226 protein-coding genes, 12 tRNA genes, 1 pseudogene and 1 riboswitch (2 of these 240 cut by a window edge) are annotated in these 230,686 nt (G+C 61.2%); of the genes and pseudogenes, 46 read left to right on the plus strand and 193 right to left on the minus strand.

What is annotated here, in order from left to right:
* The 8 genes from WC509_01265 to WC509_01300 form a co-directional block, all read right to left on the minus strand.
* Positions 1–665: the 5' portion of a LacI family DNA-binding transcriptional regulator gene (locus WC509_01265; GenBank protein MFA5006086.1), read on the minus strand. 343 nt of this gene lie to the left of the window's left edge; 665 of the gene's 1,008 nt are visible here — the first part of the coding sequence; the start codon lies at positions 663–665; its stop codon lies off the left edge, out of view.
* A 145-nt stretch (positions 666–810) separates the two neighbouring features.
* Entirely contained in the window at positions 811–1,161 is a 351-nt protein-coding gene (rplS, locus tag WC509_01270) for a 50S ribosomal protein L19 (GenBank protein ID MFA5006087.1), read from the minus strand.
* 125 nt (positions 1,162–1,286) lie between these two features.
* The gene (trmD, locus tag WC509_01275; GenBank protein ID MFA5006088.1) at positions 1,287–1,961 is read right to left on the minus strand and encodes a tRNA (guanosine(37)-N1)-methyltransferase TrmD; all 675 of its coding nucleotides are present in this window, start codon (positions 1,959–1,961) and stop codon (positions 1,287–1,289) included.
* Positions 1,958–2,461, minus strand: a complete 504-nt coding sequence (gene rimM / locus WC509_01280; protein MFA5006089.1) for a ribosome maturation factor RimM — start codon at positions 2,459–2,461, stop codon at positions 1,958–1,960. The genes trmD and rimM overlap by 4 nt, the downstream gene beginning before the upstream one ends.
* Position 2,462: 1 nt before the next feature.
* Positions 2,463–3,374 carry a hypothetical protein gene (locus tag WC509_01285; GenBank protein MFA5006090.1) on the minus strand — a complete coding sequence of 304 codons (912 nt, stop codon included), beginning with the start codon at positions 3,372–3,374 and terminating at the stop codon, positions 2,463–2,465.
* A gap of 88 nt (positions 3,375–3,462) precedes the next feature.
* A complete protein-coding gene (locus WC509_01290; protein ID MFA5006091.1) occupies positions 3,463–4,689 on the minus strand; it encodes a cation:proton antiporter in 1,227 nt (408 codons plus the stop codon).
* Positions 4,690–4,705: 16 nt separating this feature from the next.
* The gene (locus WC509_01295; GenBank protein MFA5006092.1) at positions 4,706–5,047 is read right to left on the minus strand and encodes a hypothetical protein; all 342 of its coding nucleotides are present in this window, start codon (positions 5,045–5,047) and stop codon (positions 4,706–4,708) included.
* Positions 5,044–5,895 (minus strand): alpha/beta hydrolase-fold protein, encoded by an 852-nt coding sequence (locus WC509_01300; protein ID MFA5006093.1) that lies wholly within the window; start codon positions 5,893–5,895, stop codon positions 5,044–5,046. Before WC509_01300 ends, WC509_01295 begins: the two co-directional genes overlap by 4 nt.
* Before the next feature lie 146 nt (positions 5,896–6,041).
* Between WC509_01300 and WC509_01305 the strand changes: the two genes are divergently transcribed.
* Positions 6,042–7,823, plus strand: coding sequence for a sugar-binding domain-containing protein (locus WC509_01305; protein ID MFA5006094.1), 1,782 nt, complete (start codon positions 6,042–6,044; stop codon positions 7,821–7,823).
* Positions 7,824–7,863: 40 nt separating this feature from the next.
* On the opposite strand, the gene WC509_01310 is transcribed toward WC509_01305, so the two are convergent.
* Positions 7,864–8,583: a lysoplasmalogenase family protein gene (locus WC509_01310; protein MFA5006095.1), complete on the minus strand. Its 720-nt coding sequence runs from the start codon at positions 8,581–8,583 to the stop codon at positions 7,864–7,866.
* A 132-nt stretch (positions 8,584–8,715) separates the two neighbouring features.
* Here WC509_01310 and WC509_01315 point away from each other — a divergent pair, with 132 nt between their 5' ends.
* A complete protein-coding gene (locus tag WC509_01315) occupies positions 8,716–9,828 on the plus strand; it encodes an endonuclease/exonuclease/phosphatase family protein (GenBank protein MFA5006096.1) in 1,113 nt (370 codons plus the stop codon).
* Positions 9,829–9,867: 39 nt separating this feature from the next.
* Here the strand turns inward: WC509_01315 and WC509_01320 are convergent, their stop codons facing one another.
* The 6 genes from WC509_01320 to WC509_01345 all read right to left on the minus strand — a co-directional run bounded on the left by WC509_01320 (position 9,868) and on the right by WC509_01345 (position 15,635).
* Positions 9,868–10,431 (minus strand): manganese efflux pump MntP family protein, encoded by a 564-nt coding sequence (locus tag WC509_01320; protein MFA5006097.1) that lies wholly within the window; start codon positions 10,429–10,431, stop codon positions 9,868–9,870.
* 127 nt (positions 10,432–10,558) lie between these two features.
* Positions 10,559–11,236: a peroxiredoxin gene (locus WC509_01325; GenBank protein ID MFA5006098.1), complete on the minus strand. Its 678-nt coding sequence runs from the start codon at positions 11,234–11,236 to the stop codon at positions 10,559–10,561.
* A 159-nt stretch (positions 11,237–11,395) separates the two neighbouring features.
* Complete coding sequence (locus WC509_01330; GenBank protein MFA5006099.1) at positions 11,396–12,505, minus strand: hypothetical protein; 1,110 nt, start codon at positions 12,503–12,505, stop codon at positions 11,396–11,398.
* Between the two features lie 64 nt (positions 12,506–12,569).
* The gene (locus WC509_01335) at positions 12,570–13,124 is read right to left on the minus strand and encodes a hypothetical protein (GenBank protein ID MFA5006100.1); all 555 of its coding nucleotides are present in this window, start codon (positions 13,122–13,124) and stop codon (positions 12,570–12,572) included.
* A gap of 3 nt (positions 13,125–13,127) precedes the next feature.
* Entirely contained in the window at positions 13,128–13,973 is an 846-nt protein-coding gene (locus tag WC509_01340) for a glycosyltransferase family 8 protein (GenBank protein MFA5006101.1), read from the minus strand.
* 30 nt (positions 13,974–14,003) lie between these two features.
* On the minus strand, positions 14,004–15,635 hold the full coding sequence (locus WC509_01345; GenBank protein MFA5006102.1) for a glycoside-pentoside-hexuronide (GPH):cation symporter: 1,632 nt from the start codon (positions 15,633–15,635) through the stop codon (positions 14,004–14,006).
* Between the two features lie 171 nt (positions 15,636–15,806).
* Between WC509_01345 and WC509_01350 the strand changes: the two genes are divergently transcribed.
* The 3 genes from WC509_01350 (at position 15,807) to WC509_01360 (ending at position 17,562) form a co-directional block, all read left to right on the plus strand.
* Positions 15,807–16,127 carry a thioredoxin family protein gene (locus WC509_01350; protein ID MFA5006103.1) on the plus strand — a complete coding sequence of 107 codons (321 nt, stop codon included), beginning with the start codon at positions 15,807–15,809 and terminating at the stop codon, positions 16,125–16,127.
* 131 nt (positions 16,128–16,258) lie between these two features.
* Positions 16,259–17,116, plus strand: a complete 858-nt coding sequence (locus WC509_01355; protein ID MFA5006104.1) for a DsbA family protein — start codon at positions 16,259–16,261, stop codon at positions 17,114–17,116.
* An 11-nt stretch (positions 17,117–17,127) separates the two neighbouring features.
* On the plus strand, positions 17,128–17,562 hold the full coding sequence (locus WC509_01360; protein MFA5006105.1) for a DNA starvation/stationary phase protection protein: 435 nt from the start codon (positions 17,128–17,130) through the stop codon (positions 17,560–17,562).
* Positions 17,563–17,646: 84 nt separating this feature from the next.
* Here WC509_01360 and WC509_01365 read toward each other — a convergent pair whose 3' ends face one another.
* The 10 genes and pseudogenes from WC509_01365 to WC509_01410 form a co-directional block, all read right to left on the minus strand.
* Complete coding sequence (locus WC509_01365; protein MFA5006106.1) at positions 17,647–18,039, minus strand: OsmC family protein; 393 nt, start codon at positions 18,037–18,039, stop codon at positions 17,647–17,649.
* 143 nt (positions 18,040–18,182) lie between these two features.
* The gene (locus WC509_01370) at positions 18,183–18,707 is read right to left on the minus strand and encodes an LURP-one-related family protein (GenBank protein MFA5006107.1); all 525 of its coding nucleotides are present in this window, start codon (positions 18,705–18,707) and stop codon (positions 18,183–18,185) included.
* 81 nt (positions 18,708–18,788) lie between these two features.
* Positions 18,789–20,390, minus strand: a complete 1,602-nt coding sequence (locus tag WC509_01375) for an NAD(P)/FAD-dependent oxidoreductase (protein MFA5006108.1) — start codon at positions 20,388–20,390, stop codon at positions 18,789–18,791.
* Positions 20,387–22,258 (minus strand): FAD-dependent oxidoreductase, encoded by a 1,872-nt coding sequence (locus WC509_01380; protein ID MFA5006109.1) that lies wholly within the window; start codon positions 22,256–22,258, stop codon positions 20,387–20,389. Before WC509_01380 ends, WC509_01375 begins: the two co-directional genes overlap by 4 nt.
* 164 nt (positions 22,259–22,422) lie before the next feature.
* A complete protein-coding gene (locus WC509_01385; GenBank protein ID MFA5006110.1) occupies positions 22,423–22,902 on the minus strand; it encodes a YbgA family protein in 480 nt (159 codons plus the stop codon).
* Positions 22,899–23,861, minus strand: a complete 963-nt coding sequence (locus WC509_01390) for a hypothetical protein (GenBank protein ID MFA5006111.1) — start codon at positions 23,859–23,861, stop codon at positions 22,899–22,901. Before WC509_01390 ends, WC509_01385 begins: the two co-directional genes overlap by 4 nt.
* 13 nt (positions 23,862–23,874) lie before the next feature.
* Positions 23,875–24,639, minus strand: coding sequence for an EFR1 family ferrodoxin (locus WC509_01395; protein ID MFA5006112.1), 765 nt, complete (start codon positions 24,637–24,639; stop codon positions 23,875–23,877).
* A gap of 15 nt (positions 24,640–24,654) precedes the next feature.
* Positions 24,655–25,509, minus strand: coding sequence for a hypothetical protein (locus WC509_01400; protein ID MFA5006113.1), 855 nt, complete (start codon positions 25,507–25,509; stop codon positions 24,655–24,657).
* 212 nt (positions 25,510–25,721) lie between these two features.
* Positions 25,722–26,180, minus strand: coding sequence for a putative immunity protein (locus WC509_01405; GenBank protein MFA5006114.1), 459 nt, complete (start codon positions 26,178–26,180; stop codon positions 25,722–25,724).
* Positions 26,177–26,743: pseudogene (locus WC509_01410) on the minus strand (AAA family ATPase). The gene WC509_01405 and the pseudogene WC509_01410 overlap by 4 nt, the downstream one beginning before the upstream one ends.
* Before the next feature lie 86 nt (positions 26,744–26,829).
* Between WC509_01410 and WC509_01415 the strand changes: the two are divergent.
* Positions 26,830–27,258: a zinc ribbon domain-containing protein gene (locus WC509_01415; protein MFA5006115.1), complete on the plus strand. Its 429-nt coding sequence runs from the start codon at positions 26,830–26,832 to the stop codon at positions 27,256–27,258.
* 44 nt (positions 27,259–27,302) lie between these two features.
* Here WC509_01415 and WC509_01420 read toward each other — a convergent pair whose 3' ends face one another.
* The 14 genes from WC509_01420 to rlmD (WC509_01485) form a co-directional block, all read right to left on the minus strand.
* A complete protein-coding gene (locus WC509_01420) occupies positions 27,303–27,626 on the minus strand; it encodes a Rieske 2Fe-2S domain-containing protein (protein MFA5006116.1) in 324 nt (107 codons plus the stop codon).
* Between the two features lie 27 nt (positions 27,627–27,653).
* Positions 27,654–28,025, minus strand: coding sequence for a GntR family transcriptional regulator (locus WC509_01425; GenBank protein MFA5006117.1), 372 nt, complete (start codon positions 28,023–28,025; stop codon positions 27,654–27,656).
* Positions 28,026–28,027: 2 nt separating this feature from the next.
* The gene (locus WC509_01430) at positions 28,028–28,675 is read right to left on the minus strand and encodes an ABC-2 transporter permease (protein ID MFA5006118.1); all 648 of its coding nucleotides are present in this window, start codon (positions 28,673–28,675) and stop codon (positions 28,028–28,030) included.
* On the minus strand, positions 28,672–29,517 hold the full coding sequence (locus WC509_01435; protein MFA5006119.1) for an ABC transporter ATP-binding protein: 846 nt from the start codon (positions 29,515–29,517) through the stop codon (positions 28,672–28,674). The genes WC509_01430 and WC509_01435 overlap by 4 nt, the downstream gene beginning before the upstream one ends.
* A 119-nt stretch (positions 29,518–29,636) precedes the next feature.
* Positions 29,637–30,665: a 2-dehydropantoate 2-reductase gene (locus WC509_01440; GenBank protein MFA5006120.1), complete on the minus strand. Its 1,029-nt coding sequence runs from the start codon at positions 30,663–30,665 to the stop codon at positions 29,637–29,639.
* A gap of 25 nt (positions 30,666–30,690) precedes the next feature.
* Complete coding sequence (locus WC509_01445) at positions 30,691–31,005, minus strand: DUF2087 domain-containing protein (protein ID MFA5006121.1); 315 nt, start codon at positions 31,003–31,005, stop codon at positions 30,691–30,693.
* 13 nt (positions 31,006–31,018) lie between these two features.
* Positions 31,019–31,822 (minus strand): GNAT family N-acetyltransferase, encoded by an 804-nt coding sequence (locus WC509_01450; protein MFA5006122.1) that lies wholly within the window; start codon positions 31,820–31,822, stop codon positions 31,019–31,021.
* Positions 31,823–31,855: 33 nt separating this feature from the next.
* Positions 31,856–32,890, minus strand: a complete 1,035-nt coding sequence (locus tag WC509_01455; GenBank protein MFA5006123.1) for a S66 peptidase family protein — start codon at positions 32,888–32,890, stop codon at positions 31,856–31,858.
* Between the two features lie 9 nt (positions 32,891–32,899).
* A complete protein-coding gene (locus WC509_01460; protein MFA5006124.1) occupies positions 32,900–33,661 on the minus strand; it encodes a hypothetical protein in 762 nt (253 codons plus the stop codon).
* Between the two features lie 35 nt (positions 33,662–33,696).
* Positions 33,697–34,284 (minus strand): DUF1801 domain-containing protein, encoded by a 588-nt coding sequence (locus WC509_01465; protein MFA5006125.1) that lies wholly within the window; start codon positions 34,282–34,284, stop codon positions 33,697–33,699.
* 40 nt (positions 34,285–34,324) lie between these two features.
* Positions 34,325–34,699 (minus strand): DUF1801 domain-containing protein, encoded by a 375-nt coding sequence (locus tag WC509_01470; protein ID MFA5006126.1) that lies wholly within the window; start codon positions 34,697–34,699, stop codon positions 34,325–34,327.
* Positions 34,696–36,033 carry a hypothetical protein gene (locus WC509_01475; GenBank protein MFA5006127.1) on the minus strand — a complete coding sequence of 446 codons (1,338 nt, stop codon included), beginning with the start codon at positions 36,031–36,033 and terminating at the stop codon, positions 34,696–34,698. The genes WC509_01470 and WC509_01475 overlap by 4 nt, the downstream gene beginning before the upstream one ends.
* 88 nt (positions 36,034–36,121) lie before the next feature.
* Positions 36,122–36,565 (minus strand): hypothetical protein, encoded by a 444-nt coding sequence (locus WC509_01480; protein ID MFA5006128.1) that lies wholly within the window; start codon positions 36,563–36,565, stop codon positions 36,122–36,124.
* 55 nt (positions 36,566–36,620) lie between these two features.
* The gene (gene rlmD / locus WC509_01485) at positions 36,621–37,946 is read right to left on the minus strand and encodes a 23S rRNA (uracil(1939)-C(5))-methyltransferase RlmD (GenBank protein MFA5006129.1); all 1,326 of its coding nucleotides are present in this window, start codon (positions 37,944–37,946) and stop codon (positions 36,621–36,623) included.
* 96 nt (positions 37,947–38,042) lie between these two features.
* Between rlmD (WC509_01485) and WC509_01490 the strand changes: the two genes are divergently transcribed.
* The gene (locus WC509_01490; GenBank protein ID MFA5006130.1) at positions 38,043–39,617 is read left to right on the plus strand and encodes a hypothetical protein; all 1,575 of its coding nucleotides are present in this window, start codon (positions 38,043–38,045) and stop codon (positions 39,615–39,617) included.
* 45 nt (positions 39,618–39,662) lie between these two features.
* Here WC509_01490 and WC509_01495 read toward each other — a convergent pair whose 3' ends face one another.
* The 23 genes from WC509_01495 to WC509_01605 all read right to left on the minus strand — a co-directional run bounded on the left by WC509_01495 (position 39,663) and on the right by WC509_01605 (position 57,553).
* On the minus strand, positions 39,663–40,466 hold the full coding sequence (locus WC509_01495; protein MFA5006131.1) for an SDR family NAD(P)-dependent oxidoreductase: 804 nt from the start codon (positions 40,464–40,466) through the stop codon (positions 39,663–39,665).
* Positions 40,450–41,673, minus strand: a complete 1,224-nt coding sequence (locus WC509_01500) for an aminotransferase class I/II-fold pyridoxal phosphate-dependent enzyme (GenBank protein MFA5006132.1) — start codon at positions 41,671–41,673, stop codon at positions 40,450–40,452. Before WC509_01500 ends, WC509_01495 begins: the two co-directional genes overlap by 17 nt.
* A gap of 35 nt (positions 41,674–41,708) precedes the next feature.
* Complete coding sequence (locus tag WC509_01505; GenBank protein MFA5006133.1) at positions 41,709–42,431, minus strand: hypothetical protein; 723 nt, start codon at positions 42,429–42,431, stop codon at positions 41,709–41,711.
* 98 nt (positions 42,432–42,529) lie between these two features.
* Positions 42,530–43,741, minus strand: a complete 1,212-nt coding sequence (locus tag WC509_01510; protein ID MFA5006134.1) for an MFS transporter — start codon at positions 43,739–43,741, stop codon at positions 42,530–42,532.
* Positions 43,742–43,822: 81 nt separating this feature from the next.
* Positions 43,823–44,464, minus strand: a complete 642-nt coding sequence (gene fsa / locus WC509_01515) for a fructose-6-phosphate aldolase (protein MFA5006135.1) — start codon at positions 44,462–44,464, stop codon at positions 43,823–43,825.
* Between the two features lie 92 nt (positions 44,465–44,556).
* Positions 44,557–45,186, minus strand: a complete 630-nt coding sequence (locus tag WC509_01520; protein ID MFA5006136.1) for a GNAT family N-acetyltransferase — start codon at positions 45,184–45,186, stop codon at positions 44,557–44,559.
* A 98-nt stretch (positions 45,187–45,284) separates the two neighbouring features.
* A tRNA-Lys gene (locus WC509_01525) sits at positions 45,285–45,360 on the minus strand.
* Between the two features lie 40 nt (positions 45,361–45,400).
* The gene (locus WC509_01530; protein ID MFA5006137.1) at positions 45,401–45,922 is read right to left on the minus strand and encodes a hypothetical protein; all 522 of its coding nucleotides are present in this window, start codon (positions 45,920–45,922) and stop codon (positions 45,401–45,403) included.
* Positions 45,923–46,029: 107 nt separating this feature from the next.
* Entirely contained in the window at positions 46,030–47,031 is a 1,002-nt protein-coding gene (locus WC509_01535) for a hypothetical protein (protein ID MFA5006138.1), read from the minus strand.
* A 137-nt stretch (positions 47,032–47,168) separates the two neighbouring features.
* Positions 47,169–47,477: a (Fe-S)-binding protein gene (locus WC509_01540; protein ID MFA5006139.1), complete on the minus strand. Its 309-nt coding sequence runs from the start codon at positions 47,475–47,477 to the stop codon at positions 47,169–47,171.
* Position 47,478: 1 nt separating this feature from the next.
* Positions 47,479–48,054 (minus strand): Rnf-Nqr domain containing protein, encoded by a 576-nt coding sequence (locus WC509_01545; GenBank protein MFA5006140.1) that lies wholly within the window; start codon positions 48,052–48,054, stop codon positions 47,479–47,481.
* The gene (gene rsxE, locus WC509_01550) at positions 48,051–48,740 is read right to left on the minus strand and encodes an electron transport complex subunit RsxE (GenBank protein MFA5006141.1); all 690 of its coding nucleotides are present in this window, start codon (positions 48,738–48,740) and stop codon (positions 48,051–48,053) included. The genes WC509_01545 and rsxE overlap by 4 nt, the downstream gene beginning before the upstream one ends.
* 1 nt (position 48,741) lies before the next feature.
* Complete coding sequence (locus WC509_01555) at positions 48,742–49,272, minus strand: FMN-binding protein (GenBank protein MFA5006142.1); 531 nt, start codon at positions 49,270–49,272, stop codon at positions 48,742–48,744.
* A 2-nt stretch (positions 49,273–49,274) separates the two neighbouring features.
* Positions 49,275–50,438 (minus strand): FMN-binding protein, encoded by a 1,164-nt coding sequence (locus WC509_01560; protein ID MFA5006143.1) that lies wholly within the window; start codon positions 50,436–50,438, stop codon positions 49,275–49,277.
* A complete protein-coding gene (locus WC509_01565) occupies positions 50,439–51,668 on the minus strand; it encodes an RnfABCDGE type electron transport complex subunit D (protein ID MFA5006144.1) in 1,230 nt (409 codons plus the stop codon). It abuts the gene before it with no gap.
* 4 nt (positions 51,669–51,672) lie between these two features.
* The gene (locus tag WC509_01570) at positions 51,673–52,968 is read right to left on the minus strand and encodes an RnfABCDGE type electron transport complex subunit C (protein ID MFA5006145.1); all 1,296 of its coding nucleotides are present in this window, start codon (positions 52,966–52,968) and stop codon (positions 51,673–51,675) included.
* 98 nt (positions 52,969–53,066) lie between these two features.
* On the minus strand, positions 53,067–53,801 hold the full coding sequence (locus tag WC509_01575; protein MFA5006146.1) for a pseudouridine synthase: 735 nt from the start codon (positions 53,799–53,801) through the stop codon (positions 53,067–53,069).
* Positions 53,798–54,307: an NUDIX domain-containing protein gene (locus WC509_01580; protein MFA5006147.1), complete on the minus strand. Its 510-nt coding sequence runs from the start codon at positions 54,305–54,307 to the stop codon at positions 53,798–53,800. The genes WC509_01575 and WC509_01580 overlap by 4 nt, the downstream gene beginning before the upstream one ends.
* Position 54,308: 1 nt before the next feature.
* Positions 54,309–55,322 (minus strand): low-specificity L-threonine aldolase, encoded by a 1,014-nt coding sequence (gene ltaE, locus WC509_01585; GenBank protein ID MFA5006148.1) that lies wholly within the window; start codon positions 55,320–55,322, stop codon positions 54,309–54,311.
* A complete protein-coding gene (locus tag WC509_01590) occupies positions 55,319–55,597 on the minus strand; it encodes a chorismate mutase (protein ID MFA5006149.1) in 279 nt (92 codons plus the stop codon). The genes ltaE and WC509_01590 overlap by 4 nt, the downstream gene beginning before the upstream one ends.
* A gap of 106 nt (positions 55,598–55,703) precedes the next feature.
* Positions 55,704–56,561, minus strand: a complete 858-nt coding sequence (locus WC509_01595) for an NAD(P)/FAD-dependent oxidoreductase (protein MFA5006150.1) — start codon at positions 56,559–56,561, stop codon at positions 55,704–55,706.
* Between the two features lie 2 nt (positions 56,562–56,563).
* Complete coding sequence (gene trxA / locus WC509_01600; GenBank protein MFA5006151.1) at positions 56,564–56,875, minus strand: thioredoxin; 312 nt, start codon at positions 56,873–56,875, stop codon at positions 56,564–56,566.
* A 90-nt stretch (positions 56,876–56,965) separates the two neighbouring features.
* On the minus strand, positions 56,966–57,553 hold the full coding sequence (locus tag WC509_01605; protein MFA5006152.1) for a hypothetical protein: 588 nt from the start codon (positions 57,551–57,553) through the stop codon (positions 56,966–56,968).
* A gap of 171 nt (positions 57,554–57,724) precedes the next feature.
* Between WC509_01605 and WC509_01610 the strand changes: the two genes are divergently transcribed.
* A complete protein-coding gene (locus WC509_01610) occupies positions 57,725–59,068 on the plus strand; it encodes a potassium transporter TrkG (GenBank protein ID MFA5006153.1) in 1,344 nt (447 codons plus the stop codon).
* A gap of 58 nt (positions 59,069–59,126) precedes the next feature.
* A complete protein-coding gene (locus WC509_01615) occupies positions 59,127–60,032 on the plus strand; it encodes an RluA family pseudouridine synthase (GenBank protein ID MFA5006154.1) in 906 nt (301 codons plus the stop codon).
* A gap of 52 nt (positions 60,033–60,084) precedes the next feature.
* On the opposite strand, the gene nagA is transcribed toward WC509_01615, so the two are convergent.
* Genes nagA through WC509_01630 form a run of 3 tightly spaced genes read right to left on the minus strand, consistent with a single transcriptional unit; the run spans position 60,085 to position 64,197 of the window.
* A complete protein-coding gene (nagA, locus tag WC509_01620; GenBank protein ID MFA5006155.1) occupies positions 60,085–61,242 on the minus strand; it encodes an N-acetylglucosamine-6-phosphate deacetylase in 1,158 nt (385 codons plus the stop codon).
* 13 nt (positions 61,243–61,255) lie between these two features.
* The gene (locus WC509_01625; GenBank protein MFA5006156.1) at positions 61,256–61,942 is read right to left on the minus strand and encodes a DUF6320 domain-containing protein; all 687 of its coding nucleotides are present in this window, start codon (positions 61,940–61,942) and stop codon (positions 61,256–61,258) included.
* Entirely contained in the window at positions 61,939–64,197 is a 2,259-nt protein-coding gene (locus tag WC509_01630; protein ID MFA5006157.1) for an alpha/beta hydrolase fold domain-containing protein, read from the minus strand. The genes WC509_01625 and WC509_01630 overlap by 4 nt, the downstream gene beginning before the upstream one ends.
* Positions 64,198–64,322: 125 nt before the next feature.
* Between WC509_01630 and pepT the strand changes: the two genes are divergently transcribed.
* Positions 64,323–65,549, plus strand: a complete 1,227-nt coding sequence (gene pepT / locus WC509_01635) for a peptidase T (GenBank protein MFA5006158.1) — start codon at positions 64,323–64,325, stop codon at positions 65,547–65,549.
* Positions 65,550–65,599: 50 nt separating this feature from the next.
* Here pepT and rlmH read toward each other — a convergent pair whose 3' ends face one another.
* The 4 genes from rlmH to WC509_01655 form a co-directional block, all read right to left on the minus strand.
* Positions 65,600–66,082 carry a 23S rRNA (pseudouridine(1915)-N(3))-methyltransferase RlmH gene (gene rlmH / locus WC509_01640; GenBank protein ID MFA5006159.1) on the minus strand — a complete coding sequence of 161 codons (483 nt, stop codon included), beginning with the start codon at positions 66,080–66,082 and terminating at the stop codon, positions 65,600–65,602.
* On the minus strand, positions 66,079–66,993 hold the full coding sequence (locus WC509_01645; protein MFA5006160.1) for a tyrosine-type recombinase/integrase: 915 nt from the start codon (positions 66,991–66,993) through the stop codon (positions 66,079–66,081). Before WC509_01645 ends, rlmH begins: the two co-directional genes overlap by 4 nt.
* Positions 66,980–68,293: a methylenetetrahydrofolate--tRNA-(uracil(54)-C(5))-methyltransferase (FADH(2)-oxidizing) TrmFO gene (gene trmFO / locus WC509_01650; GenBank protein ID MFA5006161.1), complete on the minus strand. Its 1,314-nt coding sequence runs from the start codon at positions 68,291–68,293 to the stop codon at positions 66,980–66,982. Before trmFO ends, WC509_01645 begins: the two co-directional genes overlap by 14 nt.
* A gap of 71 nt (positions 68,294–68,364) precedes the next feature.
* A complete protein-coding gene (locus WC509_01655) occupies positions 68,365–69,654 on the minus strand; it encodes an alpha-amylase family glycosyl hydrolase (GenBank protein ID MFA5006162.1) in 1,290 nt (429 codons plus the stop codon).
* A gap of 278 nt (positions 69,655–69,932) precedes the next feature.
* Here WC509_01655 and WC509_01660 point away from each other — a divergent pair, with 278 nt between their 5' ends.
* Positions 69,933–70,901, plus strand: coding sequence for a LacI family DNA-binding transcriptional regulator (locus WC509_01660; protein ID MFA5006163.1), 969 nt, complete (start codon positions 69,933–69,935; stop codon positions 70,899–70,901).
* Positions 70,902–70,933: 32 nt separating this feature from the next.
* Here the strand turns inward: WC509_01660 and WC509_01665 are convergent, their stop codons facing one another.
* From WC509_01665 to WC509_01815, 31 genes are all read right to left on the minus strand, one after another.
* On the minus strand, positions 70,934–71,320 hold the full coding sequence (locus WC509_01665; GenBank protein ID MFA5006164.1) for a metal-dependent transcriptional regulator: 387 nt from the start codon (positions 71,318–71,320) through the stop codon (positions 70,934–70,936).
* Positions 71,321–71,393: 73 nt separating this feature from the next.
* Positions 71,394–73,637, minus strand: a complete 2,244-nt coding sequence (feoB, locus tag WC509_01670; GenBank protein ID MFA5006165.1) for a ferrous iron transport protein B — start codon at positions 73,635–73,637, stop codon at positions 71,394–71,396.
* The gene (locus tag WC509_01675; protein MFA5006166.1) at positions 73,634–73,867 is read right to left on the minus strand and encodes a FeoA family protein; all 234 of its coding nucleotides are present in this window, start codon (positions 73,865–73,867) and stop codon (positions 73,634–73,636) included. Before WC509_01675 ends, feoB begins: the two co-directional genes overlap by 4 nt.
* Positions 73,868–74,005: 138 nt before the next feature.
* Positions 74,006–74,464, minus strand: a complete 459-nt coding sequence (locus WC509_01680; GenBank protein ID MFA5006167.1) for a methylated-DNA--[protein]-cysteine S-methyltransferase — start codon at positions 74,462–74,464, stop codon at positions 74,006–74,008.
* 1 nt (position 74,465) lies between these two features.
* Complete coding sequence (locus WC509_01685) at positions 74,466–74,837, minus strand: DUF1667 domain-containing protein (protein MFA5006168.1); 372 nt, start codon at positions 74,835–74,837, stop codon at positions 74,466–74,468.
* A 5-nt stretch (positions 74,838–74,842) separates the two neighbouring features.
* A complete protein-coding gene (locus WC509_01690; protein MFA5006169.1) occupies positions 74,843–76,111 on the minus strand; it encodes an FAD-dependent oxidoreductase in 1,269 nt (422 codons plus the stop codon).
* A complete protein-coding gene (locus WC509_01695) occupies positions 76,112–77,548 on the minus strand; it encodes an NAD(P)/FAD-dependent oxidoreductase (protein ID MFA5006170.1) in 1,437 nt (478 codons plus the stop codon).
* A gap of 54 nt (positions 77,549–77,602) precedes the next feature.
* Complete coding sequence (locus WC509_01700) at positions 77,603–78,535, minus strand: alpha/beta fold hydrolase (GenBank protein ID MFA5006171.1); 933 nt, start codon at positions 78,533–78,535, stop codon at positions 77,603–77,605.
* Positions 78,536–78,544: 9 nt separating this feature from the next.
* Positions 78,545–79,249 (minus strand): GntR family transcriptional regulator, encoded by a 705-nt coding sequence (locus WC509_01705; protein ID MFA5006172.1) that lies wholly within the window; start codon positions 79,247–79,249, stop codon positions 78,545–78,547.
* Positions 79,250–79,325: 76 nt separating this feature from the next.
* Positions 79,326–80,723, minus strand: a complete 1,398-nt coding sequence (locus tag WC509_01710; GenBank protein ID MFA5006173.1) for an MATE family efflux transporter — start codon at positions 80,721–80,723, stop codon at positions 79,326–79,328.
* 101 nt (positions 80,724–80,824) lie between these two features.
* Positions 80,825–81,418, minus strand: coding sequence for an HD domain-containing protein (locus tag WC509_01715; protein ID MFA5006174.1), 594 nt, complete (start codon positions 81,416–81,418; stop codon positions 80,825–80,827).
* Positions 81,418–81,843 (minus strand): hypothetical protein, encoded by a 426-nt coding sequence (locus WC509_01720; GenBank protein MFA5006175.1) that lies wholly within the window; start codon positions 81,841–81,843, stop codon positions 81,418–81,420. The genes WC509_01715 and WC509_01720 overlap by 1 nt, the downstream gene beginning before the upstream one ends.
* A gap of 11 nt (positions 81,844–81,854) precedes the next feature.
* The gene (locus WC509_01725) at positions 81,855–82,736 is read right to left on the minus strand and encodes a carbohydrate kinase family protein (protein MFA5006176.1); all 882 of its coding nucleotides are present in this window, start codon (positions 82,734–82,736) and stop codon (positions 81,855–81,857) included.
* A 9-nt stretch (positions 82,737–82,745) separates the two neighbouring features.
* Complete coding sequence (locus tag WC509_01730; GenBank protein MFA5006177.1) at positions 82,746–84,413, minus strand: formate--tetrahydrofolate ligase; 1,668 nt, start codon at positions 84,411–84,413, stop codon at positions 82,746–82,748.
* A gap of 48 nt (positions 84,414–84,461) precedes the next feature.
* Positions 84,462–85,838, minus strand: coding sequence for a 23S rRNA (uracil(1939)-C(5))-methyltransferase RlmD (gene rlmD / locus WC509_01735; protein ID MFA5006178.1), 1,377 nt, complete (start codon positions 85,836–85,838; stop codon positions 84,462–84,464).
* Positions 85,839–85,895: 57 nt separating this feature from the next.
* A complete protein-coding gene (locus tag WC509_01740; GenBank protein MFA5006179.1) occupies positions 85,896–87,776 on the minus strand; it encodes a nucleoside-diphosphate sugar epimerase/dehydratase in 1,881 nt (626 codons plus the stop codon).
* A gap of 155 nt (positions 87,777–87,931) precedes the next feature.
* Positions 87,932–89,488, minus strand: a complete 1,557-nt coding sequence (locus WC509_01745; GenBank protein ID MFA5006180.1) for a HAMP domain-containing sensor histidine kinase — start codon at positions 89,486–89,488, stop codon at positions 87,932–87,934.
* Positions 89,472–90,161: a response regulator transcription factor gene (locus tag WC509_01750; GenBank protein ID MFA5006181.1), complete on the minus strand. Its 690-nt coding sequence runs from the start codon at positions 90,159–90,161 to the stop codon at positions 89,472–89,474. The genes WC509_01745 and WC509_01750 overlap by 17 nt, the downstream gene beginning before the upstream one ends.
* Before the next feature lie 277 nt (positions 90,162–90,438).
* Complete coding sequence (locus WC509_01755) at positions 90,439–91,125, minus strand: CpsB/CapC family capsule biosynthesis tyrosine phosphatase (protein ID MFA5006182.1); 687 nt, start codon at positions 91,123–91,125, stop codon at positions 90,439–90,441.
* A gap of 15 nt (positions 91,126–91,140) precedes the next feature.
* Complete coding sequence (locus WC509_01760; GenBank protein ID MFA5006183.1) at positions 91,141–91,845, minus strand: CpsD/CapB family tyrosine-protein kinase; 705 nt, start codon at positions 91,843–91,845, stop codon at positions 91,141–91,143.
* Positions 91,846–92,610: a Wzz/FepE/Etk N-terminal domain-containing protein gene (locus tag WC509_01765; protein MFA5006184.1), complete on the minus strand. Its 765-nt coding sequence runs from the start codon at positions 92,608–92,610 to the stop codon at positions 91,846–91,848.
* 95 nt (positions 92,611–92,705) lie between these two features.
* The gene (locus WC509_01770; protein MFA5006185.1) at positions 92,706–93,569 is read right to left on the minus strand and encodes an undecaprenyl-diphosphate phosphatase; all 864 of its coding nucleotides are present in this window, start codon (positions 93,567–93,569) and stop codon (positions 92,706–92,708) included.
* 32 nt (positions 93,570–93,601) lie between these two features.
* Positions 93,602–94,447 carry an undecaprenyl-diphosphate phosphatase gene (locus WC509_01775; protein ID MFA5006186.1) on the minus strand — a complete coding sequence of 282 codons (846 nt, stop codon included), beginning with the start codon at positions 94,445–94,447 and terminating at the stop codon, positions 93,602–93,604.
* 109 nt (positions 94,448–94,556) lie between these two features.
* On the minus strand, positions 94,557–94,931 hold the full coding sequence (locus tag WC509_01780; protein ID MFA5006187.1) for a desulfoferrodoxin family protein: 375 nt from the start codon (positions 94,929–94,931) through the stop codon (positions 94,557–94,559).
* Between the two features lie 92 nt (positions 94,932–95,023).
* Positions 95,024–95,962 (minus strand): transketolase C-terminal domain-containing protein, encoded by a 939-nt coding sequence (locus WC509_01785; protein ID MFA5006188.1) that lies wholly within the window; start codon positions 95,960–95,962, stop codon positions 95,024–95,026.
* A 10-nt stretch (positions 95,963–95,972) separates the two neighbouring features.
* Positions 95,973–96,779, minus strand: coding sequence for a transketolase (locus tag WC509_01790; GenBank protein MFA5006189.1), 807 nt, complete (start codon positions 96,777–96,779; stop codon positions 95,973–95,975).
* Positions 96,780–96,846: 67 nt separating this feature from the next.
* The gene (locus WC509_01795) at positions 96,847–97,152 is read right to left on the minus strand and encodes a DUF1292 domain-containing protein (protein ID MFA5006190.1); all 306 of its coding nucleotides are present in this window, start codon (positions 97,150–97,152) and stop codon (positions 96,847–96,849) included.
* Positions 97,153–97,163: 11 nt separating this feature from the next.
* Positions 97,164–98,183 carry a DUF2804 domain-containing protein gene (locus WC509_01800; protein ID MFA5006191.1) on the minus strand — a complete coding sequence of 340 codons (1,020 nt, stop codon included), beginning with the start codon at positions 98,181–98,183 and terminating at the stop codon, positions 97,164–97,166.
* A gap of 84 nt (positions 98,184–98,267) precedes the next feature.
* Positions 98,268–99,053, minus strand: coding sequence for a YwaF family protein (locus tag WC509_01805; GenBank protein MFA5006192.1), 786 nt, complete (start codon positions 99,051–99,053; stop codon positions 98,268–98,270).
* Between the two features lie 102 nt (positions 99,054–99,155).
* Complete coding sequence (locus tag WC509_01810) at positions 99,156–100,538, minus strand: hypothetical protein (protein ID MFA5006193.1); 1,383 nt, start codon at positions 100,536–100,538, stop codon at positions 99,156–99,158.
* Position 100,539: 1 nt separating this feature from the next.
* Entirely contained in the window at positions 100,540–101,667 is a 1,128-nt protein-coding gene (locus WC509_01815; protein ID MFA5006194.1) for a 1-acyl-sn-glycerol-3-phosphate acyltransferase, read from the minus strand.
* A 306-nt stretch (positions 101,668–101,973) separates the two neighbouring features.
* Here WC509_01815 and WC509_01820 point away from each other — a divergent pair, with 306 nt between their 5' ends.
* Positions 101,974–102,684: a hypothetical protein gene (locus WC509_01820; GenBank protein MFA5006195.1), complete on the plus strand. Its 711-nt coding sequence runs from the start codon at positions 101,974–101,976 to the stop codon at positions 102,682–102,684.
* 60 nt (positions 102,685–102,744) lie between these two features.
* The gene (locus tag WC509_01825) at positions 102,745–103,617 is read left to right on the plus strand and encodes a VIT1/CCC1 transporter family protein (GenBank protein MFA5006196.1); all 873 of its coding nucleotides are present in this window, start codon (positions 102,745–102,747) and stop codon (positions 103,615–103,617) included.
* A 75-nt stretch (positions 103,618–103,692) separates the two neighbouring features.
* On the opposite strand, the gene WC509_01830 is transcribed toward WC509_01825, so the two are convergent.
* From WC509_01830 to WC509_01860, 7 genes are all read right to left on the minus strand, one after another.
* On the minus strand, positions 103,693–104,487 hold the full coding sequence (locus tag WC509_01830; protein MFA5006197.1) for a TPM domain-containing protein: 795 nt from the start codon (positions 104,485–104,487) through the stop codon (positions 103,693–103,695).
* Positions 104,484–105,071, minus strand: coding sequence for a LemA family protein (locus tag WC509_01835; protein ID MFA5006198.1), 588 nt, complete (start codon positions 105,069–105,071; stop codon positions 104,484–104,486). The genes WC509_01830 and WC509_01835 overlap by 4 nt, the downstream gene beginning before the upstream one ends.
* Positions 105,072–105,241: 170 nt before the next feature.
* Entirely contained in the window at positions 105,242–105,904 is a 663-nt protein-coding gene (locus tag WC509_01840) for an Ig-like domain-containing protein (protein MFA5006199.1), read from the minus strand.
* A 127-nt stretch (positions 105,905–106,031) separates the two neighbouring features.
* Entirely contained in the window at positions 106,032–108,311 is a 2,280-nt protein-coding gene (locus WC509_01845; protein ID MFA5006200.1) for a hypothetical protein, read from the minus strand.
* Positions 108,312–108,320: 9 nt separating this feature from the next.
* On the minus strand, positions 108,321–110,774 hold the full coding sequence (locus WC509_01850) for a hypothetical protein (GenBank protein MFA5006201.1): 2,454 nt from the start codon (positions 110,772–110,774) through the stop codon (positions 108,321–108,323).
* On the minus strand, positions 110,752–111,435 hold the full coding sequence (locus WC509_01855; protein ID MFA5006202.1) for an ABC transporter ATP-binding protein: 684 nt from the start codon (positions 111,433–111,435) through the stop codon (positions 110,752–110,754). Before WC509_01855 ends, WC509_01850 begins: the two co-directional genes overlap by 23 nt.
* Before the next feature lie 189 nt (positions 111,436–111,624).
* Positions 111,625–113,010 (minus strand): tryptophanase, encoded by a 1,386-nt coding sequence (locus WC509_01860; protein ID MFA5006203.1) that lies wholly within the window; start codon positions 113,008–113,010, stop codon positions 111,625–111,627.
* Positions 113,011–113,222: 212 nt separating this feature from the next.
* Here WC509_01860 and WC509_01865 point away from each other — a divergent pair, with 212 nt between their 5' ends.
* On the plus strand, positions 113,223–115,013 hold the full coding sequence (locus tag WC509_01865) for a phosphoenolpyruvate carboxykinase (GTP) (protein ID MFA5006204.1): 1,791 nt from the start codon (positions 113,223–113,225) through the stop codon (positions 115,011–115,013).
* Between the two features lie 188 nt (positions 115,014–115,201).
* A complete protein-coding gene (locus WC509_01870) occupies positions 115,202–116,761 on the plus strand; it encodes a bifunctional UDP-sugar hydrolase/5'-nucleotidase (protein ID MFA5006205.1) in 1,560 nt (519 codons plus the stop codon).
* 49 nt (positions 116,762–116,810) lie between these two features.
* Here WC509_01870 and guaA read toward each other — a convergent pair whose 3' ends face one another.
* The 6 genes from guaA to WC509_01900 all read right to left on the minus strand — a co-directional run bounded on the left by guaA (position 116,811) and on the right by WC509_01900 (position 124,012).
* Positions 116,811–118,346 carry a glutamine-hydrolyzing GMP synthase gene (gene guaA, locus WC509_01875; GenBank protein MFA5006206.1) on the minus strand — a complete coding sequence of 512 codons (1,536 nt, stop codon included), beginning with the start codon at positions 118,344–118,346 and terminating at the stop codon, positions 116,811–116,813.
* A 5-nt stretch (positions 118,347–118,351) separates the two neighbouring features.
* Entirely contained in the window at positions 118,352–119,821 is a 1,470-nt protein-coding gene (guaB, locus tag WC509_01880) for an IMP dehydrogenase (protein ID MFA5006207.1), read from the minus strand.
* A gap of 75 nt (positions 119,822–119,896) precedes the next feature.
* A riboswitch (purine riboswitch) is annotated at positions 119,897–119,997 on the minus strand.
* A gap of 38 nt (positions 119,998–120,035) precedes the next feature.
* Entirely contained in the window at positions 120,036–120,959 is a 924-nt protein-coding gene (locus WC509_01885) for a D-2-hydroxyacid dehydrogenase (GenBank protein MFA5006208.1), read from the minus strand.
* Positions 120,960–121,014: 55 nt separating this feature from the next.
* The gene (locus tag WC509_01890) at positions 121,015–123,183 is read right to left on the minus strand and encodes an HD domain-containing phosphohydrolase (GenBank protein MFA5006209.1); all 2,169 of its coding nucleotides are present in this window, start codon (positions 123,181–123,183) and stop codon (positions 121,015–121,017) included.
* Between the two features lie 93 nt (positions 123,184–123,276).
* The gene (locus tag WC509_01895; protein MFA5006210.1) at positions 123,277–123,714 is read right to left on the minus strand and encodes a flavin reductase; all 438 of its coding nucleotides are present in this window, start codon (positions 123,712–123,714) and stop codon (positions 123,277–123,279) included.
* 25 nt (positions 123,715–123,739) lie between these two features.
* Positions 123,740–124,012 (minus strand): AbrB/MazE/SpoVT family DNA-binding domain-containing protein, encoded by a 273-nt coding sequence (locus tag WC509_01900; protein ID MFA5006211.1) that lies wholly within the window; start codon positions 124,010–124,012, stop codon positions 123,740–123,742.
* Between the two features lie 178 nt (positions 124,013–124,190).
* Here WC509_01900 and WC509_01905 point away from each other — a divergent pair, with 178 nt between their 5' ends.
* From WC509_01905 to rsmH, 3 genes are read left to right on the plus strand one after another with little or no spacing between them, the layout of a single operon-like run.
* Complete coding sequence (locus tag WC509_01905) at positions 124,191–124,652, plus strand: nuclear transport factor 2 family protein (GenBank protein ID MFA5006212.1); 462 nt, start codon at positions 124,191–124,193, stop codon at positions 124,650–124,652.
* Positions 124,653–124,665: 13 nt separating this feature from the next.
* On the plus strand, positions 124,666–125,607 hold the full coding sequence (locus WC509_01910) for an SDR family NAD(P)-dependent oxidoreductase (protein MFA5006213.1): 942 nt from the start codon (positions 124,666–124,668) through the stop codon (positions 125,605–125,607).
* 4 nt (positions 125,608–125,611) lie between these two features.
* The gene (gene rsmH, locus WC509_01915) at positions 125,612–126,661 is read left to right on the plus strand and encodes a 16S rRNA (cytosine(1402)-N(4))-methyltransferase RsmH (GenBank protein ID MFA5006214.1); all 1,050 of its coding nucleotides are present in this window, start codon (positions 125,612–125,614) and stop codon (positions 126,659–126,661) included.
* A 43-nt stretch (positions 126,662–126,704) separates the two neighbouring features.
* Here rsmH and rlmD (WC509_01920) read toward each other — a convergent pair whose 3' ends face one another.
* The 9 genes from rlmD (WC509_01920) to uvrB form a co-directional block, all read right to left on the minus strand.
* Positions 126,705–128,051, minus strand: coding sequence for a 23S rRNA (uracil(1939)-C(5))-methyltransferase RlmD (gene rlmD / locus WC509_01920; protein ID MFA5006215.1), 1,347 nt, complete (start codon positions 128,049–128,051; stop codon positions 126,705–126,707).
* Position 128,052: 1 nt separating this feature from the next.
* Positions 128,053–129,273: an L-serine ammonia-lyase, iron-sulfur-dependent, subunit alpha gene (locus WC509_01925; protein ID MFA5006216.1), complete on the minus strand. Its 1,221-nt coding sequence runs from the start codon at positions 129,271–129,273 to the stop codon at positions 128,053–128,055.
* Positions 129,274–129,407: 134 nt separating this feature from the next.
* Positions 129,408–130,748 (minus strand): MFS transporter, encoded by a 1,341-nt coding sequence (locus WC509_01930; GenBank protein MFA5006217.1) that lies wholly within the window; start codon positions 130,746–130,748, stop codon positions 129,408–129,410.
* A 1-nt stretch (position 130,749) separates the two neighbouring features.
* Complete coding sequence (locus WC509_01935) at positions 130,750–131,139, minus strand: hypothetical protein (protein MFA5006218.1); 390 nt, start codon at positions 131,137–131,139, stop codon at positions 130,750–130,752.
* 28 nt (positions 131,140–131,167) lie between these two features.
* On the minus strand, positions 131,168–131,341 hold the full coding sequence (locus WC509_01940) for a hypothetical protein (GenBank protein MFA5006219.1): 174 nt from the start codon (positions 131,339–131,341) through the stop codon (positions 131,168–131,170).
* Between the two features lie 22 nt (positions 131,342–131,363).
* A complete protein-coding gene (locus WC509_01945; protein MFA5006220.1) occupies positions 131,364–131,840 on the minus strand; it encodes a DUF2089 domain-containing protein in 477 nt (158 codons plus the stop codon).
* A gap of 14 nt (positions 131,841–131,854) precedes the next feature.
* Positions 131,855–132,202, minus strand: coding sequence for a hypothetical protein (locus WC509_01950; GenBank protein ID MFA5006221.1), 348 nt, complete (start codon positions 132,200–132,202; stop codon positions 131,855–131,857).
* A 112-nt stretch (positions 132,203–132,314) separates the two neighbouring features.
* Positions 132,315–132,770 (minus strand): VanZ family protein, encoded by a 456-nt coding sequence (locus tag WC509_01955; GenBank protein ID MFA5006222.1) that lies wholly within the window; start codon positions 132,768–132,770, stop codon positions 132,315–132,317.
* A complete protein-coding gene (gene uvrB / locus WC509_01960; protein MFA5006223.1) occupies positions 132,767–134,722 on the minus strand; it encodes an excinuclease ABC subunit UvrB in 1,956 nt (651 codons plus the stop codon). Before uvrB ends, WC509_01955 begins: the two co-directional genes overlap by 4 nt.
* A 101-nt stretch (positions 134,723–134,823) precedes the next feature.
* On the opposite strand from uvrB, the gene WC509_01965 reads away from it, so the two are divergent.
* Complete coding sequence (locus WC509_01965; GenBank protein MFA5006224.1) at positions 134,824–136,299, plus strand: DUF4080 domain-containing protein; 1,476 nt, start codon at positions 134,824–134,826, stop codon at positions 136,297–136,299.
* 110 nt (positions 136,300–136,409) lie between these two features.
* Here WC509_01965 and WC509_01970 read toward each other — a convergent pair whose 3' ends face one another.
* The 9 genes from WC509_01970 to WC509_02010 all read right to left on the minus strand — a co-directional run bounded on the left by WC509_01970 (position 136,410) and on the right by WC509_02010 (position 149,155).
* Positions 136,410–137,408 carry an ABC transporter permease gene (locus tag WC509_01970; GenBank protein MFA5006225.1) on the minus strand — a complete coding sequence of 333 codons (999 nt, stop codon included), beginning with the start codon at positions 137,406–137,408 and terminating at the stop codon, positions 136,410–136,412.
* Positions 137,405–138,640, minus strand: coding sequence for an ABC transporter permease (locus WC509_01975; GenBank protein ID MFA5006226.1), 1,236 nt, complete (start codon positions 138,638–138,640; stop codon positions 137,405–137,407). Before WC509_01975 ends, WC509_01970 begins: the two co-directional genes overlap by 4 nt.
* Complete coding sequence (locus WC509_01980) at positions 138,627–140,165, minus strand: ABC transporter ATP-binding protein (protein ID MFA5006227.1); 1,539 nt, start codon at positions 140,163–140,165, stop codon at positions 138,627–138,629. Before WC509_01980 ends, WC509_01975 begins: the two co-directional genes overlap by 14 nt.
* A 114-nt stretch (positions 140,166–140,279) precedes the next feature.
* Entirely contained in the window at positions 140,280–141,401 is a 1,122-nt protein-coding gene (locus WC509_01985; protein MFA5006228.1) for a BMP family ABC transporter substrate-binding protein, read from the minus strand.
* 138 nt (positions 141,402–141,539) lie between these two features.
* On the minus strand, positions 141,540–142,490 hold the full coding sequence (gene pfkA, locus WC509_01990; GenBank protein MFA5006229.1) for a 6-phosphofructokinase: 951 nt from the start codon (positions 142,488–142,490) through the stop codon (positions 141,540–141,542).
* 13 nt (positions 142,491–142,503) lie between these two features.
* Positions 142,504–145,566: a DNA polymerase III subunit alpha gene (locus WC509_01995; GenBank protein ID MFA5006230.1), complete on the minus strand. Its 3,063-nt coding sequence runs from the start codon at positions 145,564–145,566 to the stop codon at positions 142,504–142,506.
* 47 nt (positions 145,567–145,613) lie between these two features.
* The gene (locus WC509_02000) at positions 145,614–146,939 is read right to left on the minus strand and encodes a hypothetical protein (protein ID MFA5006231.1); all 1,326 of its coding nucleotides are present in this window, start codon (positions 146,937–146,939) and stop codon (positions 145,614–145,616) included.
* Positions 146,940–146,994: 55 nt separating this feature from the next.
* Positions 146,995–148,188 (minus strand): acetate kinase, encoded by a 1,194-nt coding sequence (locus WC509_02005; protein MFA5006232.1) that lies wholly within the window; start codon positions 148,186–148,188, stop codon positions 146,995–146,997.
* A 34-nt stretch (positions 148,189–148,222) separates the two neighbouring features.
* Positions 148,223–149,155, minus strand: coding sequence for a hypothetical protein (locus WC509_02010; protein ID MFA5006233.1), 933 nt, complete (start codon positions 149,153–149,155; stop codon positions 148,223–148,225).
* Positions 149,156–149,279: 124 nt separating this feature from the next.
* Here WC509_02010 and yidD point away from each other — a divergent pair, with 124 nt between their 5' ends.
* Positions 149,280–149,549 (plus strand): membrane protein insertion efficiency factor YidD, encoded by a 270-nt coding sequence (gene yidD / locus WC509_02015; protein MFA5006234.1) that lies wholly within the window; start codon positions 149,280–149,282, stop codon positions 149,547–149,549.
* 29 nt (positions 149,550–149,578) lie between these two features.
* Here yidD and WC509_02020 read toward each other — a convergent pair whose 3' ends face one another.
* The 11 genes from WC509_02020 to WC509_02070 all read right to left on the minus strand — a co-directional run bounded on the left by WC509_02020 (position 149,579) and on the right by WC509_02070 (position 158,876).
* Positions 149,579–150,232: a V-type ATP synthase subunit D gene (locus tag WC509_02020; GenBank protein MFA5006235.1), complete on the minus strand. Its 654-nt coding sequence runs from the start codon at positions 150,230–150,232 to the stop codon at positions 149,579–149,581.
* A 2-nt stretch (positions 150,233–150,234) separates the two neighbouring features.
* The gene (locus WC509_02025) at positions 150,235–151,350 is read right to left on the minus strand and encodes a V-type ATP synthase subunit B (GenBank protein ID MFA5006236.1); all 1,116 of its coding nucleotides are present in this window, start codon (positions 151,348–151,350) and stop codon (positions 150,235–150,237) included.
* On the minus strand, positions 151,347–151,679 hold the full coding sequence (locus tag WC509_02030; protein MFA5006237.1) for a hypothetical protein: 333 nt from the start codon (positions 151,677–151,679) through the stop codon (positions 151,347–151,349). The genes WC509_02025 and WC509_02030 overlap by 4 nt, the downstream gene beginning before the upstream one ends.
* A gap of 13 nt (positions 151,680–151,692) precedes the next feature.
* Complete coding sequence (locus WC509_02035; GenBank protein MFA5006238.1) at positions 151,693–153,444, minus strand: V-type ATP synthase subunit A; 1,752 nt, start codon at positions 153,442–153,444, stop codon at positions 151,693–151,695.
* Positions 153,445–153,463: 19 nt separating this feature from the next.
* On the minus strand, positions 153,464–154,066 hold the full coding sequence (locus WC509_02040) for a hypothetical protein (protein ID MFA5006239.1): 603 nt from the start codon (positions 154,064–154,066) through the stop codon (positions 153,464–153,466).
* A gap of 11 nt (positions 154,067–154,077) precedes the next feature.
* Positions 154,078–154,386: a V-type ATP synthase subunit F gene (locus WC509_02045; GenBank protein MFA5006240.1), complete on the minus strand. Its 309-nt coding sequence runs from the start codon at positions 154,384–154,386 to the stop codon at positions 154,078–154,080.
* An 8-nt stretch (positions 154,387–154,394) separates the two neighbouring features.
* Positions 154,395–154,835: an ATP synthase subunit C gene (locus WC509_02050; protein MFA5006241.1), complete on the minus strand. Its 441-nt coding sequence runs from the start codon at positions 154,833–154,835 to the stop codon at positions 154,395–154,397.
* Positions 154,836–154,877: 42 nt separating this feature from the next.
* Positions 154,878–156,794, minus strand: a complete 1,917-nt coding sequence (locus WC509_02055; GenBank protein MFA5006242.1) for a V-type ATPase 116kDa subunit family protein — start codon at positions 156,792–156,794, stop codon at positions 154,878–154,880.
* 13 nt (positions 156,795–156,807) lie between these two features.
* Positions 156,808–157,842, minus strand: coding sequence for a V-type ATPase subunit (locus WC509_02060; GenBank protein ID MFA5006243.1), 1,035 nt, complete (start codon positions 157,840–157,842; stop codon positions 156,808–156,810).
* 23 nt (positions 157,843–157,865) lie between these two features.
* On the minus strand, positions 157,866–158,177 hold the full coding sequence (locus WC509_02065; protein MFA5006244.1) for a hypothetical protein: 312 nt from the start codon (positions 158,175–158,177) through the stop codon (positions 157,866–157,868).
* 288 nt (positions 158,178–158,465) lie between these two features.
* On the minus strand, positions 158,466–158,876 hold the full coding sequence (locus WC509_02070; protein ID MFA5006245.1) for a hypothetical protein: 411 nt from the start codon (positions 158,874–158,876) through the stop codon (positions 158,466–158,468).
* 356 nt (positions 158,877–159,232) lie between these two features.
* Here WC509_02070 and WC509_02075 point away from each other — a divergent pair, with 356 nt between their 5' ends.
* The 16 genes from WC509_02075 to WC509_02150 all read left to right on the plus strand — a co-directional run bounded on the left by WC509_02075 (position 159,233) and on the right by WC509_02150 (position 172,582).
* Positions 159,233–159,508 carry a hypothetical protein gene (locus tag WC509_02075; protein ID MFA5006246.1) on the plus strand — a complete coding sequence of 92 codons (276 nt, stop codon included), beginning with the start codon at positions 159,233–159,235 and terminating at the stop codon, positions 159,506–159,508.
* Positions 159,505–159,954, plus strand: a complete 450-nt coding sequence (locus tag WC509_02080; GenBank protein MFA5006247.1) for a hypothetical protein — start codon at positions 159,505–159,507, stop codon at positions 159,952–159,954. The genes WC509_02075 and WC509_02080 overlap by 4 nt, the downstream gene beginning before the upstream one ends.
* Before the next feature lie 322 nt (positions 159,955–160,276).
* Positions 160,277–160,663 carry a hypothetical protein gene (locus WC509_02085; GenBank protein MFA5006248.1) on the plus strand — a complete coding sequence of 129 codons (387 nt, stop codon included), beginning with the start codon at positions 160,277–160,279 and terminating at the stop codon, positions 160,661–160,663.
* Between the two features lie 304 nt (positions 160,664–160,967).
* Positions 160,968–161,378, plus strand: coding sequence for a hypothetical protein (locus WC509_02090; GenBank protein ID MFA5006249.1), 411 nt, complete (start codon positions 160,968–160,970; stop codon positions 161,376–161,378).
* Positions 161,375–161,581, plus strand: coding sequence for a hypothetical protein (locus WC509_02095; GenBank protein ID MFA5006250.1), 207 nt, complete (start codon positions 161,375–161,377; stop codon positions 161,579–161,581). The genes WC509_02090 and WC509_02095 overlap by 4 nt, the downstream gene beginning before the upstream one ends.
* Positions 161,578–161,892 (plus strand): DUF2188 domain-containing protein, encoded by a 315-nt coding sequence (locus WC509_02100; protein ID MFA5006251.1) that lies wholly within the window; start codon positions 161,578–161,580, stop codon positions 161,890–161,892. The genes WC509_02095 and WC509_02100 overlap by 4 nt, the downstream gene beginning before the upstream one ends.
* 29 nt (positions 161,893–161,921) lie before the next feature.
* On the plus strand, positions 161,922–162,878 hold the full coding sequence (locus tag WC509_02105; protein ID MFA5006252.1) for a hypothetical protein: 957 nt from the start codon (positions 161,922–161,924) through the stop codon (positions 162,876–162,878).
* Positions 162,879–163,290: 412 nt separating this feature from the next.
* Positions 163,291–163,692: a hypothetical protein gene (locus WC509_02110; GenBank protein ID MFA5006253.1), complete on the plus strand. Its 402-nt coding sequence runs from the start codon at positions 163,291–163,293 to the stop codon at positions 163,690–163,692.
* Positions 163,689–165,521, plus strand: a complete 1,833-nt coding sequence (locus tag WC509_02115) for a hypothetical protein (protein ID MFA5006254.1) — start codon at positions 163,689–163,691, stop codon at positions 165,519–165,521. Before WC509_02110 ends, WC509_02115 begins: the two co-directional genes overlap by 4 nt.
* Complete coding sequence (locus tag WC509_02120) at positions 165,499–166,254, plus strand: serine protease (protein MFA5006255.1); 756 nt, start codon at positions 165,499–165,501, stop codon at positions 166,252–166,254. Before WC509_02115 ends, WC509_02120 begins: the two co-directional genes overlap by 23 nt.
* Positions 166,255–166,308: 54 nt before the next feature.
* Entirely contained in the window at positions 166,309–166,458 is a 150-nt protein-coding gene (locus WC509_02125) for a hypothetical protein (GenBank protein ID MFA5006256.1), read from the plus strand.
* Positions 166,459–166,460: 2 nt separating this feature from the next.
* Positions 166,461–168,812: a hypothetical protein gene (locus WC509_02130; GenBank protein ID MFA5006257.1), complete on the plus strand. Its 2,352-nt coding sequence runs from the start codon at positions 166,461–166,463 to the stop codon at positions 168,810–168,812.
* Between the two features lie 59 nt (positions 168,813–168,871).
* A complete protein-coding gene (locus WC509_02135; protein ID MFA5006258.1) occupies positions 168,872–170,683 on the plus strand; it encodes a hypothetical protein in 1,812 nt (603 codons plus the stop codon).
* The gene (locus WC509_02140; protein ID MFA5006259.1) at positions 170,664–170,816 is read left to right on the plus strand and encodes a hypothetical protein; all 153 of its coding nucleotides are present in this window, start codon (positions 170,664–170,666) and stop codon (positions 170,814–170,816) included. Before WC509_02135 ends, WC509_02140 begins: the two co-directional genes overlap by 20 nt.
* A gap of 72 nt (positions 170,817–170,888) precedes the next feature.
* Positions 170,889–171,374 carry a hypothetical protein gene (locus WC509_02145; protein MFA5006260.1) on the plus strand — a complete coding sequence of 162 codons (486 nt, stop codon included), beginning with the start codon at positions 170,889–170,891 and terminating at the stop codon, positions 171,372–171,374.
* A 329-nt stretch (positions 171,375–171,703) separates the two neighbouring features.
* Positions 171,704–172,582 (plus strand): tyrosine-type recombinase/integrase, encoded by an 879-nt coding sequence (locus WC509_02150; GenBank protein ID MFA5006261.1) that lies wholly within the window; start codon positions 171,704–171,706, stop codon positions 172,580–172,582.
* A gap of 35 nt (positions 172,583–172,617) precedes the next feature.
* On the opposite strand, the gene WC509_02155 is transcribed toward WC509_02150, so the two are convergent.
* The 24 genes from WC509_02155 to WC509_02270 form a co-directional block, all read right to left on the minus strand.
* Positions 172,618–172,992 carry a helix-turn-helix transcriptional regulator gene (locus tag WC509_02155; protein MFA5006262.1) on the minus strand — a complete coding sequence of 125 codons (375 nt, stop codon included), beginning with the start codon at positions 172,990–172,992 and terminating at the stop codon, positions 172,618–172,620.
* A gap of 30 nt (positions 172,993–173,022) precedes the next feature.
* Positions 173,023–173,107, minus strand: a tRNA-Leu gene (locus WC509_02160).
* 14 nt (positions 173,108–173,121) lie between these two features.
* Positions 173,122–173,197: transfer RNA gene (locus WC509_02165), tRNA-Lys, on the minus strand.
* Positions 173,198–173,200: 3 nt separating this feature from the next.
* Positions 173,201–173,275: transfer RNA gene (locus WC509_02170), tRNA-Gln, on the minus strand.
* Positions 173,276–173,297: 22 nt separating this feature from the next.
* Positions 173,298–173,373, minus strand: a tRNA-His gene (locus tag WC509_02175).
* 129 nt (positions 173,374–173,502) lie between these two features.
* Positions 173,503–174,351, minus strand: a complete 849-nt coding sequence (locus WC509_02180) for a DegV family protein (GenBank protein ID MFA5006263.1) — start codon at positions 174,349–174,351, stop codon at positions 173,503–173,505.
* 144 nt (positions 174,352–174,495) lie between these two features.
* Positions 174,496–176,568 (minus strand): elongation factor G, encoded by a 2,073-nt coding sequence (locus WC509_02185; protein ID MFA5006264.1) that lies wholly within the window; start codon positions 176,566–176,568, stop codon positions 174,496–174,498.
* A 108-nt stretch (positions 176,569–176,676) separates the two neighbouring features.
* Positions 176,677–178,692, minus strand: coding sequence for an ABC transporter ATP-binding protein (locus WC509_02190; GenBank protein ID MFA5006265.1), 2,016 nt, complete (start codon positions 178,690–178,692; stop codon positions 176,677–176,679).
* Between the two features lie 4 nt (positions 178,693–178,696).
* Positions 178,697–180,430 (minus strand): ABC transporter ATP-binding protein, encoded by a 1,734-nt coding sequence (locus WC509_02195; protein MFA5006266.1) that lies wholly within the window; start codon positions 180,428–180,430, stop codon positions 178,697–178,699.
* Positions 180,431–180,443: 13 nt separating this feature from the next.
* Positions 180,444–182,765 (minus strand): U32 family peptidase, encoded by a 2,322-nt coding sequence (locus WC509_02200; protein MFA5006267.1) that lies wholly within the window; start codon positions 182,763–182,765, stop codon positions 180,444–180,446.
* Positions 182,766–182,888: 123 nt separating this feature from the next.
* Complete coding sequence (locus tag WC509_02205) at positions 182,889–183,200, minus strand: hypothetical protein (protein ID MFA5006268.1); 312 nt, start codon at positions 183,198–183,200, stop codon at positions 182,889–182,891.
* A 166-nt stretch (positions 183,201–183,366) separates the two neighbouring features.
* The gene (locus tag WC509_02210; protein MFA5006269.1) at positions 183,367–183,882 is read right to left on the minus strand and encodes a GrpB family protein; all 516 of its coding nucleotides are present in this window, start codon (positions 183,880–183,882) and stop codon (positions 183,367–183,369) included.
* Between the two features lie 2 nt (positions 183,883–183,884).
* On the minus strand, positions 183,885–184,655 hold the full coding sequence (locus WC509_02215; protein ID MFA5006270.1) for a hypothetical protein: 771 nt from the start codon (positions 184,653–184,655) through the stop codon (positions 183,885–183,887).
* A gap of 154 nt (positions 184,656–184,809) precedes the next feature.
* A tRNA-Trp gene (locus WC509_02220) sits at positions 184,810–184,884 on the minus strand.
* Positions 184,885–184,973: 89 nt separating this feature from the next.
* Positions 184,974–185,180: a heavy-metal-associated domain-containing protein gene (locus tag WC509_02225; GenBank protein ID MFA5006271.1), complete on the minus strand. Its 207-nt coding sequence runs from the start codon at positions 185,178–185,180 to the stop codon at positions 184,974–184,976.
* A gap of 45 nt (positions 185,181–185,225) precedes the next feature.
* The gene (locus WC509_02230) at positions 185,226–187,604 is read right to left on the minus strand and encodes a TIM-barrel domain-containing protein (GenBank protein MFA5006272.1); all 2,379 of its coding nucleotides are present in this window, start codon (positions 187,602–187,604) and stop codon (positions 185,226–185,228) included.
* Positions 187,601–188,455 carry a PHP domain-containing protein gene (locus WC509_02235; GenBank protein ID MFA5006273.1) on the minus strand — a complete coding sequence of 285 codons (855 nt, stop codon included), beginning with the start codon at positions 188,453–188,455 and terminating at the stop codon, positions 187,601–187,603. Before WC509_02235 ends, WC509_02230 begins: the two co-directional genes overlap by 4 nt.
* Positions 188,456–188,604: 149 nt before the next feature.
* Positions 188,605–189,897, minus strand: coding sequence for a tetratricopeptide repeat protein (locus tag WC509_02240; GenBank protein ID MFA5006274.1), 1,293 nt, complete (start codon positions 189,895–189,897; stop codon positions 188,605–188,607).
* A 75-nt stretch (positions 189,898–189,972) separates the two neighbouring features.
* A complete protein-coding gene (locus WC509_02245) occupies positions 189,973–190,392 on the minus strand; it encodes a hypothetical protein (GenBank protein MFA5006275.1) in 420 nt (139 codons plus the stop codon).
* A 341-nt stretch (positions 190,393–190,733) separates the two neighbouring features.
* A complete protein-coding gene (locus WC509_02250; protein ID MFA5006276.1) occupies positions 190,734–191,033 on the minus strand; it encodes a hypothetical protein in 300 nt (99 codons plus the stop codon).
* 11 nt (positions 191,034–191,044) lie between these two features.
* On the minus strand, positions 191,045–192,292 hold the full coding sequence (locus WC509_02255; GenBank protein ID MFA5006277.1) for a hypothetical protein: 1,248 nt from the start codon (positions 192,290–192,292) through the stop codon (positions 191,045–191,047).
* Between the two features lie 112 nt (positions 192,293–192,404).
* The gene (locus WC509_02260) at positions 192,405–193,943 is read right to left on the minus strand and encodes a diguanylate cyclase (protein ID MFA5006278.1); all 1,539 of its coding nucleotides are present in this window, start codon (positions 193,941–193,943) and stop codon (positions 192,405–192,407) included.
* Between the two features lie 107 nt (positions 193,944–194,050).
* Positions 194,051–195,634 carry an ATP-binding cassette domain-containing protein gene (locus tag WC509_02265; protein ID MFA5006279.1) on the minus strand — a complete coding sequence of 528 codons (1,584 nt, stop codon included), beginning with the start codon at positions 195,632–195,634 and terminating at the stop codon, positions 194,051–194,053.
* A complete protein-coding gene (locus WC509_02270) occupies positions 195,618–196,847 on the minus strand; it encodes an MFS transporter (protein ID MFA5006280.1) in 1,230 nt (409 codons plus the stop codon). Before WC509_02270 ends, WC509_02265 begins: the two co-directional genes overlap by 17 nt.
* A 900-nt stretch (positions 196,848–197,747) precedes the next feature.
* On the opposite strand from WC509_02270, the gene WC509_02275 reads away from it, so the two are divergent.
* The 3 genes from WC509_02275 (at position 197,748) to WC509_02285 (ending at position 202,572) form a co-directional block, all read left to right on the plus strand.
* Positions 197,748–199,862, plus strand: a complete 2,115-nt coding sequence (locus tag WC509_02275) for a ribonucleoside triphosphate reductase (protein ID MFA5006281.1) — start codon at positions 197,748–197,750, stop codon at positions 199,860–199,862.
* Positions 199,859–200,551 (plus strand): anaerobic ribonucleoside-triphosphate reductase activating protein, encoded by a 693-nt coding sequence (locus WC509_02280; protein MFA5006282.1) that lies wholly within the window; start codon positions 199,859–199,861, stop codon positions 200,549–200,551. The genes WC509_02275 and WC509_02280 overlap by 4 nt, the downstream gene beginning before the upstream one ends.
* A gap of 185 nt (positions 200,552–200,736) precedes the next feature.
* Positions 200,737–202,572, plus strand: coding sequence for a CotH kinase family protein (locus tag WC509_02285; protein ID MFA5006283.1), 1,836 nt, complete (start codon positions 200,737–200,739; stop codon positions 202,570–202,572).
* Positions 202,573–202,718: 146 nt separating this feature from the next.
* On the opposite strand, the gene WC509_02290 is transcribed toward WC509_02285, so the two are convergent.
* Positions 202,719–202,803: transfer RNA gene (locus tag WC509_02290), tRNA-Tyr, on the minus strand.
* A 166-nt stretch (positions 202,804–202,969) separates the two neighbouring features.
* Here WC509_02290 and WC509_02295 point away from each other — a divergent pair.
* The gene (locus WC509_02295; GenBank protein MFA5006284.1) at positions 202,970–203,338 is read left to right on the plus strand and encodes a methylglyoxal synthase; all 369 of its coding nucleotides are present in this window, start codon (positions 202,970–202,972) and stop codon (positions 203,336–203,338) included.
* Positions 203,339–203,381: 43 nt separating this feature from the next.
* Here WC509_02295 and WC509_02300 read toward each other — a convergent pair whose 3' ends face one another.
* The 6 genes from WC509_02300 to WC509_02325 form a co-directional block, all read right to left on the minus strand.
* Positions 203,382–204,497: an alkaline phosphatase family protein gene (locus WC509_02300; GenBank protein ID MFA5006285.1), complete on the minus strand. Its 1,116-nt coding sequence runs from the start codon at positions 204,495–204,497 to the stop codon at positions 203,382–203,384.
* A 23-nt stretch (positions 204,498–204,520) separates the two neighbouring features.
* The gene (locus WC509_02305; GenBank protein ID MFA5006286.1) at positions 204,521–205,948 is read right to left on the minus strand and encodes an MATE family efflux transporter; all 1,428 of its coding nucleotides are present in this window, start codon (positions 205,946–205,948) and stop codon (positions 204,521–204,523) included.
* Between the two features lie 73 nt (positions 205,949–206,021).
* A tRNA-Thr gene (locus WC509_02310) sits at positions 206,022–206,096 on the minus strand.
* A gap of 1 nt (position 206,097) precedes the next feature.
* Positions 206,098–206,173 (minus strand) — tRNA-Val (locus WC509_02315).
* Between the two features lies 1 nt (position 206,174).
* Positions 206,175–206,250, minus strand: a tRNA-Glu gene (locus WC509_02320).
* Between the two features lie 85 nt (positions 206,251–206,335).
* Entirely contained in the window at positions 206,336–206,968 is a 633-nt protein-coding gene (locus WC509_02325; protein ID MFA5006287.1) for a hypothetical protein, read from the minus strand.
* A gap of 417 nt (positions 206,969–207,385) precedes the next feature.
* Here WC509_02325 and WC509_02330 point away from each other — a divergent pair, with 417 nt between their 5' ends.
* Complete coding sequence (locus WC509_02330; GenBank protein ID MFA5006288.1) at positions 207,386–208,156, plus strand: hypothetical protein; 771 nt, start codon at positions 207,386–207,388, stop codon at positions 208,154–208,156.
* Between the two features lie 153 nt (positions 208,157–208,309).
* Positions 208,310–209,062, plus strand: coding sequence for a MerR family transcriptional regulator (locus tag WC509_02335; protein MFA5006289.1), 753 nt, complete (start codon positions 208,310–208,312; stop codon positions 209,060–209,062).
* Between the two features lie 55 nt (positions 209,063–209,117).
* On the opposite strand, the gene WC509_02340 is transcribed toward WC509_02335, so the two are convergent.
* From WC509_02340 to WC509_02380, 9 genes are all read right to left on the minus strand, one after another.
* Entirely contained in the window at positions 209,118–209,786 is a 669-nt protein-coding gene (locus tag WC509_02340; protein MFA5006290.1) for a hypothetical protein, read from the minus strand.
* A gap of 168 nt (positions 209,787–209,954) precedes the next feature.
* Positions 209,955–210,650 carry a GNAT family N-acetyltransferase gene (locus WC509_02345; protein ID MFA5006291.1) on the minus strand — a complete coding sequence of 232 codons (696 nt, stop codon included), beginning with the start codon at positions 210,648–210,650 and terminating at the stop codon, positions 209,955–209,957.
* Between the two features lie 127 nt (positions 210,651–210,777).
* Positions 210,778–212,127, minus strand: coding sequence for a solute carrier family 23 protein (locus WC509_02350; GenBank protein MFA5006292.1), 1,350 nt, complete (start codon positions 212,125–212,127; stop codon positions 210,778–210,780).
* Positions 212,128–212,343: 216 nt separating this feature from the next.
* On the minus strand, positions 212,344–212,865 hold the full coding sequence (locus WC509_02355) for a hypothetical protein (protein ID MFA5006293.1): 522 nt from the start codon (positions 212,863–212,865) through the stop codon (positions 212,344–212,346).
* A complete protein-coding gene (locus WC509_02360; GenBank protein ID MFA5006294.1) occupies positions 212,862–213,236 on the minus strand; it encodes a hypothetical protein in 375 nt (124 codons plus the stop codon). The genes WC509_02355 and WC509_02360 overlap by 4 nt, the downstream gene beginning before the upstream one ends.
* A gap of 1 nt (position 213,237) precedes the next feature.
* Positions 213,238–213,756, minus strand: a complete 519-nt coding sequence (locus WC509_02365) for a sigma-70 family RNA polymerase sigma factor (protein MFA5006295.1) — start codon at positions 213,754–213,756, stop codon at positions 213,238–213,240.
* Positions 213,757–213,854: 98 nt separating this feature from the next.
* Positions 213,855–214,415, minus strand: a complete 561-nt coding sequence (locus tag WC509_02370) for a hypothetical protein (protein MFA5006296.1) — start codon at positions 214,413–214,415, stop codon at positions 213,855–213,857.
* Between the two features lie 20 nt (positions 214,416–214,435).
* Positions 214,436–215,059: a DUF47 family protein gene (locus WC509_02375; protein MFA5006297.1), complete on the minus strand. Its 624-nt coding sequence runs from the start codon at positions 215,057–215,059 to the stop codon at positions 214,436–214,438.
* A 10-nt stretch (positions 215,060–215,069) separates the two neighbouring features.
* The gene (locus tag WC509_02380) at positions 215,070–216,116 is read right to left on the minus strand and encodes an inorganic phosphate transporter (GenBank protein MFA5006298.1); all 1,047 of its coding nucleotides are present in this window, start codon (positions 216,114–216,116) and stop codon (positions 215,070–215,072) included.
* A gap of 353 nt (positions 216,117–216,469) precedes the next feature.
* Between WC509_02380 and WC509_02385 the strand changes: the two genes are divergently transcribed.
* On the plus strand, positions 216,470–217,885 hold the full coding sequence (locus WC509_02385; protein ID MFA5006299.1) for an amidase family protein: 1,416 nt from the start codon (positions 216,470–216,472) through the stop codon (positions 217,883–217,885).
* A 79-nt stretch (positions 217,886–217,964) separates the two neighbouring features.
* Here the strand turns inward: WC509_02385 and trpB are convergent, their stop codons facing one another.
* The 4 genes from trpB to WC509_02405 form a co-directional block, all read right to left on the minus strand.
* Positions 217,965–219,164 carry a tryptophan synthase subunit beta gene (trpB, locus tag WC509_02390; GenBank protein MFA5006300.1) on the minus strand — a complete coding sequence of 400 codons (1,200 nt, stop codon included), beginning with the start codon at positions 219,162–219,164 and terminating at the stop codon, positions 217,965–217,967.
* A 379-nt stretch (positions 219,165–219,543) separates the two neighbouring features.
* A complete protein-coding gene (locus WC509_02395) occupies positions 219,544–220,281 on the minus strand; it encodes a TIGR02206 family membrane protein (protein MFA5006301.1) in 738 nt (245 codons plus the stop codon).
* A 264-nt stretch (positions 220,282–220,545) separates the two neighbouring features.
* Positions 220,546–221,562, minus strand: coding sequence for a hypothetical protein (locus WC509_02400; protein MFA5006302.1), 1,017 nt, complete (start codon positions 221,560–221,562; stop codon positions 220,546–220,548).
* 2 nt (positions 221,563–221,564) lie between these two features.
* Positions 221,565–221,903 (minus strand): PadR family transcriptional regulator, encoded by a 339-nt coding sequence (locus WC509_02405; GenBank protein MFA5006303.1) that lies wholly within the window; start codon positions 221,901–221,903, stop codon positions 221,565–221,567.
* A gap of 211 nt (positions 221,904–222,114) precedes the next feature.
* Here WC509_02405 and WC509_02410 point away from each other — a divergent pair, with 211 nt between their 5' ends.
* Positions 222,115–223,494 carry a glycoside-pentoside-hexuronide (GPH):cation symporter gene (locus tag WC509_02410; GenBank protein ID MFA5006304.1) on the plus strand — a complete coding sequence of 460 codons (1,380 nt, stop codon included), beginning with the start codon at positions 222,115–222,117 and terminating at the stop codon, positions 223,492–223,494.
* A 7-nt stretch (positions 223,495–223,501) separates the two neighbouring features.
* Entirely contained in the window at positions 223,502–224,878 is a 1,377-nt protein-coding gene (locus tag WC509_02415) for an FAD-dependent monooxygenase (GenBank protein MFA5006305.1), read from the plus strand.
* A gap of 87 nt (positions 224,879–224,965) precedes the next feature.
* Here the strand turns inward: WC509_02415 and WC509_02420 are convergent, their stop codons facing one another.
* The 3 genes from WC509_02420 to WC509_02430 form a co-directional block, all read right to left on the minus strand.
* Positions 224,966–225,298, minus strand: coding sequence for a Smr/MutS family protein (locus WC509_02420; GenBank protein MFA5006306.1), 333 nt, complete (start codon positions 225,296–225,298; stop codon positions 224,966–224,968).
* 104 nt (positions 225,299–225,402) lie between these two features.
* A complete protein-coding gene (locus tag WC509_02425; protein MFA5006307.1) occupies positions 225,403–225,990 on the minus strand; it encodes a 3'-5' exonuclease in 588 nt (195 codons plus the stop codon).
* Between the two features lie 209 nt (positions 225,991–226,199).
* Positions 226,200–226,290: transfer RNA gene (locus WC509_02430), tRNA-Ser, on the minus strand.
* A 154-nt stretch (positions 226,291–226,444) separates the two neighbouring features.
* Between WC509_02430 and WC509_02435 the strand changes: the two genes are divergently transcribed.
* Positions 226,445–227,797, plus strand: coding sequence for an ADP-ribosylglycohydrolase family protein (locus tag WC509_02435; protein ID MFA5006308.1), 1,353 nt, complete (start codon positions 226,445–226,447; stop codon positions 227,795–227,797).
* Between the two features lie 53 nt (positions 227,798–227,850).
* Here WC509_02435 and WC509_02440 read toward each other — a convergent pair.
* The 4 genes from WC509_02440 to WC509_02455 all read right to left on the minus strand — a co-directional run.
* A tRNA-Ser gene (locus WC509_02440) sits at positions 227,851–227,940 on the minus strand.
* A gap of 55 nt (positions 227,941–227,995) precedes the next feature.
* Positions 227,996–228,685 carry a hypothetical protein gene (locus WC509_02445; GenBank protein MFA5006309.1) on the minus strand — a complete coding sequence of 230 codons (690 nt, stop codon included), beginning with the start codon at positions 228,683–228,685 and terminating at the stop codon, positions 227,996–227,998.
* Positions 228,686–228,777: 92 nt separating this feature from the next.
* Complete coding sequence (locus tag WC509_02450; protein ID MFA5006310.1) at positions 228,778–230,373, minus strand: diguanylate cyclase; 1,596 nt, start codon at positions 230,371–230,373, stop codon at positions 228,778–228,780.
* Positions 230,374–230,416: 43 nt separating this feature from the next.
* A protein-coding gene (locus WC509_02455) for a Tex family protein (protein ID MFA5006311.1) crosses the window boundary here: on the minus strand, positions 230,417–230,686 show its final stretch. It continues 1,932 nt past the right edge of the window; only the last 270 of its 2,202 coding nucleotides appear in the window; the start codon falls outside the window, past its right edge — the gene reads right to left on this strand; the stop codon is at positions 230,417–230,419.

Below are 230,686 nucleotides of genomic sequence, written 5' to 3' on the forward strand. Positions count from 1 at the left end.
GAGGTGCGGATCACGTTGGGGGTGAGATGCGCCTCCTTGACCGCCTTCAGGTAGCCCTCCTCCTTCAGATCGTTCACCATGTACTTGCGCGCCGTCGTGAGCAGGTAGATGTTCCTGCGGCCTTCCTGGACGAGCCGGCTGGTGATCTCGTAGGCGGCCTTGAAGTAGTCGATGCAGACGGTGACGAGTTTGTTGTCGTACGGATAGAGCGTGTTCGCGAGCACGATCGGAACCTTGTACTCGTCCTGGATCACGTTCAGCATCGCATACTGGGCTTCGTTGATCTCGTCGTTCAGATAGAGGATGCCGTCGACCTGGTTGGCGACGACTTCCTTCAGCATCTCGGCCTCGTCGATCTTCTCGTCCTTCATGACGTAGAGGAGGAGCGAATAGTTGTATTTGCGGGCCTCGACGGCGATGCCGTTCAGCATCTCGGCGACGGAGGCGCGCGACATGTCCGGAACGATCACGGCGACGGTCGTCGACTTCTTCGAGGCCAGTCCCTTGGCGAACGCGTTCGGCTTGTATCCGAGGTCCTTGATCACCTTGAGGACGCGATCGCGGGTTTCCGGTTTCACCTTCTGCGGATTGTTCAGCGTCCGGGAAACGGTGGCGAGCGACACGTTGGCGGCGTAGGCTACGTTGTAGATCGTGGCTTTGTTCATGGAAATGACCAACCTTTCCTCATTTTCGCCCATATTCTATCATTAACCGCAAGCGGTTTCAATGCCTTTGCGTCAAATCATGAAAAAATTTTCATAGTTCTTTCATCGCCAAAAAAAAGACGCCCTCACGGACGTCTTTCTTCGGTTATGAACGCTTTTCCTTGATACGGGCCGCTTTGGCGGAAAGGCCGCGGATGTAGCCGAGATTGGCTCTGCGGACCTGACCCCTGCGGGCGACCTCGATCTTCTCGACCATCGGCGAATGGATCGGGAAGGTCCGTTCGACGCCGATGCCGAAGGACATCTTGCGGACGCAGAAGGTCTCGCTGGTTCCCTGACCCTGACGCTTGATGCAGAGGCCCTCGTACATCTGGATGCGCTCTTTCGAGCCTTCCTTGATCTTGACGTACACCTTGAGGGTGTCTCCCGGACGGAACTCCGGGACATCGGTCTTGAGATACTGTTCGGTGACGCTGTTGATGAATTGCTGCGACATGGGTTTCACTCCTTCGATGTGTGACTTCCGCGGTTCACGGAGGATTCCGGCGGAACGGCGGCGATGCTGGTTCTGGCAGCGTTAGTAATTATATCATAAAGACCCATGCAAATCAACAGATATCGTCAGCGCTTCTTGAGCAGGTCGGGACGGCGTTCCATCGTACGTTTAAGCGACTGTTCGCGGCGCCATCTGTCGATCTCCGCGTGGTTTCCGGAAAGCAGGACGTCGGGGACGCGCATCCCCATGTACTCGACCGGACGGGTATACTGCGGATGCTCGAGCAGGCCGTCGTAGAAGGAATCGTGCGGTGCCGATTCGGGCGAACCGAGCACTCCCGGCAACAGTCGGATGACGCTGTCGGCGATCGCCATCGCGGCGATCTCGCCGCCGGTGAGGACGTAGTCGCCGATCGAGATCTCGAGGTCGACGAGGCTGCGTACGCGTTCGTCGAAGCCTTCGTAATGGCCGCAGATCATCACGAGGTGGTCGGCTTTCGACAGCCGGATCGCCTCGGCCTGGTCGAACGGCCGGCCCTGCGGGGTGAGGAGGATCTTGACGGCCCGTTCGATCCCCGCGATCGACTGGAGGGCGCGGTGGATCGGCTCGACGGACAATACCATCCCGGCGCCGCCGCCGAAGGCGTAGTCGTCGACGTGGCGGTGCTTGTTGGTCGCGAAGTCGCGGAAATCGACGATCTCGATCTCGACGGCGCCCAGTTCCCTGGCGCGTTTCAGGATCGATTCGCCGAAGACGCCGGCGAACATGTCGGGGAACAGGCTGAGAATCGTGATCTTCATAGGAGGCCTTCCATTTCCGCGACGACCACGGTCCGCGTCTCCATGTCGACGGAAGGCACGAGTGCGTGCACAAACGGGACGAGCGCCTTGGTGCCGTCGCTCTTCCTGATCTCGAGGTAGTCGCCTTGGGGATACGTACGGATGCCGTCGACGACGCCGACGGCGACGCCGCCTTGCCGGACCGAAAGGCCGATCAGGTCGGTCGCGCGGAACTCGTTCGTCCCGAGGGCGACCGGAGCGGTCTCCTCGGCGAGCAGGACGAGTCCCTTGTACGGCAGGACCGATTCGATCGTGTCGTGGCCGCGGAAGGTCACGAGGTCGAAGCCGCGATGCGGACGGTAACTCCGGACGACGAGCTCGACGCGCCCGGCGGGGGCGTCGAGGACCACGACGGCTTCCGGGGCGTAACGGTCGGTCGCGAAATCGGTCGACGTCGCGACGCGGACCTCGCCCTTGAGGCCGTGGGTGTTGACGATCCTGCCGATCGGAACGAGCGCCATCTCAGAATCTCCGCGTCTTCTTCGCCATGAAGCCTTTGGGCGTGCGGTCGACGTTGTAGATGCCCCAGTGCTTCTCCGGTTCGATCGGGTCGCCGCCGCCCTTCCAGGGCTCGTCGAAGGCTTCGAAGATGAACATCGTGACCTGGTTCTCGCGGCTCCACTTCTCGACCTGGGCGAGATAGTCGGCCTGCTGCTCCTCGCCGACGTCGTCCTTGTCCATCTGGTCGTTGCAGGAGGTCGCCCAGCCGAACTCGGTGAAGATGATCTGCTTGTCGGGATAGGCGGCCCGGTTTTCCTCGAAGTCGCGGATGTTGACCGCGAGCGCTTCGGGCAGATGCTTGCGGAGCCATAGCGGGTACGAATGGATCGAAAGGAAGTCGACTTCGGCTGCAAGCGGCGCGCAGCGGGTGCGCCACGCATAGGCGCCCTCGCAGAACGTGATCGGCACGTCGGTGAGGGTGCGCAGATAGCGGACATGCGAAGCGAGCGTTTCCGACGCCATCAGGTTCGGATGCCATTCGGACGTGTTCTCGTTGCCGACGGCGATCGCCAGGACGATGTCCTTGTACCGGTTCGCCAGTTCGGCGAGCCGGTCGAGTTGACGGATGTTCTCGATCTTGTTCCGTTCGATCTCCGCGTCGGAGTGGAGTCCGCCCCACGGGCAGTTCGGATTGGAGATCTCGCCTCTCGGTTCGATCCCGATCATCACCTTGAAGGGCAGTTTCTCTTCCTCCACGACGCGCAGAACGGTACGGGCGTATTCGGATACGTCGTACATGCGGAGATAGTCGAAATGCGGTTTCAGGATGGTCAGGTCCTCAAGGACCTGCGCATATGTTGGATAGACGCGCGTAATGGGGCTCTGCCCCTCGCGGTATCCGGAATAGCAAACGCCTCTGCCGAATTTGATCATGGTCATCCCTCCGAGCAATACAAATTGTAACATACACCCCGCGATTATTCAACACACAGAAAAAAGGACGGGATTTCTCCCGTCCGCATCAGCTTTCCTTGGTGATTTCGCCGGCTTTCTTCAAGGTGATCTTGGTGATGAAGGGGCCGACCAGTTCGTAGATCAGGGTCGCGCACAGGATGATCGCGCGAATCATCGCGGCGGTCTCGGCGTCGAGGATCTGGACCGCGACGAGGCTGAGGCCGATCGCGACGCCCGCCTGCGGTACGAGCGCGTAACCGAGCAGTTTCGACACGACCGGCGGCGACTTGCTGATCTTCGCGCCGAACCAGGCTCCGAAGATCTTGCCGGCGACGCGCAGGAGAACGTAGATGACGCCGATGATGCCGATCTGCGAGAGCACCGAGAGGTTGAGGTCGGCGCCGTTCAGGACGAAGAACATGATGAAGATCGGCGGCGTCACGAAATAGATGAGTCCGTTCACGGTCTCGTAGACGGGGCTCAGGTTGGCGAACACGCCTCCCATCGCCATGCATGCGAGCAACGGCGATCCTCCGGCCAGGTCGGCGAGGTAGACCGTCATGAACACCGCCGCGACGACAAGCGAGATGCGGTTGCCGCGTCCGGTGAACCACTTGCATCCGAAGACCACGATGAGACCGATCGCGCCGCCGATGCCGAGCGACATGACGATTTCCCAGATCGGTTCGAGAATCTGCAGGATGATCGGAGTCGACGTGCCGGTGCGCGAAAGGGCGTTCGCGATCGCGACGAAGATGCCGAAGAACATGATCGCCGTGCCGTCGTCGAGCGCGACGACGCTCATCAGCGTTTCGGTGAGCGGGCCTTTGGCCTTGTACTGGCGGACGACCATGAGCGTCGCCGCCGGCGCCGTCGCCGCGGCGATCGCGGCAAGCACGAGCGCAAAGCGCATGTGGAAGTTGTCGAGTTTGCCGGCAATCCAGAAATACAGGACGAGCCCGCCGAGGACGAACAGGATCGCGAACAGCGACTCGAGCGTGGCGATGATGATCGGCCCGGGGCCGACGCGTTTGAAATAGGACACCTTCAACTCGTTGCCGATCGAGAAGGCGATGAACCCGAGCGCCACGTTCGACACGATGCCGAGCGCGTCGATCGCTTCCTGCGAGATCAGTCCGTCCCCGAAGACGAGTCCGAACAGACTCGGTCCGAGGATCAGCCCGCCGACGAGATATCCGGTGACGTTCGGCATCCGGAGCGCCTTCGCGATCTTGCCGAAAAGCAGTCCCACGATCAAAACGATCGCGACGAAAAAGAGTACTTTCAAATCCATGTCACATCACGCTTCCTTACTTCTTGTAGCCTTTGACGGATTCGATAGGCAGAACGAAATAGATGCCCGAATTCGGTTTCGACAGGTCGCCGACGACCTTGTCGATGATAGCATCGACGACGGCGACCTGCTCGTCCTCGAGCGCCATCATGATCACGCGCGACTCGGCGCGAGGGTTGTCGAGGAAGGCGCGCAGGGAGCCGAACAGGTCGAAGCCGAGGTCGTCGTTCTCGGCGAGCTTGCGACCCATGCCGGTGCTGTTCAGGATCGTCGCGCCGCGGATGCCGGACTCCTTCAGGCGATGGAGGAAGGGGTCGAGCTGGTTCGTGTCGTTCATCACATAGATCATCAGTTTCATCGTTGGTCTCCTTGTCGGTTCGACATCTCTTCACGGTTGGTGGTATCGGGAAACGCCCACCGGACGAATCCGGGGAAGCGGTCTTGCCAGAACAGTTCGGTGTGGCGGGCGATCGGGTCATAGACGAAATTGAGCGCGTCCGTCTTCAGCCGTCGCCTCAGCGCGCGCCAAAGCCGGTGCGCCTGCATCGCGATCGCAAGCGATCCGATGCGGCCGGGCTCTTCGCGTCCGCCGACGTCGACGTGGATCCGGACGCCGGCGAGGTCCTCCGTGCGGATCCGCGCGAGGGCGTCTTCGGCGATGATCCAGAACGCCGGCGACATGACGCCGAACACCCCGAAGACATCCGGGTGGGCGAGCGCCGCGAAAAGCGTGATGTTCCCGCCGCAGGAACTGCCGCACATGCCGTTGTGCGCAGAATCCGTCATGGTGCGATAACGCGTGTCGATCGACGGCTTCAGCGTCTTCGCAATCCATTCGACGAACGCCTCTCCCTCGGCGACCGGCGCCTTCTTTCCAAGATACCTGCGAACGCGCCCAAGTCCGCGCGGATCGTAGGCGTGGGTGTACTCGTTGATGCGGTCCTCGCCGCCGTTGTCGATCCCGACGACGATCAGTCCGGCGGTTTCCCCCGCCGCCTGCATGCGGTACAGGGTTCGGCCGACATCCCACGAATAGCCGCTGTATTCCGACGGATCGAAGAGGTTCTGGCCGTCGTGCATGTAGAGGACCGGATAGCGCCGGTCGGGACGTTCGTCGTAGCCTTCGGGAAGCATGACCCGAATCGTACGCGAACGACCGTTGAACTCCGTCACGAAGTTTTCCTGATGCAAGATGATGCCGTCCATGCCATGCACTTCCCATCGACCTCCATTATACACCCGGGAGACATTCGTCGATCCGGGAAAACATTCGGAACGATCACAATTCGCACGGCTCGGAGCGGACCAAACGATGGTATAATCGAAGTACGATGAAGAAGGCAGGTGCGCCGATGAACGACGAACGCATGACCCGATCACGCTATACCGATGCCGTCGATCGGCATCGCCCCCTCGACGTCTATCCGAACCCGATGCTGGAACGCGCTTCATGGATCAACCTGAACGGAATCTATCGTTATGCCATCGTTCCGGAAGGGAGTCCCGAACCGACGGAGTATGAGGGAGACATCCTCGTTCCGTTTTGCGTCGAAAGCCCCCTGTCCGGCGTCGGCCGGCCGCTCGAACCCGGGCAGACGCTCTGGTACCGCCGCACGTTCGATGCTCCTTCGCTCGCGGGGGACGAACGGCTGATCCTCCATTTCGAGGCCGTCGACGATCGTACGGAGGTCCTCCTGAACGGCCGCTCGCTCGGCATCCACGCCGGTGGCTACGAACCGTTCTCGTTCGATGTCACGGATCGTCTCGCGCCCGGCGAAAACGTCCTTGTCGCCGCCGTCTCGGATCCGTCGGACGCCGGCGGTCAGGAGCGCGGAAAACAGGTCCTGAAGCCCGGAGGGATCTGGTACACCGCCACGTCCGGCATCTGGCAGACCGTCTGGATGGAGGTCGTGAACGCCGTCCGCGTCGCGGACCTCGTGATCCGTCCGGACTATGATCATGCCGAAGTCGGCATCCTGCCGAAGCTCTCGTGCGCGTCGGATGCGAGGATCGTCCTCTCGATCCGGGGCGGCGACGGTCCGATCGTCTCGGCAGACCTCGCCGAAGGAGAGTTCACGCACGTCGCCATGCCGGACTTCGTCCCCTGGTCGCCGGAACGGCCGTTCCTCTACGAGATCGAAATCGACGTCGTTTCCGGCGGCCGCGTCCTCGACCACGTCAGAAGCCATTTCGGGATGCGGAAGATCGCCCTCGGACATGACGCCGCGGGACTTCCGCGCATCCTCCTCAACGGACGGCCTTATTTCCAGGCGGGCGTTCTCGACCAGGGTTACTGGCCCGACGGGCTGCTCACGCAACCGACCGACCAAGCGCTCGTCGACGACATCCTCGCGATGAAGGCCCTCGGCTTCAACATGCTTCGCAAGCACATCAAGATCGAGTCGCGGCGCTGGTACTGGCACTGCGACCGGCTCGGGATGCTCGTCTGGCAGGACATGCCGTCGGGCGGCGAAGGAGCCCTCGGCAAATGGCTGGGAGCCATCCGTCCCTACGCCTTTCCGCGGCTTCCGATCAGCGACCGCCGCTACGCGCGCTTCGGGCGTTCGTCCGAATCCTGCCGAACCCGATTCCTGAAAGGCCTCGAGGCGATGGTGGGACGGCTCTCATGCCATCCTTCGATCGTCTGCTGGGTTCCGTTCAACGAAGCCTGGGGTCAGTTCGACGCCCGGAAGACGGCTCTCTACGTCCGCTCCCTCGATCCGACCCGGTTGGTCGACCACGCTTCCGGATGGTATGACCAGAAGGGCGGGGACCTCAAGTCGATCCACCGCTACATCCTCGCGCCCAAGGCGCCACGCCCCGAACCGCGCCGCGCGTTCGTCCTCTCGGAGTTCGGCGGGTACAGCCGCCTCGCGGAAGGTCACGTATGGAATCCCCGGGGATCCTTCGGCTACCGCATGTATCCGACGGCGGCGGCGATCACCGACGCCTACCGGACGCTGCTCGCGGAACAGATCCTGCCGCTCGTCGGATTGGGTCTGTGCGCGACCGTCTATACGCAGCTGTCCGACGTCGAACTCGAAGTCAACGGGCTTCTCACGTACGATCGCGAGGTCGTCAAGCTCGACGCCGAGGTCGTCCGGTTCTGGAACGAAGCGCTGAAGCGGGCATGATGAAAGGAAGGCGGCTCCCCACCGGGAACCGCCTTCGTCGTCATGCCATCATGATGAGCGAGAGCGCGATCAGGATCTGCGCCCCATAATACGTCGTCAGGTTCCAGACGACATAGGGCGCCGTCTCCTTGTCCTTGAAGTAGATCTGCGACAGGATCACGTCGGACACGGCGAACAGGATGCCGCCGACGGCGAGCGCCAGGGTCCAGTCGGCGCCCGACCCCGAATCGATCCAGCCGAACAGCGCCTGCACGCCGAACAGGAAGACGACGAAGGTATACGCCAGGCTTGGGATCCGGAGCGCGCCCCAGTTCATGCGAAGAACCTTGGCGCCCGCGAAAATCGCCCCCGTCAGGAGGATCGCGGCGACGAAGACCCAGACGTTCAGGCCGTAGCGGACGAACAGCGCCGCAAGGTAGAACAGGTGCCCGAGGGCGAACGTGATCGTGCCGCCGAGAATGATCCTTTCGTTCTCTTCCTTCGGTCGCAGGGGCCGGAGTGCCAGATAGAGATCGCCCATGAGTCCGAGGACGAGTCCCGCGAACAGCAGTGCCGCATGCAGCAGATTCCCTTCGGACGGCGAGGCGCCGCGGAAGAGGAGCGACGATGCGGCGAGAAGGATGAAGCCGAAGCTGGCGAACCCCTTGAAGAAGAGCGCTCCGAGATGGCGGCGCTTGACTTCGAGCACGATGAACAAAGCCGGCGCGAGCACGGCGAGCACAAGCAAAACGACGAACAGGAACACGGTCATTTCCGACATCGACATCCCCCCTGTGAAATCCCTTACGTTCATTATATCAGGAATCGGCGGTTTCGACGCATCCGTTTTCGACGGATGCGTCGAAACGCGCGTTGTAGTATAATAGGATTATATGAACGGAGGTCGGTTCCCGTGTTCAAACGCATCCTTCGCATCCTTCTGCTTCTGATCGTGGTCGTGGTCCTCGCCGCGGTCTCCTTCGTCGTCACCCTGCAGGTGACCGAGTTCAATCCACCGGCGGTCGAATCGCTCCTCGTCAGCAACATGCCGACATCGAACGTCGATCCGGTGGAACTTGAAAGCGGCGTCACGATCAAGATCATGACCTGGAACCTCGGGTACGCCTCGCTCTCGCAGACCGAGGACTTCGTGATGGACGGCGGCGTCAAGGGCCGCATGGACTCCCGCGCGGAAGTCGAGGCGAACATCGACGGCATCGGCGACACGCTTGTCGATGCCGCGGCCGACGTCTACTTCCTGCAGGAAGTCGACGAGGGATCCGACCGATCGTACCAGACGATGCAGTACACGACCTACGGCGAACTGCTGTCCCGGCCTTCGGTCTACGGCATCAATTACCGCTGCCTCTTCGTCCCCTTCCCGTTCGACCTCTCGCAGATGATGGGGAAGGTCGAAAGCGGGATCGCCACGTTCTCGCGATTCACGCGCCTGCAGGATGCCGTACGGATCCAGCTCCCCGGTTCCTTCTCGTGGCCGCTGCGGCTCGCCAACCTCAAGCGTTGCATCACCGTGATCCGTACGCCGATCGAAGGATCGGACCAGTTCCTCGTCCTGATCAACGTCCATCTCTCCGCCTATGACGACGGGACGATGCGGGTTCAGGAGATGGCGGCGCTCCGGCAGGTCGTGAGCGACGAGTACGAAGCCGGCAACTACGTGGTCGTCGGCGGCGACTTCAACCAGACGTTCCCCGCCGCCGTGAACGAGGTCGACGGGGAAACCCAGTACCTGTTCGAGCTGCGAGACCCGTCGTACTGGGAGGCGTTCGCGATGGACGGCGCCTGGTTCACCGAGAACGGCTGGCATTACGGGATCGACCTGACCACCCCGACGTGCCGCCTGCTCAACCGGCCGCTCGACCTCGAGGACCCCGCGAACAACCAGTACTACCTGATCGACGGCTTCATCGTCTCCCCGAACGTCGAGATCCTCTCCGTCGAGACCCTCGACCTCGGCTTCCGCAACAGCGACCACAATCCGGTCGTGATGACGTTCCGGTTCTAGATAAAGAATCGTCCGGCCACCCAGGCCGGACGATTCTTTTCATCGGAGGATGCCGAGGTGGACGAGCAGGATCCGAAGACCGATGAAAATCAGGATGGCGCCGCCGATCACGCCGGCGCGCCGGCGGACGAAGGAACCGATCCGCCGTCCGAGCAGAAACCCGGACAACGACAGGACGAAGGTCACGAGGCCGATGATGCCGGCCGCCAGCCACACGTCGACGGCGACGAACGAGAACGACAGTCCGACGGCGAAGGCGTCGATCGACGTCGCGACGCCGAGCGCCAGCAGCTCGCCGAGCCGCAGCGAGAGGTCGCACGCCTGGGTTTCGGGTCTCAGGCTTTCGAGGATCATCTTGACACCGATGACGGAAAGCAGCGCGAAGGCGATCCAGTGGTCGAAGCCGGCGACGACGTCGCTAAACGCGGTGCCGAGATAATACCCGCCGACAGGCATCAGGAACTGGAAGGCGCCGAAGCAGAGTCCGATCGAAAGACCGGTCAGCGCATGATGGGCCTTCATTCCGACACCCTTGCAGACGGCGACCGCGAAGGCATCCATCGAGAGACCGATTGCGATCAGAAGCACTTCCCACCAAGCCATAGGATCCTCCGAGGAAAAGGGACGCGTGCCCAAGGCATGCGTCCCGTCAGGGACCCGGCACCCGGTCCGGCTCCCGTTCGAGACAGGAGCATTCTACCAAACGCCGGGGTGGTCCGTCAATCTTTTTCTACTTCTTCTCGCGCTTGAAGCAGAGGAACCAGTCGAGGCAGTACGTGTCGGCAGATTTCGATTCCATGCGCTCCTTGGCGACGCCGCAGGATCCGGCCGTCGGCACGATCGTGTCCTGGCCGGGACGCCAGTCGGCGGGGGTCGCGACATGGTCGGCGTCGGCCTTCTGGAGGGCGATGACGATGCGCTTGATCTCGTCGAAGTTGCGTCCGGTGGAGAGCGGGTAGTAGAGGATCGTGCGGATCGTCCCCTCGGGGTCGATCACGAACACGGCGCGGACCGCCTGGGTGTTGGACTGGCCGGGCTGGATCATGCCGTACTTGTTGGCGACGTCCATGCGGATGTCCTCGATCAGCGGGAAGGTGACCTCGATGTTCTTGAGGTTCTTCCATTCGAGCTCCTTGATCTTGCGGAGCCAGGCGATGTGGGCGTAGAGCGAGTCGACGGAGAGTCCGACGAGCTCGGTGTTGAGCGCCTTGAAGTCGTTCTGCATGCTGGCGAAGGTCATGAATTCGGTGGTGCATACGGGGGTGAAGTCAGCAGGATGCGAGAACAGGATGACCCATTTCCCCTGGTAGTCATCGGGGAAGTTGATCGGTCCCTGCGTCGTCTTGGCGGTGAACTGGGGGGCCTTGTCGCCGATCAGCGGCATGCGGTTGTACGTGACGTTTTCCATGGTTTCATTCAATCTCCTCTCGTGAAAATTAGTTAGTTTCCGCTAACATCATATCACGAATCGGCAATCGTGAAAAGCGATTTGCAAAAAATAGGCGCCGTTCGACGGGATATCGGTCGAACGGCGCTTCTTCGATGGGGTGAAAGCGGACGAAGACGTTCAGCCCTTCAGCTTCAGGGCCCTTCCCATCTTCCGTAACTGCCGGTCGTTGTTCCGAACCGATAGAATGCGACGGATCGGCGCCTTCGGATCGTGGAGGAACGACGTGCGCAGATACGTTCTGAGCGTACGTCTCAGGTCGCGGGGCGAAACCGGGTGGGCATACTGGATGACGAGGTCGTTGCAGTGTTCCGCACTGATCTCGCGGCGGGTCGTTTCATCGACGTTCGGCACGTAGTAGTCCATGTCGACCTCGAGGAACATGCGGCTGAGCCACCAGGGCTTGTATGCGGCATTTCTTTTCTCGACCTCGGCGAGCAGATACTGGTCTTCCGTACAACGGTCGCGAAGGCACTTCAGCGCGAGCGTGCCCAATCCTTTCGCGCGCGCTTCCTCCTTGAGGAAATGATACAGGATCACGACCGCGTTCCCGATGCTCTGCGTCAGCATCCCGCCGACGACCGCATCGTCGCCGTCGACGATGAAGTCGAACCGATAGGGGTGTTGACCCCGATCGTCGAAGAACCGGCGAAGCTTTTCGAAGGTATCGTTGTTGAAATCGATCTCGAAGCACTTTTCATAGACGCCGTACCAGACGGAAAGATCCTCGACGGTCTTGACTTCGCGCAGTCTTGCCCGGTGTTCGGCCTCGAGATAGAACCTGTCCATGAAGAAGATGAATCCGGCGTCCCAGCCGTACCAGTCCTCCTTCCAGGTCTGGCGGAAGTTCTCGCGGGCGAAGAATGTGCGGATCGTGCGGGTCCAGCCGACGAGCTGGTCCTCGTCGCAATGCTTCCTGTCATCGACATAGAAGATGTAGACGCGTTCGAAGATGTTCAGAAGCGACGCGAAGGCGATCTTCTCCTGTTTCTTTTCCGCTTCGGTCAATTCGACGGGTTGCCGGTCCGGGATGTCGAACACGTCAAGTCTCGGCCGTTCGAGGCACATCTTCATGTAGTCCAGGAACTTGTCGTCGATGTAGTCGAAGGTTTCCTTCTCGCGCATCATGTTCTTCGATTTGAAGAAGAGGACGGTCGAGGACACGGCGCTGATCGCGACGATCATGAAGGTGATGAGTTCGGTGACGAATTTCACTTGATCCCAAGTCATGTTGTTCCTCCTGTGCGGGGATTCGTTCCCGGATTTCCCGATGGACGGTTCCGTTCGGCGCGGTTCATTCGAAGAGCGTTCGCAGAATCGCGTCGCAGTCCCTTACGATGTCGTCGACCTCGATGTAGGGCAGCTCGTAGAGTTCGGTCTCGAGCTTGATGCGTTCGCTTTCGTCGATCATGTAGGCGACCAGCTTCCGCATCTCCTTCGGCGGGTAGGAGAGGAACCAGGCGTTCTCCATCTCCTTCGCGTGCGTCAGGATCTCCCGCATCTTGACGTCCGGATCGGCGGTCCGGTAGCCGAGGAATACGAACCGGATCCGGCCGGGATACTGTTCAAGGAGCTTTGCGGCGAACTCCGGCTGGATGTGGACGCCCTCGACGACCTGGTCGAAGCCGTTCTCGATCATGGTCCCGATCAGACCGACAAGGTAGGGTTCGAGCTGCTTCGACACGACCTTGTCGTCGGCGTCGGGATCGATCCGGCGATGCGGATCGCCCTTGGCGAGCGTCATCATGAGGTAGTCGGTGGAGAACACGGAGATGCTCCGTTCCTTCAGGATCCTGCGGGCGACGAAGGTCTTGCCCGCCTTCGCGACGCCGGCGACGACGTAGATCACTTTTTACTCCCAGCCGGTGAGGTCGAGGCGTTCCAGCGCTTCGCGCCAGAACACGTCGAGCTCGCCGACATAGTCGGGTTTCCACGGCTTGTTGCGGCCGCAGTAGTGGATGATCACGCCGTGCCTACGAACCCAACCGAGGTCCAGCTTCGGTTCCTTGAGCGGACGGCGCAGGTTGTAGAGGCGCATGTAGCGGTCGGACAGGTTGTAGCGGCGCGAATCGACCATCACCGAGCGATCGCCGTAAAGCGCTGAAAGCACGTCCTGGTCGGGCAGAACCAGAACGGCCTTGTTCCTGCGGATGTAGTCATAGATGCGTTCGGGGTCGACGATGGCGCGCAGCACCCGCAGGTTCATGAGCAGGATGCCGCTGTTGACGTATGGCGCCTTGCGGGGCATGCCGAGACGGATCGCGTTGAAGTTCCGCCACCCTTTCGTCACGTGCGAGCAGCCGACGAAGGCATCGTCGCCGAGCGGATGGTCGTACAGTTCGGCGATCGGGTTGATCACGACGATGTCAGGATCGAGGTACAGCACGCGATCGAGATCCGCGGGCAGATAGCGGCTGGCCAGAAGCCGGTAGTAGATCTCCAGCGGATAGCGCTTGGTCGTCGGTGCGCCCGAAAGCGAATCGTCGTCGATCAGGATCGGCAGGAAGCGGACGCGCTTGCCGCCGACGGCGGCGAGGACCTTGTCGAAATGCTCCTGACGGAGCCGCTTGTGCATGATGTAGACGTCGAACGATGCGTCGGGTTCGACGTGAAGAAGCGAACCGAGGAGCGCGGCGAGCTGCTTGAGATAGCCCGCATCGAGCGTCACGAGGATCGCGTAGGTGCGTGAGGATCCCATCGGTCGGCGACCACCTTTCCGGTTTACCGCTCAGGCGGCGTTCTTGGCCGTGATCTCTTCGTAGTACTTCTCGTCGATGATGTATTTCTTCCGAAGCACCACGTAGGATCCGCCGATGAGCGCGGCCGGCAGGATCGTGATCGCGAGACGCAGCACCAGGCGGGCGCGCAGGTTCGCGCTCGCAAGGTCATGGAAGACGCTGTCGGCGGCGGCGTTGATCGACATCGTCCAGATCGCCGCTTCCGCGTCGTAGGTGAAGACCTCGTTGGTGGGATCGGCGATGGCGGCGTAGATGGCGGCCTTTTCGGCGTCTTCGATGTCGATGTTGTCGAGGATCGCGACGCCGTCGTTGGCGTTATCGATGAACGCGACGCGTTCGACGGCCGTCAGGTTGTCGAACGTATTCTTCAGGTTCTCGAGCGCGCTCACGTTCTGACTCATCACGTATACGCCGGAAGCGAGCAGGATGACGACGAACACGACCTGTTCGATCGCGCTGCCGAATTTGGCGACGAACGGCCGGAGTGCGAAGATGACGGCTTCGTTGCGCTTGCCGGTCTTGTGCTGGTTGTACTCGATCGTGTTCGTCATGTTCACGATCAGAACCATGTAGAAGATCGCCTGACCGGCGAACACGAAGGCGCCGAACGCGCAGACGAGCCAGACGTTGATCGGCAGGATGTCGGTCCATCCGAGCAGAAGCAGCATGCCGTATCCGAAGACCGTGGCAATCAGGGAGTAGGTCAACAGCCGGCGCCGACTGAAGCGTCTGGCGAGCGCGGCGTAGAATCCCTGGATCGAGAAGGTCGAGACCGCGAAGGTCACGATGAACGCCATCGTGAGCGAACCGTCGTAGCGGATCTCGAGATAGAAGAAATTGTATCCGAGGGTGACCAGCAGGTTCGAGCCGACGGTGTAGAGGACGAGCGCGAGCGAAGCCCAAAGCAGCTGGTCGTTCTTGAAGATGATCGAGAACATCTGCTTGAGACCGACCTTCTCCGCCTGGACGTCGGCTTCCGCCTCGCGCGGTTCCTTGACGCCGAAGACGGTCAGGCAGGTGCAGGCGAGGAAGATGACGACGAACAGGATCGAGGCGGTGCGGTACCCGGCGACCGCGTTGCCGACGGTCGTGAAGGCGACGAAGGCGTTGGCGATGAAGGCGCCGACGCCGGCGAAGACGACGACCATCGTGGTGATCACGTCGCGATCCTTCTTGTTGCGCGACAGCGCCGGAATGAGCGACCAGTAGGGGATGTCGTTCAGGGTGAACGCCGCTTCCCAGAGCAGGTAGATGATCGCGAAGAACACGACGAATCCCCAGCCGCTCGGGCGGAAGTTGAACATGACGAGGATCACGATGCTGGTCAGTACGCCGCCGATCAGGATCCACGGGCGGAACTTGCCCCAGCGGGTATGGGTATTCTCGACGATCGAGCCCATGAACGGGTCGTTGACCGCGTCCCAGATGCGGCCGATGACGAGCATCACGCCGATCACGCTGAACTGTTCCTTCGTCAAGCCGAGACCCGAGAACTGGATGTAGGTCATCAGGAAGGTGGCGACCAGCTGGTAGATCATGTCGCGGCCGATTCCGCCCAGACTGTAGTTCCACTTGTTTCTACGAAGCAGTTTCTTTTCGACTGTCAAAACATCCGAACCCATACATGTACCTCCGTTTGACTCTCGCGAAGAACGACCCGAGGCCGTCGCCGTCACGTCTTGTTTCTAATTATATCAATTCCGACGCCGAATTCACAGAGTCGATCCGTCGAAAAATCGTGCAACCATGACGCAAACCGCGAAGATGTGATATATTAGAGGGTGGGTGATGCTATGAAAAAAATCCTGTCGCGCGCCGACCTTCTCGAACTGCGGCGCGTCCCCCTCGCGATCGTGATCGCCAAGGGGCACACCTGCCCCGCATGCATTCCGGTCACCGAACGGATCGCTTCGCTCGCCGCCCGCTATCCCGCCGTCGCCGCCTACGAAGTCTGGATCGAGGACGTCCCCCAGTTCCGGGGCGAATACCTGATCTTCAGCGTGCCGACCGTCATCGTGATCCAGGTCGGCAAGGAACTCCTCCGCCAGTCCCGCTACTTCGACTACGAAAAGATCGAATCGCTCCTCGCGTTTTCCACATTCCAAGCCGACTGAGTCCGTCCGTGCATGAGTCCCTGCACGGACGATTTGCTTCTTCGGGGTGAAAAGCGTCGCCGAGCGCATCTTTTGACATGCGTCGATTCCATCGTCTATAATGGGATGAAGCCGAACCTGGAGGTTGTCCGATGGCCACCACGCCGAATCCGACCGAACGCATCAAGATGCTCTACTTCACCGACCCCGTCTGTTCCCACTGCTGGGCGCTCGAGGGGACGATGAACCGCTTCAAGCACGAATACGCCGCGGTTCTCGACGTCGTCACCGTCATGGGCGGGATGTTCGACGACCCGCTCTCGAAATCCGAAGCCGACGACATGGCCGAACACTGGACCGAGGTCGGCCTGTACTACAACATCCCGATCGACGGCCGAATCTGGAAAACGACGGGTGTCGCGACGACCTGGCCGGCGAGCATCGCCTTCCTCGTCCTCGACGGCAAGGATCCCGTACGGGCGGCGCGGTTCCTCCGCATCGTCCGCGAAGCCGTCTTCCTCGAACGCCGGGATATCGGCGACAGGGCGGTCCTGGCCGACCTGCTCCGGAAGGTCGGCGCCGATGCGGACGCCGTCGTCGAGTTCGCGTACTCTCCGCAGGGCCGCGATCTGCTGCTTGCGAACATGAAGCCGATGGTCGAACTCGGGATCGAAGGCTATCCCGCCGTCGTCTTCATGAACGATGCCGGCGAAGCCGTCAAGGTCGTCGGCGCGCGTTCCTTCGAGACCTACCGCAAGGCGATGCTCAAGATGATGAAATCCGGCACCGAGCCGTCCTCCGCCGGCGCAGAGCCGCTCTCCGCCCTCGTCGAGCGGATTCCGACCCTCTTCGACAACGAGGTCGAGAAGATCTACGACGTCCGGAAGGACGCGTTTTCGGCCTTCGTCGCCGCTTCCCTCCCCGCCGGAACCTATGAACTGGGCGAAACCCTCGGCCATCGCTTCGTCCGGCACGTCGGCCGCACGACGCCCTACGGCAACCCCGTATGAAAGGAGCACGAATGAACAACACGACGCAGGCGCTCAACCGCCGGGTCGCCGACTTCGGCGTCCTCTTCGTCAAACTGCACAACTACCACTGGCTCGTCACCGGTCCCCATTTCCACCAGCTCCACGCCCTCTTTGAAACACTCTACGACGAGGTCGCCGAGCGGCTCGACGAAGTCGCCGAGCGGATCCTGCAGCTGGGCGGCGTCCCCTTCGCGACGCTGAAGGAATTCCTCGCCCAAACCTCGATTCCGGAGGCGCGCGGCAACGAGACGCCGACGGAGATGGTCAACCAGACGATCTACGACTTCACGACTGTAAACGAAGCCGTCCGCGAGGCGATCCGAACCGCCCAGACCGACGGCGATGAAGTGACCGCCGACCTCCTGGTCGGCATCTCGAAGAGCTTCGAGAAGCATCTCTGGATGCTCGGTGCGCTCGAGAAGTAGGCACCCGCGACCCCCATTACGAAAAAGGACAGAATCCGGATGCACCGGTTCTGTCCTTTTTGTTCACGGTTTCGTCGCGGAGCGCTATGCGAACACGACTTCCAGACGGATTTCGGCGACCTTCGAGACGGTCGCGTGGATCGAACAGTATTCGGCTCCGAGTTCGGCGCTGCGCCGGATTCCGACCTGATCGGCGGCGCCGGTCACGGTCAGCCGGATCTCGACATGGTCGAGGGTCGGAGGCGTTTCATCGCGTTTGTGACCCGAGATCGTCAGTTCGGCTTTGTCGAATGTCAGGCGCTTCTTCTTCGCGATCGACAGGAACGTCGAGTAGAAGCATGACCCGAGGGCGCCGAAGAGAAGATTGTAGGGCGCGAGCCCGCCTTCGACCTGACCGATCGGGACGGTTCCTCCCGACGCGACGAGCTTGCCCTTGAATCCGTCTTCGAATTCCAGTCTGACCGTTTCCACATCCATGGGGCGTTTCTCCTTTCGCCGCTCCGTGATGCCGAAGCGGTCGTGACGACGTCGCCCGCGGCACGCATGCGGGGCGACGGTTGAAGCGCGAGTGACGCGGATCGTCCGGGAATCTGCCCCGCATCCGCGATGACGGTTGATTCTCAGTGGGAACCGCCGATATGGATCGTCGCTCCCGACTTGCCTTCGTTGTCGTGAAGACAGTCGTCGATCATCACGACGAGGGCGACGAAGAACGCGACGTTCTCCTCCGCGTGCACGGCGATCTCGTACGAATCGCCCCACGAGATCCATTTCTTGCGGAATTCGACGACCGTTCCGGCGGACGAGGAGATCTGGAATTCGTGCGCGAAGAAATCGCCCTCGATCGTGTAGTCCCCGTACCGGCTCTCGATGTCGAGCTTCTGCTTGAGCACGGTGAAGCGTTTCCGCACGGTCGCGACCTCGTTGCCGTCGGGCGCGGTCAGATGGTAGACCGGCAGCAGCGTCAGGAGCTGCCGTTTGATCGTGAACAGGGCCTCGTTCTTCGCGGAATCGTAGAAATCCATCCGGTGGGTGAACGAGAACATCTTGCCTTCGCAATGGAAAACCACGTTCTGGCCGCCGTCGTACACCTTGTATCTGTCGGTCAAGCTGAATACCTTCTGCTTCAGATAGAACGTCTTCATGAAAGCCCTCCGATCATGCCGTCAACGCACCTTGCGTTTGACAGTGCCATTATACCGCACATGCGATCGCCGCGCCATCGCTCAGCGCGATTTTTCCGCATGCGCACGACGCGTTTTCTTCGCACGCTTGAGGACCGCGTCGGCGGCGAGCTTGCCGGTGAGGATCGAAACCGGCAGCCCGGAGGGTGCGAACGTCCACTGACCCGCCTGATAGACGTCCGGAAGCGGCGTCATCACCGTCTTCTGGATGCTGGCGAACCCATGTTCGACGGGCATCGGACGATTCGTGAACGACCACCCGGTGATCGCCCCCTGGTAGCTCCCGACATCGCGCGCGATCGAAAGCGGCGTCGACGAGAAGATCCCGGAGATCCTGCCTTCGAGCATGGGGAACGCACCACCGACGAGCGCGTCGACGGTGAGCCGCTCGCCGCGCTTCTTGAACTCCTCGTACAGGCCTTCCGCCTTGATCCGTTCGACGAGCCGGTAGTCCATCAGGACGGAAACGATCAGACCCGTCCTGCCGGCCGGCGCGAGCGCCGGATCGCGCAGGACCGGAATCGAGATCTCGTAGGTGGTCTTCTGGAAATACTCGGCGAGGCCGACGGGCAGACCGGAGGCGTCGCGGAGCGAAGGATCGATCCGATCCGCGGTCTTTCCGAGAATGCCTTCCGCGACCGGCGAGTAGAACGAATGCGCGCCGCAGACCCGGGCGAATTCGGACGGGTCGGCGTCGACGGAGAGGTACACGGTGAAGATCGAATCGCCGCCGACGAGGCCTTCCAGCGCCTGTTTCCGTGCGCGGACCGCGGGCGAAAGCGACGCTTCGGGGATCGCCCGATACATCGCCTTCATGTCGCCCGCCCAGACGAGGCGGTCGTAGCCGAGGATCTCCCCGCCGGCGGTCGCGACCGTCTTCGCAGCGGGATCGAGGGCGACGATCTCGGTGCCGGTGCGGATCTCGACGCCGTGGTCGCGGGCGTACTTCTCGACCGCCCTGACGAGCGTGCCGGTGCCGCCGCGCGGATAGTTGTAGTCGAGGTAGAGGCTGAAGTAACTGAGCGCGAAGAATGCCGGCGTCTCGCGGAAGAAATGCTGCGTGATCATGCCGATCAGCGCCTTGTTCGTCGTGAAGCGGGATAGATGGTCGTCGATCGGATCGGTCAGTTTCCCGGCCTTCCTGATGTTGCGGTTGTACCGGAACAGCCACGGAAGGAGCGTCTTGAAGACGTACTTCGGATCGTCGATCGCATCGAGGAACAGCGGATTGTCGATGCCGTACAGAACGTCCATGTAGCCCATCACCTTCCTGATCTCGAGGATGATGGAGCGGACTGCATCTGCGTCTTCGGGGAATTGACGGATGAGCATCGCCTCGTAGTCGGCGATGCTCTCTTCGCCGCCGAGGTAGACGAAGTCGCGGCCGATGCCGACGGAAACCGGGCTGCGGACGAGATCGACCTCGATCCCGAGCTGTTTCAGCATCGGCTTGACGATGCCGGAATTCTCGAAGGCGCGGATCCCGCCGTCGAACGTGAAGCCGTCGCGCTCGAACGACACGACGAGACCGCCGAGATGGTCGGCCCGCTCGCAGAGCAAGGTCTTCATTCCGGCGCGTCCGAGGTAGCTGGCGGCGGTGAGGCCGGCGATGCCGCCGCCCACCACGATTGCATCATATCTCATCGTTTCGGTTCTCCTTCCCGCAGGGGGGTCGTCAAATGCAGGGCGATCGGTCCGATCGCGACCGGATCTTCCCCGCCGAGTTTCAGCACGCAGCGCGATTCGCAGGTGCGGAGGAACGCATCCCGCGCGTCCGGATCGACCGGAAGCGCCATGACGAGGCGGCGGGCGCCGGCGAAGTTCCCGACGGCGACGCGCCGGTTCATCCCGCGCACGTCGAAGATGGCGTGGTCGACGCAGGTCGGATGCTCGCAAAAACGGCACCGGGACGCCTGGCGCATGATCGTCCGTTCCGGTTCGGGGACATCGGCGTTCAGCCGGTCTTCGGTGAACGGGTGGGGGACGATGCGGACGACGTTCTTCTGTGCCGGATCGTACCTGAAGACCGGAAGCCCCCGTTTCCGCAGGATCGCGTTGGCGGCCGAGAGCCCCGATGTCGTGACGGCCGGGGTCCCGGTCCCCATCACGGTCGATTCGCCGCAGGCGAAGACGTTCTTCCATTCGGTGCGGATGTGCAGCCGGCGGAACATGTGCTGGCCGAGGCGCTGCTTCGGTCCGGCGACGGCGCCCCCGCGTTTCATCGCGTAGCGCTCGATCGTCGCCGGCGTTCCCACTTCGGCGTGCCGGACGTGTCCGGCGATGCCGGGAAAGCGGCGTTCCAGCACCTCGAGGAGCCGTGCGCGTTCCGCCGTCTTCAGAGCCGCATAGGCCTTGGGGTCGGAGCGGTCCCAGGTCTCGAAGCTCGGTCCGATCGCCATCACGACGTGGGCGTCGGAGGGGCAGAGGGTGCGGTCGTCGATGGACGGCACGTATACGGTGACTTCGGTCTCATCGATGCGGGCGGGATTGCCGACGAGCATCTCGACCGGGAGCGTTCCTTGGGGAATCGCGGCGGCGTCGACGAGCGCGTAGAGCATCACCGACGGATAGGTCGGCTCGAGTCGCTCCGCCCAGGCGATGCGGCGCTTCTTCGCCTCGTGACGAACCAGCCTGCCGTAGAAGTTCCAGACGCTGCCGGCGTGGACGACCTCGTCCGATTCGACGAAGCCGCCGCCGGCGAGTTCGACGCCCGTGGCGCGGCCGCGGTCGAAGGCGATCCTGACCGCCTCGCGTTCGAGCATCATCGTGCCGCCGTGCTCCTCGATCGACTTTTCCAGGCGGCCGACGAGCTGCAGCGTCGACCCCGCGGGATAATAGCTGCCGCCGACGTGGTTGTCGACGAACATGACCGCGGCGAGGATCGCCGGAGTCTCCTTCACCGTCGTATAGCAGTACGTCGAGGTCAGCTTGTCGAAGAAGCGGAAGATCGCAGGGTCCTTGAAATAACGCCGAAGGAGGGTATCGGCGCTCAGGTTGAGATAGCTGAGGAAACGGAAGTAGGAGAGCGGATGACGGAGCAGACTCTTCAGACCTTCCTTGGGATCGGTCTCCTCGGGGGAGGTATAGGTGGGCGTCTCGACCATCACGTGCCGGTAGATCTGCCCCATGTCGGCGTAGAAGCGGAGGATGTTCCGTCTTTCGGACGGGAACACTTCCCCGAGTTCGTCCGCAAAGCGGTCGAGATCGGCCCAGAAGTTGATCCGTCTCCCGTCGTAGACGACGCAGTACAGGAGGTCGTGCTTGATCATCGAGATCGGCTCTTCGAGCGAGTTCATCACGAAGCGGTGCGGATTGAATCCCGACGGGCCCCACCCATAAAGCATCGAGGATCCGTAGTCGAAGGTCGCCCCGTCGCGCTTGAAGACGCCGCAAGATCCTCCCGGCATATAGTTTCTGTCGATGACCGCGACTTTCAATCCCCGTTTCGCGAGCAATGCGGCGGCCGTCAGTCCGGATAGTCCGGCGCCGATCACGCAGACGTCGTATCTCATGGTTTACGCTCCTCCAAGATGTCGAATCTTCACAATGAAATCCCCATTTACACCATTGTAGCAAATCCGGCGCGAAAATGCATCGCGGATGCCGAAAAACGCGTTCGCTTCGGCATCGGGGGATGAAAAAGGCTTCCAGCGGTCCGGAAGCCCTGCATGGCCGATCAACGATCGGCGAAGTAGTCCGACCCGATGAGATAGCCGACACCGTAGGCGACGCTCAGCCGCCACAAAAACCGCTTGACGGATCCGATCTCGGCTTCGCCGTCGAGGTAGGAAGCCATCAGATCCCGGTACTCGCGCTTCTCCGCTTCCGCGGCGACGCGCTTGAAGTAACCCCAGACGTGGGCCGCCGCGTTCGCCCGCATCTGCGGCGCGCACGGCGTCGCCAGGGCAAGGTCGACGAGTCGATAGAATTCCGCGACGGGATAGCCGGTTTTGTCCCGCAGAAGTCCGCGGATCGACTGATAGATCCGCGGCGACCGCTCCAGCACGGCGTACTTGTAAGCCCCCCACTCGCGCTCGAGGAGGGCGATCCGACGGTCGGACCCTTGCGCCGCAAATGCGGCGGCGCGGGCCGCTGAGCGGCTTTCGGCGGTTCTCGGCGTCGGTTCCGGCGCCCGCGTTCCGGTCGTCATATTCATGATCTGCCCGCCCGGCGCATCAGTCGGACGACGAGGAAGGTCAGCCAGTCGGACGGGCGCCCCTTGGCGGAAAACCCGCCGTCGCTCCACGCCTTCCAGTCGGATTCGGGGGCATAGATGCCGTCGGGTCCCGCCTTGGCGGCGATCACCTCGAGCATGTCCGCGAAACGCGCATCAGCGCGCGTGAAGGGATAGCGCGACAGGGTGTCCGCGACCTGCATGATGTCGTACCAGACGAACGGGACCTTCAGCTTGCGGAAATCGGTTCCCATGTAGAACATGTAGGGGTGTTCCGCGCGGCTGCGTTCCCAAAGGCCGAGCAGCGCCTCAACGCCGGCGGCGGCTTCCGGCCGCGCCGCGGTATCTGCGCGTTCGGCCGCCAGGCGGAGCATCGCGAGCGTCGAAAACGGACACGGATCCTGCTTCCTTCCGGGACCGCGCCACGTGCCGATCGACGCCGAGAGCGCGCACGGCCAGCCGTTGTCACGACAACGGTCGAACAGGGCATCGATCCCCTTCCGGAGACCGGGATGGTCCCCGTAGCCGAACGCGACGAGCGCCCGCATCGTAATCGGCGCGTCGCAGAGCGCCCAACCGGCGATCGCGTCCACGCCCACCGCATGCTTCGTCGTCAGGGTCGGGACGCCGTCGCCGTCGAGGGTCGCGAGGATCCGTTCGGCGACGACGCCGATGCCGGGATCGGCGCACGTCAGGCCGACATCGGCCAGAAACGCAAGCTTGTGGTAGGGTTGCGATGAACTCTTGTGGCTGTTCAGCACGCCTTCGGGCCAGGCGGATAGTTCAGTCAGGATCCCGTGGACGAGCGGGTGCGAGAGCGTCGCCTTGCGCGCCGCGACGACCTCGGGATCGTCGATGGCGAACCCGCGCAAATCGATCAGAGTCCGATAGCGGGTCCACGGTTCGGGCGAGTCGGTCAATCTTACGATGTCGGTCGTCATCGGCGCCACCCCATCAACGGAGGTCGGGGTGGACATAGCGGCGTTTCCCGACGGTCCCCTTCCCGTAATCGATCGCCCCCACGGGACAGCGGTTGATGCAGGCGAGGCACTGCGTGCATTTCCTCCCCCAGACGGGAAGCGGGTCGAGGCGGATCGTATGTACCGGACAGACGCGTTCGCACAGGCCGCAGCGGATGCAGGCGTCGGTGACGCGGAACGGCGCCGTAGTGACGGCGAAACGGCTGAAGAGGGGATGGATCAGGGTCGACATCAGCTTCGGCCGGGATCCCGTCAGAAGCATGCGGGCGCCGGGTTCGCGGCGCGTGACCGCATCGGCGATCCGCTCCAGGCGGACGTCGGCCGCCGCGAGGATGCGGTCCCGCTCCTCGGGGGCGTCGAGCTCGTAGCCGAGCAGGTAGTTGTTCGGCATCGCGACCGTGAAGGCGCCGTCGAGGGTGAGGCCCTTCTTCCTGAGCGAACGTTCGAGGACGGCGGCGGTGTCGCCCTCCTCGGCGCCGCAGGTCGAGACGCAGAAGACGTACGAAGGAACGCCTTCGACGCGGAGGTCGCGGATGAAGTCGGAGACGATCCGCGGCATGCCCCAGGCATGGATCGGATAACAGAACCCGAGCCGTTCGCCGGGCGTCGGGCGAAAGACGGGATGGGCGCCCGCGGCGTCGCGTTCGACGGCGATCGGGCGGACGGCGTCGCCGGTGAGACGGGCGACGGCGTGCGCGGCGTGAAGCGAGTTTCCGGTTCCGGAGAAACAGTAGATCATGGTCGATCCTCCCAGTTATTGCGGGTAATGGGTGACTTGCGGCGGCGCGATCAGGGCGAAGGTCGCCGAGTTGATCCGGTAGGTGTTCGAACCGACCGCCTCGATCTGTTCGGGATTGGTGAAGTAGAGGTGCGACACGCCCTTGACCTTGACGCCGAGAAGGCTCGTGACGCAAAGCTGGATCACGATCTTGGAGAACGCGTTCACCTTCTCCGACAGGAAGAAGTCGGTCTCCTTCGGAGTGATCAGGTTGATGATGACGTTGTGGCGCTTGGTGGTCTCGTTGTAGAGAATGAAGACGTCGGTCTCGTCCGCGCCTCCGCACGGACGGAAATCGAAACGGGAGCCGTCGCGCTCGAACGACAGGCGTTCGATCGCGATCCCCGACACGTACTTGCCTTCGAGGACGCGGAAGGGAATCTTCATCGACGTGAAGCGGTATTCCCGCCGGTCTTCGCAGACCGCCGCATCGTCGATGCGGGCGTCGACCATGTGGAATTCCATCGTCCGCGGATCGACGTAGCGTTCCACGTAGCGTTCCGATTCGTCGTAGATGAGCATCCGGTCGATGAACTCGATGATCGAGTAGTTGCTCGAGGCGAAGGTGAGTTCGCGGAAGAGTTCGGCGCGGCGGTTGGTGTCGTCGTTGATCCGGCTCGCGGTCCGGTTGTGGGAATAGATGAGCAGCGAGAACAGCGAACTGGAACAGAACGACGCGAACGCGACGATGAGCATCGCGATCCGGATCCCGATCACGTCGAAGGTATCGGCGAGGAAATCGCCGAACGCGAGCGCGACCACCGACAGCACGAAGACGACGGCGCTGACGACGATGATGATGATTGGGAGATTGAGGTCCTTTCGGTTCATGGAGGATCCTTTCCGCAGTTCGCATGCGTTTCTTTCACTGACTGTGATTATATCATGAACGCCAGTCTTCCGCGATGGGTCGGAGCGCATTTCGAAGTGAAACCGAAGCGTCTCCGGACCGCATCTCGAACCGGTCGCATCGCGAGAGGCGACGATCGCCTTGTTAAAAAAGGCGCCCCATCGCGGCGGCGTCTTTCTCTCTTTGGCAGTTTTCAAGGCATCGGGGCGGACATCGTTCGCGCAAGGTCGAGCTGCCACCGGCGTTCCTCGCGGATCGCCGCTTCGGGATCAACCGAAACCGTCGCGAGCGCCTTCAGGGCGTAGTCGCAGGGACCGATCGCATGCCGCCAGACGTGGGCGGTCGCGGCGGCGTGACCCGCCGCGCGGCAGGCGAAGACGGCGGCGGACGACGCGGCGCGGGCCGCGGCGTGCGCTTCGAGGGCGGCGGCGCGGGCGACGCCGGGACGGATCCTGCCGTCGGCCCAGGCGCGGGCGGCGGCGATCGCCGCGGCCGCCCGGGGATCGTCCGTGAACCGGAGGACCCGTTCGGCGCACAGGGCGGCGTATCGCCCCTGGTCCGGGCGGGACATGCGCTCGATCCGATCGAGGATCCGTTCGCGCATGCCGTCATGGAGGATCAGCGAACCGATCCGACCAAGATCGGACGTCATCGGATCCCGCCTTCCAGCCGGTGGCGGACGAGATCCAGCAGGTCGCGGTAATCCGTCTCCGTGAAGTAGGTGGCGTCGACGAGGACCGCATCCTCGCCATAAAGGGCGGAATCGAACGGCGTGAGGATCGCCGTAAACATCTCCGGCGGGATCGTCCCCGTCGACTTGTGGACCGAATGGCGGCTCTCCTGACGCGCGAGATAGCGCGCGTAAAGAACGTCGGGATCGCCGGTCATGAAGATCGTCAGGACGCGGATCCCGGCATCGGCCGCGTCGCGACGCACGGCCTCGTATTCCGCGCGGCGAAAGTTGCTTTCCAGGACAACCAGGTCGTCCGCCTTGAGAATGTCCGGCATCAGTTTCCGCATCAGCGAAAACGTCGCCGCGGACAATTTCAGGTTCTCTTCGCGGTTGGCGAATCCGATCGTATCCCCGAGGACTTCCTTGAGGTCGTCCTTGTTCAGGCAGACGGCGTTCAGATCCGCCGCCAGACGCTTGGAGACGGTCGTCTTGAGCGCGGCCAGATGGCCGGTGACGATGACGGTTTGTTTCATGGGATCCTCCCTCGGCGGGCATCGGCGCCACTTTTCGAATTCGTCGGATCAAACGGCGGAACGATATTGTATAATAATGGGCGAGGTGGTATGTCATGAAGCAGATCAAGCCCGGGCGCGGAGTCTCCCAGCTCGGTTATCAGGGATCGCTGTTCGCGATCGCCTTCGGCGTCCTCTGGACGATCGTCGCCGCCGCGATCGGCATTTTCGCGTTCGCCGATGCCGGCGGCGTGTTCTCCGTCGTCGGCTTCATCTTTCCGCTCTTCGGAATCCTGTTCATCGCGATGGCGGTGAAGCAGGCGAAGTTCCAGAAGCACAACGCCACCGCGAAGGACCGCCATTCGCTCGTCGACGTCGTCGACTCGACCGAGGAAGGCGACCCGTTCGCGAAGTATGACCGCGCCGAGACGGCGCGCAGAGCCGCCGAAGCGGCGGTCGCCGCCGACGCCTACTGCACGCACTGCGGAACGCCTCTGCAAGCGGAGGACAACTTCTGCCCGAAATGCGGAAACCGCGTCCGATGAGACGACGGACCGTCGACCCGGAAAGGTCGACGGTCCGTTTTCATTTACAGGTCGATCAGGACGCGGCCGTCCGCGACGCGCGCCGGAACGGTTTTCGCCTTCGCCGTCGGCAGCTTCACGAAGAGGATCTTCGCCCGCCCCTCGACTTCGCCGGTGACGACGTCGAAGCGCGCCTTATGGCGCGGACAGGTGATCTTCCCGTCGGCGTACGCGCCCTCGGACAGCGATCCGCCCATGTGCGGGCAGACGTCGGACAGGGCGTAGGGCTTCCCGTCCTTGACGACCACCAGATAGGGTTTTCCGTCGATCTCGGTCCGGATCTTGCCTTCCTTGACGAGCACGTTCCAATCGCATGCGAACTTTTCCATCTCATGACCCTCCTTGGGGGTGAAGAATCATCGTTTCGGATAGGCGGATCGGACGAGTTCGAGATACTCCTCGACGCCGATGCCGAGCTGCACGTAGTATGGGAGTTCGGTCGCGAGCCGTTTGCGCGCGATCTCCTCGCGCCGGTCCGTTTCCGGGCCGGCGTGGCCGCGGACGTAACAGCCCTTCCCCGCCCACGTGACGATGAAACCTTCGTCCTCGAGCCGTTCCCACGCCTTCTTGATGGTGATCACGCTCACGCCCAGTTCGACCGCGACGGCGCGGATCGAAGGCAGCGCGGTATCCGCGGCCAGTTCGCCGTTCACGATCTGCGCGGCGACCTGGTCGTGGAGCTGCTCGTAGATCGGGACTTCGGACTTGACGGCGACGACGAGGTTCATCGCTAGAGGCTGACCTTGTCGAACCGGCGCACCGACATGCGGTAGGAGGCGACCATCCCGACGACGTAGAGAACGATGCCGGCGAGAAGAACCCCCAGCTGCGGGAGCGCATGCGCTGGATCGAGGCCGTCGAGGACGGCGAGTCCGGGGACGACGTGGACGAGCAGTTCGACCGCTGCCACGACCGCGAGGTACGCGGCGAGCCCGAACGCGATCGGCATCCCGACCTTGTATCCGGTCTTGAAATACTTCGTCAGAAACACGACGTTAAAGGCCGCGTAGGCGGCGAGCGTAAAGCCGAAGAAGGCGAAGTTGGCGTCCATCCCGACGACGTTTCCGTTCGGATTGAACCAAAGCGAGGAGACGAGCGCGGCCGGGATCGCGACCAGGATGGTGACGCCTTCGAGGATCAGGACGTGGAGATGCTTCGCGAGCACGATCTGGTCGCGCGGGACCGGCAGGATCGCCGAGAACTCGTGGTCGCGGTTGTCCCGGGCGACGCCGAAATTGATCAGAAACGACATGACGGTATAGCTTACGCCGACGAAGTACGGATACGCGGGAATCAGAAGCAACAGCGCACATGCGCAGAAGAAATAGGTTCCCGGGGTGACGACGAGCTTCAGTTCCTTGTACAGCAGGTTCTTCATTTCGACGCCCCCTTGTCGTAGTAGATCATGATGTCTTCGAGGTTGGGTTTCTCGACCACCGGCACCTCGCCTTCGCGCAGGTTCGCGCGACGGATCAGGCCGGTGAAGCCGAAGGCGTTCTTCCGCACGCCGACGAGGCGGGCGCGCAGGTCGTCGGTGAGGTCGCCGGGCTTGCCCGACACGACCGCGTGCGCGGCGATCAGGTCGTCCTTGGTGGTGTTCGCCACCAGTTCGCCGTCGCGGATGAAGACGACGAAGTCGGCGCACTTGTCGAGGTCGGAAGTGATGTGCGTGGAGAACAGGATCGAGCGTTCGCCGTCGAGCACGAGTTCCCGGAAGAGGTCCAGCAGTTCGGCCCGGGCGGCCGGGTCGAGGCCGCTCGTCGGTTCGTCGAAGATGAAGAGTTCCGCGCCGTGCGAGAGCGCCAGCGTGAGCGCGAACTTGACCTTCATCCCGGACGAGAGTTCCGTCACCTGCTTCTTCTCGTCGAGCCCGAAGCGGTCGAGGTAGCTGCGGTAGGCCGTCTCGTCCCACGTCGGATAGAACCGTTTGAACACCTTCACGATCGCGCCGATCTGCTTGTGCGGATAGAACGTCGTCTCGCCGTACATGAAGCCGATCCGCCGCTTCAGTTCGGTCTCGTTCCCGACGATGTTCTTCCCGAAGATCGTCACCGTTCCCGCATCCGGCTTGACGATGTTCAGGATGGACTTGAGGGTCGTGGTCTTGCCGGCTCCGTTCGCGCCGATGAAGCCCATGATGTATCCCTTCGGCAGTTCGAAGGATACGTCCTTCAGGGTGAAGGACGGGTAGGTCTTGCGGAGATTCTCGATCTTGAGCATGAGGTTCCTCCAACTGTGTATATCGAACATACACAGTATAGAGCCGCCGGCTCCGGATGTCAAGGGGGATTCCGTCGGAAAACGCGAAGCCGCCGATCGATGGGTCGGCGGCTTTGCGTTCATTTCACCTTGCGGAGCGCGGCGAAGCGCGTGAGTTGTTCGCGTCCGGGCTTGCCGTTCCCGGACTCGAGCTCCTTCACGATCGTCACGACGAGGTCGTTGTAGGGCGTGTCGAAGTCGATCTTGTCGCCCTGGGCGGCGACCGCCCCGTTGATCGCGTCGATTTCCGTCCGCTTGCCCTTCTCGAGGTCCTGCAGCATGCTCGGGCGGATCGCGCGGTGCTTCTTGATCGCGAACGGGATGATCATGAAGCCGATCAAGCGCTTGAGGGCATTCTGATAATCGAAGACCTTGACGATGTCCTTACCCTGGATCGGCTCGATCGCGACGCCCGAGCGGCGGGCGACCTCGATGCACTCCTTGATGACCTTCTGCGCCGCGAAGCGCGCCGTCTTGTCGTCGGACACATCCCCGTAGGTGCCGCCGATGCAGGTCCCGAGGCCGCTGAAGGCGGCGTTGACGAGCAGTTTCGCCCAGCGTGCGCCCATGAAGTTGGCCTCGACCCTGACGTCTCCCATCCGGCCGAGGACGGCGGCGATCTCCCGGAGCGTCCCGTCGGTCCTTCCCGACATCGAGCCGAGGCTGAAGGCGAGCGCCTCGCGGGTCGGCGCACTCGTCAGTTCGACGACGCCCGGCTCGCGCAAGGTCGCGCCCCAGCCGACGGCGCAGCCGAAGGTGCGCTCCGGTCCGACGACGTCGGCGACCGAGGGTTCGGGAAGTCCGTTCTGCATCGTGCAGACGACACCGGATTCGCCGAGGAAGGGCAGAAGCCCCTCGACGACGCGGCGGTTGTCGAGCTGTTTCGTCATCAGAAACACGACGTCATAGGTGCCGGTCATCTCTTCGGGCTGGAGGGCGTGGACGGGCACGATGAAATCGACGGTGCCGACGATGCGGGCGCCGTGTTCCTTCATCGCCCGGACGTGGGCGGCGTTGTGGTTGACGAGGTCGACGTCGACGCCCGCCTTCGTCAGGAAGGCGCCGAGGACGGTGCCGATCGAGCCGGCGCCGTAGATCGCGATTCTCATGGATGGTTCCTCCTCAGGTGGTTCTTCAGGCGTTCCGCCAGTAGGTGCGGCCGTCGCGCGACCGCGAAAGCAGGCCGTGGTCGACGAGCGCGCGACGGAAGGACGCGTAGTCTTCGACCGCCGGAATCAGAATAAGGTTCACTTCCTTCTCGGCGTAGGTCCTCCCGAGATCGAAGCATGCCGCGAGAAGGATATAGATCGCGGCCTTGTTTTTTTCCTTTGCCGGCAGGATGGACAGACGCCCCTCCGCGTCGAAGAACTTCCCCTCCGCGGCCGCGAGGTCTTCTTCGGTCAGTTCGAACCGGTCCATCAGGATCATCTCGATGCTCGTACGTTTCATGACGAATCCTCCGTCAGATCGATTTGGATACCGCCATCATCCATCCGTCCACATCTTCGAATCCGAGACGGTGGTAGATCGTCGCGGCGGCGGGGTTGTCGAAGAAGAGGACCGGCATCCTCCCCGATTCCAACAGGTGGCGGCAGAGCGCCGACACGACCTTGCTCGCGCAGCCTTCGCGGCGGCACTCCTTGCGCGTGAAGACGGCGACGACCATCGCCGCGTTCCTGGAATGCGCCGTCGAACTGGCGTGGGCGATGATGTGTCCGTCGCGCTCGAGGACGTAGTGGAGCGAGAATCCGTCGCGAAGCTTCGCCGCCATCCCCACGAGCCGTTCCTCCCGGGGTTCGGTCAGGTTCGAGACGAATTCGGAGATGCCGTAGAGCGCGTCCACGATCGCCGGCACGTCCTCCACGGTCGCCCGCCGGACTTCGGGGTCCGGGGAATCGAGGCGATCGGGGGCAGCCATCCGCGCGATCGTCATCCTCTTGACGTCGAACGAACGCGAGAGCTCGTCCGAAAGGCGCGCGTAGGTGCGGGCGCCGACGTTGATGACCTTGATCGAGTGACGCTCGGCGAGGGCGAGCACCTCCTCCGGATCGAACCGGTTCGTCGTCGAAAAGACCATCATGTTCGCATGATGGCGGAGGACGACCGTCTCGAGGACGCCGTCGCCGTCGACGTAGACGGTCTGGAAGTCCGTCGACAATCCGTAGAATTCGATGTCGCCGATGATGAAGAGGTTGATGAAGGGGTCGCGGTACAGCATCGCGAGCAGTGCTTCGCGTTCATCTTCCCGTACGAGTCGAAATGCCATCGTTCTCCTTTCGGCGGAGGGATTCCGCCATCGTCACCGGACGCCGGCTTCGAGGATCCGAAGGACGCCGCGGTCGGCGTCGACCTCGGCACGAACGCCGTAGGGGATCACGGCCATCGGCTCGTTGTGGCCGAAGCAGAGGTTGTACAGGACCGGCTTGTCTTCCAAGCCGAATTCCCGCATGATCTTGACGATGCTCTTCCGATACGCCTCGAAGTGCACGTTGCCGGACGGCTTCCCGAAGACGAGCGCGTTCGCGGCCTGGAGGACGCCGAGCACACCGTAACTCCGGAGGATGTATTCGACGTTTGCGGGAGAGGGCTGGTCCTCCGAGGTCTCGAAGAAGAGGATCGCTCTCGAGAAGGTCCGCCGTGACGGCCAAAGGCGCGTCCCCTTCGCGAACTCGAGGACCTCGAGACAGCCGCCGAACAGGCGGCCGCGGACGACCCCGCGCCCCTGGAGGACGATGACGCCTTCGTGCGGCTGCATCGCCTTCACCTTGAAACGGTTCTCGTAGGACCAGTGGATCCGCTCTCCGGTCCATGCGGCGGGCGGTGTGACGGCGCCGATCGGCGCGGTCGAGAAGAGCGCGCGGCGGACCCGGTCGAGGGTATAGGGGTACACGCCGTTGTTCTCGCCGAACTCGCTCAGGATCGCCGGACCGTAATAGCTCGTCACCCCGGCCTTGTGGCAGATCAGGTGGGTGATCGTCGAATCGGAGAAACCGAGGAAGGGCTTCGGATTCCGACGGATCACGTCGAAGTCGACGTACGGCAGGATCCGGATCGAATCGTCGCCGCCGATGCAGGAGAAGATCGCCTTGATCGACGGGTCGCGGAACGCGTCCATCAGATCCTGCGCACGGGCTTCGGGATGGTCGTAGACGTACTCCGAACCCGCCAGGGTGTGCGGCATCTCGACGACCTTGAGGCCGAACTCGCGTTCGAGGGCGGCCTTGCCGGCGTCGTAGCGCCAGCGGAGTTCGGGATCACCCGCGCCGCCCCAGGAGGAGCTGACGGTCGCGACGCGGTCGCCCGGCCTGAGGGCGATCGGCTTGATCAGGGGCACGGTTGCGCCTCAGATGATCCCGAGCGGGATCAGGACGAGGAGCAGGACCGCGACCGCGCCCCAGACGGCGAGAAGGAAGCGTTTCTGCGTCTTCGGCGCGGCGTCGTGCATGAGGAACGCCGCCAGGAAGAACGGGATGTAGGTCGTGAGGAAGACGGGCAGAGCGCCCCACCAGGGATAGACCCAGCGGAACGCCGGCGTACCGGCGAGGAAGATCTCGAAAACGGCGAAGAAGGCGGCGTTTCCGATCGCGAAGAGGATGCGGTTGTTCATCCCGAGGATCCGCTTCTTCGGATCGTCGGGGAGCAGTTTCGACATCGCCAGGCCGGCGATCGAGAACATCATCGAGAGTTCCCACGAGACGCCTACGAGCAGGATGAAGGACGTGCTCTCGGGCGACACGGTCCAAAGCGCGTAGCCGGACGCGGAACCGATGACGGCGTTTCCGATCTCGTAGAGCCAGTGCACGCCGTAGAGCGAAAGCGCCGCGACGACGCCCTTGTAGTTCTTGTGCTTCAGCTCGGTCGCGTAGATGTAGACGACGACCGCGAAGAGGGCGATGAAGGTCCAGTCGAACCGGTCCGTCGTCCGGACCGCCGCGAAGGCCGCGGATGCGGCCGCCGCGTTCGCCGCGTCGCCGCGGAAGACGAAGTACGTGCCGTCCGCGCCCAAAAGCGAAAGCAGGATGATGACGACGCAGATCGCGCCGGTGAAGGCCGCGACGGGTGCCGCGTCGAGGATGAAGCGTTTCCAGTCGAATGCTCTTTTCATGTCGTTCTCCTTATGTTCGTCGGCCGGTCTCGTCGTCAGTCGTCGAGGCCCCTGCCGGCGCGAATGGCGGGAAGCGCCTTCTCGATCCGGGACTCGCGGGTCTTTTCCTGTTTGGGGGCGGTGAAATGGAGGAGGTAGGCGCGACGGCGTCCGGGCGTGAGCCGCTCGAACGCGTCCTTCAGGGACGGATCGCCCCGAAAGCGGCGCGCGAGTTCCTCCGGATAGGCCGCATCATCGCCGCTTTTCCGTTCCACCTTCATCCCCGCGCGGACCTGGGCGACCGCTTCGCGGACATAGGCCCCGATCGTCGGCGCGAGGGTGCGGACGCTATCGGCGTCCCGGAAGCGGATCTGACGCGCCGCCTGCACGTTCTCGGTCTGACGGACGAGGATCCCGGCGGGATCCGAAAGCAGCGCCCCGCGGACGAAGAGGAGCGCGCAGTAGTCCTTGAAGCCGTGGATCAGGACGACGTTCTCGTCCTGGACGGTATAGCATGGGACGCCCCACTTGAGCGTCTCCGTCAGTCCGCAGGCGCGGACGGCGGCACGCAGTTCGGCGAATGCTTCACGCCAGCGTTCCTCGCCTGCGAGAAACGCGTCGACGCGCGGATCGGTCTTCTCCATGGTCGGTCTCCTTATCGATGGGTCATGGGCGGCGGGCGTTTCAGCCCTGTCGCCAGAACGTCCTGCAGGTCGCCTTGTCGGCGAGGTTGAAGCGGATGATGCCCTCCAGGAGCGGAAAGTCGACGGGATCGGTCCAGCGGATCCGGAAGAGCATCTCGCTTCGGCCGTAACCGGCGGCGTCGATCTCGGCGCCGAACCGGTCGATCGCGACCTTTTCGGGCGCCACCGAGAAATGGTTCTTCGAGGCGCTGAAGGCGAGGATGAAGGTGCCGTGGTCGGTGAACGTCGGCTGGTTCCAGGCGATGCGTTTGCCAAGCGTCGGGAACGTGACCGCGATGCGCTCGAGCACGTCCCGAAGTTTCGCCCGGTGTTCGGGATCGGGGATGGCGAGCAGAAAGTCGGCGAAATCGTTCATGGTTCGACTCCTTCCTTGGTCCGCCGTCCCGATGGAGACGGCGCCGGATGCGTCCTTTCGCCCTCGGGATCGGTGGTATCAGGAGATTCCAGAATCCGTCCGATCGCGATCCGGAGCGCTTTGATGTTCCTGTCGAGCAGGGCTTGCTGCCAGGATTCGGGTTTCAGTTTCGCGAGCGCCTTCTCCGACTTCGAGAGGAGCGAGGAAAGCGCGGTCGTCGCCATGGTCCGATCCGTGGCTGACGCCTCCGCCGCTTCGTCGGAAAGAAGGCCGAGGGCAAGGGTCAGCGCCGCGATCCGGCGGGACTGAAGGGTGTGCTGGGACGTTCCCGGCGCGAACTGCGCGACGGCGACCGTCGATCTGTCCAGCATCGCCTGAAGGGATCGGCGCGTTTCTTCCGGTGCGCAGGCCGACGTTTCCGTACGGTCATTCGCCATTCCGTAGAATCCGAGGACGTGCAGGGCCAGGACGGTGAGGTGCCTGCTGGGTTGCCCGACTTCTCCGACGGGGAAGTGGACCCTCCCCTCGTGCACGTGCTCGAGGAACCAGACTCCTTCTTGGTTCCGTTTCGCGAGCAGCCAATCGAGCGCCGGTCGCATGCGGTCGTCGTACGAAACGCCCTCGTCGGCGAAATACGACAGGACCCGCAGGAGGTCGTAGCGGTAGCGGAAGGGATAGGACAGCTGTCGGAACCTGCGGTCGTCGGCCCCGACGAACAGTCCGTTCGACAACAAAAACTCGATCGCCTTCGCCTTCGCCTCCGCCAGCCCGGAAAGACCGTGGTCCGGCACCGAGCGCTCGAACTGACCGAGTCCCTCGAGGACGCAGATCGTCGTATGCGGATCGCCATGGTCCGATCGTTCGTCCCACGTGAAACCGCCGTCGTTCTTCCCGGCCGCGACGAGATGACGCGCCAGGTCGGCCACGCGCGAATCGTCCGGCCGAAAATAGGCGACGTAGTTCAGGACCATGCCGTCGACGGCGACATCGCTCGGAAGGTCGGACTTGGCCAGATTCACGCCGCCGCCTTCGGTCATGCACTCGGCAAACGTCCGCGCGACCATCTCCCGGCAGGCGGGCGTCGATTCCGGCATGCCGATGTTCTTCATCTCGAGGAGCGTGTAGTGCGTCGAAGTCCATTTGGGTTGGTAGTAGTGGAGCCCCCAGTGACCGTTTTCGCTTCGGGACGACAAGTATCTTGCACCGTCGCCTTCGGTCGGGATCCTGCCCCGCAACCGTTCGATCACGGCCGGATCGGAGTGGAGGATCAGCCGATGCGTCATCGCCTGCACCGACACGTCGCCGTCCAGCAGCCATCGGATCGTCTTGTCCATGGTGTTCTCCTTCCGACGGTTCGGGTCGTCCGCGGGATGTCGATCGGTCTTGCGAAACGATCCGCATCGGTGATCCATGACGTTCGTCCTACAGATCCAGGACTCCCGTATAGATCAGGCCGGCGATGACCGCCATCGCGACCGCGTAGTAGTGATACCATTTCTTGTTCATCACGCATAGCAGGAAGGCGGCCGTTTCCGCCGCCAGGATGTCGAGCAGGAGGGCGACGATCGGCGTTTCGTACAGCTGGACGCCGATTCCCGTCATGAAGGCGGTCAGCGCCCCGGCCAATATGCCGGCCTTGAACCACTCCGCGATCCGCGTGCGGTAGATCAGAAAGCACGCGAGGATCCAGGCGATTCCATGGCCGATCCGGATCCACGAAACGAATCCGTAGGTCCCGCCGCGGTCGAAGAACGCCTCGAACAGCGCGAAGAGCAGGTAATACAAGAGGAAGGCCGCCGCCATCGTCGAAAGACCGATGACGGTCACGAGCAGTCCGTCCTTCCAAGGACCCTTCTTCATTTCCATATCGTATCCCCCTTCAAGCCGCATCCGCGTGAGCAGCGGCGAAAATGACAGGAACTCAGGATTTCGACAGCAGGGCGACCGTCTCGACGTGCGCCGTCTGGCAGAACATGTCGACCGGCTGGATTCTTTTCAGGAGGTATCCGTTTCCGACGAACGCCTTCAGGTCGCGTGCGAGCGTGGACGGGTCGCACGAGATGTAGACGATCTTCGGGGGTTTCACTTCGTTCAGGGCGGTCACAAACGCGGGATCGAGCCCCTGTCGCGGCGGATCGACGACGACGATGTCGGGCGTCGTCCCGGAGGCGGCGATCTCGCGCACGAACGCGACCGCGTCGCCTTCGTGGAACTCGGCGTTCCGGACCCCGTTCAGCCAGGCGTTCTGCTTCGCCGCCTTGACCGAGGCGGCGTTGATCTCGACGCCGTACACCCTGGAAACCAGTCCGGCCATCACGATCGCGATCGTGCCGACGCCGGAATAGGCGTCGACGACGATGTCGGTCGCCTTCGGCTTGGCGAACTCGATCGCCTTCTTGTACAGCGTTTCGGTCTGTCTCGGATTGACTTGGAAGAAGGTCTTCGCACCGATGCGGAACCTCTTTCCCATCAGTTCCTCTTCGATGAACCCCTTTCCGTAGACGATCCGCTCGCGCTCGCCGAGGACGATCGGCGTCGTCCGCGGATTGACGTTCTGGACGATCGAGGTGATCTCGGGATGGGCGGCGCGCAAATCGGTGACGAGATTGTTTCGTCCGGGGAAGGCCTCCGCGACCGTCACGAAGACGACGAGGATCTGGCCGGTGCCGGCCGCGACGCGGACGAGGACGTGCCGGACGAGGCCGGTGCCCTTGTCCTCGCGGTAGGGTTCGATGCGATGCTTGGCGAAGAGCTGCTTGCACGTGTGGACGATTGCGTTGCCGGTCTTGTCCTGGATGTCGCAGTCGTCGGCGTTCACGACCTTGCGGGTGTTCTCCTCGTAGAAGCCGGCGAGGATCCTTTTCCCTTTCTCGGAGATCGCCATCTGGAGTTTTCCGCGGTAGTTCCACGGCTCCTTCATCCCGATGCACGGGATCAGCGTCTCGGCAACGAGCCCGGCGGCGTCGAGGCATTCCCTGACGTAGGCGGTCTTGACCGCAAGCTGCTCCCCGTACGCCAGATGCTGGAGCGTGCAGCCGCCGCAGAGGGCGTACTGGGGGCACCGCGGCCGGACGCGCACGGACGACGAATCGTAGCGCTTCAGGACGTTCCCGTTCGCACCGGCGACCTCGATGTCCGCCGTCTCGCCGGGCAGAAGCCCTTCCACGTAATATGTCTTCGCGCCCGCGGCGACGACTCCGTCGCCGTTCACGTCGACGCGTCCGCAGCGGATTTTCTCAAGCACCATGGAAACCACCATCTCTCGTGAATATGATAACATAACGTCCCTTGATTTCGTCCGGCCTTATGATATGATATAATGTTACCCATACGGAGGTCATCCATGAAAAGACGCATCGCCATCCTGAGCATCCTGATCCTGACCGCAACCCTGACGGCGTGCGGCCTGTTTCCCACCTTCACCGTTCCCACGACGAACGTGACGACGGCGTCGACGTCGCCGCTGTCGACGTCCGCGCCGACGACCGGGATTTCATCGTCGGCGACGACTGCCGCGACGACCACGACGGAGGGGACCCTGTCCACTCTGCCGACCACGACGCAGACGACCTCCGCGCCGACGACGACCGTGATGACGACCACCACGCAAACGACGACCCAGACGACCACCACGCAAACCACGACGACGCAGACGACCACGACGACGCAGACCGGCGCGCAGCCGTTCGTCCCGACCGGCTATTCGCTCCTTCAGGACGAACTGGACTATGTCGGAATCCCGGCGACGGGGAACGTCAAGCTGCTCGTCTTCGTGATCGATTTCACCGACGCCCGGCTGGCTTCTTCCGGCGTCACCCTCGCCGACGTCGACAAGGCTTTCAACGGCGCGTCCGCGGACACCGCGTGGGAATCGCTCGCGTCCTTCTATGCCAAGAGTTCGTACGGACAACTGTCGCTTGACGCCGACATCTTCTCCTACCATGCGTCCGAAACCGTCGCCTACTACGAGGAAGACTGGCTCGACTACTATACCGAATCGGACCTCATCTACGAGATGATGACCTATTACGACGGCCAGATCGACTATTCCGACTACGACGCAAACGCCGACGGCTACCTCGACGGCGTCTACGTCCTCTACACCGCGCCCGTCTCGTATAAGTCCGGATCGGATCTCTGGTGGGCCTATCAGGATTACTACTACTACGTGGGCGAGGACTATTTCGACGGCGTCACACCCAACTACTTCTGCTGGTCGGGCACCGACTTCCTGCTCGAGGCGGGATCGGCCGGCGTCGACGCGCACACCCTGATCCACGAGACCGGCCACATGCTCGGCCTCGACGACTACTACGACTACGACGATTCCGACGCGTACAACGCGGGCGGCGTCGGCGGCGCCGACATGATGGACTACGCCGTTGGCGACCACAGCGCGATCTCGAAGATCCTGCTCGGCTGGATCACGCCGCTCGTCGTCACCTCCTCGATGACCGTCGACATCGCCCCGTTCGTCGCCGCGGGCGAGACGATCCTGGTGATCGACGAATGGCGCGGCACGATCTTCGACGAGTACCTCCTGATCTCCTACTACACCCCGACGGGACTGAACGCCTACGACAACTACTACCTCTTCACGATCCCGGGCGTCCTGATCCACCACGTCGACGCCCGCATCGGGCAGGGATACATCGAGGATTCCGCGTATTGGACGATCTTCAACTACAACAACTCCGACACGGCGCACAAGTTCCTCAAGATCATCGAGGCGGACGAGAACGACCGCATCCCGTACGATGCATGGTGCGAGGACGGCGACCTCTTCCAGGCAGGAGACGTCTTCCGTCAGACGATCGAACCCGTCTACCGGTGGTACCAGACGTCGCGCACGATGAACTTCACGGTCGCGATCGTGTCCGTCGGGGACACCGCGGTTTTGACCTTCACCTTCAACTGATCGACGCATGAAAACATAAGGGATCGGCCCGCGGGCCGATCCCTTTCATTTTCCGTACATGCCGTAGACGACCGCTTCGACGAGCCGCTTCGGCAGGATCCTCTTCAGGAACAGGAACAGTTTGTACTGGAATCCCACCGCGACCTGCGGCGGCATCCTCCGCCGGTCCAGAACCCGGCCGACGACCCTGGCGACGGCTTCGGGAGGCATCCCGTGCCGTTCGTCGGTCTCCATCTTCGCCACCGAACGGGCGATCCGCGCGTCATAGACGCCGGTCGATCCGGCACGTTTCTCGCGGCTGTCCGTGAAGCCGGTCGCGGTATCGCCGGGAAGGACCGCGGCGACCTGCACGCCGAGCGGCCGGAGTTCGAGCCGGAGGGTGTCGTTGAAGGCGTTCAGCGCCGCCTTCGACATCGAGTAGAAGGCCTGGAAGGGGATCGCCAGCTCGGCGGCGACGGACGAGACGTTCACGATCCGTCCCTGCGATGCGCGGAGGGCGGGAAGGAGCGCCTTCGTGATCGCAAAGGCGCCGAAGAGGTTGACGTCGAACTGGCGCTTCGCGTCCGCAAGGAGCGTCTCCTCGATCGCGCCGGAGATCCCCATCCCGGCGCAGTTGACGAGGGCGTCGATGCGGGGATGCTTCACAAGGATGCCGTCCTTGACCGCGTGGAGGACGTCGTCCTCGCGGGTCAGGTCGGCGGTGACGTAGTCGAAGGCGTAGGGCTTCTTCGGCAGCGTGCGGGAGAGCCCGACGACGGTCCAGCCGGCCGCGGCGAGATGCGATGCGATCGCGTAGCCGATGCCGCTCGAGGCACCGGTGACGACGACCGTCCTATTCATGGCGGGCATGAAGCAGCGCGAGCAGGTCCTCGTCCTTCTCCGGCAGGCTCCGGAGCACGTCGGCGATGATCTGGACCGCTTCGTCCATGAGCGCTTTGGTATGGGTGGCGGTGTAGCTGGTGCGGATCAGGCATTCCCCTTCGGGGGTCGCCGGGGGAAGGACCGGGTTCACGTAGACGCCGCGCTCGAAGAGCACCTTGCAGGCGACGAGCGTGCGGAGCACGGAGTAGGTGTAGATCGGGATGATCGGGACGATCGAGTTTTCGATGATCTTGACGCCGCGGGTCTTGAGCCCCTCGCGGACGTAGGCGGCGATGTCGAGCAGCGCCTTCGGGCGCTCCGGCTCGTCCTTCAGGATGTGCAGGGCTTCGAGCGCGCAGGCGGCGTTCGCCGGCGTGATCGCCGCGCAGAAGATGAACGGGCGCGACTTGTGCTTCACGAACTCGACGATCTTGCGGTCGGCGGCCATGTATCCGCCGAGCGAGGCGAGCGACTTGGAGAAGGTTCCCATGATGATGTCGACGTCCTGCTCGAGCCCGAAATGCTCGGCCGTGCCGCGGCCGTGGGCGCCGAGGACGCCGAAGCCGTGGGCGTCATCGACCATCACGCGGGCGCCGTACTGCTTCGCGAGACGGACGATCCCGGGCAGGTCGCAGATGTCGCCGGACATCGAGAAGACGCCGTCGGTGACGATCAGGAAACCCTTCGACGGATCGGCCTCGGACAGACACCTCTCGAGGTCGGCCATGTCGTTGTGCTTGTAACGGACGAGGGTCGCGTACGAAAGCTTCACGCCGTCGTAGATCGAGGCGTGGTTCTCGCGGTCGCTGAAGACGAGGTCGTTGCGGCCGGCGATCGCGGAGATGATTCCCAGGTTGGACTGGAAGCCGGTCGAAAACGTGACGACCGCATCTTTGTGGAGGAACTCCGCGAGTTCCTTCTCGAGTCTGACGTGGGTCGTCAGGGTGCCGTTCAGGAAGCGGGAACCGGAGACGCCGGAGCCGAATTCGGCGAGCGCATCGATGCCGGCCCTGATCACGCGCGGATCGCCCGTGAGGCCGAGGTAGTTGTTCGAGCCGATCATGATCTTGCGCTCGCCCTCCATCACGACCTCGATGTCCTGCTTCGTTTCGAGAGCGTGGAAATAGGGGTAGACGCCGAGCGCCTTGTATTCGTCCACCATCGTGAACTCATCGCATTTCTTGAACAGGTCCATAGTCAGTTCTCCTTGTCTTCGTTCCGGGATGCCGGTCAGTCTTCGGTGGCGACGATGTTGCCGTGGTACACCGCGAGTTCCTCGCCTTCGAACTCGACGCGGCGCATGTTCTCGTCGAGGAAGCGCTTCTCGTCCTCGAGGTCGGCGAGGATGCCGTAGAAGGTCTCGTCCATGACGAGCGGGTCGAACTGGCCGTCGTTGGCGCGTTCGGCGAGCCGAAGCGCGAGTTCCCGTCCGTCGTAGGCGACATCGTAGCCGCTCTGCGGTTCGCCGATCGTGACGGCGTCCGGATCGGGCAGTTCGTCGTCGGCGATCGTCTCCTGGAAGGCGGCGAGGCCGATGCCCGCCTCGATCTGCGGATAGCCGTGCTCGGCGAGCGCGAGGTTGTAGGTCTCGAGCATCGTGTTGATGTCGACGGCGTCGTCGAACAGTTCGACCGCGCTGTCGCCGTCCGGCGTATACGCCGTCGCCTTGACGTAGTCGTCGCCCGATTCGACGAGCATCACCTCGGGATCGGACTTGCAGACGACGAGGCTTTCGAGGATGAACGATTCGAGCAGGCGGGCCGCCTTCGGTTCCGAGTTGGGTCCGTAGAAGTCGTCGACGTTCTTGACGAGCAGGTAGAGGTCCGCGTAGAATTCGCTCGGTTCGAAGTCGTCGTCGGGGAAATACGTATCCGCGCGGCGCGACGGTTCCTGGCTGTAGCGGGGTTCGTCCTCGGCGAGGATCGACCGGATTTTGGTTAGGATGTCTCTCATGGATTGGGTCTCCTTGCGCACATAGTCGGTATTATATCATACTTCAAAGTGTTTGGATAGGGTTTCCGAAGGAATGAAAGGCCGCCGTAGGCGGCGGGTCATGCCGGATCCCGTTTCGGGCGGACCGACATGACGACGAGCGATGCGGCCGCGGACGCGACGCCGAGCGCCGCCCCGAGCAAGAACGGGGCGTATGGTCCGAGACCGTCCCAGAGCAGGCCGGCGATGATCGAGGCGAAGAGATAGCCGATCCCCTGGGCCGTGCCGTAGAGCCCGAGTACGGTGCCGCGCACATTCTTCGGCGCGTACTCCGAGAGGAACGCCTTCTCCGCTCCGTTCACCATCGCCGTGAAGAGACCGTAGACGACGAAGAGGCCGTAGAACATCCACGCCCGGTCCGCGAAGGCGAAGCCGAGGTAGACGAAGCCGAAGAGCAGGTACGCGGGGACGACGAGCTTCCGCCGGCCGATGCGATCCGAAAGTTTGCCGAGCGGATACGACAAAAGCGATCCGGACACGTAGTAGATGAAGTAGAGGAAGAGCATCGACGCCGTGTCGAACCCGGCATCGCCCGCCCGCAGGATCAAAAAGGCGTCGGACGGATAGCCGATCGCGAACGCGAACACGATCAGCAGGTAACCGGAGACGCGGCGGTCGAGCCGGAGTCCCTTGAGCGTGAACTTCTCTCCCGACGGGCGCGCGTCCTTCTTTTCGACGACGAACGCAAGCGCGATCAGCCCGAGGAGGGTCGGCACGATCGAAATCAGGAAGATCGACTTGAAGGCCTGGACGTCGACGAGCGTCCCGCTTTCGCTCACGAGCAGGCGGTAGAGCAGGATCGAGACGAGCACGCCGGATCCGGCCCCGAACATGTCGAAGGTCTTGTGCAGCCCGAAGGCGCGGCCGAGCTCCTTTCCCCCCGAGGCGGCGACGAGCGCGTCGCGCGGCGCGGTGCGGATGCCCTTGCCGATGCGGTCGACGAGGCGTGCGAACAGGATGCCCACCCAGCTGAACGAGAAGAACAGCAGGATCTTGTAGAGCAGGGCGCTCGCATAGCCCATGAACGCGAGCCGCTTCTTGTTCTGATATTTGTCGCCGACGAACCCGGAGTAGACCTTGAGGAGCGAAGCCGTCGCTTCGGCGACACCTTCGATGACGCCGACGACGGCGATCGTCGTGAACGTCGAAAGGTAGATGGTCACGAGCGGGTAGACCATCTCCGTGGACAGGTCGATGAACATCGACACCAGTCCGATCAGCAGGACGTTCCGGATTCCCTGCTTGACCGTGAATTTCCGTTCCTCTTCCATGATGCGCCCTTCCTTCAGCCGGGAAAAACCGGCGATCGATGTCCAAACGAAGAAAAGACGGCCGTCGCCGGCCGTCCGGTGTCACTTGCCCGCGTTTCGGAAGATTTCCAGGCCCTTGGTCGTGAGCGGGTGCTCCAGCATCTGCAGGAACACCTTGTAGGGGATCGTGGCGACGTCGGCGCCGGCTAGGGCGGCCTGCTCGACGTGCTTCGGATGGCGGATCGAGGCGGCGATGATCGCCGTTTCGATCCCGTAGTTGTCGAAGGCGACGCGGATGTCCTCGAGCAGCCGGTAACCCGCCTCGGGATCGTTCGTGAAATCGTCGAGACGCCCCATGAAGGGCGAGACGTAGGTCGCTCCGGCCTTCGCCGCGGCGATCGCCTGCGGGACGCTGAAGACGAGCGTCACGTTCGTCTTGATGCCGAGCTTGGAGAGGCGGGCCGTGGCCTTGATGCCCTCGAGGGTCATCGGCAACTTGATCACGATGTTCGGATGGAGACGGGCGTAGCCGAAGGCTTCCTCGACCATCGCGTCGGCGAGCCCTTCCTTGACCTCGGCGCTGATCGGTCCGTCGATCAGGGTCGTGATCTCGCGGATCACGGAAAGCAGGTCCTTGCCCGCCTTGGCGATGAGCGAGGGGTTGGTGGTGACGCCGGCGACGATGCCCCAGGTCGCAGCGGTCTGAATTTCTTCGATGATGGCGGTGTCGATGAACAGGTTCATGTGGTACCTCCCTTGGGTTGACAGGACGAGACGGACCCCGTTCGCGAGGACCGGGACGGATTCGTCGTCCGGAAAAGTCTTTATATATTATATCACAACTTGCGCGCGTTTGGTCGGGACAGATGCGATTCCGGCGCTTCGCAGAGCATCATGATCGCGTCGTGACGATCGCCGTCCGCCGTCCCGGCGTGGCGCACCGACGCCCTGAACCCGAGCGCCTCGTAGAACGCGATCGCCGCGACGTTCCTGCCGCTCACGTGCAGGGCGAGGGGCGTCGTTCCCAGACCGAGTTCCTCGAGGATGACGCGGCCGATCCCCTTCCGCCTGAATTCTTCCGCCACGCAGAGATAGACGACGTAGGTCGCCTCCCGCGGCATCGTTCCCCGCAGGATTGCGCCGAGGCGCAGAAGCGTCGGCAGGCGCTTCAGGAATCCGAATCCCCCGAAAGTCGCCATGAAGGCGGCGCCGGCGGCTCGTCCGAGACGACGGCGGTCGCGGACCGGATGGCTGGAGACGACGCCGACGACGTCTCCGTCCAGCACGGCGCACCGGAGATGGGGCGCGGCGAAGTAGGACGTTCCCCGGTCCAGCAGCGCGCGGAGGACTTTCGTTCCCTCTTCGCCCGGCCCGTAGACCAGGGCGTTGAATTCCGGATCGGAGCGCCACAAAAGCGATGCGACGCGGTCGGAATCGTGTTTCCGAGGATCGAACGGTTCGAGCAACTCCCTCACCCCCGATGCGATTGTACCATGATCGGGCGGTCGGCGGAATCGGAGGAATGAAAAAAGGCAGAGATTTCCATCTCTGCCCGATCATGCGCTGGTGCGCCATCAGGGACTCGAACCCGGGACCCAATGATTAAGAGTCATTTGCTCTACCAACTGAGCTAATGGCGCGTGCATTGAATATGATAATCCAAAGCGTTCGATTTGTCCACTACTTTTGATCGACGATTTTCAAAAAGGCCTTCAGCCGGTCGAACGGGACGAAATGGACGCCTTCGACCGCCTTCTCCGGGCGGACCAGCTCGACGTCGGATTCGTTCAGATAGCGCGTCACGTTATGCGCCGTCGGATAGAGGAGGGCGATCCTGACGATCCGCTTCGCGGTGTTCGGGGTCTCCTCGAGAAACGCCGCGACGCCCTTCACGAGCGTCGGCTTCGTCGACCGCTTCCAGTTCCCCGGATCGTCGTTCTCGCACCAGTAGAGGCGATTGGTGAGGATCAGTTCGGATCCGAAGCGGAGGGGGACGACCTTGACGGCATAGAACGCGCCGTCGGTCTCGACGTCGCACCGGTTGCCGGAAAAGGTCACGACCGCGTTTTCGGCGATAGTGCGGAAGGCGGCGGCGATCGCCGCACGGCGACGCTTCTCCGCCAGTCGGGAAGCCACCCTCGGGACGCCGAGAAGGACGATGGCGGAAGTGACGGCGATGATGGCGATCAGGATCGGTTCCATGGACGTCCTCCTTTCCGACGGGTCACGCCCATTATAGCATAACGCACGGCTCGTGGAAACAAAAAAGCCGCCCCCGACGGGCGGCTTCGATGCATGAGGATGGATCCTTACTTGATTTCGCCTTCGGCAACGGCTCCGAAGAGGTCTCCGAGGACTTGGAAATAGGTCGCGGTGGAAATCGAGACGCCGGCGCAGGCCGCAAGCGGCGTGGTCCCGTCGAGCGAGACGCCGTCGCCCTCGATCGGCTGCAGGTTGGCGTTCCAGCCGTTCGCGAGGATGTAGTCGGTGATCAGGTTGGCCTGCTGGAACCATTCGAGCTTGTCGTTCGCGGCGAGCCAGGTTTCATATTCCGCGTCGGACGGGGTTTCGTCGGTCGCGGCGTATGTGCTGTAATGGAGATGGTAGGCGAATCCGAGCTGCTGCTTGGTGGAATCCTTCCAGACGAAGGTGCCGGCGCTGGTGCTCTTGGTAGCCTGGAGCGTATCGAGCTTGAGTTCGCTGACGACGCCCTTCTCGCTTACGATCATCGACGCGCTGTAGAGGTCGGTGCCGGAGCAGGCGATCGCCTGGAACTTGCCGAGCTTGGCGTTCGCGACGGCTTCGGCGGCGAGGGCGACATAGTCGGAGTCGGAGATCGAAACGCCGACTTCGGCCGGGAATTCGCCTTCGACCGGAACGATCGAGTCGACGCCGTTGGCGAGCCAGTAGGCTTCGATGACTTCGGCCTGTTCGAACCACTCGAGCTTGTCGTTCGCGCCGAGCCAGGTGATGTATTCGGCTTCGGTCGGGGTTTCATCGGTGGCTTGGTAGGTGCTGTAGAACATGTGGTAGCCGTAGCCGAGTTCCTTCTTCGTCTGTGCGTTCCAGGCCCAGCTGTAGACGGCCGGATCGCCCGTCGAGGTTCTGGTGCCCTGGCGGACGTCGATGTCGTAGCCGACGATTTCGCCGTCTTCGATGGTCACGGTCACCATGGTGACCTGAGGCTTGTTGCTGGAAACCTGTGCCCTGTACGCGGTGAATTCTCCGTCGACTTTGAATTCACTGGTGTTGCAGCCGAGAAGCGACACGGCTCCGAGTAAAACAAAAAGCACTAAAAGCAGTTTCTTCATGTCTATTCCTCCTATGTATTGAAAATCCATCGCATATTATACTCTAAATCGTCAGCGATTGCAATGGTCTTTCGACCGCCCGCCGCTGCAACAATCCTGTAAGAAAACAGAGGCGAACAAATATTCGCCTCTGCTGGTCACTTCGTGCCCGCCGGGACCGGCGTACCGGTCTTGAGGGCTTCGAGATACTGGTTCAGGATCTCGATCTCTTCCTTCTTGATAGGCTTGCATTGCGCCGGGACCGCCTTGCCGGCGATGATGGCTTCCGCCATCCCCTTGCATCCGGGGTAGCCGCAGGCGCCGCAGTTGTAGTTCGGCAGGAGATGCTCGACGTCCTGGATGCGATGGTCCTCCTCGACGCCGAACTTCTGGGCGACGAAATAGATCATCAGTCCGAGGATCATGCCGAGGCCGCCCAGGACGAGCGGCGGAATCAGGATGCCCATGTCAGATCAGCCCTCCGAATCTCGAGAAGATGATGGCGAGGATCGCCGCGAGGATCATCGCGATCGGTACGCCGCGGAACGCCTTGGGAATCGGATTGAGCTCGAGTTTCTCGCGGATGATCGCGTAGATGTACATCACGAACAGGTAGCCGAGCGGGATCGCCGCCGAGTAGACGAGCATCTCCGCAAAGGAATAGTCGCGGGTGACGTTCGTGATCGCGACGCCGAGGACGGCGCAGTTGGTGGTGATCAGCGGCAGGTAGATGCCGAGCGCCTTGTAGAGGGCCGGCGAGAACTTCTTGATGATCGTCTCCATCATCTGGACGAGGGCGGCGATCACGAGGATGAACACGATCGTCCTCATGTAGCCGATCTCGAGCGGTTCCATCACGTAGCGGTAGATCGCCCACGTGGACATGCCGGCGAGGAGGATGACGACGACGACGGCCATGCCCATGCCGAGCGAGGAGCTCCGCTTCTTGCCGACGCCGATGAACGAGCAGATGCCGAGGAACTGGTTGAGGAGGACGTTTTCGATGAAGAACGCGGTGAACGCGATCGTAAGCAGATTGGTCATTTCTTCACCCCTGCGGCGGCTTTCGCCTTGTCCGCCTTCGCGTTGGAGACCGCGGCGATGACGGCGAGAATGAGCCCGAACGTCACGAATGCGCCGACCGGTTTCTGGAACATGTCGATCGGGGTGATGCCGAGGAAATCGTAGATGAAGCGAAGATCGAGCAAGACGTTGGCGTCGCCCTGGGTCCAGATCGTCAGCGTTCCGGATCCGAGCAGTTCGCGGAAGAAGCTCATGACCACGATCGCCATCGTGAAGCCGAGCGCCATGCCGGCGCCGTCGATCATCGACTCGACCGGCTTGTGGTCGCTCGCGTACGCTTCGGCGCGGCCGAAGATGATGCAGTTGACGACGATCAGCGGGATGAACACGCCGAGGGTCACGTACAGCGGCTGCAGGAACGCCTCCATGAGCATCTCGGTGATGACGACGAGGGTCGCGATCAGGACGATGTAGACGGGAATGCGGACCGGCATCACGAGCGCGCGCAGTTTCGGCTTGAAGGTGACGAGCGAGACGAGCAGGTTGGAGAGGATGAGGACGAAGAAGAGCGCGATGCCCATCCCGATCGCGTTCTCGACCTTGGTCGTGATCGCGAGCGCGGGGCAGGTTCCGAGGATCGTGACGAAGAGCGGATTCTCCTTCACGAAACCCTTGAAGAAGTTGTCCCTGGCTTCCTTGAACGTCATCTCACTCACCTCCCAGATCGACCGCATAGCGGGCGGCCACCGCCTGGAAGCAGGAAAGCACGCCGCCGCTCGTGACCGAGGCGCCGGCGATCGCGTCGAAGGCGGTCGCATCCGTCACCTGCGCGCCGGTCATCCCGAAGTCGGACGACGCGAGGTCGAGGCCGAGGCCTTCGGTGCCGCCGTTGCCGATGAAGGCGTAGCCCTGGACGGATCCGTCGGCGTTGACCGCGATCAGCATCGCCACGTTCGACTTGTAGCCGGCCTTGGAGACGCTGTAGACGGCGGCCACGGGAGTCCCGGACGTCTTGTCTTTCAGAAGGTAGATCGTGTCGATGTCGCCGTCGAGGGCGATCTCGGTGACGTCGTAGGCGGTCTGGATGTCGGGATAGAAGACGGTCAGCGCCTCGAGTTTCGCAGCCAGTTCGTTGGCGGCGATGATCGGCGCCGTGATCGCATTGACGACGCCGAGCAGAAGGCCGGCGACGAGGCCGAGGACGAGCAGGACGAGTCCTGACGTGAGTCCTTTTTTCATGATCAGTCACCTCCGCCGTTCGCGGCGAGGAAGGTATCGAGCAGCGCGATCAGCTTCTGCATCGCCGCCGACGTGATCGACGCGCCGGCGACGCCGTCGATGACGGGTTCGTCCGCTTGATACTGGTCGATCATGTTCTCCTCGACGTAGGGCGCTTCGCCCAGGTCATGGTTGTAAAGCTCGTTGTATTCCTCGTGGTAGGATTCGTTGGAGTCGACCTCGTAGGAGACGATGCCGTCGAGGGTCGCGTTCAGGACGAACTTGACTTCGATCGAATTCGCGGAATAGCCGCGCGACTCGATCACGAGTTCACGCGAATCGACGTCGAATTCCACGAAGCGGACGTTCGCGCTCACCGTTCCGGCGTTCGCGGCGTACGACTTGATCGCGGCCTTGACGTCCGCTTCCGGCTCGACGCCGGAGACGAGGCCGGCGTAGGCGAAGGTCTCGTCGAGGTAGACGACGACGTTCGTGTCTTCCTCGCCGTAGGTCGCGTCGGCGATGAACGGCATCGCGTCCCAGGTGGCGGGGTCGGTGTTGTAGACGACGGAATTCAGGGTCATGACGACCGACGGAATCACGAAGCCGAAGTCGGCGGCGTATTGTTCGCGGGCGCAGAGGAGCGCGATCTCGAAGGACTTGCTCGAGTAGGTCGCGCCGGCGACGGCGTCGACCCCGAGGGCGATGTCGTCAAGCGCCATGCCGTCGAACTGGGCGAAGAACGCCGTGCCGAGGGTGCCGTAGTAGGAAGGCGTCTCTGCTTGGGCGATGACGCGGACCGATGCGACCGTATCGGTCGCGAGGTCGAACGCGTAGGCGATCCGCACGCCGGGGAACTTCCCGTGCGATTCGACGACGTAGATGACGCCGATGGCGGTGTCCACGTCACCCGCGTAAAGTTTGTACGCGGCGACGATCGTCGGCGTGAAATCGCCGCGTCCGCCCGCAAGGGCGTAGGTTTTCTGGAAGATGTCGGCGATGATGAACTCCTCGGCGCGGTTCGCGCCGGGAAACATCGCGAGCCATTCGGCGTTCGCGCCTTCGTTGGCGCGCGCTTCGATCTGTGCGGTCATGAAGCGGCTGTAGACGCCGCCGAACGCGAAGACGAGGACGAGGAGCGAGACAACCGCCGCAAGCAGACCGTGCCGGGCAATGATCTTCTTCATTTAGAACAACCTCCCCGAAAACGGCAGGATCGAAGCGGAGAACATCCCGCCCGCCTTGAGGGCGCCGTAGAGTCCGATGAGGACGATCAGGACGACGAGAACGACGAGTTTGACGACGTACTTCGGAATCGGCTTCTTGACCTTCGGGGCGCCCTTCACGAAGACGGACTTCGATCCGAACTCGGAGCGGATGACCGCGGTCCAGTTGTCGATCGGCATCGTGAAGATGTTCATGAAGACGATCGCCGTGGCGACGCCCTCGGGCAGGTCGCCGACGAACCGGAAGAGAATCGTGAAGACGCCGAGGAAGAGCGCGAAGACGATCTTGCCGAGCGGGTTGCGCGGCGTCGTCACCGGTTCGGTCGCCATGAACACGGCGCCGAACATGAGACCGCCGGAAAGGATGCTGTAGAGCGGGAACCAGAGTCCTTCCGCGCCGGCGATTGCGCCGATGATCCAGGAGAGCAGGAAGACGGTGCCGACATATACGGCGGGAACGTACCACTTGATCACCCGGCGGACGACGAGCCAGGCGTAAGCGGCCAGGATCGCGATCGTGCCGGTCTCGGCGATGGCGCCGGGAATCGTTCCGAGGAAGAAGTTCCAGAGGTTGCCGTAGGGGGCGACGAGGGTCGCGTAGGAGAGTCCCTCGCCTTCGACGAGCGCCCCGAGCGGGGTCGCGCCGCCGGCGGCGTCGAGGATGACTTCGGAGGCGTTGAGCGCGCCGCCGGCGTCCTGGATGACGCCGTAGAGCGTGAACGCGACCGCCAGATAGCCGATCAGGGCGGGGTTGAAGACGTTGTAGCCGAAGCCGCCGAAGAGCATCTTGCCGACGAGGGTCGCGGCGACGCAGCCGAAGAGCAGGACCCAGATCGGGGTGTACAGCGGCAGAATCATCGCGAGCAGGAGGCCGGGGATGGCGGCGTAGGAGACGGAGAGCTTCGCGCCGAGCGCCTTCATGTTCCGGACCGACTTGTCGGTGACGATGAAGAAGAGCGCTTCAAGCAGCGTCGACGTGAATCCGCCGAGGAGGATGAAGACGAGCGGGTAGAACATCTCGAGCAGCGTGACGTTGCCGTCGAGATAGACCTGGACGCCGTTCTTGTAGAAGGCGAACAGGATCACCGGCAGGAGCGCGATCATGAAGTCGCGCTGGATCGTGCCGGTGCCGTATTTCCGGTCATCGGTCAGGCGCAGATACGGTGCCTTGACGTTGGCGAATCGGGCCATGGGTTCACTTCCTCAGAAGCTCTTTCGCCTTGAAGACGAAATCGCTGATCTCGATGTGCGAGGGGCAGACGTAGGAACAGAGCCCGCACTGCATGCATCGGCTGGCGTTGAGCGCCCGCACGGCGTCCTTGTCGTTCATCTCGAACGCGCGCTGGATCTCCGTCGGCGCGAGCTTGACCGGACAGACGTCGGCGCAGCGGCCGCAGCCGAGGCAGGCGGGATGGTTCCGTTCCTCCGGCAGCGGCTTGACGATGACGGAGCCGAGCGTATCGTTCACGACGAGCTCGTCGATCATGATCGCCCGTCCGGTCATCGGACCGCCGGCGATGTAGACGGATTTCGCCGGATCGAGGCCGTCGACGTAGCCGCCGCAGAGGGCGACGAGTTCCTTGACCGGGGTGCCGATTGGAACGACGAAGTTGCGCGGGTTCCTGATTCCTTCTCCGGTGATCGTGATCGGGCGGGAGATGAGCGGGATGTTCTTCTCGACGACGTCGGCGTAGACGATCGCGGTCGAGGAGTTGTCGACGATCGCGCCGGCTTCGGCGGGCAGGTTCGGATAGCTCTTGCCGGTCACCTGCTGCACGAGGTATTTCTCCCAGCCGGCGGGATAGATGTCCTTGACCGGGTGGAGTTCGATCTCGGGATAGTTCGCAAGGAACGGCTGGAGCGACTCGACGATGCCGAGGTTGTAGGCCTTGAAGCAGACGACGCCGCGCGGCGCGCCGGCGGCGCGCATCAGGTACTTGAGTCCCTTCAGGAGTTTCTCCGGATGCGCCTCGATCATCATGTAATCGCAGGTGATGTACGGTTCGCACTCCACCGCGTTGCAGATCACGACGTCGATCGGGGTCTTCGCCTGGTACTTGACGTAGGTCGGGAACCCGGCTCCGCCGAGTCCGGAAAGACCGGCGTCCTGCATCTTCTTGACGAGTTCCTCCCGCGTGAAGCGGTCCGTATCCGCCTCGGGCCGGATCGACTCGTCGACGGCGTTCTGGTGGTCGTTCTCGATCTCGATCGCATCGGCCATCCGGCCGGACGCGTGCCACGCCTTCTTCACGGCGGTCACCTTGCCGCTGACCGAAGCGTGGATCGGCATCGCGCCGAACCCTTCCCGAAGCGCCACCGTCTGTCCGATCCTGACGTAGTCCCCGACTTCGACGACCCGCTTGAGCGGGGCGTTCTGCTGGAGAAGCGGGATGTAGACGAAGCGCGGATCGAGGAATTCATGCAAAGGCATCGTCTTCGACATTTGCTTCATGCATTCGATCTGGATGCCGCCTGCCCTGTTCAGAATCATCGCATTTCCTCCTGTATGAAAACGAGCGTCGGCCCGTTCTCCTGTTGTCTCAAAAAAGCCAGAAGATATTATATCACAGACGCTTGCGTGCGCGACAACTATTTTCGCTTCGACCCGGCGTCGGACGACGCAAGCATTTTCATCAGACCGGCCGTCTCCGCCGCCGTCAGGTTCCGCCAGACGCCGACGGGAAGGCCGCCGAGCGTGACGTTCATCACGCGGATCCGGACCAGTTCCTCGACGTGGCGGCCGAGCGCTTCGCACATCCGACGGATCTGCAGGTTGAGGCCCTGGGTGATCACGATCCGGAACGTCGTCCCATCGACGGGAACGATCCTGCAAGGGAGCGTCGTCGTCTTCTCGTGACGGACCGGATTGTAGATCTCGACCCCCGCCTCCATCGCCTTCACGAACGCCTCGTCGATCGGGGCGTCGACGACGACGACGTACTCCTTCTCGTGGGCGTTCTCGGCCCGAAGGATGCGGTTGACGATCTGGCCGTCGTTGGTGAGCAGGATCAGGCCGGTGGTATCCTTGTCGAGACGGCCGATCGGAAAGATCCGTTCCTTGTGGCGGATGAAGGAGACGATGTTGTCCTTCTTCGCCGTATCGGTGGTGCACTCGATGCCGGCCGGCTTGTGGAAGGCGATGTAGACCGTCGGCCGATCATGGACGACGGGCTTTCCGTCGACGGTGACACGGTCGCCGTCGGCGACGTCCATGCCGATTGCGGCGCGGATGCCGTTCACCATGACGCGTCCCGCCTCCACAAGGCGGTCCGCCTCGCGCCGCGAACAATGTCCGGTCGAGGAGATGAAGACGTTGATTCTCATGTGATTTTCCTCCCAAGGAGCAGTTTCAGGACTTCCGTCTCGCGTCGCTTCCACGCGATCGCCGGATCGTCGGGAACCGCCTCGTTCTCCACGATCGCCCGATCGAGTGCGATCCAGACCGGTTCGAAGCCGTACTCGACCTCGTATTCGGAGAGCCGCTGCGGTCCGGGTTCGGGATGCACGGAACAGAAATAGTAGTGCGATTCGTTCACGAAGACGGTGGTTCCGTCGTTCGCAAGACCGTATTCGCGCACGATTCCGAAGGGACGGATGCGCGACTTGATCCGATAGCCGGTCTCTTCGGCCGTCTCCCGCGCCAGCGCGGCGAACGCGTATTCGCCGGGTTCGGCGCCACCGCCCGGGAACTTGAGTTCGCCGTGAAGGCGATCTCTCACGAGCAGGATGCGATCGCCGTCGACGACCACGGCGCGATAGGCGCGACGCACGATCCGGGATCCGCCGAGGTCGAGCCCCGGTACCTTGACGATCGTGAAGAGCAGATCCATCCTAGGCGAAGAAGGAACGCACCAGGTCAGCGACGCGGTCGATGTCGGCGCGGTCGACGTCCAGATGGGTGACGAAGCGGAAGGAATGCTCGTAGGGCAGAATCTTGACGCCGTGGGCGAGGAGGAAGTCGAGCAGACCGTACTTGCGTTCGTCGGCGATGTCCCAGAACACCATGTTGATGTCGCGCTCGGAGCGGTCGACGACGATTCCCTCGATTGCCGAGAGACGCTCGTCGAGATACGCGGCGTTGGCGTGGTCGACGGAAAGCCGCTTCGGCATCTTCGTCAGCGCGACGATGCCTGCGGCGGCGAGGAATCCCGCCTGGCGCATTCCGCCGCCCATGAGCTTGCGGCGGTCCTTGGCGCGCTCGCAGAATTCGTGCGTCCCGACGAGAACGGTGCCGACGGGGGCGGCGAGCCCCTTGGAGAGGCAGACGGAGACCGAGTCGGCGTCGCGCACGATGTCCCTGACGTCGCAGCCGAGGGCGGCCGCCGCGTTGAAGATGCGGGCGCCGTCGAGATGGATCTTGAGGCCGTGCCGGCGGGCGATGGCGGCGACCTTCGCGATGTAGTCGAGGGCGATCGCGTGGCCGTTGAAGGCGTTCTCGAGGCAGACGAGACGGGTTCCCGGCGTGAAGCGGGACTTCTCCTTGATCGCGGCTTCGTACTTGGCGAGGTTCCAGACGCCGCCAACGCCGTCCATCGTGAACAGCTGGACGCCGGAGATGATCGCCGAGGCGCCCGATTCGTGCAGCACGATGTGCGCGTTCTTGTCGAGGATGACCTCGTCGCCGCGGTTGCAGTGGGTGAAGAGGGCGAGCTGGTTGGAGAATGTTCCCGAAGGAACGAACACGCCGTCCTCCTTGCCGAACGCGGCGGCCGCGAGCCGTTCGAGCTCGTTCACCGTCGGGTCGTCCTGGAAGACGTCGTCGCCGACCTCGGCGCGATACATCGCGTCGCGCATCTCCTGCGTCTGCTGGGTGACGGTGTCGCTGCGCAGATCGATCCATTTCATAGGTTGTCCCTCACGATCGATTTCTGATAGTCCTTCGAGAGCTGCATGACGTTTTCTAGAAAACGCCTGTAGTAGTCGGCATAGGGCGATTCCTCGATCCGCGCCATGTTCGCTTCCATGACCTGACGTTCGCGGTCGCGGTCGTAGACGGTCATGTCGTTCTTCAGTTTGACGTCCGCGATCGCGCGAACGGTCTCCATCCGGTCGATGAAGAGCCTTTGCAGTTCGATGTCGATCTCGTCGATCTTGCGCCTGAGGGCGTTGATTGCTTCCATGTCGCATCCTCCAATACATCCATGATTTCGCTCATTCCCCATTATAGCACAAGAAACCGGCCTTTGGGCCGGCTTCCTGAACGTGATGAAAAAAGTCCCGACCGCGTCAGGACTTGATCGATTTGAGATGCTTGTGGATGGCGATGCCGGCATGGGCTCCGTCCGAGACGGCCTTCGCGATCTGGGACAACCCGCCGATGCAGTCCCCCGCGGCGAAGAGCCCGGGGATGTTCGTCATGAAGTCGGCGTCGACGACGATCCGATTGTTCTCCATGAGCGCGCCGATGCGAAGCGCGAAATCGGCCGCCGAAGCGGTACCGACCGCAACGAAGAGGACGTCGAGCGGATACTCCGTACCCGCCGTGGCGACGCCGCCGAGACGGTCCGTCCCCCGGATCTCGACGAGCGGATCTTCCACGATCCGGACGCCTTCGGGACGATGTACCAGGGATTCGCCGTTCGTGAAGACGGTGATGTCCTTGGAGAAATTGCGCAGGACGTCGAGTTCCTCGAGCATGAATTCGCCGCTCCCGACGATGCCGATCCGCTTCTGACGGTAAAGGAACCCGTCGCAGACGGCGCAGTACGAGATGCCGAGGCCGACGAACTCGTTGAAGCGGCGGACCTTCAGGTTGGCGCGGCTCATGCCCGTCGCCATCAGGACCGCCTTGGCGGGATGGACGCCGCTCGCGGTCTTGACCGAAAAACCGTCGCCGGCTTCGATTCCGAGAACCTCCTCGCGCAGCACCCTGACCCCGAGGCGTTCCGCCTGGGCGATGCCGCGGGCGATCAGGTCGGGACCGGAGATCGGCTCGACGATGCCGTAGTAGTTCTCGATCGCGTCGGACTTGCCGAGCGCTCCCTGGTCTTTCATGAGCACGAGGACGTCGCGTTTGAACCGCTGCAGGTAGATGGCCGCGGAGATCCCCGCGGGACCGCCGCCGACAACGATGACGTCTGCCATGCTTACAGTCCCAGGCGCTTCAGCAGGTTTTCCTTGCTCATCAGGCCGACGACCTGGGAAACGGCCTTGCCGCCCTTGAAGAGCATCACGGTCGGGATCGAGGAGATCCGGTAGGTGTTGGCGAGCGCCGGCTCGTCGTCGACGTTGACCTTGCCGACCTTGACCTTGCCTTCTAGGTCGACGGCGATCTGTTCGATGGTCGGGCCGAGGGCTTTGCACGGGCCGCACCAGATCGCCCAGAAATCGACGATGACGGGCAGTTCGGACTGCAGGACTTCTTTTTGGAAATTGCCGTTGGTGAGTTGGATGGACATTTGGTTATTCTCCTTTTGGACTTATCTACGAATTCCGAGCCTATTGTATCAAATGGGAAGCGAAAACGAAACCGTAATGCTCAAACGCGCTCAAAAGCCCTCTTCCTCGGGGAAAAGTTGCATCTGTTCGAAGGGATTTTGCTTTTTCGCAAGCAGGAACTTGTAGTTCCCGTAGATCATGTCGGCGATGTCGGAAGCCGACATGTTCGTCGTGTCAATCACCATGTCGAGAGATCCGATGCTGGAGATGTCGAAACGTTCGCGGTCGGAAGCGAGCCGACGTTCGGCCTCTTCCTTCGTGTCGCCGCGATAGCGCATCCGCTCGTAGCGGACGGATTCCTCGGTCTGCAGGTAGATCGCGACGATGGTGCACACCTTCAGTTGAAGGAACGAGGCGAGTCCGCGCGGCTCGAGGATGATCAGCTTGTCATCGCGAAGCTGGTTCAGCGGCGTCCCGTAGCGGAAGCCGTTGTAGGTCGCGGTCTCGGCGAAATACTGCTCGCCGATCAATCTGTCGAACTCGGCTTCGTCGACGAACTGGTAGTCGAAGCCGTCGATCTCGTTTACCCGCTTCGGGCGCGTCGTGCAAGTCACGACGCGGGAGATCGGATAACGGTTCAACATGATTTTCGCCGATTCGGTTTTGCCCGATGCGCTCGGGCCGAGCAGGATGAGCATGGATCGACCGCCTCCAGTCTTACAATGACCATTATATCCCATCCCCGCGTCGAGCGGAATCCCGGAATGCGAAAATCGTCTGAAACCTTTCCGCGGCGGTGCCGTTTGCATCCACCGCCCAAACGTAGTATAATACTTTCGTCGATCCGTCCGCGAAAGGAGGCGAGGCCCATGGTCCATGGAGATCATCCCGTCCATAAAAAAAAGAAACTGCCGCCGCTTCTGATCGTCATCGTCAGTTTCCTCGCGATCATCCTCTTCGGCTCGATCGTGCTTGCGCTGCCGATTTCCGTCCAGGACGGCCGTCTTCCCTACGTCGACGCGCTGTTCCTGTCGGCATCCGCGGTCTGCGTCACCGGACTGACGACGATCGCCGACCTCGGCGCCACGCTGTCGGTCTTCGGAAAGTTCTTCCTCGCCCTTCTGATCCAGATCGGCGGCCTCGGCATCGTCACGATCGCGATCTACGTCCTCGTCCTCCTCGGCATCCGCATCGGCGTGATGGAGCGCGTCGTCGTCCGCGAGGCGCTCAACCAGAATTCGCTTCAGGGCATGGTTCGGCTCGTGAAGGCGATCGTCCTGACTTCGCTCGCCTTCGAGTTCGTCGGGATGTGGCTCAACCTCATCGTCTTCAGCCGCGACTATCCGTTCTGGACGGCGCTCGGCTACAGCGCCTTCCACGCCGTTTCGTCCTTCAACAACGCCGGCTTCGACCTTCTCGGCGCCACCAGCCTGATTCCTTACGCCGACGACCTCCTCCTGAACCTCAACACCGCCTTCCTCGTGATCGTCGGCGGCATCGGCTTCATCGTCATCTTCGATCTCCTCAAGAAACGCTCCTGGAAGGGGCTCACGAACTACTCCAAGATCGTCCTCAGGACGACGGGCTTCCTGCTCGTCGCCGGTACCCTGCTTCTCAAGCTCGCCGTCGGTTCCGAGATCACCTGGCTGCAGGCGTTCTTCCAGAGTTTCACCGCCCGCACCTCCGGCTTCGCCACCGTCGACCTTTCCCGATTCGGCATCGCCGGGCTGTCCCTGATGATCCTCCTCATGTTCATCGGTGCTTCGCCGAACTCGACCGGCGGCGGCATCAAGACCACCACCGCATATACGATCTATCGTTCGACGATCGCCTTCCTCACCGGCAAGTCCCCGATCATCAAGAACCGCCGCATCGACGACGAGACGCGGATCAAGGCGCTCACGCTTGCGTTCCTTGCGGTCGTCGTCGTCTTCGTCGGGTTCCTCGCCCTCGTCGGTTTCGAACAGGATAACATCATGTTCGCATCAACGCCCGAATCGCTGCTCTTCGAGGCCGTCTCGGCCTTCGGCACCGTCGGCCTATCCACCGGCGTCACCCCGTTCCTCTCGACCGCATCCAAGCTCGTCGTCGTCGTGGTGATGTTCATCGGCCGTCTCGGACCGATCACGATCTTCGGCTTCTTCAACCGGAACTGGGGGCATCCGTACGCCTCGGCTACCGAGTACCCCGCTGAAAAGGTCCTCATCGGATGACCGTTCCCGAATCCCGGACCGACGTCCGGGATTTTTCATTTCGCCGAAAGGAGACCCCATGCGCACCCACGTCGTCGGCTCGAACGAACACCATCTGACATTCGAATCATGGTTCCGCCGGCGCCTCGCGGCGACCGTTCCGGGAACCGCGGCCGCGGCCGTCGCGGCCGGGCGGTTCAGTCTCAACGGCGTCCCCCTCTCCGACCCGCATGCGATCCTGTCGGCGGGCGACGCGATCGTCGACCGCGACGGCGCCGATCGGATCGTGCGTCCCGCCGCGTCGCTTTCGGTCGTCTTCGAGGACCCCGACCTGCTTGTCGTCGACAAGCCCGCCGGCATGCTTTCGCATCCGGAACGGGGGATGCGGGAGCCCGACATCCTTTCCGCGCTCGCGTCGTTCCGCGACGCCGCCGGCTGCGCCCCCGGCAACCGCCTCGACTTCAACACCGGTGGTCTTTTGATCGTGACGCGGTCGTCCGTCGCCGCCGGGATGCTCGCGGCCGCGATGCGCGAGAATCGGATCGTTAAGAAATATCTCGCCGTCGTCTCCGGATACATGGTCGAACCGGAGGCGGTCCTCTCGGCCTGGCTGCTCAAGGACGACGTTGCGTCGGTCGTCCGCGTCGCCGATGTGCCGATCCCGGGATCGAAGCCGATCAAGACCGCCTACCGCGTGCTTGAGGAACGACAGGGGCTTTCGCTTCTGGAGATCGAACCGATCACCGGCCGCACCCATCAGATCCGCGCCCATTTCGCATTCGTCGGCCATCCCGTCGTTGGCGATGCGCTCTACGGCCATCCCGGGGTGAACCGCCGCTACGGCATGAAGCGCCAGGCGCTGTGTTCGCGTTCGCTTTCGTTCTCCTTTCCCGAGCCCGACCACCCGTGGCACCGGCTCGACGGCCGCATCCTCGTCAAGAAGGACGTCGACTTCCTCGACCCGCTCGGTTTCGGGACGAAATGACAAAGAACGGATGGATTCCGACTCCCGGATCCATCCGTTCTTTGATTCATGTTCAGAGGATGACGTTTCCCCGGCAGACGACGTGGCGGACGATGCCGGCGGCGTCGAAGAGGACGAGGTCCGCGGCCATGCCGGGTTCGAGCGACCCGATCTCGGAATCGATTCCGAGCATCGCGGCGGGGGTCTTCGTGAGCATCCAGACGGCGTCGGGAAGCGGGACGCCGATCGAGACCATGTTGCGGAGGAGGACGTCGGTGGTCGCGACCGATCCGGCCAGTTTCGTGGTGCCGGCGAGGTAGGCGGCGTCGCGGACCTCGACGGGCGTCCCGCTCACGGGATCGCCGAGGCGATACGAGCCCGACGGCGCGCCGGCCGGCGCGAGGCAGTCGGAGACGAGCAGGAGCCGTTCCCTGCCCTTCGCCTTGTACGCGAGCTTCAGGAGTTCGGCGGGAACGTGGCGCAGGTCGGCGATGATCTCGGCGTAGAGCCGGTCGTCGTAGAGCGCCGCCTCGGCGACGCCACCCTGCTTGCGACCGCCGCGTTCGGCGACCGAGGACATGGCGTTGTAGAGGTGGGTCACGCTCCGATAGCCGTGGTTGCAGGCTTCGAACACGGTTTCGGCGGTCGCGTCGGAATGACCGACGGACACGCGGATCCCGCGTGCCGCGAGGTCGTCCCCGAGCCGGAATGCGCCCGGCAGTTCGGGCGCCGCGGTCATCCGCCGGAAGCACGGATGGCGGCCGGCGAGGGGGATGTATTCGGCGGGATCGGGATCGCGCAGGACCTGCGGGTCATGCGCGCCTGCCTTGACCTTCGACAGGTAGGGACCCTCGAGGTGCGCGCCGCCGAGGCGGGCGCGGATCCTTCCCGAGGCTTCGGCGCGTTCGTAACCCATCAGGAAACGCTCGAGGTCGGCGGGAGCGGCGGAGACGGCGGTCGGGACGATCGTCGTCGTGCCGTGCAGAAGATGGTATTCGGTCGCGGCGACGTACGCTTCGACGGATGCCTCCATGAAGTCGCGGCCGCCGCCGCCGTGGACATGGACGTCGATGAAGCCGGGGGCGACGAACAGACCCGTCGCGTCGATCGCGACGTCCGCCTCCGCATCCGTCTTGGTTACGGACGCGATCCGACCGTCCTCGAGGACGACGTCGGCTTCGACGATGTCGGTGCCGCGGACGCAACGGCCGTTTGCGACGATGATGCGCATCGGACTCCCCTCCTTACAGATGGAACCTTTTCTTGATCTCTTCCCTGATCGATTTGGGGAAGAAGAAGACGATGACGAGCAGGATGAACATCGCCGCGCCGAACGAAGCGATCGCCGGCCACGAGACGGCGGCGGGGATGACCCCGACCCACACGAGCACGAGCGGAACGAGCGAGAAGAACAGGATCGTAAGAAGATAAATGATGTAGTCGCGATGGTTCATGCGTTTGACGAGGATGATCCCGGAGATCGCGAAGTTGCAGGCGAGGAGGGCGAGCGGCGTGACGTAGTCGAGCGCCCATCCCTGGGTGCCGTCGACGAAACTGTCGATGCCGTTCAGGATCAGGATCAGGACCGTCGTCAAAAACGCCAGCCTGAAGGCGACGTTCTGGTTCGTCAGGATGCCGTAGCGGAGGACCAGCCAGAAATAGAGGATCGCACCGATCGGAATCAGGCTCCACCACGGATCGCCGGGCTGGCGCGTGAACAGGTTCACGAGCAGGAGCGTGGCGATCGAGACGGTGGTGACGAAGAGCAGGATCCGCTTCGTGATCGGCAGCACCTCGCGGCGCGAGGGGATGCATTCGGGATAGATCTCGCCGATGGCCGGATCGTCGTCGCCCGAAAGCACCTGGTGGCAGAGCGGACAGTACTTGAAGTTGGTCCGGACGTCGACGTTGCACTTGTCGCAATGCTTCATAGGTATTCCTCCACGAAGTTGCTTTCGAGTTCGACCTCGATGCCGCGCGCGGTGAAGTGGCGGAAGAACTCGCGTTCGACGTTGGTTTCGAGGATCGAGCGCGTGAAGGTGATCTTGAACTTGTCGCGGATCGACATGATCCCGAGATTGAGGGTGTTGTACTTGCCGGAATAGACCGCGCAGGAGGCGCTTTCGATGTAGGGTTCCATCGACGGCGGGACTTCGAACCGGCCCATGTTCGACAGGCTCAGGGTATTGAGCGAGAGCCCCATGATCGCATATCCGATCTTGAGGGCGAAGCGCTTCAGGAAGTAGGGGGTCGCCCGCAGGAACGGGTTCTTCTCGAAATGGTAGTTCTCCGACATCTTGCGTTGCAGTTCCGATTTCGTCATCCCCGCCGCGAACTGCTTCTTCACGAGCTCGAGGATCTCGTCGAAGGTGATGTCCGAGCGATCCATCCGCATGTCGGACTTCACGAAGATCGAGAAGTTGCGGAGCGTCTGCGAGGGGAAGTGCTTGCGCAGGTTCACCGGCACGAAGATCTTGACCGGCTTCTGGTTCTCCTTCAGATGCTCGCGGTACTGGATCTGGGTGACGTAGATGACGTGCATCATCAGCGCCGACAGGTATTCCGTGACGGTCGCCTGACGCGACCGCGCGAGCGAAAGCACCTTGTCGGTCGGAAGCGTCCCGGCGATCAGGCCGGTGAAGCCGTCGGGGATCGGCGTGCCCTTGATGAAGAACGCCTTCTCTTCCTTCACGTGCCCGTGGTTCTTGGGATCGTAATAGGTCGCCTGGCTGTCCTCATACTCGGCCTTCGTCGGTTTCGAATCGCGCGTCAGGATGATGTTGTCGGGGGTGATCCGCTTGCCCGTCATCGTCAGATACTCGTAGACGATCGACTTCATGAACATGATCGCTCCGGATCCGTCCGCGAGCGAATGGAACATCTCGAGGACGATCATCTGGCCGCGGTGGTAGATCTGGAAGAGATAGCCGTTGTGCTCCTTCGGGCTGAGGCTTCCGCAGACGCCGTGGGGCAGCGGCTGGACCGTGAAGGGCGCCTCGTTGTAGTCGAAGTACTTCCAGAAGAAGCCGTTCTTGAGACGGACCTTGAAGAGCGGATAGCGTTCGAGGGCGGCGTCCACCGCCTGCTGCAGGATCGCCGGATCGACGGGGTCCGTCAAAACGATCTGGACGCGAAACGTGTTGGTCTCCTTCTTGGTGGAGACGGCCGGGAAGATCTTCGCGGCGTTGTCGAGCTTGAACCAGTCCTTCGATTTCATCATGTCCCTGCGCGTCGCCTTCCCGTTGAGCGCAGCCGAAGGCGCGCCGATTTTCGACCGGATGAAGTCGCCGGTCGCCGACCATGCCCGCTTCGCCTCGGGAACGAGGCCGAAGCCGAGCTGGAATCCATGGAACATGCCCTCGTAGACCATCGTTGCGACCTCGGCTCCGGCCTTGTCCGCCTTGTCGGCGACGGCCGTCGTGTCCGAGAGGATGACCTCGAACCCGCCCACGTGGAGAAGCAGCGGCGGAAACGCCTCGAAGGTTCCGAACAGGGGCGAGACGAGCGGGTGGTCGAGCGGCAGCGGTCCGGCGTAGAGTTCCGGATGGAGCGGCTCCGAACCGGTGCCGAACATCGGATCGCGACCGGCGTTCTCGACCATCGATGCGCCGCTCATCGTGAGGTCGGTCCACGCCGAGAAGGCGACGACCGCGGCGGGAAGCGCGACATGCAGTTCGCGCAGGCGCATCACGAGCGACAGGCAGAGGCCGCCGCCGGCGGAATCGCCGACGACGGCGATGCGGCCGCCGGGAACGCCGTCGGAGAGGATCCGCCGGTACGCCGCGACGGCGTCGTCGAGCGCGGCCGGGAACGGGTAGGCCGGAGCCAGCCGGTAATCGAGCGAATAGACCGTGAGGCCGGTGCGGTCGAAGAGTTCGAGCGCGGCCTTGCGGTAGGTGTCGTTGTATCCGGAGGTGTACGCACCGCCGTGGAGATGGAGCACGGCGCCCGCGGCGAGGACGCCGTCGGTCCGGCGCAGGACCTCGACCCGCGCGGCCTTCAGGTCGATCCAGGAGGCTTCGACGCGTGTCGGAAAGGAGTAGCGCGCCGACAGCGTCGAGCGGTAGATCCGCCCCAACGCCACGCGGTCGCGCCGGCGTACCGCCGGAATCTTCTGACCGAGCCGCACGATCCGGCGGGCGAGGTTCCCGCGGCGGGTCGCCGCAATCGTGATTTCGTTCTTCATCCGCAACCCTCCTTGGTCCGTTTCGTGTATTGTTATTATATCACATCTCGGGGGATGCAAGCGTGTCGCCGTAAATCACGCGATCTTTGGTATAATGTTCATATGGCAACATTTCGGAGGCGACCATGAAAGCATACGAGCGTCTGCTCGACTACGTCCGGTTCGATACCCGATCGGACCACCATTCCACGACCTATCCTTCCACCTCGAAACAGCTGGTCCTGCTCGAGAAGCTCCGTGCGGACCTTTCCGCCTTCGGGCTCGAAGCCCGGATCGACGAATACGGCTACGTCGTCGGCACCCTGCCCGGCAACGTCGGACCCGGCGTTCCGACGGTCGCGCTCATCGCCCACGTGGACACCTCGCCGGACGCATCCGGCGAAAACGTCCGTCCGCGAATCATTAGAAAATACGACGGCACCCCGATCGTGCTCGACGAAACGAAGAACGTGGTGCTCGACCCGGCCGTCTTCCCCTGGCTCGGGGACAACGTCGGCCAGGATCTGATCGTCACCGACGGATCCACCCTCCTCGGCGCCGACGACAAGGCCGGCGTCGCCGAGATCATGACCGTCGTCGAGCGCCTGCTCGCCACCCCGTCGATCAGACACGGCGACGTCAAGATCGTCTTCACTCCCGACGAAGAGGTCGGAAACGGCACCGAACATCTCGACGTCGCGTCGATCGGCGCCGAGTTCGGCTACACCCTCGACGGTTCCCGCGTCGGCGAGATCGCCTACGAGAACTTCAACGCCGCCGGCGTCGTCGCCACCTTCCGGGGCGTCTCGGTCCATCCCGGCGCGGCCAAGAACAAGATGGTGAATTCGATCCGCCTCGCCGCCGAGTTCGACGCCCTCCTGCCCGTCGCCGCCCGTCCCGAACTGACCGAGAAGTACGAAGGGTTCAACCATCCGACGGAGATCGCCGGAACATGCGAGAAGACGGTCGCGACCTACATCGTCCGCAACCACGACGCGGCCCGCTTCGAGCGCCAGAAACAGGATTTCCGCGACGCCGCCGCGTTCATCGACCGCAAGTACGGTGCCGGGACCTGCGTCCTCGACATCCGCGCGCAGTACCAGAACATGCGTTCGATCCTCGAGAAACGGATGGAGATCGTCGATCTCGCCCTCGCCGCAATCGTCAAGAACGGTCTTCAACCGATCGTCGAGCCGATCCGCGGCGGTACCGACGGCGCCCGCCTGACGTACATGGGACTGCCCTGCCCGAACCTCGGAACCGGGGGTTACAACTTCCACGGTCCGTACGAATACGCCTCGATCGACGAGATGGACAAGGCCGTCGACATCGTCCTCACCCTTCTGTCCGACATCGCCGCGACGAAGCGCTGAAGAACAGAACGCAAGAAAGGACGAAGCCACCGAAACGGCTTCGTCCTTTTCTATTTGTGGTAGGTCTGGCGGTTCAGGATCGTGAACGCCCGATAGAGCTGCTCGACGAAGAGGAGCCGCATCAGCTGGTGGGGGAACGTCATCGGCGAGAACGACAGGAGACGGTCCGCGCGTCCCTTGACCGCGGCCGACAGGCCGAGCGAGCCGCCGATCACGAAACAGATCCTGGAGGCGCCGCGGCCGATCGTCTCGTCGATCTGCGCCGCGAATCCCGAACTCGTCGTCATCCCGCCCTCGATCGCGAGGGCGACGACATGGGCGTTCTTCGGCAGACGCGAAAGCAGCGCTTCCCCCTCGGCCGCGAGCACCTTCTCGATCTCGGCTGGCGAGGGCTCGTCCGGAATCTTCGCGTCCGCTACCTCGATCGTCTCGAAGGTGCAGAAACGGGACAGCCGCTTGGCGTATTCGGCGACGCCGTCGCGCAGAAACGCTTCCTTCAGCCTGCCGACGCACAGGAGCGTGACGGCGATCATCGGTCGGCCTTCTTCGCGCGCGGATGGGCCTTGACATAGGCGTCCCGCATCCGCTCGGCGGAGACCCTGGTATAGATCTGCGTCGTCGAGATGGTGGCGTGGCCGAGCAGTTCCTGGACCGTGCGAAGGTCGACGCCATGGTCGACGAGATGGGTCGCGAACGAATGGCGGAACGCGTGCGGCGTCATCGCGAGCGTCGACGCCTGGCGTTCCAGCTCCCGATCGAGGATGTCTCGCACCCCCCGATCGGTCAGCGGACCGCCCTTGAAGTTGAGGAAGAGGGCCTTGTCGTCGGGAGCCTTCGTCCGCGCCCGAAAGACGGGACGCACCAGCACCAGATAGTCCTTGAGCCGCTCGATCGAGGCGTCGTGCATCGGCACATAGCGGTCCTTCGATCCCTTGCCGTGGACGAGAGCGACCCTGTTCCCGAAGTCGAGGTCCGACGTCTTCAGACCGACCAGTTCGCCGACGCGGATCCCCGAGCCGTAGAGCAGTTCGAACAGGGCGCGGTCGCGCCGACCTTTGAGCGTCGTCGCATCGATCGCGTCGAGGAAGCCGCCGATCTCGTTCTCGTAGGCGAAATGCGGAAGCGGCTTGTCGGCCTTCGGCAACCTCGCCCCGGTGAACGGGTTGGTCGGCGTGGCTCCGTCTTCGTAGAGCAGGCGGTAGAGCGTCTTGACCGAGGAGACCTTCCGCCGGATGGAACCCGGGGAGTAGGCGCCCCCCAGAAAGGCGACGTAGAACTTCGCGATCCGTTCGGTGACGTCCTCGAGCCGCCCGAGGTCCTCCTGTTCGAGGAAGGCGGCGAGGGTCCCGACATCGTCAAGATACGCCGTCACGGTGTGCGGCGAATAGTGCCTCTGGTCTTCGAGGTAGTGACGGTAGAAATCGACGATCTCATGGTTGGTCAAGGGTTCCGTCTCCGATCATCGCGCGGATCGCCGCGATCGCGCGGGCCGCATAGATATGCTTTCTCTCCTGTCTCATCTGTCTCGTCTCGAGAGGAGGAAAAAGACCGAAATTGGCGTTCATCGGCTGAAAATCAGATGGCGTCGCAGTCGCGAGGTAGCGGGCGTGGGCGCCGAGGACGCTGTCGTCCGGAAAGGCGATCGGCGCGAGGCCGCCGACGATCCGCGCCATGTTCACGGACGCGACCATCGCCGATCCGACGCTTTCGACGTAACCCTCGACGCCGGACAGCTGGCCGGCGACGAAGACGCGCGGATCGGCCTTCAGGCGGTAATGCCGGTCAAGCACCCGGGGAGCGTTCAGGAAGGTGTTCCGGTGCATCACGCCGTAGCGGGCGAACCGGGCGTTCTCGAGTCCGGGGATCATGCGGATGAGGCGGCGCTGTTCGGGAAAGGTGAGGTGGGTCTGGAAGCCGACGATGTTGTAGAGCGTCGCCGCGGCGTCGTCCTGGCGGAGCTGGACGACGGCGTAGGGTCGCTTCTCGCCCTTCTTCTCGAGACCGACGGGCTTCATCGGTCCGTAGACGAGCGTCTGGCGACCGCGTCGGGCCATCTCTTCGAACGGCATGCACCCCTCGAAGACCTTGAGCTCGAAATCCTTCGTCGCGACGCACTCCGCCTTGACGAGCTCGTCGTACCACGAGTCATACTCGGCGAGCGTCATCGGACAGTTCACGTAGGTCGCATCGCCCTTGTCGTAGCGGCTCTTGAAGTACGCCTTCGTCATGTCGATCGAATCGAACTCGACGATCGGCGCAGCGGCGTCGAAGAAATGGAGCGCATCCGCTCCGGTCTTCTCCTTGAGGGCGGCGAACATCGCGTCGCTCGTGAGCGGACCGGTGGCGATGATCGCGTAGCCGTCGGGAATCGCGGTCGCCTCGGCGTCGACGACCTCGATCAGCGGATGGCTCCGGATCGCGTCCGTCAGGCGCTCGGAAAACCCGACGCGGTCGACGGCGAGGGCGCTGCCGGCGGGAACGCGGGTCTCGTCGGCGACGCGCATGACGAGCGAGCCGAGCAGACGGAGTTCCGCCTTGAGGACGCCGTTCGCGGTATCGAGGGAATCGTTTCCGAGGGAGTTGGAACAGACCAGTTCGGCGAATCCGTCGGAGACGTGGGCGGGGCTCTTGCGGATCCGCTTCATCTCCACGAGCCGGACGGGGATGCCCCGGCGGGCGAGCTGATAGGCCGCCTCGACGCCGGCGAGACCGGCGCCGACGACGGTCACGGTGGTTGGAATCATGGTTTCACCTGCTTCGCTCCCATTATATCAAATCGGACGACGTTTCAGACGAAAAGCGGTCGACCGGTCTGCTACTTCGCGATGCGGACGGCGACGGGATCGTGGCCGAGGACGACGGCGCCGCCCTCGACCCTGAAGGGACGGCCGCCGAGGAGGTCGCGGTATCGGCCGTCCGCGATCGGTACGGCCACGGATCCCTCAACCTGACCGAGGTTGAAGATCCCGACGATCTTCTCCTTGGCGTCTTCGAAGGTCGTGATCGCGACGCCGTCGACGGCGGGAGCGACGACGTCGAAGACGCCGTTCGCGAAGATCGGACGCTTCTTCAGCTTCGCAAGCGTCCGGATCAGTCCGGAGATGTCATCCTTGCGCACGATGGGATCCTTCTCGAAAAGGTCGGAGCGGACGTCGGAGGAATATTCGGCCCCGGCGTAGACCATCGCCGATCCCTTCAGGAAGAACGTGAAGGCATGCCAGTTCCGGATCTTGGCGGGATCGTTACCGACGAGGGCGGCGATGCGCGGGTTGTCGTGGTTCTCGACGTTGTGCATCTTGACGTAGTCGCGCGGATAGATCTCCTCCTGGCGCCGCAGCGCCTCGAGGTATTCGCGGAGCGGGCGGGCGCCCTTGAGATACTGTTCCATGAAGGGTTGGACGTCGTAGTCGTAGGCCATGTCGAACGCCTGGAAGACTTCCGCTTCGGACCAGGCGTCGAAGCCACGGTCGCGGATGTACTTGACGAACCCTCCGTGAACCGATTCGGAGAGCCAGACGACACGCGGGTTGACCTTGGCGACGATTTTCCGCGCATAGGTCCAGAAGGCCACCGGCACGAGGCTCGCGACGTCGCAGCGGAATCCGTCGACCCCCATTTGCGCGTAGAAGCGGAGCGTATCGGCGAGTTCGACCCAGAGCGCCTTGTCCTTGCGAAAATCGAAGTCGGTGACGTCCCACCACTCGCCGACGCGATTGGCGAAATCGCCCTTCTCGTTCCGATAGAACCATTCGGGATGTTCCATCAGCAGCCGCGAGTCGCGCGACGTGTGGTTGAAGACGACGTCAATCATCAGTTTCATCCCATGGGCGTGGACGTCGTCGACGAGCGTCTGGAAGTCGGCCATCGTTCCGTATTCGGGGTTGATCTCGCGGTAATCGCGGATCGAGTAGGGGCTGCCGAGCGAGCCCTTGCGATTCTTGACCCCGATCGGATGGATCGGCAGGAGGTAGACGAAGTCGACGCCCAGATCCCGGATCCGGTCGAGGTCGTGACGCAGTCCCGCGAAGTCGCCCTCGGGCGTGTGGTTGCGTACGAACACCTGGTAGATGGTGAGGTTTCTCAATTTCGGAGAGGTTCTTTTCATCATGGGTCCTTTCTGCCGAATCGGCCTTACAGATGAAAGTATACACCATGCGCGAGACGATGTCATCCCCGAGGTCCGTGGCCGACGATGAAATGGGTTGCATCTTCCGAAGGTTGACGCCGTGCGCCCCGGCAGCGATGTGTAAACTTCGTTACACACGAAGAGGCCGGTGATGGTACTTGTGTAATATTTACTGTTTCAACTTGCATAACCGCTTTCATTTCGTATGAAAACGGAGTATAATGAAACCACCGACTCCAAGCGAAGGATGTGAAGAAATGGCGACGATCAAGGATGTCGCGAAGATCGCCCACGTGAGCGTGGCGACCGTTTCGCGCGTCATCAACAAGAAAGGCTACGTCAACGAGACCACCAAGGAGCTCGTGCTCGACGCGATCAAGGAACTGCAGTACGTTCCGAACGAACTGGCGCGTTCCCTCTTCAAGAAACAGTCGCGGATCATCGGCATCATCGTGCCGCACCTCACGTCGTATTACTTCGCCGAGCTGCTCGAAGTGATCGAGGACATCACCGTCAACCACAACTACCGTCTGATGGTCTGCAACTCGCAGGACAACAAGGAACGCGAGACGCGGTACCTGCAGGTGTTCCAGCAGTACAACATCGACGGCATCATCCTGATCTCCAACACCACCCGCATCCAGGATTACAAGAGTCTGAACATCCCGATCATCGCGATCGACCACAAGCTCACCGAGGACGTTCCCTCGGTGACCTCGAACAACGTCATGGGCGGGCGGCTCGCCGCCCAGAAGCTCGTCACCTGCGGTTGCAAGAAGATCATCCACTTCCGCGGGCCGTCGGTCCTGATGCCGGTTCAGGACCGAACCGCCGGCTTCAAGTCCGTGCTCGAGAAGAACAAGATCTACAACTTCAGTTTCGACCTCGACTTCAAGAATCCGTCGCAGGAAGACATCCAGAACGTCGTCAACTCCAACCTCGACTGCGACGGCATCTTCTGCGACTCCGATATCATCGCGCTGAACGTGATCCAGTGTCTGAAGAAGGCCGGGCGCAGCGTTCCCGAAGACGTCCAGGTGATCGGCTTCGACAACATCGAACTCTCCCGCATCTTCTCCCCGAAGCTGACGACGATCGCGCAGTCGTCCGAGAAGATCGGCCACTATGCCGTCGAGACCCTCGTCAAGCTCATGAACGGCGAACCGATTGAGAAGTTCCACCAGCAGATCGACGTCACCCTGATCGAACGCGAAACCACGAAATGAATGCGGCCCGCCGGAATCCGGCGGGCCGTCTTTCATCTCGTAGTCTTCTCGAGGAGCAGCTTCTCGAACCGCGACAGGGTGTCGTCGGAGATGTTGTGCTCGATCCCGCACGCTTCGTTCTCGGCGATCCGTTCCTCGACGCCGAGGACCTCGACGAGCAGCCGCTTGATCACGAGATGCTTGCGCAACACCTTCTCCGACGTCTCGATGCCCATGTCGGTCAGGCTGATGTCGCCGTACGGCGCCTTCACCACGAGACCGTTCTGCATCAGGGTGTTGACGGCGCGGTTCACGGACGCCTTCGAGACGCCGAGTTTGGTCGCGATGTCGACGCTGCGGACGTTCTTTCCGCCGAGCATCTCGATCGCCTCGAGATAGTCTTCCAGGGATTCGCTGAAACGCGGACAGACGTCGTTCATGGGGCTCTCCTTCGGTTCCGGGATACAGTCATTATATAACGTGGCGGCGGCGGATACAAGCCGAAGCCTTTTTTTATCGTTTTTTCCCGGTCGTGCAGTTTTCCGCGTCGGAACATCCGGCACAGCCGGCGCACGTCCCCCTGCGGCGGATCGCGCCGCGGATCGTGGACAGCACGACGGCGACCGCAAGCACGAGCACGACGGCCGTGGCGATGCCGCCGACGCCGAGCGATCCGAGCTGATAGATCGCCAGTGCGACGAGATAGGCGACGACCATCTCGTAGGCGACCGAGAAGAGGAACCACCGGCTGGATCCCAGTTCGCGCCGCATCGCCGCGAGCGCGGCCACGCAGGGAGCCGAAAGCAGGGCGAAGGCCATGAAGGCATACGCCTGAAGCGGAGTGAAGGCGGCGCGGATCGCCGGATAGAGGAGGGTACCGTCGGCGATGGCGTCGCCGGCCACGCCGTAGAGGATCCCGAGCGTCCCGACGACCGACTCCTTCGCGACCAGCCCGGTCAGGATCGCGACCGACGCCTTCCAATCGGAGAATCCGATCGGCCGGAAGATCGGCAGGATCGCCTTTCCGATCGAACCCATCAGGCTGTACTCGATCTCGCTTTGCGAAAGCAGGCGGAAGGTTCCGTCGACGATGCCGAAGTAGGAGAGAAACCAGATCACGATGAAGGCGCCGAGCAGGACGGTCCCGGCCTTGACGACGAACCCCTTGACCCTTTCCCAGGTGTGCAGGGCGGTGTTCTTCGCCGTCGGCATGCGGTATTCCGGAAGTTCCATCAGATAGTTCGCGGACGCGCCCCGGAGGACCGTCTTCTTGAACAGGACGGCGGAGAACAGGGCGACGACGATTCCGAGCACGTACATCGAGAAGACCACGTAATAGGCGGAGGCGGCGAAGAGCGCGCCGGCGATGACGCCGTAGATCGGCGCCTTCGCTCCGCACGAGACGAACGGGATGATCATCGTCGTCACCTTGCGGTCCTCGGGCTTGTCGAGGGTGCGCGTCGCGGCCATCGCCGGAACGCTGCAGCCGAAGCCGAGGAGCATCGGGATGAACGATTTGCCGGACAGTCCGAAGCGGCGCAGGACGCGGTCCATGATGAAGGCGGCACGCGCCATGTACCCGCTGTCCTCGAGGATCGAGAGGAAGAAGAACAGGATCGCCAGCTGCGGCAGGAATCCGAGTACCGCGGCGAGACCGCCGAAGACGGCGTTGTTCACGAGGCTTTCGACCCACGCGGCCATCCCGAGCGCCTCGACGCCGCCGGCGACGAGTTCGAAAAGCAGATCGATCAGCGCGACGAAGCCGTCGGTCACGAACGTTCCGACCGGGCCGAAGGCGAGCCAGAAGACGAAGAACATGATGCCGAGAAAGAGCGGAATCCCGAAGACGCGGTGCGTCAGCACGCGGTCGATCCGGTCGGTGGCGCCTTCGATCGCCGCGGCTCCCTTCGTCATCGTCGCGCCGACGATCTCGAGGATCCGGTCGTAGCGATCGTTGGGGAGAACCATGTCGAAATCGATCGGCGCGGCCTTGCGCGCCGCTTCGAGCATGCGGCGCAGGTCGTCCTTCGCCTCGTCCGGCAGGCGGGTCGCGGCGATCGCCTTTTCGCCGTCCTCGAGACACCGGACGGCCGTGAAGCGGTCTTTCGTCACATCCGCAAAGCGTTCGACGAGTCCTTCGACGGAAGGAGAATAACGCGGACGCAGGCGCATCGAGGACGCGTCGTACGCGCCGATCCGCCGGACCAGTTCGTCGAGTCCGGAACGGGTCGAGGCGGTGATCGGGACGACCGGAACGCCGAGCAGGCGTTCGAGTTTCGCGACATCGAGAGCCTCCTTGCGTTTGGCGACGATGTCCATGCAGTTGAGCGCGACGATCATCGGCAGACCCGAATCGAGCAGCTGGAACGTGAGGAAGAGGTTGCGCTCGAGACTGGACGCGTCGACGATGTCGACGATCAGGTTCGCCTTGCGGCTGGCGATGAAATCGACGGTGATCTCCTCTTCGGGCGACAGCGTCGACAGCGAATACAGGCCCGGAAGGTCGGTGACTTCGGCGTCGATGTCGCCGAGGGAGATTTTGCCACCCTTCTTCTCGATGGTCACTCCCGGCCAGTTCCCGACGTACTGGTTCGAACCGGTCAAGCCGTTGAAGAGCGTCGTCTTCCCGCTGTTCGGATTTCCGACGAGCGCGATCTGGAGGGGTGCGCGACCGTCGGCCGCGACGAAACGGCGTCTTCCGCGGCCGTGTCCTTTTCCCGTTCCGAAACCGCGTCCCCGGCCGAACCCGCGGTTCACGGGCGCGCCTCCGCGAACGCGACGTCGATGTGCCTGGCTTCGGTCTTGCGGATCGTGAGCAGATAGCCGCGGACGATGATCTCCATCGGATCGCCGAGCGGCGCGAGACGCTTGACGCGGACCGCGGTTCCCGTCGTCAACCCCATGTCGATGATCCGCTTGCGCAGGTTGTCGCAGCGGATGTTCAAAATGGTGCATTCCTGTCCCGGTTTCATGTCTTGCAGCGTCATGATGATCCTCCATAAAGTTAGCCGAAACTAACTACGTTTTCAAAAAATAAGGACTACTGTTAGTCTACGCTAACATTATAGTCCTTTTACTTGCGGCCGTCAACCGCGTCCGGGCGGAATCGTCTCGAAAACGGTTTCTCAGCGTCCGCGCCGTTCCGCCTCGAAGGCGATCAGCGACGCCTTGAACGATTCACCGCCGCCGTACAGACCGGTGGCGCCGCCGCTTTTCACGACGCGGTGGCACGGGACGAGGATGTGGAACTCGTTTCTCGCCATCACCGAACCCACCGCGCGGTAGGCGTTCGGATGTCCGGCGGCGCGTGCAACCTCGGCGTACGAACGCGTCTCGCCGTAGGGGATTCGGGTGACGGCGATCACCACGCGCTTCTCGAATTCGGTGCCGTCGATCGTGAACGGGAGCTCGAGTTTCCGCCGGGTTCCCGCATAGAACTCGTCGATCTGGCGGGCGGCTTCGGCCGCGAGCGGATCGGGTCCGTCCGTCGGACGATCGTCGCCGACGCGGATCGCGGTGATCTCACGACCGTCGGTCTCGATGCCGATCGGACCGCGGACGCTGTCGTGTCGAAGGTGTCCCATCTCATATCCTCCTGGCGACCGCACGGGTCGCGATGACGGCGATGCCGGTGCCGCAGAGGTTCTCCACGATCACCTGTCCGGCTTCGACGGGCGCATCCACGCGCAACGTCTTCAGGCAGTCCATGCACGCGCGGATCAGCGGCTTTGGAATGTCGGAGGCCGTCTTCACCGGCACCATTCCGATCTCGCCGCCGTCGACGGGAAGAATCGTCGTGACGATCCGGCGCGGATCGACGACTTCCTTGGCGGCGTACGCCTCGCCCTTCCTGCAGGCGAAGCCGACGATCTTCTTCACGGCTCCGTCCTCGAGTTCCACTTCCATCTGGCATCCCATGGGGCAGCCGATGCAGGTCAGTTCCTTCTTCTCGACCATCGGAATCACTCCCTCTCGACCGCGACGGTGATCGTCCGGAGTCCCGGACGCGCGGCGAACCACTTCGCGGGGAGGAGGACTTCCTCCATCTCGCCGGGCGTGAGGATCCGCTTCTTCAGATGCTGGACCCGTTCGCCGTCCAGAAGGACCGTGACGAAGGCGTCCCGATACACGTTGTCCGTCCGGAAACGGATCGTCGTGATCGTCCCGACGGCGGACGGATGGATCGCCGACGGAACCGTATAGCGGACGCCGAAGCCGGTCGTGACCGCGATCGCAACCGCGTCCTTCTTCACGCCGCGCGCATGACGGACGGCGTTGACGCCGGCGATCGCGGCCTCAGACGAAACATGGTCGACGAGGTCGTGGACATGCAGGACGTTGCCGGCGGCGAACACGCCGGGGATGTTCGTCTCGAGACTCTCGTCGACGATCGCGCCCTGGGTTTTCGGATTGATCGCAACGCCCGCCTTGCGCGAAAGTTCGTTCTCGGGGATCAGTCCGACCGACAGAAGCAGCGTGTCGCAGGCGACGTATTCCTCGGTTCCCGGGATCGGCTGGCGATTCTCGTCGACGGCGGCGACCGTCACGCCCTCGACGCGCTCCTTCCCGTGGATGCGGGTGACGGTGTGCGAGAGCCGAAGCGGGATGCCGTAGTCGTCGAGGCACTGGACGATGTTGCGCTTGAGTCCCCCGGAATAGGGCATGATCTCGCAGACCATCTTGACATGGGCCCCCTCGAGCGTGAGCCGGCGCGCCATGATGAGACCGATGTCGCCCGATCCGAGGATCACGACGGTCTTTCCCGGCATGTACCCCTCGATGTTGACGAACCGCTGGGCGGTACCAGCCGAAAAGATGCCGGCCGGGCGCGAACCGGGGATGTTCAGGGCGCCGCGCGGGCGTTCGCGACAGCCCATCGCGAGCACGATCGCCTTCGCCTCGATCCGGAGGAGACCGTCGCGCTCGCTGATCGTGGTCACGACCCGTTCGCGGGAGACGTCGATGACCATCGTGTCGAGCATCGTCTCGATGCCGCGCGTAGCGAGTTGTTCGATGTAGCGCGCCGCATATTCGGGACCGGTCAGTTCCTCCTTGAAGGTATGGAGTCCGAAACCGTTGTGGATGCACTGGTTGAGGATTCCGCCGAGGACGGAATCGCGTTCGATGACGAGGATGTCGCGACAGCCCTCGTCGTAGGCGGCGACCGCCGCGGCGAGACCCGCGGGTCCGCCGCCGATGATGACGACTTCACGTGTCCGCATAGCGTCCATCTAGAGGTCCTCCTTGTCGAACCCGACCAGAATCGTCGAGCGGCGGTCGAACTTGACGATGTCGCGCGGATCGAGGCCGGTCTCCTCGGCGAGGATGCGCATCACCCGCGGCGAACAGAACCCGCCCTGGCAGCGGCCCGAGCCGGCCCTTGTGCGGCGCTTGATGCCATCGACGGTCGTCGCGCCGAGCGGACGGCGGATGGCGTCGAGGATTTCGGCCGCGGTCACGAGTTCGCAGCGGCAGACGATCCTGCCGAAGGCCGGATCGCGGCGGATCGCCGCGGCTTTCTCTTCCAGCGAGAGCGATTCGAAGCGAACCGGGGTCGGCCGATCGAGCGGTTCGGACGGTTTTCGAACGAGCGAAAGCGCCTCGGCGATCATGTGCGCGAGGTCGTCGCCGATCGCCGGGGCGGAGGTGAGTCCCGGCGATTCGATCCCCGCCGCATTGAAGAACCCCTTCGCGTCGGGAGCTTCGCCGATGACGAAATCCCCTCCCTTTTCCGTCGCGCGAAGGCCGGCGAAGGCCGTGATCACGAAACCGGTTGGAACCGATAAAACGCTCCGTTTCGCCTTTTTCACGACTTCCGCAAGGCCCTCTGGAGTCGTTGAGAAATCATCCTTGTCGCCGACGTCAACGGCCGTCGGACCGATCAGCAGGTTGCCTTCGGCGGTCGGCGTGACGAGCACTCCCTTGCCGAGTCGGGTGGGAAGCTGGAAGAGCGTATGGCCGACGAGGGATCCGACCTCCTTGTCGAACAGACAGTATTCGCCCTTGCGCGGCGTGATCGACAGCTTCCGGGCGGAGACGAGGTTGTTCATCTCGTCGGCACGGACGCCGGCGCAGTTGACGACCGCGCGGGCTTCGTGGACGCCGCGATCGGTCGCGACCGCATAACCGCCGGGGACCGCACGGATTCCGACGACGAGGGTGTCGAAGAGAAACTTCACGCCGTTCACCGCGGCGACCTCGGCCTGGGCGATCGTCAGTTCGAAGGGATCGACGATGGCTCCGGTGGGGGCCAGCAACGCGCCTCTGACGTCGACGCCGAGATTCGGCTCGAGCGTCCGCGCTTCCTCGACGGTCAGCACTCGAAGGCCTTCGACGCCGTTCTCCTCGCCTTGCGCACGTAATTCCTCGAGTCTCGGGAGTTCCTCCTCGGAAAAGGCGAGGACCATCGAGCCGTTGTTCCGATAGGGAATGCGGTGGCGGGCGCAGAAGGCTTCCATCATCCTGCTTCCGGCCAGGTTGTATTTGGCTTTCAAAGATCCCGGATGGGCGTCATAGCCGGCATGGACGATGCCAGAATTCGCCTTCGAGGTCTCCTCGCAGACGTCATGGTTCTTCTCGATGACGACGATGTCCGCCGCATAGGCGGACAGCGCCCTCGCGACCGAGGCGCCGATCACGCCGGCGCCGATGATCAGAATGTCATGCATATGATGCTCCTTCGGACGGACGATGTCCGCCGTCGCCGCGCTGCGCGGCGATCGTCAGTGATGCGCTTGCTCCGCCAGAAACCGGCGGACGGTCGCGACGTACTCGTCGCGGTTCTTGCGGAAGGACTCGGCGTGGCGGGCGCCGTTGCCCGCGATCCAGAGGACGGATGGCGAGGCACAGGCCGCGGAAAGCCGCGAGGCCGACGCCGGCGGGATGTAGCGGTCACCCTCGCCGTGGACGAAGAGGATCGGTGCCTTCGCCCGCGCGACGGCGTCGAGGGGACGGACTCCGCGGGGGTCGACACCCGTCGTCTTGCGGAAAATCCATTCGCCGATCGGAAGACACGGCCAAACCGGAATCAGGGGATGGCGTTTCACGAGATGGCGGAACTGGTCGTGCAGGTCCGCGAACGCGCAGTCGGAGACGACGAAGCGGACCCGCGGATCGTCGGCCTGTTCGAGGAGTGCGGCGACCGCTCCCATCGATTCGCCGCAGAGGCCGAGGAAGATGTCCGAGCCGAAGCGCCCGCAGACGGCGTCGATGACGGCCCGCAGATCGTCCTTCTCGCGTCCGCCGAGCGTGCAGTTCGGACCGCCCGACTCGCCATGGTACCGTTCGTCGTAGAACACGACGTGATAGCCGAGGTCCTTGAAGACGGATGCGTACTTGATCGAACCGTGATGGGTGTAGGTGAACCCGTGCGCAACGACGACGAAGCGGCGCGGGCTTCCCGGCGCGTCGTCGGCGGGGACATAATAGGCCTTGAGGTCGTAGCCTTCGGGAGAACGCACCAAGAAGGACGTCTTCTCCCAGGCATCGTAGTCCTGAAGCAGGTCGGGCGTGCGTTCCGTTTCCAGGGCGCGCGTTTCCAGAAGCGAGAATCGCCGCGGATGCATCGCCCCGAACGCGATGCGGATTCCGAGGGCGACCAGGACGATCAGGAGGAGCAGGACGGCGGCCGATGCCGCGATCGCGTACCAGGGCATGGCCTCGCCTCACGCATAGAAGCGGAGCGCTTCGTTCGCGCCCGCCGAGAGCATCTCGCGGGCGATGGCGACGGCCGCCTTCTCGTCATGGTCGCGCAGCGCCGACAGGAGCTGCTGGTGTTTTTCGATCAGGTAGGTGATGAGGTCGAGGTTGTGGAAGAACATGACGATCAGGCCGTCGGCGATGTAGCGGTAGTTGCGGTACAGGAGACGATAGGCGTAGTTGTCGCCGAGGGACACGAGCGTCTCGTTGAAGGCCTGGTCGAACTTCCAGAACTTGGCGTAGTCCTTGATCGGATGCGCGAGCCACTGCTGTTCGCGCTCGAGAATCCGGACGAGAGGCTGGAGGGAAGTGCGCGCGCTGTTCGCGATCGTCTTCACCGCATCGATCGTGAGGACCATGCGGAGCGACAGGGAGTCCTGCGTCAGCTTGCGCTTCAGCGCGTGATTCTCGGACCGGATCACGTCGCCGACGATTCCGAGCGTCCCGGACGTCAGGAAATCGGCGACTTCGACGTGGTGCCGCGGGACGATCCGGACGTATCCCTGCGCGGCGAGCGAACTGATCGCGGCGTTGACGACGCTGCGGGAGACGCCGTGCGCCTCCGCGAGTTCCCGGAGCGGCAACAGTTTCTCGCCGGCTTTCAACTTTCCCATGATGACGTCGTTCTTGATCGTCGAGACGAGTCTCGCGGTCATGTTCTCGGTCTTCAACGGAATCACCCCTTCATCGGAATGCGAACGTCGGCGCCGGGCGTCGACCAAGCGAATAGCGGTACCGGCACCCGGCTCAGGCCGCCGTCGCGGCGGTTGCGGGATCCACCCTGCGCTTCTCTCTTCGTGCGTGGACGCTTTCGAGCCGGAAGATCAGGATGACTCCGGCGAAGAGCAGGACGGTGCCCTTCAGGGCATCCGAGATGTCGAGCGCCCACCAGACGCCGAGCTGCGCCATCGTGGGAATGAGCAGTTGCACGAGCGGGATGCGCGCGAAATTCCCGACGATCCCCGACACCGACGGGATCTTCGACAGGCCGACCCCGTGGAACAGACCCGATCCGATCGACTCGAGCATCATGAACGGCTGCGCGAAACTGATGATCGCGAGATACTCGGTGGATCGGATCACGGTGACGGGGTCGTCGACGAACAGGCGCACGAGCGTCTCAGCCTTGAGCGCGAACACGATTGCGACCGCGATCGCATAGGTCATCAGGATGGCCGTCAGGCCGGCCGCGCCACGGCGGATCCGGGAGAACTGGCCGGCGCCGAAATTCTGTCCGACGAAGACCGTGATCGCCGTCTGGAAGCCGCCGCCGATCATCCATGTGAACTGCTCGATCTGCGATCCGACGCGCGACGCGGCCATCGCGTCGGTTCCGAAGTTGAGAAGGATCATGCGTGCGACGACGATCGAGATGGACGTGAAGAACATGCTCTGAAGACCGGCGGGGAATCCGATCCGGACGATCGCACGGACCGTGCTCCCTTCGATCGGAAACGGCCGGATCCGCACGTGCCTGCGCGTTTTCGCGAGATAGAGGACGATGTACGTCGTCAGGGTGCATCCCTGCGCGATCACCGTCGCGATCGCGGCGCCGGCGACGCCCATGCGGAACACGAGGATGAGGATGGGATCGAGGATGATGTTCATCACGAGTCCGACGGCCATCACCGCGAGGTTGGTCGAGGTCTTGCCCAGACCCTCGTAGACGGCCGCGAATCCGGCGGAGACGAACTGGAACACCAGGAGTCCGCCGCAGATCGAGACGTAGGTCGACGCGTAGGCGGCGGCGACGGGATCGGGGATCGCGAACAGGCCGACGATCCGGGCCCGGAACAGGAAGACCAGCAGCGAGACGGCGATTCCGAGCATGAGCGCGAGCGCCAGTCCGGCGCCGGCGTGGCGTTCGACGTCCGCGAGGTTCTTCGCGCCGGTCGCATGCGACACCTTGACGCTCGTGCCGATCTTCGCCACGAGGATCATGCCGAAGGCGAACCAGGTCACGTAGCCGCCGGTGCCGACGCCGGTGATCGCGGCCTGTTCGGACAGGCCGATCAGATCGACGCGTCCGATCCAGAACATGTCCGTCAGGTTGTACGCCATCTGCGCGATCGACGAAAGGAGCACCGGCAGCGCCACGAGGACGATCTTCTTCAGGATCGACCCTTTCGTCAGGTCGTTCGCCATCATCGCCATCCGCCTCCCCCTCTGCATCGATCACGACCATTATATCACGCGCGCGCCGGAGCGGAACGCAAAAAAAGGAAACCCCGAAGGGTTTCCCGCGCCTATTGGCGCGCTTCGAGGAAAAAGGTCGCCTCGAGGTCGGCGATCGAGAGCGCGAGCGAAAGCGGAAACTGTTCGAACGCCTGCGAGACGTTCGATTTCTCGCCTTCGGCGGAGAACCCCATGTGGTAGCGGATCGCGAACGCCTCCTCGCGGGTCAGACGCATGAACCCGGAGATGATGTAGACCGATTTCTCGCCGTGACCGTAGGGAAGCGGGTCGCTGTACTCATAGGATGGCACGGACTGCCAGTTGCCGTTCTTGTCCTTGACGTTCCTCGTCGACTTCTGATAGACGTTCACCTTGCAGAGGTCGTGGAGCAGACCGACGATCGCGATCGTCTCGTCGGAAAACGACAGTCCGTACTCGCTCTTGACGCGACCGCGGGCCGCATAGTCCCGAAGGCAGGCGTAGACGTTGAGCGAATGCTCCACGAGTCCCCCCTCGCTGGCGAGATGGTAGCGCGTCGAGGCCGGCGCGGTGAAGAAGTCGCTTGCCGGCGACGTCAGGTACTCGAGCAGCTTGTCGGCCCCCTCGCGATGGACGAACTGGTTGAAAAGACCGATGAACTCGGTCTTGCGGTCGGAAGCCGCCATCAGAGCATCCGGCACTGGACGGCCGTCGCCGGGACGTCGTGCGTCTGGTCCTTGTAGGTGACGCCGATCGCGACCGCGACGACGTTGACGATCACGTACTCGGCACCGTCGGCCAGGTCCTTCACGATCTGTCCCGCTTCGAGGCCGTTGCGTTCCGGATCGCCGTAGAAGACGAAGAGGTCGTCCTCGTCGTAGCGCTTGGCGTTGCGCGCGATCCACCCCGAAAGCGGACTCGGCTTCGCGTTCGGATCCCGCACTTCGAAGCGATAGGGATTCTCGAGATTGAAGCGGCGATGGAGTTCGTCCTCGAGGATCGTGCTCTCGATGCCCTTGCGCGTGTCGCTCACGCCCTTCTCGATCGTCTTCACGACCTTGAGTCCGAGCGAACGCAGTTTTCCCGTCAAATCCTTGATCGTTGTGGCCATGATATCCTCCGTCAGTAATTGTTCCGGACCATCGTCTCGATGTAGTCCGGTGAAAGTTCATCCGCAACCAGTTCGCGCGATCCGACGGTCACGCCGCCCGCCACCGTTCCGTAGCAGAGGCAGCGGCTGACCGGCTCGCCCTTGAGATGGGCATAGAGGAATCCGGCGAAGAAGGCGTCGCCGGCGCCGTTGCTGTCGACGAGCTGGTACGTCTGGATGATCGGTTCGTACAGCAGGCCGTCGTCCTTCGTCTTCGCTGCCGCCCCGTTCTTCCCGTGGGTGACGACCACGAGCCGCTTCCCGGCCGCGAGCCAGTCGTCCATCAGCCGCAGATGGTCGGCGGTCCGGTCCGAGGAGAGGAAGATGACGTCGGCCGCCTCGATGAAGGGATCGTAGTAGGGGTTCCCGGGGACGTAGTCGTGAAGGTCCGTCCAGATCTCCTTCCCGTGCGCCCTGATCATCGGAATCAGCCGCTTCGTGTAGGGGATGATGTTGAGGACGACGAGGTCGTGGGCGTCGACGAGACGCTCGATCCGCTCCATATCGATGGCGGCGGGGTCGGAATCCGGCACCGTGAAGATCGAGAGCCGGTTCCCTTCTCCGTCCATGAGGTTGACGTGGTGGTCCGTGACGGGGACTTCGTCGTAGACCGCACGGACCCCCTGGCGGTCGAGATAGTCGCGGACCGCGCGCCCGTCCGGATCGTTTCCGACGGTCGCGTGCAGCGTGTTCGGGACACCCAGTTTCGTGAGGTTCAGGGCCTTGCCGGCGCCGGTCGATCCGACCGCGCGCCAGCCGTTTCCGAACACGGTCTGGCTTTTCGGATCCGGCAGCCGCTCGAGACGCACGATCTCGTCGTACGAGGCGCCGCCGAGTACGAGAACCCGCTTCACGGCGGTCTCCTAGAACAGGCCGACGATGCGGCCTTCGACGACGTCCATCTCTTCGTAGGCGCCTTGTTTCGGAAGCCCCGGCATCGTCATCACCTCGCCGGTGAGGGCGACCAGGAAGCCGGCCCCGACCGAAGGCTTGAATTCGCGGATCGTGATCGTGAAATCCTTCGGACGGCCGAAGACCTTGGGATCGTCGGTGATCGAAAGCGGGGTCTTCGCCATGCAGACGGCCAGATGCTCCCATCCGCGTTCGGCGAACTTCTCGAGCTGCTTCTCGGCCTTCTCGGCATAGACGACGTTGCCGGCACCGTACACCCTCGTCGCGATCGTCGCGATCTTCCGTCTGATCGGATCATCGAGCGGATACAGCGGCGCGGACAGCGGATCCGCGGGAGCGTCGGCGACCGCGAGCACGCGCTTCGCCAGATCCTCCCCGCCTTCCCCGCCGCGCGCGAACACGTCGGAGATCGCAAGCGACACGCCGCGGGCCGCCGCCCATTCGTTCATGACGGCGAGTTCCTCGGAGGTATCCGTACCGAAGCGGTTCAGGGCCACGACGGCCGGAACGCGGAACGCCGCGACCGTCTCGAGATGCCGTTCGAGGTTGGGGAGTCCGGCGCGCAGCGCCTTCGGATCGGGTTTGGCCAGGTCGTTCTTGCCGGCGCCGCCGTGATGCTTGAGGGCGCGGATGCTGGCGACGACGACGACCGCGGACGGCATCCTGCCGAGGACGCGGGTCTTGATGTCCATGAACTTCTCCATGCCGAGATCGGCGCCGAAGCCGGACTCGGTGACGACATAGTCGGCGGCGCGGCTCGCAAACGAGGTCGCGATCACGGAGTTGCAGCCGTGGGCGATGTTGGCGAAGGGGCCGCCGTGGATGATCGCCGGATTGCCCTCGAGGGTCTGGACGAGATTCGGCTTGATCGCGTCGCGCACGAGCATCGTCACCGCGCCGGCGGCCCTGAGGGCGCCGACGGTGACGGGATTGCCCCTGACGTCGTCGGCGACGACGATCCGGGAGACCCGTTCCTTGAAGTCGGACAGATCCTTCGACAGGCAGAGGACCGCCATGATCTCCGAGGCGACGGTGATCTCGAACCCGTCGTCGCGCGGCGTTTCCTTCGCCGAGGAGAGACCGACGCGGATCTGGCGCAGGGCGCGGTCGTTCATGTCCATGGCGCGCTTCCACGTGATCGTCGCGGGATCGATCCCGAGGGCGTTTCCCTGGAACAGATGGTTGTCGATGACGGCGGCGATCAGGTTGTTCGCGGCGCCGACGGCGTGGATGTCGCCGGTGAAGTGCAGGTTGATGTCCTCCATCGGCAGCACCTGGGCGCGGCCGCCGCCGGTGGCGCCGCCCTTGACGCCCATGACCGGTCCGAGCGATGGTTCGCGGAGACAGACGATCGCCTTGCGGCCGAGTCGGTTGATCGCATCGGAAAGACCGATCGTGGTGGTCGTCTTGCCTTCGCCCGCGGGCGTCGGGGTGATCGCGGTCACGAGGATGATCTTGCCCCGGCGGTCGAAGCGGGGTGATTCGATCGCGTCGAAGGAGATCTTGGCCTTGGTACGACCGTAGGATTCCAGATCGGACGGTTTCAGCCCGATCTTGGCGGCGATCGTGGCGATGTTCTTCAGTTTGGCCTTCTGGGCGAGTTCAAGATCGGTCTTCATGATGTTCCTCCTTGGTGGGATGGGGCGTGTTCTTGCGGACGAGACGTCCTAGGCGTTCTTTCTTAACAGAAGCGTGAGCGATTCGACGCCCGCCGTATGCGGGAACATGTCGATCGGCTGGATGTAGGAGATGTCGTAGTAGGGTTCGAGGTCGTGGAGGTTCTTGGCGAGGGTGGACGGGTTGCATGAGACGTAGACGAGACGAGGCGCCTTCGCCTTGACGACCTCCGCGATCACGGCGTCGTCGATGCCGGTCCGCGGCGGATCGAAGACGATCACGTCGGGCACGCCCTTCTTCGCAAGCAGGAGCGGAAGCGCGCGTTCGACCCGATCCTGGACGAACGAGACGTTCTTGACGCGATTCAGCTGGGCGTTCTGCTTGGCGTCGCGCACGGACGATTCCGCGTAGTCGACCCCGATGACCTGGGCGGCGGACGCCGCAAGCATGATCGTCGTGATGCCGATGCCAGAATAGCAGTCCAGGACCGTTTCCTTACCGGTCAGGGCCGCGGCCTTGCGGATCTCTTCGTAAAGCACGAGCATCTGCGTCGTGTTGAGCTGGTGGAACGCGTCGGGAGAGAGTTTGAAGACGAGGTCGCCGATCCGCTCCTCGATCTGGGGAACGCCCTGGAGGAGTTCGATCGTGTGTCCGAACATCGATGGGTTCTTCGCGGCGTTGACCGAAAGGAACACCGACTTGACCTCGGGCAGACCGTTCATGATCCGTGCGGCGACGGCGGATATCCCCTCCGGCTTCTCGGTCACCACGATCGCGACCTGGACCGCTCCGGTCGAGGCCATGTGGCGGGTGACGAGGTTGAGGAGGATGCCTTCCTTGTTCATGTGGTCGTGGGCGACGTACTTCGCCTCGGCCAGGATCTCGAGCACGGCGCGGTTCACGTGGTTGACGACGGGATCCTGGACGATGCACTCGTCGACCTGGACGAAATGGTTCGTGTTGGCTTCATACAGGCCGAGCGACAGGCCGAAATTGGTGTTCGAGAACGGCATCTGCGACTTGTTCCGATAGCCGAAGGGATCCTTCATCCCGATCGTCTTCCGGATGTCGATCCGGTCGGGATCGAGGGTCGTGTAACGTTTCAGCGACTGACGCAGAAGATGGCGCTTGCTCTTCAGCTGCTCCTGATATTGGAGATGCTGCGTCTGGCAGCCCCCGCACTTCTCGTAGTATGGGCATGGCGGAACCACCCGTCGCGGCGAGGGTTTGACGATGGTCGCGAGCCGGCCGATCGCGAATCCCGGCTTCGTCGCCACGATCTCGGCGTCGACGAGTTCCTGCGCGAGCGCGCCGGGCACGAACACGGCGAGCTGTTCGTGATAGCCGATGCCTTCGCCGTTGATGCCTTGCTTCTTGATCTCGAGCCGGATGGTTTCGCCGACTTTGAGGATATTGGCTTTCTCCATGGTCTCACCCTTCTTCATTATATCAAATCGAGTCAAAAAAAACACGCCGACGGCGTGTTAATCCTTGATGGTATAGGTGGGAACGAACCGATGGACCATCTCCTTGATCTCGAGGTTGTCGAGACCCTCGAACGCCGAACGGATGAATTCGATGTCCGCATCGATGTCCTCGGGATCCTGGGCGCGTTCGATGAAGATCTTCCGATTCGCCGTCGAGATGTGGTCCTTCGACTTGTCCACGAGGAGTTCTTCGAAGAGCTTCTCGCCCGGGCGAAGACCGGTGATCTTGATGTCGATGTCGATGTAGGGTCGTCTTCCCGAAAGCATGATCATCTTCTCGGCGAGGTCGATGATCCGGACCGGTTCGCCCATGTCGAGGATGAAGATCTCGCCGCCGTTCGCGTAGGTGGCGGACTGGAGGATGAGGCCGACGGCCTCGGGGATCGTCATGAAGTAGCGGATGATGTTGCGGTCGGTTACGGTGACGGGACCGCCGGCCTCGATCTGGCGCTTGAAGAGCGGCACCACCGATCCGTTGGAACCGAGCACGTTTCCGAACCGGACGGCGGAGTATTTCGTCGTCGACTTCTCTCCCCAGTGCTGCAGGACCATCTCGGCGAAGCGCTTGGTCGCGCCCATCACGTTCGTCGGCCGGACGGCCTTGTCGGAGGAGACGAGAACCATCTTGCGGACCTTGAACTCGTGGCACAGACGGGCGACGTTGAAGGTGCCGAGGACGTTCGTGCGGACCGCCTCGACGGCGGAGTCCTCCATCAACGGGACATGCTTGTAGGCGGCCGCGTGGAAGACGAGCTCCGGTCGGAAGCGTCCGAAGATCGCCTTCATGCGATCGTAGTTGTAGACCGAAGCGATCAGGACGGAACGCTTGACGGGGACCACGCCCTCTTCGGCGAAATGGCGGTTGAGTTCCATCTGGAGATCGTAGACGCCGTTCTCATAGATGTCGACGAGCATGATCTCGGCCGGTTCGTACGCGACGATCTGGCGCACCAGTTCGGAGCCGATCGATCCGCCGGCGCCGGTGACCATGACCCGCTTGCCTTGGATGAATTCGCGGATGCCGGGGGCGTCGAGATCGATCACGTCGCGCGAGAGGAGGTCCTCGACGTTGACTTCGAGGAGCGTCTTCGGCGACTCTTTCTTCAGTTCCTTGAACTTCGGGAGGCGCTTGATCTTGACGGGACGTTCGGCGATGATCTTGATGATCTCCTGGAAACGTTCCGAATCGATGTTGGCGATCGAGATGATGACCTCTTCGATCTTCAGTTCGTCGATCAGTTCGGGGACCTTCGCGACGGGACCGTACACCGGCAGGCCGGACATGATCTTGCCGATCTTCATCGGGTCGTCGTCGACGAACGCGATCGGATAGTTGGAGAGGGTGTCGTTGTTGCGCAACTCGTCGCAGACGAGCTTGCCGCCGGCCCCTGCGCCGACGAGCAGGGTGCGGCGTCCCCCGTGCGGCTTCTGCTTGTAGGCGAGATAGCGCAGAATCCGTTTGAGCATGCGCGTTCCCGAAAGCAGGATCGCCTCGAACACGGCGGTGAAGATGAAGAGGAGGTCGGGGATGAAGAAGAAGTTCCGGATGGCGAAGAAGAACAGGAAGATCGCCAGGTCGGTGACGATCACGGCGATGAAGATCCGGAAGATCTCGTCGAGCCCGACGTTCTCGAGCACGAGCTTGTAGAGATCGGCGAAATAATAGATCACGAGCTTGAAGACGACGATGATCGGAAGGACGATGAGCGAGGTCCGGACCTGGTCGGGACCGATGCCGGCGGAGAACGGCGGCAGGATCATGGCGACGATCGCGAGCGCGTATGTGAAGGCGACGGAGACCGCGTCGGCCACCATGAACTGGACGATCCGGATGTTCTTCATGTATTCGCCGATCGGGATCGATTTGCCTTTCTTCACGCGGGACCGCCTCCTTCCGATGACTCCATTACCGATAGATTTTATCATAGGCGGGATGCAAATACAAGGAGACCCGCCGACCTTTGTCGATGAAACGGACTGCTTTCATCGGAAACGGGAAAAAACGAAACCGCGCCCGGGGTGGGCGCGGCGGATCATTGTTCGGAGGGAGCGGGCGGCAGGTCGAACCAGAACAGCACGCCGTCGTCCCGATTCTCGACGCCGTATGCGGAATGCAGGTTCTCGAGCAGGATGCGGACGATCGAGAGCCCCAGACCCTGCCCGCCATAGGCGCGGGTCCTTGCCTTGTCGACCTTGTAGAAGCTTTCCCAGATGCGCGTCATGGACTCTTCGGGAATGCCCTTGCCGGTGTTGAACACCTCGACGCGGATCCTTCCGGCGGGATCCGGCTTGACGGAAACGCGGATCCGCTTGGCGCCGTCGACGTGGTTCAGGGCGTTGGACAGGTAATTTCCGAAGACCGTCTGGATCGCATCGTAGTCGGAGACGGCCTCGAGGTCGTCGCAGTCGACTTCGACGGTCGCGCCCTTCTCGGCGAACTTGATCGAGAACGGCTTGAGGGTCTCCTCGACCAGCCCCCGGACGGCGAACGGTTCGACGCTGTACTGCTGGAATCCGCTCTCGAGCTGGCTGATCTTGAGAAGCGACATCACCAGCTTGTTCATCTTGTTGGACTCGTCGATGATGATGTCGAGGTACTCTTCGATGGTGAGCTGGTCGAGACCCGGCAGCTTGAGCGCCTCCGAATATCCGAGGATGAGCGAGATCGGCGTCTTCAGTTCGTGCGATGCGTTGGCGATGAACTCCTTGCGCATCGTGTCGATGCGCGTCTTCAGTTCGATGTCGTCGGCGAGCTGCTGGTTGGCGCGCTTGAGGTCGCGGATCGACGTCTCGAGCTGCTCTGACATCTTGTTGATCGAGACCCCGAGATCGCCGAGTTCGTCCTTCGTCGACAGCGCGACCTTCTTCGAGAAGTCCTGCGCGGCGAGGTCCTGGGTGACCGCGTTCATCTGCAGGATCGGCTGGGTGAAGCGTTTGCTGAAGACGGCGACGGCGACACCGGAAGCCACCATGAAGACCGCGGCGATGATGACGGTGAAGGTGTTGAAGATGCCGATCGAGTCCTGGATCGACTGGATCGTCACGGTCAGGATGTAATAGACGTAGCGGCCGTCGTTCTGGAGTTGGCCGACGCAGAGCGCGAGCAGGCGGGGATTTTCCGGTGCGTCGCCGGCGAACGCCATCACGATCTCGGTCATGTAGGCGACGTACGATACGTCGTCGGAGACGGTCACGGATTCGAATCCGCTTTCTTCCGCATCGTTGAACTGGCGCATGATGGCGGCGATGACGCCGTCGCGGATCGCGTACGAGTCGCCGTAGATGCGGTCGTACATGGCGGACAGCGGCAGACCGGACTCGCCCGGCGTGCCCGGGTCGACGCCGGTCTGCTTCAGAATCTGGACCCCGATGTTGTAGGAACTCTCGATTTCCCTCACGGTCGCGACAAGACCCGTTTCCGTCAGCGAGACCGCCTGCAGTTCGGAGAACGCGGCGATCAGGGTCCGCTGCCGGCTGCTCGTGTAGAAACCTTCGAGAAAGACCGTGTTGAGCAGGATGAGGCCGGCGATGAACGCCAGCACGATCCCGTAGATGATGAGGAAGAGGCGGCTTCTAATCGAGGTTCTCATTCTCGATGTCCAAGCGGTAGCCGATGCTCCGGACCGTCGAGATGTAGGACGCGGCGGTGCCGAGTTTGGCGCGCAGCTGCTTGATGTGCGTGTCGACGGTCCTCAGGTCGCCGAAGTAGTCGTAGTTCCAGACGGCGTTCAGGATCTTGTCGCGGGAAAGCGCGATGCCCTTGTTGTCGATGAAGAACTTGAGCAGTTCGAACTCCTTCGGCGTCAGTTCGATCTTGCCGCCATGCACGAAGACCTCGCGCGATGCGAGCGACATCCGGATCGCGCCGAACTTGAGTTCGTCGACCTCGACCTTCTCGCGACGGATCAGCTTGTTGATCCGGGCCATCAGGACCGACGGCGAAAAGGGCTTCGTGACGTAATCGTCCGCGCCCAGCTTGAATCCCTTGAGCTGGTCGTATTCGTCGCTCCGCGCGGTGAGCATCACGACCGGAACGGTCGAGAACTCGCGGATCCGCTCGAGCACGAACCAGCCGTCGTATTTCGGCATCATCACGTCGAGGATCACCAGGTCGATCTTCGACTTGGCGTTGAAGACCTGGTCGATGGCCTGTTCGCCATCCTCCGCTTCGATCACGCGATACCCCTCGCGAACCAGGAATTCGGCCAGCAGTTTCCGGATGCGGAACTCATCGTCCGCAACTAAAACATTCATGTTTTTCATCTATTCATCACACATCCTTCGAAAATAAAAGACTTGAACAAGTCCTGGGGGCGTGGAGGGCGCGCGGTCCGGCGCATCCGAAACGTCGGACCGCCGCGCGATGATCTGGGATCTCGGGATCGATTTGGATTTCATCGATAGGGGGAGTATGGAGAAAGGACGATCCCGACTCCACGCTTTCATTATATCCGTCCACTATGTGTTTTTTGTGATTTTTGCGACGGAATTATTCGGATTCCGACGGTTTTCATGAAAAATCCCGCCGCAGCGGGACGTTTCAAACGAGAACGCGGGTATTTGCGAAGACGCGGTCCGCAACCGTCTGACCGAGTTTCTTCAAGACGAGGGCGTACGCTTCCGCCAGGTCATGCTTGCGGAACTTGTGGATGTCGGAGGCGACGAAATCGACGAGTCCGAGCTTCAGGAGTCGGAAACAGAATTTCTGGATCGTGGTCCCGTACTTGCCGAGGAGGGAGGCGGCGTTCAACTGGATCAGCCCGCCCATCCGTCGGATGATCTCGAAATCGGAGACTTCGCCGAGGTAGGGATAGCGCTCCGGGTGGGCGACGATCGGGACGTACCCGATCGACTTGAGATTGTGGATCGCCTCGGCGATGTCCTCCTCTTCCTTGGCCATCGAGAATTCGACGAGCACGTGACGAGAGGTCCCGAGCGGGATCACGGTCCCGTTTCGGAGATCGCGGAGGGTTTCGATCGTATAGTAGATCTCGTTGCCGAGGATCAGCCGGACGCCGATGCCTTCGGCGGCCTTGACGAAATCCGCGAAGACGGCACGGTTGTCCGCGGCGGTACGGACATACCCGCGGAACGGATAGTAGTGAGGCGTCAGAAACTGCACGGTCACGCCCTGCGACGCCTGTTCCCGAAGCATCGCGAGCGACGATTCGACGTCGGGCGAGCCGTCGTCGACGAACGGGAGAACATGCGCGTGGACGTCGATCATGCCGGTCACGCTCCTTTACTTGCCCGTCTTCTTGTCGTCGGAGCCGTAGTAATAGTAGCCGTGATAGCCGTAGTGCTTGGTCTTCCGGACGTCGATGTTGGCGAGGACGCCGCCGATCACGTTGATGTTGTTCGATCGGAGAATGCGGAGACCTTCGCGCGAATCGTCCTTCCGGGTCTTGTTGTAGGCGGCGACGTAGACGACGCCGTCGACCAGTCTGGCGACGATGACGGGATCGGTGACGGACAGGACCGGCGGAGTGTCGATCACGATGTAGTCGTATTCGGTGCGCAGCGATTCGATCAGCTGCGAGGTCCGGGCCGAGGACAGCGCGATGTGGGGGAAGGAGATGTGCTTGCCCGAGAGGAGCACGTCGATCTTCGATTCGTCGTGCACGATCAGGTCGTGGTAGTCGGCATTCTCCATCACGTAGTCGTAGAAGCCGCGGTCGTTGGGCTGATGGAAGGCTCGGTGGATCTTCGGACGGCGCAGGTCGAAGTCGAGGATGATGACCTTCTTGCCCTTCTCGGCGTAGACGGCGGCGAGGTTGATCGAGGTCGTGGTCTTCCCGTCTTCGGGGGTGGCGGAGGTGCACTGGATCACCTGGATGCGGTGGTCGAGGCCGGCGAGGGCGATGTTCAGTTCAAGCTTGCGGTACGCCTCGGCCTCGGAGGAATTCGGATTCTCGATGACGACGTTCTTGTATTCGAAGAATTCCATCTAGTCCACCAGCTTCCGTTCCTTGATCGAGCCGGGGACGGCGGCGATCACGTTGATGTTCAGGTAGCGTTCCATATCCTGCGTGCTCTGGAACTTGTTGTTGAAGAGTTCCTTGACGAAGATGATGCCGAGCGACAGGATGCCGCCGACGAGGAAGGAGATGACGACGTTCAGGACCTTGTTCGGCGAGGAGGCGGCCGTCGGAACGATGGCGACATCGAGCGTGCGGAGCTTGTTCGCCAACAGCGTATATGCGGGTTCGAGGTTGCCGGTGCCGTCGTCGACGAGTTCATTGGCGATCGCGATCGAATTGTCCACCAGCTGGTTGGCGATCCGGGACGCGAGTTCGGGATTCTCGTTCACGACCTCGATATAGATGATCAGGACCGATGTCGTGGTGCTGACCGAAATGGATTCCTTCAAGCTCCCGGGACTGACCCCTTCGAGTTCGGGGATGTCCGCGATGACGGTATTGAGGACCTTGTCGGAGACGACGAACGCCTTGTACGTGGCGATCAGGTTCTGCGCGATGGTGATGGCGGACTGCTCGCTCGTGACGGTCGCAGAAATGTCGACCTGGACCATCAGCGTGGTCTCGGCCGTGTATTTCGGATTGACGATGACGAACGTGTAGACGATGCCGATGACGGTCACCCAGAGCGTGGTCAGGAAGACGATCGTGATGTTGTTCCACACGATCCGGACCAGTTCCGCGAGCGTGATTCCCTCTTCGACGGGGGCTTCGACTTGCTTGAATTCATCCATGTTGGGGTTTCTCCTTTGGGTTGCGCATGTTGACCTTGGGTGTTTTCATTATACGCCGGGATCGGCGAAAAGGCAACGAATCGCGATTTCTCCGCTCAGAAGGTCATCAGGCCGGCGATGAACGCGACCATGCCGAGCACGAAGGTGTAGACGCTGAAATAGACGAGCTTCCCGGCGCGGAAGAGCCGGAAGATGAACTTGAGTGAGAAACGCGTCGCGATCAGACTGGCGGCGAGCGCGACCGCATAATACAGATACTGATGCACGTCGCCGGGATCGAACCCGAGGGTCGTCGGATCGGCGGCGATCTCGAGTCCGTAATACAGCGACGATCCGATGGACGCGGGAATGTAGATCATGAACGAGAAGATCAGCGCCGTCTCCATCGACAGCTTTCGTCCGAGGGCCGACGAGGTCGTGCTGCCGCTGCGGGACAGACCCGGGAGTATCGCGAACATCTGCGCGAGACCGATGTAGGTCGCATCCCGGTACGTCACTTCCTGTCGTCCGTTATGGTAGGAGGCGTTGCGGACGAGGTACAGCGCGGTCGCAGTCGCGAGCAGGCCGAGACCGACGATGATCATCGGGAATTCGGCGTAGACCGTTTCGATCCGCGATTTCAGGGTGAGACCGATGAGTCCGAGCGGAATCGAAGCGAGCGCGATCTTCATGCAATAGTGGAATTCCGAGGCATAGAGCGCGCGATCAGCCGGCCGGATGACGTACCTGACGAAGCCGACGATCAGCCGGCCGATGGTCTTCCGGAAATGGATCACGATCGCGACGAGCGAGCCGACGTTGACGACGATCAGGAACAGCATGCCCTGGTCGGTGTCGATCGAAAACAACGTCTGGGCGATCGCCACATGTCCCGAGGAAGAGATCGGCAGGACTTCGGTGATTCCCTGGACGATGCCGAGGAGGATGTATTTGAGCAGGTCGAGAACGCTGAAGTCCATGGTTGTCGACTCCTTTCAAGGGGTCAGGAACACTAGCGGTGGATGATGAACAGGAGCAGGGACAGGGCGCCGGCGGCGAAGCACCACGTGCTGAAGAGGCGGAGTCGTCCCGATTTGAAGGCGTTGAAGACGAGGCGGTAGGCGATGAACGTCGCGACGGCCGCGGCGGCGCAGGCGACGACATAGCTCGAGATCGTCAGGGCGTCAGGCATGGATTCCGGCGTTTCGAGAAAATCGAGAACGGCGAACAGGAGCGATCCGACGGAGACCGGAATGTACATCATGAAACTGAAGCGGAGGGCCGTCTCCAGACCGATGCCGCGCCGGATGGCGGTCGCGGTGGTGGTGCCGGAACGCGATATGCCGGGGATCAGCGCGAAGGCCTGGGCCGTCCCGATCAGGGCGGCGTCGACGAACGAGAAGCCGGTGCGTCCGCGTCGGATCCGGAACGACGAAGTCATAAGCAAAATGGTCGCGGTCAGAAGCAGGCCGATGCCCGAAAGCAGCGTCCCGTAGGTCCCGAGCGCCGCGTCGATCGCATCCTTCAGGAGGAAACCGACGAGAGCGGCGGGAATCGAGGCGATGACGAGCTTCGCGGTGAACAGGAAGCCTTCACGCGCATCCTCGCGGCGCGAGGGAACGAAGACGAACTCGACCGTGTCGACGACCAGTCGCACGATGTCCTTCGCGAAGATGGCGAGGAAGGCGAGGAGCGAACCGGTGTTGATGACGATCTGGAACAGCAGGTTCTCGTCGATGTCGATGCCGAGCAGGGATACGAACAGTTCGACGTGCCCGCTCGAGGAGACCGGAAGGACTTCGGTGAATCCCTGGACGATGCCCAGGAAAACGTATTTGAGAAAATCGATCAATGCCATTGGCTCCCACACCTCTCATGCATCCGGGCGTCGCAGCCCGGACCGTCTTGCATCTGAAAAGCGGCGGTTCAACGCGAACCGTCGCTGCCTTCGCTTTCGTCGATCCCGATCATTTCAGCTCCGTGACCCAGAGCCCGTGCAGGTTGCAGAACTCGAAGACCTTGACTTCCTTGCCGGGTTCGACGGCGAAAGTTTTCGCCGGATGCTCTCCCGGTTCGAAGGTCTTGATCTGGAACGCATGGTCCTGGGCGACGAAGATCCACTGGATGTAGTGTTCGGGAGTCATCGGATGAAGGACGCTGCCGACCGTGACCTTGATCTGGTCCGGCGACAGCCGCTCCACGACGGGGAGATGCTTCTCGTTTCCCAGATCGGTGGTCTTCGGTTGAAGCAGGGTCATCTCTTCGCCGCAGCAGGTCAGGGTCCCGCCACCATAGTACGTATAGACGATGCGCTTGCAGTGCTTGCAATAGAAGATGTTCATGGATTCTCTCCTTTGTCGTCTTTTCTCGGATTCCATCGACTATCATAACACAAAATCGGAGTCGGGGATACATCCCGTCGCGATTTTGACTTCTATTTGCGCGAAATCGCGCGTCGCGCGGCAGCCGCGATGTCGGCTTCCGTCATCCCGTATTCGGGGACGAGATAGGCGAGCTTCCCGACCTGCCCGAACCGGTCCTGGATGCCGATGGCCTCCATCGGCACGGGGCATTCGGCGACGATCGCCTCGGCGAGCGCCGAATACAGGCCGCCGACGACGTTGTGGTTCTCCGCGGAGACGGCGCAACGGGTCTTGCGGACCGATTTCACGACCGTCTCGCGATCGATCGGCTTGATCGTGTGGACGTTGACGACCTCCGCATCGATTCCTTCGGCGGCGAGGATCGCGCGCGCCTTGAGGGACTTGTCGACCATCATTCCCGAACAGAAGATCGTGACGTCGGAACCCTCCCTGACGACGTCCGCCTTGAACAGGTCGAAGACGTAGTCGTCCCTGAAGACGTCGGGGGTGACCTTCCGCCACATGCGGATGTAGACGACGCCGCGATGGGCGATGATCTGCGGGAGCGCCTTGACCAGCTGGGTGTTGTCGACGGGTTCGAAGATCACCACTTCGGGGATGCTCCGGACGACGCCGATGTCCTCGACCGACATGTGCGTTCCGCCGTTGAATTCGGCCGACAGCCCGGGGTCGGATCCGATGATCTTGACGTTCTGCTTGGCGTAGGCGCAGCTGATCGCGATCTGATCGCAGACGCGCCGGGTCGCGAACGGGGTGAACGACGACGCGAACGGGATCATCCCATAGGACGAGAGGCCGGCGCAGACGCCGATCATGTTGGCCTCGGCGACGCCGACGTTGAAGGCGCGGTCGGGATACTTCTTGTGCAGCGGGGCGCGGCCGTTGGCCTTGGAGAGGTCGGCATCGACGACGCAGATGCGCTTGTCGGCGGCCATGTACTTGTCGAGTTCCAGGGCGAAGGCCTGGCGCATTTCCATGTTCTCGTACATTCCGATCACCCTACTCCAGTTCCTTGAGAGCGGCCGCGACCTGCTCTTTGGAAATGTTGAAATTGTGGTTCGGGTAGCCCATCGCCTCGATGAACGAGACGCCCTTGCCCTTGATCGTATGGAGGATGATCATCGTCGGGCGCTTGCGCGAACGCTTCGCCATGACGACGGCGCGGTCGATCGCGTCGACGTCGTGGCCGTCCTTCACGTCGATCACGTTCCAGCCGAAGGCAGCCCATTTGTCGACTAGAGGTTCGACGCGATTGATCGCGTCGGTGTCCCCGTCGATCTGGCAGCGGTTGTCGTCGGTGAAGGCGATCAGGTTGTTAAGACCGGCGTTCGCGGCGAACATCCCGGCTTCCCAGACCTGGCCTTCCTGCGACTCGCCGTCGCCGATGATGGTGTAGATCCGCGCTCCGTCGCCGACGATCTTCGACGCCTTGGCGGCGCCGACGGCGGCCGAAAAGCCCTGCGCGAGCGACCCCGTGGTCATGTCGACGCCGGGCGTCAGGTTCATGTCGCAATGGCTCGGCAGCTTCGTTCCCGGCTGATTCAGCGTCAAGAGCAGCGCCTTGTCGAAATAACCCTTGTCGGCGAGTACGGCGTAGAGTGCCGGCCCGCTGTGGCCTTTGGAGATGATGCAACGATCGCGGCCCTCGAGTTTGGGATTCCGCGGATCGATCCGCATGTGCTTGTAGTAGAGGACGACGAGCGCGTCGACGATCGAGAGCGATCCGCCGATATGCCCGACGCCGAGGTGGCCGATCATATTTATGATCGACCTTCTGATTTCCTTCGCCTTTTCCTTGAAATCCATGGATGTCCCCGCTTTCCTGTATGATGGTTCCGTTCTGGCATGCCCCCCTCTTCATGGGGGCGTCTCCTCATTCTTCGGGCAGCGCGTTGAATGCCTCGAGGACCTCGTCGAAGAGGTCGTCGTCTTCGACCGTGGAGACATAGACCTCGCCGTCGTCGTCGCAGTCGAGTTCGAGCATGACCAGCCCGGCTTCCTCTTCGGTGACGTCCCTGCCGTCGATCTTGAGCAGTTCGAGGATGCCGTAGACGACGTCGTGCATCGGCATCGTGCCGAGCTGCGCCATTTCGAAGACGCGGCCGTCGTCGTCGGTCATGAGGATGTTGGCGACGTTGTCGTCGTCGAGGATCGCTTCGTAGATTTCCCTGTCGTTCATGGTGAACCTCCTCAGTAATGATTCGTGATCTTTTCGGCAAAGCCGAGCAGATCCTTCACTTCGAGGCGCGAGCCGTCGTCGAGCACGACCCAGCCCGAATACCGGCCGAACACCTGATGGCCAAGATTCTTGATGATGACGAAATTGATGTCGTCCTGCCGGTCGAGGATCGGCGTCATCGTCAGTTCGAAGCGGCCGTCGTTGGACGTGAAGGTCCACGGTTTCGTGACGTCCGTCTCGTCCAGGCGGAACGTCACCTGGTCGAGCTTGTGGGCCTTCCCGTCGAAGAACATCATGTTCTCGGACGCCTTCGACGTGTCGCCGAAACCGTAGCCGATGTTGAAGCCGAAGCGCATGCCCGCCGCCAGGCCGGAGGCGCTTCCCCAATACCAGGTGTTCTTGTAGGTCCAGGCGCCACGGCCCCAGTCGAGGACGCCCCAGGAGGCGCCGGCAGGATAGGTGCGCACGGTATCGCCGATCTTCACGGTTCCCGTCGCCGGCATGCAGTTGATCTTCTGGTTCAGGTAGAACCGCGGCTTCTTCGTCTGCCACGGGGTTGCGATCACCATCGAGTCGTCGTCGGGGGCTTCGAGGCGGATGTCGGCCTCGAGGTCGCCCTCGGCGGAGAAGGACCGGATCAGGCAGTGAAGCCTTCGTCCGCGTTCGTCGCGGACGAAGTCGAAATCGAACTGCTTGTCGTGATAGCCGACGCTGCCGGCCGCGGACGAGGCGGGGAGTCCGAGCTTTCCGAAGGTGAACCATCCGATCTTGCTCTTGGCGAGATATGCGCCGGTCCTGAAGTCGAAGAAGTTCGCGCTCACGAGCGAACTGTAGCTCAAGTCGGCGATCGTGCAGGAGAATCCGAAGTCGTCCGTCAGGACGGCGTAATAATCCCATTCCTTGATGCGCCACGAGGACGCCTTCACGTCCTTCCGGGCATACTCGAACATCATCCGCTTTGCGAATCCGGGATTCGCTAGGTGCCCGGACGCGTCGAACAGCGGAACTCTCTCCTTGATTTCGTTCTGCATCGTCTCATCCTCCGTCGGCTTGTCGTGCCGCTTTCATTATAACCCGAAACCGTGGCGGCGGATAAAAAAATCAGTCCCGAAGGACTAATCTTTGGCGGTTGCTTTCGTTTGGACTCTGCCGGCGGCGAACGCCTTGCGGATCAGCGACGGCAAAAACGGGAACAGGAGCAGGATGGCGGCGATCGCGAACATGAAGACCATGTACACGCCTCTGCCCATGTCGGTCAGAATGAACTGGAACGGACTGCCGTTCCCGGTGTTCAGGAACATCATGTCGGTGTCGAACATGGCGTTCGTGACGATCGCCATCAGCCCGAAACTGATCAGCGTGCCGTAGGCGATCGGATAGTCTTTCGCTTCCGGCTGGTACTCGCGGGAGAACAGCAGGTAAAGCGAGAAGAAGATCATCGTGCCATGATAGGCGAAGCTGATGTAGGGCAGGATGTTCTCGGTGATCATCTCCCAGCCATATGGGCCTCCGAGTACGGTCGCGGGATAGGCGAGCGTAATCAATCCGGCGAGCAGACTGACGGCGAAGGTCGTCGGCAGGAAGAACCGACGGACCGTTCCCTTCGAAAAAGCGATGATCGGCATCAGATACAGCGAAAAGCTGCACAGCTGCATCGGAATGAAGTGGAGCGGGAAATACCCGTAGACGACGAAGGCATAGGTGTACTTGCAGGCTTCCAGGAACAGAAGGAAGATCGCGGTGATCTTCAGCACCCGACCGTGATCGTGTTTCCGGAAGACGGTGAAGAGCAGGACGAGAAGCGCGGCGATGACGGCGAAGGCGACGAGCATGCCGGTGATGTGTTTCGGTCCGAAGACCTCGGGCGAGGCGTTCTCAAGCCCCAAAAAGTCGAAAACCATGACGATCCTCCAAGATTGAAATACATGCAACCGCCATTATACCGCCAACCGTCCGCAAAAACAACCCTCAAAAAAAGAGTCGGGCGCATGGCCCGACTCGGTTCATTGGTTCTTATAGGCGACTTTCTTGCGCGAACGGATCATCAGGATGACGAACACCACGAGCGAATAGCCAAGACAGCCGAGCAGCGTGATCCAGTTGTAGAGCACTTCGTTCGCGGTACCGTACCCCATCTGCGGCACCATCAGGATCGCGAACAGCGGGAGGGCGATCGTGATCGCGGTCCCTGATCCGAGCACGAGCTCCTCGGCGACCGGGGTCTCGAGGTTTCGGTCGAGGCCCTTCAGCAGGGCGATGCCGGTCGACGCGACGCCCGTCAGCATCCCGTACAGGGCGATGAAGTACTCGTCCTTGTGCTGGGTGTAGACGCGGTTCGTGATGAACCGGGTGTAGAAGAACGTGGTGATGCCGCCGATCGTCGTGACGACGAGTAAAAGCCAGCCGTACTCGGAGAGGAAGCTCGCGGTGATCGTGAGCACCGATCCGGCGATCATGTAGTTGAAGCAGGTGGAGCTGATGTTGGAAAGCAGATAGTTGTTCGTGATCAGATCGACCTGCGGACGCTTCTTCTGGACCGCCTTGAGGATCAGGCGGTACAGGACCGCATAGCCGATGCCGATGATGAAGTTGAAGCCCTCCATCAGGTTGTAGACGGTTCTGCCGATGCCGCCCAGTTCGGGTTTCAGGATCAGGTTGAACACGTACAGGGTGAGCCAGACGAGACCGTAGATGATCGAGATGATGACGATCTGCACGGTCAGGCCGTCGAGAGTGCTGACTTCCTTCACGGTATCGATCTCGATCGTCGTCTTCTGGACCGACCTGTCGTCATATTGGGTGGGTTTGACGAACCCTTTTCTGCGGGCGAGGAGATTGATCGCGACGACGCCGACGATGCCGCCCCAGAGGAAGCCGAGGAAGGCGTACGAGGCGCCGAGCGAGGCGCCGTTGCCGCCGAGGAAGTCGTTCCACATGTTGCCGAAGCTGATCGCGAGTCCGGGTCCCTGGCCGAAGCCGAGGGCGAGAAGGATGCCGGAGCCGATGAACTTGTCCCCCCAGAAGAGCATCACCAGAAGCACGCCGAGGAATCCCTGAAGGGCGTAGGTGCTGGTGATGATCATGCCCGTCGACCAGAGCTTGCGCTTCTGCTCGTTCTTCTTGTCGGGTTTTTTGAGCGAGAGCGAGATGAAGCCGAGCGCGAGGGCGTGATACACGATCGCCTCCATCACGTCGGTGTTGATCAGATTGACCGACGGCCAGATCGCGTTCACGATGAGCGAGACCGCGAGGCCGATGATGCCGCCCATGAGGGCCGTCGGAAGGACGATCTTGTTGATGACGGGAACCTTCGTCTTGACGATCTTGCCGACGAAAAGCAGAATGCCGATCAGAATCAGGTAAATCAGAACGTTCCATTTGTCCATGTCACGCGGCTCCTTTGAGTAGATTGATGGCGTCGAGGAAAAGCATCGGATCCTTGAACTTGAAGAAGTAGGTCTTCTCGCCGACGTCGAAGGACAGTTCGTCCTTTCGGGTCAGGACCAGTCCGGCGATCTCGGCGAGCGGGATGTCGTAGCGGCGGCGCTTGTTCCAGATGCGGAGGATGTTGTTCCAAAGCGAAACCGACATCCTGCCGAGCGACTTCTTCCGGTAGGTGGCCGTATCCACGTCGTACATCTCTCCCGAAGAGCGAAGCTGGGTCTTGACGATCTCGGGAAGCTTCGTTTTCTGAAGACGGTCCCAGTCGACGAGATTGTCGAACGGCAGCCCTTCGATCAGGCTGTACTCGTTGAAGCGGGCGATTTCGCCGCATTTGGCGCAATGGATGGCGGAGCCGCGTCCGGAAAGCGTCTGCCACCCGCCGCATTTCGGGCAGACGTAGACGAACCGTTCGACGCCGACGGCGCGATGCTTGCCGACATAGCGATGGCGCTGCTCGCGATTCCAGTCGAAATCGTTAAAGCGCATCTCCTCGGCGAGCCGGACGTCGATCTCCTCGACGGTCATCGTCTCGAGCTGGTCGGAGGTGAAGAGCGTATAGTAATGGACGTCGAACAGCCCATTCGGAATCCCCTTGTCCGACCATCGCGGGCGACTCAGATAGCCGCCCTGCGTCTTGCAGAAGACGACGTCCTTCTTCATCTTCTTCAGAAATTTCGCAGTGCCCGGCATGATCGGGCTCTCTTTCCCGAAATAGGACGAATTCCCTTCCGGAAAGATCATGACGCCGCGGCCGTTCTTGAGCGTCTCCATGATCGCCCGAATGGTCGTGACGTCCATCTGTCCCTTCCGTTTCGGAATCGATGTAATCAGTTTCCTCAACACGAAGTTCATGAACCCGTTCGAGAAGACGAACGAATTGATGACGGGATACGGGTACTTGTCGAGCGGCATGCTGTGAAACTGCCCATCGAGCAGACAGGTGTGGTTCCCTACAAGGATGTACGGATCCTGACGCTTGGGATCGAAATCGGTGAACCTGTATTGGAATCGATAGCGGGGGCGGTAATACGCCGCGAGCAGTTGATGCAGGATCCGTTCTTTGAATGTCATCGTTCGACCCGTCCTTGTCTGTGCAGATTATATCATACGAATTCACCGATTGACTTGGTTCGAAGTTCAAATCGTCATTTTTCACATTTTCTCCGCAAAATGGGTCAGCGGATCGGAAGTGAAATTGACGAATCGGATGAAAGCGTTATACATAATATATAACTTGGGTGTGATGTTTTCAACAGGATTCACCGCAAGGATGGGTTCTTCGGTCGGGATTATGGCCTATAATGGCATTGACATTCACCGGCGTTTACTCTATGATGGAATCATGCTTAATCGAGGTTCCCTCATGGAGGCCGACTCATGGACATCACGTACAACGACGCAACTTTGAAACAGGAAGCCCGACAGCCGTTGCTTGGCGGCGGCGTCATGACATTCGGAATCGCAACCTGGATTCTCCACATCGTCGTCTATCTCGTCTCGACGATCGTCACCCTGGCGATGCCGCGGACGAATCCGTCGTACGTCCTGATCCTGATCCTCTCCGTCATGTCGATCCTGTCCTTCGTCTCCATCCTGCTCGCGGTCATCCGTACGGTCTGGATCGCCGTCGATCTGGGACGGACGGGGGACATCCCGCGATACGCGATCATCCTTTTCGTCGTCCTGTCGATCCTGCCGACGGCATTCGGCCTGACTTCCTCGATCGCGTCGATCCTCCACTATTCGCTCAATGTCGGATCGGATGCCTGGTACCCCCCGTTCTCGTCGGCGATCAGTACCATGACGCTCGTCACCACGATCCTCCTCCCGGCGGGGGTCGGAGCGTACCTGCTCGCGCGCTCGATCAAGGGCGGGAGGCGCGAACTCGCGATCGCCGCGATCGTCATCGTTCAAAGACTCCTCCACGCGATTCTCGTCGAACGGTTCCCCGTGACAGTATACAATCCCGTCATCAACCTTCTGGCCTTCGTCTTCGCGGCCGTCGCCGCGGCGATCCACATTTCGATTCTGTCCGATCTCGCGAAATCCGACTGGAGAAGGGCCCGCAAATCATCCGCGGCCGTTTGATTTCAAAAGACGTCGTGATATAATGATGCCGTCAATCGATTCGTCACGAGGGAGGAAACCATGAACCAGATGCCCGACAACGTCAGAAAGACCCTGAAGTTCTTCCAGAAGGGTGAAATCACCGAACACCACGTCTACATGAACATCGCCAACCGGATGAAGGATCCCCACAACAAGGAAGTCCTCTTGAACATCGCCGCTCAGGAAAAGGCGCATTACGAGATCTGGACGAAGGTTCTGGGGGAACCAGCCGTTCCGAACAAACGCCGCGTCCGCTGGTACACCTTTCTGGCCCGGACGCTCGGCTACACGTTCGCCCTGAAGATGATGGAAAAGGGCGAAGGAAGGGCGAAAGTCGCCTACGACGAGATCGCCAGGTACGTCCCCGAGGCCGCCCACATCGCGCAAGAGGAGGACGCCCACGAGAACGACCTCATCAACATGCTCGACGAAGAACGGCTCAACTACGTCGGCTCGATGGTCCTCGGCCTCAACGACGCGCTCGTCGAATTGACCGGCGCCCTCGCCGGCCTGACGCTCGCGCTTTCGAGCCAGCCGCAGCTGATCAGCCTTTCCGGACTCGTCACCGGCATCGCGGCGAGCTTCTCGATGGCAGCCAGCGAATACCTCTCCTCGAAGGCCGACAACCAGCCGAACGCGCTCAAGTCGGCGATCTATACCGGCGTCGCCTACATCATCACCGTCGCGATCCTGATCACGCCGTACCTGCTGCTCAGCCCGTTCCTCGCGCTCGGCGTGATGCTCCTGTCCGCGGTTCTGATCATCTTCGCATTCAATTTCTACATCTCCGTCGCGAAGGACTACAACTTCAAGCAGCGTTTCTTCTCGATGGCCGCGATCTCGCTCGGCGTCGCCGCGTTCTCCTTCTTCGTCGGGTATCTCGTCAAGATGGTGCTCGGCATCGACGCCTGATCCGACGAGACGCAAAGACCCCGCCGCCCGATCCTCACGGATCGATGCGACAGGGTCTTTTTTCATGGATGCGGATCAGCGCCGCCGGCGGAAACCGAAGCCGCCCGACGATCCGCCGCCGCCGATGTTCTTGACGAAGCCGCCCAGCAGTCCGAAGCAGATGACCGCGACGGCGATCGAACCGATCGTCGATCCCCAGTCGAGATAGGGCGAGAACAGGTAGGCGATGATGCTCATCGGGAGCGAGGAATCCACGGTTTCGTAGGAAAAGTAGACTTCGTAATCGACGTCGTAGTCGTCGAGATCCCAGATCAATTCGGTGTCGTAGACGTCGCGATACAGCCCTTCGAGGACGCTGAAGTAGACCTGCATGATCCGCTTCTCGGTCTCGAAGGCGCCGATCTCCTCCTCGAACAGGTCCGCGGCGTCGAGGTAGTCGTTCAGGTCGTAGGCGAACGGATAAGCCTCGACGTGATAGCCCGCCTCGATCTGGGCGTCGACGAGGACCGGAGAAAGATCCCCCTCCTCATAGAGGAGCAGGATCAGGATGCCCATGTCGTTCTTGCCGATCTTCCACTGGCGCAGGATCTCGGTCCGATCGTAGTCGGCGGCCGATTGTCCCTCCTCGAGAAGGAAGGTCGCGACGACGATCTGGGCGCCGCCGTCGGTGAGGTCGAGCGTGTCTTCGTAGAGGTCCTCGCCTTCGTTCACGATGTAGAGTTCGGCGGCTCCGGAAAGGGCGTCGGCGTAATCGTTCAGATAATAGGCCGCCGTCGGCCGGGGATACTCGTCCTTCGAGCATGATCCGACCAGGTAGACGATCCCGACGGCGATCAGGACGAGAAAGACGACGCTCTTGATTCGATTCATTCGAAGTCGACGACGGGAATCTCATCCGCGCCGCCGTTCATCTTCCAGTATTCGTAGGATCCCGCGAATCCGAACATCGACGCGTACAGCACCTTCGGGAATTTCCGCACGTCGACGTTGTAGGCGAGGACGGATTGGTTGTAGTCGTACCGCGCTACCGCCAGCATGCCTTCGGTGAGCTCGATCGCATCCATCAGTTCGTAATAGGCATCGTCGACCGTGAGTTCGGGATTGTCCTCGACGACGACATAGGCGAGGAAGTCGGAAAGGGCCTGGGCTTCGGCGGCGTCGGCGGCGATCACGGCGTCGGGATCGCCCGACTCGACGGCGTTGTCGTAGAGCCCGCGGGCGGAGACGATCGCGTCGTAGATCGCCTGCTCGTGTTCCTGCAGGCCGCCGACGGCGGCGATCAGCTGACCGAGCATGTCGTGGCGCTCCTGCAGCCGGATCTCGATCTGCGACTCATTCGCGTGGATCTTGGCCTCGCTCTCCACGAGTCCGTTGTAGCCGGTGATCAGGGTGATCGCGACGGTGACGACGAGGATGCCGAGGACGGCGACGACGATTGCTAAGATCTTTTTCATGGATTCTCCCCCTCGCCGCGATCGGAATGTCGCGGCGCATGTTTTCATAGAACTATTATTATCATAAACGGCCCGTTCGCGCAAGGCGTCCCGACGACATTCCCGCGCACCCTTCCCCCGATCGTAAAAAAACCGCGCGATAATCATCGCGCGGTGATTCGGGTTCAGGTTCATTCGACGGCTTCGACGCTCACCGTGACGCGACCGCGGTCGTTCGCCCCGACGGGATCCTCGATGTCGTAGGTGAAGGAATCGGAACCGACAAAATCGGGATCGGGAGTATAGACGATATGGTTGTCCTCGTCGATCCGGACGGTTCCGTGATCCGGATGGGTGAAGCCGGCGACGACAAGATCGTCGCCGTCCTGGTCGGTATCGTTGGCGGCGACGTCGATGACGATCGAACCGTTCTGGTCGCAGGCAACGTAGTCGTTGTATGCCCTCGGATCGTCGTTCGTCGCCGTGACGGTGACGGTGACGGTCGTCGTACTCGTGTCGCCGGCCGGATTCTGGATCGTATAACTGAAGCTGTCGGTTCCGAAGAAGTTGGTGTAGGGGGTATAGCGGAGTCCCTGCGCATATTTGATCACATAGCCGTGCTCGGGCTGGGTGAACGTGGAGATCGTGATGTCCGCCGGATCCGCACCGAGGTCGTTGGCCAGGACGGTGACGTTGGTCGCGGTATCCTCGGCGGTGGTGACGGTATCTGCGACCGCTTCGAAATCGACTTTTTCGGGCAGGAAGGTGATCAGAAGCATCGTCGCCGTGAAGAGGACGGCCATTGAGCCGAAGATGATGAGCATGACCAGTTTGCGGGGTAGTGTTCTACGCATGGTGAACCTCCGGTGATTCGTTCACCGATGAGTATATCATCTTCGCGGCTGAAAGTCAAAAGCATCCGACTTCCGGCGTTCAAGGAAAACGCCGCCCCCGGAGGGACGGCGTCGGTTGCGGGTGAATTCATTTGGCCGGTTCGCCCAGCGCGTTCTGGATGATGGCGATGAAATCCTGGATCTCGGTCTTCTGGTCGGCGGTCAGCGCGCTCTCGTTGTAGTCGGCGATCACGGCGGCCTGGGCGACCAGGTCGTCGATCATCGCGACGATCGCGGCCTCCATGTCGTTCACTTCGTCGATCGTCTTTCCGCTCAACGCGAGGAAGTCCGCGGTCGACATGACGTCGAAGGCTTCCGCGACGATCCCGTCGATCTGGGTCGCGATGGTCGGCGTCATCCAGGCATCGAGATGATGGGCGATGAGGATGATCGTGGCGTATGTTCCGTAGCTTTCGTCGAACTCGTAGTTGTCCATGTAGTCGGCCCCGAAGTCGATGACGTTCTGGTTGTGGACCCGCGTCACGAGTGCGCCGTAGGCGCCGAAGACGTCGTTGTCGTTCACATAGCCGATCAGGCTCGAGAGCACGGCGATGGCGTTCTGGTCCTGGTCGCCGAGCGAGGTGTCGACCGTGGCCACGAGGTTCTCGACGACGGTGACCGCGACGTCCGCCTGGGCGGCGAGGGTCTCCTCCGGGATCATCGACAGGACGAGGTCGGCGAGGGCGGCGAATTCCGCTTCCGTCAGCGTGCCGACGGTGGCGTCGAACATCGCGAACACGGCGTCAAGCAGGTCCGCCTGGTTCAACTGACGGGCGTAGCGATAGTCGGTGTAGGTCGCATACTCTTCGCCTGTGTAGTAGTTGACGTAGACGAATTCCCAGGTTTCATAGTCCAGATCCTCGCGGAAGTTCGATTGGATGGCGGCAGCGCGGATCAGTTCACCATCGGTGGCGACGAGATGGTCGAGGAGTTTCTCCGCCATCGAGTCGAAGACGGTGGCGCCGGCATCGGCGAGCGCATAGGTCAGATCGAGGATCACGTCCTCGACGACATCGACCGCTTCCTGCGGAGCGCCTTGGGCGAGCATCAGTTCGCCGAAGGAGGCGAGCATCGACTCGAAGGCCGCCTGCTTCTGGGCGGCGGTGAAGACGCCGTCGAGATTGTCGAGCAGCGCCTGGTTGGCGTCCTTGAAGGAGGCGAAGGCGAGGAGGAACAGGATCTCGCGTTCGGTCGAGGCCTCGACTTCGGTGATGGTGGCTTCATCGAGCGCCATCATGTCGTCGATGAAGGCCGCATCGAGCGACTGGATGAAGCGGATCACGATCTCGAACATGATGTGGACCTCGTTCGCGTACTCGTTTGCGTATCCGGCCGTCATCGAGGTCTCGTCGCCGTTCATCGCGTCCTCGAGGACCGCGAGCAGGTCGAACACGAGCGTCAGGTCGTCCACGCTCGGCAGGTTGTCGAGCAGGAGCGACGCGACCTCGTTCTTGACGAGGACGATCTCGGCGCTGGTCGGGTTTTCGTTCCCCATGAGCGCCTCGATCTCGGCGACGAGCGTCCCGCTGATCTGGCCCTGCACGTCGATCAGGTAGTCCGCGACCGCCTTGACGGTGACGACGATGTCGTCGGCGTTCTCGACGACCATCGTCTTGAGCGCGTTCAGCCGATCGATTTCGGCGTTCAGTTCATCGACTTGTTGGAGATAGTCCTCGTCGTCGGGATAGATGTCGAGCATGGATTCGTAATACAGGAGATCCTCGTCGAGAACGGCGATCTCTTCGTCGATCAGGTCGGGGACGACGACGAGGAAGGCGCTGATGTACGCCTCGATGTTGTCGACCTCGTCGATCAGGGTCGAGAGCGCGAGATTCATCGCCTCCATGTCGCCTTCGGAGGACTGCATGGCGGTTTGAAACGCCTGGATCGCGTCCACGTCGCCCTGGAAGATCGGTCCGGTGATGCCCTTCGCGGTCAGTTCGGCGGCGACCCCGTCCGGCAGTTCCATGCCTTCGGCGTCGGCGACGTTGTTGATCGCCGCGATCACGGCCGCGGGATCGGCGACATAGGCGATGCTCACCGACGGCACCGAATCGTCGTAGCCGCTCGGTCCGACCGCGACGACGGTGAAGACCAGGCTGTCGCCGGTCAGACCCGAGAAGTCGTACGTCGTCCGGTTCATGACGGTGGCGGTCTCGACGCCGCCGACGTAGACCTTGTAGATCGTGACGCCGGGAACGGCGCTCCAGGAAAGGACCTTCCCGGTGGCGCTCAGGGAAAGATTGGCGGGGGCGTCGACGCGTTCGGTCGCGTCGACGACGGTCGTGACGGTGGTCGTCTCCCTGCAGGCCACGAGTCCGAAGACGGCGAGCAGCATGACGAACGAAAGCATAATCCTTCTTTTCATATGAACCTCCTAATATCGTTTGATTTCGTCGATGATCCGCATGCGTCTCACCTTGACGAAATATGTTCCGTATCCAATCAGAAACACGAGAATGCCGGCTCCGATCGAGAACGCGGCCTGCGTGGGGTCGAACGGAATGACCTTGTAGTTGTTCACAAGAAGCATGAGTTCCGGCATGATCGGAAAGAAGAAGGCGGCGAGCGTCCATGATCCGATCGCCGCGATCGTCGCGAGGATCGCGGCCTCTCCCGCGAACAGTCGAAGGAGGATCGAACGGCCTGCGCCAAGGGTCATCAGACGGGCGTAATCCGCCTTCGTCGCATCGAAGACGAGGATGGCGTTGTTCAGGAGCACGATCGCGAAACAAAGGACGACGGCCCACCCGATCAGCGTGAGATAGTCCGTGACGTCGAAGAACAGGTCGGCGGTCTCGGTGAAGACCTCCCGGACGTCGATCAGGAAATACATCCTGCTCGCGTATGTCCGGATCATCGCCGCTGCCGCCACGTCGTCATCCTCGACATTGAGGAGAAGCGCGTTGATCGGCGCGACCTCCGCGTATGCCGGCACGGAGACGATGTTCAGAATTGCGATGCCGTCGTAATAGGTGTCGATGAATCCGGCGACGACGGCCGTCGCCGCGGGCAGATCCTTGCTGATTGCGAGCGTGACCTCATCTCCTTCCCGCAATTGATAGACTTTCCCAAGCGATACGGGAAGCAGAACCTGCAGGCGCGTCGTATCCGAAAAACGGATGCGGGCGGCTTCCTCGATATCGAAGTCGAGATAATCGTCGAGAGCGGCGCCGTCCATCGAGAGGATGTATCGGAACCGTTTCTCTCCCTCGCCGGTATGGAGGACGACTCCGGAATAGAATACCGCCTCCGAAATCGTCTCCGGCTGATATTCGCGAACGATCTCTTCCTTCAGCGACGGATCGTAATCGAAAACGTTCGCAAGGATGTAGTCCGCCTTGATCTGCTCGCCGACGGTATCCGTCGCGATCATGACGAACAGATTCAGCATGCTGGTGATGGCGATCGCCATGATGACCATGATCGCGACCTTGAGCGAATTGTGGGCGACACGGTCGGAGGCCAGATGGCGGGCGGTGAACAGTCCGAACGCGCTCGGACGATGGCGGAACCCGGCGGATACGACTTTCAGCAACAGCCCGGATCCGCTGAAGACGATCCCGATCATACATGCGGTTTCGGCGAGTCGTCCCCATGGGGACTGATGCCAGCCGAAGGCGTGAAGAAGCACGATGACCGTCAGTGCCGCGACGAACGGGATGACGACCGCGGATTCGCGTTCGGCGCGCGCGTCATGGCTGAGGGAAACCGACGAACGTCGACGCAGGACGACGAACCGGATCGACAATTCGATCACGACGAACATCACGATGGCCGCGATCGCCGCGGCGGTCAATCCGGGATTCAGGGCGATGTTCCCATCGACGCCGGCGATCGGGGCGGCGATGCTGAACGCGTACCAGGCGAGTAGGGCTCCCGTCGGGCAGGCACCCAGGAGAAGGATCGCGAACTGCCATATCCAGACGCGGAAGGCGAAGCGGCTGCTGCCCCCCAGGATCCTGACAACGCCGAACTGTTGGGTGAAGTCGCGAAACAGGATCGGAAAGACGGAACGGAGGACGAGCGCGAGTGCGACGAGCGCCATCGCTCCGACGCCGATGAAGATCGACGAGTTGAACGCGGCTCCCCGCGCAATGTCCGCTTCATCCATCACGACGGTGAATTCGAAGGAAGCGTACTCGGGGTTTGCGGCCAGAAGCGCGATCGCGGCGTCCGCGTCGATTCCCGGTTTGAGCGCGAAGTACATGGTGTTCCCCAGGTTGCCGAGATTGGCGATGCCGTAGATCGCCTCGAGCAGGGCGGCCTTTTCGACGAAGACGGCGTCACCCTTGAGGATCCCGACGTCGTCGACGACTGCGACGACACGATGCGGCACGGCCGTGCCGCCGACGAAGAGGTCGATGGACGAACCCTGCGTGAGTCCTTCGCCTTCCGCGAAGCTGCGCGACACGATCGCCTCGCCGACCCCGATCGACGGCAGATCGGTCTCGATCACGCGTTCCATCTCGGGGATCGAGGACGAGTAGATCTGGGCATATGACATCTTTCCCGCAATCTCGACGCCGGCGTTCAGATTGAAGAACGATGCCTGGAAGACGAACAGATCGGCGTAATTTTCGGCGATGGTGCGACGATTGATGATGCGCGTCGTCGAATTCGCGTCGTATGTCATCACGATATCGACGTCGTGATACTTCTCAAGACGTTCCATCGTGAAGATCTGGCGGAACGTGTCGTCGATGGTGAAGCCGGCGATCATCAGGGCCGAGATGAGCGTCATCGTGAACAGAATGACCACGGAGCGGCCGAGGTTGCGGGTCAGGTTCCGCCATGCGACCCGAAGTTCAAACCCGATCGAGGCGAACATCCCTGACGACCTTTCCGTCGGCGAGACGGACGTTGCGGGTACAGTACTTGAGGAATTCCTCCCCATGGGTCACGAGTACGATCGTCTTTCCGTGGTCGCGGTGAAGGTCCCTGAGGATCGCCATCACCTCGGCAGCGCTGACGGAATCGAGATTGCCGGTCGGTTCGTCGGCGAAGATGACGTCCGGGTCGTTCACCAGGGCGCGCGCGATCGCGACCCGCTGCTGCATTCCCCCGGACAGTTCGTTCGGATAGCCGTTCTTGCGATCGAGCATCCCGACCATGTCGAGGACCGCGTCGATCCGGGCGGCATTGCGGTTGCCCGCGAGGACGGCCGCGAGTTCCACGTTCTCGCGCACCTTCAGGTTCGGGATCAGGTTGTAGAACTGGAAGACGAATCCGATCTTTCGCTGCCGCAGGCCGACAAGTTCGCCGTCCGTGTACTCGACGGTGTCTTTTCCGAAGAGCCTGACGGTCCCCGAAGTCGGGCGTTCGAGTCCCGACAGGACGTAGAGAAGCGTCGTCTTGCCGGATCCGGACGGACCGGTGATGCCGACGAACTCGGCTTCGTCGATGGTCAGGTCGATGGCGCGGAGGACGTTGACGGTCACTTTCCCGTTTTCATAGTTCTTGACGACGCCTTCGCACGCGATCCGATTCATGTCCTTCACCACCGGGAGTCGACTTCGAACACGGAACGATGCCGATCGCGGCATGTCTCCGTACTTGCAGTATAACATCATCCGGGTTTCATTTCAATGCGCCCGCTCCACATTCGGAACCCCCAAGAAACGAAAAAGCCGTCGCTTCCGCGGGCGGCTTCGATTCTGGGTTCTGGCGATCGGACGGAATCACACCACCGGACGGAACCGGGAGGTGAAATGACGCAGTACGGGGGATTCGTAGGTGAACGCGACGCCTTTGAGGGAGGAAGCCCGTTTCGCAACCTCGATCAGGCAGTCGGCCACGTAATCGAGATGCTGGAACGTATAGGTCCGGCGGGGAATCGTGAGTCGCATCAGCTCGAGCTCCGCCCGGCGGTTCTTCCCGGAATCGGGATCGCGCCCGAGCAGGAGCGACCCGATCTCGACGGCGCGGACGCCGCCTTCGAGATAGAGTTCGTTGGTGACCGCGAGCGCCGGATACTCTTCGAACGGGATCTGCGGACAGAGTTTTCCGCAGTCGACGAACACGGCGTGTCCGCCGGTCGGCACCTGGATCGGCACGCCGGCCGCAAGCAGCCGGTCGCCGAGATAGCGGACCTCGTCGATCCGATAGCGGAGATAATCCTCCTCGAGGGCTTCGTTCAGGCCGACGGCGAGGGCGTCCATGTCGCGTCCGGCGAGACCGCCGTACGTCGGGAATCCTTCCATCGGCACGATCCGCGTCTGGCAGCGGCGGAAGAGATCCGCGTCGTCCTTGATCGCGATGAGGCCGCCGATGTTGACGAGTCCGTCCTTCTTCGAACTCATCAGGAAGACATCGGCGCAGTCGAACATTTCGCGCGCGATCGTCCGGATCGGGACGTTCTCGTAGCCGGGTTCGCGGGTCTTGATGAAATAGGCGTTCTCCGCATAGCGGGCGCCGTCGATGATCGTGCGGATGCCGTGCCGCCGGCAGAGGTCGCAGACGGCGCGCATGTTCTCGAGCGAGACCGGTTGACCCCCGACGGCGTTGTTCGTGACCGTCATGATGACGCCGGCGACGTTCTTCGCGCCATGCGCGAGGATCTCCGCCTCCAGTTTCACGAGGTCGAAGTTTCCCTTGAACGGATGATAGCGGGCCGTATCGAAACAGGCGTCGAGGGCGGTGTCGATCGCCCTCGCTCCGGCGATCTCGACATGGGCCCGGGTCGTATCGAAGTGCGTGTTCGAGAGGAAGACCATCCCGGGGTGGGCGATCATTTCGGGAATCGCGACCTGCTCGGCACCGCGTCCCTGGTGGGCCGGCATGACGTATCGGTACCCGGTGATCTCGCGGACGACGGCTTCGAGCCGGAAGAAACTCGCGGATCCGGCATAGGCCTCGTCGCCGATCATCAGGGCCGCCCATTGGAAATGGCTCATCGCGCCGGTTCCGGAATCGGTGAGAAGGTCGATGAAGACGTCCTCGCTTCGCAGCTGGAACACGTTGTATCCCGCTTCCGCCAACTTGCGGACCCGTTCTTCACGCGTCGTTTGGCGGATCGGTTCGATCATCTTGATGCGATAGGGGGGAAGCGCATATCTGCTGTCCATCGGTTCGTTCCTTCTTTCGGGTGCTACCTCATTATATATCACAAACCGGCCGGAAAGAAAGCGTTTTCTGACCTCACGAGATGAAACCGGAGGTCAGCCGTCCGGCAAATCGGACGATTGTCGTGGTTTTCATCGGGCTGTTTCGGGAAATCGGCACGCATGCGTTTCGTTCCGTGCTATGATACTATCGACATCCTCGAAAGGAGCAAGCCATGACGAACCATGCGATTCTGAACGAATGGATCAGGCACAACGTCGACCACTGCCAGCCCGATGCGGTGGTCCTCTGGCGCGGTACCCGCTCCCAGTACGATGAAACGCTCTCGATGATGGTAAGAAGCGGCGCGGCGATTGCCCTCGATCCGGTCAAACGGCCGGGCTGCTACCTCTTCCGCAGCCACCCGTCCGATGTCGCCCGCGTCGAGAACCGGACGTTCATCGCTTCCCGACGTCTCGAAGACGCCGGTCCGACGAACAACTGGATCGAACCGGATCGACTCAAACGGATCATGTCCGGACTCTACGAGGGATCGATGCGCGGACGGACCATGTACGTGATCCCGTACTCGATGGGACCGATCGGTTCGCCGTTCGCGAAGATCGGCGTCCTCCTCACCGACAGTCCCTATGTCGCCGTGAACATGCAGATCATGACGCGGACCGGCGACGCCGTGCTCGCGGCGCTCGGAAGCAACGGCGATTTCGTCCGCTGTCTCCATTCGGTCGGCTACCCGCTCTCCAAGGGCGAAACGGATCCGGCCTGGCCGTGCGCCCCGATCGACCAGAAGTTCATCAGCCATTTCCCCGAGGATCGCCAGATCTGGTCCTACGGATCGGGTTATGGCGGAAACGCCCTCCTCGGCAAGAAGTGCTTCGCGCTCCGGATCGCTTCGGTCCAGGCGCGCGACGAGGGCTGGCTCGCCGAACACATGCTGATCCTGAAACTGACGAATCCCGAAGGCAAGGTACGCTACGTCACGGGCGCATTCCCCTCGGCCTGCGGGAAGACCAATCTCGCGATGCTCGTCCCCACCATCCCCGGATGGAAGGTCGAGACGGTCGGCGACGACATCGCCTGGATGCGGTTCGGCCGCGACGGCAGGCTCTATGCCGTCAACCCCGAGGCCGGCTTCTTCGGTGTCGCTCCCGGGACTTCGACGAAGACGAACCCCAACGCGATGGCGACGATCGCCCGCGACACGATCTTCACCAACGTCGCTCTGACCGACGACGGCGACGTCTGGTGGGAAGGCATCGGCTCCGCCGCGCCCGCTCACCTGATCGACTGGCAGGGACGCGACTGGGCGCCGGGATCGAAGGATCCGGCCGCCCACCCGAACGCGCGCTTCACCGCTCCGGCTTCGCAATGTCCCGCGATCGCTCCCGAGTGGGAGAACCCCGAGGGCGTGCCCATCAGCGCGATCCTGATCGGCGGACGCCGTCCCACGACCGTCCCGCTCGTTCACGAGAGCCTGAGTTGGAGCCATGGAATTTTCATGGGCTCGATCATGGGTTCGGAGATCACGGCCGCGACGATTTCCGACCAGATCGGCCAGGTTCGCCGCGACCCGTTCGCGATGCTTCCGTTCATCGGTTATCATGCGGGCGACTACCTCGCCCACTGGCTCGAGGTCGGCGCGGCGCATCCCGCGGCGGTCCTGCCGAGGATCTACTACGTCAACTGGTTCCGCAAGGACGACGGCGGGCGTTTCATGTGGCCCGGCTACGGCGAGAACAGCCGCATCCTGAAATGGATCTTCGAACGTGCCGAAGGCACCGCCGGGGCCGTCGAGACGCCGATCGGTCGGATGCCCCTTCCCGGCGACCTCGATCTGACGGGACTCGACGTATCCGCCGAAACGATGACGGCGCTGTTGTCCGTGGACGTCCCCGCCTGGCGCAGGGAGGCGGACGCCGTCGAGAAGTACTACGAGATCTACGGCGACCGGCTGCCGCCGGGGTTGCGCGCGGAACTCCTCGCCCTGAAGCGTCGTCTCGGGTGATCCGGATCGAGCGACGTCGGCTTCCATCGGCCTCACGCAGGGACCGGCTCCGCCACGCGCGGAACCGGTCCCGTTTTCCATTCGGTGCGCGAATGAAGGGGGAAAATGCGCTTTTCAACCCGAAAACGCGACGAATCGATGGAAAACCGCATGCGGATTCCGTATAATGATGAAAGGAGATGACCGCGATGGAGACAGCACGGATCCACATCGTTTTCACGACCGACGTCCACGGACAGCTGACGCCGGTCAATTTCGCGACCCGCGGGCGGTCGTCCAAAGGGCTTTCGCGGTTGAAGAACTTCCTCGACGGCCTCGAGGGGGAACGGATCCTGATCGACGGCGGCGACATCCTCCAGGGATCTCCGCTGATCGACCACTGGATCGGGAAGACCGACCGCGGTCCGTGTCCCGTGGCGACGGTGCTCAATCGCCTCGGATACGATTACGTCACGATCGGAAACCACGAATTCAACTACGGGATGGACGTCCTGTCCGCATACACGTCGGATCTCTCGGCGCAGGTCGTCTGCGGAAACGTCCGCGTTCATGGGAAGCAGTTGTATCCGGGGCACGCCGTGCGGACGTTTGCAAACGGCGTCAGGATCGGGTTCGTCGGCGCCGTGACGCAAGCGGTTCCCTCCTGGGAGAAGCCGTCCAACATCCGGGGCGTCGCCTTCGAGGATGCCTATGCGATGATCAGGCGCGAGGTCGCCGAGATCCGCGACGGCGTCGACTGCGTCGTCGCGATCTACCACGGCGGCATCGAGAAGGATATCCCGACCGGATTGCCGATCGGTCCGCGGACGTCGGAGAACGAGGGATTCAAGATCGCCAAGCATGCCGGTGCGGACGTCATCCTCACCGGTCACCAGCACCGCAACGTCATCGACCGCGTCGACGGACGCTGCATCGTCCAGGTCACCGACCAGGCGTCCGCGTTCGCGCTTCTGACCCTGACCTTCGCCAAAGAGGACGGAGGCTGGCGCTTTGACGGATGCGAAGCCGAGACCCGTTCGCTCTCGGACTTCGAATCCGATCCGGACATCGAGGACCTGCTGTCGGATCTGACGAAGGAGACCGACGTCGTCCTCGACCGCGTGCTGCTCCATCTCCGCGGCACCGGTCTCGTCGTGCGCGACCCGTTCACGGCCCGGCGCGACAACCATCCGCTCTTCCGCCTCCTGAACCAGGCGCAACTGTGGCGTTCGGGCGCGATGCTGTCGTCGGCGTCCCTGCCCAACGCCGTGCCCGGACTCAAGGCGAAGGTCACGATGCGCGACATCGCCGCGACCTTCATCTACCCCAATTCGCTCATGGTCCTCGAGATCGACGGCCGGCGGCTGAAAGCCGCGCTCGAGAAGACCGCGGAGTACTTCGCCCTCGGAACGGACGGCGACGTCGTCATCAATCCCGCGCACTTCCGTCCGAAGATCGAGCACTACAACTACGACGTCTTCGCGGGCATCGCGTACACGATCGACGTCTCCCGCCCGCAGGGATCGCGCATCTCCGAACTCCGGTACCGGCGCCGTCCGGTGCGCGACGACGACGTCTTCACGATCGCCCTGAACAACTACCGCGCCGGCGGGGGCGGGCAATACGCGATGTTCAAGGATGCGAAGCTGCTGAAGGAGATCACGAGTTCGACCGCGGACATCGTCGTCGAATACCTCGTCGCCCATCCCGACTTCCGCAGCCGCAGATCCTATTACCCCATCATCAGAACGGGCACACGCCGGGATTGACCGGGTGTGCCCGTTTTTCATCGTGGACCGGGATCGTTTCCCGGTTCTTTCATTCGTATTCGATCGTTGCCGGCGGCTTCGAGGTGATGTCGTAGAACACGCGGTTGACGCCTCCGACCTCGTTCACGATCCGACGGCTGACCAGTTCGAGAACCTCGTAGGGAATCCTCGCCCAGTCGGCAGTCATCCCGTCCGCGCTCGTCACGGCGCGGATCGCGACGGCATCGGAATAGGTCCGCTGGTCGCCCATGACACCGACGGAGCGGACCCCGGGAAGGGCGGTGAAATACTGCCAGACGGACGCGTCGAGTCCGGCGTTCCGGAATTCTTCGCGGAGGATCGCGTCGCTGTCGCGCACGATCCGGAGCTTTTCCGGGGTGATTGCGCCGACGATCCGGATCGCGAGTCCCGGACCGGGGAACGGCTGGCGGGCGACGATCTTCTCGGCGATTCCGAGCTCGCGTCCGAGCGCCCGGACCTCGTCCTTGAAGAGCCGGTCGAGCGGCTCGAGCAGCATAAACTTCATGCCTTCCGGCAATCCGCCCACGTTATGGTGCGACTTGATCGTCTGGGCCGTCTTCGTTCCCGATTCGATCACGTCGGTGTAGAGGGTTCCCTGGCCGAGGAAGGCGAAGTCACCCGCCGCCGCGGCCGCGGCTTCGAAGACGCGCACGAACTCGGCGCCGATGATCTTGCGTTTCCGCTCGGGATCGACGACGCCGGCGAGCTTCTCGAGGAAGCGGTCGGATGCGTCGACGCGGACGACGTCGATGCCGTAGGAGTCGCGGAAAGTGGACATGACCTCGTCGCTCTCGCCCTTGCGGAGGAGGCCGTGATCGACGAAGACGCAGGTGAGCGAGGAACCGATCGCGCGATGGATCAGGACCGCCGCCACCGAGGAATCGACCCCTCCCGAAATGCCCATGAGAACCCGTTCGCCGGCCGTCTTGAGACGGATCGCGGCGATCGATTCGGCGGCGAAGGCCGCCATCGTCCATCCGGCTTCCGCGCGGCAGACGCCGAAGACGAAGTTCCGCAGGACGGCCATCCCATGGTCGGTATGCCGGACCTCGGGATGAAACTGGACGCCATAGACGTTTCGTGCTTCATCGGAGACGGCGGCCGGGGTTCCCGATTCGGAGACGGCGTCGAGCGCGAACCCGGGAGGCAAGGCGGCGACCTCGTCGCCATGGCTCATCCAGACGCTCTGGCGTTCCGGAAGGCCGACGAACAGCGCGCCCTTGCGCAGGACGCGGAGTTCCTTCCGTCCGTACTCCTTCGCTCCCGAGGGGTGGACCCGACCGCCGAAGACGTCGGCGATCAGCTGCATCCCGTAACAGATGCCCAGGACGGGCACGCCGAGGGTGAAGAGATCCGGATCGCAGCGAAACGCGTTTTGCTCGTAGACCGATCGCGGCCCGCCCGAAAGCACGATCCCCTTCAACCCAGGCATCGCCTTCAGAGCCGCGGCGGGGACGTCGTACGGATGGAGTTCGGCGTAGACGCCGAGTTCGCGGATGCGGCGGACGATCAGCTGGTTGTACTGGCTCCCGAAATCGAGCACGACGAGGCGGTCATGTCCCATGTCGTTCACTGGCGCGAGTAGTTCGGCGCTTCCTGGGTGATCTCGACGTCGTGGGGGTGGCTTTCCTGCAGGCCGGCGCTCGTGATCCGGATGAATTTCGCATCCGTCTGGAGACTGGCGATCGACGGCGTGCCGCAATAGCCCATGCCGGAACGCAAGCCGCCGCACAACTGGTAGATCGTGTCGGCGAGATCGCCCTTGTAGGCGACGCGTCCCTCGATGCCTTCCGGGACGAGTTTCTTGGCTTCCGATACCTTTTCCTGGAAATAGCGGTCGGACGAACCGCGACGCATGGCTGCGAGCGACCCCATCCCGACGTAGACCTTGAAGCGGCGACCCTGATAGATGACTTCCTCGCCCGGAGATTCCCTGCATCCGGCGAGCAGCGATCCGAGCATGACGGTGTCGGCGCCGGCCGCGATCGCCTTGACGATGTCGCCGGAAAACTTGATTCCGCCGTCGGCGATCAGCGGCACGCCGCGCGGACGGCAGTAGGCGGCGACATCCTGGATCGCGGTGATCTGCGGAACGCCGACGCCGGCGACGACGCGCGTCGTGCAGATGGATCCGGGCCCGATGCCGACCTTGACGCAGTCGACGCCCGCCTCGACGAGCGCCTGCGCGCCCTCGGCGGTGACGACGTTGCCGGCGATCAGGGAGAGCGTGGGATAGGCCACGCGGATCTTCCGGACGAGCCCGACGACGTTCGCCGAGTGTCCGTGGGCGGAATCGACGGTGATCGCGTCGACCCCGGCGGCGACGAGCAGGTCGACGCGCGCCATCACGTCGCCGGACACGCCGACGGCGGCACCGACGCGGAGCCGTCCCTTCTCGTCCTTGCAGGCGTTGGGATAGTTGATGACGTTGTCGATGTCCTTCGACGTGATGAGGCCCATGAGACGGAAGCGGTCGTCGACGATCGGCAGTTTCTCGATGCGATGCTTCCAGAGAATCGCCTTCGCCTCTTCGAGGCTGGTTCCGACCTTCGCCGTCACCAGTTTCTCCTTGGTCATGATTTCAGCGACCGGCGTGTCGTCGACCTTGAGGTACTTGAGGTCGCGGTTCGTGACGATCCCGAGCAGAATCCCGTTTTCGTCGACGACGGGCAGGCCGCCGATCTTGTAGTTGCGGAGCATCGCTTCCGCCTCGCGCGTCGTCTTGTCCGGGGAGAGGGTGATGGGGTCGATGATCATGCCGGACTCCGATCGTTTGACGAGGTCCACCTGACGGGCCTGCTCCTTGGCGGACATGTTCTTGTGGATGAACCCGAGCCCGCCCTCGCGTGCCATCGCGATCGCCATCTCGTATTCCGTGACGGTATCCATCGCCGCCGACAGGATCGGGATGTTGAGCGCGATCCGGTTCGTCAGCCTGGTCTTGAGCGAGACGTCGGCGGGAAGAACTTCGGATTTCTGCGGGATCAGCAGGATGTCGTCGAAGGTCAGTCCGGTGCGTACTTCGGATGTCTGGATCATGTCGTTTCCCCCTTGGATGAATCTTGGATAAAAAGAAAGGCATGCGTCGGCGCGACGCATGCCGGGGGTGCGGAAAGGATTCCGTCCGGATGCCGTAGTGCCTGCATTTGCGGTGAGGCGTAGAGACGTCCGGCCCTTATCGCCGGACTTATACGGTTTGATGGTATTCTATCGCAAATCGGCGGTTTTGTAAATCGAATTCGGATGAAGGCGTTCAGGCGTCGATCTCGTTTTGAAGCGGCTCGCCATCGAGGCGCCGGCGGATGTTCGTATGCAGGATCGCAACGATGCGCGACCAGATGAAGGGACTCGAGGAAGCGTTGTGCGGGGTGATGAAGACGTTCGGCAGACGCCAGAGCGGATGATCCGGCGGGAGCGGTTCGGGAGTCGTGACGTCGAGCGCGGCTCCGCGGATGCGACGATCGCGAAGCGTTTTGAAGAGCGCATCCTGATCGATCGTTTCACCGCGTCCCACGTTCACGAAGAGCGCATCGGGCTTCATCAGGGCGAACTCGCCCGTTCCGATCAGTCCCGCCGTCCGCTCGTTCAACGGCAGGGCGGCGATGACATAATCACTTTCCTGAAGCAGACGTTCGAATCCGAGCCGATCATGGACGATCTCATCGAAACCGCTCGCCGGCGCGCTTTTCCGGCGATAGCCGATGACCGTTGCGCCGAATGCCTTCATGCGCGTCGCGATCGCCGAGCCGATCGATCCGGCCCCGACAATCCCGACTGCCGAACCATGGATTTCGGGCAGGTGCCGCACGGGTTCCCATCGTCCTTCCCGCATCGCCTCGAGGTCGTGGCGGACGCCGCGGTTGAACAGGAGGATCTTGGCGAAGATGTCCTCGGCGATCGAGACATGGAAGACGTCCTTCAGATTCGTGACGACGACCCCCCGGCGATGAAGGTACGCTATGTCGGCGGCGTCGTATCCCGCCATCAGGATCTGGACCCACGAGAGCGAGCGATAGCGTTCGAGACGGGATGGAACGGCGAATCCGGGGTGGCAGAAGACCGCGTCGACGTCCGAAACCGCATCGGGATCTTCGACGAAAAGGACGTCCGGAAAGGCTTCCCGAAGGTCGTCGGCGTGTTTCTGGGTGACCATGCGGGGATCGAGCAGGATCGTCATCCTTGTCCTCCTGGAATGGAATCGGTCTCTCCCCGAAAGGGGAAGAGGTGATCGGTCAGGACTTTTCCGGCGCAAGGCGCGGGACGACGTCGGCGACGAAGGCGCGCACGACGTCGAAGTCGAACTGGGTTCCGGCATTCTTCTTGAGTTCCTTGACCGCATCGGCGAAGGGGCGGGCGGCGCGCCACGGCTGGACGCGGATCATGGCGTCGAACGCCTCGGCGACGGCGATGATGCGCGCCTTGATGGGGATCTCGTTCTGCTTCAGCCCCTGCGGGTAGCCGGTTCCGTCGATCCGTTCATGATGATGAAGGATCGCCTTTCCGACGCCTGAGAAGATCTCGACGGTGTCGAGGATGCGATAGCCGATCTCGGCATGTCGCGCGATCTCCTCGCGCTCGACGGGAAGCAGCCCTTCGGGTTTTGTCAGCAGGGAGGAGTCGATCCCGATCTTCCCGATGTCGTGGAGCGCGCCAGCCAGTTCGAGTTCCTCGACGTCGAGCGGACTCATGCCGAGCGCGGTGCCGGTCAGGCGGCACAGGCGCGCGACGGCATCGGAGTGGTCCCGCTCCCCGGGAATCGCCGCGAACAGGTCGTGCTTGATCCGATAGAGGAGATCCGATTTGAACCGCTGGCGGTCGAAGACCTTCTGCCGGTACATCATGTCCTCGGCGAACTTGTAGATTTCGTCGAACTTGTCGTCGATCCGGGTCTTCGTCTTCATCCCGAGCGATACCGAGAGCAGGCCGTGGTTTGACGACGTGGCCGAGATGCGCGACTCGAGTTCCGCGATCCACGCGCGTCCGCGATTCTCATCGGTGTTCGCGAGGATCATGATGAATTCGTCGCCGCCCACGCGGGCGAGCATGTCGTGACTGCGGATCGTCCTTTTCAGGATGTCGGCGAAGGTGATCAGGAGCCGGTCGCCGGCCGCGTGGCCGAAGACGTCGTTCGTGAACTTGAGGCCGTTCACGTCGGCGAAGACCATCGTCACCGGGAGGTTTTCGGGACGGTTGAACGTCTCGTAGTTCTCGACGAAGTAGCGGCGGTTGTTCAAGCCGGTGAGCTGGTCGTTGTAGCTCAGATAGAGGATCTCGGCCTCGGCCTTCTTGCGGTTGTCGATGTTGCGGCTGACGCCGACCATCTCGATCTCGCCGATCTCGTTGTGGCGCAGGCGCGTCGACATCTCGATCCAGACGGTGCTTCCGTCCTTGCAGAGCTGCTTGGCCTCGGTGATCACGCTCTCGTCGGATCCGTTCTCGCGGAAGGACCGGATGTCGGCGAACAGCGTCTTGCGGACGCTTTCGACGTCGTCGGGGCTGATCGTTTCGAAGAACGACTGCGTCATCGCCTCTTCGGACGAATACCCGCGGAGGCGCGTGACGGCGGGCGACGTGTAGGTGATGCGGTCCTGGGTGACGTTGTAGACCCAGACGACGTCGGAGTTGAACTCCGTGAGCATGCGGTATTTCTCCTCGCTCTTGCGGACGAGATCGTCGGCGTTCTTCTGGCGGGTGATGTCGTTGATCGCGAGCATCGTCGCCGGCACGTTCTCGAAGTCGATCGAGGAAGCGGAGACGAGCGACCAGAAGGGATTCCCGTCGCTGTCGATCAAACCGATCTCGTAATTGGAGACGAACCCCTGCTTCTCCAGTTTGTCCAGGAGGTTGATGCGATCCTCCCGCCGCTGGTACATGTGGATCAGCGGCGTGCCGATCAGGCGCTTGGACATGAAGCGATAATGGGTCATCGCCGCCCGATTCGCATAGCGGATCATGCCGTCGCTCTTGCGGACGATCAGGACCGGCATCGGCGCCTTCTCGATCATCTCGCGATAGACGCGCTCGCTTTTCGCGAGCGTCAGGAGGGTCGCGTCGATGTCGGAGACGTCACGGATGACGGCGGTCACTTCCTCCTTGCCCTCGATCGGATTCAGACGCGCCTCGTAATGGCGCATCCCGTACGGCAACTCGAGATCGTACTCGACCCGCGTGCGTTTGTGCGACGCAAGACATTCGCAAACGCCGTTCATGATGGCTTCGGCGGTCGCGACGGGCAGGATCGATCGGATATTGGTGCCGACGCGCGCCTGGTCGTCATAGACGGGTGCGCCCGGCTCATACCTCATGTCGAGGACGGTCCCGTCAACGGATATGATGAAATAGAGGTCGGGCACCGAGTAGAGATATTGCTGAAGCAACGCGTATTCGGCTTTCTTCTCCATGGAACGCACCTCGATTCTTGGGAAAACGGTCGTTTCTCCAGAAGCATTGTATCACGATCAGTGAATGTTGACAACACGAAATAGAATGATGTATCAATCGAAATAGGCGGACAGGAAGGTGACGCGCTGGTCCTGTTCATACGTGCGAACCTTCATGACCGCGAATCGGTCAGCCTCGATTCCCGGAAGACGCATCACGTCGACGACTTCGCACACCATCCGGACCCGGGCGCCGCGGATCAGAATCGCGGTGCCGGTGCGGTCGATCGCGACGCCCCGATACTTCTCGGTCGCCCCGCTATGCCCTTCGCCGAGGCGACGGGCGACGTCTTCCTGCCCTTCCGCAAGCGCGCTGACGCCGACGACGTCGCCGACGGCGAGCGCCGCGCCGGTCCGGCTCTGCGCTCCAAGAAGCATCGAGATGCGGTCGTAGTCGAGCATCTGCGCCCAGGCGCAGCACATGCCGTAGTCGATTCCGTCCTTGCGGAATCCGACGATGTTGCACCCGGCATTGAACGCATGCAGGCTCATCGGGAGTCCCTCCCCAGACACGGAGTCATTTGCGGATGTCATGGGTCGCGTCGATCATCGTCTCGTCCTCGCCCGGATCGGAAGGGCCCTCGGCGTACTTGTCGGGCATTCCCGACCGGACGGGAAGGTCGCGCTCAAGCGCGATCGCATGCGCCCTGCGATAGACGGTGACCGGTTCGATCACGATCGCGCCGTCGACGAGCCTGACGTCGAGGGTATCTCCCTCGGCGAGGCCGAGACCGACGACGATCTCCTTCGGAATGGTGATCTGCGCCTTTTTTCTAAGTTCGATGATCATGGTCTTCACCCCGGTGGGAAATTCATACTTTCCAACCGCATTATAGCATCTGGAAGCGATGCGGGCAAGGCATCCGTCGAAAAAATCGGATGGCTTGTCTCGAATGCGTCGATGTGATATAGTAGGGGGCGACGCATCCGCATGTGGATAAGAGGGTGCGGGAGAGGATGTGCACGCCATGCCGAACCCCGAATCGACCGATCGGCCGCTGCCGCTCACGAAGGAGATCGTCCTGGTCCAGTGGGCGAAGACATACAACCCCGAAGGGAAGCCGGACTGGTCCCACATCTTTCCCTATTACCATCCGGAGATCGTGTTCCGGGATTCGATCCAGCGCATCGAAGGCATCGATGCCTTCCGGGCGATGTGCGATCGCCTGACCCGCCGATGCCGGCAGCTCCGCATGGATCTGCATCACGTCACGCAAGAAAAGGACGTCATCCTCTTCGACTGGACGATGACGATGGTCTTCCGCCGTTCCCCGAGCACGCCCATCCACGGCTGCACCCGACTCACGCTTCATCCCGACGGCCGCATCGCCGAACAGCGCGACTACTACGACCTCTGGGGCGACATCTACGACGGCATCCCCGGATGGCGCCGCTTCTACCGCTGGTTCATGCGCAAGGTCTTCGGATGAGGAGAAACCCGACATGCGACTTCCCGACGAACTGATGTTCCTCGCCAACCGCAAGGCGACCCAGAAGACGACCGACGCCTCGATGGCCGGCAAGACCTGCGTCATCACCGGCGCGACCTCCGGCGTCGGCCTCGCCGCCGCGACGCGGCTCGCGCAAGGCGGAGCCCGACTGGTCGTCGTCGCCCGCAACGCCGACAAGGCGAACCGTCTCCGTGCGGATCTGTCCGTCAGGTTCGGCGTTTCCGTGGAACTGGTGATTGCCGATTTCGCGGTTCTCCGCGAAGTCCGCAGGGCGGCCACCGAGGTTCTTTCCATCGCTCCCCGGATCGATGTGTTGATCAACAGCGCCGGACTGCATTCGACCACCCGGATCTTCACCCGCGAAGGTTTCGAGACGGTCTTCTGCGTCAACCATCTGGCTTCGTTCCTGTTTACCGTCCTGCTCCTCGACCGGATGCGAAAGAGTGCGCCTTCGCGCATCATCCAGGTGAACTCCGAAGGACACCGGTTCGACGGCCTCGATCCCGACGACCTCGGATGGACGCGCCGCCGCTACACCGGACTCAAGGGGTACGGGGCCTCGAAGACGGCCCAGCTGATGACCGTCTGGGAACTCGACGAACTGCTCCGCGGCAGCGGCGTGACGATCAACGCGATGCATCCCGGCGACGTCCTGACCAACATCGGTCAGAACAACGGACCGCTCTACCGTTTCTTCTTCAGACACTTCACTTCGCGTTTCCTGAAGGATCCCAGGATCTCGGGTGAAGCGCTCTATTATCTGTCCGCCGCTCCCGAGATGGAACGCGAGAGCGGGTTGTTCTATCACCTGACGATCGTCGAGAAGCCCGCGAAACACGCCCTCGACCGCGTCGTCGGACACCGCGTCTTCGCACAGTGCATGGCACTCGCAGGACTTCCGGAGTCCGCCCGAGCGAGCCTGCGAAAGGAGTGATCCGATGGAAGACGCCGACCGCAAGCACGAGCGACGCGTCCGCTACCGCGGTACGCATCCCCGCGCCTTCACCGAAAAATACAAGGAACGGGATCCCGAGAAGTATCCCGACACCGTCGCCCGCGTCATCGCCAAGGGCAGCACCCCGGCCGGGACGCACCGGCCGATCATGGTCGCGGAGATCCTCGTCTTCCTTCGGCCGGAACCCGGGCAGACCGGGCTCGACGCCACCCTCGGCTACGGCGGACACGCCGCCGAACTATTGCAGGCGATCGGCGAGACGGGACGGCTTTTCGCCGTCGACGCCGACCCGATCGAACTGCCGAAGACGGTCGATCGCCTGGGACGACTCGGTTTCAATCCGCCGCGGCTCACGGCGGCCCACATGAACTTCGCCGACGTCGACCGACTCCTGCCGCCTGCGGGCGGATTCGACTTCGTCCTCGCCGACCTCGGCGTCTCGTCGATGCAGATCGACGATCCGGCGCGCGGCTTCTCGTTCAAGGTCGACGGTCCGCTCGACCTCCGGATGAATCCCGAACAGGGTCTCTCCGCGGCGCATCGCCTCAAGTCGATGTCGGCGGCGGAGATCGAGGGGATGCTCGTCGAGAACGCCGACGAGCCTCACGCGGAACGGATCGCGCAGGCGATCGTCGCGGCGCGGAAGGCCGGGCGTCCGATCGGGACGACGTCGCAGTTGTCCGCCGTCATCGGCGAAGCGCTGGTGTTCCTGCCTCCTTCGACCCGCGAGGAAGAGACGAAGAAATCCTGCCAGCGCGCGTTCCAGGCGCTTCGAATCGACGTCAACCGCGAATACGACGCGCTCTACGCCTTTCTCGAAAAACTGCCGGACGTCCTGAAACCGGGCGGACGGGTGGCGATCCTCTCGTTCCACTCGGGCGAGGACCGGCTCGTCAAGAAATCCTTCCAGGCGCTCTTCCGCGACGGCGTCTACCGCGAGATCGCACCCGGACCGATCCGGCCCTCCTTCGAGGAACAGAACGCCAATCCCCGCGCCCGATCGGCGAAACTCCGGTGGGCGATCCGCGCATAGATATAAAAAACGGCTATCGCTAGCCGTTTTTTTCATTCGTCATTTACTTGATGGTGAGCAGCGTCACGCTCTCGACGTGCGCCGTCTGCGGGAACATGTCGAAGGGCGTGATCTCGACGACCTTGTATCCGCCGTCGGCGAGGGTCCTGAGGTCGCGCACGAGCGTCGCCTGGTCGCAGGAGACGTATACGACGCGCGGAATCCGCATCTCGATGATCGCCGCGAGCAGTGCCTCGTCGCAGCCCTTGCGGGGCGGATCGACGAAGATCACATCGAACTTGAACTTGCGCCACTTCTGGATGACCGTCTCGGCCTCGCCGACTTCGAAGAAGGCGTTCTTGATGTCGTTCATCTCGGCGTTCCTGCGGGCGTCCTGGATCGCCGCCTTGACGACTTCGATGCCGAAGACCTTGAAGGCGCGGTTCGCTACGAACAGGCCGATCGAGCCGATGCCGCAATAGGCGTCGATGACCTTCTCCTTGCCGGTCAGTTCGGCGTAGTCGGCCGCCTGGTGGTAGAGTTTCTCGGTCTGGATCGCGTTGGTTTGGAAGAAGGAGCGGTGGCCGATGAAGAAGTCGAGTTCGCCGATCGAGTCGACGAGCCCCTCGGCGCCGTGGAGGATGCGGACCGGATCGGTCGAGAGCGTCGACTCGTCGTTGGTCGTCGAAATTGCGATCGAGGCGACCTCGGGGATCTTCGCGACGATCTTCTTCACGAACAGTTCGCACTGCGGCAGGTCCTCGACCGCGAGGTGGAGCAGGATCGCGAGCTGGCGGGTCTTGGTCGATTCGCGGATGACCGCGGACTTCAGTTCGCCGGTTTTCGTCTGGGGATCGTAGGCCCGGATGCCGAGTTCGTTCGAGATGTTCTTCACGAGCGTCACGAGGTCGAACGCGCGCTTGGGCATGATGTGGCATTCCTCGAGGTTGACGAGGTCGTGCGACTTGGCCCGGAAGAACCCGGCCTCGACGCCCTTTTCGCCGTTCTGGAACTTGACCTCGATCTTGTTCCGGTAGTTGTAGGGGTTGATCATCCCGACGATGTCGTTGACCTTGACGTTCTCGAACCCGGCGCGCTTCAGCGTCGTCTCGATCCGATACTTCTTGAAAGAGAGCTGGACGTCGTAGTCCATGTGCATCAGGTCGCAGCCGCCGCAGACGTCATAATGGCGGCACTTCGGCTGGACGCGATAGGGACTCTTCTCGACCATTTCGACGATTTTCCCGAAGCCGAAGTTCTTGCGGCGTTCGGTGATGTCGATGTCGGCGCGTTCGCCCTTGAGGAGGCCTTCCACGAAGACCGTGTAGCCGTCTTCGAGCTTGCAGACGCCGAGGGCGTCGTGGGTGAGATCGATGGCTTCCACGATCAGATGCTGCCGTTCGTTCTCCATGTCATTCGCCCTCCTTTCCGCCGGTCCTGAACCGTTTCGCGTATTCTTCCGCGAGTCCGCCGATGGCGGTCTCGCGATACTTGTGATGGATGTCCCTGCCGGTCCGGTACATCGTCTCGATCGCCATGTCGAGCGTGATCCGGTGCGTCGGCGCGAGGAAGTACGCCAATCCGCAGGCGTCGATCGCACGAAGCGCGCCGACGGCGTTGCGTTCGATGCAGGGGATCTGGACATAGCCGAGCACGGGATCGCAGGTGAGTCCCAGATGATGCTCGAGCGAAACCTCGGCGGCGTAGTCGATCGCGTTGATCGGCAGTCCGTCGATCTCCGCGGCCATCGCCGCGGCCATCGCGACGGCGGCGCCGACTTCCGCCTGACAGCCGGCGATCGCGCCGCTGATCGAGGCGTTGTGCTTGATCAGATTGCCTACGAGGGCGGCGGTCGCGAGTCCCTCGAGGCATCTCCGGACTGTCAGTCGCCGGCGGTTCTTGAGATAGCGCATGACCGCGGGCACGACACCGCTCGAGCCGCAGGTCGGTGCCGTGACGACGAGATGGCCGCTTGCGTTCTCCTCGGAGACGGCATAGGCATAGGCGGAGACGGTGCGGCTTTCGACGATGTCCTGAGGTTCGTGGGGTAGGGCGCTCTGAAGGAGCATCTTCGCCTTGCGGCTGATCCCGAGTTCTCCGGGAAGCGTTCCCTCGGCCTTGAGGCCGCGCGCGATCGCATCGTTCATCGTCTGGTAGACGGCACGGAGGAAATCCCAGATGGCCGGGCCCTCGAAGCGCTCGACGTACTCGTAGAGGCGGATGCCTTCGGTCTCGCAATAGGCGCGGATCGCTTCGAAGGACGAATGCGGATAGACGTCGGGGGTCACGTCCTCGTCGTCGCCCTCGATCCTAATCGAACCGCCGCCGACGCTGTAGACGCGCCAGCGGTACTCGCCGCCGTCAGCGGCATGGCCGACGATGTCGAGCGTGTTCGGGTGGGCGAGGACATAGGTCGGATCGAAGACGATCTCGACGTCCTTGAGCGTCTCCCGGATCACGACGTCGGTCAGATGTCCCTTGCCGGTGAGGGCGAGGGACCCGTAGAGCGTGACCTTGAAGCGGACGGCGTCCGGATGGGCGCGGCGGAAGAGGGCGCAGGCCTTCTGAGGCCCCATCGTATGGGAACTCGAAGGACCGTATCCGATTTTGTAGAGTTCCCTGATCGATTTCATGTTCCTCCGCCTTGAAACGCCACACTATGAAAATTATACCATGTTTTCATTCAAAACGCACGCCTTCCCGGGTTGAAATTTCATCGAATAAAAAAGGGTCCGCGGCGTAACCGAGGACCCGAACGGCGAATGGTTCAGATCTGATTCGATGCCTTGTTGGGGAGAAACCAGGCCGACACGGCGATCATGCCGAGGGCGGCGGCGATGAAGAAGACCTGGTTTCCGGCTCTCGCGATCACGAAGCCGGCGAGCAGGGAGGCGATCGGGATGAGCGCCTGCGAGAGCGTCGACGTGACCGCCGAGACTTTTCCGAGCATGTCCTTCCGGACCTTTCGCTGCATCACCAGTCCGAGCGGCACGTTGAACGCCACCAGTCCGAGGCCGGAGACGAACATCAGGATCAGTACGGCGACGAGGACGAAATCGATCGGAACGACGTCGTAGTAGTAGAGGGCGATCGTGGCGCAGATTCCCGACATTGCGACGACGAACCCCATGAACGCGGTCTTGAGCGGCTTCGCATAGCTCTGACGCGTCGGCTTCCGCGAAAGGATGAACGACATCGCGATCGAGGCGATGGAAAGCGCGATCGAGAAGGCGCCGAACCAGGTTGTCGGATCCCAGACGTTCGAAAGCAGGTATCCGGATTCCTGGGCGAAACGGAAGTAGACGAAGTTCTGCATCCCGTTGGAAAAGATCGGCGAGATGAAGAAGTTGATCATCAGCGCCATCACCAGGATCGCGACGATCGCCTTTTCGGAGGCGATGTAGCGGATGCCGGCGCCGATGTCCCTGACGACGTCGCGCATCGTGATCGCATCGGTTTCGGCGCGATGGTGCTCGTAGCGGATGAACATCTCGGAGACGGCGGAAAGGACATAGGCGACTCCGTTCATCACGAAGATCCAGCCGATGCCGAGGCGCGAATAGAGCGCGGCGGCGAACACGAGCCCGATGATCGACTGGAAGCTGTTCGACATCTGCAGGTACGAGGCGCCGGGCTGGAGTTCCTCGTCGCTCACGATGAACCGGAGGAGCGATCCTGACGCCGGTCCGAAGATCGCGGCGTTCGACGCGAGGACGACCTCCATCGCGAACAGGACGACGAGCTTGACGAGGTTCGAGTCGACGAGGAAGACGACGGCGCCGGAAACGAGGATCGTGATCCCGCGGACGAAATCGGTCACGACCATGATCCTCGCCTTGTTCCAGCGGTCGGCGAGGACGCCGCCGATCGGCGAGAGGATGACGAGGAGGATCCCGGCGAGGGCGATGTAAACCGCCTTCAGGATCTCCGCATCGGCCGCTCCGACGAGCGGAATGGTAACCTCGTAGATGTAGAATCCGATCGCGAAGTTGAAGAAGACGTGGGCGATGTTGGAGACGAAGATACCCCAGAATAAAAGGGCGAAGTTCCGGTTTTGGAAGACCCGGACCTTCGCCCCTGCGTTTTCAGGCCGAATGTCGGCGTCCATGTCACTCGATGACGATGCGGACGATGTCGCCGTCGGCGGACTTGATGTTGACGATCTCGCCGAGCGCGCCGGCATTGACCATCTGGATGATCGCGTCGATGTCCACGTCGACGTCCTCGAGGGTGTCGAGGTTGAACTTGCCAGATTTGAGCAGCTTCGCGAACTCGACCGGCAGCTCGATCTTGACGACGTCGCCGTCGGCGGAGTCGATGTAGACCTTGAGCATCCGGAACGGGGCTTTCTTGTCCGGGACGATGACGGTCGGGGATTCCGATTCGTTCCGGTCGCCGATCGCGGAGAGCAGGCGTTCCGCGTCTTCGGCGGTGATCGTGCCCTTTGTGAGCATGTCGAGGATCTTCATTCTTTCCTGTTTCATTTCGTCTTTGGCCATGATGGGTTCCTCCTGTATGGCGTATCTCTCAGTGGATTCTCTGAAGCATGTCCGACGCTTCGTTCGGACTGATCTTGCCCTGCTGCATCCGTTCCAGGATGAGCGCGGTCAAGATGATCTCGGCTTGCTCGAAGGTGATGTCGCCCTTGAGGATGAGTTGATGTACGCGTTTCTGTTCACGATCGAGGAAGTTGTTCGACATGATTCTTCTCCTTTTTGGATCCCTAGCGGATCTTCTTCAGCTGTTCCGCCGCTTCGAGGGCGCTGATTTCTCCCTTGCCGAGCTTGTCGAGGATTTCGATCCTCGTCATCTTCGGCGTTTCATCCTTCGCGGGGGCGGCGGTTTCCTCCATCGCGGGGGCGGCGTCCGGGGTGTAGCCGAGGACGGTGATGACGTCGTCGAGCATCTTCTTGACCGTGGGGTAGCTGACGTTCATTTCCTTTTCGAGCGCCTTGATGTTGCCTCGGTTCTTGACGAAGATCTCGATGAAGTAGAGCTTTTCGGTGTCGAGGTAGTTGAACTTCGAGAGCGTGAACGCGCCGGAGACGGCGGTGTTGCAGTGCTCGCAACGGAGTTCGGTGACGACGAGGTCGTGGTGGCAGACGGGGCACTGGGACAGCACCGGGTACTTGGCCTTCGACCCGACGGCGTCGGAGAGGATCGTGCGGATGCCGTCTTTCTTGAACGTTTTGAATTCCATGGTGGTTCCTCCTGTCAGAGCGTTTTGATGAAGATGTGGACGCCGTCGGTCGACCTGACGTCGACTTTCAAGCCGCGGACGGCGATGAGACGCATGAGTTCGTTCTTGCTGAAGGGGACGTCTTCCTTGTCGAACTTCACGAACCCGAGGACGACGCGGACGAGGAAGAGCGGGGTCGGAAGCAGGAAGAGGAAGCCGAGGAAGGCGGTGACGCCTTTCGATTCGGGGATGCGGAAGCGGAGTCTGACGAAATGCGCCCTTTTCGGCTGACGGATCTTCTCCGGCTTCGGATAGAGTTCCCGGTAGGCCTGCCTTTTTCCGATCTCTTTGTGTTCCAGGCGAACCAGAGTTTGATTTTTCATCGTTTTTTGCTCCGTCAAATTGATTTTTTTAACTTGCACCTTAATTATATTAATTTTCTTTCGACATTGCAAGGGTTTTTTACACTTTTTTTGAAGAAAATGAAAACGTCTCTTACGAGACGTTGTTTTCCGACCGCCGTTTGACGACTCCGGCGGCGACGGTGAAGGTCGTCAGGGCGCCGAGCAGAAAGCCGGGCAGATCGAAGCAGAGGGCGTCGAGGGGATCGGGACCGCGGTTCGGAACAAATCCCTGGAGCGACTCGTCGCAGAACGCGACCGCCACGCCCGCGATGACGACCGCCCACAGCGGGATCCGCCAGGCGCGCGCCGTGAGCGCATACGCGATGCCGAGCGCGAGATACTCGGCGACATGCGCGCCCTTGCGCACGAGGGCGTGAAGCGTTTCGGGATCAATGTCGATCCGGGGCAGGATCGTTTCGAGGATGCGACCGAGCGCGAGGGCAAGCGGCGAGGACATCGCACCCGAGACCTCGCCCGGCTGAAGCGACATCGCGAAGATGAAGGCCGTGAGCACGAGGCTCGCCGCGAGGAGGACGTGCCTTCTCACAGATGACCCCGCATCTCGATGATCACGTCGCGGAGTTCGGCGGCCCGTTCGAAATCGAGGTCCTTCGCGGCCTGACGCATCTGCATCTCCAGGATCTCGATCGACTTCTGGATTTCCTTCTTCGAGATCTTCCTGTAGTCGACCTCGCCGGTCTTCCTGTCGACCTTGATCGAGATCGAGTCTCGGACCGCCTTGAGGATCGTCTTCGGGACGATTCCGTGGACCTCGTTGTATCGCGTCTGGATCGAGCGGCGGCGTGCCGTCTCGTCGATCGCGTACTTCATCGACGACGTCACCTGGTCGGCGTACATGACGACCTTGCCGTGTTCGTTGCGCGCGGCGCGTCCGATGATCTGGACGAGCGAGCGGTCGCTCCGCAGGAACCCTTCCTTGTCGGCGTCGAGGATCGCGATCAGCGACACCTCCGGCAGGTCGATGCCTTCGCGGAGGAGGTTGATTCCGACGATGATGTCGTAGACGCCGAGACGAAGTTTGCGGATGATTTCCATCCGCTCGAGCGTCTTGACCTCGGAATGGAGGTAGGCGACCTTGTATCCGAGACTCTGCAGGTAGGCGGTGAGATCTTCGCTCATCTTGATCGTGAGGGTCGTGACGAGCACGCGCTCCTTGCGGGCTAGAACATCCTCGATCTCGCCGATGAGATCGTCGATCTGGCCTTCGGTCCTGCGGACGAAGACGTTCGGATCAAGCAGGCCGGTCGGGCGGATGATCTGCTCGACCACCGCTCCGGCGCGCGCCAGTTCGTAGTCGCCGGGCGTGGCGGAAACATAGACGACCTGATTGATCTTGGCGTTGAATTCGGCGTAGTCGAGCGGCCGGTTGTCGAGCGCGGAGGGCAGGCGGAACCCGTAGTCGACGAGCGTCGTCTTGCGCGAGCGGTCGCCGTTGAACATGCCCCGCACCTGAGGGAGGGTGACGTGCGACTCGTCGACGATCAGGATGAAGTCCTTCGGGAAGAAGTCGATCAGCACCGACGGAGTCTCCCCGGCGCCGCGGAGCGAGAGGTGTCGCGAATAGTTCTCGACGCCGTTGCAGGTTCCCATCTCCGAGAGCATCTCGAGGTCGTACATCGTCCTTTGCCAGATCCGCTCGGCCTCGAGCGGACGGTTCTCGGCCTTGAACTTCGCGACCTGGTCGAGCAGCTCGGCCTTGATCCGGGCAAGCGCCTCCTCGAGCTTCCCGCGGTCCGTGAGGAAGTGCGAGGCCGGGAAAAGCGAGACGACTTCGCGCTCCTCGAACGCCTCGCCGGTGACGACGTTGAAGAGACGGATCCGGGCGATCCGGTCGTAGTCGTAGGAAATCCGGATGCCGGACGTCTTCTCGTAGGTCGGCAGGATCTCGAGCGTATCGCCCTTGACGCGGAAACAGCCGCGGTTGAAGTCGATGTCGTTGCGCTCGTAAAGGATTGCGACCAACTTGCGGATCAGGACGTCGCGTCCCTCCTCGTCGCCGACGCGGACGGTCACGATCCCCTTGCGGTATTCCTCCGGATCGCCGATGCCGTAGATGCACGACACCGAGGCGACGATGATCGTGTCGCGCCGTTCGAGCAGAGAGCTGGTCGCGGCGTGGCGCATCTGGTCGATCTCGTCGTTGATCATCGCGTCCTTCTCGATGTAGAGGTCGCGGCCGGGGATGTAGGCCTCCGGTTGGTAATAGTCGTAATAGGAGATGAAGTATTCGACCCGGTTTTCGGGGAAGAAGTTCTTGAATTCGGTGTAGAGCTGGCCCGCGAGGGTCTTGTTGTGCGCGAGCACGAGGACCGGTCGGTCGAGGCGCTCGATCACGTTGGAGACCGTGTAGGTCTTGCCGGTGCCGGTGGCGCCGAGCAGGACCTGCTCCTTCATCCCCGCACGCAGATTCGCCGTCAGCCGGTCGATCGCTTCCGGCTGGTCGCCGGTCGGTTTGTAATCGGATACGAGTTTGAACATGCCCATCGACATCACCTTGAATACAGTATATCATAAGGCCTCGCTTGTCGACACCGATTTCACAATCACCCCGCCTGTGCTACAATGGAGACGGTGATGCCATGAAGATCGTCCTCTGCGCCATCGACGCGAAATACATCCATCCCAACCTCGCGCTCCGCCTGATCCGCGCTTCCTGCCCTTACCCCTGCCGGCTCCTGGAGTTCACCGTCAAGACGGATCCGGACGCGATCGCCGAAGCCATCCTCGCCGAAGACCCCGACGTCGTCGGCTTCTCCGTCTACCTCTGGAACGTCAAGGCCGTGAAGCGGATCGCCGCCGTCCTCCGCGGTCGCTCCCGGGCGCGCCTCGTCGCAGGCGGCCCCGAGGTCGCCTACGACGCCGAACGCCACCTTTTCGAAGGAACCTTCGACTTCATCGCGTCGGGCGAGGGCGAGCGCACCTTCGCGGCGCTCTGCAAGGCGCTCGCGGACGAATCCCCGTGGCGCGAAATCCCCGGTCTCGCATGGCGGGATTCCACTGGAATCCACGTGAATCCCGCCGTTCCGATCGCCAACCTCAGAGCGCTTCCGAGTCCGTACCGCGATCCGGATGACCTCCCGGGACTGGCCCATCGGATCCAGTATCTCGAGTGGTCGCGCGGCTGTCCCTTCGCCTGTACCTACTGCGTGGCGCCGCTCGAAGGCGGGGTGCGCCGCTTCCCGATCGAACGCGTCGAGGCGGAGATCGATTTCCTCCTGGACCGCGGGGCGCGCACGTTCAAGTTCCTCGACCGCTCCTTCAACGTCCGGCCAGCGGAGGCTTCGGCGCTGTTCGATTTCGTCATCGCCTGCCATCGACCCGGCGTCGTCTTCCAGTTCGAGATCGTCGGCGATCTCCTGAAGCCGGACATGATCCGTCGCCTGAACGAGGACGCGCCGATCGGACTGATCCGCTTCGAGATCGGCGTCCAGTCGACGAACGCGGCCGCAAATGCGGCCGTTGCGCGCGTCCAGGACAACGCGCGTCTCTTCGAAAACGTCCGTGCGCTCGTTGCGGGGGGAAGGGTCGTCGTCCACCTCGACCTGATCGCGGGTCTTCCGGGCGAGGACCTCGCATCGTTCCGCCGGACCTTCGATGAGACGTTCTCGCTCTTCGCCCCGGAACTCCAGCTCGGTTTCCTGAAGATGCTTCCGGGCACGCCGCTCCGCCGCGACGCCGGGCGGCTCGGCTACGACTACGACCCTGAGCCCCCCTACCGCATCCGAAAAAGCCCCGTCCTGTCGGCCGACGACCTCGCGCGCATCGAACGCGTCGAGCGCGTGCTCGAACATTTCTGGAACCGCGGCTACGCGCAGGCGGCGCTCACGACGATCCATGACGCCGTGCCGTCGATGTTTTCCTTCATGGAGTCGTTCCACGACTTTCTCGACGACCGCGACTTCTCGTTTCTCGACCATCAGCTCCACGACCTCTACGTCCAGCTCGATGCGTTCGCTTCACGGACGGTTCCCGCCGTGCGCGACGCCGTGCGCGCCGCGCTCGTCGACGCCTACCTGCATCGCGCGACGGTTCGGCCGATCCGCTGGTGGATATGAAAAAGACCAGGAGAGGTTTCTCCTAGTCTCAGTATACGAAAGGACCGACGGGGCGTCCGTCGGTCCGAAGATGCGAATCCGCCGTCCGGCGAACCGGACGGCGGATTTTGTCATCTTGTGCCTTGGTCGTAGATCTTGCCCGCGGCCTTCGGGGCGTGCGACGATTTCGAGGTGGCGATCAGGACGAAGAGCGTGGCCACGTACGGAATCATCTTGTAGAGGTTGGTGTTGATGTTGAGGGCGGAAAGGAACGGGATCGCCGAGTAGGAGATCGCGACCGTCTTCATGAGACCGAAGAAGAATGCCGCGAAGAGGACGCGGAACGGTCGCCAGTTGCCGAAGATGAGGACGGCGATGGCGAGGAAGCCGAAGCCGGAAACGGTCCCTTCGAACGACTTGCCCATCGAGACGGCGAAGACGAAGCCGCCGAGGCCGCCGAGGAACCCGGAGGTGAGGACGGCGCCATAGCGGATCTTGTAGATGTTGACGCCGAGCGAGTCCGCGGCATGCGGATTCTCGCCGCAGGCCATCAGCCGGAGTCCCGTCTTCGTCTTGTAGAGGAAGACGTACGCGAGAAGAAGGATGACAATGCCGAGGTAGAAGCCGACGTTCACGTTCTTGAAGAAGAGGTCGCCGATGACGGGGATGTCGGCGAAGGAGCCGACCTCCGCCATCTTGAAGGTCGTCTTGTATTCGATGTGGCGGCCGCCGATGACGGATCGGGCGACGAAGATCGCGATCGCCGGGGCGACCAGGTTGAGAGCCGTCGCGGAGATCGTCTGGTCGGCCTTCATCGAGATCGACGCGTAGGCGTGGAGCCACGAGAAGAGCAGGCCGGCGATGCCGCCGATGAGCGCGCCTCCGAGGAACAGGACGCTCTTCTCCCAGTTCGTCTGCTGCGCGGCGAGGACGAGTGTTTCCGGCTCGACGATCTTGACGAACCAGCAGCCGACGAACGCGCCGAAAATCATGATGCCCTCGAGGGCGATGTTGGTGACGCCGGACTTCTCGCAGATCATCGCGCCGATGGCGACGATCAGAAGCGGGATCATCGTTTCCAGAGTGGACGTGAAGAGGTCGTACGCGAGCGCTCCGGTGATCGGGATCATCGCTCGTCACCTCCGTTCGCCGCAGCCGCATCGACGGCTTTCTTCTTCTTGCGTTTCTGGATGAACTGGTAGAGCGCGACCGAGAGGGCGCTGAAGTAGATGATGACCGAAGTGATCACATCGGCGAGTTCCTTCATGTAGTTGGCGATGTCGAGGTAGTCGCCGCCGATCCGGATGTAGGCGAGGAAGAGGCCGGCGAGGCCGACGCCGATCGGTTCGGAGAGGCCGAGCAGGGCGATCGAGATGCCGTCGAAGCCGATCGACATGAACTCCGAGGACATCGTCGCCTGGTCGGTGAACATCTTCTTGTCGGGAACCATGATGATGATCGCACCGGCGAGGCCGGCGAGCAATCCGGAGATCGCCATCGAAATCATGATGTCGCGCTTCGTGTTCATGCCGGCGTACTTGGAGGCGTCGCGGTTGAAGCCGGCGGCCTTCAGCTGGTAGCCGAGCGTGGTCCTGTTCAGGACGACGTACATGACGGCGACCGCGGCGAGCGCGATCAGGATGCCGATGTTGATGGTATAGCCGCCGAAGATCTCGGACAATCCGCGCGGAAGCCAGGCCGTCTGGGCGAGCGTCGCGGTATACGGCGCAAGCGAAATCGCGCCTGAAATGGAATCTACGAATCGAAGCCGCAGGTCGAACGCGTCGAGCGCCCAGAAGGCGAAGTACATCGCGATGTAGTTCATCATGATCGAGGCGACGACCTCGTGGACGTTGAAGACCGACTTGAGGAAGCCGACGATGAACCCCCAGAGGGATCCCGCCGCCATCCCGCCGACGAGGCAGAGCATCCAGTGCCACGGCGCCGGCATCGACAGCTTGAGCCCGATGACGATCGCCGCAAGGGCGCCGAAGACGAGCTGTCCCGGGGCGCCGATGTTGAAGAGACCGGTCTTGAAGGCGAAGCCGACCGCGAGACCGGTGAGGATCAGCGGTGCGGCGCGATACAGCATGTAGCCGATGCTGTTCATGCCGTTGTTGAAGCCTCCGGCGAGGAGTTTGCCGATCCCCCGGAGAAGCTGCGGGTCGTTCACGACGTGGAAGACGTTGAGTTTGACGAGCAGCCAGATCAGGAACATCGTGAAGATGCCGAAGACGAGGCCGGCGCCGATCGCCAGGAACGAAGGAATCGCGCGCTTGAAGGACGGACCGGCGAAGAACCGCGCGAATGCGGCGGCGACGCGTCGGAAGAATCGGGCGATGCGAGAATCATGCCGCGACATCGGTCTTCACCTCCGGCTTCGATCCGGACATGTAGAGTCCGATCTCGTGGAATGACGTCTTGACGGGGTCGAGTTCGGCGACGATCCTGCCTTCGAAGATGACGAGGATGCGGTCGGAAAGGTTCATGACCTCGTCGAGTTCGAGGCTGACGAGCAGAATCGCCTTTCCCGAGTCGCGTTCCTTCAGAAGCTGGTCGTGGATGTACTCGATCGCGCCGACGTCGAGGCCACGCGTCGGCTGGACTGCGACGAGCAGGTCGGGATCGCGTGAGATCTCGCGCGAGATGATCGCCTTCTGCTGGTTGCCGCCCGACATCGAACGGACGACCGAATCGGGACCTGCGGCGGAACGGATGTCGAAACGGCCGATCAGGTCCTTCGCGTTCTCCATGACGGCGTCGAAGCGGATGAAGCCGCGGTTCTGGAAGCGGGGGAGATAGTAGGATTCGAGCACGAGGTTCTCGGCGAGGTTGAAATCGAGCACCAGCCCGTGCTTGTGGCGGTCTTCGGGAATGTGACCCATGCCGCCCTCGAGTCGCTCGCGGATCGGCGCTTCGGTCATGTCCTTCCCCTGCAGGAAGAACCGTCCGGACGTCTGGCGTCGCAATCCGGTGATGACGTTCACGAGTTCCGTCTGACCGTTGCCCTCGATCCCGGCGATGCCGAGGATCTCGCCGCCGTGGATGGCGAAGCTGACGTCGTCGACCATCATCCGGTTCTTCTCCTTGCTGAAGAAGGAAACGTTCTCGGCCCGGAAGATCTCGTCCTTGAGAACCTGCGGATTCTTGTCGACGGTGAAGCTGACCTTGCGTCCGACCATCATTTCCGCGAGAATGGCGACGGTCGTGTCCTTGACGTCGACGGTGCCGATGCATTTCCCCTTGCGGAGCACCGTGCAGCGGTCGGCGACGGCCATGACCTCGTTCAGTTTATGCGTGATGATGACGATCGACTTGCCTTCCTTCGCGAAGTTTCGGATGGTGATCATCAGTTCGTCGATCTCCTGCGGAGTGAGGACCGCGGTGGGCTCGTCGAAGATGAGGATGTCGGCGTCGCGGTAGAGCATCTTCAGGATCTCGACGCGCTGCTGCATGCCGACGGATATATCCTTGATCAGCGCGTCGGGGTCGACGGTCAGCTTGTACCGTTCGCTCAGCGCGACGATTTTCTGGCGGGCTTCTTTTTTGGTGAGAAAACCGAATTGCGTATCTTCGTTGCCGAGGATGATGTTTTCCGTGACGGTGAAAACATCCACCAGTTTGAAGTGCTGGTGGACCATCCCGATGCGAAGACGGTTGGCATCGTTGGGATTCTTGATCTCGACCCGATCGCCTTTGTAACGGATCTCGCCGCCGTCAGCGGCGTAGAGGCCGAAGAGGATCGACATGAGCGTGCTCTTGCCGGCGCCGTTCTCGCCCACGAGGGCGTGGACTTCCCCGGATCGGAGCTGGAAGGTCACGTGGTCGTTCGCCTTGAGCGTGCCGAAGTTCTTGCAGACCTCGAGCATTTCGATGACATAGGACATGGATTCACCTCATCGATACGATGGTAAGATGCCGTCCGTCTTGGAAAAGAAGGAAGGATGTGTGAAAAATCCTTCCTTCTTCCAAGCGTGACTGTAGGTGCGATTGCGAATTGCTTATTCGGCTGCGTCGCAGATCGCGGTGACCTGGGCGGCATCGACGCCGAGGTTGGTCAGGAACGCCGCGAGGCTGGCGGCGTCGTTCGTCGGAACGACGACGGTGCCGGCGACGACGAGGTCGAAGAGGCTGTCATACGCAGCGGCGACGGCCGTTGCCGAAGTGCCGAATCTGGAGAAGTCCGAGGGGAGCGCGACGCCGCCTTCGGCCGAGCCGAGGGAGATCGTTCTGCCACCGACGAAGGTTCCGCCGTAGTAGTCTTCAAGCGCCTGGTAGGCCGCTTCGCCGACGCCCTTGAGGGCGGAGGTGACGACGGTCAGCGATTCGGTGGACTGATCCTTGTCGACGCCGATCGTGTACTTGCCGGTGACTTCCTCGGCCGCGAGCATCGCGGACGATCCGGCGCCGCCGGCGGCGGCGAAGATCACGTCGACACCCGCGTTGAACCACGTGCGGGCGAGGTTCTTGGCGTCATCCGACGGAGCGAACGAGCCAAGATAATGATAATGGGTGGCGTCGAAGGTGATGGCGACGTCGAGTTCATCGGCCGCGTAGTAGGCACCGGCGACATAGCCGACTCCGAAGCGGACGACGGCCGGGACGGCCATTCCGCCGAAGAAGCCGAGGTTGTCGAGTCCGCCCTGGACGGCGGCGTATCCGGCGTAGAAGCCGGCTTCATTCTCGTCGAACAGGATGCAGAGGGTGTTGGACTTGGTTTCATAGATCGGGTCGTAGGCCTCGGTATCCGGGTTGTCGGCGGTGTGCGGTTCGCCGTCGATGAGGACGAACTTCACTTCGGGGTAAAGCGTCTGGGCGTCGTTGATGGAAGTTTCGAAGAGGTAACCGGGGGTGATGACGATCTTGGCTCCGCCGTCGACGGCGAGCTTGATCGCGGCGAGGTAGGCGGCGTCGGAGACTTCGGCCGGCTTGTAGTACTTGTACGTCTTGTCGTTCTCTTCGGCATAACGGATGATGCCTTCCCAGGTTCCCTGGTTGAACGACTTGTCATCGATTCCACCGGAGTCGGTGACCATGGCGATTTCGTAGGTCGTTTCGCCGCAAGCGACGAGCGTGAACACCGAAATCAGGGCCAATGCAAGTGCGAGTAGTGCCTTTCTCATTTCTTTCCCTCCATTTTTTTGAATATTGTAAATATTCTGTAATTAATTATAACCCCATCGCCGGACGATGTAAACCATTTTCGGCCGTTCGGGACCGCCGGAAAGCGGACGATCGACGCGAAAATGAATACCGGAAATTCAACTTATCTTTTCGAGATAATCGTACAGGTCGGTCCGTTTCCGGGTCGTCGCGAGCGCGGTCCGGAAGTCGAGCGAAAAGAGTTCGATGCCGCGGCCGCAGACGGCCTTGCCGTAAGCACCCTCCCGGACCAGTTCGACGGCGTAACTGCCCATCTTGGAGGCGAGGATGCGGTCGAAGGCCGCAGGGGTGCCGCCGCGCTGGACGTAGCCGAGCACGGTCGCGCGGGTCTCGTAACCGGTGTATTCCTCGATGTCCTTGGCGAGCGCGAAGACGTCGAGCATGTGCTCGGCGACGATCACGATCATGTGGCGTTTCCGCATCAGCTTGGCCTTGCGGATCGTCTCGAGTACCGCCTTGCGGTCGAAGCCGGTCTCCTCCGTGATCACGATTTCCGAACCGGAAGCGACACCGGCGAAGATCGAGAGGTCGCCGCAGTGGCGTCCCATCAGTTCGACGACCGTGCAGCGCTGGTGCGAGAAGGACGTGTCGCGGAGCTTGTCGATGCAGTCGATCGCGGTATTGAGCGCCGTGAAGAAGCCGATCGTGTATTCCGTGCAGGCGAGGTCGTTGTCGATCGTCCCGGGCAGGCCGATGCAGTTCACGCCCATGTCGCAGAGGTCGGCCGCGCCGCGGTAGGTGCCGTCGCCGCCGATCGTCACGAGCGCGTCGATCCCGAAGGCCTTGAGGTTGTCGACCGCCTTCTGCCGGACTTCCAGCTGACGGAACTCGTCGAGCCGCGCGGATCCCAGGATCGTGCCGCCGCGATTGAGGACCATCCCCACGTCGTTGCGCTGGAGCTGGCGGATGTCGCCCTCGACGAGACCGCGGTAGCCGTTGTACACGCCGTAGGCCTCCATGCCGTAATGCAGCGCCGTCCGGACGACGGCGCGGATCGCGGCGTTCATTCCGGGAGCGTCGCCGCCGGAAGTCAAGACCGCTATCTTCATGATGTCCTCCTTCTCATCCGACGTCTTTGACGTCGTCGATGACGAACTGCTTCTTGTCGTTCTTCGTCTCCAGCCGTCCGGTGAAGATCAGGACGGCTCCTTTCTCGAGTTTCGCCTGGGCGCGGGCGAAGGTCCGCGGGAACAGGACGCCTTCGGCGGACGTCAGCTGGTCCTCGATCTCGACGAAGGCCATCGCCTCGCCGCCCTTGGTCTTGATCCGATTGATGCGGGCGACCATGCCGGCGAACCGCGCCGGCCCGCCGGCGGCGTGAAGGGCGTCGGAAACCGTCCCAATCCCCAGCGCCTCCAGCCGTTCCTGATGGCGGTTGAGCGGATGGTGCGTCAGGTTGATGCCGAGCAGCTCCTTCTCCTTTTCCTGGAGAGTGGCGTAATCGTACTCGGGGGCGTCGATGTAGACGAAGCGGGTCGTGTCGGAATATTCGCCGAAGGACATGTAGTTGGCGATCTGCTTCTGGTTCGCCGCGAGCGTGGCGCGGTTCTTCCCGAAGGCGTCGAAGGCGCCCACCATGATCAGGCTTTCCACCGCCTTGGCGTTGACGTCGCCGGCACGGCGCATGAAGTCGATGAAGTCGGCGAACGGTTCGTCGCCGCGGACCTCCTCGATCTTCTTCGCGATCACCGGGCCGATGCCGCGGATGCCCTGGAAGGGGAGGCGGAGACCTTCCTTCTCGATCCGGAAGCGGGCCCCGGAGCGGTTGATGTCCGGAGGCAGGACGCGGATGCCGAGTTTCCGACATTCCCGCACGTAGTCGTGCGTCGCCGCGGCCGAGCCGACGGCGGCGTCGAGCAGGACCGCCATGAATTCGAACGGATGGTTCGCCTTCAGGTACGCCATCCAGTAGGCGACGAGGGCATAGGCGACGGAATGGGATTTGTTGAAGCCGTAGTCGGCGAACCTGACGATGTAGTCGTAGATGCCGTCCGCGACCGCGGGGGCGTGATTCCGCTCGACGCACTTGCGGACGAACTTCTCGCGCTCGCGGACGAGCACGTCTTCCTTCTTCTTCGAAACCGCGCGGCGCAGCACGTCGGCCTCGCCGAGCGAGTAGCCGGCGTACTGGTTCGCGATCTGCATGATCTGTTCCTGGTAGACGATGATCCCATAGGTATCTTTAAGAATGTCCTCGAGGAGCGGGTCGGGATAGGTCACCTTCGCCTTCCCGCCGCGGCGCTCGAGGTAGGTCGGGATGTTCGCCATCGGCCCCGGACGGAAGAGCGCGATCGCCGCCGAGATGTCGTCGAAGTTTTTCACCTGCATCTGTCGGAGGAGGTTCATCATGCCGTCGGATTCGAGTTGGAAGACGCCGAGGACGGAGACGTCCTGAAGCAGCCGGAAGGTCTTCGGATCATCCATCGGGATGCGGTAGATGTCGGGCTTCGTCCCGGTCTCGGCCTCGACGAGCCGGAGCACGCGGTCGATCGAAGTCAGATTCGAGATGCCGAGGAAGTCGATCTTGAGGAGACCGATCGCCTCGAGGTCGGAAGCTTCGTACTGCGTCTGGTTCATGTCGAGGAGACCCGCTCGGACGGGCGCGAAGTCGGTGATCGGCTCGTCCGTGATCACGATCCCGGCCGCGTGGGTCGACAGGTGCTTCGGCAGGTCGACCAGCTTCTCGGCGGTCGACAGGAGGTCGGACACGATCGGATTGGCGGACAGGTAGCGGTATTTCTCGGGTTCCTTCGCCTTGAACTCGGCGATCGAGTTGGCGGTCTCGCTCACCGATCCGGCGAGTTCGCCGACGACCGCCTCGGGCGTCTTCAGGATCCGCGCGACCTCGCGGATCGCGCTCTTTCCTTGAAAGGTGCCGAACGCGACGATGTTGGCGACGTGTTCCTTGCCGTACTTGTCGGCGACGTAGCGGATCACCTCGTCGCGACGGTCGTCCGGAAAGTCCATGTCGATGTCGGGCATCGTGATGCGTTCCGGGTTGAGGAAACGTTCGAAGAACAGGTTGTGCAGGAGCGGATCGACGTCGACGATGCCGAGCACGTAACTTGTGAGCGACCCTGCGGCCGAGCCGCGGCCGGGGCCGACCAGGATGCCTTTCTTCTTGGCGTGGAGGACGAAGTCCCAGACGACCAGGAAATAATCCGAATACCCCATCGTCTCGATCGTCGCGAGTTCCCAGTCGAGGCGCTTGCGATATTCCTCGGCGGAATGGCGGAGCCGGTCCGGGGGCGTCGTCGCCAAGCGGCGGGCGAGTCCCTTCTCCGCCATCCTGCGAAGCTCGCCGGCCGCGGTCAGTCCCGGACCGAGCGGATAGCGCGGAAGCCGGCGGCTCCTGAAATCGATGGAAAGCTCGACGGAATCGATCAGCCCGACCGCGTTTTCGACGGCGGCCGGGTAGTCGGCGAAGAGCCGCTCGAGCCGTTCTGGCGTCTTGAAGTCGTAGACCGCGTCTTCCGACAGGAACAAGCCCTCGTTCAGGACCTTCTGATCGGAAAGGATCGCCTGGAGGATGCGGCTGGCGGGAATGTCGTCCCGATCCATGTAGCGGACGCGGTTGAACGCGACCGGACGACCGACTTCGCCGAGTGCCGGAGCGATCTTCAGTTCGCTCTGGAAATCGTTCAGGTCGAGACCGAGCCAGGCGTCGGGAAGCGTCCGGACGACCGTGCGCCAAAGGTCGATCGCCTGCGGGAGATCGCCCTGCGCGATCAGATCCGAAAGCGCGCCGTGGGCCGTCGGCGACACGAAGAAGAGTCCGGACGCATGCTGCGCGAGGACCTCCAGTCCGAGGTTCTTCTCCCCGGTTCCCAATCGTGAAGCCAGGCGGATCAGATTCCGATAACCCTCGGCGTTTTTCGCGAACGCCGAAAAGGGGAGTTCCGTCCCCTCGCCGGCGATCGTCGGAAACGCCATTCCGATGATCGGCTTGATGCCGGAATCCACGCACTTCCGGTAAAATTTGAGCGCCGCGAACATGTTTCTGTCGTCGGCGATCCCGAGCGCGGTGAATCCCGCCCCTTTCGCCCGTTCGACGAGTCGGTCGACGTCGACCAGCGAGCCGTTGAACGAGTATCCGGTCTGGATGAAAAGATCGAATGCGTGCATCGTTACCACCGGCTCGATTATAACATACGGAAGCGCGTTCCGCTCATTCACTTCTTGCGGAAGATCAAAAAGAGACCGACGACCGCCAGGATTCCGGAAACCGTCTCGAGCCACGGAAAGGTCTGCCACCAGCGCACGGGATCGAGCGCGGCGGTCACTGCGAACGCATACGTCGCGTACGGCTCGCCGTCGAAGTAGAGGACCAGTTCGTAGGTCCCCGGTTCGTCGATTCTGACCGTTCCCGTCACCGTCAGGCCGGCAAGGACGGCCGTGCCGTTGATCTCGATCTCGACGCCGCCTTCGTAGACTCCCCCCGACAGGACGCCCGCCGCCGACGGCAGGATCGAGAAACCGATCGTGCGGACGTAGCCGTTGGCGGCGGAAACCGTCAGGGCATGCTTCCCGGGAATGCGGTACAGTTCTCCCTGGACATAGGGTTCGCCGTCGACCAGAAGCGCATCGGCGTTGGAAAAGACGCGGACTCCCGCCGCCGTCGCGAACCCTTCGGCGACGTTGGCGACGTACGGATGGATCACGAACGCGATCTGCTTCTCGTAACCGTTGTCGCCGGCGATCGTCAACACGTGGTTGCCGGGGCGGTCGAACGACCCCCCCGATTCGAAGGAGTGTCCGTCGATTGACAGCTCGCCGGACGACGTCACCGTCACCACCCCTTCGTACTCGCCCTGATCGACGATTCCGCCGACGATCGGTTCGACGACGACCCGAAACCGATAGGTATACCAACCGTCGCTCACTTCGACGTCGTGGATCCCCGGTCGGTCGATCGCGATCGCTTCGACGGGTTCGCCGTCGACCGTGGCGAAAGCGCGGTACGGATACCGGAACGAACCGACGGCGACCACCTCGTCGGGTAGGACGACGGGCGCCAAATCCGCATCGAAGACGTAATCGGGAGCGTACGATTCGTCGGTCGACAGGACCAGATATCCGCCGTGGTTGTTGTAGGCCGTCATCGATCCCCGAAGCCAAGCCCGTCCGCGTGGTTCGCCATCTGCGGAATACGTGAGGATCTCGGTCTTCAGGAGCGACGATCCGCCGCTCCCGGGAATCCCGCGGGTCTCGGTGACGAGGGCGAAGACGTCGTCGCCGAGCACGGCGAAATAGATGAAGGCCTCGTCGTTGCCGCCGTCGTAGACGGTTTCGTGCAGGAGCGCCCCCGTCGCAGCGTCGCGGATCGTGAACCAGGCGTCCCCGTCGAACGGTTCCTCGCACTTGGCGACCCTGCCATATTCGTAGAGACGGTCGTTCCAGAAGACGCCGCCCGGTGCGGCGTCGATGGCGGGCGAAGCGACGGCGGGGGGCGACAGGGCGAAGACGGCGGACAGAAAGACCAAAAGCATGATCGACATGGAAAAGACCTCCTCGCGAACATGATACGGAGGAGGTCTTCGTTGTCTTTATTTTCTACTTGGAATGGATCAGGCGCATGGTGTCGCGGGCGATCATGACTTCCTCGTTCGTCGGGACGACCCAGACCTGGATCCGGGAATCCGGCGTGGAGATGAGGCGTTCGACGCCGCGGCAGTCGTTCTGCTTGTCGTCGATCCTGACGCCGAGGGCGGAAAGCCGGCGACAGATGTTGGCGCGGGTCGTCGGCGCGTTCTCGCCGATGCCGGCGGTGAACACGATCGCGTCGGCGCCGCCGACGTAGCAGTGGTAGCTGGCGACGTAATCGGCGATCCGCTTCGCCTGGATGTCGATCGCGAGCTGGGCGCGATGGTTGCCGCGCGAAGCCGCGTCGTTCAGGTCGCGCGAGTCGGAGGAGACGCCGGAGACGCCGAGGTATCCCGACTGCTTGTTCAGGATGGAAGTGATCTCCCTGGCCGACTTGCCCTTCTTCAGCATCATGTATTCGATGATCGCCGGATCGACGTTGCCGGAGCGGGTACCCATCGGGATGCCCTCGAGCGGCGTGAAGCCCATCGAGGTGTCGACCGAGACGCCGCCCTTGACGGCGCAGATCGAGGCGCCGTTGCCGAGGTGGCAGACGACGACGTTCACGTCCTTCGGTTCCTTGCCCATGAGCGCGGCGACGCGCTCGGACACGTACTTGTGCGAGGTGCCGTGGAAACCGTACTTGCGGACCGCATGACGCTCGTACCAGTCGTACGGGGTGGCGTACAGGAAGGATTCCTCGGGCATCGTCGAATGGAACGCGGTGTCGAAGACGGCGACCTGCCGCACGTTCGGCAGGATCTCCTTGAAGGCCTTGATGCCGGTCAGGTTCGGAATCAGGTGGAGCGGCGCGAGGTCGACGAGTTCCTCGAGGATCGCGATCTCCTTGTCGGTGATCAGGACCGATTCGGTGAGGACGTCAGCACCGTGGACGACGCGATGGCCGACGCCTTCGATCTCGTCGTAGGACGCGATGACGTTCAGTTCGGTGAGCTTGTCGAGCACGAGCTTGACCGCGAGGCTGTGGTTTTCGATGTCGAGCACCTGCTGGATCTTCGCGCCGTTCACCTTGATGGTGAAGACGGAATCCTTCATGCCGATGCGTTCGACGATGCCGCCGGTGATGACCGTTTCCTCGGGCATGCCGATGAGTTGGAACTTGAGGGAGGAGCTGCCGGCGTTGACCGCCATGATTTTTGCCATTGTCGTATTCGTTCTCCTATGTGATTTCTATCGATCAGCGATGTTCGGTAAACCAGATATCGATGCCGCGGATCGCGCGGGCGGCCGCTTCCTCGTCCTCGAAGGACGGGATGTCGGCGAGCAGGACCTTGGCCGGCGCGATAGCGCCGCCGGAGGCGTTCTGCAGGATCAGGATGCTTTTGCCCATCCCCTTGAACATCGAATCCGGCAATTTGATGAAGCCGACGACGTTCCAGGATCCGGCGATCAAGGTGCGGAACGCGTCCGCCCCCGGAATCGAGAAGAAGTCGTTTGAGACGACGCCGAGCAGGAATCCGTCCGGTTTCAGGTTCCTGCGGTGATGGCGGATCGCCTCGTAGGGAAGATAGCCGCCGTCGTCCGCGACCGCCGCGAGGGGAAAGTCGGTCAGGATCACGTCCGCGGCGAGGCCTTCGAACGTGAAGGTGTCCTGCAGGTAGAGATCGTCGCCGCGGTCGGTCATCGCGAACATCGCCTCGGCGAGTTTGTAGCTCGTCATGTCGCGTTCGACGCCGTAGAGCGCCGCGGGGCGGTCGAGATGGTTCGCGGCCGTCACGATCAGGTTGCCGGTGCCGACGAACGGATCGAAAAGCACCAGTGGGTCCGTTCCCGGAAGCAGTTTCGCAATCAGATGGGCGGCGAGGATGCCGATCGTGTCGGGGGTCGTGTCGGCGTTCGGACGGCGGGCGTGCTTGAAACCCTTCAGGATCAGGAGCTGGAGCGCCTTGCGGATCTCTTCCTTCTGGAAATCGACGCCCATCGCTCGGCCGATCGCGAGCGCGGCCGCACGTCTGGCCGCTTCGGGCATCTCCGGACCGACGTCGCCGGCGTGAATCGCGTCGCAGGCTTCGACGACGCCCTGCAGATACGGCGTCTTCAGATGTTCGTAGAGCAGTCCCGCATATCCGTCGATCGCGTCATAAATGATTTCTATATTTTTCTTGTTCAACATAGATTCACCTTCAATATTGTATCATACGAATGCGCGATTAACAAGCGCAGTCGAGTCGGGCCTTGTCGCAAAATGACGCGTTCGTGATACAATGGAGTCGGTGATCCCGATGCGAACCTTCATGATCAAACTGATCCGGAAATACCAGACGGCGTTCGCCGGACGGCCGCCGCGCTGCCGGTACCATCCGACCTGCTCGAACTACGCGATCGACGCATACAAGAACTACAACTTCTTCTACGCCACGATCCTCACGGTCTGGCGCATTCTCCGATGCAATCCGCTGTTCAAGGGCGGTTACGACCCGATCCCGAAGTACAAGAAGATCCTGCGCGAGGAACTGCGGCGGGAACGCGAGGGGAATCCGCAACCGGATCACGGAAACGAATAAGACGCGGTCGAAGCCGCGTCTTTTCTTTTTTATTCCGTGGCGCCGGAGCGTTCCTTCGCCCGAGCGGAAGCGCCGGCGAGGTTGCGCTTGATGACCTTCTTGCGCGAGAATTCCTCGCGATCCTTTTCCTCGAGGGCGTCGGTGATGAACTTGACGTTCTCGCGAAGTTCGGGAATCACGATGTTGTCGAGCGCATTCGCGCGCTTCTGCGTCTTGCGGATCGCGTTGGCGAGGCGATAGGCGCCGTTGTCGACCTCGGCGAGTTTGATCGTCAGGTCGCGCACCTTTTGGAATCGCGTGTACGCATAGTCGAACTTGGTGTTGGTGCTGCCGATGCCGTAGGACAGAGAGACCTCGTGCCTCTCGTAGAGGACGACCGGGATGTCGACGCCCATCACACTGTGGAACGTGAGGCCGAGGCCGTCGTCGATCGGGATCGCCTTCGCGATCTCGTCGACGATGCCGAGGGTGATGTTGGCCTCCTGCATCGCGAGATACGCCTGGTGGTAGGCGGTCGTGAGTTCGTCGCGCAGCTGCTTGACGTTCTTGATCGTCTCCATCAGTTCGCGGATCAGGACGTTGCGCTTGCGGTCCATGAGGTCGTAGCCGAGTTTGGCGAGGGCGAGGGACTTCTTCTGGGCCATCAGGTTCCCCTTGGTGGGGATCGGCTGCTTCCGCGCCATCGTCACTCACCCGACGCGCGCGTCAGATTCTGGATGATCGATCGCTCGACGATGTTGAAGTAGGTGACGGCGCGGTCGTTGTCGTAGTGTTCCTCGAGCAGCACCGGATCGATGCGGTCGAGTTCGCCCTTCGGGAGGATCGACAGCAGCTGCCAGCCGAGGTCGAGGGTCTCGAAGATCGAGCGGTTCTCGCTCTTCCCCTGGTTCAGGAAGTGCTTTTCGAAGAGCGCGCCGAACTCGATGTACTTGCGGTCGACCGGACTCAGCTCGTCCTCGCCGATGACGGAGGCGAGGTTGCGGGCGTCCTGGACCTTCGAATAGGCTGCGAAGAGCTGGTTGGCCACGGCCGAATGGTCCTTGCGGGTATAGCCGTCGCCGATGCCGTCCTTCATCAGGCGGGAGAGCGAGGGCAACACGCCGATCGGCGGGAAGACGCCTTTCTGATGCAGTTCGCGGTCGAGCACGATCTGACCTTCGGTGATGTAACCGGTGAGGTCGGGGACCGGATGGGTGATGTCGTCGTTGGGCATCGACAGGATCGGTACCTGGGTGACCGATCCGGCGCGTCCCTTGGCGATCCCCGCGCGCTCGTAAAGCGACGCGAGGTCGGAATACAGGTATCCGGGGAATCCCTTGCGGCCGGGGATCTCGCCCCGGCTCGAGGAGAATTCGCGGAGCGCCTCGCAGTAGGCGGTGACGTCCGTCAGGATGACGAGGACGTGCATCCCCTTCGTGTAGGCGAGGTATTCCGCCGCGGCGAGGGCGCAGCGCGGCGTCAGGATGCGCTCGATGATCGGGTCGTTGGAGAGGTTGACGTACATGACGACGCGTTCGCGGACGTCCGCCTCGTCGAAGGACTGGATGAAGTAGCGCGCGACCTCGTTCTTCACGCCCATCGCGGCGAAGACGACGCAGAAGTTGTTGCCTTCCTCGTCGGCGATCTTCGCCTGGCGGACGATCTGCACGGCAAGTTCGTTGTGCGGCAGGCCGGCGCCGGTGAAGATCGGCAGCTTCTGGCCGCGGATCAGGGTCGTGAGCGCGTCGATCGAGGAGATGCCGGTGGCGATGTAATCGCGCGGGTAGACGCGCGATACGGGGTTGAGCGGCAGACCGTTCACGTCGCGGTACTCGTCGACGTAACGTCGCCGAGACCGTCGATCGGCTTGCCCGTGCCGTTGAAGACGCGGCCGAGAATCTCGCGGGACATCGGCAGGGTCATCGGATGGCCGAGGAAGCGGGTCTTGGTGTTGACGAGCGAGACGCCCGCAGTCCCTTCGAAGACCTGGACGACGACGCGTTCGCCCTCGATGGCGACGACGCGTCCCTGACGGAGCGAACCGTCGGAAAGGCGGATCTCGACCATCTCCTCGAAGAAGACGTCCTTGACGCCGTCGAGGAAGACGAGCGAACCGTTGATTTCATGCAAACCGAGATACTGCAGGTTCATCGCGATCCTCCCCTCAGACGATCTTGCGGATCGTACGGTCGATCATCGAGACGTATCGATCGAGCGCGGCCGCATCGTCGTTCTTGATTTCATACTTCATCCGGGTGACCTTTTCGAAGAGATCGGTCTTGAGGAGCAGGCTCAGGGCCTTGCCCGAAGCGATGAATTCGACGGCCCGCTTGTGGAGATGGAGGATGATCTGCATCATCAGCATCTGCTTGGCGAGCGGTACGAAGGTATCGTCCTTGTGAAAGGCGTTCTGCTGGAGGAAGCCGACGCGGATCACGCGGCCGATCTCGATCACCAGCTTCTGGTCGTCGGGAAGGACGTCGCTGCCGATCAGCTTGACGATCTCCATCAGCTTGTTCTCCTCGGCGAGGAGCGTGACGATGCGCTGACGCTCGCCCCAGAAGCGGACGTCGACGTTCTTCTTGTACCAGTCGTTGAGGTCCGGAAGATATTCGGAATAGCTCGTCGTCCAGTTGATGGCGGCGTAATGGCGGATGTAGGCGAGCTGCTTGTCGAGCGCCCAGAAACAGCGCACGAAACGCTTCGTGTTCTGCGTCACCGGCTCGGAGAAGTCCGCGCCTTGCGGCGAGACGGCGCCGACGATCGTGATCGAGCCCTTTTCGCCGGACAGCGTCTCGACGGCGCCGGCGCGTTCGTAGAACTGGGAGATGCGGCTCGGCAGGTAGGCGGGGAAGCCTTCCTCGGCGGGCATCTCCTCGAGGCGGCCCGAGATCTCGCGGAGCGCTTCCGCCCAGCGGGAGGTCGAGTCGGCCATCATCGCGACGTGGTATCCCATGTCGCGGTAGTATTCGGCGATCGTGATGCCGGTGTAGATCGAGGCTTCGCGGGCGGCGACCGGCATGTTCGAGGTGTTGGCGATCAGGATCGTGCGGTCGGTCAGTGGACGCTGCGTGCGCGGGTCGATGAGTTCAGAGAACTCCTCGAGCACCTGCGTCATCTCGTTGCCGCGCTCGCCGCAGCCGACGTAGACGATGATGTCGGCGTCGCACCACTTGGCGATCTGGTGCTGCATCATCGTCTTGCCGGTGCCGAAGCCGCCGGGAACGGCGGCGGCGCCGCCCTTGGCGATCGGGAACATGACGTCGATGATGCGCTGTCCCGTGACGAGCGGCTCGACGAGCGGCAGACGGGTGCGGACGGGCCGCTCCGTCTTGATCGGCCAGCGGACCGCGAGGGTCAGGTCGTGTTCGCGGCCGAATTCGTCGCGGGTGCGCACGATCACGTCGTCGCGGCGGTACGCCCCGTCCTTCGCGACGAAGACGACGGTTCCGGTGGCTTCCTTCGTTACCATCAGACGGTGTTCGACGACGGCGGTTTCGGGCGTGGTTGCGTAGACGTCGCCCTGGGTCAGGACGGCGCCCTCCTGGCAGCGGACGTGGATGTTCCAGACGCGTTCGGGATCAAGCGCGTCGACGGCGCTGCCGACGGGAATGAAGATCCCCCGTTCCGCCGCGATCTTGTTCAGAGGGCGTTCGATGCCGTCGAAGATTCCCGACATGAGGCCGGGGCCGAGGAGCACCGAAACGGGTTCGCCGGTCGGGAAGACGGGTTCGTTCGGACGAAGACCGACGGTCGATTCGTAGACCTGGATGACGGTCTCGTCGTCGTTGATCGAAATGACCTCGCCCATCAGCCTGCTGTCGCCGACGAGCACCATCTCGAGCATCCGGAAATCGGTCGAATGACGGACGGTCACGACCGGTCCGTTGATGGAATGGATCAGATTCTGGTTCAAGATCTCACCTCGGGATGGTTCAGTTTCGGACGAAAAGCTGGGAATGCGCGTAGAACCATTCGCGATTGCGCGCGAGGCGGTTGTCGAAGGTCTCGTCGATCTCGAGTCCGGTGCGGGGATTGACGGCGCGGAATCCGCCGAGACGGATCGTGGCGTCGAACTCGTGCTTCGCGGCGGGGATGACCCCTTCGATGGCGGCCTGTCCGACGGCGTCGGCGGGGGCGAGATGGAAGACAAGGCCTTCGTCGCCGATGTGCTTCGCCACCGTTTCGGCCTTCTCGGCCATGTGCGTCCGGTAGGCGGGAGAACCGACGTAGGCGACGAGCTTCGCCTCGACTGCCGCGAAGATGCTCTGGGCGATCTCGTTGCGACGGGCGGAGAGCTTCTGGTTCCGATCGGCGATCAGCCGGTTGATCTCGGCGCGCTGGGCGTCCCTGATCTCCTTCAGCCGCACGCCCTGCGAGAGCGCGACCTGCTGCTTGACCTCGAGTTCGATCTTCGCGAGCTCCTTGCTCTTGATGGCGACGACTTCGCGGAGGATCGCTTCGATCTCCTTCGCGGAAGTCTCGGTGATCTCCTGTTCAAAATACCGGATGAGCGATTCGGAATGATGGTATTCCATGGCGGTTCACCTCACAGTTTGATGCCGATCGCCTGACCGACGTAGGCGTCGATCGACTCGCCGACGCGGCCGGTGTCGTGGCGGTCGGGGATTTCGACGATCAGCTTGTTGCTTTGCCTGAGTTTGAGTTCGAAGATGATCTCGGGCGCCAGGCCGATCAGCTTGGTCGTGATTAAAATGATGCAGTGTTCGGAATCCTGCATCACTTTGTCGAGGGCCGTCAGAAACTCGCCGCGCTCGTGGACGACGACACCTTCGATCCCCACCAGGCGCATGCCGACCTGGGTATCGACGTTGTCGGAAAACAGGTAGAAACGCATCGTTTCCCCTAGAGCTTGTTGATAATCACGATCGAGATCAGAAGACCGTAGATCGCGACGCCTTCGCCGAGCGCGACGAAGATGAGGGATTTGCCGAAGTTCTTCTCGTTCTCGGAGAACGCGCCGATCGCGGCGGGCGCCGCGGCGGCGACGGCGATGCCGGCGCCGATGGCCGAGAATCCGGTCGAGAGGGCGGCGGACAGGAAGCCGAGGCCCTGCGCGAGCGTGCCGGTGATCGTCACGACTTCGCCTTCCGCGAAGACGCGCGGTCCGCCGATGAGGATGAACAGGGCGAAGCCGGTGACGGTTCCGAAGAACATGAAGACGTGCGTGACGAGGCGCCTCTTCGCGGACTGCGCGGAGACCTTGCCGCGGAAGACGTCGACGAGCGGGACGGAGATGGCGATGATGAACAGAAGCGGGAGAAGCAGTTCGAACAGATTCAGCATGATATTTCCTCCATGGGTCGTTCTATGATCGGCGGGGCCGGATTACTTGATCGGCTGGAAGGCGATGCCGTTGCCTTCGTAATAGCGGGAGAACATTTCGTAGAATTCGAGACGCAGGACCTGGATGCCGACGATGAGGCCTTCCAGCCCCATCACGAAGATGTTGCCGAAGACGGCGACCGCCCAGCTGCCGCTCGCCACCATCGACATCAGGCTGGAGACGACCAGCATCATGCCGGCGTGCGACAGGATGAAGCCGCCGACACGCATGAACGACATCGTGTTGGTGATGTAGGAGAGCAGGACGTCGAAGAGTTCGAAGAACCCTTCCACGAAGAAGCCGCCGAACCCGTTCGGAAACATCTTCTTGCCTTCCATCCGGCGTTCAATCGGCTCCTTCAGGAAGATGAGCACGAGCGGGATGCCGAGAAACGGGATCATCAGCGCGGGAACGAGCAGGTTGGCGATGCCGGCGACCGACAGCGCAAGCCCCGCGAGCAGGTAGCCGTAGAAGACCAGGCCGGCGAGGCCGTTGCTCGAGAAGAAGGCGGTCGCATAATGTTTCCGGCGGAGATTCGTGTACACGCCCATCGCCATCGAGAGGATGATGAGGACGGCGCCGATCCCGACGGCCGCGATCAGAAGCGTCATCGTGAAGGCCGAATCCATCACCTCGATCGGCTTTTTGGCGAGGCCGAGGACGTCGGTGAAGAGCGGCGTGAGGAGTTCCTCGTTGCCGAAGAAGGATCCGTAGAGCAGTCCGAAGAAGGCCGAGGAGATGCCGATGCGGATCGCGATCTCGCCGAGCTTCATGTGCTTGAACTTCGCGAGTAAAAATCCGAGGAGCGCCAGGACGAGACCTTGTCCGAGATCTCCGAACATGACGCCGAAGAGGATCGAGTAGGTGATCGCGAAGAACGGCGTGGGGTCGACTTCGCCATAGGAGGGGACGCCGTACATCTCGACGAACATCCCGAACGGCTTGGAGAACCAGCCGTTGTGAAGTTTGGTCGGCGGCGTGATCCGCTTGTCGCTCGTCGGCGGCCGGAACTCGAGTTCGACGTCGGGAATGTCGGCGAACTGCCGCTTCACATGGTCGATGTTCGATTCCTCGGTGAAGCCGGAGATCGTGAAGCGGTCGCCGAGGCCGACGACGTACTTCTTCGCTTCGAAGATCTGGTTCAGGAACATCAGTTCGCTCTTGGTCGAGGCGAGCTCGTGGCTGTAGGTGTCGGAGAGCGCCGTCATCTCGGCCTTGAGGGTGCCGATCTGACCCTCGAGGTCGCGGATCTCCTTCTCAAGCGTCTCCGCCGCCTTTTCGGGCGTTCCGTGAACGAAGTCCGGAATGTGGATGCGTTCGAAGAAGAGCGAGGAGAAGATGTTGTCGACCTCGCGTTCATACTCGGGCGAGGTCAGATAGAGGCACCAGCTCGAATCCTCGTCCTGGGAGAAGGACTTGAAGACGAACGGGCGGTTCCGGTAATACTTGAGCTTCTCGACGCTGTCGATGGGCAGTCGGCCAAGCCGGGCGTACAGGTACTTGCATTCGAACAGGTCGTCGAACGAGACGTCCATCGAGGCGATGTTGTGGACCTGCTTGAGCGCATCCTCGTACTTGCGGATCTGTTCCGTCAGGTCGCGGATGCGGTCGTTGTGACGCTTCATCTCCTCGTGGTCTTCTGTGATCGACTTGCGCATCGCCTCGAAATCGTAGTCGAGGCTGCGGATCTCCGAAGTCGGGATGATCATCCCGAACTCCTTTTCGAACTGGTTGAGTTCGGCGAGGACGCCGGCGCAGAAGTTGTCCGGCTGGAAGGAGGTGAGGCCGTGGACGGAGTCGACGATGCCGCTCGCCGGCACGGGATGGAATTTCTCGAGGTCGATGAAGCGCATCAGGATCCGATCGAGGCTGCTCAGGTTGGATGTGATCGTCACCAGTTTGATTTTCGCAATGGCCATGGAGGATCCCCTTTCAGTAGATGAGCATCCGCTTGATCTCGGCTTCGCTGAGCTGGTATCGGATGCCTTCGATGATGTTGACGAGGTTGGCCGTTTCGATCTCGTTCAGAAGCTCGAATGCGGCGAAGACCTTTGGGACGGCGGCGGAGAAGTACATGAACCGCTTGGCGAGGTTGTACTTGATCCGTTCGGCATAGTATTCGACGTAGACGTATTCCTTCTCGTCGAGAAAACGCTGGTATTCGGATTTGTCGAGGTACTGGAGTATCAGGTTCGGGTCCGGCAGGGCGATGATCTCGTCGAACTTCCGCTCGCTGATGCGCGAGTATTTGTGGATCAGGGTCGACTTGATCGTCCCCGGGGTGGCCTTGTAGAATTTCTTGAGGCGATAGATCTTCGTGATGTTCTCGAGTTCGATCTTCGTGAGGTAGATCGTCTCGAGATCCTTCCGGAGCGTGCCGCGGTAGTTCTTCGCGATCTCGGCGAAGGTGCGGTCGTAGTAGTGGAGTTCGAGCGCGTGCTCCACCATCACGTAGTCGAGATCCTTGTCTTCGGTCGGCGCATACGGTTTCAGGACCGCATGGTAGGGCGTCCTGGCGACGACCTGGAGGAGCTCCTCGAAGGTCTTGGACTGGGATGCGCGGTAGATGTCGAACGAGGAATGTTTCTTCATGAAGGACGGGACGTCCGATACCTCGGTCTCCATCGACTCGGAAATCATCGCGCGTATGATTTCGAGAAGGATCGCGATCTCGCGCTTGACGATGTTCAGCTGGTAGAAACCGCAGTCCTTGACGTCGACGAACTTGATGAGCCGCAGGACGTGGTCGAACTCGTTCTTCTTGATCAGCGCTTCGAGTCGGCCGCGGTGGATCGAATCGGCCGGGATGTCCTTCAGCGTGTCGGTGAAATGCGGGTGGACGCGAAGATACGACGCGATTTCGGGAACGGACTTTTTCTTGAGGAGCGCTTCATAGTCGTCGGCGGACAGCGAACGTCCGTAGACGGCCTTGGCTTTCGCGATGATGGCGTTACCGGCGAAGTTCATCTGTCGGTCTCCCTACCGGACGGTCATTCAAGGCAGGCCTTGAAAAGCGCCTCGACCCATTCGTCGCGGCGTTCGGCGTAACGCGCCTCGATGTCCTTCAGGGTCGCTTCGAAATCGTCCTTCAGTTCCGCGGCTTTCGCGACCTTGTCCCGTTCCCCCAGTTCGAGGGCTTCGCGGATCGCCGCCTGGGTCTTCGCGGTCTCGTCCTTCAGAAGGGCGCGGCGGGCGGACTTGAGGAAGTCCTCGAGTTCGTCCTTCTCCTTCTGGGCGCTCTCCACCTTCTGGCGTGCGAACTTGTCAAGTTCGATGAGCTTCTTGATCATCTGTTCGGGCATGGACGGAACCTCCTCGAGGGGCTTGCGTCGTCGGAATCGATTCCGGCGGACATCCTCTTTCCATTATAACCGATGAACCCGCGGGAATCCCTCGAAATCATGCGAACGACGGGGAAAGCGGTCCATGGGGGATGGAAACAAGTGATATTATAATCACTTCACGGAATATAATCAACAAGAATGAAGCGAAACCGCAAACGTGCTCCGAAGAAAGAAAAAACGCATTGGGCACAATGCATTTTTCGTCATGAGACCGCCCCCCCGGGTGAGGACGGGCGGCGCCGCTCCTTATGGCGAGATCGTGAGCAGGCCGGCGTCGAAGAGGGCGCAGACCACGTCCATCTGACCCTGATGCTCGAGCGTCGGATGGACGAGCGGCCACAGTTCCGTCGGCGTCCGGCACAGTTCGGGATGACCGCGGAGGATTTCGACCGCCTTCTCCGCATAGCCGGCGTTCTCCTTGATCCGGCTGCTGTCGAAGAGCGACCGGCGCACGCCGGGGACGAACCCGAGGTTGCACAGGGCGATGAAGGTGTTCCGCGGACCGGCCTTTTCGGTGACCGGGCGGGTGACGCCGGAATCTAGACCGTAATACGCATCCGCGAACTTCTTCCACGCGTCGCTCGGTTTCGTTCCGTTCTTCTGACAGTCCACGGCCGCGATGACGGCGATGGCTCCGTAGGCGTTCATCATGATCAAGCCCCACTTCCTTGAATAATCATAGTATCTCAATCTCCGCCGGGATGCAAGGCGGGGATGCGTTTTCGGCCTGAAAATCATCGGATTCGGATCGATTCCGGCCCTGATCGATTGAAAAGGCACCGGACGGAAGTCCGATGCCTGTCCTATGCTGCCGTGCGATGGAAGGTGGTGCGGATGACAGGGTTCGAACCTGCATGCCTCGCGGCAATAGATCCTAAGTGCCTATCCTCGAAATAAAAAATCAACTCGAGGGCCGACATGTACACACTACGATACCAGATGAAAACGAGCACCAGCTACTGACGGCCACGCCGTCATGAATGCTGGTGCTTTTTTACTCCAAGGAGGGTATGATGAAACGAATCGAAATGCAAGACATCCGAGAGTATCTGAAAAGCACCGCGACGGCGCTGCAGATCTACCGGGATCCCCGGCGTGAGCCGGACATGTCGCTCCTGGTCATGAAACGTCATGACAGCTTGTGCGCGACAGCACAATTCGGATCCACCAGCTTCCGCTTCACGTCGCCGGAGATCTCGGCTGAATGGATCTATGCACTGGTGATCGCCCTGGTCGACTATCAGTTCGTCGTCGAAGCCTCGGATCATGAACAGGTGAGCCGGCCATGAGGGGTTTCATCGCCTGCAGTAACGGCAAGGACTACATCATCAACCTGGAAGACAAGTCGCGGACGATCTCGCAGCTGGATCTGTCTACCCGGAGGACCTTCACCTTCATCTTCAATTCACCGAAGGAAGCTGCGAACCAGTTCGATCTTTGGATCCAACGCTCGGAACTCCGGCTTCCCCTCGTCTTCTTCGTCCGGCTGAACGCCACGCCAAACCTCATGAAGGCGGCCGTGGAGCGCCTCGGCTACCCCTTCCCAGCCGTTCATGAGATCAAGCGCTTCGTGCAGTACAAACGCTTCGAGGACGGTGATGGAGTCATCATGAAGCCGATGGATGACATCGACAAGGTCAACATCCCCGAGATCACGCTCGATTTCCTGGATCGTATCATCCACGGACCGGTCATGATTCGGAAGACGCCGCAGCTCGTCGGTGGGATGCTATGAAGCAGGTAGGATCTCACAAGCCAAGCAAGGCCACGAACGTGGACTGCTTCGCCTACGACGGCGGCCGTTGCAACGCGACGAAGGCGGCGGTGTGCTCCGGCTGCCCCTTCTACAAAAGCCGCAAGGACAGGCGAAACAACGTGCTGATGGAGACTTACAACAAAACGTGCCAAGCGAAATATGAACCCATGGGCCGGACCTGATCCGGCTCCTGATCGAAGCCCTTCACAACCTGGGAACCCCCTCCGCCCCGGCGTGGTAGTGTGCTGTGGTGGTCACACTGCCGCCGTGAAAGGCTTCGATCAGGAAGGAGATCTTCACCATGGCCAATGTAGTGAAATCAAGAGACGCGGCCGCCATGGCGATCTCCAAGGCTGCCGCCCAGGCTGCACAAGCCCGGAAGCGAACAACGTCTGCCAAGGAGCGCTTCGACATCAAGGAGCGATATTTCCACCGGGCAGGGTACTCACGCGCAGCAATCGCTACCTGGGAACGCATCGTCGATGGATCCTTCGTGCCTGATCCGACAACACGAAGGTACAACGAGAAGCGGATCGATGTGATCCGGTCCGATGGAAAGGTCGTCACCTACCAATCCCAGCGCGAAGCTGCAGCGGCGCTGCATGTGTCGCCGGCGTTGATCACACTCTACCTGCAGGAGAAGATCCGGAACCCGATGTTCATCGTGCGGCGTGCTGGCGCGATTTAGTAAATCGACTCCGCGCCGAGAAGATCTCCGGCCGTCGACGACGTCGACGTCGCCCATGCCCCCCGGGGACACCAGCGCCGGCCGGGGACACCCGGCGACCGGATGGCGGTTCGAACCGCCTGATCGGCGGTTCTGTTCTCCGGGTGCGTTGCACTTTGGCTTTTCAGCCAAAGAAGGTATTCTTACGTTTTTGTTAGTTTTTGGGGATGTAATGTGACCGCCGCCGCTCCGCTTCCGGCGCGACAAGGGCACCTTCGTCCACGGCTCGGCCGGGTTCATCGACAGCACCATTCAGGAGGATCGCATGACATCACAAGAAGCCAGGGATCTCATGATCCGGAACAAAATCACCTATCTCGACATCGACGCGAAGGCACTCGTGCGTCTGGGCGACTGCCTGGTCGCGGAGTTCGCCGCGTTCCATGGCATCAAAATGGATCTCCTGCCACTTCGGTACCGGGTGAACTCGGACGAGGGGATCGCGTATGCCTTCTATGAGGTTCGGGGGTCATACTTCGATTGCAGGCCGGCAATCTCCTTCGAGAAGACCGGGTTCGTGAGCTTCGCGCCATGGGCTGACGATCAAACGATCGTCCCGATCATGGCCGCGTTCGAAAGGTGGATCACCTGGATGTCTACCAGGTCGAGATCAAGCGCGACGTCGACGAGGAAGCGCGAGTTCGAAAGCCCGGTTCCGGCGATGGTGAACACATGATGCTGCTCGTTGACACCAAAAACCACGAAATCATCAACCGAACCGACGCCGGCGACGAAATCGTCACCGACATCGTACTGCAAACGGTCGGCCTGTTCATGTGGGAAAAATCCATGGTCAGCAGAAGCGCGGCGACGGAGACCATCAAGATCCAAGGATTCGGTGATCTGATCTTCGTTCCGCGATCGGAGTTCCAAGCATGAGCTCCACATCCTCCGTCCATGTGATCCCACGCACCCAGGGATGGGCGGTGACGCTCAAGGGAGCTGATCGCGCCCTCAAGATCCACGCCACCAAGGATGCGGCGGTCCGTCACGCGCTCGAGTACGCAACCAGGCACTCGGTCAACCTGTTCATCCATATGAAGTCCGGAGCGATCGTTGCGTCGTTCGCGATCGACACGCTCAAGCTCGCATCGGCGTTGGTTCAATGCATCGACATGCTTCACCAGGACGGCGAGAACACCAAAAAGGCCGTCCGGGAGACACTACAGAACATTCTCGGAATCGACTGACAAGCAGCAAGAGAGAGGAGGGAACCTGGATGAAACAGCAACGTTTCGAGGAGTACATGAACGAGATCACGAGATCGCGCGATATGTCCGGGTTCCCGGCCGATCTCCTGCAACTGTGCCACCGAGCGTATGATCTCGGCCTGGGCGTCAAGCAGATTCTCGACGGTACGATCGCTCCGGTGAAGGCTGCAGCGTGGATCAACTCACAACTGCAGAAGAACTACAAGATCCAGCTGCACGGCGTCGGCAAGAATCCCTTCCAGCGTTTTTATGCCCGGGAGGATCACAACGTATGGCTCAAGCTCGAGCATTATCTGATCGTTCACCTGTACTCGATCCGCAAGGACCATTCCTACATACAGAACCGGACGATCGCCGAGAAACTCGGCTGGCTCGCCACCAACGAGCGCGACCTGGATACGATCGCACGCGCCGAGCGCAAGGTCGCAGACGCGCTGCAGATCCTCAAGCAGGACCGGAAGACGTTCACCGTCGAACAGATCCACACACATGGCAAGACCGGATCCGCGCATCGGATCACGGCAAATTGGCTTAACATCATCCCCCTGTACTCGCTCTACGATCCGGATCGCGCCATCAGCATCCGGATGCGCAAGGGCGTGCGGTACAGGATCTTCTCATTGGTCAAGCAAGCGGTAAAAACATTCACCGAGGGCCTCAAGCATTTACTGAAAGCGCAGCGCCGGAAATACCTCGCGGATCTGATCACGATGGACGAGATTGAGTTCAAGGACGCGAAGGACATCTGGAAGGCGGTGATCCAGGACTGCGAACTGGAGCATGACGAGCTCGACGACCTGGATCAGATCATTCCGGAATACACGGCCGAGTGCCGGCTGGCACTTCGCTGCAAGACGAAGCGCGCCTACCGGAACCTGTATATGATCGAAAAGAAGCTGCAACGCTCCATGAAGTCCCTCTTCAATCGCGACCTCGTCCTCGTCGCGTCATACATCCTCGAATGAGCCGCGGAGATCCTCCGGGGCTTTTCCCCTTCATCCAAATCGAACGAAATCCGGATCCGCCGTCATGGGGATCCGGATTTTTGTTTAATTCGTCTATTTTTCGTATATGGTCCTCCGGGATCCGGGAAGTGGTTTATAAAAGTCGTATGTCATTATTTGTTCTTTGTAATTGATTTTTCAATGGTCTAAAGACCATTGGAAGTAGATACCGTCGCGGACGGTTCACCGACGTAAAGAATCGTTTACAAGTTTGTGGAATGATTCCTCAATGACCATGGCTTGTCATGGTGCCGGCCGATGTGCTATGATTGAGTCACCACAGCACACTACAACCACGCCCGGGGCATCGGATTCTTTTCGATGCCTTTTTTGCTTTATTTCTCAAAACCGAAAGAAAGGAGTGCAGCGTAATATGATCGACAACAGCATCATCGCCCTTCTGACGAAGCGGCAGCTCGGCGTCTTCGTGTGGATCTACCAGGAGATCCTGAACGCCAAGGTCCTCACGAAGTCGAACGAGGAGATCTCCAGGGCGACCGGCGTGCCGGTGAGCACGCTCGAGAAGTTCCTGAAGCGGTTCGAGGATCTGCAGCTGATCGTCCGGAAGTCGGATCGGTCGGTGAATGCGTCCACCTACCAGTGGGAGACGATCTCGCGTGAGATCACCCTGGATCCGCGGACGTTCGATCCCGGACTCCTGGCACAGCTCCGGACCACCGGCATCAAGGCGATCCTCGACCAGATCTCGCAGACGGATCTCACCAGCGCGGCCGTGAAAGAACTGCAGGCGAAACGCGCGACGGCCCCCGGATGATCCTCGGGATCGGCCGCAAGCTTCGCGGTCTCTATGTCCGGATCTACGAGGGACAGAAGACGATCAGGACCATCATGATCGTCGTCGGCGTCCTGGTATCGCTCTACCATCTGATCAACTCGTTCCTGAACTACGATCTGCGGCACTTCATCATCGAAGAATTGAAAGTCGCCGGCGTGTTCGCGGCTGTGATCCTGGTCGCGAGGATCTACCACGGTCTGTTCGGGAAGTGGTACGTCCATGAAATCAGATCCGAGCTGACGGCCGACTTCGTCCGGGTGAAGTTCCCCCGGAGCGTCAAGTACTCCGGATTCCGCGGCGCCGGCAAGGACTCGACGGCGAACGCGATCATCCGGATCCTCCGCGAGGACCTGGTCCGGCACAACATCGAAGAAATGGACGAGATCCGGATCATCTGCTTCCCCTATGACTTCGACGCCCTCGACGACGAGCTGCAGGAAAACCACGAGGCCCTCATGACCAACTCGAAGACCGAGTTCTTCGGGAAGTTCATCGAGATCATGAAGGCGAACGACTGCTTCCTTAAGCCGACATACCGGAAAGAGATCGACCCGGAAGCGCACCTCCAGGAGCTCTACACCATGAGGAAGCAACCGGCGAAGGACGTCGTCGAAAAGATCGCCATGAAGTACGACGACGGCATCCAGAAGCAGCACTTCATCGCGCTACTGATCAAGTACTCGCTCCTCTACGTCCGCGTGAACTACCTGCCGGAATATGTGATCACGAACCAGCCATACATCGAGGACCGCGAGACCGGGATGATGGCGAAAGTCTTCTCGACGAACTACACAGCGATCCAGCAGGACACCGCGAAATGGGCCTGGCCGATCGTCGGCGGCGTCATCATCGACGAGACCGAGGCAGACGCCTTCTATCCGAACATCGGGAAGAAGGGATCCGCGATCAAGTCCGGTACACGGAACTTCAAGGCATTCTTCCGTCATTTGCTCGGCGAGTCGTCAGTGTGGTTCCAGGTCGGTCAAAAGAGCGAGCGCACCGAGAAGTCGATCCGCGAGCTCGACACCGCGTTCGTGACCGTGCTCGAGCAGACAAAGATCCTCGGTGGCGAGAAGCGCATCTTCTTCGTGAACCTGTGGCTCCGATGGGTCGAGTACTGGGTGGAGAAGTCGATCCGGAAGAAATCCAAAGAGCGGCAGATCCGGAGACGCGCCAAGGCGATTATGGCGATCCGCAGGCTGCAGAACCGCGGCGGCTACATCTACGTCGACATGATCGTCTCAAGGTCCGAACAAGCCAGCAGCGTGAACGAGCTGTCGCTCCGCGAGGCCCTCGCCTACGACAAGCCGATCCGGATCAACTACCTCATCAAGCTGTGCTTCCCGATCACCCAGTGCTACGGCGGTTACAACACCCACTACCTGGAAGCCCTGGCCGAGATCCTCGCCAGGAAGTCGAAGGAACGCTGGCAGGACATTCCCTCATGGGATCCGGACATGACGCTCAAGATGAAGAATATCGAGCACATGAACTACCCGGTCCTAAACGAGATCGCCGGGATCAAGCCGAAGAAGATCGTGAACATGGACCAGCCGGCACCGCCGAAGAAAGCCCCAAAAACGGCCGCAGACGCATCGAAGCCGGAACCGTCAGCGGAACCCGAGAAACCCACCGAAACGATCATGGCCGCGATCGCCGGCGCGATCGACGCGGTCATGAAAGCAGCACCAGCCGAAGAGCCGGCAGCGACTCCGGAAAACCCCATGGCGGCGTCCATGGACGTTCCGGATGACGAGCTCGAGGACGACGTCGAGGAGGACGATGATGACATCCAGGAAGAAGAGTAACCACCGTTTCATGCGCACCATGATCGTCGTCCTGGCGATCACCGGAGCGTTCGCGCTGGGCGCCAGCGTCGCCGGCGAGGATTCCCCGGCTTTGATCACGACCACGACCGCAACGACCGAGACGACGAACCTGGAGGCCATCATGCACGCAACCATCGACAAGATCACCAAGGCGAACGTCTACATCCGGATCCGCACCCTGGAGGACGAGATCCGCGCCGGATCGGCGGCGGTCATCTACCAGGATGATGACAGTTACTACGCGATCACGAACTTCCACGTCGTTACCGACGTCGGATCCGCGATCGAGGCGACGGTCATGACGTCGGACGGCGTCGTCTCCAGCTTCGAGATCCTCGATTCGTCGATCGGCGAAGAACTCGCGCTGATCGCGTTCCCCAAGGCCGACAGATCCGCGATCGAACCGCTCCGGATCGGCACCGAATCCTTCTTCGACGTTGACGACACCGTGATCGCAATCGGGAACCCCCTCGGGGCGATCGGATCGATCACCGTGGGCAAGATCACCGACTTCGTCCTGATCCGGCAACTCGAGCTGGAGTATGATACGATCGCCCATGATGCGGCGATCGCGGCCGGCTCCTCGGGCGGCGCCCTGGTGGATCTCCATGGAAATCTCCTGGGGATCAACACCTGGAGCCTCGACGGCGTGATGTACGCGATCCGCTTCGAGTCGATCCAAAGCTTCATCGCGCATCATGAACTACAGTAAATTGAACGAAGATCTTCGTTTAGTTTAAAAATCAAAACAGAGAAGGAGACCATCATGGCAACGAAGAAGACCGCATCCCCCAAGGCGAAGACACCGGTCAAGAAGCCGGCGATCGCCGTGGCGAAGCGCACCGCCCCCAAGGCCGCTCCGAAAGCGGCACCGCGCAAGAAGCCGGCAGCACCGGCCAAGAAAGGATCCAAATGACCATGAAGAAGATCATCAGCATCCTCCTGATCATGACGGCCGTCGTGGCGATGGCGTTCATGACGAAGATCCCGACCGTCGACGCGGAATCGACGAACGTGTTCGACGCCACGAAGATCCAGACGTCGGCCGTCCACATCTTCAGCTACAACGATCCCAGCCTTCCGACCGGATTCTACACGATCTCGATCACGAACAGCACGCTCGACGAGCAGCACCGCGAAATGGCGTACTGGAAGGACTACTCCACCATCACGAACGACGAGGACGGCACCTTCCCGGTCGCGGAGTGGATCAGCGGCGGCGCGGTGACCTATCCGATCACCGTCACCGAGTCCGGGACGACCATCGTGATCCATGACCTCTATGTGACTGATGGGCATTTCGTGATCGAGTTCCTCGAGGACCAGGGCGAGTGGAACTATGGCCTCATCCGCTCCGAACTGACCGCTGCGAACGTGTCGATCACCTTCACGGAGATCGACGACGTCGAGCCGGAGTTCACTTACTCGAACCTGCAGGTCGATGCGAAGTACTACGATCTGCCGACCGCGGCCGAGATCCAGGCCGAGCTCTCCGCAACCGACGACCAGGACGGCGACGTCACGAGCCGCATCGAGATCTACCAGGATTCCTACACCGGCACCGACCAGGAAGTCGGCGGCGACTACTTCATCATGTTCCGGGTGAGCGACCTGTCCGGGAACTACGCCTATCTCCGCGTCGACGTCGAGATCATCGACGACCGCGCGCCGTACATCGTCTACGACGGAACGACCTATCAGTCCAGCGCGACGATCGTCCTGGATCCCTGGTACAACGACGATGACGAAACCGAGCAGATCACGCTCGATGAACTGGCCGAGCTGTTCGACATCATCGACGAGTACTACGGTCCGAACACCTATGACGAGGAATCGGGCTGGAAGTACAACATCACGCCGAACGTCTACATGTACGGCACCTGGGATCCGTACATGGGCGAGTATGAGTTCTACACCAATCCCGGACACTACACGCTGCACCTCGAGATCCAGGATGCTTCCGGCAATGTCTGCGACATCTACTTCGACGTCACGGTCCTTGCGAACGACGCACCGGAGATCTCCGGACCCGCGTCCCTGACGATCGAGATCACGAACTTCACAATCGCCGGGATCCTCGCGCAGTACTCGGCCACCGACACCGAAGACGGCACGGCCGCGGTCGTCGTCGACGCCTCGAACACCTGGAACTACGGCACCCCGACGCTCGGATCGAACTTCGCCCTGACGCTGTCCGCGACCGACTCGCTCGGGAAGACGACGCTCATGACGATCCCTGTCACGGTGCGCGATACCACGCTGCCGGTCTTCAAGATCAACAACATTGCCGTCACCACCTACGCCCACACGGTGCTCATGAGTGCGACGGAATCGCTCCAAGCGCTGATCGACTCGATCGTCGTCACGGACGCCTACTACGGCACGCTCACGGCCTCGAAGGTCGTTCCGGCGTTCCCGAGTTTCACGACCCCCGGCGTCACCGTGCTCACGATCACCTGCACGGACGCCTCCGGCAACGTCGGCAGCCTGGCGATCACCGTCACGGTGTCCGACGACGTTCTGCCGGTCGTTTCCGGCCCGATCAAGGTCGTCAAGGGCAAGACGGCTACCATGACCCTCTCCGAGATCACGGCGCGCCTGTCGGCCGTCGACAACGTCTCTGGATCCCTGTCGATCGTCCTGGTGTCGGACGGCTACACCGGCCATGCGACCGAGATCGGATCCTACCTGGTGCGATACAAGGCTACCGACGCGGCCGGGAACATCAAGTACCACGACGTCCGCGTCTGGGTCGTCGACAACGTCGCCCCGGTGTGGGTGATCGACGACTACTTCATCAACCTCGGCATGAACGAATCCATGACACGCACCGAGCTCGTCGCGCTCCTCCAGGCGTCCGGGATGCTCGCGACGGACCTGTCGTACACCGTCACGTTCATCACCGACGAGTACACCGGATCCGAGGACATCGCCGGCGCGCACAGCGTCGTGATCCGCGTCACCTACGAGGACGGCTCCGAAGACGAGATCAGCCTCCAGCTGACCGTTCCGGAGGACGAGGACGACGACATTATCGTCGTCACCCCCGACGAGCCGACGACCGGCCTGCAGCGCGCATGGCGCTGGCTGACCGGCTTCGTGGCCGACACCTGGGACGTCGTGGTGGGCGCCTGGAACTGGGTCAAGGGCGCCGCGGTGTGGACCAAGGACCACATCATCATCCCGGTCTGGAACTTCCTCTTCGTGAAGGACGTCACCACGACGATCCCCCCGGTCGAGGAGATCACGACCACGACCGCAAGCGCCTGAACACCATCCCGATGGCGGCCGCCAGCTGACGGCCGCCATCCTCTACGGAGGCATCTAGCATGAAGAAACTCCTGATCATCCTCGCCATGGCGCTTGCGCTGCCGCTCCTGGGGCTGTCGCTCGTCCAGGCAGATGAAACCCTGATCACAAGCGAGACCCGCAACTTCGTCCCCGGGAACGGCGTCATGACGATCAATGGGGTGGACCCCAACGCAACGAACTACAACTCGACTGGCTATGTCGCGCTCACCATGGGCGCCGGGAACAGTTTCACCTTCGACGTCGACGCCCTCCTCGAGGATCTCGACTACTACGATCCCGAAAACGTCTCGGACGCCTACATCCTGGTCTACCTGGGTACCTACTACACCAGCGCCCCGGCCGGGTTCTGGAACTACACGAACAGCCGCGTAACGACGGAGACGAACGGACGGCTCCGCTATCAGCTGGATCCGGAAAACCTCTCCGCAGCGGCTTCCATGACGGTGTGGTGGGCGAACCAGGAGACGTCGGGTGGTGCGCCCTACAGCGACACCGGTGGCCTGCGCTTCTACTCGGCCACCCTGGTGATCGAGTACGCGACGGCGATCGACACCCTGGTCGACGTCGGCACCGACTACGCGGCCCTTCCGGACTCGATCAATGACTTCATCCGGATCGGGACCGCGGAGATCTACGAAGTCGCATCGAACTCCTGGACGCTCACGATGATCGACACGGACGAAACCGGCGAGGGGACGACCTACGCCTTCGACGTCGCGATCCCGGCCGGCTTCGACATATCCTCGATCCGCTTCCCCGACTCGACGCAGTTGAACATCAGCTACACGACCACCGAGGAAGGCGATCGCGTGCTGTACTTCCAGCCGGATCTATCGCTTCCCCCGGTGCCGTCGATCGCGGCCGGGACCGTCGAGGATCCTGCGGATCTCCTGGCCGGCTTCATGGCCATGAACCTCACCACGCTCGAGTACACGACCGTCGAGCGCCTGAAACTGAACGGCATCGTCGCGAAGGAGGCGAACGACAACGCCTACCTGTACTGCTTCTTCCCTCTTCAGGTCGAGGATCTCCTGTCGATCTCGACGTCGTTCCGGTACCGCGTCAACGGCATCCTGGGCGAAGGCGAGTGGACCACGACCAACAACATCTACAGCGCCGACGAGGATGCGGAAGTCCAGCCGCCCCTCTGGCTGTGGTGGCTGTCGATCCAGCTGCTCATGCCGGCGATCCCCGGCCTCGTGGATCTGTTCGACTGGTACAACGTCGACCAGCTGGCCGCGATCGACGTCGCGGATCTTCCGTCCGATGTCCTCGCGGACTACGTGGATCTCCTCGAGGGCGACGTCGCGGATCTCGATGATCTGAACCTGTACAGGATCCACCTCGGCCAGTTCCGCGAGTTCCTCTCGATGGGCTACGACATCTCCAACGTCGTGATCACGAACATCACCTACGTCTACCAGGGCGTCGTCTACGAGGCCGCGGCCGAGGTGATCGACCAGGAGATCCTCACGCCCCCCGAGGAGGGCGCCTGGTGGACGCAGCTGTGGACCTGGCTCCAGGAGAACTGGCAGATCGTCATCGGCGTCATCGTCGCCGTGGTCGCCCTGGTGCTCCTGTCCCACGCCCTCGCGGCCGTCAAGGTCGTGCTCGAGATGATCGCCATGATCCTGAAGGCGGTGATCCAGGGCGTCGGCTTCGTGATCAAGTGGATCTTCGTGATCCTCTACCACGTCCTCCGGTTCCTGTTCGTCCTGGTCCCGGTCGGCGTCGGCAAGTTCCTCTACTATCTCGTCACCCCAGCAAGCAAAAGGCGGCAAAGCGCCGCCAGGAAGGACATGACATACTATGCTCGTAGATCTGTTTAGAGGTCTTGCGATCGTCCTCAAGTTCCTGTTCTGGGACCTCTGGGTCGCGATCTTCAACTTCCTCTTTCGAAAGCAGAACCCCAAGCTGAAGGACACCTACTACCGCCGCGTCGCTTCGAAGAGACGCATGTGATCAAAAAAACGCTCGCCGGCAACGACGAGCGTTCTGATATTTCAGTAAATCCTACATGATGGAGGTCATGACATGAAGAATAGAAAGTATGACAAAGTCGGCAAGATCATCGCAACAAAACAGAAGGCGCTCGGGAGAGCATCGAAGGATGACGGACCGAAGGCATCGGTCGAACTCAAGAAAGCGCGATCGCTTAAAGCCCCGGGGACGATGTTGTTCATCGACGACGGCCACTTCTTCGAGAAACCGCATCGCGGTGGTCACTTATACCTGGTCGACGAGTACAGCGGCGAAAAGGTGGCCGTGAACAGGCTCTCGCATTCGAAGGGAGATCACAACAAGGCCAGCCTGGCATCGATGCCGAGATCTGAAGACGGCACCCCCACGTTTGCACAACTGGATGTGATCTACACCGGCAAGAAGGGAAAACCGATCAAGCTAAAGGAGACGAAGCTGCCGGGGAAGACCGTCACCAGGCCGAGTGAATCTGATCTCGAGATGGTTTCCGCTCTCGCTTATAGGGATTCGGTCCAGCGCGAGAAGTGGCGAAAGAAATAAAAAATGGGCCGCATCTTTCAGCGGCCTCGTCCCTGTTAACCCCTTGAATCAATGGCCCTTCCACTGCAGCCGGCGAGGAGACAAGCGCGTCAAGTTACCGGTGCACAACGTCATCCGGCCCAAGCTCGACAGCGTAAAAAAGTCAGGGAACGTCTTCATCATACCATACCAAACTACGCGAGGCAAGGATTTACTGTACATTTGCGGAATAATTGCTAATTGTACATCGAATAGTCATTTTTAGTAGATCGATTTTGCGTTCTATATTGTATCATTGAAATGTCGCTATTCACATTTCGCTACCGCAGGACCTCTACCAGGAGGGTATTATGAATGTAATCCAATGTATCGAGAATTACCAATCAGCATCCGCAATCACGAAGGCACCTGACACCGTCCGGTTCCAACGCTATACGGCACTGTCCCTGATTAAGTACTTTTCCGAATCCGGCATCGTCGACACCGATCAGATCGACGATGCGACGATCGACAGCTTCGTCGCATACTCCAGGAAGACCTGTCGAAACATTACTGTGAACAAGCGCATCATGCTCCTAAAGTTGATCTACAGACACGCCGGCATATCCTTCCCCTACCTGGAAGGGTTTATGAAGCTTCGCCAGGATGTCATCCACTACGACATGATCAGCGATGACGACACCAAGCGGATACTGAAGTATGTAAAACGCCTGGACGATGATAACCCGATGGAACTGACTGTCAAGGTCATCATCCTGCTTCTGCTCGACTCATTGGTGAGGCAGTCAGAACTGCGCAACATCGAGATCCGGAACATCGACATCAAATCCGGACGGATCAGACTAACGTCGACGAAAACGAAGCGGCAGCGGTTCGCATACTTTACAGATCTGACTCGAGAGCCGATGCAAAAGCTTATGCGCCTCGCTCCGAAGCGAAAGTATCTGCTATTCAACTACCGAACCTATAGCGATTTCACCTATGGCCATCTGAGATCCGTTTTCGAGCGAATCAAGAGGGATCTGCAGATCCAACGGCTGCATCCGCACATGATGCGTCATACTGGTGCGACAGTTATGCTCGAGATGGGGGCGGATCTGATTACGGTCCAGCACACCCTTGGCCATGAAAACATCTCGACAACCGAGATGTACATCCACATGACGACGAAAAAGACTCAAGCTGGGCACGACAAATATGGAATACTGAACAACATCGATATAGATTAAATACAATAGCCGGGGATCGGTTCCCCGGCTATTCATTACTCTTCATCGTCTTCGTACAGTTTCAGGAAGTACTCTGCTTTGAGATCAAGCGCTTTGATGATCTTCTTGATCACGGCATCACTCATAGCACGACCCTGTTCGTATCGAGATATTTGTGATGCATCGATACCGACAAGTCTCGCGAGCTGATGCTGACTAAGATGACGTTCTTCTCGCACTTCCTTGATTCTGGTCTCGGGTGTTTTTTTCGCAGTCGCCATGGCATCTCCTTTCCGTAAAGCAAAAAATGCAAAATGTTGTTGCTTTTTGCCATTACGTGATTTATCATTGTAGATGACGGTGATGCCAATCGCCATCAACATCAAGACATGGTGCGCTCCCGATCGTGCGCCATGTTGACAGAGGTTCATGGAAGGTACTTATCTTGATCGATCGCAATGTGGTGCGGATGACAGGGCTTGAACCTGCACGCCTTGCGGCAATAGATCCTAAGTCTATCGCGTCTGCCAATTTCGCCACACCCGCGCCGAGATTTTCAGTGGTGACCCGCAGGCGATTTGAACGCCTGACCCTTTGATTAAAAGTCAAATGCTCTACCGGCTGAGCTAGCGGGTCGGTTGGCTGGGCTAGCTAGAGTTGAACTAGCGGTCTCGGAGTCAAAGTCCGATGCCTTAACCACTTGGCTATAGCCCATCATGCGCGCGTTAAACAAAAGTGGGGCGAATGATGGGAATCGAACCCACGAGTGTCGGAGCCACAATCCGATGCGTTAACCACTTCGCCACATTCGCCATGCCTATTTTTGTTTTTTCGCACCTATAAGCATACTAAATCGGGCATGAAAAGTCAAGCGGCAAATCGCAAACGCGCCTTTTCGCCGCGTTTGTCGAGGAACACCCTCCGTCCGTTCCGAAACGGGCTTACTCGCCGACCATCGCGATCCCGAACCCCTGGTCGCCCAGATGGATGAAGAAGACGGGAGAGAGCGTGTTCGTGACATGGATGTCCACATCCGGCATTTCCGCATGGATCGAGTCCGTTAGCTTCTGCGCCCACTCCGCACGGTTCAGCTGGATCACGTCGACGGCGACGCGTTCGTGAATCTTCCGGTATGCGCGCACGGCGTCGAGGAAATACTCGTAGCAGGCGTGGTTGGTCCGTTCGCGTCGTGTCAGCTGAAGCTTTCCTTCGATCATCTCGATCACCGGCTTGATCCGAAGGATCGTGCCGATGAGCGCGCTCACGCGGTTCAGCCTGCCGCCGCGGAAGAGGTTCATCAGGTCGGCCAGGGTGAACATGACGCGGGCGTCGGCGAAGACCGAGCGGCATCGGTCGACGACCTCGGCGAAGGGCTTGCCCGCCTCGATGTCGGCGATCAGCGGCATCGCCCCGAGCGCGACGCCGAACGAGGCGACGCGGGTGGGCTGGACCTCGACCTCGAGCGGGACGTCCAGCATCCCCTTCGCGAGGAGCGCGGACTGCGCCGTCCCCGAGATCTTGTCGGACAGCGTGACGACGAGGACGTGCGTGAACCCTTCGCGATGGAACTCCTCGTAGACGCGCAGGAAGTCGCCGGGAGCAGGCTGCGAGGTGGTCATCTTCTTCGCGGTGCGGAGATGGCCGAGCATCGTTTCCTCGGAGACGTCCGTCTCCCTGGAGTCGATGCCGTCGACCGTGATGCCGAGCGATGCGACCTTGACGAACGGGCGGGTCGCGATGTCGGGACGGGTGATTGCGGTGCTGTCGAGCAGCAGGCCGATCTTCTGCATGGTATCATCCTTTTCTGCCGAGACGGCTGAATGCGCCGAGTACTCTGTCACACATAATACATTATCAAATGCACGGCGCGCTTGTCAAGACGGACGCTGTGGCCGTTTTGTAAAAAAAAGACAGCCGCGCTGGGCGGCTGTCGGTCAGGCTTGCTGTTTCTTGTGCTCTTCGACGATCTTCGGGATCAGGTTGCCCGGGACTTCCTCGTAGCGTAGGAACTCGCGGGTGAAGGTGCCGGATCCCTGGGTCATGGCCTTGAGGTCGATCGTATACTTGACGATCTCGACCTCGGGGACTTCGGCGACGACCTTCTGGTAGCCCTGTTCGGCGGGTTCCATCCCGAGGACGCGGCCGCGGCGCTTGTTCACGTCGCCGAGCACGTCGCCGAGGTATTCATCCTTGATCGTGACGACGATCTTGTGGATCGGTTCGAGGATCGTCGGCTTGGCCTTGGGGGTGGCTTCCTTGAAGGCGAGCGAGGCGGCCATCTTGAAGGCGAGTTCGTTCGAGTCGACCGGATGGTACTTGCCATCGGTGAGAATGCCCTTGACGCCGATCACCGGGAAGCCGGCGAGCGGACCGTGTTCGAGGGTTTCCTGGAGACCCTTGTCGACGGCCGGGAAGAAGTTGCGCGGAACGACGCCGCCGAAGACTTCCTCGGCGAACTCGTAGTCCTTGTCGGGCAGCGGCTCGAAGCGCATCACGACGACGCCGTAGTAGCCCGATCCGCCCGACTGCTTGACGTAGCGGCCTTCGGCGGTCGCGGTCTGCTTGATCGTTTCGCGATAGACGACCTGCTGGTCTTCGGTCTCGACGTCGACCTTGTAGGCGTTCCTCATCTTGTCGATGATGTAGCCGATGTGGATGATCCCCTGGCCGCCGATGAGCAGCTGGGCGGTCTCCTTGTTGCGTCGGATCTCGAAGGTGCCGTCCTCGAGGACGATCTTGGCGAGGGCGTTGGAGAGCTTGTCCTCGTCGGCTTTGTTCTTCGGCTTGATCGCGACGTACATCGTCGGGTTCGGCGTCACCGTGCGCGGGTAGCCGATCGGGGCCTTGCGGTCCGAGATCGTCGCGTCGGTGGTGACCTTGCTCATCTTCGTGACGGCGCAGATGTCGCCGGCGTGGACGACTTCGAGCGGAATCTGGGTCTTGCCGACGAGGGCGAAGACGGGACCGGCCTTCTCGAGCTCGCCCGTGGGCGAGACGACGACTTCCTGGTCCTTTCGGAGCATTCCGGACTTGATCTGGATGATGTTGATGACGCCGACGAACGGGTCGACCAGGGTCTTGAAGACGTAGGCCGAGAAGGGTTCGTCGTCGCTCATGGCGCGTGAAACGGTCTCTTCGGTTCCGGGCTTCACGCCTTCGGACGGAGCGTTTTCGGAGACGGCCGGGAAGTATTCGCGGATCATGTGCAGCAGCGTGAGCGGGCCGATGTTCTTGGTGGCCGAACCGACCATGACGGGAACGGCTTCGCCGGAGGACACGGCGAGGCGGAGTCCGTGCTTGATCTCGTCGATCGTGAGTTCTTCGCCGTTGAAATACTTCTCGAGGAGCGCTTCGTCGGCGCCGGCGACGGTCTCGACGAGTTCTTGCCGGAGCGCCTTGACCTTGTCGAGCTTGTCCGGATAGATGTCGCCGTCGATGCAGGCCGCGCCATCATAGATGCGGGCCTTCAGCTCGACGATGTCGGCGAAGCCGTTGAAATCGTTCTGCTTGCCGATCGGCAGGCAGAAGGGGACGGCCTGCTTGCCGAGCTTGGACTTGATCAGGCTGAGGACCTCGTCGAACTTGACGTTTTCCTTGTCCATCTTGTTGACATAGATGATCGCCGGCAGGTTGTGTTTGCGGATCTCCATCCACATCTTCTCCGCGCCGACTTCGACGCCCTTGGTCGCGTCGAGGACGAGCACTGCGCCGTTGGCGACGCGCATCGCATGCCCGATGTCGCCGATGAACTCGTCGGCGCCGGGGCAATCGAGAAAGTTGATCTTGGTGTTCTTGAATTCGACGGGAACGACGGCCGTCGAGAGCGAGGTGAGGCGCGCCTGCTCTTCCGGGGTATAGTCGGAGACGGTGTTCTTCTTCTCGACCTCGCCCTTCTTTTCGACGCCTCCGGCGGTGTAGATGAGCGACTCCGCCAAAGACGTCTTTCCGGATCCGAGATGTCCCAGGATGATGACGTTCTTGATGCTTGAAGCAAGATATTCTTTCATACTTTCTTCTGGCTCCTTCCAAAAACGCTTTCAGTCTAGACTATTATATCATATCCGCTTTGAAAAGAAAGAATCCAAAAAAGTATTTGCTGCAGGAAAAACCGTGGCTCATCCTTGCGGATCGGCCACGGTTTTGATCTGGGAGCGGTAGATGTTGGCGTACACGCCGTTCTTGGCGAGCAGGTCGCGATGCCTGCCTTCCTCGACCTTGACGCCGTTTTCCAGGACGACGATCCGATCGGCGTTCTTGATCGTGGAAAGACGATGGGCGATGACGATCATCGTCCGTCCCTTGGCGACGGTCTCGAGCGCCTGCTGGATCATCTCCTCGGTCTCGGTGTCGATGTTGGCGGTCGCTTCGTCCATGACGAGGATCGCCGGGTCGTGGACGACCGCCCTGGCAAACGAGATGATCTGCTTCTCGCCGACGGAGAAGTTGCCGCCGCCGCGGGCGACCGCGGTGCGGACGCCTTCGGGAAGCTTGTCGAGGATCTTCTTCCCGCCGATGCGGACGAGGGTCGCCTCGACTTCTTCGTCGGTGAGCCCTTCGACGCCGAAGCGGACGTTGTCGGCGAGCGTGCCCTTGAAGAGGACCGGATCCTGGAGGACGATGCCGACGTGCTTGCGGAACGACCGTTTCGAATGCGTGGTGATGTCCTCGCCGTCGATCCTGATCGAACCCATGTCGCAGTCCTTGAAGTCGTAGAAGCGGAGCAGGAGGCTCATCAGCGACGACTTGCCCGATCCGGTATGGCCGACGAGACCGACCATCTCGCCGGGATTCACGTGCAGGTCGATGCCCTTCAGGACGGGGTGCCCCTCCTGATAGGAGAACCAGACGTTGTCGAAGTCGATCCGGCCGCGCGGACGCGGAATCGCTTCGAACGATCCGTCTTCCTGTTCGCCGTCGATGATCCGGAAGATGCGATCGGTCTTGACGATCGCGTGCTCGAGATTGCCGATTTCGCGGAAGAGCGTGCCGACCGGTTCGATCAGACGGCCGAGGTAATCGTTGTAGGCGTACACGATGCCGGCCGTGACGACGAACCCGGAAATCGTCAGATAGCCGTTGCCGAAATAGAAGACGATCGCGGCGGTGACGAGCGCGCCGACAAGCCGGATCATGTTCCAGCCGATCGACAGGTGGAGGCGCTGTTCCTTCATCTTCTCGTTCATGAAGTCGAGCGAGAGTTCGTCGAAATCCTTCGTCGTCTGCGACTGGAAGTTGAAGATCTGGAGGATCGAGATGCCGTTGATGATCTCGTTCAGCCGCGCCGTGATCATCGACGCCTGCTCGTTGACCTTGACGGCGATCGTGTTGAGGCGCTTCACGAAGAAGCGGAGCCAGGCGTAGACGATCGGGAAGACGACGAAGGTGATGAGGGCGAGCCGCGCGTCGAGATAGAACATGCCGATGTAGGCGAACACGATCGACAGGGTGGCGTTGACGAGCAGGTTCATGATCGTCGAGAACAGGTTCATCATGCCGCCGACGTCGGAGATCACGCGGTTGGCGATCTTTCCGGCCGGCTCGGTCTCGAAGTACTCCATCGGCATCCGCTGGAGGCTCGCGATCGCATCCTTGCGGGCGTCGCGGACCATGTTCACGTTGATCATCGACGTGGTGATGCGCTGGATGTAGGTGAAGACGATCTGCAGGATGAAGCGAACCAGCAGGAGCACGATGAGGATGACGAGGGGTTGGACGAAGGGCCCGTAGAAGGCGAGCACGTCGTCGTGCGAGAGTTTCGCCGCCGTGAAGACGAAGATCCCGCCTTCGGGCGTGGTGACCGTGAGCGTGTCGCCGTCGAGCGCCTTTGCGCCGGCGGGAACGTCGGCCTCGACGAAGTAGTAGCCGCCCTGATAGATGACGATCGAGACCGGATCGACGCCGATCGGCTTCTGGGCATAGTATGTGCCGTCGTAGAGGACGCTTCGTTCGGTCGGTCCCTCGACCGCGTACCAGGAGTTCTCGATGCCGATGAGCTGGTTGTCGAGGATTTCCTTGACGAGGAGCGGTGCCGCCAGGCCGAGCGCCTGGACGACGAGCATCGCGAGAAAGGTGATCACGAGCAGTTTTCTGTTTCTGGCGATGTAGCGCCAGACCTTCTTCATCGCTTTCATCGCGTCACCTCATCGTGATCTGCTGGATGTACTGGTCTTTGTACCAGCCGCCTTGCCTGAGCAGATCCTCGTGTTTGCCGCGCTGCGTGATCTTCCCGCCCTCGAGGACGAGGATGAGATCCGCATCGCGAATCGCGCTGAAGCGATGCGATATGATGATGTTCGTCTTCCCGCCGCGCGTTTCCTTGAGGCGTTCGATGATGTTCTCCTCCGTCTTCGCGTCGACCGCCGAAAGCGAGTCGTCCAGAATCAGGATTTCCGGATCCTTGATCAGCGCCCGGGCGATCGAAAGGCGCTGCTTCTGGCCGCCCGAAAGCGTCGATCCGGCCTCGCCGACCTGGGTGTGCAGACCCTCGGTGAGGTACATGACGTCCTTCTCGAAGTCGGCGTTCTTGACCGCCTTGTCGAGGTCTTCGAGACGAGCGCGGGGATTGCCGATCATGATGTTCTCGTCGACGCCCTTCTTGAAGAGCATGTGCGCCTGGGGGACGTACCCGACGAGGGCGCGGACGTCGTGGATCCGATATTCGCCGATCGGGACATCGTCGATCGTGATCGCGCCGTCGGTCACGTTGAATTCGCGCAGGAGCTGACGGATCAGCGTCGACTTGCCGGCGCCGGTCGGCCCGACGATACCGATCGTCTGACCCTTCTCGATCGTGATGTCGATGTTCTTGATGACCGGCGACTTGTCGAAGGGATACTTGAACGTGACGTTCCTGAAATCGATCCGGCCGAACGTGAGGATCGGTTTGGACGCGGGTTCGTCCTTCACCTCCGGCACGGTCCGCATGATCTCGTCGAAACGGTCGACCGAGACCTGCGCGTTGTTGAGCTGGGTGAAGAAACCGGCGATCGAGACGATCGGTCCGTAGAGCGTCCCGACGTAGGACAGGAAGGTGACGAGCTGGCCGACGGTGATCTTCTGGTCGATCACCAGCCAGGCACCGTACGAGAACGCGAGGAAATAGGCGATGCCGTAGACGATTTCGAACAGCGGATTGAACCAGTTCTCGTAGCGGACGATGTAGCGCCAGGATTCGATGTCCCTGTCGATCGCCTCGTACTGGCTCTTCAGGTCGTTCTCCTCCTGGACGTAGGCGCGGATGACCTTCTGGCCTTCGACCGATTCGAGGATCTTGTCGGTGAATGCCGCATAGATCTCGCGATGTCTCTTGATGTACTTGCGCTTGCGGTTGCGGATCACGTTCAGGATGGTGAGCGCGATCGGCATGATCGTGACCGAAACCGCGGTCAGTTCCCAACTGATCGTGAATCCCATCATCACGATCGCGAGCACGATCACCGAGGAGTTGAAGATCAACCCTTCGAGCATCGAGGTCGCGGCGGTGGTAATGCCGTCCAGGTCGTTGGTGACGCGTGCGATCAGATCGCCCTTCGGATACGCTTCATAGAACTTCGAATCCATCTCGAAAAGATGGTCGAGGTATCTGCGGCGCAACTTGAAGGCGAGTTTCTGGGATTCCTTGTTGATGATGTAGTTGTAGGCGAACGAAAGCAGGTAGCGTCCGACCGGGAGCGCGACGAGCGCGGCGACCAGCCAGACGAGCGTCGAGGCGGTCAGCCCGCCCGAGACGATCGCATCGATCGAAAGACCGAGAACCTTCGCCGGCAGAAGCAGGATGAAGGAGATCGACATCAAAAGGAAGAGCATCAGAAGATACGTCTTCCACTCTTCCTTGATGAACCATTTGAGTTTTGCGTAGATGTTCTTCATGACGGACTCCGACTCATTTCACGAAGCGTCCGTACGTCGACTTGCGACGGTCGACGACGTACGCCTGCTTTTTGAACGCCTTCTGGAAGGCGGCGATCACGCCTCTGGTCTCGTCGCCGTCCTCGATCGTGAAGTCGAGGCGCGCGGCGGCGATGCCGACGGATTGGATGAACCCGACAAAATCGATCAGGTTGAGCGAACGGGAGTTGAGCACGCGGATGTTGCAGTTGCCGTCGTTAACGAGCGGAAACTCGTACCCCATGCGATCCCTGAGCGAATACCGGTTGCGTTCGCAGAGCGTGCATCCCGCCTTGGTCTTGAATGTCTTGGCGATCGGACAGAACTTCGAAATCATCAGATCCTGGAATCCGTATGCAACGATTTCGAGCGCCGGTTTTTCGCCGTATTCGGCGATATAACCATCGATCAGCGCCTTGACTCTCTCTTGCGACATCTCCGCCGAAAGGGTCACCGCTCGGGCGCCGTGACGGCCGAGGAAGTTGACCGCGCGGCGATTCGTGACGTTCATGAACATATCGGCGACGAAGGGGTTGTCGAGCGCCGAAAGCTCGCTCGCGTACGCTTCGCGCGTAAGATCGAACGATGCCCCAGCGGGCCGGATGCGAAGGCGCTGGGGGATGTAGCGGACGCCTGGATAGGCAGTGGGATCGACGGAAAGGATCTCCTCGTGGACGATCGTGGTGACACCCATCGCCCATGCGGCCTGCAGCTGTTCTTCGGTCCTCACCTTGGCGATGATCGAAAAAGGCGACGGCTCGAAGCCCGCCGGACGCCGTTCGGCGGCGACGATCTTCGGTTCCCGGCGCGGCGCGACGCGTCGTTCGCTCAGCCGTTCGATCGCGAGGCGTCGGGTTTCGTTGAGCGCCTTGACGGGAATGAATCCGATGCCGTCGGTCTCGATCGACAGCGACCGCCAGAAGAACGGCGTGTTTCCGAGTTTGGCGATCTGTTCCTCGATTTCCGGCCTGCCCATCGGACGCGTAGCGGCCGCGGCGATCGCGAAGGGGGTCTCGACGACGACGGATCGTCCCTCGACGTCGCGAACCTCAAGCGTAAGCGGTGATCCGACGAACGCCTTCACGACACCGTCGAGCCCGACCTTCTTGAAGGCTTCGTCGGCATACGCCGCGAGTTCGTTCTCGAGGGCGTGGTCGAGCGTCTTCATCACCGTCGCGCCGACGACGATTTCTTCGGCGCTGTCAAGCTGGATCGTCTCGCCGGCGAAGGCGCGGGTGACCATCTTGTCGCCTGCGAGGATGCGCGAAACGACGTTGCCGGAGTCGGTCGGTCCGAGGAAGCGGATGCCGTCGTTGACCTCCAGCATATCGGAAAGCCGGACCGTCGCCTTCCCGCGGGCGAAGGCCGTGACGGTGCCGACCTCGACGCCCATGTGGTTCGGGCGATAGGGATTGTTGATGTCGTTCGGAAGCGTGTTGAAAAGATACCCGGGCGTGTACTCGCGGTTGAAGACGCGCTTCAGTTTCGCGATCTCGGACTGGAAGTCGACGGGTTCGCCGCCGGCCAGGGTGTCGAGCGCGTGTCGGTAGCTCGATACCGTCTGCGCAACGTATTCGGGCTTGCGCATGCGGCCTTCGATCTTGTAGGAGGCGATGCCGAGGGCGGCGAGGTCTGCGAGCCGCTCGAGCGTCATCAGGTCCTTGGGGCTCATCAGATAGGCTTCGTCGGAGACGGGCGTCCCGTCCTTGAGGAGCGTGTAGGGCAGACGGCAGAGCTGGGCGCATTCGCCGCGGTTGCCGGAGCGGCCGCCGACGAGCGAGCTGAAGAGACAGTTGCCGGAATAGGAGACGCAGATCGCGCCGTGGACGAACACCTCGAGTTCGACGTCCGTCAGGCTGCGGATCGCGCGGATCGTGTCGACCGATGTCTCGCGGGCGAGGATGATCCGGCTCACGCCGAGATCGGCGAGTTTCTTCGCCTGCTCCGGGAGATGCACGTTCATCTGCGTCGAGGCGTGAATCGGCGTGTTCGGATAACGATGGATAAAGACGTCCAGGACGCCGAGATCCTGGACGATGAGGGCGTCCACGTCACGCGCGACAAGTGCGTCGGCGTAGGCGACCAGGTCGTCGAACTCGTCGTCGTAGACGAGCGTATTGATGGTCACGTAGACCGAGGCGCCGCGCAGATGGGCGTAGCGGATCAAATCGCCGATGTCGTCGTTTCCGAAGTTTTCGGCGAACGCGCGGGCGCCGAAACGTTTCCCGCCAAGATAGACCGCGTTCGCGCCGGCGTTGATCGCGGCGATGGCCGCGGCCTTGCTGCCGGCAGGGGCCAGAAGTTCTCCGATTCGCATGATTCCGCCTCCTTTCCAGACCACAACCATTATATCACCTTTGTCCCCCGGACGCGCACCGACGCAATCGAAAACGCTTCAAATGAAAAGGCCGTCCGGGACGGCCTTGAGGAGCGGATTCGATCACTTGGCGCTGGCGCTCTTGTAGATGTCGGGGAGGTTCTCCCGCTGGTCTTTCAGAATTCCCTCGATCGCATCGAAGATCTCGCGCTTCTTCATCGGGAAGCAGTCGTCGCAGAAGTTCGGTCGGTCGCAGTTGGCGCAATAGACGCTGGTCATGTCCTTGTATTCGTTGACGATCGCCAGCGTCGCATCGATGGTCGCGATCTCGTCCTGGCGGCGAAGGAAGTAATAGGCTTCCAGCACTTCTTCGACGACTTTGTCCTGCAGCTCGTTCACGCCGCGCAAAGCCTTGATCCGGTGACTCGTCTTCATGGCATGTCCCCCTTCTCTTCCGTCCGATCTGCCGCCGCCGCGTCGGTGACGCGAGGACACGCTCGCGGAAGATGCTTGAATCTATTTCCATTATACACGAAGACGGAAAAGTCAACAGCGAGTCCGGAAAAATAGTCCGAATAATTCACATGTGAGAATCAAGCGCTTACAAATTGCCGCATTCGGCGAGAATCCGGGCGATGATTTCGCCCTTTTCGGCGATATAGGCGTCGATGTCGTGCGGATGGCGGGCGGCGGCCGCCCGTTTCACCGCACCGTATGAATCGCGGTCGGCGGAATCGTTCCGAAGGTGATCGCGGAAGGCGAGATGACGACGCAATTCCGCGTTCCCGGAAACGCAGACATAGAGGTGGTGACACATCAGGTGCGGCTTGTCGTCGTACTTGAAGGCTTCCCGACCGGCGATGCCGAGATCGCCCTCGTGACGATACCCGGCCGCTTCGAGTCGAGCGCGGACGAACGGGAAGCGTGCTGCCGTGTCGATCACGACGTCGATGTCGACGATCGGTTTGGCGCAGAGGCCGGGAACCGCGGTCGAACCGACGTGCTCGATGGCGAGACAGGCGTCCTCGAGCACCATCGCGAGTTCTTCGCGGATGGCGTCGAACGCCGCCGGCCATGCGAGGTCGTACGGCACGACCACGACGTCTTTGGTCTTCACCGTCAGCCTCGCGACTTCAGGATGCGGCGCTTGAAGAAGTTCATCCCGATGTCATAGGTCCGGAATTTCGACTTCCCGCCGTCAAGGAAGCAGAACGACTGCTTGGTTTCGTCGTAGAGGATGGGCACAACGACGTCCGTGAACGCCTGGGGCGATGTCTTCTGCAGCGCCATCTGCTGCGATGCGAAGAGACGGGCAGTCTCGGCGGCTTCCGGCGTGATCGATCCCATGTAGGCGAACAGAAAGAGGATGTTGTTCCGTCTGCGACGTTTTCCGTCGTCGGTCACCAGTTCGCAGAAGCGATCGACGGTCCGCTTGATGCATGCTTCGACGTCCTCGGTCCGCTCGATCACGACCGTGACGACGTACGCATCGATCGCAAGCGAGAAGAAGCGACGGCGCAAGGCGTTTTTCGTCGGCGCAAAGCGCTCGGCGAGGAAGGCGGCTCGCATCGTCTCGGGACTCGAAAAAAGCGATAGCGACGATCCTGATGCACGCTCCGCCTGCTCGAGGTTCTTCATCAGTTCGTCGGTGACGTTGTTCTTATAGAAAGCGATCGCGACAACGGCGGAAGCGACGATCGCGGCGAGTCCCGCGATGACAAGGATCGGCGTGATCGCCGATCCGTCCTCCCGTCGCTGGAATACCGCCGCCGCGACGATCAGGCCGATTCCGACCAAGAGCAGCGAGACGCATGCGACCGCACTGCCGAAGTAGCTTTTCCCGGACAGCTTGGCGTCCGAACGTTCGTTCTTCTCGAGTTCCCGATCCATGGCGATCCCCCGTGTCGGCCGTGAGTGGAATCCGATGCGGCCGATCTAATCAAAGTATACAACAATTCACCCGCAAAGGGTATGTTCGTCCACATTTTGCGTGAAGGCGCAGATAAAAAAACCGTCGCACGGATGCGACGGTTCATGGATTCGGTGGCAGGGGCGACAGGATTTGAACCCGTTCAAACAGTTTTGGAGACTGCTGTGCTACCGTTGACACCACGCCCCTAAAGTCTATTAACATTATCCAACAACCACGTCGAATAGTCAAGGAATTTCCACAGGCGCGCCGGCGGAATCCGCGACGCGCCCGTGCCTTCATTGCTTCTCGATCGATACGAGCCGATAGCCCTCGTCGGCCAGCGACGCGGCAATGACGTCCTTCGAGACGAATCCCTCGAACGTGGCATAGCCGTCCGTCAGAAAGACGCGGACGTCGGTGATCCCGTAGATGCCTTCCAGCACCTTCTTGACGTCCCGTGCGCATCCTTCGCAGCACATTCCTTCGATGATCGCCCTTTTCATCCGTTTCGCCCCCCGCCTTCATTATACTTGACGCGGGGATTCTAGTCAATTTTCCCCGCGAAACGGGAAGAGCCGGGCGAAGTCCTCGAGCATCGCCCTGATGTGGGGCGGAATCCGCTTGAACGACTTTTCGACCATTTCCGCCGATTTCGCCTCCTGGAAGGCGTTCCAGACCGCGGTCTTCAGATCCGGGTTGAGGATGACGTCGACGAGCATCCGGTCGAGGACGGAAAGCGCCGCTGCGCGTCCCGCCGTGCGGACGGACGCGTCGACGACGATCTCGACCTTCTGGTAGGAGGACACCTCGCCGGTGCGGACGACCAGACGGGATCCTTCCCGGGCGTGATCGAATCCCGCCACGTCGCCGGTCAGGTTCACGAACGAGACGACATAGCTGCGACGCGGCGGAATGTAGCTCCGTTCGGTCTTGTCGGGCATGATCCGTAGGATCGTGCGCCCGCCTTCGCGGACGAGTGCGAAACGGGTCTCGTGACAATCGCCCTCGCGATACGCGGAGGAGTCGCCGTCGTCTTCGTAGAGCGTGAACAGGTTGTCGGCGCCGGGATAGACGCGAACATCGAACGCCGACGGGTTTTGACCGGCGGGCGCCATCGGATCGGCCGCGAGGACGACGATCCCGCCTTCCCTGACGAAGGCGTTCTGATGTTCCAGCGCCGTGTGGATCCGCACGGACTTTCCGCCGGGGACGATCTCATCGGTGAAGAAATGGGTCCAGACGCCCTTGGGGAGGTAGAACTCGACGGACGCGCGCGTCGTGCGCGGGTCGATGGGTTCGGTGACCGGCGCGACGACCATCTCGCTGCCGAAGGAGTAGACGCCGTCCGCCTCGTACGCCTTCTCCTGTTCCGGTTCCGCGTAATAGAGCGGCCGGATCATCGGACGTCCGAGCGACGAATCGATCCTTGCGGCGGTATAGAGATACGGCACGAGACGATGGCGCAGCCGCAAAAACTCGCCGACGACCGCACGGATTCCCGGTGCGTGGCGCCACGGCTCGCGGGTGGCGAAGCGATTCGACGTCGAATGCATCCGCATGATCGGCGAAAAGACGCCGAACTCGACCCAGCGAGCGTAGAGTTCGGGATCTTCCTTCCCGCCGTAATGGCCGCCGATGTCGTGGCTCCACAACCCGAACCCGATATTGGCCGCGGTCGCGGTAAAGGTCGGCTGATACCTGAGGCTGTCCCACGTGATGATGGCATCGCCGGAGAAACCGATCGGATAGCGCTGCGCCCCGTATCCGCACCAGCGTGAAAAGGTGAACGGCCGTTTCTTCGGGTCGCGTGCCGAATCGTAGTGATGGAGGTGGTTGAGCATCCAGAGCGGGTCGAGTCCTTCGACCCTGGTCCGCGACCCCTGTTGCCAGTCGACCCACCAGAAATCGACGCCCATGTCCTCGTATGGATGAAGCAGGATCTCGAAATAGGCGGCCATCGCCTTGGGCGAGGCGGCATCGAACGGCACGACCGCCTTCGTCGCCGGATCGATTCCCATGCGCGCGGCCATCGCTTCGTACTGGATCTCGTAGGATTTCACGCCGTTGGCGGGATGCAGATTGACGGAGGTGCGCACGCCGCGGGCATGGAGTTCGGCGATGAACCCCGGAAAGTCTGGGAAGTACTTCCTGTTCACGGTGTAGCCGGTCCAGCCGCCCCAATAGTCCTGAACGCCGTCGATCGCGGTGATGTGCCAGTCCATGTCGACGATGCAGATGGAAAGCGGGACGCCTTCGGCCCGGAACCGGTCGACGATTCCGAGCAGTTCCCGATCGGTGTACGCCCAGTACTTGCTCCACCAGTTTCCGAGGATGTAGCGCGGGATCAGCGGCGCGTGTCCGGAGATCGCGACATATGCCTGCACGGCCGCCTCGTAGTCGTGGCCGTAGCCGAAGAAATAGATGTCGGTTCCGTTGCTCCGGCGCGTCTTCGGCCAGCCGTACTGGTCGAGAAGGAGCGACTTCGAATCGTCGAGGACGGCAAAGCCGCTCTTGCCGACGACGCCGTCGCCGAGCTTCATCTTGCCGTCGACGCCGTCAAGCGTACGGGCGGTTCCTCCGAGGTTCTCGCCGTCGGATCCGAACTGCCAGACCGCCTTGGTCGATTTCACCAGGATGCGCATCGCATCGGCGATGAGAAGTTCACCGTCCGAGACGGTGATGCGGAGGGCCGCGGTCTCGATCGACAGCGCGACCGTCGACATCTTCTTCTCGAACGCGACCGGTGCCGCGTCGCGATGCCAGATCGACTGCGACGGCTCATCGACGAAATCGTTGGTGGCCGAAAATTCGATGCGGACCAACCGGTCCGCAAGGAGCGTGAATCGATAGTGCTTGAAGCGGACGACGTTGCCCGGATTCGCGACGCCGTTCGCGTCGAGTCTCATCGGATACGGGTGATCGTTCATCGGACTCGCTTCCTTTCGGCCGCCAGATCGAGATACGGCAGTACGTTCAGTTTGAAACGCTCCGCGAAGGCGACCGTCTCGTCGATCACGGAATCGTAGAGTTCGGGCGGATTGTGGGTATCGCAGCCGATCACGACCTGCGCTTCGGGATACTCTTCGACGATACGCCAGAAGGCGGTCCGGGGGTAGAGCCAGTCCATCCCGTCCTGCGACCGATGGCGGCCGCGCCGTGGCCCGCCGCCGTTGATCTCGAGCTTGACGCCATGGCGGATGGCCGCTTCGACGATCCGTCGCGAGACGCGCTCGGCGGTCTCGTCGAAGATCAGGACGCCATCGTCGTCCGCATAGGTCATGAGGAACAGGTCGGGATGCGTGACGATCGTGAAAAAGCCCGTCGCGAACGCTCGCTCGGCAAGCGCGGCGTATTCGGGGAGGCGTTCCTTCGTCATCCGGTCGTAGACGTTGAAGAGGCCGCCGACGGAGGGAAAATAGTGGATGCCGAGCGAGAGATACTCGACCTTCGTGAGCAGCCACCCATAGTAATCGTCGTGGCCGGGAACATACTCGATCTCCAGTCCCGAACGGATCGAGATGAGGTGGCCGTATTCATGCCTCGCCCGTTCGATGTCCGGCAGGTAGACATGTTCGAAGAGATGGACATCCATCTGTCGCTGGAGCCAGTTGTCGGAATATTCCTTGGTCGTCATGAAGTCGCGCGGAATCGGTCCGTGGTCGGACATGCCGAGTTCGGTGAATCCTTTCGCGATCGCTTCGCGGACATAATCCGCGGTCATTCCCGCGGCGTGTCCGCAGAGGGCGGTATGGGTATGGTAGTTGGTTTTCAGTCTCATTGTCGATTCCTCGTTTTCCACTTCTATATTCTATCACCGAACACCGCGAAACTCATCCGGATCGCGATAAAAAACCGCGGCCCTCGAACAGGAGCCGCGGTTGGACGCATGGGATGTGAAACGACTGACGCAAATGCGCCCGAAGCGCCTCACATGAGGTAATCTTCTGAAGAAACCTGTTTTACCGGTTTCGTCGCCTTTTTTGTGATCAGTTCGTCATGAAGCTCTTTGGCAACGTCCTGGATGAAATAACCGCGGAACCGATAGTCGGGCATATACTTCTCCGCATTCTTGTACGCGTTGTCGATCTCCTCGATCGAGGCGTGTTCGTAGAAGGCGCGGAAGAAGAGCACGAGCGACAGATATTCGTCGGGGTAAACCTGCATGCGACGGGCTTCGAGCAGATTGTCAATATACTTGGACGCCCGCTCAAACTGGCCTAGGCGGTACATGCAATAGGTCGCCATCAGCGACTCGTACTCGGGCTTCTTCGTGCACTCGTTCTCGATCTTCAGATAGTAGTCCAGGGCTTCCTTGTGGTTGCCGTTCTGAAGCATGCAGTCGGCATAGCTGATGTAGGTGACGCGATTCAGGCGCTGGATATCGTTGAAGCGCAGGTAAATCAGATTCTTCTTAAGAATCCGCAGAGCCTCATCCACGTTTCCAAGCTTCTTATAATAGGTGGCGATGTTCATGCGGCAGAAGATGGCTTTGTTATAATTCAACTGCTCCTCGAGTTTCGGCAACGCCTTGTTCGCATAGATCAGGCCGTTGATGTAATCTCCGACCATCGAATAGGCAAACGACACGTGATAATTCGATGTGGGTTCGAAATCGGGATAATTGGCACTCATGTAGATGGTCAGTCGAGCGTAGTGGACGACTTTCTCGGGATCCTTCTTGATACCCGCATACGCGGTCATGTATTCGTAATAGAGGAAGCGGTGCTCGTTCGACATCTTGTCAACGAAATCCTTCAGGACGTTGACGGCCTCCTCGATTTTCGCATGGTTGATTTTGTTGGTATAATTGACTTCGCTGACATAATAGATGAGTTGGGCTAGATATGCTGGAATCATCAGGATGGAAGCCCGGTTCTGATCGAATATCGCCATCAGCTTCTCGTAATACGGTATCGCGTGGTCGAATTTGGAAAAACAGATGCATGTATAGAATTGGCTAAAATGGTCGTCGAAAGCGACGACCGTTTCGGGTTCCACCGGCGATTTGATACCGAAGAAATCCACCATCTTCTGCAGCATGTCCTCGTAACCAGAGAACCCTTTCTGCTGAGCACGCCGAAAATTGGATTTTGGAATATCCGCTTTTTCGTTGATTTCCTTTTGGGTGATGCCCTTGGTCGCCTTGTAATGATCGATCAAGACAATCGCATCAAAACGATCCTTGAAATAGTAATTGCACGAAAAATCGTACAGCGTCATGGTGAATCATCCTTTTATGCAAGTCGTCATGGTCTATGTCAAGTCATATCCCATGACGCTGACGACCCTGATGAATCAGAGTTTGATCAGGCTGAGGGGATAGACGAAATCCGGCTCGGGATCATCCGCAAGGGTGATGACTTTGCCGGGGTACACGAAATCGGGTTCGGGATCGTCCGCGAGGGTGATGACCCTGCTGGGGTACACGAAGTCGGGTTCGGGATCGTCCGCGAGGATGATGACCTTGCCAGGGTATACGAAGTCGGGTTCGGGATCGTCCGCGAGGATGATGACCTTGCCGGGGTACACGAAGTCAGGTTCGGGATCGTCTGCGACCGAGATGACCTTGCCGGGATACACGAAATCGGGTTCGGGATCATCCGCGAGGGTCGTGACGCGATTATCGATCTCATCGATGGTGCCAATGACGATGGGGGCGGCAAGCAGAAGGGCGAACAGAACGACGAGCAACGACTTGAGAATGGATTTTTTCATGATATGCTCCTTGGGTGTTGATTTGTTGACGATGATGCCATGTACGATCGGTGTCAGAAGATTCGTGCAATCTCGCTTGACAGCAACAATATAACACAGCACCCAAGGATTGTAAATATTCCCCTTTATGAATATTTTACTATTTGTATTATAACACATTTGCGGATTTGCAATATACAAGATTCTGATTTATGAACCTTTTCTTGGTTTGACCCCCATTCGGTGAAGACGCGTTTCACGTATTAGCCATAACAAATAAATCGCGCGGACTGCGATTCGTGTTCTTTCTCGTTCCCTTCATTCGCTTTTTGGGTTTCGCCAAGAAAAAACGGCTTGATTGCTCAAACCGTCTTCGCATCTCGATTCCTGTCGATGCGGATGTTCCGCCATAGCATCAGACAGTAGATCGAAACGATCGTGAAGTTCAAAACGTAGAACCCGAGAACGTAGTTGACGGATCCGTTGACCAGCTTGTTGACGATCCCCATCGAGTATCCGACGAGGATCAGGATCGCCGAAGTCAGACTCGCTCCCTTCGCCGTCCTGGCGCGATATGCGCGGACGACGGCCACGGGCCATGAGGCGCCGAAGAGGAGCAGCATCGCGATTTCGAAGAACTGCATGTAGAAGGCGGGTCCCATCGTCGCCCTCCTCAGACGCGCCTTGATGCGGCGTTGACGTGCTTGTACATCTCTTCGGCCGCAAAATGCAGCTTGGTGACGACATTCATCCGATGCAGCGGATAGATGTAGTAGGTATCCTCGAGCGTCGATAGGGAGATGCAGTCGGCGCCCTTCCCGAGATAATCGAGTTCGATGTGGATCGAATATGTCGACAAAGGTTCCTTCACGAGCGAGAAGGGTTCTCCATCGAAGACTCCTTCGAGGCGGAACCCGTTCGCGTCATGGACGAGTTTGCCCTCGCCGAGCGGCACGAACCCCTTTGCGTTGGGAAGCGAATCGACGCGGACTTCATCCTCGAACCGATAGCCGCCGTTCTCGATTTCCTTCCTGACGTTGCCGCGCTCCCATTCATACCAGTCGGGAATGCGTGTGAAGACGCCGTCGCCGTCGATGCCGCGCAGGCGGCCGTAGACATCCATCTCGTAGGTCTTCCCGCATTTGGCGCACCAGAGGGCGCTGCCGTCCGATTCCATCTCGTGCTCCGTCAGACAGTGCGGGCACTGGTAGAGGATGCGATGGAGTCCCTTCGCGCGATTCCGATACTTGATCGCCTGCTTGGTTTCGAGCTGATAGCGATACTCGTCGTATTCGAAGGCCTTCGCGATGCGGGCGTTGATCTCCTGGGTCGAGATCGACGGGATTTCCTCGGCGGTGACGATCTGGGTCATATCGGCCGCGAGCCGCACCTTGCGCTTGGCAAGGTTCCAGACGGGCGAAGACAGGTAGTTGCCATGCATGTTGAGAACGACGACCGGCACGCGCATGACCTTGCACATCTTGCCGAGCGAATCCGGCAGGATCGCGGTCGTTCCGGAGAGCGAGTAGCGGGCTTCCGGATACACGGCGGCGATCGTCTTGTTGACCTTGAGGGAGTGCTCGATCTGCCGAACGAGCAGGATGTCGTTCGTGAATTTGCGCTTGCAGATGCAGCCGACGTTGCGAAGCAGCTGCTCGCGGTTGATGAATCCGTCGATCGCGACCACGTAGTTCGCCCCGCGCGGCCAGATCGCCGCGGTCGTCACCGAGAAGTCGATGAACGCGTGATGCGTGCAGAGCAGGATGTACGGCGGCTTGAGACCCTTCATGTTCACCTTGTTGACCCTCAAGCCGTGCATCCAGGCGTTCGGCAAGGCGATGATCCACGACAGGAGTGTCAGGTACCACGCCTGCTTCTTCGGTTTAGCTAGCATGTCGTAACGGACGATGTTCTTCTGCATGTCTGTGATCCCCCCGGATAAAAAACACAGCGAACGCTGGGATCGCTGTGTCCTAATAGTAGCACGCTGACGGTGAATGGTCAACCCCGATCGACGACGTGCCGTGCAACCGTCAAAGGACGGTGGTGACGATGTTCTTGTTCGATCGTTTCGAGATGTACAGGGCTTCGTCGGCGCCCTTGATCGCTTCCTTCAGGGTACCGCTGCCGACGCGTCCGCCCTTGACGCCGATCGAAACCGTGATGTGGATTCCGAGATCGCCGATGGCGATGCAGGTCTGTTCGACGGCGACGCGAATCCGTTCGGCGACGGCGCGGGCTTCTTCCGGCCGCTCGTCGCCGATGAAGGCGACGAACTCTTCGCCGCCGTAACGCGCGAGGATGGCGTTCTCGTCAAGCGCCGTCCGGATGATGTGCGCCAGTTCTTCGAGCACCAGGTCGCCGATCGGATGACCGTGGGTGTCGTTGACATCTTTGAAGTCGTCGATGTCGATCATCATCACCGCATACTCGCCGTTCAGGTGCGTCGGATCATCGAGGTGCGCCGTTGCGGCCTCGAAGAAGGCGCGGCGATTGAAGATGTTCGTGAGTGCGTCGTGGGACGCCTCGTAATCCAGTTTCTCGATACGCTCGAGATAGCTGGTCATGTCGTTGAAGCGGATGATGTATCCGTTCAGCTGACCGTGCTTCGCCGTGAGCGGGAAGGTTTCGGCGATGTACCGCTTGCCGTGATGCTCGAAGGGGACGGTTTCGTTCCCCTTGAACGCCTCGACGATGTCTTCCGGCAGAAACGACTTGGCGAGCGGCATCCCGAACCTGACGATATCCTTTCCGAAATCGTCGAACGCCGCGTTCCAGGAGATGACGTCGTAGTGTTCGTCGAGGACGAGGATCGGGTCGAGCGCCTTCTCGAACGTCGCCTGGTGCGCCGACGGGGTCAGGATGAACAGCTCGAACCGGAACATGAAGTAGAGCACGACGAAACTGATGATCGAGATCGCATAGAGGACATAGTCGAGGCCGAAGGTCGTGTCGTTGAAGAGGGTGGTGGAGATGAAGATCGACGCGGCGAAACCGAACGAAGACAGGATCCACGACTGGTACCGCTTGATGCCGGTGGATTTGAGGGCGCTGCGGATGTACATCGCGCCGACAAGCGCGAGTACGAGCAGGTTATGGAGCGCCTGGATGTAATAGAGCCAGCCCTTGCCGAGGATGAGCACGTCGATTCCCAGCGTGGCGGACGTGCCGTCCATCATTTCGGCGAACGTGTAGTACCAGTCGAGCGGGGTATAGTAGGTGAACTGGACGACGACGGTCACGAACGTCGGGATGATCAGGGGAATCAGTTCCTGCCACCATTTCGGCCGACGATCGCGAAAAGCGAAGCGCATCGCGAGCAAGAGCCAGAACGGCGCCAGGATGGGTACGGCCAAATACTGGATATGGTTGAAGAGGATCTTCGTCTCGACCGTCGTCGCCGCCAGTTCGAGCGCATACGCCGTCGCATAGACCCCCTCGAGGAAGAACATGAGCGCAAGCTGCCAGAACCCGTGCGCGCGGCGGAGATTGGTCGCGATGGCGATGGCGATCCCGATAGAGATGATGCCGATGGCGAACGTGAAGCCGATGAGGATGATGTCGAAACGCATGGTGATCATCTCCTTAGCAATAAATTATATCACGCGGTGTCGATAAATGCTTTTTCGATTCCGTCTTTTTTTCCCTTTTGGGAAAGAAAAAGCCATCGAATCGGCCGTCAAGCGGCCTTTTCGATGGCATCAAGGTAATCTTCGTAGTTGCAGGGCTTGTCGAAGGTGACCTTCCCGTCGATCGCGATGATGCGGTTGGCGACGGTGTCGATCAGCTCCTGGTCGTGGCTGGTGAACAGCATCACGCCGCGGTACCGCTGCATGCCTTCGTTGAGCGAGGTGATCGATTCGAGGTCGAGGTGGTTGGTCGGATCATCGAACACGAGCGCGTTGGCACCCGACAGCATCAGCTTGATCAGCATCATCCGGACCTTCTCGCCGCCCGACAGCACCCGGCTCGACTTGAGGCTTTCGTCACCGCCGAAGAGCATCCGTCCGAGCCAGCCGCGGATATAGGTCTCCGCCTGCTCGACGCCCGTGTACTGACGGACCCAGTCGATGAGGTTGACGTCCTTGTTGAAATACTTCTGATTGTCCTGGGGAAAGAAGGCGGTCGTGATCGTGATGCCCCACTTGAACGTTCCGGTAAAGTCCTCGTCCTCGCCGGCGAGGATCTTGAAGAGTGCCGTGACGACCGTCGTGTCGGCGGTGATGAAGGCGATCTTGTCGTCGCGGCGGACCGAGAAGGACACATTTTCGAACAGGCCCTTCTTGGTGAGGCTCTCGACGAAGAGAATCTCGTTCCCGACTTCCCGGTTCGGCTGGAACTCGATGAACGGATATCTGCGGAGCGATGGCTTGATGTCGTTCAGGACGATCTTGTCGAGCGCCTTCTTGCGGGAGGTCGCCTGCTTCGCCTTGGACTTGTTGGCGCTGAAACGGCGGATGAAGTCCTCCAGTTCCTTGATCTTCGTCTCCATCTTCTTGTTCTGGTCCTTGGCTTGCCTGAGCGCGAGCTGGCTGGATTCGTACCAGAAATCATAGTTGCCCGGATAGAGGGTGATCCTGCCGTATTCGACGTCGCAGATCCTTGTGCAGACATCATTCAGGAAATGGCGGTCGTGGCTTACGACGAGGACGCAATTCTCATAATTCATCAGGAAGTTTTCGAGCCAGCGGACCGACAGCGGATCGAGATTGTTGGTCGGTTCGTCGAGAAGAAGCACTTCGGGATTTCCGAACAGCGCCTGCGCGAGAAGGACCTTGACCTTCTTCTTGGCATCGTACGATTTCATCGGCTTCTGATAGTCTTCGGCCGAAATGCCGAGGCCGTCGAGCAGGATTTCGGCATTGCTCTCGGCGTTCCAGCCGTCGAGTTCGGCGAATTCGGCCTCGAGATGAGCGAGGCGCATCCCGATCTCCTCGGTGAATTCCGCCGTTTCGTACAGCGCGTTCTTCTCGGCGATGACGTCGACCAGACGCTTGTGTCCCATCAAAACGGTCTCCAGGACCGTGTACCGGTCAAAGGCGTTCTGATTCTGCGCCAGGATCGACATCCGGCAATCGGGATCCAGCCAGACTTCTCCGGACGTGGTCTCGATTTCCTTCGTCAAAATCTTCAGGAACGTGGTCTTTCCGGCGCCGTTCGCGCCGATGATGCCATAGCAGTTCCCTTTGGTGAATTCCAGATTGACTTCGGAGAACAGTTTCCTTCCCCCGAACATCAGTTCGACATTACTTACTCTCAGCATGTTGAGTGATCTGAACCTCTCCGGCCGCGGTCGGCCTAATCTTCGGGGTGAAGACGATGAAAACCAGCAACCCGGTGAAAATCAGCACAGCGTTGACAAGATAGAACGTCGGAAAGCCGTGCTTTGCGATGAACATACCGGACAGGAAGTTGCCCAGACCGGTGAAGATCGAGAACAGGAGCGTCACGATGAGGATCGCCGCAGTCACGTTTTCGACGCGGACGATCTTGATCAGGAATTTGATGTGGGCATAGAGGATGATGCCCCATGATGCGCCGCGGAGCAGGGTGACCGCGAACATCACCGGAAGGGGCGGTTCGATCGTGTAGACCAGGAAGCGGAACACGAACATCGCGCCGGCAAGAATGAAGAGGAGTCTGTCGGAAATCTGCGAACCCTTGGTCATCATGATCCGCATCGACAGGACCTCGACCGTGACGAAGGCGGCATACAGCCACCCATAGTCGATCGATGAGATCTCGAACTTCTCCGTCAGGTAGATTCCGAGGAAGGAGTCGCCGATCCTGACCGAGCCGATCACGAGCGTGTAGAACACCAGGTATTTATAGAACTCGACATTGCCGAGCAACGCCTTCAGGTTGCGTTTCGACTTCCTCGACCCATCCGGGGCTTTTTCGAGCGACTTGATCGAATCGCCCGTATTCTTCTCAAGCGGTTTGATCCATACGGCCAGGAGGGCGGTTGCGGCGAAGAGAATGCCCGAGAGCAGGAAGAGCAGGTCATAACCGAGATAGACGCCAAGATATCCGCCGATCAGCGTCGCGACGACATACGATACGGAAGCCCAGATGCGGATCGACGAATACTCGCATTTGTTGTTGTTCGCGAAGGTCGCCGCAAACCCGTCCTGAATCGAAACGTACGGCGAACAGAGGGCGGCGATCATGCCGATGATGATCGCATACGCTTCGAGGGTGTCGACTTGCGTAATCGAGAAGATGAGAACCCCTTCGACGACCGTCATCGTCTGAAGGATGATCCGGCTGATCTTCATGTCCTTCACGAAATACGTCCAGATCGGATTGACGACGATCGTCATGATCGGCGTGATCGCCAAGAGAAGCCCAAGCTGGGAATCGGAGTTCTCGCCGAGCTTGTCGAGAAAGTAGAGGGACATGAACGGATAGAAGAACGCGTCGGCAAAGTAACGAACGAAGTAGAAGATCTTGAATTTCAAATTTTCGTTTTCCATTTGATCGCCCCCTCCTTCCTTCAAACGAGATAATATTATACATTCATTAGAAGGGAAATGCAATCATCCGATAATAGAAAACGGTTGTTCTCGCCTTGTGGTGTTTGGTCGGATTCGCTTGCATTGGGGGGGTTCTCCGCAAGCTGAGCGAACGAGATGAGGTGCGATCGGGTACAAGATCGTAAATCATCGTTGTTCATTATGGAAGAAGCCCTCAAGAACACGATCGGACGCCAAATAGGTCGAATATTTAACGCGATGTTTACATGATGTTTATGTGATCGTGATACCTATGCAAAAGCGATATTGACAATGGGAAATCGAGATATTCGCCTATGCCTTCGGCAGAGATGAAATGTCACGATGCCTTGCCTGAAGAAGTATTTGCGCGTATGTGCGTTCGCGCGCGATATGATCATACAAAGGGGCAAGTCGGTCGTCGATTGCAACCGAAGTCAGTTCCGATTCAAAATATGATTAAGTGTAAATCGCTCATTTTGGTCATTTGTCAGATGTTGTCAAAGTACTCTTGAACACGCGTTTCTCCCCGCCGGTCATGCGGCAGTTCGACGATAGCGGTGGGTCAGTCATCCCGATTTCGACCGAACGACCGATCATCTCGCAATGAAAACGCATCCGATTGAGGAACGAGAGTGGTGTGCCATTCGTCTTTATGAAGGATCGTCGTTTTCCTCCGCCGTCAATGAAAATTTGTTCTCATTAATATAATTATATTTGCTCGATTCCTCGTTATACGGCAAGTCCCCATCTTCCGCAATAACCCCCCCCCCACGTGAAAATTCGATGCTCATTTATTTTTAAAAAGCCTGTTGACAAACGATTTTTAGTCCTTTATTATCTATTTCGCACCCTTGAAACAAATACTGGAGGAATCTTCTCATGCCGAAGCAGATCGTCAAACGCGATGGATCGGTCGTACCGTTCCGAAAAGAAAAAATCGTCCTCGCCATCTTCAAGGCGGCTACCTCGGTTGGGGGAACCGATTTTTCACGTTCCGAGTTTCTCGCCGAACAGGTTTGCGCCATGGCGGACGAGAAGTATCCGAACGGCATCGCAGAAGTCGAGGGTGTTCAGGACATCGTCGAGAAGGTCCTTATCGAGAACGGTCATGCGAAAACGGCCAAGGCCTATATCCTATATCGCGAGAAGCGGCGTTCTGCACGCGAGTCAAGTGCGCTGATCGGTGCGACCATCGACATGTTCACCGAATATCTGAACGACCGGGACTGGCAGATCAACGAGAATGCGAACACCTCGAAATCGATCAATGGCCTCAACAATTACGTTCGCGAGAACTTCACGAAGAACTACTGGCTTCACGAAATCTATCCCGACGACGTCCGCAACGCCCATTTGAACGGCGACTTTCATATCCACGACCTCGGCTTCTTCGGCCCTTATTGCGCCGGTTGGGATCTTCGTCAGATCTTGATGAACGGTTTCGGGGGCGTGACCGGCAAGATCGAATCCAATCCGGCGAAACACCTCCGTGCATTTCTGGGTCAGGTGGTCAACTCGACGTTCACGACGCAGGGCGAGACCGCCGGCGCCCAGGCATGGTCTTCGTTCGACACTTATATCGCACCATTCGTCCGTTACGATCATCTCGATTATAAGAGCGTCAAGCAGGCATTGCAGGAGTTTATCTTCAATCTCAACGTGCCGACCCGCGTCGGTTTCCAGTGCCCCTTCTCCAATCTTACCTTCGATATCAAGCCCCCGCGTACCCTCCGCGACCAGAACGTCATCATCGGCGGTAAGCTGATGCCGGAGACCTATGGCGAATTCCAAGCCGAAATGGACGTCATCAACTCCGCCTTCTGCGACGTCATGATGGAGGGGGACGCGAAGGGACGCGTCTTCACCTTCCCGATCCCGACGATCAACGTCACGAAGGACTTCGATTGGGACAGTCCCGTGATCGAAAAGTTCATGGAGATCACCGCCAAGTACGGCATCCCCTATTTCTCGAACTACATCAACTCCGACCTGAGCCCCGAAGACGCGCTGTCGATGTGCTGCCGCCTGCGGCTCAACACGTCCGAGCTTCGCAAGCGCGGCGGCGGCCTCTTCGGTTCGAATCCGCTGACGGGTTCGATCGGCGTCGTCACCATCAATCTGCCGCGGCTCGCCTATCTCTCCCAGTCGGAGTCGGAATTCTACACGCGTCTGTGGGAAACCATGTACATCGCCAAGAAGTCGCTCGAAATCAAGCGCAAGGTCGTCGAGGAACAGACCGCCCACAGCCTCTATCCGTACAGTGCCTACTACCTCAAGGACGTCAAGGCGAAAAGCGGTTCATATTGGTTCAACCATTTCAACACCATCGGACTCATCGGCATGAACGAGGCCGCCCAGAACCTCTACGGTGCGGAGTATGATCTGACGACCGAGAAGGGGCAGCAGTTCGCGATCAAGACGCTCAACTACATGCGCGACCTGATCCGCGACATCCAGGAAGAAACGGGCCACAACTACAACCTGGAGGCGACGCCGGCCGAAGGGACGAGCTATCGACTTGCCAAGGCCGACAAGGCACGCTATCCCGACATCATCACCGCCGGTCGCGATGTACCGTACTATACCAATTCGACCCAATTGCCGGTCGGATTCACCGACGACATCTTCGAAACCCTCGAACTGCAGGACGAACTGCAGTCGCTCTATACGGGCGGTACCGTCCTTCACCTCTATCTCGGTGAACGCGTGAAGGACACCCAGACCTGCAAGACCCTGATCCGGAAGGTCTTCACGAAGTACAAGCTGCCCTACATCTCGATCACTCCCACCTTCTCCGTCTGTCCGGAACACGGCTACATCTCCGGGGAGCATTTCCAGTGCCCGACATGCGGCCGCGAATCCGAAGTCTACACCCGTGTCGTCGGATACCTGCGTCCCGTTCAGAATTTCAACAAAGGCAAGAAGGCCGAGTACGACGACCGCGTCAAGTACGTGATCGAGGACGAGATCGGGTCCGAGGCGCCGCACGCATGATCTTCGCGGGGATGGTCAAGTCCTCCCTGATCGACTATCCGGGAAAAATCGCCACCGTCCTCTTCGCTCCCGGCTGCAACTTCAACTGCTTCTACTGCCATAACCGCGCGATCATCGAGGACATCGATACTCTGCTCGATCCGGCCGAAGTCGACGACTTTCTGGTTCGCCGTCAGGGTCTGGTCGACGCCGTCGTCGTCTCCGGCGGGGAACCGACGCTCAACCGGGATCTTGTCGCGATCTTCCGACGGGCCAAGGAACTCGGCTATCTCACCAAACTCGACACCAACGGCTCGAATCCCGACGCGGTCAAGCGTCTGATCGACGAAGGCCTCGTCGACTACATCGCAATCGACTACAAGGCGCCGGTGTGGCGCTATGCAGAGATCTGCGGCCCCGAAGCCGACGGCAACCTCGTACTCGAGACGATCGTCATGCTCCTGTGGGCGGGCGTCGACTTCGAGACGAGGACCACCGTCATCCCCCAGCTTTCCGAAAAGGACCTGATCCGGATGGCGAAGGAGATGCCGCCGGTGCCGCGCTACGTCCTCAACCCCTATCGCAAGCCCAAGCTGTTCCGCCCCGAAGACGCGGCACGGATCGAAGTCCCCCCCTATCCCGAGAAGACGATCGCGAGAATGGCGGAAGTGGTGAAACTGTATCAGCCGAACGTCGTCCTGATGTTCTGATCGAAGCGAGCACGCGATTTGCGTGCTCTTTTCTTTTCCTGCGTCAGCGGGCGTATCCTGTCGTTTCGACCCGCCGAACGAAAGACGGCGGGGAGGAGATTCGTGCATCACGGCATAAAACCGTTTTCCCATCGACCTTTTTGTGCTACAATGGTTGTTGATGTCTTCGAACACGGGGTATTGCCATGAAAAGAGCGATGATGATCTTCCTGATCCTACTGCTGTCGGCCGCTTTCGTCGGATGCGATCTTTTCTCGACGGTCGCGACCACCGCGCCGGAGGATCCCCGGACGGAAGTCATCCTCGCGGAATTCGACTTGATCGAAGAATCGATCCCCTCCGCCATCATCGCCGACGTCACTCTTCCGGCCGCGACCAACCCCGCATTGACGGTATCCTATGCCGTCGACGGCACCGCGATCGGAACGACGCTCGCATACGATTCTCCCGAACTCGACAAGTTCGTGACCCTCGAAGTGACCCTGACCTACGGCGATCTCGCGATCTCGCGCGAGTACGAAGTTTTCGTGGTCCGCGATCTGGCCGCATACGAACGATACATGACCAATCTCGGCCTTGACGAAATCGAGGACCTGATCGAAGCGGGGATTCCCGACGCGATCGAATGCGACCTGGCGTTGCCCGTGATTTCCTACGATACCGCGACCGTCTCGTATGCCACGGAGGTCTCGCGCATCTATCGCGGTCGCTTCATCTTCACCTTTCCGCAGCACGACACGCCGATCACCATCACGGCGACGATCCGATACAAGGGCGTCACGCGCGCGGTTGAATACGTCACGGTGATGAAGGGTTTCGAAGTCCTCGAACGGATCCCCGAACTCCGCATCTGGACCGACGGAAGCCAGGAGATCGTATCCAAGGACGATTACGTCGACGCCGTCGCGACGCTGACGACATACGACGAGGCCAATGTCGGCACGAACGTGTTCACCCGCCGCGGACTTCAGATCCGCGGGCGCGGCAATTCCACGTGGTGGATGCCGAAGAAGCCGTATCGGATCAAGTTCGACGACAAGACGGCGATGTTCACCGACTACGAAGCCAAGGACTGGGTCCTGCTCGCGAACTTCACGGACCAGACCCTGATCCGCAACTACCTCGCCTACAAGCTCGCGGCTACGATCGGGATGCCCTATACGCCTTCCGCGACATTCGTCGATGTCTTCATCAACGACGAATACGTCGGAAACTACACCCTCAGCGATCAGATCGAGGTCTCTCCGGTCCGGGTCGACGTCGAGGAAGGATCGAGCGCGGTCGACACCGGATACCTGATCGAGTTCGACTACAAGGTCTATGAAGACTGGTCCGCCGTGGAAGGCGTGGACTACTTCCACGCCCATGGCTACCCCTATTCGATCAAGTCGCCACAACCCGACAGCGTCAATTTCAACACCGCCCAGGTCGCCTACATCAAGGACTACGTCGATTCGATCTACGAGGCGTTGAGCAACCGTCGGAGCTATACGGAACTGATCGACGAGGCGTCGTTCATCGATTGGTTTCTCGTCCAGGAAGTCTTCAAGAACGTCGACTCGGGATATTCATCCGTCTACATGTACAAGGCGAAGGGCGGCGTCCTGAAGATGGGTCCCGTCTGGGACTTCGACCTGTCGTCGTCCAATCCGGGCCACCTCGACTATGAAAACCGCATGCCGCCGGGATGGTACACCTCGCTGCAGTACAAGAACATCTGGTTCTACTACCTGATGAAATACGATACGTTCCGACTTCACTTGCAGGCCCGGTGGAACGAAATCTACGTCGAAGTGACCGAGATGCTCGCTTCCGTCTACCCCGTCGCCGATTCCATCGCCCGTTCGCGTTACCTCAACTTCATCCGTTGGGACGTCATGGGCAAGAACTGGGAATGGTACACGTCGCCGGAAGTCTACGAAGCGGACACGTACGAAGAACAGCTCGAGGTCCTTTACGACTGGCTGGACGAGCGGATCGCCTGGATGAATACGACGATCAACGATCCCGATTTCGTCTGAGTTCGGCGATCGGCGCGATGACTTTCCGGCCATCCCGACCCGTCGCTTCCTTCACGCAGATATCATGAACGACGAAACGCCCGGAGAAATCCGGGTTTTTCTTTCGAAAACAAAAAAAGCGGACCGAAGTCCGCTTTGCGTACACGTGGTGGAGAGGAGTGGTTTCGAACCACCGAACCCATAGGGAGCAGATTTACAGTCTGCCGCGTTTAGCCTCTTCGCTACCTCTCCAAGGGCCGATTTCAATTCGGCTATTACATTATAACAAATACGTTATTGAATTGCAACAGGAAAAAACCCGATCTCCGCCACCCGCCGCGATCTCCGCATTTCGGCTATCCCGGGCGCTTGGGAAGTGGTATAATGGGAATGGGCCAGCCGCCCACGGAGGAATCCCATGCGCATCGCATTGATCGCCCACGACAAGAACAAACAGGAAATGATCGATTTCGCCAGGAAGTATGCCGCCGTCCTCGCACGCCACCAGTTGTTCGCCACCGGAACGACCGGACAACGAATCATCGAAGCGACCGGCCTGCCGGTCCATCGCTTCCGCTCGGGACCGCTCGGCGGCGATCAGGAGATCGGCGCCAGGATCGCCAATGGCGAGATCGACCTCATCTTCTTCTTCCGCGATCCGCTGACCGCGCAGCCGCACGAACCCGACGTCTCGGCGCTGCTTCGCCTGTCCGACGTCTACAAGATCCCGCTCGCCACGAACGTCTCGACCGGCGAACTGATCGTCCATGCGCTCATGGAAGAATGAATGAAACGAATAGAAAAAAGCGTCGGTCCCGCGGGATCGACGCTCATTTTTTCGTCTTGTCGGCGATCACGAGCGGAACCACCATCTCGTCCTTCAGGATGCCGGCGTGCTGCCCCCGGAAATACGTGGGGAAGCGGCGGAAGGCGAAGAAGTAGTGCTCGATGGCGACGGCGATGAAGTCGCCGGTGAACGAATCGAACGCGGGATGCATGACGCCATCGCCGAACACGCCGTTCTTCTTGAGTTCCGCGGGCGTGTAGAGCGTGAAATAGTCGCGAAAACGCCGATTGAACAGAGCCTTGAAGTCGGCTTTCCTGCCTTCCTTCACGAAGAAGGCGGCGGCACGCGTCTCGATCGAGGGAAGATGTTCGCACATCTCCAGGAGTTCGGGATAATCGTCGAGCACGATCGGACAGACGTCGACCTGACCGTGGTCGGCGATCAGGATCACGACCGTATCCTCGATCGCATCGACGAAGGCGCCATATGCGCGGTCGATGTCCTGCACCATCGCATGGACTTCGACGGATCCGGGACCGAATTCATGCGACAGCGAATCGATCTTGTCCCAGTAGGCGTAGATGAAATGTCTGCCGGGGGTATCGCAGACGGCTTTAGCCGCCGCAAGGAGTTTCTCGAACGTATCGTTCTCCGGCGTACGGAACGCCGGGAAGATCTCCGCGGTACCGACTTCGGGAGACGCCTTCCGGATCTGGTCGTAGATCGTTTCGAAAGGGATCACGGTTCCGGCGACGGCGTGTCCGATCTTGGAATCGTCGTAGAAGTCGGTGTCCGTGAACGTGATGACGGTGCGTCCTTCCGACTCGAACCACTGTGCCCATCCGAGCCAGCCGGTCTCGAGCGGACTCTTGCCCGACATGACCGACGTCGTCGCGGCGACGGTGGTCGAGGGAAAGACGGACGTGATCGTTCCGACGCGCGCTGCCGCGAGTCGCGCATCCGGGCCGAGTTGACGCCGCAGCGTCGAATCTCCCAGGGCGTCGACGAGCACCAGAACCACGTTGCGGGGATTGTTCGCGAGGACGGCATCGACTTCGGGAAGGGTTGCTTTCTCGGTCTTCGCGCCGTAATGTCTGAGAATCGAAGCGGAGACGTTCATGATCGAACGTTCGTAGTCGGGAAAACGGATCGGTTTCATGATGTCGCCTCCTTTGATGTAGATTATACCAGATTTTCTTCCGCTTCCGCAGGGATCCTGCGTATTTTGGGGAGATATTTGACCTTGCGGTAAAGGTATGTGCCGACGAACACCGAAAGGAAGTTCGAAACCAGCATCATCCACCACACGCCGAGCGTGCCGAGATCTGTCAGGAGGGTCATCAGATAGACGAGCGGAAGACGGATCACCCACAGGCGGATCATCGACAGCCAGAAGCCGTATCGCGTCTCGCCGCTGCCCTGGAACGTCGACAGGAACGTCTGGTAGACCCCCATGAACGGGAGTCCGAGATGGAGGAAGAGCATGTATCGATCCGCCTCTGCGAGCGTCTGCGGATCGGAATTCATGATCTCCACGAGCGGGATGCGGAAGGGAATGATGAGAGCGGCACCGATCGTCATCATCGCGACCGCGATCGTCATGCCGGTCCTGAACGAGGCGCGCGCGCGTTTGACGTTGCCGGCGCCGACATTCTGGGCGATGTAGATCGCAAGAATCGCCGAAACCGAGGACACGGGGAACATCACGATCGAATTGATCCTGTTTCCGATCGCATAGGCGGTCGAAGCGAACGTTCCGTACGACAGCACGACGCCGTTCAGAATCACGAATCCGAGGGCTTGGACGGCCTGCCCGACGGAAGCGGGAACGGCGATCTCGATCAGATGCCTGATGATCGAGAAATCGAGGAAGCGCGTACGGAAATCGAGTTTCAGTCCCGTTCGGGAAAACATCAGGATCATGACGAACACCGGCAACCCGACCCAGTTCGCAATCAGGGTGGAGAGTCCGGCGCCGACGACGCCCATGCCGAGGACGGACACCATCCACCACGTCAGGAAGATGTTCAGGAGGATCTGGAAGGTCGAGACGAGGACGGGGGTGGTCGTGTCGCCGGTGGATTGGCGGATCGACTGGAAGGCGTAGGAGAAGAACAGGATCGGAAGCTCGAAACTGCGGATTCGAAGATAAGTCACGGCATATTCGAAGTCGGCGCCGGTCGCCCCGATCCACGTCATCACGAGCGGTGCGATCATGTAGAGCAGAAGGTTGAAGACCAGTCCGAATCCGAGCGAGATCATGATCAGGTTGCCGGCATACCGCTTCGCGTTCATCGCGTCCCCGCGACCGACGTACTGGCCGATGAGCGACGTTCCCGCGACCGCGAGCCCCATCCCGAGGCTGATGAAGATGAAGAAGAGCGACCACGTGAGCCCGACGCCGTTCTGCATGTGCGTCGCGTTGGCGATCCCGTCGATCGGATCGAACCCGGGAACGCGTCCGAGGAAGAAGGTGTCGACAAGGTCGTGTAGGGTCTTGAGGATGTTCACGAAAAAGATCGGAACCGCCAGCGACAGCATGCCTTTCCAGATCGGCGTGCCACGCAGAATCGTCTCGGTTTTCCGAAGGCTTCTCGCCTGTCTGTCCATGCGTCTCACATCCTCATCTCGGAAAAGAAAAACGCACCCAGAGTGCGTTCTTCGAGGGCAAGTTTGATCTCGATGGTGCCGAAAACAGGACTTGAACCTGCAACCTACTGATTACAAATCAGTTGCTCTGCCATTGAGCTATTTCGGCGTGGTGGAGACTGCCGGGCTTGAACCGACGACCCCCTGGCTGTGATCCAGGTGCTCTGCCAACTGAGCTAAGCCTCCGTGGTGACTTGTACGGGATTCGAACCCGTGAATGCATGCGTGAAAGGCATGTGAGTTAACCGTTTCTCCAACAAGCCGAGATTGTGCCCTCCGGCTGTAAGCCGGTACTACAATTCTACTATCAACGGACGGTTCGTGTCAAGAAAAAGCGATGATTTCGCGTCAGCGCTCGACGCCCCGTGCGAGTTCGTCGGCGATTGCCAGATAGTAGAGCGATGCGACCGTTCCGTAGGGCGAATAGAGTCTGCGAAGCCGTTCGTGCCGCTCCTTCGAATAGGATGTATATCCGTGGACCTGCATCACCGCGCGCTGATAGGCGGCATCCCCGAACATGAAGACGTCAAGGCGGCCTTCGCTGAAGATCGCCACGGTTTCGGCGGCGCCATGGCTGACGCCTTTGATCGAACTGAAGAATCCGACATAGCCCTCGTCGTCGTAGTGATAGGTATCGACGAGATCGAGGCGACCGGATACCACGTCGCGGACGATTGCGGCGATCGTCTCCGCCTTGGTGAGTGACAATCCCAACTCACGCATCGAATCAACATCCGCCTTGATGAGATCAGATACCGTTAATCCGCCATATTTGGCCGTCATCCGCTGCTCGATTGCGGATGCGTTGCCGATTGAAAGACCGTCGGATACGATTGCCCAAACCAACACCGAAAACACGTCCGGGTCCCGCTTCGCATTGACGCGGCCGTACTTCTCGATATAGGGAGAAAGCGCCTTGTCGGCGAGCATCAGGTGCTGCAGGGCGTCGATGCCGTAGTGGATGTCGAGATAGGCTTTCATCACGATCACCGTCCTTGATGTCGATGTTCCGTTTTCATTGTATCACGAAACGGGATGTTTTCACGCATCAATTCATCTCTGCCGGACGATGCCGCAGGAAAAGAAACGACGGGCGAGATTCTGAGATGGTTTGGTGTTGATGCAGAAATGCGCACCCCGTGTCGCGTCAGCGCATCTGCGAGAAGAAAACCTTCTTCCCGCACTCGTCTGCGACGTGAACATGCCGTTTCTTGAAGTCGTCGCATACGAATCTTGACGGCCGAACCGGATCCTCCATCATCGTGCACAAGGCGGAATCGGTGCGGTTTGGAGCGAAATCGCGAAAACTTCACGTCTTTTTCCATTCCGTGTTGGCAATTCGTCGTTTTCGTGATACATTTTATTTAGATGTTCAAAACATTCATAGGGAGGCATGCAATGGCAAAGATCAAAACGCTGTTCAACGATTTTTACACCGATCGACCCCGCTTCTTCCTGACTTGCTTCAAGTTCTTTCTCATGTTCCTGTTCTGGATCGCCTTCTACATCGCCGCGTTCACGGCGAGAACCGTCACCGAACCGAACCGCTTCAATGTCGCCGACCTCGCCGGCGTCGGCAGCACGTTCGTCCTGATCTGGTGGATCCTCACGCTTGGATTCCTTGCTCTGACGCTATTAAAAAACGACAAGGGACTCAAGATCGTGGGCATCCTGCAGATCGCCCTCGCCGTCATCTATCTGGGCATGATCATGCTCATCTACGCGAACGTCGCCAAGGAACTCGCCGGCAACCCCGATGTGACACTGTCCTATTCGTTCGGATTCTGGCTCATGCTCATCCTGCTCGCGGCGTTCGTCGTGTCGACCTTCTTCGGTCAGTTGCTCGAGAAGCTGCTTGTTCGCGTCCTTCCTGCGACACTGCTCAATCCGGTTCCTGCCGAAGCTCCCGCTCCGATCGCCGAACCGGAGCCGGAACCGATGAAGGAAGCCGTGAAGGAACCAGTGCCGGACGTCCCTCCGCCCGCACCGGTCGCTCCTGAGCCCGAACCGGAACCCGAACCCGTCGTCGAACCGATTGAAGCCCCGGCATCGGAGCCGGAATCGGAACCCGCCCCCGTGGTCGAACCGACCGAAGTATCCGCACCTGCCGAACCCGAGCCGGAAGAGCAGCCTGCGCAACCGGTCGAACCGCCGAAACCGGAATCCTGACGCAACGGCCGCACTCGCAGAAGACCAGGAGGAACGCTTCCTGGTCTTTTCTCATTGGGCTGACATCGGAACGAAAATGTGATATATTGAAAACGATTCTTGACATTGACGTAGCGTCAAGGTGTATCATGGTCTCGACGGGAGGGATGTCCCTTGGAATACACGATTACGGACCTTGCCCGACTGTCGGGCGTCAGCACGCGAACGCTCCGCTATTACGACGCAATCGGTCTACTAAAACCATGGAAGACCGGATCCGGCGGCATCCGTCTCTACGGCGATGCGGAGACCGACCGGCTTCGCCAGATCCTCTTCTACCGGGAACTCGACGTTCCGCTCGCGGATATCCGCCGTATCGTCGCGGCGAAAGGATTCGATCCCGTGACCGCACTGGCCGGACATCGCCGCGCGCTCTTGTCGCGCCGAGATCGGCTCGACGCCCTGATCACCACCATCGATGCGGAGCTTGACGCCCGCGGAAAAGGAGAATCCATGAAGAACGACGAGAAGTTCGCCGCATTGAAGAAGCGGCAGATTGCGGAAAACGAGAAGGCGTACGGATCCGAAGTCCGCGCCGCGTTCGGCAGCGCGACGATCGACGAAGCCAACGCCCGGTACGAGGGGATGGATCGCGACACCTACGCGAAGATGGACGCGATGTCGGCGGACGTCATCCGGCTGCTGCTTGCGGCGATGGACGACGGCGACGTCCGTTCGGATGCCGCCCGACGGCTCGTGCGGCTCCATCGGGACTGGCTCATGCTGTTTTGGACCTCATACAGTCCGGAAGCCCACAAGGGACTGGCGGACGCCTACGTCGACGATCCGCGCTTCGCAGCGTACTACGACCGTCATCGACCCGGCGCGGCCGTGTTCCTGCGCGACGCGATCAAAGCGAACGTCTGAATACGAAAACCTCCCGCGGTTCGAAACCGCGGGAGGTTTATATTCATTTGATGCGTCAGGCGTTGGGGCAGACGCCGGCGTATCCGCCGTTGCTGCCGTTGCCGCCGTTCTTCGAACCGACGCCGAACTTCGAACCGTTACCCTTGTTACCCTTGCCGAAGACGTTGCGGATGCGATTCATGACGTCCGAACCGACGAAGTTGTAGCGATCCCTCGTGAAGGCCTTCAGGTGGTTCGTGGACGCGTTCCGGAGATAGGTGAAGACCGTCGCGACGTCCTCGGGGAGATCTTCGACGGCGAGGAAGGCGTCGTACATGGCGATGTTCGCCGTCTCGGCGTCCACACCGGTCGAGAGGGCCGCCGTGATCGACTCGGGGAGGACGACGGATGCGGCCGCTTCATTCGCGGGAACTTCGATGCCGTACGCTTCGAAGAGCGGGAGAAGCAGGTCGATGTGCGTCTGTTCGGCGGCGATGATGTTCGTGAAGGGACGAATCTCGCCATAGGCAGCGATGATCGCGGCGTAGGTCGCTTGGGCGAGGTACTCGTCCTGGATCGCGGCCGTCAGCATCTCTTCGACGGTATATCCGTCCTGGGCGAGTTCGACGTACGAGGCGTCGGTGGAAAACGTGGAGTCGGCATTTACGGTGGCGATGGCGACGGTGGTGCCGCCGAGGGCGATGACGCCGGCGACGATGAGCGACTTGATCAGATTCCTTTTCATGTGGGAAAACCTCCTTGTCGGTTTTTCTGCAACATATACGGATCGCGGACCGGGCTTATTGGAGGGATCGCGAAACTTCACAGAAGGCTCATCTTCCGCTTACGACTTTGCCGCAAAACGAGAAAAAAAGGCCCTCGCTCGACGCGGAGGCCTTGACGGTGTTTCGGATCACTCTTCGACGATGATGTCGGTGCCGACGACGGCGACTTCGAATCCAAGCGAAAGCGCCAGCTTGACGGAAGCGATGTTGTCGTCGTCGCAGCGGTAGATCGGCGTTCTCCCGAGTGCGAGCGAGCGGTTGCAGATTTCGGCGACGACGGATCTGCCGACGCCGTCGTTGCGGTAGTTCGGCCCCGTGATGACGCCGATGTCGGCGAGATCGTCCCCCCAGAACCAGAGCGACGCGACGCCGACGAGGACATCGTCCTTGAACATCCCGACGACGAGGTCGTCGTCGATCGCGACCTGGCCGTGCGCCAGTTCGGGTTCGGAACACGTGGTCTTCAACAGTTCGAGCGCCTTCTTGTCCTTGCGCGTGAGGATGCGTACGGACGCGTGTTCGCAGCACGGAGGCTGCTGGACCGGCTGTTCGGTGAAGGTGATGACGCCACGATAGAGGGCAAAGCGTTCGTTGCCGAGGACGCGTTTGGCGATTTCGCGGTCGGACAGTTCGGGCGTGATGTTGGCGCCCTTGACCTTCTCGACCAGTTCCGGGGCGACGTCGAGGACGATCCGGTCGTCGGAACGCCAAAGCGCGACGGGATCGATGTTCCCCATCGTTTCGTTCGGATTGATCAGGACCGGCTTGGCGAAATCCCACTCCCGGTACCTGTAGAAGCTTTCGATGAATGACTGTTTGCTCATGAAGCGTTTCCCCCATATGCCGAATTGAATCTCTTTCATTTCATTGAAACACAAAACGCCCTTTTTTTCCACCCCCTGACGATTTTTCGGAGGGATGAAAGGGCGTTTTCATGAATGGTCCGGAAGTCTACCTCTTGGTGGTCAGACGTTCGACGAGCGAGAGGAACAGATTGAGCAGGATGCCGGCGATCGACGCCGTGGCGATTGCGGGCAGTTTCGCGCCGAAGACGTCGATCATCCCGCCGGCGAAACCATATGATCCGCCGATGCCGATGACGAGGATGACGGCGATCACGCCGAGGTTTTTGGCGCTGAAGAGGTTGACCTTCTTCTCGATCATGATCGCGATGCCCTGGGCGCCGATGACGCCGAACAGGTAGACCGAGGCGCCGCCCATGACGGCCGAAGGGATCGTGCCGATCAGGTTGGCGAGCGGCGTGAGGAAGGAGAGCGCCATCGTGATCACGGCGGCGGCGCCGAGCACCCAGATCGAGAAGTTCCTGGTGATCGCCATCGTCGAGATGTTCTCGCCGTAGTTCGTGCCGGCAGGGCCGCCGACGAGCGCGGAGACCATGTCGCCGACGCCGTCGCCGATCAGGTTGATGCCGAGTTTGTCGGCGATCGGGTATTCCTTGGCGCCCTTTTCGCGGGCGAGGTTGTTCACGTAGAGGTCGAGCTGATAGAGATGGGCGGTCGATTCCGGAATCGTGGCGAGCGCGATCGGCATGATCGCGAGCACCGCCGCCCAGGACGGGATCGGGAGCGTGAAGTGCGGTACGCGGACGAATCCTTCGGAAAAGACCGACGAGAAGTTGACGAGGTCGGTACCGGCGATCAGGTCGGCGGCGAGCGCGACGACGTATCCGACGAGGATGCCGAAGAGGATCGGGAGCTGGCTCGCCACGCCCTTCTTGAGCGCGACGGTGAAGACGAGGATCGCGATCAGTGTGATCAGCGCGACGATCCAGGAGGCGGAGGAGGAGATGCCGCCGGAGAGGCCGGCCGCCTGGGTGAGCGCGGTGCCGGCGAGCGAGAAGCCGATGATCATCGCGATCGGTCCGGTGACGACCGGGGGCAGGACCCGGTCGATGACCTTCGATCCCCATTTCGCGATCACGAGGCCGGCGGCGATCGAGACGAGGCCGGAGAGGATGATGCCGAACTGCGCCTGACCGATCAGGTTGTCGGCGGCCGGCGTGCCATAGGTCGCGCCGGTGATGCCGACGATCGCGGCGATGTAGGAGAAGCTGGAGCCGTAGTAGAGCGGGATCTTGCCCTTGGTGATGAGGATGAAGCAGAGGGTCGCGAAGCCGGATGCGAAGATGGTGGTCGAGATGTGGAAGCCGGTGAGAAGCGCGACGAGGACCGTTGCCGGAAACATGACGAGGATCTGCTGGAACGCGAAGAGGACCAGACGTCCCCAGGAGGGACGTTCGTCCGGGAGGTACCCGACGACTTGCTTCTTGATGTTTTCCATGCTTTCTTCTCCTTTTGTCTCTTTTTTAGTCTCGGCCCCGCAAAAAAAGAAAGGACACCTGCGTGTCCTTCGGAGGGTATGTGGAAATGACGAACCCTTGCGGCGCTCACGGGCGCCCCTTAAAGGACCTAAACTACAACCATTATAACAGTTGATCGGGAAAATGCAACCGCCTTTCGCATGAAAGATGATGAAAGTGCGAAGCTCGTCGATCGATCAGGGCCGGTGGATTTCGACGCCGACGACATCTGCGTCGCGATAGAACTCGAGGGCGACCGCATAGCTCCGCATGTCCTCGGTCATGCCGTCGAGCGGCCACAGTTCCTCGATCAGGATGTGGAGGATCCCGTCGTCCGTCAGATACGTGCGCCAGACGTCGGGGACGATCGATCCCGACGGCAGCCACAGGGTGGCGAAGGCGAGCCCCTGGTTGTCGAAGAAGTTGTCTTCGTACGCTGCGTACGCATCGGCGAACACGACGCTCTCGGTCTCCGTCAGCTCGCCGATCTTCGCCGCATACCAGATGGAAAAATCGTCGTACGAGTCGAATGCGGCGGTTTGCGCGGTCCAATCGTCGTTCGGTTCGATCGGGATGAACGGCAGGTCGACGACATGGAATCCGACGCGATCCGCGCGCGAATAAGGGCAGTCGGGACGATATCGGACCATGCCGAGCGGAACGCAGGCGGTCATCGCGACGAACGCCGCGATCAGAAGCGCGGTCGTGAACCGCCTCATCGCTGTTCACCCCGTCTGCGTGCCACGTAGCGCCAGATGAAGACCGCGTCGATCGCCAGCAGCACGATCCCGATGACGAAGAGCGCGATCCCGAGGCGCAGATCCCGGGTGTCGTATCGCAGGATGCCGAGCATCGCCGGAATGACGAGAGGGAAGAACTCCCTGCTTGCGCCGTCGATCAGCGCACCCCCCAGGAGGACGAGAAAGGATCCGAGGAACGCCTGCAGCGAGGTCAGTGCGACAAGCAGCGCTCGCCCCCGTCGCGGCGACTGCGATGAAAACGCAAGGCGGCTCTTGATGTCGTCGAGCAGATACGGCGTCGGACACGCCGCGGCGTATCCGTCGCGGAAACGTTTGGTCCAGCGAACCATGTCAGAGTCCCTCCTTTCGATATTGTCGTTTCAGTTTCCGGACGGCTTCATAGTAAGCCTTCGTGACGACGCTCATCGTCTTTCCGGTGATCGCGGCGATCTCGCGGAACTTCATGCGATGGACGATCTTGAGGTTCACCACGTGGATTTCGAACGGAAGCAGTATCCCATTGAAGTCGAATCGCTCGGGAATGTAATCCGGATGGTCGGCGACGACCTCGTCGATCAGGTCGTCTGCGAAGTGCGCCGGATCGTGCTTTGCCTTGCGGAGATGGTCGAGCGCAATTCGTTCGGCGATCGCGACGAACCATGCCTGGAACCGCTTCGGGTCAGAGAGACGGTCGACGTTCTCGTACATGCGGACGAACGCCTCCTGGACCAGGTCGTCCGCGTCGTCATGGTTCTTGACCAGCGTATAGATGAGATAGTGGATCAGCCGCACGTAGGCGTAATAGGTCTCGTTGAACGCCGCTTCGTCCTTGAGGACGAGTCGTCTGACGACATCCTGCGATATGTTCATGTCCTCGACTCCTTCCACTTGATATGACGCGTGCGGTACGTGCTTTTTTGCGGAAAATCGAAAAAAGACCGATCCGCGGAACCGGATCGGTCGATGTCTCATTTCAGAAGCGCACGGATCTCGTCGGCCTTTTCCGGGCCGATGTTCATGAGCGCGATCAGCTGGTCGATCCGACCGGGGTTCGTCGGACCGGTCTTCCGGAACTGGTCCGCGATCAGCTTCGCCTTCCAGAGTTTTCCCGGCATCAGGTAATAGAGCACGAGCCAGTCGTCGAGCGACATGAACGGGACGGCGACGCCGCCGATCTCGCGGACCTCGAGCGGGGTCGAGGCGTCGAAGGGATACAGATAGGGGGTCCGGTCGCGGATGATCTTGAGCCCGGCCATGAGGTCGACCTCGATGGCGCCGACGATCAGTTCGGTGAAGGAATAGCTCTGGTAGTGGTAGGAGGGATCCGAGGCGTGCTTCGCGCCGAGCGACTCGAACACCTCGAGGGCCTCTTCGGTGTCGCGTGCCTCGAAGATGACGTCGAGGTCGTTCGGCTCGACCGCGAAGCCGTTCGCCTGCAACAGGACCGATCCGCCGATCGCCCAGCGGATCTTCGATTCATTCAATGCCTTTCCGACCTTTTCGATCGTGTTGATCATGACAGCGTTCATGGGTATGATTTCCTTTCTCCCTATAGATTCTTGAACATTGCGGTTTCGATTTCCTTGGAGACGTGGCCGCATGCGTCGCAGCAGTTCTCCAGCCGGAGGAAGAGGTCCTCCCAGATGAAGAGCTTGATCGGATCCTTCTCGTGCACGAAGAGTTTGCGAACGTTCTCGGAGTAGATGACGTCGCAGTCCTCCTCGAGCCGGAGGACGTCGAAGATGAGGTCCTTCATCTTGGCCGACTTCTTGAAATGGGCGAATTCCTCCAGGAGCGCCTTCAGCGAGACGGTGCTCCTCCGGATGATGTCGGTGAAGAGGCCGACCTCGGGGCGGAGTTCCTCGACGTTGTACATGTACATCCGGAGGATGACCTCCTCGATCGCATCGGTCACGTCGTCGATCGCGCGCAGGATGGCGAGGATGTCCTCACGCTCGATCGGCGTGATGAACTCCTTGAAGAGGTTGGAGACGACCTTGTGGCGCTCGAGGTCGGCGGTGTGCTCGATGTGGTGCATCGCGCGCTTGTTCTCGAGCAGTCCGGAAGGTTTGAAGTCCTCGACCACCTCGCAGAGGTATTCCGCAGCCTTGACGCAGAAGACGGAAAGGTCGACGAACGACGTGAAATAGTAGTTTTCCTTGAGTTTGTCCATGGATGCTCCTTCAGAAGAGATGGATGAACAGCTTTGCCATGAGGAAGCCGATGAGCCCACATCCCGGGAAGGTCAGCACCCAGGTGAGGGCGAGGTCGCGGACGACGGTCCACTTGACGTTCGACAGCCGCTTGGCGGCGCCGACGCCCATGATCGCGGTCGTCTTCATGTGGGTGGTGCTCACGGGAATCCCGAAGAGCGACGACAGAAGCAGTCCGCCCGCCGCCGACATGTCGGAGGCGAACCCCTCGTATTCCTTCAGCTTGACCATGTCCATCCCGACCGTCTTGATGATCCGATATCCGCCCACGGAGGTGCCGAGGCCCATCACCAGGGAGGCGAGGATCATCAGCCAGAGCGGAACCGCGAAGCTGGTCGTGCCCGTCGACCCCTGCGCGAGGGCGACGCCGAGGAGGAAGACGCCCATGAACTTCTGTCCGTCCTGGGCACCGTGCATGAACGCCATCGACATGCCTCCGGCCACCTGCGCCTTGCGGAAGAAGGCGGTCGTCTTGCGGCGGTTCATCCGCCGGCAGATGACTTCGATGAGTTTGACGAAGATCCAGCCGGTCCCGAACCCGAGGAGCGTCGACAATCCCAGTCCATACAGGACCTTCACCCATTCGGCGCCGTTGATGCCGGCGATCCCGCCCTGGAGGGCGATCGCCGCGCCGGAGATGCCGGCGATGAGCGCGTGCGATTCGGAGGTGGGGATTCCGAAATACCATGCGGCCGTCGCCCAGATCAGGATCCCGACGAGGGCGGCGCACAAGGCGGCGAGGGCATCGGCGGGATTCGGTCCGAAATCGACGATCTTGTAGAGCGTCGCGGCGACCGAGGCGTTCACGGTGGTCATCACGAGTACGCCGATGAAGTTGAATACGGCCGCCATCAGGACGGCGGTCCGGGGCGTCATCGCCTTGGTCGATACGACCGTGGCGATCGCGTTCGGCGCGTCGGTCCAGCCGTTGATCATGATGACGAGCAGAACGAGTATGACGGTGACGACCAGGATCCAGTTGCCTTGGAGCGCTTCCAGGAATTCGGTGAAAGCCATCATGACCTCATGCCTTGTATGACGTCGTTTCTTCGACGGGGCGAAGCGGAGCGCCTCGGATCGGACCGTCGTCGCATGCCGCGCCGAGGCGTCGGCGAGCGACCCGAGCCAACATCATTATAAACCATCCATCCGTCAATGTCTATTTCAATTTCCGTACTCGATCGGCCGATCGATCACGGATATCGATGGACATGCATGATCTCCATCTCACCCTCATGGGTGAGTCGGGATTGCGAAAGACGCATTCGGAACCCGAAGGCGAAACGATGGGGAAAGACGGGCTTCGTTGATGCGTTTCCGACGAAACCCGTTATAATGGGGGGGACGTCATCGAAAGGAAGGACCACCGGATGAAGGAATACACACTGGATCAGTTGCGACTTCGGCTTCGACGCGGAACCGTCAGTTCGCAGGACCTCGTCGTCGCGTATCAGAATCGGATCGCCCGCTACGATCGGAACGGCCCGAGGCTCAACAGCGTCGCCTGCCTCAACCCCGACGCCATGAAGGACGCCGCCCGCCTCGATCGCGAACGCGCCCGCGGAAAAATCCGCGGACCGCTCCATGGCATCCCGATCCTGCTCAAGGACAACATCGGCACGAAGGGAGCCATGCCGACGACGGCCTCGTCGTTCGCCCTCGCCGACCTCTTCACCGGCGAGGACGCCTTCCTCGTCAGGAAGCTGCGCCGCGCCGGCGCGATCATCCTCGGAAAGACGAACCTGTCCGAATGGGCCTACTTCATGTCGATCGACAAAATGCCGTCCGGCTACGGCTCCCTCAACGGCCAGGTGAAGCATCCCTATTCCGAAAAAATCGATCCGCTCGGCTCCTCGACCGGATCCGCGGTCGCCGTGGCGGCGAACCTGATTCCGATCGCCGTCGGCACCGAGACCAACGGTTCGCTGACGGCCCCCGCCAAGCAGAACCTGATCGCGACGATCAAGCCCACGCTCGGCCTCGTCTCCCGAAGGGGCGTCATCCCGATCACGCACCTGCAGGATACCGCCGGTCCGCTCTGTCGGACCGTGAGGGACTGCGCCCTTCTGCTCGAGGCGATGGCCGGAACCGACCCGGGCGATCCCGCGACCAAGTCCGCCTCGCGCCATCGGGAACGCTACTCGGATGCCTGCGGCCGTCCGCTCGCAGGGATGCGCATCGGGTTGCTCTCGTTTTCCAACTATCCGGACGACGCGGTCGAAAAGGAGATCCTCGCGGAAGCGCGAAGACTTTTCGAACAGACTGGCGCGGTCGTCGTCGAACTGTCGATCGAAGCGGTCCGGATGGACAACTACCGCACGATGGTCCACGAGTTCAAGCAGGATCTGAACGCCTATCTGAAGACGGTCGAAGGCAAGACCCCGATCCGTTCTCTTTCCGACGTCATCGCCTTCAACGAGGCGCACGCGGAATGCTGCCTCAAGCACGGTCAGACCATCCTCGTGGAAGCCGAGAAGACGATCGGCGATTTGTCCGAACCCGACTATCCCGCCTGGCGGAAGGAATTGCTCGAACAGGCGGACGCGCCCTTCGCCCTCATGCGCGAACACCGTCTCGACGTGATCGTCTCCGCCAAGCGGACCGGATACGCGCCGATCGCCGGACATCCGTGCATGTCGGTGCCGGCACGCCCGCTCGCCGACGACGAGCCGCGGAGCCTGAACCTCCTCGGCCGCAAATGGGGCGAGTCCGACCTGATCCGGGTCGCGGACTTCTACGAAAAATCGGGGATCCGGCGGCTTCCTCCCGATCTGCGTCATCGATGAAAACAGCCGATTTCGCAACGGTCGCGAAATCGGCTTTTTCATGGGAGCGGGAACCGGAGGAGGCGAACCAGCAAGATCGTCATTCCCCGAATCCGACCGGGTCCGGCTTGCGCTTCAGGTAGTCCGTGATCTGCTCGACGTCCTTGTCGCCGCGACCGGAGAGGTTGACGACGACGACCTGGTCCTTCCGCATCGTTCGTGCGGCCTTCATCGCGCCCGCGACCGCATGCGCCGACTCGATCGCCGGGATGATTCCCTCCGTACGCGACAGGTAACGGAACGCCGCGACGGCCTCGTCGTCGGTGATCGCGACGTATACGGCCCTGCCGGTCGTCGCGAGCTGCACGTGTTCTGGACCGACTCCCGGATAGTCGAGTCCGGGCGACAGCGAGTAGACCGGCAGCGCCTCTCCGCGGTCGTCCTGGACGAAGCGGGTGTACATGCCGTGGAAGACGCCGTCCCTACCGAGCGTGAGCGTCGCCGCGTGGTAGGGCGTGTCGAGACCCCTGCCGGCGGCCTCGCAGCCGAGCAGGCGCACGTCCGGTTCCTTCAGGAAATCGTAGAAGGCGCCGATGGCGTTCGATCCGCCGCCGACGCAGGCGACGACGAGGTTGGGAAGCTTCCCCTCGTCGGCGAGGATCTGCGATCTGATCTCCTCGCCGATGACCTTCTGGAAGTCGCGCACCATCGTCGGGTAGGGATGCGGACCGACCGCCGAACCGATCAGGTAATAGGTCGTTTCGAGATGGGTCGCAAAATCCATGAAGGCCGCGTCGACCGCGTCCTTGAGCGTCTTCGTGCCGGTCGTCACGGGATGGACCCTCGCGCCGAGAAATTCCATCCGGGCGACGTTGAGCGCCTGCCGGACGGTGTCCTCTTCGCCCATGTAGATCTCACAGTCGAGACCGAAGAGGGCGCACGCCGTCGCCGTCGCGACGCCGTGCTGGCCGGCGCCGGTCTCCGCGATGACGCGCTTCTTGCCCATCCGCTTCGCGAGCAGGGCCTGACCGAGGACGTTGTTGATCTTGTGGGCGCCGGTGTGGTTCAGGTCTTCGCGCTTCAGATAGATCTTCGCGCCGCCGAGGTCGGCGGTCATGTTCTTCGCGAAATAGAGAAGCGAGGGCCGGTTGGCGTAGTTTGCGAGGAGGTCGCGGAATTCCTTCAGGAAGGCCGGATCGTTCTTGTATGTGTCGTATGCGCGTTCCACTTCCCGGACCGCGGCGAGGATGTCGGCGGGCAGATACTGGCCGCCGTAGATGCCGAATTCATGGTTATGCATGTCGTTTCTTCTCCTTTGCATTTGTAGTCCTGTAGGTTCTCGAAGCCGATCGATGCCCGATTCCTTCACGTCGGATGCATGTCATCCCCTCCTTTCCGGAAAATGAAAAAGAGCCATCGTCTTGGGACGATGACTCGTGGTGCCACCCAAATTCGAAGACCAGAAACGTCTTCCTTCTCGGCGTCGCATGAACGCCATGCCCTGTAACGGGAGTTCCCGGAGCCGGCTACATGTCGCCGCCCATCTCGCAAGGCCATTCGTCGCCATCCATGCGTCGGGATCCCACCGTCCCCGACTCTCTTCGCCATGGCGGAAGCGAGTACTCTTCTTGCTCGTCGATGTTATGTTGCGAGCATTATAGTACGGCCGTCCGATTCCGTCAAGCGGAAATGCGATCTTTTCCGCCGCGTTTCCCGCGCTCGAGCGCCGGCAGCCCCCAGAGTCCCATGACGATCGCCGCCGTGAGGATCACGCCCGGTATGTAGAACGCCTCCCCCGTGAGCGGCAACAGGAGTTCGAACGGCGTGCCGGCCGGATCGAGCAGGAAGAGGAAGTTCGCTCCCGTCAGCAGATCGATCGGATAGACGACGAAGAGGGTGATTCCGAGCAGGATCAGGGCGCTCTTCGCGAATGAACGGAGCGTCGGACGATAGCCGTGCACGAACAGCATGTACATGAACATGAGGAAGAACGAGAGATGTCCGATCAGGTATTCGTAGAAACGGAACCGGTCGGGTCCGTACGGAATGTCCGGGAACAGGATCGAGGCGACGCCGCCGATCGCCCAGAAGTACGCGATCTCGAAGACGGGACGGGACTTCGTGAACATCACGAAGACGCCGAGGGCGAGGCTGAAGAAACAGACCGCGATCGGCGCGCTGTCGGCGAAGGTCCAGATGCCGTTCATGATCTGCCACAGATGGAGCGAGACCTCGGAGGCGATCCCGACGCAGCCGAGGACGATGCGGAAGATGCGCTCGCGCGGCGATCGACGCAGTCGTTCGCGCGCCAGGTAGAGACCAAGGACCGAAACGGCGACGATGGCGAGCACGATCAGATGATAGATGCCGAAAGCCTCGAACGGGATTCCCGTCGTTGCCGAAAAGAAGTCGCGCATGCCATGCCTCCCTGCTCCATCCGCGATGGAGCGCCATGAATCTTTACGGAAGATTATATCACAATCGCGTGATGGAAGAAAGTCGTCTCGTGCCGGTGTCTGCCGGTCATCCGATGCGACCCACGCGGGCATGGACATCTTGGAGGCGGGCCCGTTGCGCTTCGCATGCGGTGAAGCGTAAAGAAAGGATGCCGACGGGACGATTCTCGCGTCCGTCGGCATCTTCCTGTTTCGGATTCGGTTCCATTCGATGCTCTGCGGCGATTACTTGCCCAGACGACGCGCCGGCTTGAAGGCCTTGATCCAGGTCGAGATCAGGTCGATCGCGACGAAGATCGAGATCAGCGTGACGATGCCGGTGGCGCCCTTCGTGATGCCGTCCTCGAGGACGGCGACGGAAGGCGATTCGAAGAAGGCGGCCGCTTCCGTAAGGAACGCGGGGTTGAGGAGGTTCGGCGTGTTGACGAACACGATCATCACGACGATCGAGACGAGATGTTCGACCGTATGCGAGATCGCCGTCGCGAGGTTCCAGTGGCCGACCTTGAGTTTCACCGCGTGGTCGGCGATCGTGATGACGACGGAGACGACGTAGATGGGCAGGAAGGTGCGGATGACGGCGTCGGTGAAGAGCGGGATGCCTTCACCGGCCTGCCAGCCGGCTTCGTCGAACCAGGCGATGTAGAGCTGGTTGTTCATGAGCAGGTAGGCGAAGATCGATCCGAAGATGGCCGCCATCATCATCCCGATGATCGATTCGGTCTTGGAAATCCTGCGGACGTTGTCCTTCGGCAGCTCGGGCAGTTTCTTCGGGCTCCACGGATCGGGATCGCACTTGGCGCCGTAGCGGTCGATCGCGACGAAGACGAGGGTGACCAGGGCGAAGCTGCGGAAGAGGCTCCCGAGCACCTCGGATAGGGTCTTCCCGAAGGCTTCGCCGATGATCCCGATGAGGGTCGTCGCTTCCGGTGCCGTCAGCGTCTCGATGAGAGTGAACACGAGCGAGATCGCGGCGAAGACGATCATGACGATCTTGAGGACCATCAGGTACTCGTCCATCCATTTCGGGGAGATCAGGTACCTTTGGGTGGTGCGGTAGCCGGCGGCGAGTTCGCGCGGTTCACCGAGTTTCCGAAGGACGGCGACGATGTCCTCTTCGGTCGGGTTTTCCGGCAGCATGTCCGCGATGTTCGCGTTCAGTTCCTTCGCGACTTCCTCGCGGGTGTTCTCCGGAAGCCTCCGGGTGACGTCGTACACGTATCTGGCAATCAGGTCCTTCATGTTCATTTCGCTCCTTCGAGAAGACCGCCAATTTCCTTGACGATCGCGTTCCATTCGTCTTTCAACAGTTCGTACATCTCGGTTCCCGCATCCGACAGAAGGTAGTATTTGCGCGGGCGGCTTTCGGTCGTATCCCATTCGCTTTTCAGAAGACCCTGGGATTCGAGCCTTCTGAGCAGGGGATAGAGGGTCCCCGCCTCGATCGATACGCCCTTCTCCTCGAGCCGCTGGAGAAGCGAGTATCCGTACTGGTCGGCCGCGAGCTGCGAGAGGACCGCGAGGGTCTGGGTGCCCCTGCGCAGTTCGGCCTTCATGTTTTCGAGCAACGACTTATCGATCATGTTTCCACCTCGATCACCATTATACTGTACGCCATACACTATTGTCAACATATTATTATAATTTTTTCATCATCATCGTGTGCCGTCCATTTCCATACCCCGCCTTTTTCGTAGCCGAATGCTTTGGATGCGCTTTCATCATCCGCGCGCATATCGTATAATAGAGAAAACGACCGGGCGCACGACGCCTGTCGCACCCAAGGAGATAAGCATGGCAACCAGCGGAAAACTCTCACTCGGCAAGAAGGTCCGTTTCGGCGTCGGCGATTTCGGCATGTCGATCGTCATCGCCTCGCTCCAGTTCTACATGCTCTTTTATTATACGGACGTCGTCGGCATCGACTCCGCCGTCGCCGGCACGGCGATGCTCGTCGGGAAGCTCACCTGGGACATGGTGAACGACGGCCTCTTCGGCTTCATCATCGACAAGACGAAGACGAAGTGGGGTCGTCAGCGTCCCTATCTGATGTTCGGGGCGATTCCGCTCGCCCTCTCCTTCTGGCTCGTCTATTCGTTGCCGGAGGGCATGTCGAACGTCGCCGCCTTCTTCGCGATCCTCGGCACCTTCGTCATCTTCGACACCTTCCAGACGTTCGTGAACATCGCCTATTCGACGATGACCGCATCGCTTTCCACGGACTACGACGAGCGCACCGGCCTCGCTACGGTCCGGATGGGTTTCAACGTCGTCGGCTACATCCTCGGCGCGGGCATCACCACGATGATCGCGGGAATCGTCGGAAACGTCGCCGGCGTGAGTCCCCGCGTCGCCTGGAGCGCCGTCGGCCTCGTGTTCGGACTGCTCGCGGCGGCGACGATCCTCATTCCCGCGTTCTCGAAGGATCTGAAACCCGTCGTCGACGACACGCCGTCGAAGTTCCCGCCTTTGTCTTCGCTCGCATCCACGTTCAAGAACAAGCCGTTCCGACGCTTCATGCTCATCTCCGGCATCATGAGCGTGGCCTTCATGCTCGTGACGACGATGATGGCCTATTACATCAAGTACCAGATCGCGATGGAATCCTCGACGTCCCTGATCATGCTTCTGATGCTCGGGACGCTCGCCCTCTGCCTCGTCCCCTGCAAGATGGTCGCGGACCGGATCGGCAAGGCGAAGACCTATGCCCTCGGCATCGGCATCGCCTCGGTCGCGCTGCTCATCGCCTTCTTCCTGCCCCCGGTCGCCTCGATGATCATCTACGCGATCGCCGTCGTCGCCGGTCTCGGCTTCTCCGCCCAATGGGTCTGTCCGCACTCGATGATGCCCGACGTCATCGAATACGATGAACTGATGACCGGCGAACGCCGCGAAGGCGTCTACTACGGCGTCTGGGGAATGGTCGGCAAGATCACCGGGGCGCTCGGCGCAGCCATCTGTGGTTGGGGTCTCAAGATCTTCGGCTACGTCGACAACGTCGCCCAGACGGAGACGTCCCTGCTCGGCATCCGCCTGATGTTCTCGGTGATGCCGGCGATCCTGCTCCTCGTCTGCATCCCCCTTCTGATCCGCTATCCGATCGACCGCAAGACGCACGCCAGGCTGGTCGAAGACCTCGCCGTCCAGCGCGCCGCCCGCGCCTCGGGAAAGTAGGGCGGAGATGGAACGGGATTGCGACGTCCTCGTCGTCGGCGGCGCCACCACGGGCAGCTATGTCGCCCGCAAGCTCGCCGAACGGGGACACCGGGTCGTCGTTGTCGAGATCCAGCCCGAGGATCGGGTCGGATCGAAGTACGACATCTTCCACATCGCCGAACCCGACTTCAGACGCTTCGGACTTCCGGAGCCCGTCGCCGGCGAGGATCTGGCGTTCCGCTTCACCGGCAGCCGCGCCCTGTCCGCCTTCGGAAACCATCCGAAGGAAGGTTTCGGCACGGTGGTCGGGATGCATATGCACGGCTACACCCTCAGGATGAACCGCTGGGCGAAGGAAGCCGGGGCGGAATTCCTGTACGAAACCCGCTTCGTCGACTTCGCCTACGCCGACGGCCGGATCGCCGGCGCCCGCATCGCGGATGCCGGCGGCGAACGGACGATCACCGCGAATCTCGTCGCCGACTGTTCCGGGATACCCTCGATCGCCCGCGGGAAGCTGCCGGCGGAAGCGGGCGTCGAGACGTTCGCGATCGGTCCGAAGGACATGTTCTACGTGATCCTCCGCTACGTGACCTACCTCGACGAGAAGGACTTCGTCAAGTCGAGCCGCTCCTGGACCTTCTACAAGACATGGGAGGCGCCCCAGGCCGACCCCCGCGGCGCGATCCTCGGCGTCGGTGCCAACTTCAGCTTCGAGTACGCCGACAGGATCTACCACCGCTTCGAGGCGGCGATCGAACTGCCCCGCCGCACGCTCGACCATGTCGAACGCGGAACGACCCCGTATCGTCGCCCCCCGTACTCGTTCGTCGCCGACGGCTTCGTCGCGATGGGTGACGCCGCCTGCCTCACCAAGCCGCACGCCGGTGAGGGCGTCACCTCGTCGATGGTGCAGGCGGACATCGTCGTCGACGTCGTCGATCGACTTCTGCGCGAGGGCGGTCCGCTGACCAGGGACCGTCTCTGGCCGATCAACAGGCGCTACTACGCCGGTCAGGGGAAAATATATGCGGGGATGCTGGCGACGCTCGTGGGCGCCGTCTCGACCACGCCGAAGGAGAACGAGTTCTTCTTCAGACACGACGTCGTCTTCAGCGCCAAGTCCTTCGCGGCGATGGGAGAGGACAAGCCGCTATCGTTCTCCGGCGCGGAGATGGTCAGGATGGCGCTTTGGTTGCTCTGGGGAATTCTGAGTTTCCGGATCCGCGTCGGAACCGTCGCCTCGCTCCTGCGGGCGATGAAGAACGGCGACGTCATCACGAACCTCTACGGCGATTATCCCGAAAGCGCCGACGGCTTCGACGCCTGGAAGACGCGCGCCGAGACTGTCTGGGCGAAGACGCCCGGGATGGCGGACGTCGTCGATCCCGCAAAGGACTGAAGCAAAACAATGGACCGTCCCATCGACCCTCGAGGGTCGGATGGAGCGGTCCTTTTCGTTCGTTGACTTGATGTGAATCGGCGTCGCTTACGGAAGCATGACGTAGGTGACCCCGTCGTTGCCCTGACGGAAATCGGGATCGCCGGAGAGCAGAATCCGGTAACGCCGGATCTCATCGTCGAACCCCATCGGCACGCTCACCGCCTCGCCCGGAACATATGCCACGATCTTGCCTTCCGCGAGCATGGCGTCCAGCTCCTTGCGAGCCGCGTCCCGGATCGCACCTCCGACGCCGTGGGAGCCGTACCCGTGGATGATCTTGACGATCTTCTCCGGTTTCGCGTAGCGGATCGCGTTCCTTAGCCGCAGGACCGCCACGGCGGTCGAGGGCATTCCTTCCTTGAGGTTGAACGTCTTCATCGCGCGATCCCCCTGGCTCCCGCGACCGCATGGAATCGCGCCGATGTCGCGACGATGCGTTTCGTCAGAATGGGCACATGTCGGTCATTCATGGGGAAAGCGCCTCAGTCGCGTTCGACGGCGCCGCGGCATCGTACCATGATGTCGTAGGTCGTCAGACAGTCGTCCGTGGCGCGGTGCGAACCGCGCGCGATCCCGAAATGCCGCTTGATCGTTTCGAGTTTATGATTCTCGACGGTCCCGTAAGGCAACGCGCGACGCGCGAGCGCCAGGACGTCGATTCGTCGCGACAGGTCGATCGAGAGTCCGAGACGCTCGAACGACGCCGTCAGGAAACGGATATCGAAATCGACGTTGTAGCCGACGATCGTGACGCCGTCGATCCGTTCCCTGATGTCGAAGGCGACCTCGTGGAACGCCGGCTGCCCGATCAGCATGTCGTCGGTGATGCCGTTCACCGCCGTCGCCTGCGGCGGCATCATCCGCTCGGGATGGATCAGGATCCCGTAGGTGTCGGCCAAGGCGCCGTTCGCGTACGTCAGGATCGCGATCTCGACGATGCGGTCCCTGACCGGGTCGATGCCGGTCGTCTCGGTGTCGAGGACGACGAAGCGCGACGGCAGCGGCGTCGGGCCGGACGGGGTCTTGCGTTCTTGGGGTCTGGAGCCGTAGCGATAGAACGGATAGGGCATGGGATTCCTCCGGGATCGATCTGAGAGTGGTTTTTCATGGTCGACGCATCGCGAGCCGTCGGTCGGAAGCGGAACTTTCCGGCTCGCAAGGACGACATGGTCGAGACCATCATACCATCGGACGCGCGAAAAGGAAAGGTCGCGGACGTCGAGTCCAATGAATTCAAGAAAAAACGCCGGCCTTTTCAGGGCGGGCGTCCGATTTCTGATGGCGGAGAAGGGGGGATTCGAACCCCCGCACCGTTTTACCGATCTACTAGCTTTCCAAGCCAGCCCCTTCAGCCACTTGGGTACTTCTCCGTGGGGACGGTTCCGTCGAATCGTCCTTAACCATTATATCAACACATCCCCTTTCAAGCAACAAAATTCGCTTGACCGGTGAATGCAAAAATATACTGTTGATTTTTATCGATGGATGGTATAATGAAGGCAGGTCATCCTGGAGGCGATCCGCATGCCCGGTTGGGAACCCATCGGCCAGATCCTGAAGAAGGAACTGCGACAGCTGTACGAAGAAGGTCTCGACGTCCGCGTCGAAGACGCTTCTCTGTATCTAGAAACCATGCCCGCGGACAAGCTCGGGATGGTCGTCGACCTGCTTCGCCGTTCGAAGCGGCGCCGCGACTATCCCTACGTCGAACCCGACGATCCGACCGGTCTGCCGGCGGAGACGAAGGACGTCCTCCCGCGGACGAAAAGGCCCTCATCCGACGCGTTCCTCGGCGCCGTCCTCGGACGGATGGCCGGATGCGTGCTCGGAAAGCCGCTCGAAACAGGTCCGTACTTCTGGGAATCGACGAAGGAACGTCCGGGATGGAAGAACGTGAAGCGCTGGTTCGAAGGCGCCGGACAGTATCCGATCCGCGACTACGTGCCCGCATCCTCCGACGCTTCGGACCTTCACGTCGTCTGTCCGAAGAGCCAGAAGGAACATCTCGCCTTCGTCGAGACCGACGACGACGTCCGCTACACCCTCCTCGCCCTCGAACGGCTCGAACGCCACGGCTTCGCGTTTTCGGATCGCGACGTCGGAGCACTCTGGCACGAACTGCTCGGCTATCGCGACGTCTGCACCGCCGAAACGCAGGCATATCTCAATTTCGCCCAGGTGTCGACCCATCTCGGCGGCGATGTCGGCCCGCTTTCCGAGGCCGACGCCTCCTACGTGCGCATGCACATGAATCCCTATCGCGAATGGATCGGCGCGACGATCCGGATCGACGGCTACGCCTACGCCGCCGCCGGCGATCCCCTCCTCGCCGCTTCGCTCGCGGCCCGTGAGGCGCGTTTCTCCCATGTCAAGAACGGCGTCTACGCACCGATGTTCTTCGCCGCCCTGATCGCTTCGGCGTTCGTCACGGACGACATCGACGCGTGCGTCGCGCAGGCGCTCGACGTGATTCCCGCAACCTCGCGCCTGCATGAGGCGCTCGTGCGCACGATCGCGATCGTGCAGGCGGAAACGGACACCGAGACGATGGTCGGGAGGGTCTGGGAACGGCTGCTCGACTACGATCCCGCCCACGCCGTGAACAACGCCTGCGTCTGCCTCGCCGCCATCCTCCACGGCGGCCGCGACTATTCGAAGGCGATCGGCACCGCCGCCCTCTTCGGCCTCGATACCGATTGCAACGCGGCGACGGTCGGGTCGTTCGTCGGCGCCCTCGTCGGCGCCTCCGCCATCCCCGACCACTGGAAGGAACCGCTTCACGACACGATCCGTTCCGGCATCCGCGGATACGATCCGATCGCGATCACCGAGGTCGCGAGACGTTTCGAGGCCCTGTACCGGGCGAACGCCAGATAGCTTCCGGACAATCAAAAAGACGCAGAGTTCGCTCTGCGTCTTTTTTCGCTTCATGGCGGAGTAAGAGAGATTTGAACTCTCGCGCCGGTTTCCCGACCTACGCCCTTAGCAGGGGCGCCTCTTCACCACTTGAGTATTACTCCGTAAAAAACAGTCGGCCCTCTTATGATACCTTAAATCGGGTCGACTGTCAACGAATCAGTTGATGTAGGTTTCCTTCGGCGCTTCCTCGGGCTGAGGCTGCGGCTTGGGGACTTCCTTCTCGACGGGAGCCTTCTTGGCCTTTTGTTCCTGGAGCGATTTGGAGTTCTGGCGGTAGATCCGATAGCCGCCGCCGCCATTGTATCCGTCATACGCAAGGTACAAACCACCGATGACCGAGATGATCAGGAGGACCCATGTGATGACGCCAAGAATGCCGGCATCGTTCAAAATCTCGAGGACGAGAATCGCGGGAGCGAGTGTCATGCAGATGAGATGAGCCCAGAATTTCGCGGGTTCGCTCTTCTCTCCGAAGAAATACATCGATATGAAATAGATGAAGGCGCGAAGATACAGGAACCCGGCTACGAAGTACCCATAGCTTTCATACCAGAAGTTCCCTGATTCCGCTCCCGGAGCCGGCCACCACAGTGCAACAGCCAAAATCATGAGGATTCCCATGATGGTGTCGAACACGATTTCGAAGAGGTTGATCGTCCGCAGGACTTCCTTCTTCAGGGTCTTCATCAAAGGATATACCCGGAAGAGAGAGAAGATCGTAATCGCGATGCCGGTGATGATATAGACGATTTGCGATTGGAACATGACCAGAATTCCGACGGCGATCAGAATCGCCGCGAGAATCCATTTCAGCAGCCAACCATATGCGAATTTCTTCTTGTCCATCTTATAGCCCCCTTTTCATTAAGGAAGGACCCGGAAGTCCGTTCTTGTCTTTATTATATATCATTTGAATGCGAAAACAAGACGGGAGAGCCCTATTTGAGGTCCGCCGAATAGCTGACCGCGTTCTTGCCGACGCTCTTGGAGACGTACATCGCGTCGTCCGCCTCCTTGATGTAGCGTTCGAGCGGCTTGTTCACCGTCCCGCGCGATCCGGCGACGCCGAACGATCCGGTCACCCGGATCATGCGCCGCTGGTAGGTGAAGGCGTGGGTGGAGACGGCGTCGCAAATCCGCCGGTCGAGTTCCTTCGCCTCGGTCTCGTCGACGTTCCTGCGGAAGATCACGAACTCCTCTCCGCCGTACCGTGCGAAGATGTCGTCCGGTCCGAGCAGGCCGGTGACCACCTTGGCGAGCTGCGCGAGGATCGAATCGCCCGCCTGATGACCGTAGATGTCGTTCACTTCCTTGAAGTCGTCGAGGTCGAACATCATCAGCCGCACGTTCGCGCGCGAGGCGACGGCCTGGTCGAAGGCTTCCGTCGCCTTCCGGAAGAAATAGCGGCGGTTGTAGATCTTGGTGAGGTCGTCGTAGGCGGCCATCTGTTCCATCCGGCGCATCTCGTCCTTGTGGGAAGTGACGTCCTGATAGACGACGAAGGATCCCGTGGGCCGCTTCCGGGATCGACCGAGGAGCGTGAGCGACGCGCGGTAATGCCGCGGCTTGCCTTCGACCGATACCGACAGTTCCGCATCCCTCCCGGCGACGAGTTCCCGCGCCGCGGCGTCGCCGCCGTGCAGCGCGACCAGGTCGAGGCGGCCGGATTCGCCGTTCTTGCGCTTTCCGAAGGCGCGTTCCGCGGCCGCGTTGAGCGCGACCACGGCGTGGGATCCGTCGAGGATGACGATCGGATACTCGGATTTCCGGTAGATCTCGTAGTAGGCGGCCGGAATCAGGTCGAACATCTCGTACTTGAAGAGGGCGAGGAAGGCGGAGAAGGCGATCGCGTCGGTGAAGAAGGCGGAGAAGTCGACGAGCACCGTATCCCGGCTCACCGTCGTGAGCACCAGAAGTGGAAGCGCGACGAGCGCCATCGCGAACATGAACTGCGCCCGCCGCCGCGCGATGCCCTCGCGCCGGCGGATCATCGCGTGGAAGTTGATGCAGGAGAGCGACGCCACCAGGATGGTGAAGGCGACGAGCGCGTAATAGAGGATTCCCTTCGCGAAATGGATTCCGATGAATCCGCTCCAGCCCTCGCCGGCAAGCGTGGCGACATCGTGACCGGTGAAGAAGAGCGTCCGGATCCACGAGGTGTCGGCGGTCACGGCGTCGGGGTAGAGCATCATCGCAAGCGTCGCCAGGACGGGAACGACGAACAGCACGGCCGTCCTCCACGTCGAAAGCATCCGCTTGTCGAAACGCTGCTGGATCGAGATCAGGTACCATACCGGCATCATGAACGGAAGCGCGAAGTACATCATCTTCAGATACCCGATCATGTGCGTCTCGAAGTCAGAAAGCAGATAGCCGGCGTAGGCGATCGAATAGACGGCGTTCATGAGCGCAAACGCCGCGAGCAGCTTCAGTCCGAGGATCGGTTCCCGCCGCGTCAGGAGATAGACCGCCCCGAGGATCAGAAACGTGGCGAAGGCGACGAGCAGCGCCGCCATCATGAAATCGTATCGCAATCGCTTCTCCTCCCTTCCTCGCGGCGACTCGCCGCGCGCGGACCTATCGGTCGAACGTGTCGCCCTTTTCCGGAGGCAGCATCGTCAGTTGGAGACGATGCCGGTCGAGGTCGACGTTGGTCACCCAGACCTTGACGATGTCGCCGACGGAGACGACCTCGAGCGGGTGCTTGATGTAGCGCTTGACCATCTTCGAGATGTGCACGAGACCGGCTTCCTTGATCCCGCAGTCGATGAACGCGCCGAAGTCGACGACGTTGCGGACCGTGCCCTGAAGTTCCATGCCCGCCTTCAGATCCTCGAGTTTGAGGAG

The sequence above is a fragment of the Candidatus Izemoplasmatales bacterium genome, from assembly GCA_041649275.1.
Taxonomy (GTDB): domain Bacteria; phylum Bacillota_I; class Bacilli_A; order Izemoplasmatales; family Hujiaoplasmataceae; genus UBA12489.

Bases quoted from the DNA above. Each gene is read 5' to 3' on its own strand.
- WC509_01685 (MFA5006168.1), bottom strand. From the start codon at position 74,837: ATGGTCGAGAAGAAGGAACTGACCTGCATCGGCTGCCCCATGGGATGC.
- WC509_01565 (MFA5006144.1), bottom strand. From the start codon at position 51,668: ATGGCCCGATTCGCCAACGTCAAGGCACCGTATCTGCGCCTGACCGAT.
- WC509_02370 (MFA5006296.1), bottom strand. From the start codon at position 214,415: ATGAACGCTGTCATGATCAACACGATCGAAAAGGTCGGAAAGGCATTG.
- trmD (MFA5006088.1), bottom strand. From the start codon at position 1,961: ATGAAGATCACGATTCTCAGCCTGTTCCCCGACATGTTCGCCGGCGTC.
- WC509_01985 (MFA5006228.1), bottom strand. From the start codon at position 141,401: ATGAGAAAGGCACTACTCGCACTTGCATTGGCCCTGATTTCGGTGTTC.
- fsa (MFA5006135.1), bottom strand. From the start codon at position 44,464: ATGAACCTGTTCATCGACACCGCCATCATCGAAGAAATTCAGACCGCT.
- WC509_02365 (MFA5006295.1), bottom strand. From the start codon at position 213,756: ATGAACATATCGCAGGATGTCGTCAGACGACTCGTCCTCAAGGACGAA.
- rsxE (MFA5006141.1), bottom strand. From the start codon at position 48,740: ATGACGTTCAAGGAAGCCAGGGACAACTTCTTCAAGGGTTTCGTGAAG.
- WC509_01930 (MFA5006217.1), bottom strand. From the start codon at position 130,748: ATGGACGCCGACATTCGGCCTGAAAACGCAGGGGCGAAGGTCCGGGTC.
- WC509_01570 (MFA5006145.1), bottom strand. From the start codon at position 52,968: ATGATTCTGAACAGGGCAGGCGGCATCCAGATCGAATGCATGAAGCAA.
- WC509_02115 (MFA5006254.1), top strand. From the start codon at position 163,689: ATGATCCTCGGGATCGGCCGCAAGCTTCGCGGTCTCTATGTCCGGATC.
- WC509_01835 (MFA5006198.1), bottom strand. From the start codon at position 105,071: ATGAAAAAGATCTTAGCAATCGTCGTCGCCGTCCTCGGCATCCTCGTC.
- WC509_02000 (MFA5006231.1), bottom strand. From the start codon at position 146,939: ATGTCGATCATGCTTTTGGTCTTTCTGTCCGCCGTCTTCGCCCTGTCG.
- WC509_01910 (MFA5006213.1), top strand. From the start codon at position 124,666: ATGCGACTTCCCGACGAACTGATGTTCCTCGCCAACCGCAAGGCGACC.
- WC509_01325 (MFA5006098.1), bottom strand. From the start codon at position 11,236: ATGGAAAACGTCACGTACAACCGCATGCCGCTGATCGGCGACAAGGCC.
- rplS (MFA5006087.1), bottom strand. From the start codon at position 1,161: ATGTCGCAGCAATTCATCAACAGCGTCACCGAACAGTATCTCAAGACC.
- WC509_02360 (MFA5006294.1), bottom strand. From the start codon at position 213,236: ATGGTTCGCTGGACCAAACGTTTCCGCGACGGATACGCCGCGGCGTGT.
- WC509_02205 (MFA5006268.1), bottom strand. From the start codon at position 183,200: ATGAAGACGAGTCACCGGATCAAGGCTTTGCGCGGCGTGAACGAGCTG.
- WC509_02255 (MFA5006277.1), bottom strand. From the start codon at position 192,292: ATGCAGAAGAACATCGTCCGTTACGACATGCTAGCTAAACCGAAGAAG.
- WC509_01820 (MFA5006195.1), top strand. From the start codon at position 101,974: ATGGACATCACGTACAACGACGCAACTTTGAAACAGGAAGCCCGACAG.
- rlmH (MFA5006159.1), bottom strand. From the start codon at position 66,082: ATGATCGCCGTCACGCTCCTGTGCGTCGGCAGGCTGAAGGAAGCGTTT.
- WC509_01895 (MFA5006210.1), bottom strand. From the start codon at position 123,714: ATGAGCCTGCATGCGTTCAATGCCGGGTGCAACATCGTCGGATTCCGC.
- WC509_01385 (MFA5006110.1), bottom strand. From the start codon at position 22,902: ATGAATATGACGACCGGAACGCGGGCGCCGGAACCGACGCCGAGAACC.
- WC509_01370 (MFA5006107.1), bottom strand. From the start codon at position 18,707: ATGAAGACGTTCTATCTGAAGCAGAAGGTATTCAGCTTGACCGACAGA.
- WC509_01945 (MFA5006220.1), bottom strand. From the start codon at position 131,840: ATGGAATTCAAAACGTTCAAGAAAGACGGCATCCGCACGATCCTCTCC.
- guaA (MFA5006206.1), bottom strand. From the start codon at position 118,346: ATGGGACATGACCGCCTCGTCGTGCTCGATTTCGGGAGCCAGTACAAC.
- WC509_01770 (MFA5006185.1), bottom strand. From the start codon at position 93,569: ATGGACTTCAGCGTTCTCGACCTGCTCAAATACATCCTCCTCGGCATC.
- WC509_01975 (MFA5006226.1), bottom strand. From the start codon at position 138,640: ATGTCGCGGCATGATTCTCGCATCGCCCGATTCTTCCGACGCGTCGCC.
- WC509_02270 (MFA5006280.1), bottom strand. From the start codon at position 196,847: ATGGAAAACGAAAATTTGAAATTCAAGATCTTCTACTTCGTTCGTTAC.
- WC509_01775 (MFA5006186.1), bottom strand. From the start codon at position 94,447: ATGGCATTGATCGATTTTCTCAAATACGTTTTCCTGGGCATCGTCCAG.
- WC509_01715 (MFA5006174.1), bottom strand. From the start codon at position 81,418: ATGGCGGCTTCCGACCGCAAGACCGAGTTCATCGGTCTTTTCAACCAG.
- WC509_02055 (MFA5006242.1), bottom strand. From the start codon at position 156,794: ATGGCCATTGCGAAAATCAAACTGGTGACGATCACATCCAACCTGAGC.
- WC509_01825 (MFA5006196.1), top strand. From the start codon at position 102,745: ATGAACCAGATGCCCGACAACGTCAGAAAGACCCTGAAGTTCTTCCAG.
- WC509_02040 (MFA5006239.1), bottom strand. From the start codon at position 154,066: ATGGAATACCATCATTCCGAATCGCTCATCCGGTATTTTGAACAGGAG.
- WC509_01925 (MFA5006216.1), bottom strand. From the start codon at position 129,273: ATGAAATCGATCAGGGAACTCTACAAAATCGGATACGGTCCTTCGAGT.
- WC509_02285 (MFA5006283.1), top strand. From the start codon at position 200,737: ATGAAAAGAGCGATGATGATCTTCCTGATCCTACTGCTGTCGGCCGCT.
- WC509_02295 (MFA5006284.1), top strand. From the start codon at position 202,970: ATGCGCATCGCATTGATCGCCCACGACAAGAACAAACAGGAAATGATC.
- WC509_02395 (MFA5006301.1), bottom strand. From the start codon at position 220,281: ATGCGCGACTTCTTTTCGGCAACGACGGGAATCCCGTTCGAGGCTTTC.
- WC509_02275 (MFA5006281.1), top strand. From the start codon at position 197,748: ATGCCGAAGCAGATCGTCAAACGCGATGGATCGGTCGTACCGTTCCGA.
- WC509_01465 (MFA5006125.1), bottom strand. From the start codon at position 34,284: ATGGAGAAGACCGATCCGCGCGTCGACGCGTTTCTCGCAGGCGAGGAA.
- WC509_02060 (MFA5006243.1), bottom strand. From the start codon at position 157,842: ATGAACTTCGCCGGTAACGCCATCATCGCGAAAGCCAAGGCCGTCTAC.
- WC509_01690 (MFA5006169.1), bottom strand. From the start codon at position 76,111: ATGGACGCTATGCGGACACGTGAAGTCGTCATCATCGGCGGCGGACCC.
- WC509_01885 (MFA5006208.1), bottom strand. From the start codon at position 120,959: ATGACGATCCTGCTCGATCCCCGCATGGTCACCCAGAAACACGCCGAC.
- nagA (MFA5006155.1), bottom strand. From the start codon at position 61,242: ATGCGCATCATCGTCGCAAACGGCCGTTGCGTCCGCGGCACCGACATC.
- WC509_02235 (MFA5006273.1), bottom strand. From the start codon at position 188,455: ATGAGACTGAAAACCAACTACCATACCCATACCGCCCTCTGCGGACAC.
- WC509_02400 (MFA5006302.1), bottom strand. From the start codon at position 221,562: ATGAAGGACCTGATTGCCAGATACGTGTACGACGTCACCCGGAGGCTT.
- WC509_01890 (MFA5006209.1), bottom strand. From the start codon at position 123,183: ATGGAGAAGAAAGCCGAATACGCGTTGCTTCAGCAATATCTCTACTCG.
- rsmH (MFA5006214.1), top strand. From the start codon at position 125,612: ATGGAAGACGCCGACCGCAAGCACGAGCGACGCGTCCGCTACCGCGGT.
- WC509_01375 (MFA5006108.1), bottom strand. From the start codon at position 20,390: ATGAGATATGATGCAATCGTGGTGGGCGGCGGCATCGCCGGCCTCACC.
- WC509_01665 (MFA5006164.1), bottom strand. From the start codon at position 71,320: ATGAACGACGTCTGTCCGCGTTTCAGCGAATCCCTGGAAGACTATCTC.
- WC509_02085 (MFA5006248.1), top strand. From the start codon at position 160,277: ATGGCCAATGTAGTGAAATCAAGAGACGCGGCCGCCATGGCGATCTCC.
- WC509_01445 (MFA5006121.1), bottom strand. From the start codon at position 31,005: ATGAAACGTACGAGCATCGAGATGATCCTGATGGACCGGTTCGAACTG.
- WC509_01790 (MFA5006189.1), bottom strand. From the start codon at position 96,779: ATGGATTTCAAGGAAAAGGCGAAGGAAATCAGAAGGTCGATCATAAAT.
- WC509_01330 (MFA5006099.1), bottom strand. From the start codon at position 12,505: ATGACTTGGGATCAAGTGAAATTCGTCACCGAACTCATCACCTTCATG.
- WC509_01595 (MFA5006150.1), bottom strand. From the start codon at position 56,561: ATGGCAGACGTCATCGTTGTCGGCGGCGGTCCCGCGGGGATCTCCGCG.
- WC509_02065 (MFA5006244.1), bottom strand. From the start codon at position 158,177: ATGCCCGAACAGATGATCAAGAAGCTCATCGAACTTGACAAGTTCGCA.
- WC509_02190 (MFA5006265.1), bottom strand. From the start codon at position 178,692: ATGAAAGCGATGAAGAAGGTCTGGCGCTACATCGCCAGAAACAGAAAA.
- WC509_01555 (MFA5006142.1), bottom strand. From the start codon at position 49,272: ATGAAAAAAGGACTCACGTCAGGACTCGTCCTGCTCGTCCTCGGCCTC.
- WC509_02345 (MFA5006291.1), bottom strand. From the start codon at position 210,650: ATGAGCAAACAGTCATTCATCGAAAGCTTCTACAGGTACCGGGAGTGG.
- WC509_01675 (MFA5006166.1), bottom strand. From the start codon at position 73,867: ATGACGCTGCAAGACATGAAACCGGGACAGGAATGCACCATTTTGAAC.
- WC509_01695 (MFA5006170.1), bottom strand. From the start codon at position 77,548: ATGCATGACATTCTGATCATCGGCGCCGGCGTGATCGGCGCCTCGGTC.
- WC509_02020 (MFA5006235.1), bottom strand. From the start codon at position 150,232: ATGGCGCGGAAGCAGCCGATCCCCACCAAGGGGAACCTGATGGCCCAG.
- WC509_02100 (MFA5006251.1), top strand. From the start codon at position 161,578: ATGAGCTCCACATCCTCCGTCCATGTGATCCCACGCACCCAGGGATGG.
- WC509_01350 (MFA5006103.1), top strand. From the start codon at position 15,807: ATGAAAAAAATCCTGTCGCGCGCCGACCTTCTCGAACTGCGGCGCGTC.
- WC509_01870 (MFA5006205.1), top strand. From the start codon at position 115,202: ATGGAGACAGCACGGATCCACATCGTTTTCACGACCGACGTCCACGGA.
- WC509_02130 (MFA5006257.1), top strand. From the start codon at position 166,461: ATGAAGAAGATCATCAGCATCCTCCTGATCATGACGGCCGTCGTGGCG.
- WC509_01435 (MFA5006119.1), bottom strand. From the start codon at position 29,517: ATGCTCAAGATCGAGAATCTCCGCAAGACCTACCCGTCCTTCACCCTG.
- WC509_01475 (MFA5006127.1), bottom strand. From the start codon at position 36,033: ATGGACAAGACGATCCGATGGCTGCTGGACGGCGACGTGTCGGTGCAG.
- WC509_02280 (MFA5006282.1), top strand. From the start codon at position 199,859: ATGATCTTCGCGGGGATGGTCAAGTCCTCCCTGATCGACTATCCGGGA.
- WC509_01970 (MFA5006225.1), bottom strand. From the start codon at position 137,408: ATGATCCCGATCACCGGAGCGCTCGCGTACGACCTCTTCACGTCCACT.
- WC509_01545 (MFA5006140.1), bottom strand. From the start codon at position 48,054: ATGACCAATCTGCTTACGATCGCGTTCACCGCGTTCTTCATCGAAAAC.
- yidD (MFA5006234.1), top strand. From the start codon at position 149,280: ATGATCAAACTGATCCGGAAATACCAGACGGCGTTCGCCGGACGGCCG.
- pepT (MFA5006158.1), top strand. From the start codon at position 64,323: ATGAAAGCATACGAGCGTCTGCTCGACTACGTCCGGTTCGATACCCGA.
- WC509_01935 (MFA5006218.1), bottom strand. From the start codon at position 131,139: ATGGCCAAAGACGAAATGAAACAGGAAAGAATGAAGATCCTCGACATG.
- WC509_01425 (MFA5006117.1), bottom strand. From the start codon at position 28,025: ATGAACCTCGTCGTCGCCGTCAAGTCCGAAGTCCCGATCTACGAGCAG.
- WC509_02250 (MFA5006276.1), bottom strand. From the start codon at position 191,033: ATGGGACCCGCCTTCTACATGCAGTTCTTCGAAATCGCGATGCTGCTC.
- WC509_02410 (MFA5006304.1), top strand. From the start codon at position 222,115: ATGGCAACCAGCGGAAAACTCTCACTCGGCAAGAAGGTCCGTTTCGGC.
- WC509_01845 (MFA5006200.1), bottom strand. From the start codon at position 108,311: ATGAAAAGAAGGATTATGCTTTCGTTCGTCATGCTGCTCGCCGTCTTC.
- WC509_02105 (MFA5006252.1), top strand. From the start codon at position 161,922: ATGAAACAGCAACGTTTCGAGGAGTACATGAACGAGATCACGAGATCG.
- WC509_02425 (MFA5006307.1), bottom strand. From the start codon at position 225,990: ATGCCCTATCCGTTCTATCGCTACGGCTCCAGACCCCAAGAACGCAAG.
- WC509_01840 (MFA5006199.1), bottom strand. From the start codon at position 105,904: ATGCGTAGAACACTACCCCGCAAACTGGTCATGCTCATCATCTTCGGC.
- WC509_01430 (MFA5006118.1), bottom strand. From the start codon at position 28,675: ATGAAGAACCTGCTGTACAAGGAACTGAAGCTCGTCGTCACCCCGGGA.
- WC509_01815 (MFA5006194.1), bottom strand. From the start codon at position 101,667: ATGACATTCAAAGAACGGATCCTGCATCAACTGCTCGCGGCGTATTAC.
- WC509_02240 (MFA5006274.1), bottom strand. From the start codon at position 189,897: ATGACGCTGTACGATTTTTCGTGCAATTACTATTTCAAGGATCGTTTT.
- WC509_02300 (MFA5006285.1), bottom strand. From the start codon at position 204,497: ATGAAACCGATCCGTTTTCCCGACTACGAACGTTCGATCATGAACGTC.
- rlmD (MFA5006129.1), bottom strand. From the start codon at position 37,946: ATGGTGCTTGAGAAAATCCGCTGCGGACGCGTCGACGTGAACGGCGAC.
- WC509_01450 (MFA5006122.1), bottom strand. From the start codon at position 31,822: ATGGCATTTCGACTCGTACGGGAAGATGAACGCGAAGCACTGCTCGCG.
- WC509_01700 (MFA5006171.1), bottom strand. From the start codon at position 78,535: ATGCCCTGGTACGCGATCGCGGCATCGGCCGCCGTCCTGCTCCTCCTG.
- WC509_01395 (MFA5006112.1), bottom strand. From the start codon at position 24,639: ATGATCTACTGTTTCTCCGGAACCGGAAACTCGCTTCACGCCGCGCAC.
- WC509_01680 (MFA5006167.1), bottom strand. From the start codon at position 74,464: ATGGGACACCTTCGACACGACAGCGTCCGCGGTCCGATCGGCATCGAG.
- WC509_01340 (MFA5006101.1), bottom strand. From the start codon at position 13,973: ATGGGATCCTCACGCACCTACGCGATCCTCGTGACGCTCGATGCGGGC.
- WC509_01785 (MFA5006188.1), bottom strand. From the start codon at position 95,962: ATGTACGAGAACATGGAAATGCGCCAGGCCTTCGCCCTGGAACTCGAC.
- WC509_02420 (MFA5006306.1), bottom strand. From the start codon at position 225,298: ATGAAGACGTTCAACCTCAAGGAAGGAATGCCCTCGACCGCCGTGGCG.
- WC509_01320 (MFA5006097.1), bottom strand. From the start codon at position 10,431: ATGGCTTGGTGGGAAGTGCTTCTGATCGCAATCGGTCTCTCGATGGAT.
- WC509_02225 (MFA5006271.1), bottom strand. From the start codon at position 185,180: ATGAAAAGGGCGATCATCGAAGGAATGTGCTGCGAAGGATGCGCACGG.
- WC509_02415 (MFA5006305.1), top strand. From the start codon at position 223,502: ATGGAACGGGATTGCGACGTCCTCGTCGTCGGCGGCGCCACCACGGGC.
- pfkA (MFA5006229.1), bottom strand. From the start codon at position 142,490: ATGAAGATAGCGGTCTTGACTTCCGGCGGCGACGCTCCCGGAATGAAC.
- WC509_01365 (MFA5006106.1), bottom strand. From the start codon at position 18,039: ATGGATGTGGAAACGGTCAGACTGGAATTCGAAGACGGATTCAAGGGC.
- uvrB (MFA5006223.1), bottom strand. From the start codon at position 134,722: ATGTTCAAACTCGTATCCGATTACAAACCGACCGGCGACCAGCCGGAA.
- trpB (MFA5006300.1), bottom strand. From the start codon at position 219,164: ATGCATAACCATGAATTCGGCATCTACGGCGGCCAGTATCTGCCCGCC.
- WC509_02380 (MFA5006298.1), bottom strand. From the start codon at position 216,116: ATGGCTTTCACCGAATTCCTGGAAGCGCTCCAAGGCAACTGGATCCTG.
- WC509_02375 (MFA5006297.1), bottom strand. From the start codon at position 215,059: ATGGACAAACTCAAGGAAAACTACTATTTCACGTCGTTCGTCGACCTT.
- WC509_01440 (MFA5006120.1), bottom strand. From the start codon at position 30,665: ATGAGAATCGCGATCTACGGCGCCGGCTCGATCGGCACCGTCCTCGGC.
- WC509_01860 (MFA5006203.1), bottom strand. From the start codon at position 113,010: ATGGACAGCAGATATGCGCTTCCCCCCTATCGCATCAAGATGATCGAA.
- WC509_01575 (MFA5006146.1), bottom strand. From the start codon at position 53,801: ATGAGAATCAACGTCTTCATCTCCTCGACCGGACATTGTTCGCGGCGC.
- WC509_01505 (MFA5006133.1), bottom strand. From the start codon at position 42,431: ATGAGAGACATCCTAACCAAAATCCGGTCGATCCTCGCCGAGGACGAA.
- WC509_02350 (MFA5006292.1), bottom strand. From the start codon at position 212,127: ATGGAAAACATCAAGAAGCAAGTCGTCGGGTACCTCCCGGACGAACGT.
- WC509_02230 (MFA5006272.1), bottom strand. From the start codon at position 187,604: ATGAACGATCACCCGTATCCGATGAGACTCGACGCGAACGGCGTCGCG.
- WC509_01305 (MFA5006094.1), top strand. From the start codon at position 6,042: ATGAACGACGAACGCATGACCCGATCACGCTATACCGATGCCGTCGAT.
- WC509_01940 (MFA5006219.1), bottom strand. From the start codon at position 131,341: ATGTCGAACAACTTCCTCGATCGTGAACAGAAACGCGTACATCAACTC.
- WC509_01495 (MFA5006131.1), bottom strand. From the start codon at position 40,466: ATGCCCGCCATGAATAGGACGGTCGTCGTCACCGGTGCCTCGAGCGGC.
- WC509_01510 (MFA5006134.1), bottom strand. From the start codon at position 43,741: ATGGAAGAGGAACGGAAATTCACGGTCAAGCAGGGAATCCGGAACGTC.
- WC509_02355 (MFA5006293.1), bottom strand. From the start codon at position 212,865: ATGAGGCGGTTCACGACCGCGCTTCTGATCGCGGCGTTCGTCGCGATG.
- WC509_01630 (MFA5006157.1), bottom strand. From the start codon at position 64,197: ATGAAGAACGAAATCACGATTGCGGCGACCCGCCGCGGGAACCTCGCC.
- WC509_01580 (MFA5006147.1), bottom strand. From the start codon at position 54,307: ATGGATCTGCTCTTCACGATCGTCAAGGTACCGGGGCTCGACCTCGGC.
- WC509_02405 (MFA5006303.1), bottom strand. From the start codon at position 221,903: ATGATCGATAAGTCGTTGCTCGAAAACATGAAGGCCGAACTGCGCAGG.
- WC509_02305 (MFA5006286.1), bottom strand. From the start codon at position 205,948: ATGGACAGACAGGCGAGAAGCCTTCGGAAAACCGAGACGATTCTGCGT.
- WC509_01500 (MFA5006132.1), bottom strand. From the start codon at position 41,673: ATGGACCTGTTCAAGAAATGCGATGAGTTCACGATGGTGGACGAATAC.
- WC509_01980 (MFA5006227.1), bottom strand. From the start codon at position 140,165: ATGTCCTATGTCATCGAAATGCTCGAGGTCTGCAAGAACTTCGGCACG.
- WC509_01540 (MFA5006139.1), bottom strand. From the start codon at position 47,477: ATGGGCATCCTGATTCCGCCGCTCGTCCTGGGCGGCCTCGGCATGATC.
- WC509_01625 (MFA5006156.1), bottom strand. From the start codon at position 61,942: ATGAAGCATTGCGACAAGTGCAACGTCGACGTCCGGACCAACTTCAAG.
- WC509_02185 (MFA5006264.1), bottom strand. From the start codon at position 176,568: ATGAAAGAATATCTTGCTTCAAGCATCAAGAACGTCATCATCCTGGGA.
- WC509_01300 (MFA5006093.1), bottom strand. From the start codon at position 5,895: ATGGACGGCATCATCTTGCATCAGGAAAACTTCGTGACGGAGTTCAAC.
- WC509_01480 (MFA5006128.1), bottom strand. From the start codon at position 36,565: ATGGAAATGAAGAAGGGTCCTTGGAAGGACGGACTGCTCGTGACCGTC.
- WC509_01750 (MFA5006181.1), bottom strand. From the start codon at position 90,161: ATGAAAAACATGAATGTTTTAGTTGCGGACGATGAGTTCCGCATCCGG.
- WC509_01780 (MFA5006187.1), bottom strand. From the start codon at position 94,931: ATGAACATCTTCTATTGCAAGCACTGCAAGCGCATCGTCTATACGTAC.
- WC509_01605 (MFA5006152.1), bottom strand. From the start codon at position 57,553: ATGCTCATCCTGCTCGGCCCGAGCGCATCGGGCAAAACCGAATCGGCG.
- WC509_01765 (MFA5006184.1), bottom strand. From the start codon at position 92,610: ATGGATGAATTCAAGCAAGTCGAAGCCCCCGTCGAAGAGGGAATCACG.
- WC509_02155 (MFA5006262.1), bottom strand. From the start codon at position 172,992: ATGAACCTCTGTCAACATGGCGCACGATCGGGAGCGCACCATGTCTTG.
- WC509_02030 (MFA5006237.1), bottom strand. From the start codon at position 151,679: ATGAACCTGCAGTATCTCGGTTTGCATGAAATCAACGGTTCGCTCGTC.
- WC509_01535 (MFA5006138.1), bottom strand. From the start codon at position 47,031: ATGAAGAAACTGCTTTTAGTGCTTTTTGTTTTACTCGGAGCCGTGTCG.
- WC509_01530 (MFA5006137.1), bottom strand. From the start codon at position 45,922: ATGGAACCGATCCTGATCGCCATCATCGCCGTCACTTCCGCCATCGTC.
- WC509_01800 (MFA5006191.1), bottom strand. From the start codon at position 98,183: ATGCAGAACGAAATCAAGGAGAGAGTTCCGCTGTTCGACGCGTCCGGG.
- WC509_02330 (MFA5006288.1), top strand. From the start codon at position 207,386: ATGGCAAAGATCAAAACGCTGTTCAACGATTTTTACACCGATCGACCC.
- WC509_02215 (MFA5006270.1), bottom strand. From the start codon at position 184,655: ATGGATCGGGAACTCGAGAAGAACGAACGTTCGGACGCCAAGCTGTCC.
- WC509_02340 (MFA5006290.1), bottom strand. From the start codon at position 209,786: ATGAAAAGGAATCTGATCAAGTCGCTCATCGTCGCCGGCGTCATCGCC.
- WC509_01755 (MFA5006182.1), bottom strand. From the start codon at position 91,125: ATGATCGACGTCCACGCGCATGTTCTCCCGTTCGTCGACGACGGCTCG.
- WC509_02195 (MFA5006266.1), bottom strand. From the start codon at position 180,430: ATGAAGAACATCTACGCAAAACTCAAATGGTTCATCAAGGAAGAGTGG.
- WC509_01360 (MFA5006105.1), top strand. From the start codon at position 17,128: ATGAACAACACGACGCAGGCGCTCAACCGCCGGGTCGCCGACTTCGGC.
- WC509_01730 (MFA5006177.1), bottom strand. From the start codon at position 84,413: ATGAAGACCGATCTTGAACTCGCCCAGAAGGCCAAACTGAAGAACATC.
- WC509_01380 (MFA5006109.1), bottom strand. From the start codon at position 22,258: ATGAGATACGACGTCTGCGTGATCGGCGCCGGACTATCCGGACTGACG.
- WC509_02045 (MFA5006240.1), bottom strand. From the start codon at position 154,386: ATGCGTTTCTACCTGTTTTCCGACAACGTCGATACCCAGGTCGGCATG.
- ltaE (MFA5006148.1), bottom strand. From the start codon at position 55,322: ATGAAATGGATCGATCTGCGCAGCGACACCGTCACCCAGCAGACGCAG.
- rlmD (MFA5006178.1), bottom strand. From the start codon at position 85,838: ATGGAGAAAGCCAATATCCTCAAAGTCGGCGAAACCATCCGGCTCGAG.
- WC509_01855 (MFA5006202.1), bottom strand. From the start codon at position 111,435: ATGAATCGGATCGCGTGCGAAGGCGTCGTCAAGAACTATGAAAACGGG.
- WC509_02135 (MFA5006258.1), top strand. From the start codon at position 168,872: ATGAAGAAACTCCTGATCATCCTCGCCATGGCGCTTGCGCTGCCGCTC.
- WC509_01290 (MFA5006091.1), bottom strand. From the start codon at position 4,689: ATGGATTTGAAAGTACTCTTTTTCGTCGCGATCGTTTTGATCGTGGGA.
- WC509_02090 (MFA5006249.1), top strand. From the start codon at position 160,968: ATGACATCACAAGAAGCCAGGGATCTCATGATCCGGAACAAAATCACC.
- WC509_02180 (MFA5006263.1), bottom strand. From the start codon at position 174,351: ATGCAGAAGATCGGCCTGCTGCTCGACAGCACCGCAATCACCCGTCCC.
- WC509_01610 (MFA5006153.1), top strand. From the start codon at position 57,725: ATGGTCCATGGAGATCATCCCGTCCATAAAAAAAAGAAACTGCCGCCG.
- WC509_01995 (MFA5006230.1), bottom strand. From the start codon at position 145,566: ATGCACGCATTCGATCTTTTCATCCAGACCGGATACTCGTTCAACGGC.
- WC509_01950 (MFA5006221.1), bottom strand. From the start codon at position 132,202: ATGAAAAATCAAACTCTGGTTCGCCTGGAACACAAAGAGATCGGAAAA.
- WC509_01390 (MFA5006111.1), bottom strand. From the start codon at position 23,861: ATGACGACCGACATCGTAAGATTGACCGACTCGCCCGAACCGTGGACC.
- WC509_01720 (MFA5006175.1), bottom strand. From the start codon at position 81,843: ATGGCCACAACGATCAAGGATTTGACGGGAAAACTGCGTTCGCTCGGA.
- WC509_01655 (MFA5006162.1), bottom strand. From the start codon at position 69,654: ATGAAAAGAACCTCTCCGAAATTGAGAAACCTCACCATCTACCAGGTG.
- WC509_02445 (MFA5006309.1), bottom strand. From the start codon at position 228,685: ATGGACAAGAAGAAATTCGCATATGGTTGGCTGCTGAAATGGATTCTC.
- WC509_01710 (MFA5006173.1), bottom strand. From the start codon at position 80,723: ATGGCGAACGACCTGACGAAAGGGTCGATCCTGAAGAAGATCGTCCTC.
- rlmD (MFA5006215.1), bottom strand. From the start codon at position 128,051: ATGGAGAACGAACGGCAGCATCTGATCGTGGAAGCCATCGATCTCACC.
- WC509_02125 (MFA5006256.1), top strand. From the start codon at position 166,309: ATGGCAACGAAGAAGACCGCATCCCCCAAGGCGAAGACACCGGTCAAG.
- WC509_01460 (MFA5006124.1), bottom strand. From the start codon at position 33,661: ATGAAAAGAGCATTCGACTGGAAACGCTTCATCCTCGACGCGGCACCC.
- WC509_01900 (MFA5006211.1), bottom strand. From the start codon at position 124,012: ATGATCATCGAACTTAGAAAAAAGGCGCAGATCACCATTCCGAAGGAG.
- WC509_01310 (MFA5006095.1), bottom strand. From the start codon at position 8,583: ATGTCGGAAATGACCGTGTTCCTGTTCGTCGTTTTGCTTGTGCTCGCC.
- WC509_01830 (MFA5006197.1), bottom strand. From the start codon at position 104,487: ATGAATCGAATCAAGAGCGTCGTCTTTCTCGTCCTGATCGCCGTCGGG.
- WC509_01805 (MFA5006192.1), bottom strand. From the start codon at position 99,053: ATGGTTTTCGACTTTTTGGGGCTTGAGAACGCCTCGCCCGAGGTCTTC.
- WC509_01850 (MFA5006201.1), bottom strand. From the start codon at position 110,774: ATGTTCGCCTCGATCGGGTTTGAACTTCGGGTCGCATGGCGGAACCTG.
- WC509_01420 (MFA5006116.1), bottom strand. From the start codon at position 27,626: ATGGAAAAGTTCGCATGCGATTGGAACGTGCTCGTCAAGGAAGGCAAG.
- WC509_01760 (MFA5006183.1), bottom strand. From the start codon at position 91,845: ATGGAATTCTTCGAATACAAGAACGTCGTCATCGAGAATCCGAATTCC.
- WC509_01615 (MFA5006154.1), top strand. From the start codon at position 59,127: ATGCGCACCCACGTCGTCGGCTCGAACGAACACCATCTGACATTCGAA.
- WC509_02245 (MFA5006275.1), bottom strand. From the start codon at position 190,392: ATGAAAAAATCCATTCTCAAGTCGTTGCTCGTCGTTCTGTTCGCCCTT.
- trxA (MFA5006151.1), bottom strand. From the start codon at position 56,875: ATGTCCATCCAACTCACCAACGGCAATTTCCAAAAAGAAGTCCTGCAG.
- WC509_02145 (MFA5006260.1), top strand. From the start codon at position 170,889: ATGAAGAATAGAAAGTATGACAAAGTCGGCAAGATCATCGCAACAAAA.
- WC509_02110 (MFA5006253.1), top strand. From the start codon at position 163,291: ATGATCGACAACAGCATCATCGCCCTTCTGACGAAGCGGCAGCTCGGC.
- WC509_01415 (MFA5006115.1), top strand. From the start codon at position 26,830: ATGAAGCAGATCAAGCCCGGGCGCGGAGTCTCCCAGCTCGGTTATCAG.
- WC509_02265 (MFA5006279.1), bottom strand. From the start codon at position 195,634: ATGCTGAGAGTAAGTAATGTCGAACTGATGTTCGGGGGAAGGAAACTG.
- WC509_01405 (MFA5006114.1), bottom strand. From the start codon at position 26,180: ATGACGTCCGATCTTGGTCGGATCGGTTCGCTGATCCTCCATGACGGC.
- WC509_02075 (MFA5006246.1), top strand. From the start codon at position 159,233: ATGAAACGAATCGAAATGCAAGACATCCGAGAGTATCTGAAAAGCACC.
- WC509_02080 (MFA5006247.1), top strand. From the start codon at position 159,505: ATGAGGGGTTTCATCGCCTGCAGTAACGGCAAGGACTACATCATCAAC.
- WC509_02200 (MFA5006267.1), bottom strand. From the start codon at position 182,765: ATGCGAATCGGAGAACTTCTGGCCCCTGCCGGCAGCAAGGCCGCGGCC.
- WC509_01590 (MFA5006149.1), bottom strand. From the start codon at position 55,597: ATGGAAGCAATCAACGCCCTCAGGCGCAAGATCGACGAGATCGACATC.
- WC509_01965 (MFA5006224.1), top strand. From the start codon at position 134,824: ATGAAGATCGTCCTCTGCGCCATCGACGCGAAATACATCCATCCCAAC.
- WC509_01660 (MFA5006163.1), top strand. From the start codon at position 69,933: ATGGCGACGATCAAGGATGTCGCGAAGATCGCCCACGTGAGCGTGGCG.
- WC509_01355 (MFA5006104.1), top strand. From the start codon at position 16,259: ATGGCCACCACGCCGAATCCGACCGAACGCATCAAGATGCTCTACTTC.
- WC509_01490 (MFA5006130.1), top strand. From the start codon at position 38,043: ATGAAAAGACGCATCGCCATCCTGAGCATCCTGATCCTGACCGCAACC.
- WC509_02120 (MFA5006255.1), top strand. From the start codon at position 165,499: ATGACATCCAGGAAGAAGAGTAACCACCGTTTCATGCGCACCATGATC.
- WC509_01795 (MFA5006190.1), bottom strand. From the start codon at position 97,152: ATGAACGACAGGGAAATCTACGAAGCGATCCTCGACGACGACAACGTC.
- WC509_02385 (MFA5006299.1), top strand. From the start codon at position 216,470: ATGAAGGAATACACACTGGATCAGTTGCGACTTCGGCTTCGACGCGGA.
- WC509_02050 (MFA5006241.1), bottom strand. From the start codon at position 154,835: ATGCTGAATCTGTTCGAACTGCTTCTCCCGCTTCTGTTCATCATCGCC.
- WC509_01560 (MFA5006143.1), bottom strand. From the start codon at position 50,438: ATGAAGAAGATCATTGCCCGGCACGGTCTGCTTGCGGCGGTTGTCTCG.
- guaB (MFA5006207.1), bottom strand. From the start codon at position 119,821: ATGATCCAGACATCCGAAGTACGCACCGGACTGACCTTCGACGACATC.
- WC509_02150 (MFA5006261.1), top strand. From the start codon at position 171,704: ATGAATGTAATCCAATGTATCGAGAATTACCAATCAGCATCCGCAATC.
- WC509_01285 (MFA5006090.1), bottom strand. From the start codon at position 3,374: ATGATCAAATTCGGCAGAGGCGTTTGCTATTCCGGATACCGCGAGGGG.
- WC509_01295 (MFA5006092.1), bottom strand. From the start codon at position 5,047: ATGAAACTGATGATCTATGTGATGAACGACACGAACCAGCTCGACCCC.
- trmFO (MFA5006161.1), bottom strand. From the start codon at position 68,293: ATGATTCCAACCACCGTGACCGTCGTCGGCGCCGGTCTCGCCGGCGTC.
- rimM (MFA5006089.1), bottom strand. From the start codon at position 2,461: ATGGCGCTCGTTCCGATCGGCAGGATCGTCAACACCCACGGCCTCAAG.
- WC509_02095 (MFA5006250.1), top strand. From the start codon at position 161,375: ATGATGCTGCTCGTTGACACCAAAAACCACGAAATCATCAACCGAACC.
- WC509_02325 (MFA5006287.1), bottom strand. From the start codon at position 206,968: ATGAAAGCCTATCTCGACATCCACTACGGCATCGACGCCCTGCAGCAC.
- WC509_01810 (MFA5006193.1), bottom strand. From the start codon at position 100,538: ATGGACAAATGGAACGTTCTGATTTACCTGATTCTGATCGGCATTCTG.
- WC509_02435 (MFA5006308.1), top strand. From the start codon at position 226,445: ATGCCCGGTTGGGAACCCATCGGCCAGATCCTGAAGAAGGAACTGCGA.
- WC509_01345 (MFA5006102.1), bottom strand. From the start codon at position 15,635: ATGGGTTCGGATGTTTTGACAGTCGAAAAGAAACTGCTTCGTAGAAAC.
- WC509_02140 (MFA5006259.1), top strand. From the start codon at position 170,664: ATGCTCGTAGATCTGTTTAGAGGTCTTGCGATCGTCCTCAAGTTCCTG.
- WC509_01865 (MFA5006204.1), top strand. From the start codon at position 113,223: ATGACGAACCATGCGATTCTGAACGAATGGATCAGGCACAACGTCGAC.
- WC509_01905 (MFA5006212.1), top strand. From the start codon at position 124,191: ATGCCGAACCCCGAATCGACCGATCGGCCGCTGCCGCTCACGAAGGAG.
- WC509_01745 (MFA5006180.1), bottom strand. From the start codon at position 89,488: ATGAGAACCTCGATTAGAAGCCGCCTCTTCCTCATCATCTACGGGATC.
- WC509_02005 (MFA5006232.1), bottom strand. From the start codon at position 148,188: ATGGCAAAAATCATGGCGGTCAACGCCGGCAGCTCCTCCCTCAAGTTC.
- WC509_01470 (MFA5006126.1), bottom strand. From the start codon at position 34,699: ATGAACGATTTCGCCGACTTTCTGCTCGCCATCCCCGATCCCGAACAC.
- WC509_02260 (MFA5006278.1), bottom strand. From the start codon at position 193,943: ATGCGTTTCGACATCATCCTCATCGGCTTCACGTTCGCCATCGGCATC.
- WC509_01400 (MFA5006113.1), bottom strand. From the start codon at position 25,509: ATGAACCGAAAGGACCTCAATCTCCCAATCATCATCATCGTCGTCAGC.